Origin of the sequence: Pseudofrankia sp. EUN1h (assembly GCF_001854645.1) — a bacterium.
GTDB lineage: Bacteria > Actinomycetota > Actinomycetes > Frankiales > Frankiaceae > Pseudofrankia > Pseudofrankia saprophytica.
Genome location: NZ_MBLN01000064.1, coordinates 1 through 225986, shown reverse-complemented (window position 1 = coordinate 225986; position 225986 = coordinate 1). Strand labels below are relative to the sequence as shown.

The following is a 225986-nucleotide window of genomic DNA, read 5'->3' as shown; positions in this document are numbered from 1 at the left end:
AAATCCCAAAGAACTCCGCATCGAAACCCCCAGCACCCCCCAGAAAACCACCCCGCCGCGTAACCGACGACCCAGGAACATCCCCACCCCCACCAAAAAGACGCCCCAAATCCCAACCACGATCCCCCGGAAACTCCGACGTCCCGTCACGCCCCTCGACGACCAGATCCCACAGATCCTCAGGAGACTCGACACCGCCCGGAAAACGGCAGGCCATACCCACGATCGCCACCGGCTCCCGGTCCCGGGCCGCCAGTTCCCGGTTGCGCTGCCGGAGCCGGGCCGTCTCCTTCAACGAATCCCGCAGCGCCGCGACCACCGTGTCGGCCGACGAGGTGCCCTTAGCCGTAGACGCCATTGATCCATCCGCCTTCCTTGACTCTTTCCGTGGACAGCTCTCATCGCGTCGACCGTTTCAGCGCTCGACGACGCCCGCCCGGGCGCCGGCCCCGGGCGGGCGGAGAAGCCGCAGGCCTCACGCGTATTCGTAGAAACCCCGGCCGGTCTTCCTGCCGAGCAGGCCGCCGTCGACCATGCGCAGCAGCAGCGGCGGCGGCGCGTACAGCGGCTCCTTGAACTCCGCGTACAGCGCATCGGCGATCGACACCGTGGTGTCCAGGCCGATCAGGTCCAGCAGGCGCAGCGGGCCCATCGGATGGGAGCAGCCCGCCACCATGCCGCGGTCGACGTCATCGGGCGTCGCGATGCCGGCCTCCACCATCCGGACGGCGGCCAGCAGGTACGGGAACAACAGGGCGTTGACCAGGAAACCGGCCCGGTCGGGCGAACGGATCGCGGTCTTGCCGAGAACCTCGGTAGCCAGGTACTCAGCGCGATCCACGGTGTGCTGGTCGGTGAGCACCGAGCCGACTACCTCGACCAGTGGCAGCACCGGCACCGGGTTGAAGAAGTGCAGGCCGACAACCCGGCCGGGATTCTGCGTGGCGCGGGCGAGCCGGACGATCGGCAGCGAGGAGGTGTTGGAGGCCAGGATCGCCTCCGGATCCGTCACGATCTTGTCGAGCAGGGCGAAGACCTGGAGCTTGGCGGACTCGTGCTCGGGGACCGCCTCGACGACCGCCTGGCGGTCCGCCAGGTCGTCCAGCGCGGTGGTGAAGGAGATCCGGTCCAGCGCGCCGTCCCGCTCCGCCGCGCTGATCTTCGTCTTGGCGACCGCGCGGTCCAGCGATCCGGTGATCCGGCGCAGGCCGCGCTCGCCGGAGTGCACGGAGGAGACGGCGACCCGCACGTCGAGCCCCGCCCTCGCGGCGATCTCGACCACGCCGGCGCCCATCTGCCCGCAGCCGACCACGCCGAGCCGGCGCAGGCGCCCCGCGGGCGTGGCCGCGTCCACTGCCAGGGTGTCCGTCATGCCGCGGCCCCCCGCCAGCTGAGCAGCGACGTGCCCACCGCCATGCCCCCGCCGAAACCGGCGAGCAGCACCAGTTCGCCGCGGCGCAGCCGCCCGGCGCGGTTGGCCTCGTCCAAGGTGACGGGGATGGAGGCGGAGCCCAGGTTGCCGTACCGCTCCACCGTGCGGTGGGTGGTGGCCCGCGTGAGCCCCGCGGCCTCGACGAGCTCGCGCATCATCACGCCGTTGGCCTGGTGCGGCACGAAGTGGTCGACCTCGCCCAGCCGCCGGCCGGCGCCCTCGACCAGCCGCTCCAGCGCCGAGGGCAGCCGCTGGTTGACGAACTCGCGCACGGCGCGGCCCTCCATGCGGAAGTAGTGGCCGCCCTCCGCGAGTGTCTCCGCCGAGGCGGGCGACCGGCTGCCGCCGGCTTCCACCCGGATGAGGTGGTGTGCGTCGCCGCTGGTGGACAGGTCGGTGCCGAGGAAGCCGTAGGGCTCGTCGACCTCGCCCACGACGGCCGCTCCGGCCCCGTCGGCGAACAGCGGCGCGGTGCGCCGGTCGGAGAAGTCCAGGATCCGGGAGTACACGTCGGCGGCGATCACCAATGCCCGGGACCCGGGGCGCAGCGCGATCAGCGCCCGGGCCAGCTCGAGGCCGTAGACGAAGCCGCTGCACACGGCGTTGACGTCGAAGCAGGCCGCGCCGTACGCGCCGATCGCGTGCTGGACCAGCGCGGAGGTCGGCGGCTGCGGGGAGTCTCCGGTGGAGGTCGAGACGATCAGGTAGTCGATCGCCGCGGCGGGCACCTCCGCGGCGTCCAGCGCTTCGGCGGCGGCCCGGGCGGCGAGGTCGGAGGCCGCCTCGTGCGGCGGAGCGTAGCGGCGGCTCCTGATCTCGGTCTTGCGCTCGATCCACTCCGCCGTGACGCCGCAGCGGGCCGCTACCTCCTCGTTGCTGACTTCTTCCTTGGGGACGTACGAGCCGGTCGAGATGATCCCGACCGCGTGTGTCGTCACCGTCGAGTCCGCCTTCCGTGATAGGGGGCCAACCCGCCGAGGCGGGGCGGGTGTGCCGGTCCCGCCGGCGCGGAGGGCGTTCGCCCGGTCCGCGCGGTCCCACGGCATCCCGTTGGCCGAAAAGCGAAAGGTCTCCCTGTGGATTTCCCGGCGCCGCGCCGCGCCGCGCACGAAGTGCCCCGTCACGCACATGCGGTCTTATGCGGAAGCCGGGCCGGCAGCGCTGCCGGAAATACCGGTCCTTCTCATGACCGCCACGTATTCCGCGTGGCGTTGGGTCACCCCTTCGCCACGCTATGTTTCGTTTCCGTCCCGGCCAACCCCAGGCTTGCCGCGCCCCCCCTAGCCGATTCGCCTGATATCGGGTGGCCGCGGTCGTGGCGGGTGCGACGAGCCGCTGCCGCGCGGGTCGACCGGCCACCAACCGCCCAGGTACGTGCGCCGCGAGCGGCTCGATAGGGGGGCCGGGGCCGGCCGGCGGCGGCGGGGGRGGAGTGGCTGGCGGGCGAGTGGCGTCCACGGCGCTTCGCGGACGAGGGCCGGGGCCTGCCGGCCCGGGCCCGCCGGCCCGCGCGGACACTTGCCTGCTCGCAGGACAACACCCCAGGTCGCGGGCCCGCGGTCGTGCCGGAGCGATCGACGGGGGCCGGGCCGGCAGGGCCAGGGGCTGGCTGGACGCTTGACACTTAACGGCGCATGGCACCTATACTTAGTGCGTAAGTTGAACGCCGTGTAACCTATGCGCGCAGTGCAGGCCCGCAGCAGACACCGGGCCGGTACGGGAAATGTCATGCCGTCGCAGTCGTTTCGAGGGGATTGACCGGGTCCATGACGGATACTTCTGGGCTGGCGCCGACGAAATTGGGGTGGCGGCTCGCGCTGTTGGGGTTCTCGCAGCTGATCATCGCGGTCGACTACAACATCGTCTACGTGGCGTTGCCGGATATCGGTGAGTCGCTGAACTTCTCGGCCCAGTCGCTGCAATGGGTCGTTTCCGCCTACGCGGTGGGCTATGGCGGGCTGCTGCTTTTCGGCGGCCGGCTGGTCGACCGGCTCGGCGCCCGGCGGGTATGGTTCGCGTCGCTGGTGATCTACGGGCTGTCCTCGCTCGTGGGTGGGCTCGCGAACACCCCGGGGCTGCTGATCGCGGCACGCGCGGTGCAGGGCGGCGGCGGGGCGTTGCTGTTCCCGGCGACGCTGACGTTGATCTTCATCGGGTTCCCGGAGGGCCGGGAGCGCAACCGCGCGATGTCGGTGTGGGGCGCGATCGGCGGCGGGGGCCTGGCGGCCGGAGCGCTGCTCGGTGGTCTGTTCACCGACTGGTGGGGCTGGTCGTCGGTGATGTTCGTCAACGTGCCGCTGACGGTGATCGCGATAGTGGCCGGCACGCGGCTGCTGCCGGCGGACGGGCCGGCACGCAAGGCGATCCGGGAGTTCGACGTTCCGGGCGCGCTGTTGGCGACCGCGGGCGCCTCGCTGATCGTGTTCGGCCTGGCGTCCGGCCCGTCGTCGGGCTGGACGTCCCTTCAGTCGCTCGGCGCCGAGGTGCTCGGCGGGCTGCTGCTGATCTCTTTCGTGGTGGTGGAGGCAGTGACTCCCTCGCCGCTGATGCCGCTGCGCCTGGTGCGTACCCGCACGCTGGCCGTCACGATGGCCGTCGCCTTCCTGTTCATGGTGGGACTGGCGAYGGGGTACTACGTGCTGACGACGTACCTTCAGCCGGTCCTCGGCTACAGCCCGACGGAGGCCGGCCTCGCGTTCCTGCCGCTGTGCGCCGTCTCGATGGCGGCCGGGAAGCTCACCGCGCCTCTGCTGAACCGGTTCACCCTGCGCACGGTCTTCACCGGGACGCTGGTCGTGAACGGCGCGGGTGTCGCGATCACCGCGCTGGGGATGTCGGCGCACGGGTCGTACTGGGCGCTGCTGCCCGGGATCATCCTGTGGGGATTCGGCGGCGGCGTCGGGTTCACCGTGGTGTTCGGGGCGGCCGGGCTGGGTGTCTCCCCGCTTGAGCAGGGCGTGGCGACCTCCGCGGCCTCGACCTCGATGCAGATCGGCGGGGCGGTGGGGCTGGCGGCCCTGGTGGCCGTGGCCAACCACGGCATCGACTACGGCGGCGTGCCAGCGCCGAGCGCCGCGGAGATCGTGGACGGGTTGCAACTGGCAGGCGTGATCGCGGGCATCGTGGTCGCGGCCGCCTGCCTGATCACCTTCTTCTTCCTGAAGAACCCGGCCCCGCCCGTGGAGACCGAGCCCGTCGAGGCCCGGGCGGACGAGGTGGAGGGGGCCTCCGCGACCGCGTGAGCCCGGGCGGCCGGCGGCGCGGCCCGCCGCCGGCCGCCGCCGCGGTAGGACCACGTGGCCGGACGGGCCAGCGCCCCCTCAGTCAGCCCTGGTAGGACTCCGTCCGTTGCTCCGGGATGCCGAATCGTTCCCGCGAAGCCCTCAGACCACATGGCCGGTACGTTCCCAGGCGCCGGCCACGCCGATACGAGACCCGCCCGGGTCGGCTTGACCCGGGCGGGTCTCGTCGTTCCCTGCCTGTCAGTGGCCGCCGCCGGCGGCCGCGCTCGGGTCCGGGAGCTCGAGCCCCAGTGAGGCGATGAGGCCGAGCAGTTCCAGGTGGTAGAGCTTGGCGGGATCGGCGACCTGCGTACGCAGGTGACCGTAGATCTCCAGGGCGACCAGCCCATGCATCCGGCCCCACACCCGCAGCGTCAGCGCGAGCGCCGCCGGCGGCAGGCCGGGCTGCTCGGCGTTCAGCACGGCGATCAGGCCCGGTTGGAAGTCCTCCCAGACCAGGTCCCCGCCGGGGTGGGTGGCGGCGGCGTGCGACCAGGCGGCGGCGACCAGCTGGATCAGCAGCCGGCAGACCCGCAGCGCGGCCTCGGAGGCGGCGCTGGCCTCCGGCAGGTCGTGGCCCGGGACCGGGTCGCCGTAGACGAGCCGGAACTCCTCGGGATGCTCGATCGCCCACTGCCGGTAGGCGTGGCCGTGGGCGAGGACCCGCCGCGCGGTGTCCTGCTCGGGCAGCCGGCGGTGCGCGGCCTCGAGGGTGTCGGCGAGCGAGGTGTAGACGTCGCTGACCAGCGTGTTGATGAGCGCGTCACGGGTGTCGTAGTAGCTGTAGATGGCGCCCGCGGTCATGCCCATGTCCCGGGCGATGGCGCGGAGGGACACGGCCGCCGCGCCGCCGGCGGCCATCTGCTTGAGCGCGGTGACCTTGATCTCCGCGGCCGTCTCGGCGCGGAGCCGTTCCCGGCGGCTCAGTGTCGGCTGTGCCATGCAAGCCAGTTTACCGCGTGTGACCATCTCCGCCGACGGTCTTCAGGCCGTCCGCGGACCACGGACCGCGGCGGTGCGCACAAGTCGTCGGCGAACGCACATCCGCATTCCGTGAACGGACCCGGATTCTGGGTGGATCGCGGACCCCGACTTCCCGGGAAATCGATAGGGGGCCGGCGCCGCGCGATAAGGGTTGGAATGCCGAAATGCCCGCCATAATCTCGCGGTGGGCGCACGCATCCGCCCGTCCCGGCCCGCCGCCTCGTTTCCGAGGGGACGTCATGACCACGAGCCCTGAACTCACCACACCGACCGGATGCCCGGTCTCCACGCTGGCCGCCGCATTCGATCCGTTCGAATCCGCGTACCAGGCCCACCCGGGCAAGTCCATGGCAGCCGCCCGCAAGGCGGAGCCGGTCTTCTACAGTCCGGTGCTCGATTACTGGGTCGTCACCCGGTACGACGACATCAAGGAGATATTCAAGGACACCGACACCTTCTCCGCCTCCATCACCCTGGACCAGATCACCCCGTCCACCGACGAGACGATCGCGATCCTGGTCCAACACGGCTTCAATCCCGGGCTCGCACTGGTCAACGAGGACGGCCCGTCCCACCGGGAGCGCCGCATGGCGCATCAGGACCCGTTCAAGGGCAGGGAGGTGGAGGCCCTCGTCCCGCGCATCCGGGAGATCGTGAACGGGTACATCGACGCCTTCGTCAAGAAGGGTCGCGCGGACCTCATGGCCGACCTCTTCCAGGAGGCGCCGATCACCATCGCGCTGATCTTCATGGGGATCCCGGACGAGGACATCGCGGCCTGCCGCCAGTTCACCCTGGACCAGACCGTGTTCATGTACGGCCGGCCGTCCCCCGAGGAACAGAAGCAGGTGGCCTCCAACCTGGGCCGGTACTGGGAGTTCAGCGGCGGGCTGGTGGAGAAGATCAGGCAGGCCTCGGAGGGCCCCGGCTGGCTGCCGCATCTGATCCGCGAGAGCGAGCGCAAGCCCGGGCTGTTCGGCGACAACGAACTGCAGACAACGGCGCTGGCCGGCCTGGTCGCCGCGCATGAGACCACGACCAACGCCAGCGGCAACGCCATGCGCGCGCTGCTGGAGAACCCGCGGACCTGGGAACGCGTCTGCGCCGACCCGGAGCTGATTCCCAAGGCGGCCGAGGAGTCGCTGCGCTACGACGGTTCGGTGGCCGCCTGGCGCCGGCTGGCCGTGAAGGAGACCACGGTCGGCGGCGTGACGATACCGAAGGACGCCCGGGTGATGATGATCACCTCCTCCGCCAACCACGACGAGGCGGTCTTCGAGGACCCGGAACGCTTCGACATCGACCGGCCGAATCCGAACCGGCACATGACCTTCGGGTTCGGCGCGCACGCCTGCATGGGCGCCACGCTCGCTCGGCAGGAGATGCGGATCTTCATCGAGGAGCTGGCCCGCCGGCTACCGCATCTGCGCCTGGTCGGGGAGCAGCGGATCACGTATCTGCCGAACACCTCCTTCCGCGGCCCCCAGCACCTGCTCGTGGAGTGGGACCCGCAGCTCAACCCGGTGCCCGCCGACCGCCCCTGACGCCGTGGCCTCGCCACGTGGCGAGGCCACGTTCCCGATGTGGCCCGGTCATCTTGTGCCGCCGGCGGCGGGCCGACGTGGCGACGCCTTCTTTGCCGCATATCGACAACGGCGCTCCCGTCGTCCCGCCGCCAGACGGGTGCCGTCTTCGAAAAGGTCACCGCGATCCGGGAGGAAGAAAATTTGAGTGAAAATATGAGTAAGGTCCGAGGGAAGCCAGTACCATCGCTCACGGGGATGAGAATAATCGCCGCGCTCCTCGTCGCCGCCTTCCACATCGGCGCGCTGGCGCCGTTCTCGGACCCCTCCACCGCGCGCACCTACCATTCCATGTTCGGCCAGGGCGGATGGGCTGGCGTCACCTTCTTCTTCGTGCTCAGCGGATTCGTGCTGACCTGGGCCGCCCGTCCGACCGACACGGCAGTCGAGTTCTGGCGGCGGCGGGCGTTCAAGTTGTACCCGAACCACGTCGTCATCCTGGCCGCCKGGATCCTGCTGGTGCTCTATCTCGGAATCTTCCCGGGAGCTGGCGTCGCGATCGCCAACCTGTTCCTGGTGCACGTCTGGGACTGGCATTTCAAGACCTGGTGGGGCGTCAACCCCGTCTCCTGGTCGCTGTGCTGTGAGGTGTTCTTCTACGCATGTTTCCCGCTGATAATTGGGCTGGTGAACCGGGTGCGGCCGAGCCGGCTGTGGATAGGGGTGGCGGCGGTCACCGCGGCGATCGCCGCGGTGCCCTCGCTCGCCCAGGCGCTGATGCCCGACGAGGCGGTCAGCGCCGCGCTGCCGATCGGGGTCACCAAGCTGTGGTTCATCAACGGCTTCCCGCCGGTGCGCACTCTCGACTTCCTGCTTGGCATTTTCCTGGCCCGGATGGTCAAGGAGGGCCAGCTTTCCCGGCTGCCCCTGATGCCGGCCCTGGCGGTGGCGATCGGCGGGTACGTCCTGTCCACCCAGGTGCCCTATGAATACGGCCTCGCCGCGTGTACCGCGCTGCCGTTCGGCCTGCTGGTCGCGGCGGCGACCGAGGCCGACCTGCGGGGGCGGTTCTCGCCCTTCCGCAACGGACCCATGGTGTGGCTGGGCAAGATCTCCTATGCGTTCTACCTCTGGCACTACCTGGTGCTCATGTGGCTCGCCCACCTCTTCGCCGAGCACCAGCCACTGTCCACCGCCGGCAACCTCGGGTTCATCGCGCTCGCGCTGACCGTGGTCGTCCTGTTGTCGTGGGCGACGTACGGCTGGGTGGAGACGCCCATGATGCGCAGGTTCGCCGCGCCGCGTCGCCGTCCCGCGCCCGCTGCCCCGTCGCTGGACGTCCCGACGCAGCCGGGACCCGCCGCCCCGTCTCCTGACCTCCCGGCGCGGCCCGCGCCGCTGGCCGCCTGGGGGGAGGGACAGCAGCGCTGAGCGGGTAGGCGCCGACCACCCGGACATCCATGCTCCGCCGGACGGCGGGGGCACCGGCTGAGACACGCCGGTACCCCCGCCGTCTTTTGCGCTTCGGTGGATTGGCGGACCGCGGTGCGAGGCATCCGGCGCGAGGCGGTGTCGTCGGTCCCGCCTGGGCCGCCGGTCCCGCCTGGAACGGCACCGTCACCGACCGGGGCGGGCCCCGGCGACTGGGTCAAGGTCGAGCGGTTCCTCGTGGCGGTGCATCCCCGACGAGCGGCATCGCGGGCCCGGCGACTCTGCTCCGCGGCTTCGCAGCGTCCCGCGGCTCCACGTCCTCCCATGCCCACCATCCTAGCGCCTGTGCACTAGTTTTGTGGAGTGTTCTATCTATACATAGGACGAGTTTAGCTCGTTGTTCAGTACATGCACGCCGTGTAGCGTTCGTCGTCGGTGRCAGCCCGCCACCTTGCCCTACCCGCTCCGCAAAGGAAGGCGACTCCTGTGAGCATCCAGTCACCTGCGCGCCCCGCTGAGGCCTCTGGCCTGTTCCACCTCGGCGGTGATCTGCCCGTCCACCGTCTAGGACTGGGCACCATGCGACTRACCGGCCCTGGGATCTGGGGCGACCCGACCGATCCCGCCGAAGCGGTCCGCGTGGTGCGCCGCGCCCGCGAGCTCGGCGTCGACTTCATCGACACCGCCGCCGCCTACGGCCCTTTCGCCAGCGACAGGATCATCTACCGGGCGCTGCACCCTTACCCGGAGGACCTCGTCATCGCCTCCAAGGTCGGTCTCGCTCGGCCGGGGCCCGACCAGTGGCAGCCGGTGGGGCGTCCCGAGTTCCTGAGGGAGCAGGCGGAGAGCAGCCTGCGTCACCTCGGCGTGGACAGCGTGGGCCTGATGCAGTTGCACCGCATCGATCCGGAGGTCCCGCTGGAGGACCAGATCGGCGAGCTCGTACTCATGCAGCAGGAGGGCAAGATCCGTCACATCGGCCTGTCCGAGGTCGGGGTGGAGCAGATCGAGCAGGCCAGGCGGATCGCGCCGATCGTGTCGGTGCAGAACCTCTACAACCTGTCCGACCGTCATTACGAGGAAGTACTGCAATACTGCGAGCGTGAGGGCATCGCCTTCATCCCGTGGTTCCCGATCGCCAGCGGCGCCCTCGCGCAGCCCGACAGCCCGGCGCGGAAGGTCGCCGCGAACATCGACGCCACCGCCGCGCAGCTCTCCCTGGCCTGGCTGCTGCACCGCTCGCCGGTCGCGCTCCCGATTCCCGGTACGAGCACGGTCGCACACGTCGAGGAGAACACGCGCAGCGCCGAGATCAAGCTGACGGACGAGCAGTACCAGGCGCTCTCCGCCGCGGCCTGACCTCCGTGACCTGATTTCCGCCGCCGCGGTTCGGTGTCGGGTTCGCGGCCTCGACCGGTGGACTGGCGGGCCGATTCCGGGTCACACCTCATGCCGACCGACGAACGGAAAGCGGCCTCGGGCGGCCGCGCGGACCGCGCGGCCGCCCGAGGCCGTACGCAGAAGGTGGTACCAGGCGTTACAGGGCGGCGAGTTCGACGGCTTCCGCCATCGCCCGGTATCCGGCGTCGCTGAGGTGCAGTCCGTCGCCGGAGTCGTGGGCCGGGTCGAGCGCGTCGCCCAGTGCCAGGGCCAGGTCGACGACGGCGTCGTACGCTCCCGACTCGCGGATCCAGGTGTTGACCGCGGCGCGCTTGGCCTCGCTGCGCGACGTGGAGAAGGCCGAGCCCCGCATCGGCAGCAGCGTCGCCCCGACCGCTCGCAGGCCCGCGCCACGCGCCTGGCGAATCATCTCCAGATGCCCGTCGATGACCTGCTCCGCCGACACCTCGGTATAGGGCGCCAGGACCGGGAACGGCGAGTTCTGCTCGATCTCGCTGATCGCGACATCGTTGATCCCGGCGAGGATCACCACTGTGCCCACTCCAGGACGTTCCAGCACGTCGTGCTGGAAGCGGGCGGTGGCTCGGTCGCCGAGCCAGGCCGAGTCGACCGTCACCCGGTTGCCGCCGATGCCCTGGTTCAGCACGGGCCGCGGCCGTCCCGCCGCCACGAAGCGCTGGGCCAGCAGGTCGGGAAAGCGCTGGTCGGTATCGGGGGTGCTGCCGGTCCCATCGGTGAGCGAGTCGCCGAACACCACGATGCCGTCGGCGCTGCCGGCGGCCGCGGCGACCTCGATTCCGTCCAGGTAGTAAAAGGACTGCGAGGTCTCGGCGAAGGCCGTGCCCTCGGCGTCCGCGAGGTGGTCGCCCGCCGCCCGGTAGGTCGTGGCGAGCGCCTGGGCGTGGTAGGTCGCGGGACCGGAGGGCTCGGCCAGGTACAGCGAGACGGTCACCGACTCCAGCGCGTCGACGGGAGACCGCACCGCGTCGGTGACCAGGTCGGTACCCGCAGGAATGGTGAAGGCGGCCTTCCCGTCCGCGGTCAGCTCCCGAAGGGTGTCGGACTTGATCACGCTGCCACCCGCGGCGGACGCGATGGTGAGGCCCGCGACCCGGAGTGGCGCGGCGCCGTAACGGTTGGACAGTCGAACTCTCAGTGCGTTCGTGCCGACGCTCAATCGGACGGTCTGCCGGATCGTCTGGTCGGCGAAGCCCTCCTCGGACCAGTTCGGGACGAAGCCGGTGCCCGGCCGCTGCGGAGCGGTAGCCCAGGCTGCGGCCCAGCGGTGGTCCTGGTGGCTCATGCGGCGAACCCGGTGATCATGTCGGCGGCGGGATCGGGACGGTCGATGGTCGGGACGACGGTGCCCACGGGCGGACTCCTTCGATCGGGATCGGTCGTGCTGGGAGCGAGATGCGACAGCGGAAGCGGGTGGGGTGGGTGGGTCTCAAGGGTTGGTACGCGTTAGGACAGGCGCAGGCGCGTCGGTTATCGATCATGCGTGGCGTCTATTTTTATATCGCCATAAAATAACTATACGGCGTTCAGCTTTGACATGGCAGACCGTACCCCCAATGCCTTGGAGAGTCAAGAACGGCTGCTTGGGCGTGCGTCGCGCTCGGGCGGCCTCCGGCCCAGGGCGCGCAGGGCTGCGCTCCGACTCGCCCATGACCTGGAGTAACGGATTTCCTGAAGCGGCCTGAGCCATACGCCCGCCGCATGTAGGTGGCATATATCCGTGGTTCGCAGACGATCCGGCAAACAAACGGGGAAAGGGTCGGCTGGCGTGGCGGTGCCCGCTCGTTCCCCGCGTTCGCGGATATTCGGTCCGTTACGACTCTGGCCCGGCGATGCCGAGTTCGACGCCGGCCCGCGGGCCCGCACCGACATGCCGCTCGAACGAGCCCAAGACGGGGTCCGACTGGAGGTTCGGGTCAGGCCGCGCTGATCGGCGCCGTATTTGTTGGGACGGTGTTGGCGCGGCGCCTCTCCTGGGTGTGGGCGAACCCGACCAGGCCGAGCAGGAGCGTGAGCAGGACTGCCGACGACCCGAGGGTGCCGAGGGCGAGCCCGCCCTTGGATGCTGGTTTCGTCAGGAAGTCACCGACGGTCGCACCGAGCGGGCGGGTGAGCACGAAGGCGAGCCAGAACAGCGTCACGTTGGACGCCGCCGGGACGTATCTGAGGGCGAGCAACAGGCTGAGAAGCCCGAGTATGAGCAGTGCGCTTCCCGCGTAGCCGAGCCCCGAGCTGTCGGACAGGAAGTCGCCCATGGAGGTTCCCAGGGTATTTGACACGAGGATGGCCGACCAGAAGAAACTCTCGCCACGACGGGAGTCGATGTCCCGGATCGCGAACGTCAGTCCGGTGCGCCTCCATGCGACGAAGATGGCGATCAGCAGGGAGATCAGGATCGCCGCGCCGACCGGGTAGCCGAGACCGAGTCCCTGCGGACCCCAGCCCAGCGAGCTGGTTCCCTTGGCCAGATACTTCTCGCTCGCGTCGCGATTCATGAAGTCGGATATGGTGGTACCGGCCGTACTGGTGGACAGGATGACCGTCCAGTAAAAGAACGGGTTGTACACCCTCGACCGCAACTGGACGGCAAGAGTCACCACGAAGACGAGGATGAGTACGCCCGTCGTCAGGAAATATCCCAGCCGCAGGGTCTGTGCGAGCAGGTCGCCCGCGGTCTCGCCGAGCGTCGTCGCCGCGATCTTCATGATCCAGAAGGTCGCTGTGATCTCTGGAAGCTTTTTCGCTACATACGTGACTCTATCAAGAGAGTCGTACTGCTCGATTTTCGCCACTTGTGTCATTCTGTCTCCCGGGCATGGTTCGGTCGACCTTTCGCGTCCTGTGGGCGGCATGCCCGTGTGGAAAGGAAACTGGAATGCCGCCGGCGTCCGCGCGACCGAACGGTAAGCGCACCGAGATGTAAAGAAGATGTGAACGAAAATGCTGGAGTTGGCCTATTTATGTGATGAATTCCCGTTGGCGCGGCGGTCGCCCATCCAGCGGACACTGCGCCCGGTGCCCGTCGCTACCAGGGCGGCATGGCTCAACGCGGGGCTCCGGTGGTCCAAGGCCCGCCGGTGCCATCCCGTAGCGAGCGCGAACTGCGTTCCGCCCCTGACGACGACGTCGACCCTCTCGACTACACCTCGCCCGGATCGCGGTACGGGGCGCCGTACCGAGCGGATACGGATGCCTGCGTCTGGGGCGCCGTCAATGCCGGGCCCGCCGTCGCCGGCTGGCGCTGGACGTCGGTCCCGGTCCAGGCGAGATAGGCGACCAGGACGACGATGACCACCGTCGCGGCCACGGTGACGGTCCCGTCGCCGTAGCCGAGGCCGTGCTTGTCGGGTTCCTTGCCGAGGTAGTCGGCGATCGACGCGCCGAGCGGCCGGGTGAGCACGTAGGCGAACCAGAACGCGCCGACGGCGTTCATCCACCGAAGCCGGTAGGCGACGGCGGGGATGAGAATCGCGACGGCGAAGAAGCCGATCGACGCGAGATAACCGAGGTTGAGGGTGAAGGCCGTGAGATCTCCGGCTGCCGTGCCGAGCGCGAAGGTGGCGAGGACGGCGGACCAGTAGTAGATCTCGCGCTTATGGGTGACGATGCTGTGGATCGACAGCGACCGCTCGTTGCGACGCCACAGGTAGAAGATCGTGGCGAGTGCGACGGCGTAGAACAGGGTTGTGGCGGGGTAGGGCACGCCGAGGACGCGGTGGACGCCATCCGCCGCCATCGTGCTGAAGACGGCGACCATGGCCACCGCGAACCAGTAGACGGCGGTTACATAGCGGCGAGTTCGCAACTGCAGCCACATCGCCACCGTGAACCCGACGAGCCCCACCGCGCCCGCCAGCGGGACGCTGCGGTTGGYGAGAAAGTCGGACGCGGCCTCACCCATCCCGGTCGTGAGGATCTTGATGATCCAGAACATGGCGGTGATCTCGGGCACCTTGGGCGCGAGCCGCCTGACGGCGCGGCGCCTGCCGGCCCGGACTGACGGTGTCATGGACGTCCTCTTTCCGGTCTTTCGTTTCGTGGTGGGCGCGCGGGAGAAACCACGTCGACGTGGCCGCGTGTGGTGGACCTTCCGATGCATATCAGGTCCTGCCGGACCAGCCTTCCGGGCGGGGTCCGCGCGCCCGTCGCCAGTAAGGTTTTCGTCAGGTTGGCCGAGGCATTCTCGGCGCGTGAGCACCCCCACCTCAGCCACGACTGCTCGGGCCGCGAGCCGGCCGATTCTCAACAAGGTCCCAGAGATCACCGTCTACTTCTGGACAATCAAGATCCTGTGCACGACGGTGGGTGAGAGCGCCGCCGACTACCTCAACAGCACGCTGGGATTCGGGCTCGGAAACACGACGATCGTGATGTCCGTTCTGCTCGTCGCCTCGCTCGTGGCGCAGTTCCGGGTAGACCGATACGTCCCGGGCGTGTACTGGACCACGGTCGTCCTCATCAGCGTCGTCGGAACACTGATCACCGACAACCTGACCGATGGTCTGAGCGTCAGCCTCATCGTCAGCACGGTTTCCTTCTCCGTGCTGCTCGCGTTGACGTTCGTCGGGTGGTACCGCGTCGAGCACACCCTGTCGATCCACAGCATCGTGACGCGGCGGCGCGAGACCTTCTACTGGTTGGCGGTGCTGTTCACCTTCGCGCTCGGCACCGCCGCGGGCGACCTGCTGACCGACCGGCTGGGACTCGGCCTGTTCACGGCGGTCGTCATCTTCGCCGTCGCGATCGCGGTCGTCTACGTCGCACACCGGTGGTTCGGACTGGGCCCGGTCCTCTCGTTCTGGATCGCCTACGTGCTCACCCGGCCACTGGGTGGCTCGACGGGCGACTACCTCAGCGGCGCCACCGACGAGGGCGGCGCGGGGCTCGGCACCCTGGCCACCAGCCTGCTGTTCCTCGCCGCGATCGTCGCCACGGTGGTCTACCTGACCATCGCGAAGAAGGACCGTACGGAGCTCGTCCACACCGGTCCCAGCGGCGCGCCCGGCAGCGATCATGGCGGTGCCGTCCCCGCCGCGGCCGGAGAGTGGGACGCGGACAGGTCCGCCGTCGTCGAGCGCTGACGGCACGCGGACGCCCAGCAGCGGACGGCTTCGACGACGGTGACGGTCCGGCGGCGGTCCATCAGGCGTCGGGCAGCACGGGAAGCATGACCACCACGCGCCCTCCCGGCGCGGGGACGACCAGGACGTCACCGCCGGCGAGCTGAGCCAGCCGGCGCGCGAGCGGGAGACCGAGGCCCGCGCCGTCTCCGGTCGCGGCGGCGCCTCGGTATCCGGGTTCGAAGACCGCGTCCACCTCGTCGGGCGTGAACCCCGGGCCGTCGTCCGTGATGGCCACTTGAACAGCGCTGGCTCTGGTCGCCGCGGGATCGGTCTGGTCGATCCGGAGGGCTACGGCTGATCGGGCATGACGTAGCGCGTTGTCGACGATGGGTGCGAGGATCCGCTCCGCCAGGTCGGGGTCGCACAGCGCCGGCCGGGTGGCACCGTGGACGCTCATCCGCACGTGAGCGTGCCCCGTGGTGGCGGTTCGCGCGAGCCGCGCGGCGATCTCGGTGAGATCCGCGCTTCCCATCGTCGCGGTGCCGCTGGGCGCCTTCAGGAGGGTCTCGACCACGCCTGTGAGCTGGTCGACCTCGCCGATGACCCCCTTCAGGGCCGCCCGCAACGGCTCGGGCCCGGTGTCGTACCGGACGCTCGCCTCGGCGCTGGCGCGGATGCGAGCCAGCGGTGTCTTGAGCTCGTGGGCGATCTGTGAGGTGACCAGCGTCTCGTGTCGCAGACTCGCCGCCAACCGGGTGAGCAGGCCATCCAGTGTCGCGGCGAGGCCGGTGATCTCGTCGCGCGGCGGTCCCAGACCGAACCGCTGGTCCGGGTCATGCGCGCCCCAGTCACGGGCGCGCGCCGTCATCTCGGCCACGGGGTGAAGGGCCGAGCCGACCAGCCGGCGTACCAGGACGGCGGCTCCGGCCAGGATCATGACGTCGAGCACGATCGCCGCGCCGACGGCAAGCCGCTCGCTGTGGACGTAGGGTGCCAGGCTGAGCGCCACCACCACGGTGCCGACGCGTCGTGGGCCGTCCTGGACCGGCAACGACCGCAGCTCGACCTGGCCGATCACCCGCGTGGCCGGCCCGGATGACGCGAGCGCCGCCGCCGCCGAGTCCAAAGACCGCTCCACGGGCGGGCGTACCACTGACGACAGCCTGAGGTCGAAGAGCCACATCTCCGGCTCGATCGCCTCGTCGCCCGGTGTCTCCTCGAGTACCAGCCAGCCGGCGTCGACGGCGACCAGCGCCGCCGCCGATCGGGCACGCGACGCCAGCAGGGCGTCGGCGTCGTGGCGCAGCCAGCCGCGTAGCAGCAGCCAGAAGGCCAGGGTGAGCAGCGCGACCGAGACCGCGATGACCGCGACCGTGAGCAGCACCAGCCGCCGGCGCATCAGTCGAGCCGGTAGCCGACACCGCGCGCGGTCGCGATCGACGGGCGGCCGGCGACGTCGCGCAGCGCGCGCCGCAGCCTCGCGACGTAGCTGTCCAGGGTGTTCTCCCGCACGACGGAACCCGGCGGCCATGCGCTGGAGATCAACGACGCCCGCCGCACCACCTGGCCGCGCCGGCTGACGAGCGCCGCGAGCAGCCGGTACTCGGTCGGCGACAGCGGCCGCGTGCCGCCGGGGCCAGCCACGACGTGCCGGACCGGGTCGAGGACGAACTCGGTCGCGGCGGCGCCAGGTGCCCGGCGGACCAGCACATCCAGACGCGCGAGCAGTTCGTCGATCGCGAACGGCTTGGTCAGGTAGTCGTCGGCGCCGGCGCCGAAGCCGAGCACCTTGTCGGCGACCGAGCTTCTCGCGGACAGCAGCAGCGCCGGCGCCGCGACGCCGCGGCTGCGCAGCGCCCCCAGCAGGTCCCGCCCGTCCGTGTCGGGCAGCGCGACATCGAGGATCAGCGCGTCCGGCGACCCGGAGCCCGCCGCGCGCCGCAAGGCGTCGTGCCCCGTCACCGCGGACCACGCCACGTCGAACCCCTCGAGGCGCAGCACTCGCACGATCGTCGTGCACAGCACCTCATCGTCGTCGACGACCGCGACAACCCCGCGCATCAGCCGCCCAACCCCGCAGGCGACCCGACCGCCGACGGATGGGCGAACGCGACGCACCATGCGCGAGCGCGCTCAGGTGCCACGGCTGCCTCCACCCATCGTCGCGCCGACATTGCCGCAAGCTGCCACAGCCCGCTCCGCCAAGCCGGGGCGGGCAGCTCCGACGGTCCCGCCCGCCCAGGCTCGACGCATTGTCGGTCGACGAACATGTGAGCGCGATGAAAGGCACGGTCGGGTGCCACCGCCGCTGTGGGGAGCGAGCCGTGTTACGCGCACGTCGCGACCTGGGGTGGAGGCGCGGACGCGACCACGGGTGGATGTCCGGCGCCGGATCACGGCGGTACCGTCGGTGGATGACCCGCCAGGCTGGCCCGGCGGCGCCTGGGGCGGCGGGGCCGAACCCGCCGAGCGCTGAGGCGCCACCGAAGGCGAGCCCGCGGGCGGCGGGGCGCGCCTGGGCGCGCTCCGAGGCCGCCGGCGACCTCGACGCCAAGCGTGGCCTGGTCCCGGTGCTGGCGCTGGCGGTCGCGATCATGGCCGCCATCGCCGACCCGGGGCCGGCCCACGAGCTGGTCTTCCTGGCGGTGCCGGTCGTGGCCTTCGCCGGCTGGGGATATCTGCCGCGTGGCGAGCCGCGCTTCCCGCCCGCCGCGCTCCTCCTGCTCTGCAGCCTCACCGTGATGGTCTCGGTCGTCCTCGCGCAGCTCTCCGGCGGGCACGAACCGGTGATGTTCGAGGTGTCGATCCTCGGCCTGGTCGTCGGGCTCTGGTGTCCGTCGCTGGCACTCGCGCTTCCGCTGGGTCTGCTCGCGGCGGCGACACCCGTCGCGGTGTACCTCGTCCAGGACCCGGGCGAGGTCAACGTGGGCATCTGGATCCTGGGCATCGTCTTCCCCTGGGTTCTGGGACGCGCCAACGCGCGGGAACGCCGGCTCTCGGCGCTGCTCGACGACAGCCGTCGGGAGCTGGCGCATCAGTCCCTACTCGACGAGCGACGCCGGATCGCCCGGGACGTCCATGACCTGGTCGGGCATGGACTGGCCGCGGTCATGCTGCAGGTGACCAGCGCCCGGCACGTGCTGCATCGGGATCCGGTCGCGGCCGAGGAGGCCCTGCGGTCGGCCGAGGAGGTCGGCAGGCGCAGCATGCGGGAGCTGCGGCGGACCGTCACGCTCCTGCGCACCGATGAGGGGGCCACGACGGCGCCGCCGGTGTCGGCCGGTGACGTCGCGGTCCTCATCGACGAGGCCCGCGCCGGCGGTCTCGCGGTCGAGCTGCGGATGCGCGGGAACCTCGCCGACCTTCCGGCCGGGATCGGGGTCGCGGTGTACCGGATCGCGCAGGAGGCGCTCGCCAACGCGGCGCGCCACGCGCCGCGGGCCCGCACCGACATGCTGCTCGAACGGGCGGAGGACGGGATCCGGCTGGAGGCCACGACGGTGGGGCCGATGCTGGCGGCCTCGGCCGGTGAGCGGGACCGGCCGCGCTACGGCCTGGCGGGGATGCGCGAGCGGGCGACCGTGCTCGGCGGCGCTCTGAGCGCCGGACCGGCCCCGGATGGCTGGCGGGTGAGCTGCTGGCTGCCCGTGGACGCGGCCGACGGAGGTCTGGTCTCGTGATCCGGGTGGCGATCGTCGACGACCAGGCCATCATCCGGGCCGGGCTCGCGCGGATCCTGTCACCGGCCGACGGGTTCGAGGTGATCGCCGAGTGCGCCGACGGCCGGCAGGCGGTGGACCGCCTGCCGGCGCTGCGGCCGGACGTCGTTCTCATGGACATCCGCATGCCGGTTCTGGACGGCATAGCCGCGACCGCTCGGCTGCGGGCCGCCGCGAACGGGTCGGCGCACGGACTGCTGGTTCTCGTGCTCACGACGTTCGACGAGGACGAGTTGCTGTGGGGAGCCATCGAGGCCGGCGCCGCCGGGTTCGCGCTCAAGGACTCGGCGGCCGAGGACCTGATCGCGGCGGTGCGCACGGTCGCCGCGGGCGGTGCCTGGTTCGCCCCGGGAGTCGCCACCAGGGTGCTGGACCACTACCGCAGGCTGGTGGCACCGGCCGCCCGGCGGTCGACCCGGCTGGACGCGCTCTCGGACCGAGAGAGCGCCGTGCTGCGGCTGATGGCCCGCGGTGCCACGAACGGGGAGATCTCCGCGGCCCTGCACGTGGCCGAGGCGACCGTGAAGACCCACGTCGGCGGGATCTTCACCAAGCTCGGCGTGCGTGACCGCGCCGCCGCCATCGTGTTCGCCTACGACCATGGTGTCGTGGCACCCGGCGGCGACCTGCTGTAGCGCCGCATGGTGCCACGGCACCTAGCCGGGCCGGACGGCGGCGATCCCGCGGTAGCGGCCCCCGGGGTCGGGGTCCGACCACGGGATGACCGCGGTTGGGGCCCGCGGGCCGAAGCGGGGGCGGCCCGGCGGCACCTAACGTTCGGCGCCATGAGCAACGTAGCGATCGAGGTCGAGGACCTCCGCCGGGCGTACGGCGGCCAGCCGGTGCTGCGCGGGCTGTCCTTCACCGTCCACACCGGCGAGATCTTCGGCCTCGCCGGCGCCAACGGCGCGGGGAAGACCACCACCGTCGAGATCCTTCAGGGGCTGCGCCGGCGGGACGGCGGCCGCGTCGAGGTGCTCGGGCTCGACCCGGACCGGGACCGCTCGCGGCTTCGCCCGCTCCTCGGCTCCCAGCTACAGGCATCGGCGCTGCCGGATCGCCTGCGGGTCGGCGAGGCACTGCGGTTGTTCGCCCGCCTGGCAGACGACCGCGTCGACTGGCGGACGCTGGCCGAGCAGTGGCGGCTCGGCCCGATGCTGCGCAAGCCGTTCGGCACGCTGTCCGGCGGGCAGCGCCAGCGGCTGTTCCTCGCCCTCGCGCTGGTCAACCGGCCGCGGCTCGTGTTCCTCGACGAGCTGACCCAGGGCCTGGACCCGGCCGCCCGGCAGGAGACCTGGCGCCTGGTCGAACAGGCGCGCGACCAGGGAGCGACGGTCGTCCTCGTCAGCCATGACCTGGACGAGGCCGAGCGCCTGTGCGACCGGGTCGCCGTCCTCGCCGACGGCGCGCTGCTCGCCTGCGGGCGGCCCGTCGACCTGACCGGCGCGGCCGCGGGGGTCACCGTCCAGTTCGCGGCGCCGAGCGCCGTGGCGCTCGCGGGCCTGGTCGAGCTGCCCGGGGTCACCGAGGTCGCCTACGACGGCGAGGCCGCGTCCGTGGCCGTCGCCCCGGAGGCGGTCGTCCCGCTCGCGGCCGAGCTCGACCGCCGCGGCCTGCGGCCAGCCGACTTCACCGTCCGCCGCGCGTCCCTGTCCGACACCGTCGTCGCCCTGCTGACCGGAGACCACCGATGACCATCACCGTGCCCGCCAGCGACCCCACGAAGACCGGGCTTTCCGCGAAGACCAGCCGCCGCACCGCGAAGCTCGGCGCGCTCGCCCTGACCGAGACCCGGCTGCTCACCCGCGACTGGACCCTGCTCGTGTTCGCCTTCCTCTTTCCGCCGTTCACCATGCTCGTCCTCGCGGGCGTCTTCGGCAGCGAACCCGACGACGGGTTCGCCATGCGGCGGCCCGACGACTACTACGTCGCCGCCTCGACCGGCGTGTCGGCGATCGCGCTCGGGCTCATCGGGTTGCCGGTCGCGCTCGCGTCCTACCGCGAACGCGGGGTGCTACGTCGGTTCGAGGCGTTCGGTGTCTCCACCGCCCGGGTCGTCGCCGCCCAGGCCGCCGTCACCTGGGGTCTGATGATCATTGCCGTCGCGCTCGTGCTGGCGGTGGCTGCGCCCACCTACGGCATCTCCGTGCCCGAGCACCCCTGGCAGGTTCTGCTCGGGTTCGTCGCCGGCAGCGGCACACTCGTCCTGCTCGGGGTCGCCATCGGCCTCGCCGTGCCGACCGCGCGCGCCGCGCAGGCCGTCGGACTGATGACGTTCTTCCCGCTCTACCTGCTCGGCGGCGGCGGGCCGCCCCGAACCGTCATGACCAGCACGATGCGCTCGATCTCCGACGCCCTGCCGTCGATCATCCCGGCCATCGTCGACCCGTGGCTCGGCATCGCCTCAGTCGGCGACCATCTCATCCCTCTCACGGCGTGGGCCGTCGTCGCCCTGGCCGCGATTCTGTGGCTCACCCGCCGCCCGCGGACATAGGGCAAAGTAATGGCTCGCGGAGCTGGCAGCGGCCCGGTCGGTGGTCACCTCGACCGGGCCGCGGCCGTGCGACAGCGCCACGGTTTCCTGGCCCATACGGCGGGCCTGGCCGCCCCAACGCGCGCCGCGTTCGTACCGCGAACGGTCAGGACGATTTCACCCGCCTGTCGGAACCCCCGCGGGAGAATGCCGCCGTGCCCTGCCGCTGCCACAACACCCGCCGCGACCTGCTGCGATGGTCCGCTCTGATCGCCGCCGCGCCACTCGTCGCCTGCTCCGACCGGGACGAGTCCGTCGCCCGGGCCACCGCGGCCGCGACGACGGCCGGCGTCGACCCGCGCACGGTCAGCCCGGTGAACCTGGAACTGGTCACCCTCACCGAGACCAGCGCAGTGATCACTTGGTATACCGGTGTCCCCGGCACGGACGACGGCACCAAGCGGATGGTGCCCAAACCCGCCGACGGGCAGGTCTCCTACGGCACCAGCCCATCCCGGCTGACCATGACCGCGCACGACGAGGGTGGGCCGACCCCGTACCACTACGTCGAGCTGACCGGGCTCGAGCCGGGCCAGACCTACTACTACCGGGCAGCCTCCGCCGGCAAGCCCGCGACTCCCACCCCGTTGCCCCTGGTGAACGGCAACGCGGCGGGGACCGCCGCACCGGCCGGCGCGGACGGCCCCTTCACCTTCACCACCCCGCAGCCGCCGCCGGGACGCCACCTGTTCTCGATCGCACTGTGCAACGACCTGCACCTCGGTGAGACCGTCGCCGGCCTGGTCGGCGGCACCTCCATCAAGGGCCTCTCCCAGCAGCCCGGGCTTCGGCCGTACCCGGAGGTCATGGCCGAGGGGCTGGTCGCCGAGGCCACCGCCCGCGGCGCCAACTACCTGCTCGCCGCGGGCGACCTGTCCAGCGAGGCCGCCCCCGCCGACGTCACCCGGGTCCGGACGCTCCTCGACCGTTTCGGCACCTACCGGCAGGACTACTTCGTCGCCCGCGGCAACCACGACCGGGCGCACGCCGGCGCGGCCTACGCCGGCTGCGGCGCCGGCGAGTGGCAGGGCAACGACTGCTTCCGCGACGACTTCTTCGCGGGCTCGGCGCCGACGTACTTCTCCCACGACCTCCACGGCCTGCACCTGGTCGGGCTCGACACGTACGACAAGGCGGGCAACGGCGGCGACGCCGGTGGGATGTCCGCCGCCCAGCAGTCATGGCTGACCGCCGACCTGAAGGCACACCGCGACCAGCCGACGATCGTCTTCGGCCACCACCCGCTGGTCGTCAGTGGGACGCCCTTCGGCGGCGGTGCGGGCAGCATGCTCGACGCCACGCAGGCCACCCAGCTGCTGGCGACCTACGCGTCGACCCCCGGCGTGTTCCTTCACCACGCCGGACACACCCACCGCAACCACCGGACGGTCAGCCCGGCCGCGCCTGATGTGGTCCTGCAGGAGGTCTGCGCGACCAAGGAGTACCCGGGCGGCTTCTCCCTCCTGCGTGTCCACGCCGGCGGGTATGCGCTGAACTTCTACAAGTCGCGCACGGACCTGGCCCGCGAGTGGAGCGAACGCAGCCGGCAGGAGCTCACCGGCCTATGGCCGCAGTTCTCGCTGGGCGCCGCGGTCAGCGACCGCAACAGCGTCACCTCGCGGGACCTGTCCGGGCTCACGCCCGCCTGAGCTATGAGCGCGAGTTCGGCGGTCCGAAAGCGGCGCCCTTCAACCGTCACCAGATGCTCCTAGCGGCGCCTCCCCGATGCGATGATATTGCCCTGAGCTCCGGCTCGGGTTTCATCGAGGTCGCGCGGCGCCTGACGGCGTGGCTGGCGACGCGAGTAACGGCGCGTGACTGAAGTGGTCCGGACTCCGCTAACCCTGGTTCTTGCAAAGCGCGGGGTAAGTGCGGGATGATCTACGGGATTTGATTCGTCATCAGGCATTTTGCCTGGTAGAGGCTCCCGCGATAGGACTCGAACCTATAACCTGCCGGTTAACAGCCGGCTGCTCTGCCAATTGAGCTACGCGGGACCGTTCGCTTCGTCGGGGCCGATCGTACCGGTGGCGGAGGCCTCCGGGGGGATCATGCTGGGTCCGACTGGCTGTGGCCAGCTTACCGGAGGTTCGGCGGGTCGGTCTCCTGGGTAAGTCGAGTTGACGGGTCGTTGCCTCGCGCTGTGCTCCGGTGGCTCGCGCCGGCTGTGGTGATCGAGAGCCGGCGGCTGTCGGTGCCACCCGGTACTGTCCGTTGTGGTCGTGGTGGGTCGGGCTGACGTTGATCGTCTGACGCGCGGGTGGTCTTCGAGGCGGCGGGGGTCTCGGGGCGGGAGCCCGGGCGCGCGAACGGTGTGACGGTGCCGTCGGCCCGCGGGGGACGGCCGCGCTACAGCCAAGCATCCGGCCCGGCTCTGCTCGGTTCAGCCTTGGGAGGCAGCATGCGGATCCGCCCCTCGGTCGCCCTCGCGTTCGGGGTCGGCTATCTGTTCGGCACCCGGGCCGGCAGGGAGAGCTACGAAGAGATCGCCCGACAGTCTCGGCTGGTGTGGGATCGCCCGGAGGTACAGAGCGTCGCCGGCATCGTCTCGGCGCAGGTCGGCGGGGTCTACCGGCGTGCCAGATCCACGCTGGGTGGCAACGTGGCAAAGGGGCACGGTGACGGCCCGGGCCGGGCCGCCGACCGGTTCGCCCCGGCTGGCCGCACCACCCCGAAGTCAAACGGGTTCGACGTCTCCACCACGCCCTGACACTGGCCTGTTCCACGCCTCCACCGCGGGTTTGCCGCAGAGCCCGCGGAATGTATCGATCTTGACAGATGAGATCTTGATGGCTGACTGGCGACGACGTATGAGCGAATCGTGACGAGACGATGAGCCGGTCCGGCTCCCGGCCGGCGCCGGAGGGGCGTGCCGCGGGCGGTACCGATCTTCCACTGGCCACGCTGCTCGACCTGCTCGGCCGCCGRCACTGTCTGGCGATCTTCTGGAGCCTGCGGACCGCGCCACGGTCCTTCCGCGCCCTGGAGACGACGCTGGACGCGCCGTCAGCCCAGCTAAGCCAGCGAGCGCGCGAGCTACGCGAGGCCGGCCTGATAGAGGTCGACGAGGCCGGCGACTACCGGCTCACCGGGCACGGCCGCCGCCTGCAAGGCCTGCTCGAACCACTCTCCGACTGGGCGCACGACTGGACCGCTCTCTCGGCCCGCCAGCGCGTTCCCCGGGGCTCTGCCACACGTGCCCGCGACGAGCCCTGATCGTGCGTCCTCCAAGCCTGGCAGGCTGAGGGATAGACGGACCCCGACGGATCCGAGGCGAGGAGAGATCGAATGACAGAGAAGCGCACGCTGACCGACGTGCCGGCGCGACGTCGGTTCGAACTGGACATCGACGGCGCGCTGGCCGGCTTCGTGACCTACTCCCTGCATCCGGGGATCATCGCCTTCAACCACACGGAGACGGAGACAGGGTTCGAAGGGAAGGGAGTCGGCAGCGAGCTCGCCCGAGGCGCGCTCGACGCCGCCCGCGCCCGTCAGCTGAAGGTCTGGCCGCGTTGCCCATTCATCCGCGGCTGGGTCGAGCGCCACTCCGACTACGCCGACCTCATCGACCCCGAATGGCACGCCGACCACGAGCCTGCCCACTGACCGCACACCGGCCGAGATCCGGACACCGCCCCAGATCCAGCGCCGCGGCTTGACAGAACGGTCCAGGAACGCCGTGATGACCTCGACGAGGCCGCGGTCGGCCGCCAGCCCGGCATCACCACCTGGTCAGGTCGCGAGGCCACCACATGACCAGATGGCCGAGCCCGGCCAGATTGCCAGGTGGCCAGCTGCCAGGTCGGTCGGTCGACAGGTAGGCCCTGGTGCTGGCCGCCGACGCGCCTCTCGCATGGCCCACGCGGGGGCATTTGCCCACGCGGGCGAGACGACGGAGGTCAGGCGGACATGAAGGCGCTACAGGTCACCCGGCACGGCGATCCGACCGAGGTGCTCGACGTGGTCGACGTCGAGTTACCCGAGCCCGGTCCCGGCGAGGTGCGCATTCGGGTCGGGGCGGGCTCCCTCAACTTCAACGACATCGATCGGTGCCGGGGCAAGCTGGTCTCGGTCCCGGTGCCACCGCCGTACACGTTGGGCATGGACGTCTGCGGCGTCGTCGACGCGGCCGGCGACGGCGCGGGGGAGTGGGTGGGCCGGAGGGTCGTCGCGATCACGAGGAACGCGATCGGCGGGCTCGCCGAGTACGCGATCGCGCCCGCGGTTTCCGTGTTCGACGCGCCGACCGGCCTGGACGACGCCGAGGCGGCCGCATTCCTCCTGCCGTTCCACACCGGCGCACTTGGCCTGTTGCACCGTGCGCGGCTTACCGCGGGCGAGACGCTGCTGGTTCATTCTGGCGCGAGTGGCCTCGGTACGGCGGCCATCCAGCTCGGCAGGGCCGTCGGTGCCCGGGTCATCGCCACGGTCTCCAGCCCCGAGAAGGCGGAGCTGTGCGCACGGCTCGGCGCGGACCTGGTGGTCGACCACACCACGGACGACTTCGCCGAGGTTGTACTCGACTACACGGGCGACGCCGGGGCGGATGTCGTCTACGACCTGGCCGGTGGCGCCTTCGTGGGCAAATCCTGGACCTGCGTCGCCCGCGACGGCCGCTACCTTCCGATCGGCTTCGCCGACGACCCGGAGAACGGGATGACGGGCAGGCCACTGCGGCTCGCCTGCGTCGGCAACTTCTCGGTGGTCGGTGTCATGCTCGCCTGGGTCGACCAGGTCGACCCGGGAATGCGCCGCTTCGGGTTCAACCCGTTCGGCCGGAAGACCGCCGACGAGGTGCACGGGGGCCTGCTGGGCCTGCTCGCCGCCGGAACCATCCGCCCGCATGTCGGCCGCCGCGTCGGGCTCGACGGCGCCGCCGGCGCGCTCGGCGACCACGAACGCCGCCGCGCGATCGGCCGCACCGTCGTCGAGATCACGTCCTGACGCCGGAGGCGCTGGCCGTCACGGCCCGGCTGGCCGTCACGGGCGCGGCTGGCCGTCACGGGCGCGGCTGGCCGTCACGGGTGTGGCTGGCCGTCACGGGTGCGGCCGGCCGTCACGGGTGCGGTCGGCCGTCACAGGCCCAGGCTGGTTCCGCCCCAACGGCGGCCGACCGCCGCCGCACCGACCCGCCGCCGCGATGTCAAATGTGTAACGGTACTGTGTCCGTCTGGGTTGAGAGCCTTGGTGCAAGGCGTCTGGATGTACCATCACCAGAAAGGGAACAACCCGACAGACACATACGGATCGGACAGCCGCGTGTCCAACCCCCCGGCGTTGCCCGCCGCCAGCCTGGCGGCGTCGCTCAACGTGTCCGTGCCTCATTCGGCCCGGATGTGGAACCGCTGGTTGGGTGGGAAGGACCACTTTCCCGCCGACCGTGTCGCCGCCGATCAGGCGGCCGAGATCTTCCCGGAGATCATCGACATCGCGCGCAGTTCGCGGCGCCTTTTGCATCGGGTTGTGACCCACCTCACCGTTCGTGAGGGTATCCGGCAGTTCCTTGATGTCGGTACCGGGCTGCCCACGGCCGACAACACCCACGAGGTGGCGCAGCGCGAGGCGCCCGAGAGCCGGGTCGTGTACGTCGACAACGACCCGCTCGTCCTGACGCACGCTCGTGCCCTGCTCGTCGGCACGCCCGAGGGGGTCACCTCCTACATCGACGCCGACGTGCGCGACCCGGAGACGATCCTGCGCGAGGCCCGCGGGATCCTCGACTTCACCAAGCCCATCGGGCTCGTCCTGTTCGGCGTCATGGCCAACGTCGTCGACGACGACGAGGCGTACGCCATCGTGCACAAGCTCGTCGACGCCCTCCCGAGTGGCAGCTACCTGGCACTCAACGACGGCACCGAAAGCCCGGAGCGCTCTGAGGCGGTGCGGCGCAACGAACGCATCGGGGCCGCCCCCTACCGCTCCCGCACGCCGGAAGAGCTCGCCCCTTTCTTCGACGGCCTCGAGCTGCTGCCGCCCGGCATCGTCTCGACCCCCCTGTGGCGCCCCGGCAAGCGCGCCCGCGGCAAGGCCCTGGCCTCCCACTGCGGCCTGGCTCGCAAGAACTGACAGGCGCGCCCCCGACCGCTACTCGGGCCAGGGGGAGTTCAGGATCGTGTCGACGAAGTTGGCGCGGTGGAAGTCGGGCACGAGACGTTCCAGGACGTCGGCCTTGACATTGCCGAAGGTGGTCTCCGGCCTGGGGGCGATGCCGGCGGTGAAGGCCCGGAGGATCTGGTTCTTGAAGTCGGGCCTGGGGTGCAGCGTGGTGATGGCCGCCCGGTCGGCTTCGCTGATGTCGCCGTAGCCGATTCCCAGCACGTCGTACTCGACGCCGGCGGTCACCAGGGCGACCTCGGGCTCCATGAACCGCGGGATGCCAGGGGTCGTGTGCAGCGCGATGGCCGTCCACACGCGCCGGATGCTGTCCTCGGGAACGCCATGCCGCTGCAGGAATCGGCGCGCCTCGTCCGCGCTGTCCACCTCGAAACGCCGGCCGCTCCCGCGAAACCGTTCGCCCAGGCCGAGGTCGTGGAACATCGCCCCGATGTAGAGCAGCTCCGGGTCGAAGCTAAGCCCGTGGTTGCGGCCCTGCAGGCTGCCGAACCAGTACACCCGCCGTGAATGGTGGTACACGAGGTCGTCCGTGGCCTCGCGTACCAGTTCTGTGGCCTCCACGGCCAAGGCCGTGTCCGGTACGGCCACATCGGCGACCTTGTCCCTGGTAATGGACATGAACCCCCCCGCCGGAACGTCCCGCTGCACCGTCGACCCATTCACGATGACGCCGCCCCCGCGGCTCCGCACCTCGGCGCGGCAGGCCCTTCCCACGCCGCGATCGAGCTCGTCCTGGTGTGGTCACGCAGGGAGTCCCCGGATCAGGCTGGAGTCAAGCCCGGGCCGGCTCAGGCACTTCGGTCCCCTCGCCCGCCTCCTCGTCCGTGGCGTATGCCTCGCCCCGGTCGGGTTCCTCGCCGGCCTCCTGAGCTTCGGTTTCCCGCTCGTCGGGCTCTCGGTCCTCGGGCGCTTGGTCCTCGGTTTCCTGGTCCTTGGCTTCCTGGCCTGCGGGCTTCCGGTTCTCGGCCTTCGGAGCGGTCGCCTCGCGCTCTTCGGACCCGCCGGTGTCCGTCTCCTGGGCCTCCGCTTCCCGCGGCTCGGCATCCTGGTCCTCTTCCCCGGGCTGGCGGACGACCGCGCCGTCGCGGATCTCGCCGCGCCACGATCCACTGGCCTCGCCCTTGATGGTGATGAAGCGGCCGAAGTGCTTCAGGTCGAGGCGGGTGCGGCGGCCTCCGGCGCGCCAGAGGTTGCCGATCTTCTCCATGAACCCGCTCGAGTAGTACTCCATGGTCAGCGCCACCCGCGTCAGATCGTCCGCGAGCGGATGGAACGTCACCGTGCCCTTCGTCGTCCCCTTGGCGCCTTCCGTCGTCCAGGTGATCCGCCGGTCCGGGATCTGTTCGAGGGTCTTTCCCTGCCAGGTCCGCCGGGACTTGAAGACCTTGACCCGCCAGTTCTGCTCGGTCTCGCTCTTCGGGTCGACGCTCTCGACACCCTTCATGAACTTCGGGAATTCCTGGAACTGCGTCCACTGGTCGTAGGCGGTGGAGACCGGGACCCCCACGTCGACGGCCTCCATGATGTGGGTGACCTTCGGCGGTCCAGGGTCCTTGGTGCTACCCGCCTTGCCCGCGCCGCCGCCGCCGAGGGCGTTCTTCGCCTTCTGCTTCAGCGCACTCAGCGCCGTCGACGTCATCGCCTTGCCCGGGGACTCGCCCGCGGCGAGCTTCTTGACACCTTCCGCCGCGGGTCCCAGCCCTTCGGTCGCGGAACCGAGACGTTCGCCGACCTGCCGGACGGCCTTCTGGCCTTCTGCGGCGAGCAGGCTTTTCACCTCCTGCATGAGGTGTTCGGTGGCCGGGTTACGCAGGAGCACGCCGGCCAATCCGTTTCCGTGCGCATGTCCGTTGGACTCCGACATATCGGCTTCTCCTACCTCGACCCCGACGCCCCGGCGCCGGTCCGCTCGCGGCCTGCGTTCGACGCGGCCCCGCGCCGGTCGGCCGCCGGGCGGAAGTCCATGTGCCGGCTCGGAGGCCGCCGGTCCGCGGCCTTCGCCCGATCCTGATCCCGACCCCGATCTCCGTCGCCCTCTCCGATTCGGTCCTGGTCTTGGTCCTTTGGCGCGGGCGGTGCCTCGTCCTCGGCCTTCGCGGCGGGCGGGCTGCCCCAGCGGCCGAGCTTTTCGGTCAGCGTGCCGGCGAGGGTTCCCGCCTTCCCGGCCAGCTCGGGGGCCGGGGACTCGTCCAGCGAGCTCCGCAGCTCCGACGTGCGGTGCGACAGGTCGTCCGTCAGCTTGCCGATTCCTCGTTCGTAGGCCGACAGGGCGACCTTCGTCCCGCCGGCGAGCACCGGACCGCGCAGCTGGGCAACCAGCTTCCTTCCGTCTTCGGAGTCGAGGAACTTCATCGCCTGGGATCGGGCCAGGTCCTTGACGTTGGTGTTGTGGCCGCTGGTCCACAGCGCCAGCCGTATGGCCGCCTTGCCCTTCTTGGTTCGGCCGAGCACGTAGCCCACCGCGCCGGCAATCATCAACTTGATGTTCATCGCGGACTCCTTCCGGCCCGTGGGTGGGCCATCCGGCTTACCAGCCCCACCGGCTGTGCCGAGGCTCGCTGGCCGCCTCGGCGGGCTCGGTGAGGTCGAGGAAGTGGAAGGTGGGCAGTGGGCCCACGTACTCGATCGCCAGTTCGGGGTGATCGCCGCGGACGCGCTCCACCGCCTGGTCGAAGTGCTCGAGGTCGCGGTGGTGCGGCTCGGCGTCCCGGTAGACGAGGAAGGCCCAGCGCAGGACCGGATCCTCCGGGCCGCCCATCGGTCCCCGCCCGGCGTCCGCGACCGAGCGCGGGCGCAGCTGTTCGAGCAGGGTCTCCGCCTGGTGCAGGCGACGCAGGATCACGCCGTCGGCGACCCGTTCACCCAGCGCCATCCGGGTCTGCATACTCGTCTCGCCCCCGAACCCGCCCCGGGCGCCGACCAGCGACGGGTCGGCCTCGATGACCGCCCGAATGGCGGTCGTCTCCTCCTCGTCCGCGTCGACGTGCACCTCGACGAGACCGTCCAGCGTGTCGAGCCGGCGGCGTAGCTCGGGGGCCGCCTCGCCGAGCACCTCCTCACGGACGGCGTCCTCGTCCGGAGCGACCGAGCCCAGCCGCAGCGGGATGACCGGGCCGTCGGCGAGGAGCCCCACGAGGACGTCGAGATGGCGCTCCGCGTCCTCGTCGGCGATGCGCACCGGGTCGGCGACCGGGCTGACGACGGCGGCCGCCGGGGGGCGCCGCACCAGCCGGATCGGCCCCGGCGGGTCGCCCACGCCGAGCGGTGGCGGGTCCGCCAGCGGATGGTCGTCCCGGACGACTCCGTAGAGGAACAGCGAGGCCATGTCAGCCATCGCCGTTGTGGTGGGCACGGGTCCGGCCGACCGGTGCTCCCCGGCCGGGGGGCAGGTCGCGGTCCGCGCGCCGGGTGTACTCGGGCCTGGAACCGTCGCCGGTCTCGACCGCGTCCCGGTCGTCGCCGCGCAGTGACGAGACGAAGTCCTGCGCGGTGTCCTTGACGCCTTCCAGAGCCCCCTTCGCCTTGTACCGCGATCCGCCCTCGCCGACGGACCGGACGAGCCCGGGAAGGCCCGTGACCTGGTCCTGCTCCCTCGAACTGAGGTCCAGCCGGTTGACCGCCTCGGCGAACCGCAGGTAGGTGTCGACGCTCGCGATGACGATCCGGGCGTCGATGGTGAGGATCTCGATCCCGACCAGCGCGACCCGCACGTACGCGTCGATGACGATGCCCTTGTCGAGGACGACCTCGAGCACGTCAGCGAGGCTGCTCGGGCGGGGAGCGCGACCGATCGACTGTGTCGACATGGTCATGGCAGGTCCCAACCGGGCGGCGCCGCGTCGCGCGCATGCGGCGCGGGCCTCCCTCTCTCGTGGTGCCGCCGGTCCGTTCCCATTGCGCCACCGACGGCCGGTAGCCCGGCCCACCGCACGTCGTCGCCGCGCTTCCAGCCACGCCGGCCACTCCCGCCTCGGCGGTCGGTGCGAGCCTCGGGGCCCGCGTCGCCGATGTCCGCCCAGCCGGCCCGGGCGGCGGAACGGACCCGGGTGGCGGGACTGACACGGGTGGCGGGACTGACGCGGGCGGGCTGGTCGCGGTAGCCGGACGGCGGCCACTCGCCCAGCAGCCCGCGGGCCCTCGCCGTCGCCGACCGGGCCTGCTCGGCGCTGACGCCGAGCGAGTCGCGGACCTGCGCTATCGCGTCACGCACCTCGATCAGTGCCTGGCCCAGCTCCTCGACCTGTTCAGTGGGCAGCGCGCCACTGTCCATCCGGCGCACCGCCTGACGCTCCAACAGGTCGCGGAGCAGCTCGAGGAGCACGACGACGACCTGTCCCAGCCCGCGCCCGACCTCCTCCGGGTTCGCGGTCAGGCGCACGGCGCGCCCGGTACGTCCGGTACGGCCGATGCGCCCGGGGTGTCCCGGCGCCGTCATGGCCCGGTCCTTACGCCAGACCAGGCGCGGGACCGACGCCCGGCATGGTCTGTGGCGCGGTCCCCGCCGCCGCGGCGGGTGTCATCGATGGCGTCGTCAGCGTCGGCGGCATCGTCGTGGACCACGGCGCCCTCGATCACGTCGGCCGCGTCGTCCCGGCTCGGCGCCGGACAGGGACGAAGCCCCGCGCCCGCGCAGGCCTCGATCGCGCTCTGCGCGCCGATCAGGAGCAGCCGCAGATCGAGCCGGATCAGATCCACCCCTGCCAGACCGATGACCACGTCACCGTTGACCACGACCCCCCGGTCGACGACCCTGTCGAGCAGGTCCGGCAGCGAGCGGCCGGAACCCAGCCCGGGACGGCGGCCCGGTTCGGTGCCGCGGCCGGTTCCGGCGATGGCCGCCGGGTCGCGCCTCGCGGCGCCTGCGCGGGCAAGGTCAGGCATCACGCGCCTCCCCAAGCGTCAACCGGGCAAAGGAGTACGGCGGCCAGGGCCCGGTGAGGCGGGCCGCGCAGCCGGCATCCGTCAGCTCTCGCACGGCGGTGCTGGCCGCGTCGAGGAAGTCGTCCTCCTTGGGGGACGCGACCAGGTAGGCGGCGTCGAGACGCCCCGGTCCCGGACGGCCGGATCGCATCGCCACGTCGGAGGCCAGCGCCGCCAACTCGCCGTGGACCCGCCTCGTCAGCTCGGTCAGGCGCTCCTCGCGCAGCGCGGCGCGGCGCAGGTCCGCGCGCCGGGCGGACAGGTAGGCGGTCCCGCTCCCGCTCCCGCTCCCGGGCGCGGGCGTCTCGGCGCCGTCGCCGGAGATGCCCGCCGCCGTGGCCGCCCGGGTGTCCCAGCCTCCGCCTCCGTTCCCGTCCTCGGGATCGGCATCGTCGTGTTCCTCCGGGGGCGTGACCCGCAGCCCCCATTCGCGGTGGTCACGGACCCGATCCAGCTCGTCGACCAGCTCGCCCGCCGACGCCCGCAGCAGCCGCTCGGCCCGCGGCCGGTCCGGCAGGACCGTGCCGAAACGCAGTGGCAGCACCGGGCCACGGTCGTGGAGTTCGCGCATGATCCGGTCGTGTCGACCGGCGAGGTCGGCGAGCCGCCCGGTTTCGGAGAGCTGCCCGGTTTCGGACACCTCGCTCTCCAGGCCGGTCAGCAGCTCGAGCTCGATCGTCGACGCGACCAGTGCGGCGTCCCCGACGGTCAGGGTCTCGACCGGGGACCGGTCATCGAGGCCGACGATGTCGTGGGCGTCGGTCGCCGCGTCCGTGATGCCGTACGCGTACAGGCCGGTCCGCGGCGGGGGAGCGGCCCCGAGCGTCTCGGTGCCCGTTTCGGTGCCCGGTTCGGTGAGACGCGGCCGGCCGCGTGCCTCCGGCGGACCTGGCCGTGCCCGCTCCGCGGCCGACTCCGCCGGGTCGGTCGGTGGACGGGTGTCCGCCGGACGGGCGCTGGCCGGACGGGCGCTGGCCGGACGGGTGCTGGCCGGACGGGTGCTGGCCGGACGGGCTGGCACGCTCTCGATCCGGGCGTCGCCGGCCCGCGCCGCGGAGACGATCTCCTCGGCCAGCACGGCGGCCAGCCGCTCACGCGCCAGCTCCCGCGCGTCCGCCACCGCCTCGTCCAGGACCTCGGGCATGAGCCAGCCGGCAAGCTGGTGAATGTCCACCGGAGGCCGCGTCATCAGGGCCTCCTGCTCTCGGCCCGACCATCGTTGGAAGACCCAGCTACCCGGGAGCCGGAGGCGGACCGCGTGGCAGGCTCCTCAGCGTGCCCGCCGGTGGCCCGGCCGGCGATCACGTCGGTCGTGTCGGTCGCGTCGGAGCCGTGGGTGGCAGTCCCGGAGCCGGGCAGGGCAGCCGTACGGGAGTCGGCGCCCACCGCGCGTTCCAGCGCGTCGAGGCGTTCCCGCAGCCGCCGGTTCTCGTCGGCCAGGGCGTCGGAGTCCCGTTCCCTCGGGGGCGTGGCCTTAGAGCTGAAGAACGGGTCATTCAGCCACCAGTCCAGGCCCATCTCCCGCGCGGTGTCGGCGGAGGCGATGAACAACCGGAGCCGCAACGTCAGCAGTTCGACGTCGAGCACGCTCACGACCACGTCTCCGACGATCACGACACCCTTGTCGAGGACACGTTCCAGGACGTCGGCAAGGGTGTCGCTGCGTGGCCCGGTCCACTGTCGGGTAGGCCGGTGCGAGGTCAGGATCTGCTCGGTCATCGCGCCTGCTGGAAGGCTTCTAGGCCCGCGATCGAACGGGCGGGCGAGGGGCGCGGGGACGCGGCGGGACGGGACGGGCGGGGCATGGTGCGGCTCGCCGGGTGGAGCTGGTAGCCGGGTCAGAACTGGCAACCGGGTCAGAGCGGGTAACCGGGTCAGAGCGGGTCAGTCGCGCCGCGGACGAACCTGCGCAGCCGTTCGTAGCCGAGCAGGCTGCCGTCCTCGTCGACGTCCATCCGGTAGGTGGCCAGCACACTGGTCGTGCTGGGGATCCGTTCGAGCTCGACGACGTCGGCCAGGACGGACCAGCCGTCCTCGACGGCGCGTACGCCGCTCACTCGTTCCGGCTGCTGGCCGGTGAGCTGCGCGAACTGATCGAGGGCCGAGCGGAGAATCGAAGCGAGACCGCCGCGTGGGGCGGTGGTGCTACGACCGGCGCCGAACCGGCTCTCGTCGCGTTGGGAAGCAGTCACGCGATCACTCGCCTGATCGGGTCCGGGTCAGGGGCAACATGTTCACGGCCGGACGACGGCCGCGCGCTTCCTCTCCCCACTGGGCGGCTCCGGAAACCCGGGACGGCGGGCCGGCACGAAGGCTCCTGTGCTCCTGAGCTCCGGTTTCCGTGGAGCAGGTGGAGCAGTCAGGAGCCGGGGAAGGCGCCCGGCTCGACGGGGCTGGTACTGGCACCGCCCCCGAGGGACGACGCGGTGTGCAACGTCAGCGTCCAGACGCTGTACTCGATCGCCGTGCTCGTCGTCGTGGTCGAGTACGGGAGCGGGTCGTCGAACTTGTCGAACTCGCAGTCGCGGGTGAAGCGGCGGCCGCCGTCGTCCCAGTCGGAGCCGCTGGTGTAGAAGGCGTCGTAGGTGCCGTTCGGGATCGCGTCGACGGTCACCTTCCCGCCGGCCTGCACGTAGATGGAGCGGATGAGGTCGCCACCCGCCATGAGCTTGACGACCGTGTCCACGGTGCCCTGGTTCTCGACGGTCAGCTTCCCGTAGCCGCCACGCCGGCCGCCGGGCAGCGGGCCGGAGCCGGGACGCCGGTTCGGGTCCGGGCCGGCGGCCGGCAGGAACGTGCCGAACGTGTACGGATGACCGGGGTTGGCCGTGTTCAGGGTCAGGAAGGCCAGGCGGAACGCGTCGGCGCCCGGGCTGTTGGCCACGTGGGGCAGGCCGGACGCGCCCGTGCAGACCTTCTGGTTGGTGGCATCCGTCGCCACCGCCGTCAGGTCGTTGGACAGCGAGCGCAGCGCGGCCGCGAGCTGCCGGGTCGCCGTGGCGGAGGGCAGCGGGGGCCGGAGCTTGTCGAGGACGTCAGCCTGCAGGTCCAGGTTGAGCGCGACCGCCCCAAGCGCACCCGACAGGTCGGACGGCGTCTGCGCACCGCCGACGGCGCCGAACCCGGGCCCGAGCGCCGCGTCGACGTCGGACAGCGCCTTCTGGAGGTCGGCACGGGAGATCGGGGTCAGCGGCGGCGGCGTCTTGGGGGCGAGCGGGGTGGGCGAGGCCGACGCGGACGGCGCGGGCGAAGGCACGCCGTCACCGGAGCATCCGGCCAGCCCGGCCAGGAGCAGGGCGGAAGCCGCCGCGATCGAGAGCGGCAGGGCGGCCAGGCCACGCCTTCCTGACACGACAACCTCACAGGCCGGACGGACGGGAGGATTTTGGAACGTCAAGATCTGACACCTGGAGCATAGGGGCTGCGGCGTAACGCATCCTGACTTTTCGCCCGGCCAGGCCGCCGCGCCCGCCGTCGCTCGTGGGACTGTTGTTCGCGCCCCTCGGGCGCCCCACGGCGGAGCTATTTCAGTCTTTCGTAGCTGTTGATCCGGTGGGCGCGGCGTTGCTCACCCATTACGTCGGCGTTGCCGACCGACCCTGTCCCGGTGCCATCGCCTGGGCGCCTCGTCCCGGCGGTGCGAAGCATGGTTCGCTTCCTGCGGGGGAGGAGGCGACGGCATGGCCAGCGTGTCGGGGCACGTCATCGTCTGCGGGCTGAGCACCCTCGGGGTGCGGGTCGCCGAGCAGCTGGTGGCGTCGGGGGTTGCGGTCGTCGTCGTGGACGACCAGGGCGCGCCGGCCCTGCGCCGCCGGCTGGAACGCCGGGGCGTGCGGGTGGTGCCGGAGAGCGCGCACAGCGCCGAGGCGCTGCGCGAGGCGGACATCGACACGGCGCTCGCTGTCGCCGCCTGCCACGACATCGACCTGGAGAACCTGCAGACCGCGCTCGCCGCGGCCGACGTGGCGCCGACGACCCGCCTCGTGGTGAACATCGGCAACGCCCAGCTCGGCGACCAGGTCGCCGCCGCGATCCCGAGCGCACGTGTGATCAACATGGCTGCCCGGGTCGGGCCCAGCTTCGCCGAGGCCTGCGTGCGCTCCGACGTCGTGCACGCCTTCACGATGCACGCCCGGCACCAGCTGGACGAGACCGACGGTGGGGCCGAAGCCGAAGCCGAAGCCGAAGCCGAAGCCGAGGCGGAAGCCGGGGCCGGCTTCCGCTCCGGCGCCGACCACGACGCGTCCGACCTCGCCGAGGCCTCGGAGGTGTTCGTCGTCGCGGAGGCGACCGTCGACGAGGCCGACGCGTTCCGCGCCCGCTACGGTGACCTCACTCCGGTCTCGCTGCGCCGGCCCGGCGAGCGCGCGGCCGTGCTGTGCCCACCGCGCGACATCCCGCTCTTCCCGGGAGACCGGCTGACGGTGCTCGGCCGACTCGCCGAGTTCGACGCCCGCGGGATGACCGCCGCCCGGCTGGACGAAGCCCGGACCTTCGCCGCGCTCGCCGCCGCGACCGCGACGGGTGACCCCGCCGGCGGCGGTGGGAGCCGGGGCGGCGCGGATCACGGGCGCCAGGACGGCGGAGGCCGGCACCGCCGGTTGGTCGACCGGGCGCGGGCGCTGGCGGCGACCGTGCGCGGCGAGTTCGACCGGCCGTTCCGCTGGGCGCTCGGCGCGGTGCTCACCATCATGATCGTGAGCACGACCGTGCTGACGCTGTCCTACACCGACCACAACCCGGCAGCGCCGTCCGACTTCGACGCCCTCGACGCGCTCTACCTGACGGTCGAGACGATGGCAACGGTCGGCTACGGCGACTACAACTTCGGCTCCGCCGACCACTGGCTGCAGGTATTCGGCGTCCTCCTGATGCTCCTCGGCGCCTTGTCGATCGCGGTGATCTACGCCTTCATCACCAACATCATCATCAGCCGCCGGCTCGAGCGGGCCCTCGGCCGGGGCCGGGCCGGGGCGGTGCGCGGGCATGTCGTGCTGTGCGGGCTGGGCAAGGTCGGCACGGCGACGATGGAAGGCCTGCTGCGCGCCGGCCGGCGGGTGGTGGTGATCGAGCGCGACGAGAACAACCGGTTCCTGCCCGTGGCGCGCGAGCGCGGCGTCCCGGTCGTGGTCGGCGACGCGACGGTGCGCGCGACCCTGCTGCAGGCCGGCCTGGCGCACGCGACCGCGCTCGCGGCCCTCACCAGCGACGGCGTCGCGAACCTGGAGACCGTCCTGTCGGCGCGGGACGCCTACGAGGAGCTCGTCCAGGAGCGCGACGACCGGGCCCGGCGCTCCGCCGGGGCGGGCGGGCGAGCCTACGGCCGGGCGCCGCGGGAGCCGGAGCCGGCGGACGAGGCCGGGCTGCGGGTCGTGCTGCGGATCGCGGACTCGACGATGACCGACGAGGTGGAGCGCCGCTTCAACATCCACACCGTGCGCAGCGCGGCGGCGCTCGCGTCGCCGTACTTCGTCGGCGCGGCGCTTGGCTACGACGTCCTCAGCACCTTCTACGTCGAGCGCACCCCGTTCCTCGTTGCCCGGATGATCGTCCGCGCCGGCGCCGCCCTCGCCGGCCCGACACTCGCCGAGCTCGCCACCGGCGCCCGGGTCCTCGCCGTCACCACCCMGCCGGCCGTCCGCTCCGCCGCCGACGGCTCCCGCGGGATGACCGGCCCGCGGCCCGTCGAGCCGAGCCACAACGGCTCGGCGGGCGACCGGGCGCGCCCGAACTTCCGTCCCGGTCGGCACACCCGGCTGCGGCCCGGCGACGAACTGCTCGTCGTCGGTCCCGTCGCCGAGGTCGTCGACATGATCCGCCTGAACCACAGCCCGGCCGACGCCGGTGCGCGCGCCGCGGGTGCGGTCGCCGCCGCCGCGGAGACCGACCCCCTCGACGACTGAGATCCGACTGAGATCCGACGGAGACCGCTGCCGAGGCCGAAACCTGCCCTTCGGCCCCTCCAACCGGGCAGCCGGGACGCCGCTCGTAGACGAAGGACTGCCGCGGGAAAGCTGTAGGGACCTTGGTACGCGAGCCGGTGTCGGGAACCTTTGGAGAGGAGGCATCCTCGGCGCATCGAAGAGGTGGTAAACGATGCCCGCCAGCACTGATCACCCCTACCAGTTCGCCCAACYCGCGGCACCCCCGCCGCCGGCGCAGCCGGTCCGGGTGGACGCGGCGCCCGGCCCGGACCCGCGCCTGTCGCGCTGGCTCTGGCTCGTGAAGTGGGTGCTCGTCATCCCGCACTTCATCGTTCTGTTCTTCCTGTGGGTGGCGTTCGCGGTTCTCACCGTGGTCACCTTCTTCGCGATCCTGTTCACCGGCCGCTACCCGCGCCCGATCTTCGACTTCAACGTCGGGGTACTGCGCTGGACCTGGCGGGTGCAGTACTACGCCTACGGCGGGCTCGCCACGGACCGCTACCCGCCGTTCACGCTCGACGACGTGCCGGACTACCCGGCGCATCTCGAGATCACCTACCCCGAGCGCCTCTCCCGCGGCCTCGTCCTGGTCAAGTGGTGGCTGCTCGCCATACCGCACTACCTGGTGCTCGGGCTGCTGCTCGGTTGGAACAGGGGCAGCGTCAACAACGGCGGGTCCTTCTGGGGCCTGATCCCGATCCTGGTCGTGGTCGCGGCGGTCGTGCTGCTGTTCAGTGGCCGGTACCCGCGCCACCTCTACGACCTGGTCATCGGACTGGACCGCTGGGTGCTGCGCGTCGCCGCCTACGCGGCCCTGATGACCGACACCTACCCACCGTTCCGCCTCGATCAGGGGGGCCCGGAGCCGTCCGGCACGCACACGTCCCCGCCGTCGGGCCCGGCAGAGGGTGACGCGACCGGCCACGCCTACCCCGATCTGTCCACCCACACCGAAGCCGGAACGGGCCAGGTGGGCCCCTGGGCAGGCCCGGCGGGCGGCGGCACCCCCACGCCCCCGGCCACGGCGTCCGCCACGGATGGCGCCACGGGCGTGGGCACGAGTGGCGGCACCGCACTGGAACCCCGGCCGGACGCGCCGGGGGCGCGGATACCGGGCTGGACCGCGGGCCGGATCGTCACGGTCGTGGTCGGCGCGGTCCTGGGGCTCGCCTCGCTCGGCCTGCTGGCCGCGGGCAGCACTGGGCTGTATGTCGACCACGCGGTGCGTGACGACGGTTACGTCACCACCTCGACGCGGTCCCTGCAGACCCCGGGCTACGCGCTGACCAGCGAGAAGGTCGATCTCGGCCCGGCGGATGTCCGGGCGGGCTGGGCCGACGTGCTCGGCACCGTCCGCGTCCGGGCGGCGTCGAACGACCCGGCGAAGCCGGTGTTCGTCGGCATCGCCCGCACCGACGACGTGACGGCCTACCTCGACCAGGTGGCCTACAGCGTCGTGCGGCCCGACGGGTCGGGGACCTGGCGTGACCACGCCGGCGGCCCGCTCGCAAGGCCGCCGGCGAGCACCGACATCTGGGTCGCCTCCGTGTCCGGCACCGGTAGCCAGACGCTGACCTGGGACGCCCGGGGTGGCGACTGGACGCTGGTGCTGGCGAACGAGAACGGCTCCGCCGGCGTCGCCGTCCGCACCGACCTCGGCGCGACGATCCCCGACCTCGGCACCTGGTCGGCGATCGCCCTGTCCGTCGGCGGGGCGGCCCTCGTCGGCGGCGTGCTGCTGATCGTCATCCCGGTCGTCCGCCTCTCGCGTCACCGGGTGACACGCGCCTAGCGCGCCAGCACATCTGGACGGGCCCCGCGGCAAGCCCGGGGCCCGTCCAGATTCGCGTGGCGGGAACGTGCCGGGTGGCCGGCTACTCTGTCCCGGTACGGGGGAATCATGAGAGTGGCTGGGGTGCGGCAGGTTCTGTCGGTCGGGCGCGGTGTGCCGCGGCCCGTGGGCGCCGGGTCCGGGGCGGGTCGATCATGATCATCAGGTTGACCGCGCGGAACGCCGCCACGGGCGCGAGCCGGGACGTCGAGGTGTCCGCCGAGCCGGACACGACCGTCGGGTCCGTGCTGGACGCGCTGCCACTGCCCGCCGCCGGCCGGCTCTGCTACGTCGGCGACGACTGGCTCGACCCGGCGGCGACGGTGGGGGAGAGCCCCCTGGTGCAGGGCTCCATCATCACCATCGGGGCGCCAGGCGCCACCCCGCGGTCGCTGCCGCGCGGGATCGTCGGCGCGCTGCGCGTCGTCGACGGGCGGGACGCGGGGCTGGTCGCCTGGCTCGCCCCGGGGCGGCGTTTCGTCGGCCGGTCAGCKGATGCCGACCTGGTGCTGCACTGCGAGGAGGCCTCCCGCCAGCACGCCGTGCTGGAGATCGACGTCGACGGCCGGGCTCTTGCCGGTGACGCCGGCTCCCACAACGGGACCTTCCTCGACGGCGTCCAGCTCACCGCCCCCGCCGAGCCCGCCGCCTCCGCCGCACCTGTCGAACCTGTCGAGCTGTCGCCGGGCGCGCTGCTGGAGGTCGGCTCGGACCGGATCGAATGGGTGCCGCTGCCGGCCGCTCCGCTGGTCACCAGGCCCGGCGACGACGGCCGGCTTGACTTCGACCGGGCCTTCGACGCACCACCGGCGGTCAGCCGCGGCGAGGTCACCCTGCCGATGGCGCACGCGCGGCCCGCCACCTCCCGGGCCGGCGTCTGGCTGTCCGCGCTGCTGCCCGTCGTGATGGGCGTGGTGCTCGCCCTCGTCCTCGGCCGGCTGCTGATCCTGCTGATGTGCCTGCTCGGGCCGCTGACGATCGTCGGGAGCCAGACGGGGGAGCGTCGGGCGCGGCGCGCCGAGCACGACCAGCGCGAGCGGGCCCGGGCGGCGGCGCTGTCCGAGATCGCGCGGCGGCTGGACGCCGAGGAGCGGGTCCGCCGCCGGCGGGCGCCGGACCAGCTCGAGCTGACGATGGCCGCGACCGGCGCCAGCCGCAAGGTGTGGCCCCGCACCGCCGACTCCCCGGACGCGTTGGTGCTGCGTCTCGGCCTCACGGACGCGCCGCCGACGCTGGACCTGCGCGGCGAGCGCTGGGAGGGTTTCCCCGAGCCGCGGCTGCGGTCCGTCCCGCTCACCGTCGACCTGCGCGCCGCCGGGGTGCTCGGCATCGCCGGGCCCGAGGAGCCGTCACGCGCGCTCGCCCGCTTCCTGCTCGCCCAGGTCGGCGTGCTGCGCGGCCCCGACGACCTGCGCCTCGTGCTGCTCACCTCGTCCGACGACGGCGACCCGTACTGGGCGACCTGGCTGCCGCACACCTGGGCCGGCGAGGCGAATGACATCCCCTGCTGGGTCGGTAACACCGCGACCACCCGCGCCGAGCGGACCAGGGAGCTGCGGGAGCTGATCGCCCTGCGCACCGCCGAGCGGCGCGGGCACAGCCAGGTCCGGTTCGCCGAGGACGTCGTCGTCCTGCTCGACGGCGCGCTGCCGCTGCGCGAGCTGGCCGGGATGCGGGCCGTGCTGCGCGACGGCCCGGAGGCCGGCGTCTACGTCATCGCCGTCGATCGCCACGACATGGCCGAGTGCCGCGTCCAGTGCGTCGTCGACGACAAGCTCATGATCCGGGTGACCGGCCGGGACGGCGAGCGGGTCGGGCGCGCCGAGGGCCTCACCACGGCTGAGGCCGAGGCGCTGGCACGTGCCGTCGCCCCGCTGCGCGACCGGCTCACGCTGGGCAGCGTGCAGGCGAGCATCCCCTACCCGGTCCGATTCCTCGACCTGCTCGGGATCGGGCAGCCGGACGCGCGCGACGTCGCCGACCTGTGGTCGGCCTCGCCGGGTCCGACGACGAGGGTTCCGCTCGGTGCCGACGCCGACGGGCCGGTGACCGTGGACCTGGCCGCGCAGGGCCCGCACACCATGCTCGGCGGGGCCACCGGCGCGGGAAAGAGCATCCTGCTGCAGACGCTCGTCACGTCGCTGCTGCTGGCGAACTCGCCGGACGAGCTGAACCTGGTGCTCGTCGACTTCAAGGGCGGCAGCGCGTTCCTGCCGTTCGAGCACTGCCCGCACGTGGTCGCGCTGATCCGCTCGACCGGACAGACCGCCGCCGACGTGTTCGACGAGGCGGCGGCGAGGCGGGTGCTCGCCTCGGTACGCGCCGAGGTCAGCCGCAGGGAACGGCTGCTCGCCCACTACGGCGGCGAGATCGACGAGTACTGGCGCGAGCTGCGCGCCCACGGTGGAACCGGCACCGGCGGTACCGCCGGCACCGGCACCGGCGCCGGCGGTGCCGGTGGTCGTGGCGACGGTGCCGCGCCGGCGCCGGCGCTGCCGCGGCTGGTGATGATTTTCGACGAGTTCGCTCGGGTGCTGGAGACGTCGCCGGACTTCCTCAAGGAGCTGGTGAACGTCGCCGCCAAGGGCCGCTCGCTCGGGATGCACCTGGTGCTCGCCACCCAATCGCTGCAGGGGAAGCTCTCGGCCGAGCTGAAGAACAACATCGACCTGCGGATCACGCTGCGGCAGAACGAGCCGGCCGACAGCGTCGAGGTGCTGGGCGTGCCGGACGCGGCGGCGATCCCCGGCCGGCTGCGTGGGCGGGGCATGATCCTCCGCACCAAGGACGAGACCCGCACCCCGCGGCTGTTCCAGTCCGGCTACCTCGGCGATCCGCCGCCGATGGGTGGTGCCCGTCCCGCCCGGGTCCGCACGGTCGGCTGGGTCACGCTCGGCACGCCCCGGCCCGAGGAGAAGGTCGACCACGGCGGCGCGGCCACCGACCAGACGCTCACGATCCGCGCGATCGAGCAGGCGGCGGCGCTCGTCAGCGGGCCCGCGCCGTTCCGGCCGTTCCGACCGCTGCGGCCACCGCTGCCCGCGGAGCTCACCGCGGGTGACCTGGCGGCGATGGCGACGACGACTCCGACCTCCGGCGAGATCCCGTTCGGGCTCCTCGACGAGCCGGCGGCGCAGGCCCAGCCGCCGGCTGTCCTCGACCTGGACGGCACCGACCGGCTGCTCGTCGCCGGCGGCCCGCAGACCGGCCGCACCACGCTCGCCAGGACCCTCATCGCCGGCCTCGCCTTGCGCTTCCGGCCCGACTCGGCGCAGTTCTACGTCATCGAACACCAGCCGGCCGGGCTCGCCGACTACGCGGAACTGCCGCACTGCGGCGCCGTCATCTCGGCCCGAGAGCCCGACCGGATCCGCCGGCTGCTCACCTGGCTCGCCGACGAGGTCACCACCCGCCAGACCGCCCGCCTCGGTGCCGGCGGATCTGGTCGTCACGGCGGTCCCCGGATCCTGTTGATCGTCGACGGCTGGGACTATTTCGAGAATCGGTCCGACCCGACGTTCGTCGAGACGTCGATGCTCACCCTGCTGCGCGACGTGATCGCCACCGGCCCGCCGGTCGGCGTGCACGTCGTGGCCATCGGCGGGCAGGATCTGGCCGCCAGCAGGACCGCGAACCTGTTCACCCGCCGCGTCCTCCTCCCGTTCGGCAAGGAGGAGCTGCGCCGCATGCACTATCCGTCCGGCGTCGCCAGCCCGCCCGAACTACCCGGTCGGGCCGTCGAAGCCTCGTCCGGGACCCACCTGCAGGTCGCCCGCCACCACCTCACCGCGATCGAGCTCGCGCGCCTCGTCGCCTCCCGGCCGGGCGCCGCCGTCACCAGCGTCGACGTCGACGTCGACGCTGGCACCGACGCCGCCGTAACCAACGCCGCCGTCGGCGCGGATCGGCTGCCGCGGCCGTTCCCGTCGCTGCCGACCGCCGTGACCGTCGACGAGCTGGCGCCGCCCGACCCGCGCCCGTCCGCGACCTGGCTGCCGCTCGGCGTAGGCGGCCGCGACGCCACGGCCATCGGCCTCGACCTGTTCGGCGCCGGCCCACAGGGGCTGATCGTCTCCGGCCCGGCTGGCTCCGGGCGGACCACGGCGGCCGCGACCATCGCCCGCGGGCTGCGTCACGCCGGCGTCGGCGTGCTCCTCGTCGTACCGCCCCGCTCCGAGCTGCCCCGACTCCTCGGTCTCGGGCTCCGCGCTGGCGCTGGCGTTGGTGACGCCGCAGGCGCTGGTGACGCCGCCGTCGCTGGTGACGCCGCAGGCGACGGCGACGGCGCTGGTGACGGCGACGAGGGCGTGCGGGTCGTCACCGGCAGCACCCTCAAGGATGCCGACCTGCGCGAAGCCGCCGAGGCGTTCGGCGACGGCCGGTTCGCGGTCATCGTCGACGACTGCGACCAGATCGCCGTCTCCGCCAGCGTGGTGAACTTCGCGGAGGCCCCAACGCTGCTGGAGGAGGCCGCGAGCCCCGCCGCCCGCGGCCGTCTGGCCCTCGTCCTCTGCGGCGACGCGACCCCCGTCTTCAACGGCCAGCGCCGCTCCCTGCTCAAGGTCGCGAACGAGATCAAGACCAGCGGCGGCATCCTCCTGCTGACCCCCACCAGCCCTCACACCGCCCGCGACCACGGCCTCCGCCTCGAACCCGACCAGTTCTTCCCCGCTCCCGCCGGCCGCGGCTACCTCATCACCCAGGGCGCCGCCACGCTCCTCCAGCTCGCTGGTTGAAGGTGGTCGGCGAAAACCGGCGAGCAGGATCGCATCGGGCGAGGCGGCTCATCATGATCTGAGCTCACCATGATCTGGTGGGATTTTCGGCGCTATGACTCCGAGGATCGCACCAGATCATGGGGTTCGCGCTTGTCTCCGGTCGGGGTTTTTGTGCGGGGCCTGTCTTGGCGCGGCCGTCTTCCGGGGGAGAGGCGCAAGGGCTGGATTGGGGTGCTTCCTGGATACGGCGTGGGCCGGGCCGGGGCGGGCCGCGAGGGCGAGGCGGCTGATCCCTGCCGATCAGGACTGCCTTGGCTCCGAGGACATCATCGCCCCCGAAATCGACGGGTCCCTCCATGATCTGGTGGGATTTTCGGCGCTATCACTCCGAAAATCCCACCAGATCATGGAGGGGTGGGTTCTCCACAGGTGCCTGGGTATCCACAGGTCGCGTGAGAAGATCCAGCGAGGGCTTTGGGGAGGCATTCTTGAGGCGTGTTGGATGCGGTGCGGGAGCAGCACGGGGTGGTCAGGCGGGACCAGGCACTGGGATGCGGGATCACTGACGGGCAGATCGAAGCCAATATCGCCGCCAGGCGCTGGGTTCGCGTCTTTCCCGGCGTCTACGCCACGTTCAGCGGGCCGCTGCCGCGAGAGGCGCAGCTGTGGGCGGTGCTGCTGCGGGCCGGGCCAGGGGCGATGCTCAGTCATCACACTGCGGCGGAGCTGGCCGGCCTGCTGGAATGCCCGAGCCCGACCATCCACATCACCGTGCCGTACCCGCGCACTCCAGCCCCGGTCCCGGGCGTCCGCTTTCACCGCACGATCCACGCCGAGCTCATCCGCCACCCCGTTAGAACACCGCCTCAGACCCGGGTCGAGGAGACAGTCATCGACCTAGCCCAGTGCTCCCGTAATCTCGACGAGGCCATCAGCTGGCTGGCAAGGGCGGTCGGCGCGCGGATGACGACGGTGAAGCGACTGGAATCCGCCCTGGACGCCCGGCCCCGGCTCCGGTGGCRCAAGGCCCTGACCGGCGGGCTCCGGGACGTGGCCGAGGGCTGCCACTCCGTCCTCGAACTCGCCTACCTTCGCAACGTCGAACGAGCCCACGGCCTGCCCAGGGGCGAACGCCAGGTCATCCGGCCACGCCATGGCGGTTCCTGGCGCGACGACGTCTTCTACCGCGACTACGGCGTTCGAGTCGAACTCGATGGCCTACTAGCCCACCCGCCCCAAGCCCGCACCCGAGACCAGCGCATCGACAACGCCGCTGTCCTCGCCGGCCACCACCCCCTGCGCTACAGCTTCGCCACCGTCCACGACCACCCCTGCGACCTAGCCGCCGAAATCACCACCCTCCTCCAAACCGCCGGCTGGCGCGGTTTCCCCCACCCCTGCACCCGCTCCAACTGTGTTATCGGCCGTATCTGATCCTAGCGCCAAATTACCGTTCATACGGATTGAAGGCACCTGCACTTGGATCAGTGGAAGTTGGTCAGAGATCCGGCAGCGGCCGGCCGCAAGACCGGTGCGGCCACAGTCACTGGTCCTCTGTGGTGACGCGACCTGCCGGTCCTGCTCGAGAACAGGACCGGGACCAGGACCTGCGGTGACATCCTTCTGTAGACCCTGCCATTCGACACCCGCGGCCACGGCCTACATCGTGAACTCGATCGATTCTTCCCTACCTCTACCGGCTGTATTTATCTCATCGTTTAAAGCGTCGCCGTGCGTCGCCAGCGTGTGGTCTAATGAGTGCAAGCGACTTTAGTCATCGGTATAAAAATAAGATGACTCACCGATCCTRTCTACCTCGTCCTCGCCGATCGCAGACTCCAGGGCATCGCCGAGCATTCTTCGTAGCCGCGCCAAGCGCGGGCCTACATCATGACTGACTATGTAGCCGTACAGAATGTCCGGGCTGTTGTTGCCGCCACCAATCCGTGAACCAATTCGGTCGAGTGAGACCACGAACTCATTGAGGTCGCGGAACGCGCTGATGGCGTCGGCGAGGGTTATAGTGACCTGTTCTGGTTCTACCACTAGCGGACCACTGTTATGTTGGTCACCGGCAGATCTCCTGTCGCGGTCCATTCGTCGATTTTCATGACTGGGTTATATTCCTTGGTTAGCCGGTCTGTGGCAACGTCAAACTCGAGTACTCGTCGTCCGCGGCCGGGGGCGATTCCAAGTTTATCCACTGCGTCTTGTGGGCTAAGAATTTTCCCTCGAGCTCGAACCATGAAGACCTTGTTCTGGTCGCTGGCCCTTATTATGCCCGTCGATGTAATTCCCTTGACGCCCTGTGAATTGGTATAGTGCCTCATTCGGACTAGATTCTCGCAAGGCGAGAGGCCGAACGGATCGAGCCAGCCGGTGGGATTGTGAACGTAGGCGTGGGGATTTGGATTGGGCTCGAGGCCGAGAGGGTCGGGGCTTTCGTAGTGKGCGGATTCGGGGTCGTAGTAGCGGTAATAGTTGTAGTTGAGACCCGATTCGGGGTCGTGGTACTGGCCGGGGAAGCGTAGCGGGCAGGTGGGCTGGTCGGGGGTGGGTGGGGCGGTGACACCCCAGAGGGTGGTGCGGGCGTGCCAGGCGAGGGTGCCGTCGGGGGCGACCAGGTCGGTGGGGGTGCCGACGAGGTCGGTGACGATGGCGTGGAAGCGGGTGTCGAACCAGGCCTGGTCGGCGCCGTCGGCTGGTCGGGGCGCCAAGGAAGGTCCGTCCGACGAACGGTCGTCCAAGAAGTCGCCGTCCGAGAAGTCACCGTCCGAGGAGAGGTCGGGCGGGGAGAAGGCGTCCGAAGAACCGCTCTTTGCGGAGTGGCCGGTTGTGGGACGGCGTTCGGTCTGGGTGAGGGGGCGGAAGGAGTCCGGTTCCCATTCCCAGGTGGTGACCGTAGGCCCGTCGCCGTCGCCGTCGCCGTCGCCGTCGCCGTCGCCGTCGCCTGTACCGGTACTGGTGGTGTGGTGTTGCTCGGCGAGGACCATTCCGTCCCAGGTGAAGTCGATCCGTTCGGCGACCGATCCGTCCGCGGCCAGGCGCTGTTTGGTGACGCGGCGGCCGAAGGGGTCGTAGCGGTAGCGCCAGTTCGTGCCGTCGGGCGTGGTGACGGCGGTCAGGCGGTCGTCGGCGTCCCAGGCATAGCGCCAGGTGCGGGGCTTGCCGGRCAGGCGCCTGCGCTGGCGGAGGGTGACGCGGCCTTGGGCGTCGTGCTCGTAGCGGACCGCGCCGGCGCGGCGGATCAGCGTGCCGGAGTATTCGCGCACTCCGCGCTCGTCGCCGTCTTCGCTTCTGTCTCTGGCTCCCGAGGCTGGCCCGGTCTGGGAGACGCCTCCTGCACCCCGCGTGGCCTGCGAGGTTCCGGCGACCGGCCAGGTAGCGTCGGTGACGTTGCCGGCGGTGTCGTAGGCGTACCGCTCCTGCCATTCGGAGCCGGTTACGGCGACTACCCGACGCATCGGGTCCAGGTCGAAGCGGCGTAGGCCGCCGATGAGGTCGTCGATCTCGGTGACGTAGCCGTCGGGGCTGTAGCCGAAGTCCCGCCGTTGCAGCAGCCGGGTCGCCGCCGCGTCGGCCGGTCGGCCGAGGCTCGCGGACACCGTTCCGAGGGTTTCCAACGGGCCAGCGGTGACGGTCTGGGACAGCAGCTGGTGATTGGCGTCCCATGCCTGGGTGAGCGCGACGGCGGTGCCCGGACTGCCGGAACCGCTCGAACTCCCCGGGCCGCTCGAACCGCCCGGGCCGCTGGAGCCGGGCTCGGCGGTAGCGGCCGGTGCGAGGAGTCGTTCGATCTCGCGGCCGGCGGCGTCGTGGGCGAAGAGCAGGGCGCGGCCGGCGGTGCGCAGGGCGAGGGGGCGGCCCGCGGCGTCGTACTCCCAGTCGCTCACCGCGCCGGAGGGGGTGGTTCGGCGGACCCGCCGGCCCAGTGCGTCGTACTCCGAGGTGACGCGGCGGTCGTCGACGGTTTCCGCGACGACGCGCCCGGCCGCGTCATGCTCGAACGTCACCTCGGCTCCGGCCTCACCCCCGGCCTCACCCCCGGCTCCGGCCTCACCCCCGGCCTCACCCCCGGCCTCACCCTCGGCCTCGGCCTCGGGGCCACGACCAGGACCGGCGGCCCGCACGACCCGGCCGGTCGCGTCGTAGGCGAACGTCGTGGTGCCGTTCGGACCGCGCTTCTCGACGACGTTGCCGAGCGCGTCACGGGTGAGCGTGACGGTCTCGCCTGCGCCGTTGGTTCGGGCCATCAGCTGGCTGGCGGCGTCGTAGTCGTAGCGCTGCACGCGGCCGTTGAAGTCGGTCTCGGCGACGAGCTGGCCGGCGGCGTCGTACTGGTACCGCCAGACCAGGCCCTGTGGGTTGGTGACGGTGGCCAGGCGTAGCTCGGTGTCGTAGCCGAAGGCGAGCCGGGCGCCGTCGGGGCCTGTGCGGGCGGCGGGCAGGTCGAAGTGGGTGATCTCGGTGGCGGTGACGAGGCCCGCCGCGTCGACGTGTTCGGTGAGGTTGCCCTCGGCGTCGTAGCGGTAGGTGTCGGTGGCGCCGTCCGGGAGCGTGCGGGAGGCGAGCCGGCCCTCCGGGGTCCACGTGAAACGGGTGATGCCGCCGATCGGGTCGGTCACCGCGACGACGCGGCCGAGGGCGTCGCGGTCGTACGAGGTGGCCGCGCCGAGCGGGTCGATCACGGCGACGGGCAGGCCGGCGGCGTCGGTCTCGACCTGGGTCACCTGGCCGAGGGCGTCGGTGACGGCCATGAGCCGGCCGCGGTCGTCGTGCAGGAACCGGGTACGGGCGCCGAGCGGGTCGACGACGGCGACCAGGTTGCCGCGGGCGTCGTACTCCCGCTCGAAGCGGGCGCCGTCGGCGTCGACGGTCGTCACCGGGCGGCGCTGCTCGTTCCAGGTCGTGGTGACGACGGTGGCGTCGGGCCGCACGATCTCGGTGAGGTTGCCGGCGTCGTCATAGCGGTAGCGCACCGTCCGGCCGAGCGGGTCGGTCTCGGCGGTCCGGTTGTCGTGGGCGTCCCAGACGAACGTCGTCGCCCGGCCGAGCGGGTCGATCTGGCGGAGCGGGCGCAGCCTTTCGGTGAACTGGTGCTCGGTGACGTGCCCGAGCGAGTTCGTCTCCCGGGTGACCCGCCTTGTCTCGTCGTACTCGATCGTGCCGTTCAGGAAACCGTCGGAGCCCTCGGTGCGGACCACCCGGCCGGCCGCGTCGTAGGTGTAGCGGTATTCAGTGCCGTTGCGGTCGGCCCAGCGGACGATCCGGCCCGCGGTGTCGTAGTCGAACCGCAGGGCCGCGCCGGACGAGTTGTAGATGTGGGTGAGCTGGCCTGCGGCGTCGTATCCATAACGGACCAGCTCGCGGGCCGACCCGTCGCCGTCGCCAACGCCAACGCCACCAACGCCGCCGTCCTCGTCGCCGACGCGGACGCCGCTACCGCCGGCGGTGCGTACGGCGGTGACCCGATGGTCGTGGGTCTCGATGTCGAGCTGGTAGCCGCCGGAGTGGGCGACCTGCGCCAGGTCGCCGGCGAGATCGTAGCCGAGCTCGACGGTGTTGCCATCCCGGTCGACGACCGCGGCCAGCGGCAGCGCGACGCCGCGTTGCCCGGCGGCGGGGATGGCGAACCGCAGCACCTGCCCGGCGGCCGAGTCGAGAATGCTGTAGCAACCGGTCTCATCAAGGACGAGCTCCAGCCGCGGGCCCTGCTCGGGCAAGACGGCCGGGCCGCCGGGCCGCGGGTGCGGGAAGGCCAGCAGCACGCCGTCCGGAGCGGTGTAGCAGACGCCCTGCTCGTCGACCTCGAGGCGCAGGTCGAGCGTCGAGCTCCACCCGGGTCCGAACCAGCGGCCGCAGGTGTAGCCGGACTGGTAGGTGCGTCGCAGCGCCCAGCCCAGCACCCCGGGCAGCTCGACGTCGGTCTGGGTGAGGATCATCTGGCCGCTGGCGAGGTCGATCGGGTCGCGGCCGAGGACCCGGCACCAGGCCGACTTGGCGAACCGGTCGGCGCCCGTCAGCAGGGGGCCGCGGGCCGCGCCGGCCCGCCGGATGCCGAACGGAACCGCGGTGGTGACGCTCCGGCCGGCGCGGGCGAGCGTCCCGCCGAAGCGCCCGAGCGCGCCGGTGACGAGCCGGGAGCCGCGCCCGCCGATCCGGACGGCGGCGCTGGCCCCCCGCAGGCCCTTCAGGCCCTTCAGGCCCGGACCGAACAGCTTGCCGCCTGGCACCAGAGCGACGGCGTTGAGTAGCACGGCCCCGAAGGAGGCCCTGCCTTGTCGCCATTTGGCGACGCTGTCGCCGAGGACGACCAGGCCGGCCCCGAGCGCGACGGCACCGAGGATCGCCGCCGCCGCGCCCCCGGTGAGGACGACCGCCGCGAGGATTCCGGCGACGAGCGCGACGCCCGCGCAGAAGTTGACGAAGTTGTCCCACGACGTGAACGGCGCCTTCGCGAAGTCCCAGGCCTTGACGTACCAGGGCTTGTTCTTGATGCCGCTGTCCTTGAGCGCCTCGTCGATGCCGTGGGCGCACGTCCTCGCGGCGCCGTCACGCAGGGTCTTCGCGTCCTGTGCGAGCCGGGCGGCGAGTGTCTGGTCCTGGCGGGCGTCCTGGCCCTGGCGGGCGACGACCTGCACCTGTCCGGCAAGCCCCGGGGTCTCCAGGTTGGCGGTGGCGAGCGCGATCGACTGCGGGCTGAGCTCGTCGTTCGGCCACAGCAGCGTCGCGCGGTCGGGGGGCAGCAGCGCCTCGACGCGGGTGAGGGCGCCCTGGTATCGGGTCTGCGCGTCGAGGCCCTGGCGCAGCGCGATGCTGGACTTGGTCTTCGCGTCGGTGAGCGTGGTGGCATAGGCGGTGAGAGCGGTACCCGCGCCGCGGTACGCCTTCGCGAGTTTGGCGAGCTGGTCGGGCAGGTCGCGCAGCGCCTCGGCGTAGCCGGGGGCGTAGTCACCCCGCATCGCCAGGTCGCCCCCGCCGCCGGTGGCGATCGCCCGCAGCCGCGTCGTTCCGCTGTCAGCCGTCGTCGCGTGCAGGCCGAGTTGGTAGGCCAGCGCCCGGACGGCCTCGGGGTCACCCGGGGTGGGGTCGGCRGCGAGGCCGACGGTCTGCCACTCGCTGCTCATCGGTGCGTGCTCCCAACAAACTGGCGCGCGACGTACGCGTGGAGGCGCGTCTCCCTGCCGCCGTGTGGCCGGTGCGAGGGGCGCCGGCCACACGGTCGGAGAGCGTTACTGGCGGCTCGGCCGCCGGCGGCCGAGCCGAGGATCAGCCGCCGGCGGCCGAGCTGAGCGACGTGTCGAGCTGCTCGTGCTGGGTCACGGCCTCGGTGAGGAACTTGGCCATGCCCTCCAGGCCGGTGATCGCCTGGCGGGTGCCGATGTCCCAGTTGGAGTAGGACGTCTGGAACCGGCCGGAGGCCTGGTCGGTGATGAAGCCGCTGGTGACCAGCTGGTCGATCAGCGTCTTCAGGGTGGTCAGCTGGTTTTCCATGTCGGTCTGCGCGCGCGACAGCGTCGTCGCGGTACTCCGGATCGCCTCGTAGTCGACGTGAACGTTCGCCATTGCTGGGCCTGCCTTTCGGCTCGAAAACGGATCCGAAACGGTCGGGGCGAGAAGGGGGCGGCTTACGGCGGCGGTCGGGTCTATTAGGCGCTGGCGGACCAGGTGAGGGTGTCGCTGATGGCGCTGAACAGGTCGAGCAGGTCGTCGGCGAGCGCGAGGTGGGGGCTTGTCAGCACCACGTTCAGCACGCCGTTGGTGCCGCCGGTGCCACCCGTGCCGCCGGTGTTGCCGTCGAGCGCGGCGGGCACGGGGACGAGCGTCTGCATGGTGACGGTCTCGAAGGGGATGCCGTCGACGAGGCTGCGTTCGACGCCCTGGACGCGGACGGCCTCGCCAGCGGGGACGGTCACGAGCTCGACCGTCCGCCACGGCTCGGCTGCCTGCGCCCGGGCGACCGCGCTGACCTGGCCGGCGATCGCCGTGACCGTGTTCTCGGCCGGGTCGTCGGCGCCCGGGGTGTGGAAGACCAGCAGCGTGGCCACGAGGTCGCCGGTGCCCGACTCGTCCCGCGTCGCGGTGGCGCAGTAGACGGCGCCCTGCCGCTCGGCGCGATCGGCGGCCTCGCGTAGCAGCGTGAGCAGCGTCGCGCGGTGCGGCCGCAGCCGCGGGTATCTCGCGATGCGCGCGTCGACGAGGCGGGCGAGGTCGCCGGTGCGGGTGGCGCGCCAGACGTCGAACTCGAACCACGATTCCGGGACGCGCAGCGTGAACCGGGAGGCCGTCGCCCGCGGGGCCACCGCGCTCACGGCGCGGCCACCTGAGCCGCCATCGGCATCGGTGATGGCATCGGCGGTGGCGATGGCGTGACCGGGTCGAGGCCGTGGGCGAGCGCGGAGTCCAGCGCGGCCGTGCCGTCCACCAGCCCGTTCAGCAACCCGATCGCCCGCTCCAGCAGCTTGTCGAGTTTGCCGCGGCTGTCCGACGAGTCGTGCACGAACCGGTCCAACGCCGCTTCGACCTCGCTGGAACCGGTCTGGCCGTGCATGCGGGTGAGATCCGTCCCGAGCGACGTCAGTGACGTCCGAATCGACGAAAGGTCCCCGGACAACTGGCGGGCGACGTCCACATGGGCCGCGAACAGATCCGCCATCAGCGACCAGCCAGACCGTCGACGGGCACCAGCACGATCGGGAGCAAGGATCCAAGCACGCGCACCCCCGTAGCGCGAGGCCATCGACGGTTGTCAACCCAGCTGCGGCTGGTCACCACTGCTGACGAAATGTCAGCAGATGTGCATCCGGGAGTGARCATACCCTGTCGCCCAGTACGTGATCAGCTCATTCGGCGACGCCGGGTCGACGGACGGCGGACGTCCGCCCGAGGTCCGGACCTCGGGCGTCCGGCCGACGTCCGGTGGGCGGGCGCCCGGTCAGGCGTCCCGGGTCTGTGGGGCCGGCTGGCTGGCGGGCCGAGCGGGGAGGTCGGCGCGGTGGCCGTCGCAGGTGTAGACGATCTCGACGGAGCCACCCGGAAGAGCGCGGGAGCTCTCGAAGGTCAGCCCGGCTTCGGCGGAGAGGGCCGGGGTGAGACGCAGGCCCGCGCCGAACAGCAGCGGGACGACGACGAGTTCGAGAGTGTCGAGCGCGCCGAGGGCGCGGAAGGCCTCGATCGTGCGCGGCCCGCCGACGAGATGGACGTCGCCGCCCCGGTTGGCGGCCCGGATGCGTTCCAGCAGCCGCGCCGGGTCGGAGTCGGCGACGACATGGTCGGGGATGCCCGGCGGGAGCTGGGAACCGAGGACGAACACATCCAGGTTCGGCCACGGCCACCGGTCGTTGGCGAGCGCCGGCTCGAAGGTCGTCCGGCCCATGAGGACCGCCTCGCAGCCGACGAGGAACTCCCTGATCCCGTGGCTCTCCCCACTGACGAACGCCGGGTCGGCCGTGTGCGCCGGCCACCCGGTCGGCGTCGTCACGAACCCGTCCACACTCACCGCGAGCCGCGCCCGAATCCTCATCCCGCTGAGCCTCCTCCATCGGTTGACCGCCGATCCGGTTGACCGCCGATCGGTCCGGCCGAGTCGACCGTCCCGGCCTGTGGTCGGAGCCGACCCGGCGGTCTCGACATGCCGGGGAGGTGTCGTGAGCGCGGGCGGTTCCGGCTCGCGGGAGCCGCGCCGTGCGCCGGTGATGCCTGGGCGGTCAGTCGGGCAGGGCGCGGGCGAGGAGGGCGCGTAGGCTGGCGCGTTCCTCAGGGGAAAGGTCGCCGAGGACGCGGTCCTCGACGCTGTCCATCGCCCGTTCGGCGCTGGCGAGCGCGGCGGTGCCGGCCGGAGTCCGGTGGACCAGGTGGCGCCGGCGGTCGGCCGGGTCGCGGCGCCGCTCGGCCCAGCCGGCGCTCTCGATCCCGTTCAGCAGCAGCACCAGGATGTTCGCGCCCAGGCACAGGTGCTCGGCCAGCTGCTGCTGCGGCACGCCGACGTCCTCGTGGAGCTGGTTGAGCAGCACGAACTGCTTGAGGCCCATGCCGAGGACGTCCTCGGTCGCGATCCGGTAGACCTGGCGGCTCAGCCGGGTCAGCAGGACCAGCGCGCCCGGGACGTGCGTGCCCGCGGGAGCCGGCGCGTCAGCCGGGATGTCCGCGTCGACGGACGGACTCGTCGTGGGTGCCATGGCAGTCCAAGCGTAACATGATGATGTCAATCAAGATCAAATGATGATCATGGTAGGCATACGATTCGTGATCCGAGATAGTCACTGTATAGTGACTATCTCGTGAGCGAGATTGACACTGACAGGGCGTCGCCCTCGGCGGACGTCATGGAGGAAGCCGCGGCCACCCGACACCGCGAGGAACAGGCTCCCGCCGCGGCGGGAGCCGACCGGCGCCGATGGCTGGCGCTGATCGTCGTGCTGGTCGCGCAGCTGATGGTCATGTTGGACACCACCGTCGTGAACGTCGCCCTGCCGGCGATCCAGACGGATCTCGACGTGAGCCAGGCCGACCTCACCTGGGCGCTGAACGGCTACCTGATCAGCTACGGCAGCCTGCTGCTCGTCGCCGGCAGGCTTGGCGACCTGATCGGCCGGCGCAGGCTGTTCCTCGGCGGCATCGCGGTCTTCACGGCCGCCTCGATCGCCTGCGCGCTCGCCGGGTCCGTACCGGTGCTGGTCGCGGCCCGTTTCGTGCAGGGCATGGGTGGCGCGTTCGCGTCGTCGTCCGTGCTCGCGATCATCGTCGCCGAGTTCGTCGACCCGGCCGAGCGCGCCCGCGCGATCGGCCGCTACATGCTCGTCTCGATCGGCGGCGGCTCGCTCGGCCTGATACTCGGCGGGATTCTCACGCAGGACCTGGATTGGCACTGGATCTTTGCCATCAACGTCCCCATCGGCGCCGTCGCGCTCGTCGGCGCCGCCGTGCTCCTCGACCGACGGCCGGTCGGCAGCGGCGACGGCGGCGGGCCGCGCGGCCGGGTCGACGTCGTGGGCGCGGTCCTGGTCACCGTGGCGCTGCTCGCCGGCATCTACGCGATCGTGCGGGCGGCCGACATCGGCTGGACCTCCGCGACCACTCTCGGCACCGGAGCGCTCGCGCTCGTGCTGCTCGCCCTGTTCGCCGGCTGGGAGGCGCGCATCGCCGACCCGATGATCCCGCCGCGGGTGCTGCGGCAGCGCAGCCTGATCGCCGGCAGCGCGGTGCGCGCGGTGATGGCGGCTGGTATGTACGGCTACTTCTTCTTCGGAACCCTCTACCTGCAGCAGGTGCTCGGCTTCGACGCGATCGCCACGGGCGCCGCGTTCCTGCCGCAGACGGCCGTCGTCGCGGTCATGTCGCTAGGACTCGCGGGGTGGCTGACGGCCCGGCTTGGGCCCCACCGGGTCCTGATCGGCGGCATGGCCATCATGCTGGCGGGGCTGCTCCTGTTCGTCGGGGCCGGGGTCGGGACGGCGTACGCGCCGCGCATGCTGCTCGTGTGCGTGCTCATCGGCCTCGGCGGCGGAGGCGCGTTCGTCCCGCTGACGACGCTCGCCCTCGCGGACGTGCCGCCGAAGGACGCGGGCCTCGCGTCGGGCATCGTCAACGTTTCCATGCAGATCTCGGCGGCGATCGGCCTCGCGGTCTTCGGCACCGTCGCCGCCGGGCGTACGGCGACGCTGGCGAAGACCGGCCACAGCCCGGCCGAGGCGCTCGTCGGCGGGAACCGGCTTGGCCTGCTCGTGGCCTGTGGATGCGTCGCCGCCGGCATCATCCTGGCCGCCGTGCTGTTGCGTCCGCGGCGGCTCGCCCCGGCCCCGGGCGAACCCGCAGCCGTGGGCGAGCCCGGAACCGTGGGCGAGCCCGGAACCGTGGGTGAGCCCGGAACCGTGGGCGGGACAGGCGCCACGACGGTCCGGATCCCGGGTCAGGCGTAGATCTCCTCGAGCCAGCCGCGCAGGGCCTTCTCGATGGCCGATTCGTCGGCGTCGGGGGCGAAGAGGTGGACGGCGACGGAGGTCGGGGCGCCGAAGGCACCGCGGCCGAAGACGCGGTACATCGCGTCCTCGGTGCGAAGGCCCAGGAAGTCCGGGCTCAGGTAGTCGACGACGCCGTCCAGCGTCGGCAGGCCCGGGATGGCCACCTGGACCCGGTCGCCCACCCGCGTGTCCGTCAGGCCGGCGGCGCGGCGCAACACGGCGACACCGTCGGGTGTGGCCGACGCCGCCGGCCCGTCGGCGTTGACGTAACGGGCCGGGCGGCGGGTGAAGTAGCGCAGGTACTGGCCGAGGGTGTGCAGGTAGAAGTCGGTGTGCTTGCTCGCGCCGTCGAACTGGTTGTCCCAGTCGTCGACGAACACGCCGCTGTGCACGTAGCGGACCCAGGTCGTGCCGCCGTCCCGTGCCTCGACGAGATGCTCGAGCTGGTTGAACCAGCCCTCCGGGCCCTCATGCCGCAGGATCAGGTGATGCGGCGGCTCCCAGGCCACCACGGTGCCGAGGCCGTCGACCGCGCCGCCGACCCGCGGCTCGGGCGGCTGGATCGGCCACAGCCAGGCGGCGTTGCCATTGGTGACGGCATCCCAGTAGTCCTCGGGCGTTGTCTCGAGCTCGAGTTCGCGCTCGATGGCGAACTCACGGCGGGACGGCTGCTCGGTCGACATTTCAGCTCTCCTCGTGGAGGTCGGACGCGGACTCGGACCGGTTCGGGCCCGGGATCGTCTCGGGGCTCGGGACGGGGATCTTCGGGCTGGGGTGCAGGGCGATCACCAGTCGGTGGCGGCGGCCCGCGGGCGCCTGCTCGTCGTGGTACTTGGCGACCAGGGCGGTGACCGCGTCGGACAGCTCGCCGGCGAACGCGGCGCGGTCGGCCGCCGTGGCGAACCGGACCTCGCTGTCGACGGCGAACGTCGCCAGCCGCTTGCGGGCCGCCGTCGCGCCGGCGAGCAGCTCGCCGACCTCGCGGATGAGCCGGGCGGCGAGGGCGAGCATCCAGCGGGCGGACCCCTCGTCGCGGGCTCTATCCGGGTCGGGCGCCACGTCCGCGAGCGCGGCCGGCGAGATGACGTAGGAGCTCGCGGTCGCCTGCAGCACCCGTTCGGTGCAGTTGCCCTTGCGCCGTTCCTCGACCAGCTCGACCAGGCCGTGCTGCTCCAACGCGCGCAGGTGGTAGTTCACCTTCTGCCGCGTCAGCCCCGTCCTCGCCGCCAGCGTCGTCGCCGACCCCGGCTCCGCCAGGGCGGCCAGCAGGCGCGCCCGCATCGGGTCCAGCGACACCTCGGCCGCGCCCGGGTCCTCGATCACCGCCACGTCCAGCATGGGCTCCAGGTTGATGCCGACAACAAAATTTGTCAAGACAAGGAATCCTGTCGGCCTGGCCCGGGCGGCGGCCCGGCTCGCCGCCCGGGCGTCGGCCGGGCCGGTGGCACGAGCTTCATGGGCGGGACGAGCGCACCGGAGCGTCCGTGGTCCGGCCGGTGCCGGAGAAACCGAAACGACGCCCTGGCGTGGTTCTCGCGCCCGCTGGAAATGGGGACCCGGCAGGTCTCGCTGGGCGCCGGCCACTATGTGACGGAGGGAGCGACGTCGATTTCGTCAATCGATAGACTGCCGCGCTGGCAGTCATCGGAAGGGAGCCGAGATGACGGGGCAGGGTGGCGAGCGGGGTTACGGTCCTGGTTATGGAGACCGTGGCCTCGGCGGTCACTCCGCGCCGGGAAGCCAGCCACTGGCGCGGCACGCCGCTGGCCAGGCCGGCGGCCCGCCATTCGCCCTGGAGGAGGGGGAGCGAATGCTGCGGGTCCACCTCGACGGCGGCGAGATGTATGCGAAGCAGGGGGCGATGGTCGCCTACCGGGGGCAGGTCGACTTCGCCTACAAGGGCCACGGCCTAGGCGGCCACCTCCGCCGCGCGGTCACCGGCGAGGGCCAGGATCTCATGCGGGCGCGGGGCCGCGGCACCGTGTGGTTCGCCGAGTCCGGCAGCCACATCTCGATCTTCAACCTGGATGACGACCGGCTCACCGTCAACGGCCGCAGCCTGCTCGCCCTGGAGTCCGGCCTGCAATACAAGATCACGAAGACGTCGGGTGGGTTCGGCGCGATGATCGCCGGCGGCATGTTCAACACGGAGATCTCCGGCACCGGCGCCGTCGCGGTCCTCTGCCTCGGCAGCCCGCTCGTGCTGCCCACGGACGAGCCGGTGTGCGTCGACCGCGACGCGGCGGTCGCCTGGACGGCGGGCGTGAGCACCCGGCTCGTCTCGACCTTCAAGCTCGGCAACCTGATCGGCCGGTCCTCCGGCGAGCTCGCCCAGATCGAGTACAGCGGTACCGGCGGATTCGTCGTCGTCCAGTGCGGCGAGATCCCGGCCGCGGGCACCACCCCCGAACACCCGAAGCATTAGCGTCGCCGGCCGCCACCGTCTCTCCCGCCGGCGGACAGGGCGCGCCTGCCGCCAGGCTGTGGCCCGAGTGCCCGAGTGGCCCGGACGGGATCCGGGAACGGGATCCGGGGAAGGGGGCTCAGTCCTGGATCAGGTCGTCGATGGCTTCCGGATTGAACGAGTAGTGACTGCGCCACTCGACGATCTTGCCGGCTTTGTTGAGGCGGATGGAGTCCGCGCCGGTCTTGGCCTGCCCGTCGGAGAAGTTGCAGGTGTAGACGAACACGATCGTCTGAGTGCTCACAAAGGACGCGTCGAGCGAGTACCGGATGCCGGGGACGCGGCGCATCGAGTCGTCGATGTACTCACGGAAGGCGTCGTACCCGTCGATCGTCACCTTCTCGGGGTCCCCGGTCAGCCGTGGGACGAACGGTGAACTGAACACCACGTCCTTGTCGACGGGCTCCATCACAAGGTCGAGGTCGTACTGGTTGAAACCGTCCTCCCAGTGGCGCTGTAACGCTGTCACGACCTCGTTCTCGATCATGTCGGTCTCCTCAGCTGAGAGGCGTCCGCTTTCAGGCCTGACGCCGGCCGGCCGCCTCCCGCCGAGGCACGGGACACGCTAGGCGAGTCGACTGGCCGAGACAAGAACTTAGTGAATGCTTGCTCCTGTCGGTAGGTGCCGGCCGACCTCGCCAGGTGACGGGGCCGTCGGTCGCCCGCCTGCCTGTCCGGCGAGGTCGGGGTGGCGGAGTGATGTCGAGGTGACGGAGTGATGAGGCTGTCGGCAGGACCCATGGATGTGGTCGGCTTGGTGGCCGGAGGGCCTGATCGCGACAGGATCCGCCAGCAAGATCGCCAGGTTTGGCTGGATGCAATGGGCGCCCTGTCGGGGCTGTCAGACTGGTTGTGTGACGGCATCCTCGGCCTCCGCCCGCCGTAGCGGACGCCCGACGAGCGCGGAGGCGGCGCGGCTCGACGGGGATATCAAGGAAGCGGCGCTGCGGCTGTTCTTGGAGCAGGGCTACGAGGYCACCTCGGTGGACGAGATCGCCGCGCTCGCCGGCACGACGAAACAGTCGCTCTACGCGAGGTTCCGCGGCAAGGAGCAGCTCTTCACCACCGTCCTCAACTGGTCGATGGAACGGCCTGGCTGGCCCACCCCCGAGCCTGAGGAAGCGGACCTCCCCACGGATCTCGGAGCCGCGCTGCTCACGATCGCCGAGGCGGCCGTGCGCAGAGTCTGTGATCCTCGTATGGTCGCGCTCACCCGACTCGCGATCGCGCAGGCGGCCCGGTTCCCCGAGGTCGCGCGGAAGACCTACCGCATCTGGCCGCGGCAGAAGGTCGTCGCGAACCTGCTGCGCGCGCACGCCGCCGCCGGAACGATCGTGGTGGACGACCCCGACCGGGCCGCCGAGTACTTTCTCGGCATCGTCGCGGTGACCCCGGCGCGGATGGCGTCCTTCGGGATCGTGCACAGTCCCGAAGAGCAGCGACGGCGCGCCGAGGACGCTGTCCGGCTGTTCCTGCGAGCGCTGCGTCCCGACTGATCCGGGGCACCCTCAGGGGCGCGCGACCACCTTGCCGAACAGGTCGCCCATCAGCATCGCCCGCAACCCGCATCGCCTGAAACCACATCGCCGGAAACCCTCGCGGTGGGACTGATCGCGCCCGCGGCACCTTCGGCGACCCTCGCACCGGGCTCCTCCGAGGTGATCACGCCGGCGGGCTGCCTCCGCGCTTGACCCAGAATCAAACTGATCAGTATGATTAAGTTCCTCGCCGTGGCGGGAGGCCGGTGGCGGTGACTGGCTGGATGGCCACGGGACGGCCGTCCKCCATGGCCGGCTGGCTCTTCCCCTGGGTCGCCGTCTCCAGGGGCACCAGTAGTTGTCCAGACGCAGACCCAACCGGTGCGAGGAAGCCCATGTCAGTGACAGATGTGCGACGGCCGGCCGATCGCCTCGCCGAGCTGGTCGAGACGGACGACGAGCTGCGGGCGTTGACTCCCKACCCGAAGGTCACCGCCGCCGCCCGCCGCCCGGGTCTGTCCTACCGGCAGATCGTCGAGACCGTGCTCGACGGCTACGCCGAACGTGCGGCACTGGGCCAGCGACGGTACGAGATCGTCCAGGACGGCGCGGGACGCGCGCGCCGGGTCGACCAGCCCGGGTTCGACACGATCACCTACGGCGAGCTTCACCGCAGGATCAGGTGCCTGGCCGCCGTGTGGAAACATGATCCGCTGTACCGCGTGGAACCCGGCGATCTCGTCTGCATCCTCGGGTTCGCCAGCACGGACTACGTCACGGTGGACCTGGCGGCGGCCTACCAGCTCGCCGTGAGCGTGCCTCTCCAGGCCACGCTCGCCGCCACCGACCTGCGGGGCACCATCGCCGACACCGCGCCGACCGCGGTGGCGGCGGAGATGGTCGATCTCCACCTGGCGGCGACCCTGGCCGGTACCCAGGAATCCATCCGTACGATCATCGCGCTCAGCTACGACGCCCGGGTCGACGAGGACCGTGAGCGCCTCGCGGCCGCGCGGGACGAACTCGCGAGGAACCGCTCGCGCGCGCGGCTCGTCACGCTCGACGAGCTACTCGTCGCCGGCGCGGGACTACCGGCCTGGGAACCGCCTYCCGCGTCCGCGGCGGGCACGCGTCGGATGACCCTGCTGATCCATTCCTCGGGCAGCACGGGAACTCCCAAGGGCGTCATCGTCACCGAGGGCACGGTGGCGGCCCAGTGGGACCCGGGCGAGCGGCCCGGACCCGTCGTCCGGGTGGCCCTGGCCCCCCTGAACCACATGGCGGGCCGCCACATGATCTACTCGGCGCTCGCGCGCGGAGGCAGGGCGAACATCACCGCCAGGAGCGACCTGTCCACCGTCTTCGAGGACATCCGGCTGACCCGCCCGACCGAGATGTCGGCCTTCCCGAGGATCCTCGACCTGATCCACCAGCACTTCCTCAGCGAGGTCGTCCGGCGCACCTCCGCCGGCGCCGACGCCGCCACGGCGCGTGCCGAGGCGATGCGCCTGGTCCGTACCGAGTTCCTCGGCGACCGGGTGTGCATGATCGGCGGCGCGGGCGCACCCGTGACCCCCCAGGTCCAGAGCTTCATCGAGGAGTGTTTTCAGGTGCGCCTCGGTGGTGGCTACGGCTCGACCGAGGCGGGCACCATGGCCGTCATGGGACGCGTCCTGCGCCCTCCGGTCATCGACTACCGGCTGCGGGACGTTCCCGACCTCGGCTATTTCCTGACGGACAAGCCCTATCCGCGCGGCGAGTTCTGCGTCAAAAGCGAGCGGGCCACGCCCGGCTACTTCAAGCGCCCGGAGGCGACGGCCGCGCTGTTCGACGCCGACGGGTTCCTGCGCACCGGCGACATCGTCGAGGAGCGCGGGCCGGACCAGATCGAGTGGATCGGCCGGCGCAACGACGTGCTGAAGCTCGCTCAGAGCGAGTTCGTCGCCGTCGGCGGACTCGCGACGACGTTCGAGAACGGCAGCGAACTCATCGACCAGATCTTCGTCTACGGCAACTCGGCGCGTTCGTACGTGCTCGCCGTCGTCGTTCCCAACCCGGACGTCGTGCGCGACCGCCTCGGCGACCGCCCCACCGAGACGTCGGTGCGGAGCCTGATCCGGTCGGCGCTGCGCGACGTCGCGGCCAGGGAGGATCTCCGGTCGTTCGAGGTGCCGCGTGACTTCATCGTCGAGCACGAGCCGTTCACGCACGAGAACGGGCTGCTCTCCAGCGTCCACAAACGGATGCGCCCTGCCCTCGAGGCCAGGTACCGCGACCGGCTCGAGCAGCTCTACACGGACCTCGAGCTCAGACGGACCGAGAACCTCACCGCGCTGCGGGAACTGGACGGCGGCAGTGTCCTGGACAAGGTGGCCAGGGCGCTGGAAGTCGCGCTGGGCGTGGAGGACATCGACCGGTCGGCGCCGCTCGGCTTCCTGGACCTCGGCGGGGACTCGCTCGGCGCCGCGGCGTTCTCCACGGTGCTGGCGGGCATCTTCGGCGTCGAGGTGCCGGTCAACGCGATCCTCAGCCCCACGGGCAACCCACGGACGTGGACACGGCTGATCGAGTCCGCTCTCGACCAGTCCAGCGAGCGGCTAACGACCTTCGAACGTGTGCATGGCAAGGGCGCGCGACTCCTGCGTGCCGCGGACCTGGACATCCGCGCGTTCCTCGACGCCGACGTCCTGCGGCAGCCGCCGAGCGAGCCGCCGCCGGCGGTGTCGAACTGCGTGCTGCTCACCGGGGCCACCGGTTTCCTCGGCCGCTTCCTGTGCCTCGAATGGCTCGAACGCCTCGAGGCCACCGGCGGGAGGCTCATCTGCCTCGTGCGCGCGACCGACGAGGCCGCCGCCCTGCGCCGCCTCACGGCGGTGTTCGACACGGATCCGGACCTGCGCCAGAGGTTCGCCGCACTGAGCGAAGGCCGGCTCGAAGTCGTCGTCGGCGACGTGGCGGAACCAGGGCTTGGGCTGAGCGTCGCGGACTTCGACCGCCTCGCGCGCCAGGTCGACCGCGTCGTCCACCCGGGCGCGCTGGTCAACCACGTCCTTCCTTACGAAGACCTCTTCGGCCCGAACGTCGCCGGCACCGCCGAACTGGTTCGGCTCGCGCTGACCCACCGGCAGAAACGGTTCGACTTCGTCTCCTCGGCCGCGACCACCCACCTGCTCGACCGCGGCGCCCCGCGTCACGAGGACTCCCCGCTCCTCGCCGAGATCGATCTCGACAGCCACCGGATGGGCTACGGCGCGAGCAAATGGGCCGCGGAGCAGGTGCTGCTCTCGGCCCACCGCGCGACCGGGCTGCCGGTGAACGTCTTCCGYGGCGACATGATGCTCGCGCACCGGACCTACCACGGCCAGATCAACGTGCCCGACGTCTTCACCAGGCTGCTCACGAGCATCGTGCTCGCCGGCGTCGCCCCCGCCTCCTTCTACCCGCCGACCGAGACGGGCGCCCCAGCCCGCGCGCACTACGACGGCCTTCCGGTCGACTTCGTCGCCGCGACCATCGTGGGAATCAGCACCCAGCCGCACGACGGCGCCCGCAACTACCACGTCCTGAACCACCATGCGGACGACGGGATCTCACTCGACACGTTCGTCGGCTGGATCGCGGAAGCGGGCTATCCGATCGAGCGGGTGCCCGACTACGCCACGTGGTTCGCGCGCTTCGAGACCAAGCTCAAGGCATTGCCGGAAGCGAAGCGCCAGCACTCGTCCCTCACCGTGCTCGGGACCATGAGCAGGCCTCGGCCCGTCGAGCCGATGGTCGACACGACACGGTTCCAGGCCGCCGTCCGAGATCTGCCGGTCGGCCCGCGGATTCCCCACCTGACCCGGGAGTTCATTCACAAATGCCTGGACGACATGATCCGGATGGGGCTTGTCCCCCCGCCGCCGGCCTGAGCCCGACCACACGGCACTCGCCGCCGCGGCACCACCGCGTCAAGATCCCGGCCACATCCGTCAGTACGGGTGCCGACCCTGGCGCTTCACGCCGCCGGCGACGTCATGTGCGACGTCGCCGGCGGTCGAGCGATGGCGGCCACCATCCCGGGGGCGAGGCTCGTGGTCATCCCTGGAACGGGTCACAGCCTCCCCGTCAGCTGTGGCCCGAGCTCGCCACCCAGGTCACCGACCTGGTCCGCCGGGCCGAGCAGGACACGACCGACGTGTAGGCGGCGGGCCGCGAGCAGCGCGGCCGCCGCGGTCGCGGAGCCACAGGCCGCGAGCGCCGGGAGGGCGGCGGCGGCTCCGAAGTGGTCGACGACCGCGCCCGCCAGCGGGGCGCCGACGGCCACGCCGAGCCCGTTGGCGATCACGATCCAGCTGAACCCCTCGGTGCGCCGGTGGGCGGGGACCAGCTCGCCGACGATCGCGGTGCCGGTGATGATCATCGGGGCGAGGGGCAGGCCGGCGAKGGTGACCGCTACGGCGACGACGCCGATCCCGCCCGCCCAGCCCGCGAGCGGGACCAGCGCGGTGCTCGCCGCCAGCAGGCCGGCGGCGACGGCGTACCGGCGCACCAGGCCAACCCGCCACCGGACCATGCCGTAGGCGACACCGGCGCCGAGACTGGCCGCCGTCAGCAGGCTTGGCAGCAGTCCGGCCGCGCCGCCCCACCCGTTCGCCCTCGCGTAGGCGACCAGACCGATGTCCATCGTCCCGAAGAACATCCCGAGTGCCGCGGCCGCCGCCAGCACGGGCACCATGCCGCGGGCGCGCAGCACCGACCGCTCCCGCCGGGGACGCCGGCGTGTCCCGGCTCGGCGCGATGAAGCTTCTCCGAGGCCCGGGCCGACCTCCCGCCGGGACGCGGGTTCCGGCCGCGCGACCGGGAGCAGGGCAGAGTGAGACGGAGCGGCGCCGACGCGCTTCCGGGTCGCCGCGGGGGCGGGCAACGCGGTGAAGGCGGCGGTGCCGACCGCGGCGAACAGCAGCGCGGCGGCCACGCCGGCGGACGGGGTGATGCCGGCGAGCGCGGCGGCCGCGGCCGGCCCGGTGACGAAGGAGACCTCGTCGAGCGCGGACTCCAGCGCATAGGCGGTGTCGAGGCGACGATCATCGCCGAGCCGGTTCGCCCAGCGCTGCCGGGCCACCGGGCCGACCTGGGGGAGGGACGCGCCGGTGGCGACCGCCGTGGTGAGCAACAGCCAGGCGGGCGCGTGGGCGAGCGCGGCGACGAGGAATGCGATGCCGGCGGCGACGTGCACGCCGGCGAGCACCGGCAGCACCGCGCGCGGCCCCGAAACGTCGATGCGGCGGCCGATCGTCGGCCCGGCGGCAGCGCCGGCGAGGGCGATGGCGGCCGTCGTCGCGCCGGCGAGGCGGTAGGAGTCGGTGGTCGCGGCCACCAGGAGCATGCCGCCGATGCCGATCATGGCGATGGGCAGTCGGGCCAGCAGACCCGCGGCCATCATCGACTTGGTGCCCGGCAGACCGAGTAGCCAGCGGTAGGCCGACGTACCGCCGGCGTCCGCTGCCTCGTCGGCGTCCGCGGCCCGGCTGGGCGCCCCGGCCTCGCCGGGTGGCATCGGTGTTGGCGCGGGCGGCGGAGGTGTCGGGGTGGGCGGCGGGCCGAAATCGCCGCCGTCCGGGACCGCCGTGGGCTGGGCGGTGCCCGCGACGGTTACGGAAAGTGAGGGAGGGTGAATGTTTTCGAGCGTGCTTGGACCGGACGACGGGCTCATCAGGGCATACCTCGCGGCCAAGGCGCGGCGGGCGCTCAGCCGGCGGGGTGACGAGTCCCGGATGCGTCGTCATGGCCACACGGTGTGCCGCCCGCGAACGTCGGGCCCGCCCGGCGCTGATGGCCAGATCGGGTCGGAAACCGTTCGGAAACATGCTGGCGGCACCGCCGTAATGGGCGGCCACTGGAAGCCTAACAGCACCCGACGGGCGAGATGCCCGATGTGGCCGTCGCGACAGCGCTCTGGCTAGGTGCGGAGCACCTCGTCGATGGCCGGAGGAGACTGATATCGGCCCGCCGGTTCTCAGGACCGGCGCGAGCCGAGAAGTCCGCCAGGCGTGGCCGCGGGCCTGCTCGCCAGGGCCCCGCCCGCTCGGGTGGCGCCAGCATGGTCGGCGGGCGCGACTGTCCGCTGGGCGGAACCTGCCTGCCTGGCGTGCAACATAGATGAGGGTGACCTCGTTTTCAAGACCTGGTTTGTGATCGGGAGGCTTCAGATGCCGCGTGACGTCGGGGTGCGTCTGCAGGCGCGGCAGGCGCGCAGCGTCGCCACCTTCGAACGGATCCTCGAGGCCGCCGGGGCGCTGTTCGACGAGGTGGGCGTCGACGCCACGACCATGGAGGCGATCGCCGACCGGGCCGGCGTCTCGATCGGTTCGGTCTACCGGTTCTTCGAGAACAAGAACGCGCTGAAGGCGACCCTGTCCGCCCGGTGGACCGCGCGGATTCGCGAGGTCCTCGATCCCGAGCACGCCGACGACGCCACCGTGGGCACCGCCGAGGACGTCGCCGACGGCACCGCTGGGGACGCCACCGCGGGCACCGCCACGGGGGAGGGCCTCGAGCCAGGCCCGGCACGCCCAGGCCGCCGCGAGCCGGACCCCGTCGATGCCGACCCGACGGCCGACATCGACGTCTCGGTCGACCACTTCATCACCGCGCTTCGCCGGGTCCTCGGCGAGATGCCGGGAGCCCGGGGGCTGCTCGCCACGGAGATGCGCGAGCCACTCGGCGAGACCAACGCGTGGACCGACTACCTGCAGCGCTACATCGCCCGGCACGCGCCCGACCTGCCCCCCGAGCGCCGGACCATCGCGGCCCACACGTACCAGACGATCACGTCCGCGATCATCCTCGCCGCCGTGAACGCGGGGCCGGCGCTCGACCGCCACCTCGACGAGGTGCGCACCGTCCTCGCCGGCTACACCCGGGAGCTCGCCCGGGAGTCGGCCGCGGTCCGCTCGCACCGGGACGGCACGGCCTCCGGCGCGAAGGCCTGAGACCTCGTCCCGCGTCGTCCCGCGTCGACCCGGCGCCGGCCGGGCGACCTCAGTCTGCCGCCTGGTAGGTCGCGAGCGCTGAGCGGCGGACGTCGTCGGGCAGTGCGCGCAGCGCGGTGAAGTCGCCCTTGAGGTAGGCGTCCAGGAACGCGGTCACCGACTGGTCGAGCGTCTGGCCGGCCCGGTCGTAGAACATCGTCGAATGCCCGGCGCCATGCAGGGTGACGAAGGAGCGCGGCCCGCGAAGGGTGTTGAAGATCTCGGCGCTCTTGGCCAGCGGCACCACCGCATCCTTGTCGCCGTGCACGATCAGCAGCGGGATCGGCGGGTTGTCGGCGAAGGTCCCCCTGAAGGGGGCGAGCGTCCCGGCAAGTGACACCACGGCCCTGACCCGTGGGTCCCGGCAGCACGACAGGTAGGCCGCCGCGAGCGTGGTCGCGGCGCCGAGCGAGTGGCCGGCGATCGCCAGGCAGCTCGCCTGGAGGTGTTCGGCCAGCGGCGTGCCCGCGGTGGTGCTCCACGTGCCCAGCGAGGTGATGACGAAGCTGACGTCGGCCGGCTGGTTCGGCAGGTCCAGGATCGTCGCGCCGGGACCGCTGGAGAGCGGGAAGGTCGGGGTCGCCACGACGTAGCCCTGACGGACGAGCGGTGCCGCGATGACGTCCGCCGCGACGGTCCCGTCCGCGAGCACTCCGTGGGACAGCACGACCAGGGGGAACCGGCCCGGCGCCGGTCCCGCTCCCGGGACGGCCGGGGCGTCCGGGGCGGCGCCGGCAGCCGGGACGATCGGGTAGCTCACGACGACCGGGATCGTGCGCTCGGGCTTGCCGGCCAGGCCACGGTCGGGCGCCGCGTCGGTAGGCCGGCTGTGGTCGACGAACGTGACCTGGGTCCGGCCGATGCCATAACCGCGCTGGGTAGCGGCGGCCGGGTCATCCGCCGGCAGGCATCCGTGGGGAGCGGCCGACGCCGTCGCCGCCGGCCGCGCCGATGGCGGCGAGCTGGCGGATGGCGACGAGCTGTCGGAACACGAGGTGAGCAGCCCAAGGCCCAGTCCAAGCCCCAGCCCGAGGGCGACGGCCCCGGCCACCCTGGGACCCGGTGAGACCCACCTGAGTGACCGGTTCATGCCGATGCCCCCTACCGCGTTCTGTGGCTCATTCCAGGTCCGTCGTTCTGCTGAGCTTTTCCCACCGCGTCAGGTCCGCGCGCAACAGTTCGTGGTGGGCGGCGATGCTGTCGACGGCATCGTTGCCCAGCGCCAGCCGTAGCGGTGGCTCGGGGCTGTCCAGCACCTCCAGGATCGCGCGGGCGGCCCTGCGCGGGTCGCCGGGCTGGGTGCCGTCCATGCCCTCGACGGCCGCGCGGGTCTGGCTGGTCGAGGCCGCGTACGCCTCGATCACCCGCGACCGGTGCATCCGTGCCCCGCCGAACTCGGTGCGCAACGCCCCGGGCTCCACGATCAGCACCCGGATGCCGAACGGCGCGACCTCCGCGGCCAGCGCCTCGGAGATGCCCTCGAGCGCGAACTTCGCCGCACAGTACGCCCCGAAACCCGGCATGGTCACCTGGCCGCCCATCGAGCTGACCTGAACGATCGTCCCACCGCGCTGCGCCCGCAGCTGCGGCAGGACGGCCTTGGTCACCGCGACGGCACCGAAGAACATGACGTCCATCAAGGCCCGCAGGTCCGTGAGGTCGAGCTCCTCGACGGCACCGACACTGCCGTGGCCGGCGTTGTTGACGACCACGTCCACGCGGCCGAACTCGGCCACCGTGCGCGCGACCGCGGCGGTCACCTGCTCCTCGTCGGTGACGTCCAACGGCGTGGTCCGCACCCGCTCCGCACCGGCGGCGACGAGATCGGCGAGCTGGTCCGGCTGTCGCGCGGTTGCCATCACCCGGTCGCCGGCTTCCAAGGCCGCCAATGCCAGCTCTCGGCCGAATCCCGCGGAACATCCGGTGATCAGCCAAACCCGGCCGGTCTTCGTCATCGTCGCTCGCATTCGTGTTCAGGTCGTCCGCGCGCCTCGTCGCGCACTGTCGCGTCTACCCTGCCTCGGAATGGCGGAACCGGGCCAACACGCGTTTCCTTCTGCGGTTACAGTCTGATTCTGTGACCGTGGAGCTGCGCCATCTGCGATATTTCGTCGCGGTCGCCGAGCACCTCAGTTTTACCCGCGCCGCGCGGCAGCTGCACGTCGCCCAGCAGTCGTTGTCGCAGCAGATCGGCGCGCTCGAAGGCGGTCTCGGGGTGCGTCTGTTCGACCGCGACACCCGTGGAACGCGGCTCACCGACGCGGGGGAGGCATTCCTGCCGGAGGCCCGCGCCGTGCTCGCCAGGGCCGAGGCCGCCGTCACCGTCGTGCGGCGCGCCGGCCGCGGCGAGATCGGCCACCTCGACCTGGCGTTCCTCGCCTCCACCGCCAACTACATGATGCCGCCGGTGGTGCGGGCCCTGCGGGAGCGTTTTCCCGGCATCGAGCTCACCACCCACAACGGGCAGATCGACGAGCTCGTCGCCGGGCTGCGCGACGGCCGGTTCGACGCGGCGTTCACCCGTCCGCCCCTCGTCGCCGACCTGGCCATCCGTACGCTCGCCACGGAACCGGTCTGCGCGGTCCTGCCCGTCGGCCACCCACTCGCCGACCGGGCCGAGCTCCACCTCGCGGACCTGGCCGACGAGAACTGGGTGCTGACACCGCGGGAGTCGTGGCCGCCCTGGCACGAGAAATACGACCGGGACTTCGCCGCCGCCGGCATCACGCCGAGGGTCGTCCAGCGAGCCAGCGGCGTGTCGAACCTGCTCGGGCTCGTCGCGGCCGGCGTCGGCGTGACCCGGCTTGCCCGCTCGGCGCGCAGCATCCGGCGCACCGGGGTGGTGTTCGTACCGCTCGCCGGGGACCGCRCCGAGACCGTAATCGCCTGGCTGCCCGCCCACGACCGGCCCGTGCGGCGAAACCTCCTGGACGTCGCCGCCGACCTCGCGGCGACGTCCGACCTCACGCGCTGGGGCTGAGCCGTGAATGCCAGCCCGGAATACGTAATGCGGTCGAGAAACGCGATGCGGGCGCGGCGCGGCGTGGCGCGCAGGTCGGTGGGTTCGGTCAGCCGGTCGGCCGGTCAGACCGAAACGCCGGTCCGGTCGACGAGTTCGAGGCTTCGCGTCCACAGGTCGGCCCGGGCCTGCTTGTCGTACGCCTGGCGGTTGGGTGCCGTGTCGCGAGTCCGGTCGAAGAAGCGGCCGGTGACGCCGGCGACCTCGGTGCTCGCGACGAGCCGGTGCGTGGCGGCGACGCCCTCGTCGATGCTGTCGATGTGGTGGCCGATCTCCGCCAGCACGATCTTGGTGGGCATGTAGGTCGCGGGGTGCAGGCTGTTGACGGTCACCTCGGCGGCGGGCAGCCGGTCGGCCAGCTCGAAGCCGGACATGATCTGGGCGAGCTTGCTCTGGCCGTAGGCGCGCGTGCCGCTGTAGCCGTGCTCGATCATCAGGTCGTCCAGGTCCAGCGGATGCTGGCCGATGGAGGCGACGTTGACGATGCGGGCGGGGGCGGACCGGCGCAGCAGCGCAAGCAGGTCGAGGGTGAGCAGGAACCCGGCCAGGTAGTTGACGGCGAAACGCAGCTCGTAGCCGTCGACGCTGGTCCGGCGGGTGCGTCCGTCGGGCTCGCCGGAGCCGATGCCCGCGTTGCTGACGAGGACGTCGAGCCGGTCGGTCGCCGCCCGCACGTCGGTGGCGAGCCGGCGCACCTGGGCCAGCTCGGCGAGATCGGCCTGGACGGTCGCGGGTCGCGGGCCGTGGTGGGTGGCGTGGATGTCGTCGGCGGTGTGCGCAAGCTTGTCGGGGTCGCGGCCGTGCAGGATCAGGGTGGCGCCCTCGGCGGCGAGCCGGTGCGCGAGCGCGCGGCCGAGACCGTCGGTCGCGCCGGTGATCAGGACGGTTCGCGGGTCGGTCATGTACTCCTCCTGGCTGCGGGGGTGAACCTGCCGATCGGGACGCGGATAGGAGAGATCGTGCGGCCGGCGGTGGCGTCGGTGCCGGCGGTGAGTCGACGGTCAGGACCCATACTCCGCCGTCGCGGGCGTCACCAACCTTGGGGAGCGACGACGGGGCCGAAGGAGGACCGTGGACGACCCGCATGTGCATGTCGAGTGGACCGTGCCGAACACCAGCGCCGAGGTGCGGGCGGTGACGGCGTCGGTGTTCGGGCTGGTCGGCGACGCGCCCCGCACGGTGCGCGCGGGATGTGGCGCCGAGGTGCCATACGCCGCGACGTCGCCGCACCCCGAACGCGTCACCTGCCTGCCGTGCCGAGATCACGCCCGCGACCGGCATCTTCGCTACGCCGCCACGATCGAGCAGTCGGCGCCGCTGCTCGGCGCCGACCAGGTCCAGGCCGCCCTCGCCGCCGCGCGCAGGCTGCGCGCGCTCGCCGACCGGTTCACCTGACCTGGTCCCCGCGACGTCAGACCTTGTAGCCGCCGTCGACGCTGATGACCTGGCCCGTGATGCCGCGCCCGTCGTGGCCGGCGAGCAGCACGGCCATTCCGGCCAGCTCGTCCGCCTCTAGGACCCGGTGCTGGAGGCTCTCGGACCTGGCTCGCTCCTCCTCCGCCTCGACGGAGGTCCTCCGGGCCCTGGCGATGCGCTCGAAGTCGAGCATCGACGTGTTCGTCCAGCCGGGGCAGAGCACGTTGGCGTTGATGCCGAACCGGGCGCCCGCCTTCGCGAGCTCCTTGGTGAATCCGACGAGACCGTGCTTCGCCGCGGTGTAAGGCACCGAGCCGCCGGTGTTCTTCGCCGCGCCCGAGCCGATGTTGATGATGCGCCCGAAGCCGCGGTCGCGCATCGACGGGAGGGCGGCGCTGGTCGCCCACCAGGCCGACGTCAGGTTGAGGACCAGGGTTCCCTCGAAGGCGTCGTCGTCGCCGGCGAACGGGTCGAGGTTGCCGGCGACGCGGCCTCCGACGTTGTTGACGAGGATGTCGACCCGGCCGAACCGGTCGAGTGCTTCACGGACGGGCCGCCGGGCGTCGTCGCGGTCCGACGCGTCGGCGACGACGGCCAGCCCCCGGTCGGCTCCGGCTCCGGGTCCGACCCCGGCCCGCGCGAGCGTGGCGTCGAGGTCGGCGCGGGTCCGGGAGGAGACCACGATCGTCGCCCCCTCGGCCGCGTAACGGACCGCGATGGCCTGGCCGATGCCCCGGCCGCCGCCGGTGATGACAGCGACCTTGCCGTTGAGGGTCATGCGCGGTAGCCGCCGTGCTCGGCCCAGAATGCCTGCCAGCTGTTCTCCGCGTAGGGCACGGTGCCGACGCCGTCGTGGTGCTTCGGCCATTCGGCGGCCCGCTGGTGCAGTGGCCGTTCGGCGGTCTCGATGCCGAACCACAGCTCGTGGCGGCGGGAGGCGAACTTCCACTCCCCGTCGACCCGCCGGTAGCGGTCGCGGTACAGGATCGCCTGCTCGACGAACCGCCCCGGCTGGGCGCCATCGCGGGGCTCGATGTACCCGCGGCAGTAGACCAGCCCGTGCGCCCTGTCGTCGTCGTCGAAGTCGATCAGGTGGTTCCCGACGAGGAGGATCGTCACCCCCACCGCGCCCATGCTCTGCTGGAATCGCGACCGCCACGCCGCCGGACCGCGTCCGTCGCCGGTGTTGGCCTCGGGGGCGAACAGCTCGGCGGCCGCGTCCAGGTCACGGCTGTCGAGGCCCCAGGCGTAGCGGTAGGCGAGTTGGCGGATCTCGTCGCGGTCGGCGGCCCGCCGCAGGCGGCCGAGTTCCTTCTCCGTGAGCTCTGTGAGCGGCATCCGGCTCCCTCGGCCTCCTGGCCCCGGCGCCCCGACCGCGGCTTCCCTGGCGCGCGACGTCGGCGCCAGATCGAAGATCTATAGATAATATATACACTATGCTTGCTCGTTGGCGCGGATCCGATCCTGAGTGAGCGCCGGCCGCCAGTTCCCGCCCGCCGTGAGGAGCAGACAGACGTGTCCATTGGTCTCGACGACGACCACGCGGCGCTTGCCGACTCCGTCCGGGGCTTCGTCGCCCGGCACGCACCGTCCGAGCGGGTGCGGGCCGGTCTRGYGGACTGGCCGGGCGGTGCGGCGCCGGACTACTGGCGCGACGTCACCGAGCAGGGGCTGACCTCGCTGCACCTGCCGGAGGAGCTGGACGGCGCCGGCGCGGGGGCCGTCGCGCTCGCGGTCGTCGTCGAGGAGACCGCCCGCGGCCTGCTCCCAGGGCCGCTGCTGCCCAGCCTGCTGACCAGCTCGGTGCTCGCGCGGTACGGCGGCGACGAGCTGCGCAAGCGCGTACTGCCAGCCCTGGCGGCCGGCGCCACGGCGGCCACCGCGCTGTCCACCCACGGCCTGACGGCCTCGGTCGACGCCGATGGCGGCTACCGGGTCAGCGGGTCCACGGTGCCGGTGCTCGGCGCCCCCCGCGCGACGCTGCTGCTCCTCGGCGCCGCCACCCCCGACGGCGGCGAGCTGTGGTTCACCGCCGAGCCAGGTCCCGGGGTCGAGGTGGTCGCGGGCGCGCCGGTCGACCACACGCGCGCCGTCGGGACGGTCACCCTGACCGATCTCGCCGTCGGCCAGGAGAGCGTGGTCGCGGCCGGCGCCGGCCAGGTCCGCGCGGTGGCCGCGGTGCTGTTCGCGGCCGAGGCGGTCGGGCTGGCGCGGTGGTGCGTGTCGACCGGCGTGGACTACGTGAAGGTCCGCGAGCAGTTCGGCCGGCCGGTGGGATCGTTCCAGGCCATCAAGCACAAGTGCGCCCGGCTGTTCGTCGACGTCGAGACGATGTCGGCGGCGGCGTGGGACGCCGCGCGGGCGCTGGACGAGAACGACGAACAGCTGGCGGTGGCCGCCGCGGGCGCGGCCGTGGCCTGCCTGCCCCGGGCGACGGAGATCGGGCTGGAGACGATCACGCTGCTCGGCGGGATCGGCTACACGTGGGAGCACGACGCGCACCTCTACTGGCGCCGGGCGATGACGCTGGAGAGTCTGCTGGGCCCGGCCGCCGACTGGGAGCACCGGCTCGGCGAGCTGGTCGCGGGCACGAGCCGCGACTTCGACATCGACCTCTCCGGCGCCGACCCCGCCTTCGGGGAGCGCGTCGCCGGCGTGCTCGCCGAGGTGGCCGCACTGCCGGCGGACGGGCCGGCGCGGCGCGAGCGGCTCGTCGCCGAGGGCCTGGTGGTGCCGCACTACCCGAGGCCCTACGGCATCGCGGCGAGCCCGATCGAGCAGCTGGTGATCCAGCGGGAGTACGAGCGGTCCGGAGTGGCGCAGCCGAGGCTGATCATCGGTGACTGGGCGCTGCCGACCATCCTCGCGCACGGCACCGACGAGCAGAAGGAGGCGTTCGTGCCGCCGACCCTGCGCGGCGAGCTCGTCTGGTGCCAGCTGTTCAGCGAGCCAGGCGCCGGCTCCGACCTCGCCTCGCTGTCCACCCGGGCGCAGAAGGTCGACGGCGGCTGGCGGCTGAACGGGCAGAAGGTGTGGACGTCCAACGCCCACGAGGCGCACTTCGGTATCTGCCTGGCCCGGACCGACCCGGCGGCACCGAAGCACAAGGGCATCTCCTACTTCCTCGTCGACATGACCTCGCCGGGCCTGGAGGTCCGCCCGCTGCGGGAGGCGAACGGCGGCTACCTGTTCAACGAGGTCTTCTTCAACGACGTGTTCGTCCCCGACGACCGGCTCGTCGGCGAGGTCAACCAGGGCTGGGGACTGGCCCGCACGACGCTGGGCAACGAGCGGGTCAGCATCAGCGGCATGCAGCACATCCCGACCGACCTGCTCGACCTGGCCGCCTCCGGCACGCTCGCCGCCGCGCCGCGCGACGTCACGCGCGAGGTCGGCCTGACGTTCGCCGCCGCGCACACGCTGGCCGCGCTCGCCCTGCGCACCACCCTGCGCAGCCTGTCCGGCCTGCGGCCCGGCGCCCAGGCGAGCGTGTCCAAGGTCGCCTCCGGCGTCCTCGTGACCCGGATCGCCGAACGGGCGATGCGCTGGCTCGGCCCCGCCGCCGCGGCCGCCGACGGTCCCGGCGGCCAGCGCACCCAGCGTTACCTGACCGTCCCGCCGCAACTGATCGGCGGCGGCACCGTCGAGATCCAGCTCAACGTCATCGCTGAGCGCATCCTCGGCCTGCCCCGCGGCTGAGTCGTCGGGGCCCGCCCCCGCGGCTCGGCGCCGGGTCAGCATGGCGGGTCGGCGTGACGGGTCGGCCTGAGAGGTCAGCCCGGATCGCCCGGCGCGTCGCGCGCGCCGGGCATCCGCCGCCGGGTCGTCAAGAGTTCGTACGCGGGGCGCAGCGCCTCGCGCAGGTCACCGAACGGTTCCACCACCAGCGGACCGCACAGTTCCAGCAGGATGTCGGGGCGCGCGGCCGGCACGCGCTGATCAGGCGGGGCGCCCTGGCGGCCCGCGGGGGACGGCGACGACCAGAACGGGGAGAGGGAGCTGGGCAGCGGCTCCCCGCCCCCGCCCCCGCCCCCGTCTGCCTGGGCCGCCGTCGTCGGGACGCGCGGCGGGCCGGGTGYCGCCTGGGACCAGCCCGGTCCCGCCGGCCAGGAGTAGGCGCGCGGGCCACTTCCTGAGGGTGTGCCGCTTCCCGAGGGGGAGGCGACGCGTGGGCGCAGGCGGCGGATCTCGCCGAGAAGGGCGTCGCGCTCCCGGCCGCGCAGCGCGAGGAGCGCGAACGGGTCGAGGTCGATCGTGTCGGCGAGCTGGTGGCAGGCCGCCACGAGGTGCGCGCACGGCCGGTGCCAGTCGGCGCACGTGCAGTCCATCGCCAGGTCGTCGGCACGGGTGGGGAAGAGCGAGAGCCCGAGCCCCGCGAACGTCTCCGTGAGGTCCGTGGGCATCGAGCCGGCCAGCAGCGTGGCGGCGTACCGGGCCTCGGCCGCGAGCGCGTCCTCGATGCGGCCCCAGTCGGCGTCGCCGAACGTCCGGACGGCGAGCCGGGCCTTGTGCAGGTCCTCTCCCGGGTCGCGGACCATCGCGACGACGAGGTTGCCGGATCGCCGCACGTGCAGCACGGCCTCGGTGCGCACCAGGGCGCGGCCGGCCCGCAGCGGCTCCGGCAGCGTCATGCCCTCGACCAGCGCGAGGAACTGGGACGACCACCACGCCCGCCCGCGCCGCTGGCCGCGTCCCCCGTCTTCGCCGCGGCTCCGGTCGCCGCCGCGGTCAGGGGTGCCTCCGCCGCCGTCCGGGTCGGTCATTGGACGGCCTCGGGAGCGAGCGCGACGAGGTCCAGCAGCTCGTCGGTGGACAGCGAGGCGAGCCAGCTCTCGCCGCCGCCGACGATGGTCCGGGCCAGCGCCGCCTTGTCCGCGAGGATCCGGTCGATGCGCTCCTCGAGCGTGCCCATGCACAGCAGTGTCTGGACCCACACGTCGCGCCGCTGCCCGATGCGGTAGGCGCGGTCCGTCGCCTGCGTCTCCACCGCCGGGTTCCACCAGCGGTCGATGTGGATGACGTGGTTCGCCGCGGTCAGGTTCACGCCGGTGCCGCCGGCCTTGAGGGAGAGCAGGAACACGCCCGGTTCCCGCCGGGTCTGGAAGCGCTCGATGAGCGCGTCCCGCTCGGCCGCCCGCAGGCCGCCGTGCAGGAACGGCACCTCGACACCGAGCCGGGTGGCCAGGTACGGCGCGAGCATGGCGCCGAAGCGGGCGAACTGGGTGAAGCAGAGAGCGCGCTCGCCGCCCGCGACGACCTGGRCGAGCAGCTCCTCCAACCGGGCGAGCTTGCCGGACCGTCCCGCCAGCGCCGAGGAGTCCCCGAGCAGGTGGGCCGGGTGGTTGCAGACCTGCTTGAGCCTCGTCATCGCCGCGAGCACGACGCCGTTGCGTCGTACCGGTGACGAGGCGTCCCGCAGCCGCGCCATCATGTCGTCGACGACCGCCCGGTACAGCGACGCCTGCTCCGCCGTCAGCGTGCACAGCTGGCGCAACTCCACCTTCGCCGGCAGGTCACGCAGCACCGACGGGTCGGTCTTGACCCGGCGCAGCACGACCGGGCGGATCCGCCGGCGCAGCCGGGCGGTCGCGTCGGCGTCGCCGTAGCGCTCGATCGGCACCGCGTAGCGGGCGCGGAACGAGCTGGCCGAGCCGAGCAGGCCCGGGTTGACCGCGTGCATGATCGACCAGAGGTCGCCGAGCCGGTTCTCCACCGGGGTGCCGGTCAGCGCGACCCGGTGGCGGGCGGTCAGCCGGCGCACGGCGCGGGCCTGGGCGGTCGCGGCGTTCTTGATCTGCTGCGCCTCGTCGAGGACGAGCCGGTCCCAGGTGACCGGGCGGAACTCGTCGACGTCGCGGGCGAGCTGCGTGTAGGTCGTGAGGACCAGGTCGTGCCCGGCGGCGGCCTCGGCCACCGCCACGGTCCGCTGCTGGCTGGCCGCGTGGTGGACGTGCACCCGCAGGCCGGGCGTGACCTGCTCCGCCTCGCGCAGCCAGTTCCCGAGCACCGAGACCGGGCAGACGACGAGGGTTGGTCCGCGGCTGGCGGCGCCTCGGGTCGCGCCTCGGGTGAGCAGCTCCAGCGCCAGGACCTGGATGGTCTTGCCCAGGCCCATGTCGTCGGCGAGGACCGCGCCGACGCCGAGCCGGTCGAGCAGAGCGAGCCAGGCGAGCCCGTGCGCCTGGTAGGGACGCAGCCGCACGCCGAGGCCGGCGGGCGGCTCTACCAGCGGCGGCCTGTCATCCGGCGACCTGTCACCCGGCGACGCTCCACCAGGCTGGCGGCCGGTGCCGGCGAGCAGCGCGCCCAGCCAGCCGTCCGCCGCCACCTCCACCTCCGCGCCGGAGACGTCGCCTCCGCCTTCGTGGGGGTGCAGGCCGGTGTAGGCGAGGACGTCTCGGACGGTCATCTGGCCGCCGGCGGACTGCCGGGCGAGGTCGAGTCCGGCCAGCGCGCCCGGGTCCACCCGGGTCCAGCGGCCCCGGACCTTGACGAGCTCGGCCTTGGCCGCCGCGAGGCTCTCCAGCTCGGCGCGGCTGAGCTCGACGTCGCCCAGGCTGACGGACCACCGGAAGTCGACGATCTGGCCGAGGTCCGTCGTGAGGTCACGAAGGATCGGCGTCACCGGGTTCACCGCGCGCACGGCGAGCCGGGGGGTGGGGCGGACCGGCCGCGTCCACCAGGACGGCACGAGCACCCCGAAGCCCTCCTGCTCCAGGTCGCCGGCGAGGCCGAGGAACTCCCGGGCATGGTCGAGGGACAGGTCGAGTCCGGTCGGTCGGGCCTCGCGCAGGGCCCGGCCCAGCTCCGGCCACACGGCGACGGCCCGCCCGAGCCCGGCGAGCAGCGACTCCTCGGCGTCGGTGGTCCACGCCGCGGGCCCGGCGGGCCGGCGGCCCCAGACCTGTCCGGCGGGCACCTGGACACCGGGGTCGTCGACGGCCTGGAGCAGGAAGTCGACCCGCCAGGCGTCGTCGTCGCCCGGAGCCGTCCTCGACAGGGCGCCCGGCTCGCCCAGCCGGAAGCACACCCGTGCCGGCCACGCCCGCGTCCCGCCCGAGCTCCACGTCCCGACCTTCTCGGCGAGCTCACCGACCGCGGCGTCGACCGCGGCACCGGCACTGGTACCAGCACCGGTGGCGCCGTTGGCCGCGCCGCCGCCGGGGGTGAGGCGCGGGTCGCCGCCGAGGGCGCGCAACCAGCCGGCCGTCGCGGCGCCGAGAGGCGACCGCCGTGGTCCCGGGGCCTTCGGCGTATGACGGGCCTGGCGCAGCCGGCCGCGGGCGTGGGCGTCCACCAGATCGTCGAGCGCGGCGTCGAGGGTCGCGGTCGGGTCGTTCCCGGCGGTGGCGCCGGCGCCGACGGCCCGGAACGCCGGGGGCATGGCGGCGGCCAGCTCGTCGAACCGTCCGGCGTCCGGCCCGGTGAGGACCGGCCGCCAGCGCGCCAGTGGCCCGGCGCCGTCCCACCCGACCGCGGGAAGGACCCGGCCACGGTCGACCAGGTCCGCCGCGAACGCGTCGACCGCCAGCAGGAACTGGGCGGAGGCCCCGAGCTGGAGCGCCTCGCCCGGCCCCCGCGCCGCGCCGAACGCCAGCGGAGCATCCGGGCGGACCGTGTAGACCAGCCATGGCCGAAGCGCTGGCCCGTGGTCGGCCGCCCCGGCCCCGTCAGGCGCGGGACCGGCGTCGGCCGCGCGGGTCGCCCCGGCCACCGTGGCCGCCCCGGCGGCGAGGTCCGGCGACGCCAGCGGTCCCGTGGCCGTGCTCGGCAGCAGCATGGTGAGCTGCCCCGCCGCGGCTGGTCCGCCGGTGGCGAGCGGGGCCAGCTCCGAAGGCAGGGCCGCGAAGGGATGGAGCGCCGGGGAGCCGTCGGTTTCTCGCGGCGCCTGACCCCACCGTCGCGTGTCCTCGGCCCACAGCCAGATCCCGCCTACGGTCGCGCAGGCGCCGTGCACGACCAGCATCGACCCTCCCAGGGGCCGTTACCCGGGCTCGGGCATCGCCACAGGACTCGCCCGCCAGCTTACGTAGGCAGCAACTCGCCGGCTTCCTCGTGGTCGGAGCGGGACGGCTGCCGCGGCAGGGTGAACCAGACGGTCTTACCGTCGCCGGCCAGCGGCGCCGCGCCCCAGTCCTGCGCGAGCGCGTCGACCAGGTGGAGGCCTCGGCCGCCGAGCGCGCCGCTGTCCGCCTGCTGTGCGCGCGGAATACGGCTGTCGGGGTCCTTGACGCCGATCCAGAGTTGAAGGTCGGAGGCTCGGATCTCGACGGTCGGATGGCCTCGGCCGTGCAGGACGGCATTGGTGACGAGTTCGCTCGTCAGCAGGAGGGCGACGTCGACGAGTTCCCCTTCGACGCCGACGTGGTTCAGCAGCGGGGCGAGCCGCCGCCGGGCCTGCCGAGAGGAGTGCGTCGCCGCCGGCAGAGTAAAGCGCCCTATCAGACGACCCTGCGAGGTCTCCGGCGGCGTGGTCATGCAAGTGGCATGCGCGGAGCCGGTGTGCTTCAAACCAGCGGAGCCGGCCGGACCGGCCCGGCCCAGCCAGGTCCGAAGTATGGATGCCCGACCCGGTTGAAAGCAGGGTGCATGGCTGGTCGCGCGCCGGGAGCACCCATGGCTGGGCGTCACGGACTTTTGGTCGGTGCTTATGGCAATGAAGGGCCCGGCGGCTGAAAAGGCGGCGCGGTGAGTCGGTCCTGGCCGTGTGGGGTGTGTGTAGCGGCCTTTCGGGGACGAACCACCTAGGTGGGGCGAATCGGCGAAAGGAACGGCACCGTGACGACACTCGAGGACGCGTCCGCGCCGGGCACCGGACCGCTGCCGGTGAGAAGGACGAGCGCGGTGCCGGCCGAGCGCCCCGCGGAGCCGAACAGCGTCAAACCCCCTGCTCCTCGGCGGGCCGGTCCGGTCACCGAGCCCGACGCATCCAGCGGTCTCGCCGGGACGGACACGCCCGGGGGCGCCGGTGTCGAAGCCGCGCGAGCCTGTGCCCTCGAGGTGCTGCGTTCCAACGACGGCGGGAAGTTCACTCGGCCGTCGGGGCGGCTGTATCCACATCAGTGGCTGTGGGACAGCTGTTTTGTCGCCATCGGCCTGCGCCATGTGGACGTGGACCGGGCCGCCGACGAGGTGAGGTCGCTGTTCGCCGGGCAGTGGCCGAGTGGGATGTTGCCGCACATCAGGTTCTGCCCGGCCGGAGGTGAGCCGTACCACGCGGACCCGGGGCTGTGGCGGGTGCGGAGCGTGGTCGAGGCGCCGCCGGTGACGGAGACCAGTGGGGTCACCCAGCCGCCGCTGGTGGCGGAGGCGGTCGCCCGCGTCGGCGAGGCCATGCCGGCGCGGCCGCGGCTCGCCTTCTACCGGCAGGTGCTGCCTGGTCTGATCGCCTATCACGAGTGGCTCTACCGGGAACGCGACCCCGAGAACACCGGCCTGATCGCGGTCGTGCATCCGTGGGAGTCAGGCATGGATGACACACCACCGTGGTCGGACGCCGTCCGGCACCTCATGCCCGCGAGGGTGCGCGCCRCCAAGAACGCGGGAGCGGCCGACGTGCTCGACGGCCTTCGCCGCGACAACAAGGCGGTACCCGCCGGAGAACGGATCGCGGCGGACGAGCTGTTCACCCTCTACGAGCTCACCGGCCGGCTGCGGGCGGCGCGATACCAGTTCGACGAGCTCCGGACGGCTGGCCTGCCGCTGATCCGAGATGTGGGGTTCAACGCGGTGCTGGTGCGGGCCAACCGCCAGCTCGAGATGGTCGCGGCCGACACCGGGCAGGAGCTTCCCCCGACGCTTCGCCGGGCGATGCGCACCACCCGGGACGCGTTCAGGAACATGCTGGTCGACGGGTTCCCACGGCACCAGGACGCCCGCACCGGGCGGTCGCTGCCGGACGACACGGTGGCGGGTTTCCTCGCCCTTTACGCCGGCGGGCTGCCGCCCGAGGAGGCCGCCCGCCTCGCCGGGCAGCTCTTCGGCCCCCGCTGGACCGGGCGGTACGGCCCGGCCAGCCTGGCCTTCGACGCTCCCGCCTTCGACCCGGGCCGGTACTGGCGGGGACCGGTGTGGCCCATGGTGAACTGGCTGCTCGTCGACGGGCTGACCAGGGCGGGCCGGGTCGCCGAGGCGCGGCGGCTGCGGGAGGAGACCATCGAGCTGGTCACCCGCTCCGGAAAGCCCTACGAGTACTACTCGCCCGTCGACGGCGGTGGCCACGGCGCGCCCGACTTCGCGCCCACCGCCGCGGTGTTCCTCGACATGATCCACGCCGAATGACACGCCCTTCGCCGGATGACACGTCCACCCCGACGCTTCGAGCGGAGCGTCGTCGAAGCGGGGGTCGGCGAAGCGGCGGGACGTGAAGGATCTACTCCGCCGGTGCTGTAGTCATGATCCCCAGGCTGCCTGCTCGGGGGGTCCTAAATCCGGTCATCACCCCGTGTTCCTGGCATCGGCACGGGTATCCAACGCGCGTCGATGCATCCACCGCCCGTCGATCCGCCGGACCAGGCGGCAGCGAGGAGGTTCACCGTGGCGCTCAGCTGGAAGTGGCTTGTGGTCGACTGCGTCGACCCGGTCCAGGTCGCCCGGTTCTGGGCCGACGTCTTCGGCGTCCGCGCGGAGGCCGACCAGGACGACGGCGAGTGGATCGTCGTCTCGCCGGACAGCTCGGTGAAGCTGCTGTTCGTCCCGGTGCCCGAGGCCAAGACGGTCAAGAACCGGCTGCACCTTGACCTGACGCCGTCCTCGCCCGACGAACAGCAGGCCGAGGTCGAGCGGCTGGTGGCGCTCGGCGCCACCCGAGCGGACGTCGGGCAGACGGGCGAGGAGTCGTGGGTGGTGCTCGCGGACCCGGCTGGCAACGAGTTCTGCGTCCTGAGCGGCAAAGCCTGAACAGGCAGACGAGATTCGCCTCTGGATCTCTGGATCGGATCCCAAAGATCAGAGTCAGGCGGTCGCCGTCGTCTCGACCCGCTTCGCGCGGCGTGGACGTGAACGGCGGGGCTGGCTGCCGAGATCGTGCGAACGCTGCGGGGCGGCGCCCGCGGCGACGGCGTCGAGATCGGCATTGATGTTTTCCGCGATCAGCCCGAGCAGATGCCGCCGGTCTCCTTCGTCGATACCAAGCAGCAGACTGTCCACGAGGCTCATACCGGAACTCCCTTGTCCTGGGCCGCGGGACGATCCGGCAACCTGCCTCTCATCTACCCTGTTGACTAGATCGCCACACTTAATCGCCCATTTCCGGYGCCTGTGGGGCCGCTCAGGATGCTCGCCGCGCGGGTCGCGATCAGGCGAGGAAACCACCCAGGGCGTCGACGACCGCCGCCGGGTTCTCCTCCGCCATGTGGTGGCCCGAGTCGATGGGCAGGCCACGGAGGGTCGTTGCCCACGGCCGCCAGATCGCGACAGGGTCACCATAAAGTTCTTCCAGATCATCGCGGGTCGACCACAGCAGCAAAGTTGGGCATTGGACGGTGCGGCCGGCACTCCGGTCGGCCTCCTCGTGTTCCCGGTCGACTCCGAGGCCGGCCCGGTAGTCCTCCACCATCGCCCGAACGGTCGCCGGGTCGTGGCTCGCGGTGTGGAACTCCCGATGGTTCGCCCGGCCCATGGCCTCCGGGTCGCTGGTGTACCAGGTGTCGGGGTCGGCCAGGATGGCTCGTTCCGGCTTGTCGGGCTGGGCGAGGAAGAACCCAGTGGTACCAGCGGCGCGCGAACGTCGCGTCGCACCGGGCGAGCGCCTCGCTGATGGGCACGCCATCCATGACCACGAGCCGGTCGACATCGGCCTACGGCCTGTTACCTGGAGGGCTGGTCGATCTACCTGGAGGACTGGTCGATCATTCCCAGGGAGCCTCGTCGCCCATCTTCTTGTAGTACTTGGCCAGGTGGTTCTTGACTCGGGTGATGTCGGTGTCGGGGAGGTCGACGCCGCCGCGCGAGCCCTGCATGACCGCCGCCGCGGCCATCACCCCCCGCGGAACGACTGTCAGTTCGCCGTCGATCACGTCGGCGATGAGCAGCTTGTAGCCGGTGAACTCGTCTTTCTTGTCCCGGTCGTACCAGACGTGTGCCTCGCGGTACTTGCCGTTCGGGGCGTCCTGGGCCTGCGCCCACCGCCGGACCCGCTTCTCGGCCGCGGCGCCGTTCCAGGCACGCTTCCGGTCGGCAAGGGGAAGGTCGTGGAAGGTCGTGACAGACATGCGGGCCTCCTCGTCGTCCGCTGGCGATCGTTCTGCGTTGACCATTTCCCCAGTCCGGCCGCGCAACACCACCGGTTCGCGGCGTCCGGGCCGAGCTGGCCGCCGGGCCGGCGATGATCAACGCGTCGGCGTCCGGGCTCAGGGGGACTCCAGGCGGCTGGCGCAGAGCTGGCGCAGGGTCAGGGCGTTGCGGACGGCGTGACCGTGGCCGTCGTTGTTGAAGTAGGCGTAGACGTCGAGGCCGCTTCGGTGCCATTCGAGGAGCCGGTCGCTCCACCACCGCAGGTCGTCGTCGCTGTACGAACCGGAGTAGAGAGCGCCGTGGTCGGGTCCGTGTAGTCGGACGTAGACGAACGACGCCGTGGCTCGTAGGACGCACGGCAGGTTGGCGCCGCTCATGACGCAGTAGGCCGCCTGATGACGTTCGAGCAACCGGTAGACGGGTTCGGTCTGCCAGCTCTCGTGGCGTAGTTCCACGGCCATCCGCAGCCACGACGGAACACCTGCGAGGAAATACTCCAGGCGGGCGTCGTCCCTGCTCTGGCGGACGTCCAACTGGGTCAGGACCACCGCCCGGCGCTCGCCCAGCTCATGCCAGCCGCGGGCGATCCGCTCGGTCCAGGCCTCCGGGCCGTAAAGGCGCTTCGCGTGGGTAAGCCCGCGTGGCGCTTTCACCGACATGGCGAAACCGGTGGGCAGTCGCCGGCGCCAGGAGGCGAAGCTGGCGTCCGTCGGCCACCGGTAGAAGCTGGCGTTCAGCTCGACGGTGTCGAAATGGCGGGCATAGATCGCCAGCCGGTCCCGAGTGGGCGTTCCGGGCGGGTAGAGCACGCCCTCCCAGTGGTCGTAGCTCCAGCCCGACGTCCCGATGTACAGGCTCGCCACGGCACCACCCTGATCACGAACGGACGGACATCACGCGGACTGACATCACGCGGTCAGCCTGCTTGGCGTAGGAGCCGGCCGATCGGGGAGGCGCCGAGGTGGCCAGCACCACCCGGGCACCGCGGCGGCGCAGTTGTCGCAGCAGGTCGCGGGCACCCGGCAGCGGCCGCATCAGGCCGAAGAAGGCCGCGTAGTGCTCGGTGTGGGCCGCTTGCAGCACATCGTCGCGGTCACGGACGCGATGGGGCAGCATCGCGTCGAGCATCTGGTCGGAACCCATGCCGATCCGGCGGTGCAGGTCGGTGACCGTCACCGGATGCCCCTCCTGCCGGAACGCCCGATACCAGGCGAGGGCATGGAAGTAGTTCGTGTCGACGAGCGTCCCGTCGATGTCGAGCAATACCGCGACCGAATCACCCACGTCCGCCTCGGTACCCCCGTACGGGCTCGCCCATGCGGGCCACCGCCCCGAGCCTCGGCCGGGCGGGTCGGGCCGAAACGCGGGCTCCCGGATTCGCCGGCGGCCAGCTGGGGAAGGCGATCGGCGGGAACGACGAAGCCCAGCCGACGAAGGAGGACCGCTGTGAAGGTCGGGTACAGGCTGGCGACCGACACCTTCGGCCCAGCCAAGATCATCAGGCGGGAGGTCCTGGTGAGCGCGGGGCCCGATCCCGACGGTCTGCTCGCCTTCTTCGCCGCCGCCCCGTCGACGTCGCCGCGCGTCCTCACCCCGTCCGCGCAAGCGGCCTGAGGCGGCGGCCGTGGTCGTACCCGTGCCGGCACCCGCGATCGCGCCGGTGCCGGCGGAGCTGGCCGCAGCCTGCGCCGACGCGAACCTGTGGCCGCTGCCCCGCGCCGGGCGGACCCGAGCCCGCTGGTCGGCGCTGGCCGCGCTGGCCGAACGCGACCTGGTGCTCGCCCGGCTGGTCGAGGCGCACGCGGACGCGGTGGCCATCCTGGCCGAGCTCGGCGTCGGTCCGGTCCCGGTCGGCTCGCGCTGGGGGGTGTGGGCGGCCGAGGGGCCGGGCCAGCCGCTGGCCGCGCGGCCGAACCCGGACGGTGGGTGGGTGCTGGACGGGACGAAGCGGTGGTGCTCCGGCGCGACGCTGCTCACCCACGCCCTGGTCACGGCCCGAGCGACCGACGACGGTCGCCGGCTCTTCGCCGTCGCGCTCGACGCACCGGGGGTGACGGCTGGGCCGGACGCCTGGGCGGCGGCGGGGATGAAGGGTGCCGACACCCGCGCGGTCACCTTCGCCGGAACGCCCGCCCATCCCGTCGGAGGGTGCGGCGACTACCTGCGCCGGCCCGGCTTCTGGGCCGGCGGCATCGGGGTCGCCGCCTGCTGGTACGGCGGCGCGGTGGCCGTGGCCGGCCCGCTGCGTTCGGCGGTGGCCGCCGGCCGGGACGACCCGCACGCCGCGGCCCATCTCGGCGCGGTCGAGGTCGCGCTCGGCGCCTGCGCCGACGTGCTGCGGACGGCCGCCGACCGGCTCGACACCGACGTCCTCGACGCCGGCGGGCCGCACGCCAACGGTCTCCACGCCGACGGGCCCGCACCCGACCGGCTCGACGCCGCCGGCGCCACCGACCGGGCCCGGCTCGCCCGCCGGGTCCGCGCCACGGTGGCCCAGGCGGCGAGCGACGTGATCGTCCGGGTGGGCCGGGCACTGGGACCCGCGCCCTTGGTCGGCGACCCCGAGCATGCCCGCCGGGTGGCCGACCTGGAGGTCTACATCCGCCAGGACCACGCCGAACGCGACCTGGCCGCGCTCGGCGCCGACGTGGCCACCCTTCCCGGCGACTGGTCGCTGTGACCGCCAGCCTGCCGCACAGCCACGTCGTCCAGGACCTGAACGGGCCGGGCACCTCCGAGGCGACCTGGGCCGACGCCGGCCTGCCCGGCCGCCTCCCGACCGTCGCCCCGGCGTCGTTGCGCCCCGCGCCCCCGGGCCGGGTCGTGGTCGTCGCCCCACACCCGGACGACGAGACGCTCGGCGTCGGCGGAACGCTCGCCCTGCTGGCCGCGCTCGCGGTGCCCGTCGTCGTCGTCGCGGTGACCGACGGCGAGGCGAGCCATCCCGGCCGGGCCGACGAGCTGCGACGGATCCGGGTGGCCGAACGGGCCGAGGCGCTGCGCCGGCTCGGCCTCGCCGGCACCGAGGTGCACCGGCTGGGCCTCCCGGACGGCGGGGTGAGCGCCACCGCGGTGGCGGCCCGGCTCCGGCCGCTGGTCACCGCGGCCGACCTCGTGCTGGCGCCGTGGCGGCGCGACGGCCACCCCGACCACGACGCCTGCGGCACGGCGGCCACCGCCCTGGTCCCGCCCGACCGGCTGCGGTCCTACCTGATCTGGGCCTGGCACTGGGCCAGCCCGGCCGACGTGCCGTGGGAACGCGCGCTGCGAGTCCCGCTGGGCGCGACGGCGGCCGCGGCGAAGCGCGCGGCGACCCGGGCCTTCGTGTCCCAGCTCGAAGGCGACAGGCCGATCCTGGCGCCGGCCACCCTGGCCCGGCTGCTGCGCTGCGACGAGGTGCTGCTGAGGGAGCCCCGATGACCGTTCCCGGCTCCTACTTCGACCGGCTCTACGCCGCGTCGGACGATCCCTGGGGCTTCCGCGACCGCTGGTACGAGCGGCGCAAACGCGCGCTGACGATGGCGCTGCTGCCCGACGCCCGGTACCGGACCGCCTACGAGCCCGGCTGCTCCATCGGCCTGCTGACCGTCGAGCTGGCCGGGTGCTGCGACCGGCTCCTGGCCACCGACATCGCCCCGGCCGCCGTGGCGGCGGCCCGCGACCGGACCCGGGGCCTGCCGCACGTCGACGTCCGGGTCGCGGCGCTGCCCGACGACTGGCCGCCCGGCCGCCACGACCTGGTCGTCCTGTCAGAACTGGGCTACTACCTGGACCGCCCCGACGCGGCCGAGCTCGCCCGCCGCGCCGCCGGCGCCGCCGGCACGCTGCTCGCCGTCCACTGGCGGCCCGACGTCGGCGACTACCCGCTGGGCGGCGACGAGGTCCACGACCTGCTCGCCACCGCGGCCCGGACGGCCGGGCTCACCCACCTCGCCCACCACCGGGACGACGACCTCGTCGCCGACGTGTGGTCCACCGACCCGCGCTCTGTGGCGACCCGGACGGGCCTGCGGTGACCACGGACGTCGAATGGATGGGCGTCGTCGTCCCCGCCCATGACGAGCAGGCCCTGATCGGCGGCTGCCTGGACGCGCTGGCCGTCGCCATCTCGTACCCCGACCTGGCCGGCATACCGGTCGACGTCCTCGTCGTGACCGACGCCTGCGCGGACGCCACCGCGGCCCGGTGCCGGGCTCGCGGCGTGCGCACGCTGGACGTGCGGGACCGCAACGTCGGTCGAGCGAGGGCCGCGGGGTTCGCGGCCCTGCTCGCCGGGGCCCCGAACGGCGCCGCGTCCGGGCGCTGGCTCGCGACCACCGACGCCGACAGCCGGGTGGCCCCGGACTGGCTGGCCGCCCAGGTCCGCCTCGCCGGCCGTGGGGCAGACGCCACCTTCGGGGTCGTCGACGTCGAGGACTGGAACGGTTGCCCGCCGATGACGCCGGACCGGTTCGCCGCCGGCTACGCCGACACCGCGCGCGGCCACGCCGGGCCGCATACCCACGTCCATGGCGCCACCATGGGCCTGCGTGCCGACGCCTACCTGCGGATCGGCGGAATGCCCGCCCTCGCCGTCGGCGAGGACCACGAGCTGGCCCGCCGACTGACCGCCATCGGCGGCCTGCGGATCGCGCACACCACCGCCGTCCGGGTCACGACGAGCGCCCGGCTCGTCTCCCGGGTCCGCGGCGGCTTCGCCGACTACCTGCGTGCCCTCAGCGACCAGCCCGCCTCCTGACCGACCCGGTCTCCCGGCGCGGCCGGCGCCGAGGCGGGCGGCGCCGGCGCGGGTGGTACTAGACCCCGACCGGGTTGAGCCGCAGTGCCCGCTGCTCCTGTCGCCGTACCTCGATCCGGCCGCCGGCCTCGCGCGTCTCGTAGACCGGCGCGGGCCGGGTCGCGGGGCCTCGACGCACCTCGCCCGAGGCCAGCTCGAACTGACTGCCGTGCCACGGGCAGGTCACGCAGCCCCCGGCCCGCTCCCCGCCGGACAGCGGACCGCCGCGATGGGTGCAGCGGTCGGCCAGCGCCACCACCCGACCGTCGTCGAGCCGTGTCAGCAGCAGCGGTACGCCGGCCACCGTCACCTGGACCAACTCGTCGGAGACGTCCACGGCCGCCGTCGCGTCGGCCCAGTCCTCGGGACCGGCCTGGAAGGCGGTCGTGTCGACCCCGACCCCCAGCGCGAACGCGAGGTGCCCGCCGAGCCAGCTGGCGGCGCCGAGCGCCCCCGCCCCGGCCAGCGTCCAGCCCCGAGCGCTCGCATCGGCGCGCAGCCGGCGCAGACCGATCGCGTAGGCGCAGAGACCGGCGACGTTCGCCGCCGCGTGCACCAGCCCGACCCGCTTCTCGGCGCCCTCGGTGTCCAGCCAGTCCGACCAGCCGGCGACCGCCGCTGGCGTCGCCGACAGCAGGCCGAGGCCGACGAGCCGCCGGACGGCGGCGCGGGTGGCGCCGCCGCCCGCGACGTCGAGGGTGGTCGCGCTCAGGAGGAACCCGGCCGGCGCGATCACGAGCGCGGGATGCAGCGGATGGCCCAGCTGCCGGCCCGACAGCAGGTCCCGCGCCCACGCCGGCAGCGGCACGGCGGCGACGGCCGCGCCGACCCGCTCGGCCAACGGATCGATCCGGCTCTGTCGCTCGAGCCAGTCCGTCATCCGATCGACGACCGGCCGGGGACGCGACGAAAGGTCGGGACTCATACCCGGGAACCTGCCTCGGCTGGCCGCGGCCAAACCCGACGCTCGACGGCGGAGCCGGCCGGCCCGCGGGACGAGTACCGCTAATCGCCACCCCCTCCCCGGAGCCGGTCGAACGGCTGAGGCAGGCGTTGTACCCCCGGCCGGTGCCGATGGTGAGGCACCGACCGGCCAGCGCCGGCCCCCGAGGTCGCGGCGCGGGTTCGGGCGATGTCTTCCGTCCTGACTGGGTGGGCGCGGCAGTGTGTCCGACGGACTCTGTCCGACGTACCCGTACTCGCACTCGCGCGGGAGGGCGGTCAGCCGCGGAAGAACGTCCGCAGGTCACCGACGAGGACGTCGGGGCGTTCCATCGCGGCGAAGTGCCCGCCGTCCGGGAACTCCGACCAGTGCGCGATGGCGGAGTTGTCGCGTTCGGCGAACGTGCGGATCGTCTTGAAATCGTCGGCGAAGACCGCCACGCCGGTTCGCGAGGGGTTCACCTCGGGCTCGCGCGCCGCCCTGGCCTCCTCGAGGTGGTAGCGCCCGGCGGTCGCCTGGGTGTTCGTGAACCAGTACAGCGAGACCTGGGTGAGGATCTGCTCGCGGGTCACCAGGCTGGTGCCGTTGCCGAAGTTGTTGAACAGTTCGCTCCAGGCCAGCTGCCCGACCGGCGAGTCGGCCATGGCCACCGCCACGGTCTGCGGGCGGGTCGCGTTGATCTGGTTGTAGCCGCCGACGGACTGGAACCACTTGAGGTGCTCGAGCGCGGCGTAGTCCTTCGGCTCGAGCTTCGCGAACTCCGCCGGGTCGCCGGAAGGGAACGAGAACAGCTGCAGCACATGCAGACCGAGGAAGCCCGCCGGCTGCAGGAGACCGAGTTCACGAGAGATCATCGCGCCGGCGTCGCTGCCGTGCACGCCGTACGACTCGTACCCGAGCCGCCGCATCAGCCCGTCGACCGTCTGGGCCGCTCGCCGCATGGTCCAGCCGCGCCCGACGAGCGGCGTGCTGTAGCCGAAACCGGGGATCGACGGGACCACGACCGAGAACGCGTCGTCGGGGCTGCCGCCGTGCGCGACCGGGTCGGTGAGCTGGTCGATCATGTCCAGGTAGTCGACGAACGAGCCCGGGTAGGTGTGCAGAAGCAGCAGCGGGGTCGCGTTCTCCTCCTTCGACGGCACGTGGACGAAGTGCACGGTCTGCCCGTCGATCTCGGTCAGGTACTGCGGGAACGCGTTCATCCGGGCTTCCTGGGCGCGCCAGTCGAACTTCGTCGCCCAGTATTCGACGGTCTCGGCGAGGTAGCTGTTCGGGACGCCGTACTCCCAGTCGTCGGTGGGAGCGGGCCGCGGCAGCCGGGTGCGGGCCAGGCGCTCGCCGAGGTCCTCAAGATCGGCCTGCGAAACCTCGACGCGGAACGGGCGGATGTCGTTCGTGGTCTTCGTCATGGCACTTACGCTAGAACCCGTATAGGAACACTTCGTTCCTATTTATGCGACGATCCTCGACATGCTTGAGACTTCGTCCCGGCTGCTCGCGCTGCTGGCGTTGCTGCAGTCGCGACCGAACTGGACGGGATCGGAGCTGGCGGACCAACTCGCGGTCACCACCCGCACGGTCCGCAACGACATCGACAGGTTGCGTGACCTTGGCTATCCCGTGGAAGCGGTCCGCGGGCCCGCCGGCTACTACCAGCTCGGCGTCGGGGCGAAGCTGCCGCCGTTGCTGCTGAGCGACGAGGAGGCGGTGGCCATCGCGATCGGCCTGCGTGCGGGTCGCGGTGTCAGCGGGATCGAGGACAGCAGCGCGGGGGCGTTGAGGAAGCTCGAGCAGGTACTTCCGCATCGGCTGCGGCGTCAGGTGAACGCTCTGCATGAAGCAATGTTGGAGGGCCCGGCGAACACCGGCAGCAACGTTGCGGACCCGGTCGTGGACTCCGCGATGCTGGCGATGATCGCCGCGTGCATCCGGGACCGCGAGCTGCTCCGCTTCGACTACACCGCCCCCTCCTGCACGGACCAGTCGCCACAGCTCAACGACGCCTCGGCGCCTTTTGGCGACTGGCCAGTCCTCGTCGAGCCCTACCGGCTGGTCAGCTGGCAACGGCACTGGTACCTCGTCGCCCGAGGCCCGGAGACGGGCGCTTGGCATACCTACCGCGTCGACTGGATCGCGCTCCGGGACGCGACCGGGCGCAGGTTCGCGCCGTCCGAGCTGCCCGGCGGGGACTACCCGAGCTTCGTGCTGCGCGACGTGGCCAAGGCCGGGTGGAAGGTGCATGTGCGGATCACCGTCCACGCGCCGGCCGATGAGGTGCTTTCACGGATCAACCCGACCGTCGGCGTAGTGGAGGCGATCGACGACTCCACCTGCGTCCTCGTGACCGGAGGGGACAGCCTAGAGATCATCGCGGTCTACATCGGCATGCTCGGCCGCGACTTCACGGTCACCGAACCGCCCGAGCTGGTCGAGCATCTCCGCGTGCTGGGCAACCGCTACCTCGGGGCCATCCAACCCTGACCGTGGTACGGCGGCCGCCGTTTCGTGATCAGGGCTACGGCCGCGGAAACCTCAACCGTGTCCGGACAGCCAGGCGCAGGAGAATCGTCGCTGCTACCGCTGGTCTCGCTGAGCATCCTCCTCGAGAACGCGGCGCGCCAGGTACCACCGCAGCGGCGGGATGCGCATGGGACGAACCCAGAAGAGTTCCATCGTGCCCGGTACGGCGACCGTCCCACCCCATAGCCGACTTCCGACGAACCACACCGTCGCACGGTCGCAGGCTTCGAGCGCGGGCCACCGCCAGATGGATGTCACCGGGGACATGACCGCCTCGTACGGGCCGCGCGACTCGGCGGCGCGAGGTCCGACCGGTTGCGCATCATGTGGTGGCGCCGGTGGCCACAGGATCAGCGTCGGCTGGCCGTTGCCGCCCCCGACCGTCCCGAACCGGCACGGCCGCACCGTCCACGGGTTGCGCGACAGGAGGAACCGCATGCGCCCTACGTGAACGAGCGCGATCAACCCGCAAGCCACCGTTAGCCCGCCGAACGCGAACGGTAGGAACGCAGGGCCCCCGTCACCGATCAGCGTCAGCGGCAACCCCACCGTCATCGCAAACACGCCGATGCCAACCGTCCCCCAAGCCCGACGATGACGCTTCCGCAACGCCCGAGCGGTCTCCGGACCATTCAAAGCAGCACTATCGGAGCGACTCGCGCGCGACACGCCCGAAGTGTAGCCGTGATACCGACGCCGGCTTCTGCGGTTGCCACGGAACGATCGGCCTCGCGCCCGGATCGAGACCGCACCGCGCGGAATCCGCCAAACACGACGCGATCTGCCGTAGACGCAGCGACGCGAGTTTCGCGCGCAGGGAAAGTTCGGAGGTGAAAGAAAAATCAATAAAGCGGCCCGGGCGGTGTTAGCCGCACCAATCCCGGGCCTTGACCAAGACCTTGAGCTACCAATGAGCGGACCCAATGGCAAGGTGGTTAGCTGTCCGGGTGGCCCCGGTCACCCGCCGGTCGGGTTCGTGAGGGGTTCGAGGATCTGTTCGACTTCCGTGTGGCCGGTGCCCGGGAGGTGGTGGGGACGGTCCGCTCGGCACAGGTCCAGGGGCGTGTGCCCGTCGGCGTCGCGCAGGTTGGGGTCGGCGCCGAGGGCGAGCAGGCATYGGACGCTCGCGGGTCGACCGTTCGCCGCGGCCAGCCGCAGCGGATGACGGCTCCAGATCTCGTCGACCCCGTCGACCGGCGTGCCGGCCGCGACCAGCTCCTCGACCACCGCCAGGCGTTGATGGTCGGTGGCCATCATGAGCGCCAGGAGAAGCTGCTGCGGGCTGGCCTCCTCGAGAGGCCAGCGGCTGATGTCGCCGGCCGCCGCGGCGACGACAAGGTCCGCGATGCGCGCCCCGGCCTGCACCAGGACGTCCACCACCGCGGTCATCCCGAACACGGCGGCGTGCAGAAGCGCGTTCCCGCCGGGAACCCCGCCGGAGGTCGGCGACGAGGTGGCCTCCAGGTCGGCGCCCGCCTGGATGAGGACCTTGGCGACCTCCGCGTCGCCGTAGCTGGCCGCCGTGATCAGCGGAGTCTCCGGGCCGCCCGGTTCGCCGTCGACCGGTGCTCCGGCCGCGAGCAGCGCGCCCGTCAGCGCCGCGGTGCCGGGGACGTCGCGCCAGATGTCGCGAGACGTGTCGTAGCGCAGCATCGCCACGTAGCTCAGCGGCGACGCGCCCAACGGGTGGTCACACCACCGCGTCATCTCGGCGACGGCCAACTCGGGCTCGCGCGTGAGCAGGTCGACGAGGCCGGCCACATTAACGTCGTCGAGGGCCTCGCGACGGTCGACCTCGGTCTTCAGCCTGGTCCAGCTGATGAATCCGTACTCCCGGGCGAGCGCTAGCTGGGCGTTCGCGAGACTGACCTCGTCCGCGACGGCGCGGACACGCGCCAGCGCGGTGGCGTCACCGTTCCGGGCGGCCCGCAGGAGGTCTCTGGCCTGGTGGCGGAGCTGCTGGAAGTCCGGGCGGGCGGGAAGGCTGGGCATGACGTCCCCTCGTCAGCTCGCGGTCCGCGCGCCGAGCCGGAAAGGAGAACGTCAACGGCCTGGGCAGAACATGTCTCTCGAGGTGGACTCAGTCCTGCCCGCGGACCCGGAAGCGCCCTCACACGCTCGCCGCCTATCCTAGCCACCGCCGCCGCGGCTACCAGCACAGATCGCTGTTTGTGCCCTCAGGTGGTCACGACCCGGCCTCGCTGGCAACCACAGCAGGGCACAAACGACGATCGCCGGCCGCCGGGTTAACGCGGCGGCGTATCCGAGAGAAAGGCGCGCGCGTCTGGCAGCGCCTCCTCGATCGTCACTCGTTTGAACACGCCGTGGGCGTCCCTGTAGATCAGGAGAGCGCCGGCCCGAGCGAACTCGGAGAGGACCTGACGGCAGCCCCCGCAGGGCGCGCACGGTCCTTCCTTCTTTTCGACGACGGCGACGGCGGCGATCTCCAGTGTCGTCCTGCTCGCGGTCACGGCCTTGACCACCGCCGCGCGCTCGGCGCAGATCGACATCGGGTACGACCGGTTCTCCACGTTGGCGCCCGAGTAGAACCGGCCGTCTCCGGTGACCAGTGCCGCGCCGACACAGAACATCGAGTACGGCGCGTAGGCGAACTCCGTGGCCTCCGTCGCCAGTCTGACGAGCTCGTCGACGATATTCTCGTCGATCTGTGTACTGCTCACCACAGCCCCTTGAACCTCGAAATCGAGCGCCACCAGCGTGGGCGCAGGCGTCTGGCCGGCGGCGGACCGAGCCGGCATCCCGCCGGCGCTACTCCTCGCCGCGCCGGTAGACGAGACCGTCCGCCTTCGGTGGCCGCAACCGCTGCGAGGCGAATGCCAGCACCAGCAGCGTGGTCACGTACGGGGTGGCGGTGACGACCTGGCTGGGTAGCGAGTCGGTGCAGGCGTACCAGGTGGCCAGGCCAGCGGCGGCCACGAAGCATGCGACGATCACCGCGATCCGTGGTCGGCCACCGCCCTTGCCGGCCTTTCCGGCAACGGCGCCGCCAACGCCGTTCGCGCCCTCACCGCCGCCCTCACCGCCGTTCCCACCGTCACCGTCACCGTCGGAGTCACCCGTACCGCTGGGCACGGCCGCCAGTCCGCCGCCGCCGGCTCCAGGAATCCGGAACCACCGCAGCAGCGTGACGGCCCCGACCGCGGCCAGCAGGACCGCGGCGACCAGCAGCAGCGCGTGCACGGCTGGCGCGTTCCGCAGCTGCAGCGCGTCGGTGTAACCGAAGAGCCCTGCGCCGGCGGCGAGCCCACCCGGACGCCAGTTACCGAAGATCATCGACGCCAGGCCGATGTAGCCGCGGCCGCCGGTCTGGCCCTCGCGGTAGATGTTGGCCGCGACCTCGGCGAGGTAGGCCCCGCCGAAACCGGCCAGCCCACCGGAGATCATGACCGCCACGTACTTGTAGGCGTAGACGTTGACGCCGAGCGTCTCCGCGGCGTGCGGCTCCTCGCCGCACGAGCGCAGCCGCAGCCCGAACGGGGTCCGCCACAGGATGCCCGCGCTGAGCGCGACCAGCGCGACCGCGATCAGCGTGAACAGCGAGATGTGGGTGAGCAGGCCGCGCAGCAGCCCGGCCAGGTCGGAGACGAGGAACCAGTGCCGGTTCTCGACCGGCCGCAGCGCCGACTCGATGCCGGGCACCGACACCCGCCCGACCGGGCCGATCGGCGGCGACTGCGACTGTCCGCCGCCGGGGGTGCCTTCGAGCAGCTCGGCGGCCAGGTACTTGGTGACGCCCAGCCCGAGGATGTTGACGGCGACGCCGCTCACGATGTGGTCGACACCGAAGGTGACGGTGGCGACCGCGTGCACCAGCCCGCCGATCGCGCCGAACAGCACGGCGGCGACCAGCCCGGCCCAGGGCCCGTGCTCCCAGCCGATGCAGCCGGCCCCGAACGTGCCGAGGATCATCATGCCCTCGAGGCCGATGTTGACCACGCCGGCCCGTTCGGCCCACATCCCGCCGAGCGCCGCCATCGCGATCGGCACCGTCGCCCCGAGAGCCGCCGACACGGTGCCCGACGACGTGAGCTGGTCGGCCCCGGACAGCGTCCGGGCGAACGCCAGGACGAGCAGGACGCCCCCCGCGATCCACAGCCAGCGCGGACCCGCGGCGCGGCGCCACCTCGGCGTCCAGCCGGTGCCCCGACAGGAGCCGGACGGTGTTCCGGGCCCGGAGGCCGGCGGCGGTGGGGACGGGGGAGTGGGGGTCAGGACCGTCGTCACGCTCCCACCTCCTGCGGCGTCGGCGGGACGGGCGGGACAGGGGCCGCCGGTGGAGGACCGCCCGAGGCGAGCCGTCGCGCGACCTCCCGCTGCTCGGCCCGGGTGCGGATCCGTCGCACCAGTTCGTAGGCGACGACGACCGACAGCACGATGACGCCCTGGGTGACCTGCACGATGTCCTTCGAGACGCCCTCGAGCTCCAGCGAGGTCGACGCGTTGTCGAGGAAGCCGAACAGCAGCGCGCCGATCGCGATGCCGACTGGGTGGTTGCGGCCGAGCAGCGCGATCGCGATCCCGGTGAAGCCGAGCCCGGCGGGGAAGTCGATGGAGAACGTGTGCGACGCGCCGAGCAGCTGCGGCATGCCGACCAGCCCGGCGACCGCGCCGGACAGCAGCATGCTGATGACGATCATCCGGCCGACCTGGACTCCGCTGGACTTCGCCGCGTCCTCGCTGGCGCCGGCGGCCCGCAGGTCGAAGCCGAACCGGGTGCGGGACAGCAGGAACCAGTAGCCGACCCCGACGATGACCGCCAGGATCGCCAGGCCGTAGACCTTCAGCGGCGAGTCCGGGATGACCGAGATCCCGGGGATCTGCCCGGAGGGCGGTATGAGCCTGGTRCCGATGTTGTTCGAACCGGTGGTGCGCACGGCGAGCCGGCCCGGCGTCAGCAGGTAGGCGATCAGCGCGGTCGCGATGAAGTTGAGCATGATGGTCGAGATGACCTCGCTGACGCCGCGGTAGACCTTCAGCAGCGCCGCGGCGGCCGCCCACAGCGCGCCCACGGCCATCGCGATCAGCAGCACGACCGCGACATGCAGGACGTGCGGCAGGCTGATGGCGGCTCCCGCGGCGGCGGCGAGCAGCGCGGCCAGCCGGTACTGCCCATCCACGCCGATGTTGAACAGGTTCATCCGGAACCCGATCGCGACCGCGACCGCCGAGAAGTAGTACGTCACCGCCGAGTTGAGCATCAGCGCCTGGGACCGCGGCCGCTGGGCGTAGGTGACCATCGTGTCGAGGACGTCGAGCGGATTGCTGCCGGCGCCGACCAGCACCAGCACCGTCACCGTGACCGCGGTGACCAGCGCCAGCAGCGGCGCGGCCAGCGCGGTGCCGGTGGAGGTCAGCAGCTTCCTGGGGTTCGGCGCCTTCACCGGTCCTCCCCGGACTCGACCGCGGCCTCGGACTCGGTATCGCCGGGTTCGACCGCGACCTCGGTACCACCGCCATCCGGCTCGGCCTCAGAGGCGGCGGGCGCAACGGGCGTAGCGGGCGCGGCCGGCGTGCCGCTCATGCCGGACATCGCCGACCCCAGGTCCTCCGGGGTGACGCTGCCGGGATCGGCCTCGGCGACCAGCCGGCCGCGCAGGATGACCCGCAGCGTGTCGGACAGGCCGATCAGCTCGTCCAGGTCGGCGCTGACCAGCAGCACCGCCAGGCCCTCCCGGCGGGCCGTCCGCAACTGGTCCCAGATCGCGGCCTGCGCGCCGACGTCCACCCCGCGAGTGGGATGCGCCGCGACCAGCAGCTTCGGACTGCCGCCCATCTCCCGGCCGACGATCAGCTTCTGCTGGTTGCCGCCGGACAGCGCGCCGGCGGCGACGGCCACCGACGGGGTCCGCACGTCGTACTCGGCGACGATCCTGCGGGTGTCGGCCCGCGCCGCGGACGGCGTCAGCAGGCCGGCGCGGGAGTTCGGCGGCCGGGTCTGATGGCCGAGCATGCGGTTCTCCCAGAGGGAGGAGTCGACGAGGACGCCGGAGCGGATCCGGTCCTCGGGCACGTACGCCACGCCGGCCTCCCGGCGCCGCCGCGTCGGCCACGCCGTGACGTCGGACCCGTTGGCGGCGTCGCCGAGCAGCACCCGGCCGGCGGCGGCGGGCCGGATGCCCATCACCGCCTCGATCAGCTCGGCCTGGCCGTTGCCCTCGACGCCGGCGATGCCGAGGATCTCCCCGCGCCGCACGGTGAAGCTGACGTCGGTGACGGCCCGGCGGCCGTCCTCGGTGTCGACGGACAGCCCCTCGACGGTCAGCGCCACGTCGTCGGTGACGGTGTCCTCCGAGGTCTCCGGCGAGGGCAGCTCGCTGCCGACCATCAGTTCGGCCAGCTGCCGCGCGGTGACCTCGGCGGGCCGGACGGTGCCGACCGTCGTCCCGCGCCGGATCACGGTGATGTCGTCGGCGACGGTGAGCACCTCGTCGAGCTTGTGCGAGATGAAGATGATGGACAGGCCCTCGTCTACCAGGTCACGCAGCGCACCGAACAGCTCGGCGACCTCCTGCGGGACGAGGACCGCGGTTGGCTCGTCGAGGATGAGGGTGCGTGCCCCCCGGTAGAGCACCTTGAGGATCTCGACCCGCTGCCGTTCGCCGATGCCCAGGTCACGGACGTAGGCGTCGGGCCGGATGTCGAGCCCGTAGCGGGTGGCGATCTCGTTGATGCGGGTCCGCGCCTGCCGAGAATCGAGCAGGAACCGGCGCCATCCGCGCTGTCGCGGCTCGGCGCCGAGCACCACGTTCTCGAGGACGGTCAGGTTGTCGGCGAGCTTGAAATGCTGGTGCACCATGCCGATGCCGCGGGCGATCGCGTCCGCCGGGCTGTGCAGCGTGACGTCCGTGCCGTCGACGAGGATCGTCCCCGAGTCCGGACGGTGCATCCCGTACAGCGTCTTCATCAGCGTCGACTTGCCGGCGCCGTTCTCGCCCACCACCGCGTGCACGGAGCCGCGCCGGACGCGGATGGAGATGTCCCGGTTGGCGACCACGCCGGGGAACGTCTTGGTGATGTCGCGGAGCTCGACGGCGAAGACCTCCGGCCCGGTGCCGGCGGCCTCGGCGGCTCCGCCCGCCGTCGCCGCGTCGTCGCCGGGGGCTGCCCCCGCGACCGGCGCTCCGGTGTCGTCGGCGGCTGACGCCTCTCTGCCCTCGGTGCCGATAGGAGACGCTCCTCGTGGGATGGATGAAACGGCCCTGTCAGGCCCATCCGGTGGTTCGGATGGGCCTGACAGGGTTCAGTTCCTCAGTTCCTCAGTTCTTCGGCAGTTCTTCGGTGCTTCAGCTCGTCGGGACGGTGATTGTCCCAGCGATGATCTTCTTCTGGTAGTCCTCGGCCGTGGCGGTGTACGGCGCGACGATGCTGTTCGACGTCGCGAATGCGACGCCACCGGCCTTCAGGTCGTACACCTTCGGCCCGGTCAGCGGCTTGCCGTCGACGTACGACTTGATCATGTCGTAGACGGCGACGTCAACCTTCTTGATCATGGAGGTCAGGATGACCGGCTTGACGTCCGCGGCAGCACCCAGGTACTGGTCCGCGTCGACGCCGATGGCGAGCTTGCCGGCGGCCTTGGCGGCCGTGAAGACGCCGCTACCGGAGCCGCCCGCCGCGTGGTACACGACGTCGGCGCCGCTGTCGTACATACCGGCCGCCGCGGTCTGGCCCTTGGCTGGGTCGTTGAAGCCGGTGAAGTCCGGCGGCTGGGTCAGGTAGGTCACCTGGATCTTGATGTCCGGCTTGACGGCCTTGGCGCCCGCCTCGTAGCCGGCCTGGAACTTCTGGATCAGCGGGGTGTTGACGCCGCCCACGAACCCGATGTTGTTCGCCTTCGTCGCCTGGGCCGCGATCGCGCCGACGAGGAAGGAGCCCTGCTCCTCGGCGAAGGTCAGGCTGGCGACGTTCGGGACATCCGCGAGCGTGGCGTCGTCGATGATCGCGAAGCTGGTCTTCGGGTACTCGGGGGCCACCGCGCCGAGCGCCGTCGCGTAGGCGAAGCCGACCGCGATGATCKGGTTGTTGCCGGCGTCGGCGAGCTGCCGCAGCCGCTCCTCCTTCTGCGCGTCGGTCTCGTTCTCGGTGGCCTCCAGCTCGGTCTTCCCGAGACCGAGATCCTTGACCGCCTTGTCGAGGCCTGCCGCCGCCGAGTCGTTGAAGGACTTGTCGCCCCGGCCACCGATGTCGTACGCGAGGCCGACCTTGGTGGACCCGGCAGTGGCGCTGCCGCTGGAGCCCGCGGGCGTCGTGCTGTCCCCCCCGTCGTCACCACAGGCCCCGAGGACGAGCACCGCCGCGCTGGCTGCGGCGACGAGTCCCGTCATCCTCCGAAAGTGGCCGAATCTCCGCACACGCCTGTCTACCCGCAAGGAACCTGTCTCCCCTTCGTCTGCCTCGGACGCTCCGCCCGCGGTGCTGCCGGCATCGGCGCCTTGCGGGAACCGATCACCCAAAAGCGCCTGATCCGGGCGTAATCGTCGAAGGCTAGAAGTAGAAGGTTTCGCTGGTCAACCGTCCGTAGTTTCTGAGTCCCTGATCCTGTAACGCTTATGTTTCGTACTCCCCAAGGGTGGGGTCGGGGTTGACGCATCGGGGAAGTCGTGGTTGACCCGCCAGGGAGGCTGAGGCGATGTTCTACCTGGCCCACCGCCTGTTCGAGCCGGACGCGAGCGGCTGGACGACCTGACCGGCCTGCTCGCGCTGCTGCAGGGACCCAGCCTGGACGACGGAGCCTGCCTCGAGGTCGGCTACGCCGTGGCTCTCGGCGCCCCGATCGTCCTCATGACCACCGACTTCCTCACCTACGGCAACACCGCGGACGCGCCGAGGTTGCCGACCTGCTACGTGGCCGCGGCGACCGGCCGCACCGCCCTGGCCCGGCAGCCCGTCCCGGCCTGGACCTTCGCGCCGGGCCGCGAGCCGAACTGGCGCAACCTGATGGTCCAGTGCGCGGTCAGTGGCATGTTCCGGTCAGCGGCATGTTCAAGGACGCCGCCGGGCTCCTGGCCCTCCGAGCGATGCGTCGACCCGGTTCTGAACCGTCCGTACGTCGATCTGGACGAAAAACGGAAGGTCACCGACACGGCGGCGGACGTCACGGTCGACGTCCGCTACATCCACGGCGGCTTCACCGGTACGAAGGCGAAGTCCGCCCTCTACTTTCCCCTGCGGTACCAGGGGCGATTCTTCGAGTCCACCTATCCCACCCTGGCCACGGAGGAGGCCGCGGCGAACGCCGTCGCGTTCGCCATCACCAACGGCGCGTACGCCGTGTCGACCAACAACGCCGGCGGTCTGCCCGGCGCCGGCGACATCGCCGGCTACCGGGTCAACGCGGCGGCCGCGAAGTTCTCCCGCACGGTCGCGAGGCAGGTCTACGGCGACAACGCCCGCCCGCGCGGCTACATCTACGGGGCGAGCGGGGGCGCCTACCAGACGATCGGCGCGCTCGAGAACACCGAAGGCGTCTGGGACGGCGGTGTGCCGATGGTCCCCGGCAGCCCCAACGCCATCCCCAGCAGCATGACCGTCGAGCTCCTGGCGCTGCGCGTGCTGCGCGACGTCTTTCCGCGCATCGTCGACGCCCTGGAGCCAGGCGGCAGCGGCGATCCGTATGCGGGGCTCACCGATGAGCAGCAGTCGGTCCTGCGCGAGGCGACCCGGCTCGGCCTCCCGCCCGGCGGCTGGTGGGACTACCGGAACATGAGCGGGGGAGCGTTCTTCGCGGTCGCCGGCGGTGTCCGGATCCTCGACCCGACCTACGTCGAAGACTTCTGGACCAAGCCGACTGGGACTTCGACGGCAAGGGCGGCTACCCGGAGCGGTCCGAGATCGACAAACCCGCCCAGAAGGCGCGGCTGACCACCACGCACACCTTCGCCAAGGCCGGCACGTACTTCCCGGTCGTGCGGGTCACCTCCCGGCAGCGGGGCGCCACCGGCCCCTACGGCCTCGTCCAGAACCTCGTCCGCGTCCGGGTCGTCGTCCGGTAGCCGCCGATCCGGAGACGGCGTGAAATGACCGCGAGCGAGCCGGTCGGGGGCTGCTCGACGGGTGACCGGGGGACCGCCGCCCGTTGGCCGGCGGGTTGACCGGACGGCTGGGCCGGGGGCTGGCCGGCTGTTGGCGGGGCCGAATCATTGGTTGGATCAGGAGGTAACGGGGTTCGTCCCTTTCCGGCATGACCGGGATCCCTTCCCGGCGCCAGCGAAGAAAGTAGTGAATCAATGTCCGCCATCACCGACCAGCCTCGCCCGACCGACCAGCCGGCCTATCCGGTCCGCATCGACGCGGCGCCCGGGCCCGACCCGGGGCTGTCGCGGTGGCTCTGGCTCGTCAAGTGGCTGCTGGTCATCCCGCATGCCATCGTCCTGTTCTTCCTCTGGATAGCGGTGCTGGTGCTCAGCATTGGCGCGTTCTTCGCCATCCTGTTCACCGGCCGCTACCCGCGCTCTATCTTCTCGTTCAATGTCGGAGTTCTTCGCTGGTCCTGGCGGGTGAACTACTACAGCTACGGCGCGCTTGCCACCGATCGCTACCCGCCGTTCTCGCTCGGCGAGGTCCCCGACTACCCGGCGCAGCTGTCGGTCGCCTACCCGGACCGGCTGTCTCGCGGCCTGGTCCTCGTGAAGTCCTGGCTGCTGGCCATCCMGCACTACCTGATCGTCGGCCGTCTCGGCAACGCCCTGGCCGGCCTGCTGACGTTGTTCGCCGGGGTCATCGTGCTGTTCACCGGCCGCTACCCGCAGTCCGTCTACGACCTGGTTCTGGGCCTGCGGCGGTGGGCTCTGCGTGTCCAGGGCTACGCGATGTTGATGACCGACAGCTACCCGCCGCTCCGGCTCGACATGGGCGGCCCCGACCCGGCCGCTCCCGACCTCACCTGAGGCTGCTCCGCGGAAACGCCTCGCTCTCGGCGGCCGTCATCGCCATCCGCCGCCCGCGCCGCTGTTGACGCGGCGGGGTCCGGGACCGGGGCCGCTGGACGTCGTGGGTGCCATGCGGTCACTAAGGTGGGCGCCTGCTCCTCAAGTCAAGTACCTTGCTCCTCAAGACAGTCGCTTTAACTCGGGGGAGGGCTTCCGTGGGCATCGATCGCATGGTTCCGACCGTGCATCCGCACCTCGGCGGCGAGGGGCGGCGGGAGAGCGCCGGCTGTAAGCACGGGCGCGCGTTCCCCGCCACCCACGAGGCCGGAGCCCAAGGCAGGTCGGCGAACCTCGGCCGTGCGAAGGCCGCGGCGATCGCATGACGCGCCCCCTACGCCTGATGGGATCCGCGGCCGTCATCACCGGCGCGGGCAGCGGTATTGGCCAAGCCACCGCGCTCGCGTTCGCCCGTCGCGGTGCCCGGGTCATGGTGAGCGACCTCGACCTGGACCGGGCACGCGCCGTCGCGGCCGAGATCACCGCCGGCGGCGGCGAAGCGTTCGCGGTACGGGTCGACGTGACGCGGGAGGCGGACCTGGCGGCGCTGCGCGACGCCTGCCTCGAGCGGTTCGGCCAGGTCGACCTGGTGATGAACAACGTCGGCGTGCTCGCCATGGGCGCGCCCGAGTCGCTGCCGGACGAGGCCTGGCAGCGGGTACTCGAGATCAACCTGATGAGCATCGCGCGCAGCAACCGGGTGTTCCTGCCGCTGCTGATCGGGCAGGGCCGGGGGCATGTGGTCAACACGTCGTCCGCGTCGGGTCTGCTCGCGTACGGGTTCGACCGCCTCCCGTATGTCGCGAGCAAGCACGCGATCGTCGGGCTGTCCGAGGCGCTCGCGCTGTACCTGGGCCCACGCGGCATCGGGGTCACGTGCGTGTGCCCGTCCGGGGTGATCACCAACATCCTGGAGCAGGTGACGGCCTACGGCCAGGTGACCTCCTCGCCACGCGCCCCCGACCATCCCGTGGTGCCCGCGCAGACCGTTGGCGAGCTGGCGGCCGACGCCGTGACGCACGGACGGTTCCTCGTCCTGACGGTGCCCGAACTCCAGCAGGAGCTTGTCGCCCGAGCTACCGACCCGGAGGCCTACCTACAGGCACTGATCGCGGAGCAGACAGCGTGAACCGGTACCTACGCCGGCGAGCGGGCCGGCGGTGACCCAGCCGCAGGGCGCGCCGACGGGTGCGATGGCACTGCAACTGCTGCTGACCGCCGAACGACTGTTCGCCGAGCACGGCATCGATGGGGTGTCCCTGCGGCAGATCACCACACGGGCCGGATCGGGAAACAACTCGGCCGTCCACTACTACTTCGGCTCGAAACGGCGTCTGATCGAGGCGATCTTCGCTCACCGGATGCCCCAGCTGGTGCAGCGGCGCGCCCTTCTGTTGGCCCGCATCGACCCGGACGACCTGCGGGCACGGTTCGAGGCCCACCTGCTGCCAGTGCTGGAGCTGGCGGAGTCACCCGACAACTTCTACGTGTCCTTCGTCGAGCAGCTCCAGCGCAGCAAGGAGTCACGAGGCGCCCTCGGCCAGCCGGAGGAGATCCAGCGGTCCCAGAACGAGTTCCTCCACGACATGCGCCGGCTGCTGGCACATGTCGAGGAACCTGTCCGCACGACGCGCATCCGCGAGGTCCAGGAGCTCAGCGTGCATTCCGCCGCGCGGCGCGAGCAGGCGATCGCGGCCGGTGAGCGGGTTGTTCCGTTCGGCCCGTTCGTCAGCATGACGATCGACGGTTTCACCGGCTATCTCGCCGCGCCGGTGTCACCGGATACCCGGCGGTTTCTGCCCGAGTCTGACCAGGCGCTTCCCGCCGCGTCCCTCCGCCTGCTCTGAGCCGGCCAGGTGCGCCGGGTCGGATCGGCTTGGCTTGGCCCGTGGAGCCGGACCGGCCTGATCCCGGGTAAGAAACTCACATCCGTTTTCGGCGTGGATTCTGTGATCTTGAACCGGCTCGAGGTCAGCTCCACAGTGTGGCGATGGGAGCGGCGGTGATGTTGGCGCCGAGCGGGTAGGTGCGTTTGCCGGTGTGAAGGACGAGGCCGGCGACGAAGCGGTCGTCGAGTTCGTCACGGAGCCAGGCAAGATGGCGGCCGGCGTCGCGGTTGGGTGCGGCGTCGGCTTTGACTTCAAGGCCGATGACGCGTCCGCCACCGAGCTCGATGAGGATGTCGATCTCGTGGCGGCCACCTTCCTGGCGCAGGTGGTAGAGGCGGGGGCGACTGGCGCTGACCGGGATCTCGGTGCGCAGCTGGGCAACAACGAAGGTGTCGAGGATGCGGCCGAGAAGGTCGCCGTCGCGCAGGACGGCACGGACATCGACGCGCAGCGCGGCGCCGATGAGTCCGGGGTCGGTGAGATAACGCTTGGGGACCTGGACCAGTCGCTTGAGGCGGTTGGTCCACCAGGAGGGCAGGCTGTCGACGACGAGCAGGTTCTTGAACAGGCCTTCATAGGCATCGGCGGTCTTGGAGTTGATCCTGGCTGCTTCGAACATGGTCTTGCTGGCGACGATGCCGGCGGAGTTCAATGCCAGGACCTCGAAGAAGCGGCGTAGGCGGTCAGGATCGCGGGACTCACCGAGGAGTTCGACGTCACGGGTGAGGAGCTGGTCGAGGTAGCTTTCCAGCCATTCCTCGCGGCGGGCGGGTGAGAGGCGCAGGGCGGGTTCAGGGAAGCCGCTTCGCAGCGCCAGCTCGAGATAGCCGGGCAGGTCGGGCGGGTCGGCCGGGGTGGGCAGCGTGTCCGGGCCGGTGTCGGCGATCCGGTCGATGAATGTGGGCCCGTCGATCCGTCCGTCGATCTCGCGCATGGACAGGCCGGTCATCGCGACCCGGACTAGGCGGCCGGTGCCGGGCCAGTTCTCGGCCTGCAGGTCGGCACGCACGGAACCTGCGACCAGGAATCGTCCTGGCCTGGGGCTGACATCCACCGTCCGTTTGATTGCGCCCAGCACACCCGGAACGGCCTGCCACTCGTCGAGCAGCACAGGTTCGGGAAACTGGCGCAGCGCCGCGTCGGGATCAGCCTGGAAGGCGACCGCCTCGGCGGGTTCGTCCAGGCGGATCATGGTCCGCGCATGCCGTGCCGCCGTGGTGGTCTTGCCTGTCGCCCGTGGCCCGACGATCAGCACCGCCGGCAGCTCCGAGAGCATCTCGCCGATCCGGGCGTCCACCAGCCGGGGGAGGTATGAACTGGCCACAACCACCTCGGATCCACCGGCCGGAGACCACGCTACCGGCACCACACGGGTGTGAGTACCAGTCTGCCACAGTCATCGCTACCATTTTCATGCAGCTGCTGGTACCAACCTGCCGCAAGCGCGCGACTGATAGATCGCTGCCTCCGTGTTGCCGTGGTCGTGGATTCGGCCACATCGCGACCGTGGCGATACGCTTGTGGTGATCATGGATGGTCGTGGGCGCGTGGACGGTCGGCGACCGGGTTCGGCTCGTCATCGCCGCCGACCAGGACTCCGGGCCGTCTTTCGATCATGCTTCGGCCGCTGGGGCGGACCATCTCTCGCGCTCGCGCGACGAATCCGCGCTTGGCGACCCGTTCTACCTGCGCATTTGCCGCCGCGGGCGGGATCGGGTCCGGCATGAGGCCGAGAGATGACGGTCGTGTTACCTGTCACATTGCCGGACGTTCGGCGGATACCGGCCGGAAAACTGTGCTGGGTTCCTTCGAGGCGCCGGGTTTCCCGGACGGCGCGTGGTGTGGACGGTAGATGGAGGGATTCCCTTGACCCGGCCCGAGACCGTCATTGACGACCGCGCGACGGCGACGGCGGTCGAGGCCGTCGTGAACACCGGGTCCTACCCGCTGTTCGCGCCACCGGGGAGCGCGGCCTGGAATGGGCTCGTCCTGGGTGTCCGGCGGGAGCTGGCCGAGTCCGGATGCTGTGTGCTTCCGGGATTCGTCAGGCCGGAGGCGCTGGAACGGCTGCGCACCCAGTGCGCGGCGCTGGCGCCGCTCGCCTACTACGGCGACGAGACGGTGAACGCGTACAACATCGCGCCGGAGACGCCGCTGCCGCCAGACCATCCCGGGCGGGTCAGCATGCCGCGGGGCAACGCGTTCGTGGCCCGGGACCGCATCCCACCCGACCACGCCGTCCAGCGGCTCTACACCAGCGTCGCTTTCCAGGCATTCGTCGCGGCCTGTTTCGAGCTGCCCGCCGTGTACGAACTGGCGGACCCGCTGGCGGGCCTGTGCGTCAACATCGTCGCTCCCGGGCGGGAGCATCCCTGGCATTTCGACACCAACGAGTTCGCGGTGAGTCTGCTGACCCAGGAATCCGAGGGTGGCGAGTTCGAGTACTGCCCGGGGATCCGGTCCGCGGCCGAGGAGAACGTCGAGGACGTGGCGGCCGTGCTGGCCGGCCGAGGCGACAGGTTCATCCGGCGGTTGCGCCTGCGGCCCGGAGATCTCCAGCTCTTCCTCGGTCGCTACTCGCTGCATCGGGTGAGCCGGGTGACCGGCCTGGCCCAACGGCACAGCGCGATCTTCGCCTACAGCGCGCGGCCGGGCGTGGTCGGCAGCCTGTCCCGGACCAGGCAGCTGTTCGGCCGGGTGCTGCCGGAACACCAGAAGGCGGCCGACCGGCCCGTCCGGGTGGACGCGCTGCTCGACTGACCGCCGCCCGCGTCGCACCACCGGGGTCCGCCGGCGCGGGCGCCCCCGCGTCGATGCCGCCGTTCGCCGCCCTCCGTCCTTCGACGGGCACTCCACCGCCCATTGCAGCCCGCCCGTTCCGGCCCGCTCATTCCCGCCAACCCATTCCTGACCGAGCATTCCGGACCGATGCCCGCCCTGATCGCCCAGCCGCTGGGCGTATCGAGAGGAGCACCGACCATGGACTTCGACGCGACCGGAAAGGTTTCACTCGAGCACGTCTACAACCAGCCCGACCCGCGTGCCTACTTCCGCACGCTGCGCGCACTCGACTACCGGTTACCTCAGCTGGCCAAGCCGTACTTCGCCAAAGTCATCGACGAGTGCCAGGAAAGCCGCCCGGACCGGCGGCTGAGAGTGCTTGACGTCGGATGCTCCTACGGGATCAACGCGGCGCTGCTGAAGCTCGACGTCGCGATGGACGATCTGTACGAGCGTTACGCCCACCCGCGAAGCCGGGCGGCGCTGGTGGCCGGCGACCGGGCGCTGGCAACGGCCCGCGGGGGCGCCACCGATATCGAGGTGATTGGCCTCGACGTCTCCGGTCCCGCGGTGGCCTACGCCCTCGACGCCGGGTTCCTCGATGACGCGCTGCACGCGGACCTGGAGTCCCGCGAACTCACGGAATCGGAACGGGCCCGCCTCGCCGGGGTGGATCTGGTCATCTCCACCGGCTGCCTCGGCTACGTCACCGATCGGACCCTCACCCAGATCGTGACGGCGGCCGCCAGCCCGGACCCGGCTCCCGGGCCCGACGAGACGGCGGGACGCGGCGGGCCGGCTCTGCCCTGGATGGCGCACTTCACGCTGCGCATGTTTCCCTTCGACCCGATTGCCGAGACCCTCGCCGGGTTCGGATACCGGACGGAGGCGGTGGACCGGCTGTTCGAACAGCGCCGGTTCGCCTCGCCACAGGAACGGGACCAGGTGCTGACGACGCTCGGCGGGGTCGGGGTGGATCCGCGCGGGCTGGAGGCCGAGGGATCGCTGTACGCCCAGCTGTTCATCTCCCGTCCGCCCGAGTTCTCGCCGGGTATCCGATCGTGGTGAGCACGGAACGGGCGGCGGCCTGGCAACCGCCGGGATGACGCGACTGGCGTCATGATCGGCTCACCATCCACGACCACGACGAGGAAGACGACCAGGATGACCGTCCAGACCGGCCGCGAGACCGCCGCCACGACCGCCGCCACACCCACGGCCGAGACGGGGCCCGGGGCGGGCACGGAGCCCGCCGTGGGCACCTTCGACAGCGAGGACAGCCTGCCTCGAGTCCCGCTACCGGACCTGGCGGACAGCTGCGCACGGTTCCTGGAATGGTGTGCCCCGCTGCTCACCGCGGAGCAGCTGGCCGCGACCGAGGCGGCCGTGGGCGACTTCCTCGCGCCGGACGGACCGGGGCGGCCGCTGCACGCCGAGCTCGCCCGGTTCGACGCGAGCGACGGCGTGCACAGCTGGCTCGACGAGTTCTGGCCCGCCCGCTATCTGGGCCGGCGGGACCGGATCGCGCTGAACGCCAACTTCTTCTTCCTGTTCCGGGACGCCGCGACGCCGGCCGGCGACTCTCCAGTCGGCGACCTCCCGGCCGGCGACCCGCAGGTCGAGCGGGCCGCGGGCCTGATCGCCGCCGCGCTCGACTACAAGATCCGGCTGGACGCGGAGCGCATCCCACCGCTGCTGCGGCGGGGCCAGCCGCAGTCGATGGTGCAGAACCGGTTCCTGTTCTCCACCACCCGCATCCCCGGCCGCGACCAGGACACCGTCCGGGTGCCCTACAGCGCCGCGTGGCCGGGTCCGTCGGACGCCCGCCACGTCGTGGTGTTCCGGCACGGCCAGCTGTTCCGGCTGGACGTGCTCGGCCCGGACGGCACCCCGCACACCCTCCCGGAGCTCGCCGCCGGGCTCACGGCCGTGGTGGCCGCCGCGGGTCCCGCGCCGGCGCCGGACGACACCGCGGTCGGGCACCTCACCACCAAGGCCCGCGCGGCGTGGGCGCAGAGCCGGGCGGCACTGCTCGCCCACGATCCGGCGAACGTGGCCGCCCTGGAGGAGGTCGAGCGGGCGCTGTTCTGCGTCTGCCTGGATCACGTCGTCCCGCCGGACACCCTGGCCACCTGTGACCAGCTGCTGCACGGCAGCGCCGCGAACCGGTGGTACGACAAGGCGGTCTCGTTCGTCGTCTTCCCGAACGGGCGTGCCGGGATCAACGTCGAGCACTGCGGGCTGGACGGCACCACCATCCTGAGCTTCGTCGACGCGCTGCTCTCGGCGCCGCCCGCCGAGCTCTCGGCCCGCTCGGGTGCGCGGGAACACGGCCACCCGTCGGTCCGGCCCGTCTCCTTCGTCCTCGACGCGGCGCTGCGGGCGGACATCCAGGCGGCGTCGGAGTCGTTCGCCCAGTTCGGTGCGGACACCGTGGCGCTGGCGCTGTCGTTCCCGGAGCACGGCGCCGACCGGTCCAAGGCGCTGCGGATCTCGCCGGACGCGCTGGTGCAGCTGGCCTACCAGCTCGYGCACCACCGGGCGAAGGGCCAGATCGGCGCGACGTACGAGTCGATCGCCACCCGGCAGTGGCGGTACGGACGCACCGAGGCGATGCGAGTCGTCACGCCGGAGGTGTTGACCTTCGTCGCGACGATGAACGATCCGGCGGCGGATCCGGCCACTCGCCGGGCGGCGCTGCGCGCGGCGGCCGACGCCCATGTGCGCCGGGCCGGCGAGTGCCAGCGCGGCGACGCTCCCGAACAGCACCTCTGGGAGCTGGCCTTCATCCAGCGTCGCCGCGGCGCCGAGCTCGGTGCGCCCACGGCGCCGCCGCTCTACGAGTCGCCGGGCTGGCTGGTGATGCGGGACGACTACCTGAGCACCAGCTCCGCCCCGTCGGTGAACATCGAGTACTTCGGCTTCGGGTCGACCAGCGGGAAGTGCATCGGCATCGCCTACGTGCTGCTGCCGGACCGGCTGAACATCTACCTGAGCACCCCCCGCCCGGTGGCCGCCGGAATGCACGCCTTCGCCGACCGACTGCGCGAAGCCCTCGCCGAGCTCGACGAGCTGCTTACTCCGGCCCCTGCCGCCGACCACTCCTGAGCAGGCACAACGGCGGGCCGATCCGGCGAAAGCCGGATCGGCCTACCCGGTGGCGCCGTGGGTCGGACTCCTCTGATCGCGTTTGATCGCGTTCCGTGTCCTGGGTGGGTCCCAGGCGCGTCCAGGACGCGTCGAGGGCGTGTCCTGCCGGCCATGGCACGATGTGCCATCGCTGTCAGTCATTGACATTGGATGGGCGACACCTTACGGTTCCGTTTCATCCACGTTTCGTCCGCGAGTGGCAACGGCAGCGCTGGCCATTCCGCACTGGTCGTCGCTTCTCTCGGAAATGCAGTGATGGGCGATGACTGGTGGGAGAAATCGGATGAGGAAACGTCGCCATGCCGTCTTTTCTGGGTTATTAACGTCGTTAGCGGTGACGCTCGCCGCGTTACCGGCCGTGCTCCTGGGCGCGGGAACGGCGGCGGCCGCCGAGCCAGCCCCGACCCCGGCCCCGACCGTGACCGGGCCGGTGGCGGGGGGCACTCCGGCGGAGTTCATGTTCTCCACCAGCTTCGACCTGGCCCAGGTCGGCTACCGGGAGTCGGAGTTCTTCCTGTCGGGCACCGCGAGCGGCTACACCTCCGCCACCCCGTTGACGAGTGACGGCAAGTGGGCCGTGACACCGAACGGAACCGCGCCCTACACGACCCGTGCGGTGGTCCGGCGCCCCGTCGACCCGAAGAAGTTCAACGGAACGGTCATCGTCGAATGGCTCAACGTGAGCGGCGGGGCCGACGCCGGGCCGGACTGGACGTTGACCCACAACGAGCTCGTACGGGAAGGCTTTGCCTGGGTCGGGGTCTCGGCGCAGTGGACCGGCGTCCAGACGGCGAAGGGCAACAACCCGGGGACGCTCCCGGGAAACCCGGTGCGGTACGCGCCGCTGTCCCACCCCGGTGACAGCTACTCGTACGACATCTACTCGCAGGCCGGACAGGCCCTGCGCGGCAACTCCGCGCAGCTGCTGGGCGGCCTGAAGCCGCGCAAGCTGATCGCGGCCGGAGAGTCGCAGTCGGCGGCTCGCCTTGTCACGTACATCGACGGGGTACACCCGCTCGCGCGCGTCTATGACGGGTTCCTCGTACACAGTCGCGCTGCCAGCGGCGCGGCCCTCTCGCAGGTGGCACCGCCCGCGCTGACCCCCGTCGTGCCATCGCCCTCCCCGGTCCTGATCCGTGACGATCTCAACGTCCCCGTCTTCGTCTTCCAGACCGAGACGGACGTCGTCTTCAGCAACCTCACCGCCCGCCAGCCGGACACAGGACGATTCCGCGCGTGGGAGGTGGCGGGGACGGCCCACTTCGACGACTACGGGTTGCAGATCGGGCCGACGGACACCGGCGACGRGCAGGGCGCGATCGCGAGCCTGGCCGCCATGCAGAACCCGCCGACCGTCACCTCGGCTGGCACGTGCACGCTCCCGGTCAACACCGGTGGCGCGCACTGGGTGCTCGACGCGGCGGTGTACTGGTTGAACCAGTGGGTCGTGAACCGCGTGAACCCCCCTCGCGGGCAGCTGCTACAGACCACAAGCGCGTCACCGGTGGTGTTCGCCAAGGACGCGAACGGCAACACCCTCGGCGGCGTGCGGTCCCCCCAGGTCGACGCCCCCATCGCGGCCCTCGGTGGCGTGGGGAACACGCCCGTCCTGTGCGGCCTCTTCGGCACCACCGTGCCGTTCAGCGCGGACAAACTCGCCGGTCTTTACAAGAACCACGGCCAGTTCGTCGCGCAATGGAGCCGGTCGGTGGCGGACGGCGTCATCCACGGTTTCCTGCGCCCCGCTGACGCGGCGGAGCTCGAGAACGCCGCGATACGCTCGCAGATCGGAAAGTAGGAATTCTCACGCGCTGAACCCGGACGCGCCCGGCGCGTCCGGGTTCAGCGCCTCGCACCAGGCGGGAGGCCGGCGGTGGCGTCCAAATCGCTTGCGCTGCGACTGAGTGAGCAGCGCTCCGAGATGATGATCTCCGAGCTGGAGGGCGTCGCGCTCAGGCTCTTCGAGCAGCGTGGGTTCATCGAGACCACGGTCGAGGAGATCGCCGCGGAGGCGCAGATCTCCGTCCGGACCTTCTACCGCTACTTCCCCTCGAAGGAAGACGTCCTGCAGGTGAGGATCGAGCGGCGGAGCAAAGCCCTCCGAGCAAGACTCGCGGCCTGTTCCACCACCGAACCGCCGATGCGTTCCCTGCGTCTCGCGCTCAAGGAGGAGTTCGCCGCGGAGGATGCGGAACGGCTTCGGCGTTGGATAGCGGTCATCGCGGTTACTCCCACGCTACTGCGCGGCGTGCTTGGCGGCATTCAGCTCAACACGCACAGGGTGACCGCCGACTTCCTCCGTTCTCGCTTGGGATTGCCCGCCGACGCCCTGTTGCCCACGATGCTCGCCGGGGCCGTGGGTGGAGTCATCCAGGCGGCCCAGACGAACTGGTTCCTCAACGGTGGCGATCTGGCGAGCGCGATCTCCGAAGGCCTCAGGGTGCTTGAAAGCGGTATGGAAACCAATCCGATCCTCGGATCCGCAGGCACGGGCGGGACCACCGCCCCGGATGCCGAGTAACCGGAGCGGCGGCCGGGGGCGGGGTCTGGCCGAGACCGCGGCGCGGTCTGGCGAGACCGTCGGGGGAGGCCGAACCCGGACGACCTGGGCGGAACCGGACGCGGACCGGACGCGGGACCGGACATGAGACGACCGGCCGGGTGCGGACGCACCCGGCCGGTCGGGCGTGCGGAGCCGCCGTGGGCGGCGGGTCTCACCTCTTCAGGGGCATCGCGTCCTGGTCAGAAGCGGCGCGGCGAGGAGTCGACGCCGGGCATTTCCTCCAGCCCGCCGGCGGTGGCGTCCGAGGCGATCTCCTCGTTGATCGACGCCGGGAAGCTGGGGTCGAACGTGGACGGAATCGAGGTCGACGGCGTGGCCGACAGACGATCGGGCGTCCCGGCCCCTGCCCCGGTCTCGGCACCGGCCGGTGTCCCGGTGCTCGCGGTCACCGGCGGCGTCGAGGAGGTCAGGCTCTCGTCGTGAACGGTGCTCGCCGGCGCGCTCGGCTCGTCCTGCTGGCCGGAGCCGGCAAGGTACCTGCGGGCCGCGACGGTGGCCGCCGCTCCGCCGCCCACCAGCAGCATCATGCCCAGGCCGCGGCGGCGTCGCCGGTGCACCCGGCTCAGCTTCCGCTCGGCCTTCGCGAGCTTGTTCTCCAGCACCAGCTGGGCCTTGTCGGCCCGCACCCTGGCCTTGCGCTCGGACCGGATGGCCCGGCCGGACCGGGCCTTCTCGATCCGCAGCTCGGTGGCCGCGCGGGCGTGCTCGGCCGAGAGCTCCGCCGCGCCGCGCGCCTTCTCGAGCCGCCGGCCGGCGCGACCCGAGACGGCCGTCGCCTTGGCCGCCGTCCGGGCCGGAACCTTCGCCGCCTTGCCGGCCTTCCGGCTGACCGCGTCGGCGCCGGCGCTCGACGTGTCCGCCACCTTGCCGGCCAGCGCGCTGCCGGCGTCCCGGGTGGCGGTCGCGGCGGTCTGCCCCGCCCGGGCCGCCCCCTGACCGGCCTTGACCGTGGCGTCAGCGACGCTGTGGCTGGCCTTGACCGTCGCGTCAGCGACGCCGTGGCTGGCCCTGACGGTGGCGTCGGCGACGGCGTGCCCGGCCCGGTCCACGTGGTCGGCGGCGGAGCGGGCCGCGTCGGGAATCGCGCTCACCGGGACGGCGTCGGTGACGTGCGCGAGCCGGTCCTTGATCGTGGTACTCATCGGTCTCCCTTCCTGGCGTGCCCCCAGCGGTGGGGCCGGCGCGGGGTTGAGGCGGGTGACCCCGCCGCTGGCCCTTCAAGATCTGACGACCTTGCCCTACCCTCCGTGGCGGCCAACCAACATTCCCACCCTCCGTGGTTATCCGCTCACTCTCGTGCCGCGCCGCTCGGCTCGGGTGAGAGAGACCCTTGGCGGGTATCCCGCGCAGCACCGATCATGGCTACCGTTCGCCGACGTTTCGGTGGCTGAGGTCGTGACCGGAGGTAGTTGATGAGCTCGCTACGCGTGATCCAGTGGGGGACCGGGAACGTTGGCCGGCACGCCTTACGGGGGATCATCCGGCGGCCGGATCTCGAGCTGGTCGGCGTGCACGCCCACTCGCCGGCCAAGATCGGACGGGACGCGGCCGAACTGTGCGGGTTGAGCGAGCCCACCGGCGTGGTCGCCACCGACGACATCGACGCGCTGCTGGCCCTCGATGCCGACTGCGTGTCCTACACGGTCCAGGGCGAGTCCCGGATCGACGACACCCTCGACGAACTGTGCATGATCCTCGCCGCCGGCAAGAACGTCGTGAACACCGCGCTCGTCTTCCTGGTCAATCCGGCGTTCCTCGACGACGCGACCCGCGGACGGCTCACGGAAGCGTGTGAGAAGGGCGGGACCACGCTGCTCACCTCCGGCATCGACCCGGGCTGGTCCGGAGACGTGGTCCCGCTGCTGGTGGCACAGATGTGCGAACGCGTCGACTCGATACGGGTCAGTGAGCTGATGAACTACGGCGAGTACGCCGACCCGGCCTTCACCGGCGAGGTCTTCGGTTTCGGCCTGCCGCTCGACCACCCGGCCGCGCTGTTCGAGCCCGGAGCGGTGACCTTCGGCTGGGGCGGTATCGTCCGGCTCCTGGCCGACGCGCTGGGCTGGACGCTCGACGAGATCCGCGAGGAGCACGAGCGGCTTCCCGCCCCGGAGACGTTCCATACGGCGATGGGCCGCATCGAGCAGGGCAGCACCGCGGCCGTCCGCTTCGACGTGACGGGCGTCGTCGGCGGCCGGCCCGCGATCGTCGCCGCCCACGTCAACCGGCTGCGCGACGACATCGGCCCGGACTGGCCGATCCTGGCCGGCGGCCGCTCCGGCTACCGCGTCGAGGTCACCGGCCACCCGTCGTTCACGCTCGAGCTCGAGCCCCGCCTCGACGGCGGCGGCGACCACGCCGAGGCTGGCCTCATCGGCTCCGCGATGCGCATCCTCAACGCCATCCCCACCGTCTGCGCCGCTCCACCCGGCCTCGTCACCCCGCTCGACCTGCCCTTCTTCACCGTCAACGGGGCCTGACCGCCCAGCTGAACCCAGACCTCGACGGCTCCGCGGCCGCCTCTCCGCCGCCGGCCGCGGCCGGGCACTCATCGTGGTCCGGGTCGGGCGCGTTTCGACTTGGACGAGCCCGACACGGAGGAGGCGAGGGTGCGTGCCGATGAGGAGCTGGCCTTTGAAGGATTCGTGGCCGGGGCCGCCGACCGGCTGCTGCTGAGCGCGGTCCTGCTCGTCGGCGGGGACTGGGCGGCCGGCGAGGACCTGCTCCAGGGAGCGTTCGAACGCACCTACCGGCACTGGTCGCGGATCGCGGACGGCCAGCCGGAGGCGTACGTCCGCCGGGCGCTGGTCAACGGCGCGACGAGCCGGTGGCGGCGGCTGCGGGCCCGGGTCGCCGAGGTGCCGTTGATCGTCGACGGCGAGTGGACCGTCGACGTCGTCGAGGTGGGCGTCGACCATGCCGACCGGCTGTCCCAGCGCGAGGGCCTGGTCCGTGCCCTGCGATCGCTTCCGCCCCGGCAGCGGGCCGTGGTGGTCCTGCGTTACTTCGACGACCTGCCCGAATCCGAGGTCGCCGCCGCACTCGGCTGCTCCGTCGGCTCCGTGCGCAGCCAGGCCTCGCGGGGCCTCGCCCGGCTGCGCGGCAGCGAGCACCTGGCCGCGCTCGGCGCCGTCCGCGCCCCCAGGACACGCCGCCGTGGCGCGGGAGACCCCGACATCCTGACCAACGAGATGGGGCAGGGGGGCCGCGCTCCGTCGTCATCGAGGGCGTTCGCCTCGCCTCCGCCGCGACCCACCCGGTGAGGGGGAAGAAGCTGTGAGCACAGCAGGAAACGGGCGTACCGACCCGCCCGGAGCGAGCCGCCGAGGCAACTTCACCCCGCGGGACCAGGCCGCGGCCGGCACGCGGCAGCCGCGGTACGTCGTGGAGGGTGACGTCGTGGACGGCCCGACCCAGGACCTGGCGGCGCAGCTGCGCGCGCTGCGGGCCGAGATGCCCCGCCGGGGCGTCGACAGCGTCTTCCTCGACCTGGTGCGCGCCCGGGCTCGCCGTCGCCGGTCACGCGCTCGCGTCGCCGGGGTCGCCGCGCTCGTCCTGGCGATCGTGGTGGGCATCGGCGTCCCCGTGAGCCACCGCGGTGGTGGGAACGACCACATGCCTCCCGCGGCCTCGTCGCCGGCCGCCCCGTACACCTACGGCGGGATGACCATCACCTGGCTGCCCGTCCCGATGGCTCACCAGCTGGACATAGAGTCCCAGTCGGTTCTTCACGGGGCCGTGGGGGCGCTACCGGGAGCCCCGCCCATCAGCATCGCCGCTCACCTTTTCAGCCAAGATTCCTACGACCAGAACATCGCCGCGTTCACCAGCGAGTTCGTCGCGCCGTCCACGGCGGTCGCGCCCGTGGCGGACGAGCCGTCCGCCGTCTGGGTGACCGTGATCTGGCAGCCGTCGGACCCGTCGGTCGCGACGGCCCGACAGCTGCGCAGTCAACTGAAACAGCTGCCGGAGGTCGTGGGCGACACCGAGGTGTCGGAGACGACGGTGGGTGACCAGCCCGCCGCCTTCGCCCAGAACGACCTCAGCGCCGTGACCAATCTTCACCTCCGGGACACGAGCTACCGCTACGGCGGTCTGCTCACCTGGCTCACGCCCAGCGGCGCCCTGCTCGCGGTGGAGGCCCACAGTTTCACCCCMGTCAACGTCGCCGTGCTGCGGCGGATCGGCGCCGGACTGGTCCTCGGCCAGCAGCCGCCGAGCACGCCCCCGCCMGCGTGACGCGGCGATCGCCGAGGCGGTGAATGCCGAGGTGGTGGGGGCCGCGATCCACGACGTCCTCACCCACGGCCCGCCCGCGGGATTTCTCGGCATCTCGATCGCCCGATACGAAATTTGAATCGAGTCCATTGTTCCTTCCGCCCTGCTGTCGTCCTCCCTAATCGGGAGGTAACGTTCCGGCTGGAATTCTCGCCGACCCGGTCGACGGGTGGTTTCTCCGTCCCTGATCATTGTCCGGGCGCTGTCCGAAGGACCGCGAAATGACGATCGAATCCAGTGACCTGATCGCGAGGCGTCGGGCGGCGCCCGCCGACGACCTGCTCAGCGACCTCATTGCCGTCCAGGAGCAGGGTGACCGGCTGTCGGTCCGCGAGCTGCTCGACCTGTGCGTGCTGCTGCTCGTCGCCGGCTACGAGACGACCGTCAACCTCGTCGCCAACGCCGTGATCGCGCTCGCCCGGGATCCGGCGCAGTACGCGGCTCTGCGGGCCGATCGCGCGCTTGTGTCGCCGGCGATCGAGGAGACGCTGCGTTTCGACCCGCAGATCCAGTATGTGGGGCGCACGGTGCTGGCCGACATGGACCTCGGCGGGCAGCCGCTTCGCGCCGGAGACGGCGTGATCGCCTTGTTGGCCGGCGCCCAGCGCGACCCCGAGGTGTTCCCGGACCCTGACCGGTTCGACATCACCCGCTACGCCGGACCGGCCGCGCGCCATCTCGGTTTCGGTCTGGGCATCCACTACTGCCTCGGGGCGCCGCTCGCCCGCCTGGAGGCGGAGATCATGCTGACGGCGCTGCTCGACCGGGTCGAACGGATCGAGATCGCCGCGGAACAGCTGCCCTACCGGCCGCATCTCTCCGTCCGCGGCGTCTCCGCGCTCCCCGTACGGCTGACCCCCGCCTGACCGGCCACGCCCCCGTGCCTTCCTGACCACGCCCCGCGTCTCCGCTCGGGCCGTGGCCGCTACCCTTGCCCGCTCACCACACGCTGTCGCCGCGCAGAACCGCGTCCGCGCCACCATCGACGAAGATCACCTGTCCGGTGACATGGCTGTTGTGCGGGCCGGCCAGCCAGGCCAGGTAGAGCAGCTGTCCCGCGCCACGGTCGACGGCGGCCTGTGCGGCGGTGACGGCGGCCGGCTCGTCCGCGGCCAGGCAGCCGGCCACGATCGCCGGGTCGGCCGGATGTAGGCAGGCCACCGAGTCGACGACGACCGCGGCCGGGTTCGTGCCAGCGGCCAGCAGCGGACGCAGCCCGGTCAAGGTGGCGACGGCGCCGAAGAAGTTGACGCRCACCGTCCGCGGGTCGCGCCGGGAGACACCGGCGCAGGCGACTACCGCGTCCAGCCGGCCACCGGTGAGCTCGCGAACCCGGTCGACCAGCTCCTCCCGCCCCGCCCTGGCCGCCAGGTCGACCGTGACCTCGGTGTCCTTCAGATCGACCCCGATCACGGTCGCACCCTGGTCGAGGAGAAGCTCGGCCGTGGCCCGGCCGATGCCGGAGGCAGCGCCGGTGACCACATAGGTACGGGACATGACCGCATTTCCCCCCCGAGCCCCCGCCGGCGGGCCGAGTCCGGCACGCCAGCCAGGCGCGGTATCCGGCGGAAGGATCCGCCGATGTCGCGGTCACACCCGCGGCGCGTCCTGGTCCACCTTGCCTCGGAGCCACCGCGTCCGCACCCGCGTGGCGGGCGGCGCCGGTGCTGCCGGTGGTGCGGGCACCGGTGCTGGCGCTGTCTGGACCTGCGGCGCTGTCTGGACCTGCGGCGCTGTCTGGACCTGCGGCGGTACCGGGACCTGCGGCGGCTGGGCGTCGGCGATGCGGTGGCGACGCGCCACCCGGCGCAGCTGGATCATGCGGCCGGTCCCGGGAATCGCGACCAGCAGGGCACCCGCGATCGCGGCGAACAGCATCGCGACCGCCAGCGGCAGATGGCCGTGGGCGCCCAGGAACGAGACCTTGACCCGCTGGCCGTTCTGCAAGATGAAGATCAAGAGGATCACGAGGATGACCGCGGAGAAGATCATTGCCGACCAGGCCCGGCTCAGACGGGTCGGGCGCACGACATGCTGCGGGACGGCGGGCGGCGCCGGGTCTGTCTCGGGTGGCCGTGCGTCTGGTACCGGGTCGACTGTTGTCATACCCGCGTGATACCCAGTCTCCTTCTGTTTTAGGCCGCCTTCGGCTACCGTCTCATCGCTTTTACTCCTTCGGCCTGAAACTAGGTGCCGAGCAGTGGGAGGGGCAGGAAGGAGTGCTTCTGCCAGATCAACCGGGATCGCTCCTCCGGGTAGCTCGTGACGGCCGAGGTGCTGTCGAAGACGTGGGTGAGGCGCCGGTCGGGGTCATAGGCGGGCCAGCCCGGGTCGCCATGAATGGCGAACCTCGTCCAGGCGGTCCGCATCTCGGCGGACAACGCCACCGCCTCGGGGCTGGGACCTTCGCCGATCAGCATGGCGGGCTGGCCGCTGGTGAGGTTGCCGAAGACGAGTGGCACGTCGAGGCCGTGGCAGGCGCCGAAGGCGCCGCCCATGCCGGGGGCGGCCCAGGCCAGCTCGTAGACGTGCGCGTGGCCGCCGCCCGCGACCTGCGCCTCGGCGAGGTGCAGGGAGGGCATCCGGAACAGCCAGTCCGAATGGACCAGTTCGTACAGCTGGTCGGGGCTCGCCTGCGGATAGGCGGCGTGGTAGCGGCTGGCACCGTCGTCACCGGGCGCGAAGACCTGTAGCGCCTCCGTCGCCTGTTCGAGCGTCACCTGGCCGAGCAGGCCGGTGATGGCGGTGAACAACCGCTGTTCGTCGCGGGTGTGCCCGGCGAGCAGACCGACGCCCCGACCGGCGCCACCGGCCAAGGCCTGCCACGGCGTGGTCGGCAGGACCTCGCCGTCGACGACGGGGGCGAACAGGATCGACCGATGCGCGGCCTGGCCCCAGCGCCCGGCCCGCTCGACGATCCCGGCGGCGACCAGGTCACCGGCGGCGGCCAGCAGCGCCGGCTCCACGCTCGCGAGGTCCGCGACGGTAGGACGCATCCCCACCTCGTCGGCACAGGCGGCGGCGATGTCGGCGGCGAGCCGCCGGGAGAAGAACGTGCCCGGCACGCTCTGGGCGATAGCCCTGCGGAAGAGCCCGGCCGCGCGGGGCATGGCCAGCAGGGCCGCGACAGATCCGCCGCCCGCCGACTCGCCGAAGACCGTGACCTCGTCGGGGTCACCGCCGAAGGCGGCGATGTTGTCGCGTACCCATTCCAGGAGGGCGACCTGGTCGAGCAGCCCACGGTTGGCGGGTGCATCGACGATCTCGGCGAAACCCTCCGCGCCGAGGCGGTAGTTGAACGTCACGACGACGACCCGGCCGTCCCGGGCGAGGTGGCCGCCCTCGTACTCGGGCGAGCTGGACTTACCGAAGACGTAGCCCCCGCCGTAGATCCACACCATCACCGGAAGCCGCGCGCCGGGCTCAGGCTCGGGCGACCAGACGTTGACGGTCAACCAGTCGTCGTCCGCCGTGCCCGCGGCGGTCGAATCCTGGCCGAACGCGTCGGCCTGCGGGGGTGGCGGTCCRTACGACACGGCCGGCCGTACGCCGTCCCAGGTCTGTGGCGGCCGCGGCGCGGCGAAGCGGAGCTCGCCGACCGGCGGCGCGGCGTAGGGGACACCGCGGAAGACCGCCAGGCCCCCCTCCCGGCTACCACGCAGGGTCCCGGCCGCCAGGCGGACCTGAGGCGCGGGCCCGGCGGAAACCGATCCGGCATCGATGCTCGTCACGGTTCTCCCTCGACAGATGCCGCATCCGCGGTCGTAGCCGCGGCTGTCGACGCGGGCGACGGCATCCTCACGCCAGATCGAATTCCTCGCCAACCATTTTTTGAAGATCTGACTGTTGGTGATCTAGCAGGTCCAGACGCCTCCGCCCGCCTGGTGAGCATGATCGTCGAGGTGGTGATCGCGTCGGCGGCCCCGGCCGCGTACCGCACCGTCGACCGCGACGCGCGGGTGTGGCTGGCGTGGGTGGTGATCCGCGCCGTCKGGCGCAGCAAGGCGCGCCGCTGTTGCGACAATGGTCTAGAAAGGTAGATCTGCCCACGGAGAATCCGGGTCGGATCGTGGTTCCCGCGCCGCCGGACGAGGCAGGCGGCCACCGGTCGGGATCGACGATCAGTGGCCTGAGCAGTTGTCATGGCGCCAGAGCGTGCGGAGGGATGACTTGTCGGCTGCTCTGACGGTTCGCCGCCGCGACGAGGTCTTCGTCGTGGAGCCAGGCCAGTCGTTCCTCGTGGGCCGGGACGCCACCGCCGATCTGGTGGTCGCCGACCCGCGGGTGTCCCGGCGTCACCTGCTGATCGAGCCGACGGCCGACGGCTGGGAGGTCGTGGGCCTAGGGAGCGGCGGGACGTGGATGGCTGGGCACCGGGTAAGCCGGATGCCGGTCCGTGCCCAGTCCGAGTTCCGCCTGGGCTCGGTGGACGGGCCGCGTATCACCGTGGCCCCGGCCCGGGCCGCGGTGGAGGCGGAGATGGAAGCGGAGGCGGAGGCGCCCGCCACCATGCCGATCCGGCGGCCGACGCCGCCCGCGCGGTCCCAGGAGGTGACCGTCCACATCGGTGACCTCGGCGCGTTGACCGGCCGGCGGCTCGGATCCACGGGGCCCGGTCCCGCCGCGGTGCCCGAACTCGGCGGCCCGGGCCACGTCCACCCGCTGCGGCCCGGTCGGATGTCCGTCGGCCGTGCGCTGACGAACGACCTGGTCGTCGGCGACCTGCTCGCCTCCCGGAAGCACGCCGAGCTGACCGTCGGCCCGGACGGCGTGCGCGTCGTCGACCTCGGCTCGGCGAACGGTACCTACGTCAACGGCCGCAGGGTCGAACAGGCGTCGCTGCGCGCCGGTGACCTGATCGCCGTCGGCCACCACGTGTTCCAGGCCGTCGGCGACGCGGGCGACGCCGATGACCCGCGGGCGGTCCCGACCTGGCTGGCCGAGTACCTCGACACCGGCGACGTCGCCTTCGAGGTGGAGGGCCTGTGTGTCGACGTCGACGGGGCCCGGCTGTTGCACGACATCAGCTTCCGCCTGCCCGGGCGGTCGCTGCTCGGGGTGATCGGGCCCAGCGGGGCGGGGAAGACGACGCTGCTGGGCGCGCTCACCGGGTTCCRCCCGGCCGGCGCCGGAACCGTCCGCTACGGCGGCCGCGACCTGTACGCCGAGTACGACGAACTGCGCCGGCGCATTGGCTACGTGCCGCAGGACGACATCCTGCACACCACCCTCACCGTTCGCCAGGCCCTGGACTACGGCGCGCGGCTGCGCTTCCCCGCCGAGACCACCTGGGCGGAGCGCGGCGCACGCGTGGACGCCGTGCTCGCCGAGCTCGGCCTCACCACCCGCGGAGCGGACAAGCTCGACCTCGCCGACGCCACCGCGACCGGTGAGTGGACGCTGCCCAGCGGGGTCGACCTGTCCGACCGGCGAGTAGCGACGCTGTCCGGTGGCCAGCGCAAGCGGACCAGCATCGCGCTCGAGCTGCTCACCCAACCGACCCTGCTCTATCTCGACGAACCGACGTCCGGACTGGACCCCGGCCTCGACCAGGAGGTCATGCGGTCGCTGCGCGGACTCGCGGACGACCGGCGGACGGTCGTCGTCGTGACCCACAGCGTGGCCCAGCTCGACCTGTGCGACTTCCTGCTGGTTCTCACCCGGGGCGGGCATGTGGCCTACTTCGGCCCGCCTCAGGGCGCGTTGCCCTTCCTCGGCCAGGCCAGCTGGGCGGACGCCTTCGGAGTTCTCGAGAGCGCCGACGGCGCGGCTCGACTCGCCCGCCGGCACCGGTCCTCGGTTCACCTCGCGAAGAACCCGCCCGCCACGCCGGTCGCCCCGCCCCCCGCCCCGCCGGTCGTCCGGCGAGCGCGCGCGCCGCTGCCGACGCCACGCCAGCAGTCGATGCTCTCCCAGCTGCTGACCCTGAGCCGCCGGTACGGGCGGATCATCGCCGCCGATCACTCCTACCTGCGCATGATCGTCGCCTATCCGTTCCTGTTGGGGCTCCTTCCGCGGCTGGTCGAGACCCCGCACGGGCTACGCGCGGTGCCGACGGGAGAGCCGAACCGGGACGCGATCCGCGTTCTGCTCGTCGTCACGCTCGTGGCGAGTTTCCTGGGCATGTCCAACGCGATCCGTGAGATCGTCAAGGAACGGCCCGTCTACCTGCGTGAACGCGCCATCGGCCTGTCTACCACCGCCTATCTCGGTTCCAAGGCGCTGGTCCTGACCATGATCACCTCGGTGCAGAGCATCGTGATCACCGTCATCGGTTTCGCGGGGCGGCTCCCGGCCGACGGGCTGCTCACCAGTTATCCGATCGTGGAGATGACGGTCATCGTCGCGGCGACCGGGACCACCGCGGCCATGCTGGGCCTCGCGGTGTCCGCGCTGGTCGACAACGCCGACAAGGCGATGCCGCCGCTGGTCGTACTCTCCGCGGCACAGCTGGTGCTGGCCGGCCCGCTGATCTCGCTCGCCGGTCGCCCCGGGCTGAACCAGTTGTCCTGGCTGTTGCCCGGCCGCTGGGGCGACGCCGCCGCGGCCTCGCTGACCGACCTCATCGACGTCCAGAAGCTGACTGACCCACGCCTCAACCCGGGAGTCTCTCCTGATCCGCTCTGGCGGCACACGACGGAGACCCTGTTGCTCGACCTGGGCGCCCTCACCGCGCTCGGCCTTGCCAGCCTGGCCGCCGCCGGTCTGTTCCTTGGCCGGCTCGACCCCCGTTTCTCCCGTCCTGGCCCCGGCTGAGCGGAGCCCTGACTCGTCGGCGGCGGCTCCCGATGCGCTGCACGAGGCATCGAGAATCCTGGCGCGTCTTCTGGCGAGAGCTCGACTGCCGCGGGTGAAAAATAAAGGCGGGCGTGAAGGAAGCCCCGCGGCTATCGTGGTGCTCAGAATGATGGATGTATCTACACAGAACGTGAACCTCGAAGGTCGCGGACGGAAACCAGACGCTCAGCCGCCCGTTGGTTTTCCCGATGCCCGGCCGGTGCCGTGTCCGGAGCCCGAGCCGTTGCCGATGCTTGGCGTCGATGTCGGCGGTGTGCTCACGAGCCGGGCCGCCGACGACCAGGACACGTCGTTCTTCAGCTCCCAGCCGATGCTGACACCGGCGGTCGCCGGCGCGTTCGACGCGCTGACGACGTTGGCCGCCGGCCCGTTCGCCGGCCGGATCCACATCGTCTCCAAGTGTGGTCCGAAGATCGCAGCCCTCACCCGCGAGTGGCTCGGGCATCACGAGTTCTTCGAGCGCACTGGGATCCCGTCGGCGAACCTGCACTTCGTCCGCCGCCGCCCCGAGAAGGCCCCGGTCTGCGCTCGCCTCGGCATCACCCATTTCATCGACGACCGCCTCGACGTCCTGGTCCACATGACGACCGTGCCGCACCGCTACCTGTTCCTGGGCGACGCCCCGGAACGAACCGCCTCCGAACCGGTGCCTCCGTGGGCCGTTCCGGCCACGTCGTGGACCGATCTGGCCGTCCTGCTGGCGGCCGGCCGCGACCACTGACGCGGGCCCGGCTGGCAAGTCCGTCAGATCGTCACGCGGCGCAGGGTGGTGAAGCCGCCGGCCATGAGCGCGACCGCCACGGCGGCGAGCACCCCGGTGAGCCCGATCGCGGACAGCGTGGTGAAGAAGTGCCCGACGTCGGACCAGCTGTGGGACCAGGTCGTGGCGAGCGCCCCGGCGAGCAGGACGGTGACCTGCCCGGCCGAGAAGGCGATCAGGCCGATGAGGGACCAGCGCCGGTAGACCAGGCCCCACCAGCAGCCGTAGACGTAGAGCAGGGTGAGAACGACGAACGACGTCAGCCAGGCCTCGTACCAGGCGCCGTCGAGGATGTACGGCAGCCGGAACATGCGCATCGACAGGCCCCAGCCGCCGGTCGCGCCCTCGACGGCCCGCAGGACGGTGAGGATCACGCCGGTGACCGCGGCGTAGGTCACCGCGAGGAGGGCCGTCCCCAGGTAGTAGCTGCGCCGGGACAGGCCCAGCGCGAGTCCGAACGACAGCCCCTTGGTGATGCTCTGCAGACCGATGACGAAGGCGACCACGCAGACGGCCGCCAGGCCGCCGACCGAGTGATCGCCCTGGTCACTGCTGGGGAGCAGGCCGACGACGATCACATCGACCGTGAAGGCGAAGACCAGCCCCGCGCCCGGCGCGACGAGGTAGGCGACTCGGTCGAGCAGGTGGTAGCGGGCGACCTTGATCGCGGTGCGGAGAGTGCTGGCGGTGGGGGCCGCGGTGTTCACGCGTGTGACCTTTCCGTTCGTTCGCCGGCCGCCCCGGCACTGGCGTGGACGACGGCCTGCTGCAGTGACAGGGGGGTGAGGGTGAGGTTCAGCTCGCGGGCCCACGCCCGGTCGCCGTCGGTCAGCGGGCTGCCGACCACCACCGACGCGTGGGACGCGAGCGTGCGACGGTCCCAGACGCGCCGGCCGGCCGCGAACGCGTCCACCGCCGGCACCGCTCCGCTCACGGCCGTCGTGGCGCCGCGCACGGTGTCCGCGTCGGCGTCGAGCACGACCCGCCCGCGGTCGATCATCACCACCCGCTCCAGCAGCCCGGAGACCTCGTCGATGAGGTGCGTCGACAGCAGGACCGTCCGTGGGTGCTCGGTGTAGTCCGCGATGAGCTGGTCGTAGAAGATCTGGCGGGCGACGGCGTCGAGGCCGGCGTAGGGCTCGTCGAACAGCGTGACCTCGGCCCTCGCGGCCAGGCCCACGACGATCCCGACGGCGGAGCGCATCCCGCGGGAGAGCTTCTTGACGGGCCGGCCGACCGGCAGGTCGAACGCGCGGAGCAGGGCGTCGGCCAGCTCGCCGCTCCAGTCGGGGTAGAACCACGACGCCGCCCGCAGGACATGCCCAACCCTGACGTCCGGATAGGACTGGTCCTCGCGGACCAGCACCATCCGACGCAGTACCGCGTCGTTCTCGATCGGGCTCGCGCCGAGGACCCGGACCTCGCCGGCCGACGGAAACTCCTGGGCCGCGAGAATCCGCAGGAACGTGGTCTTGCCGGCGCCGTTGCGCCCCAGCAGACCGGTGATGGTCGCGTCCTCGATGTCGACGGTGACGTCATCGAGGGCGACGTGGCCGCGATAGCGGCGGGTCAGGCCACTCACCGCGATGGTGGGTGTCATACCGTGATGCCTCCCCTGGCGGATCTGGGTTCTGTCTCATCGAGGGCGGCGCCGGGCGGGCCCTCGCTCACCTGGCGGACCAGCGCGAGCAGAGCCTCGGCATCGATACCGAGCCGGTTCGCCTCGTCGACCATGGGCGCCACGTACCGCTGGGCGAAGGCCTGGCGGCGGCGTTCCACCAGGCGCTCGCGGGCGCCCGCGGCGACGAACATGCCCACGCCGCGGCGCTTCTCCAGTAGCCCGTCCTCGGTCAGCACGTTGAGCCCCTTCGCCGCGGTGGCCGGGTTGATCCGGTAGAAGGCCGCGAGCTCGTTGCTCGACGGCGCCCGCCCGCCCTCGGGGAGCGTGCCGTCCGCGATCTCGTCGGCCAGCCGCTCGGCGATCTGGGCGAAGATCGGGCTGCTGTCGTCGAGCACGCCCCTGCCCCTCTCCTCGGCCGTACCCATCCGTCCCGATGGTTGGTCGGTTCATTACTTGACTAATGTACCGACGAACGGAGGGGTGTCAAGGCTCGGCCACTGGTCGCCGGACGGGTCCCTCACGCCGGCTGTGGTCAGCCGCCTCGACGGCCACCTCGACGTGGATCAGATGACGTCGGCGGTCCGGGCTTCGCCGGTTCGACGGCCGGCCGGCGAGAATCGAAGACGGAGTCGTTCGAGGGGGACACCTGTGCCAGAAGGAGACACCGTCTACCAGGCCGCCCGCCGGCTGCACCAGGCGCTGGCTGGTCAGGTGCTGTCTGTCAGCGACTTCAGGGTGCCGCGGTACGCGACGGTCGACCTGACCGGCAGCACGGTGCTCGAGGTGGTGCCTCGCGGCAAGCACCTGCTGATGCGTTGCTCCGGCGGTACTACGGTGCATTCCCACCTTCGGATGGAGGGTGCGTGGCGCACCTTCGCCGCCGGCGAGCCCTGGCGTGGCGGACCCGGCTGGCAGATCCGGGTGGTGCTCGGCAACGCGCGGCACGTCGCGGTCGGCTATCGGCTGCCCGTTCTCGACATCCTGCGGACCGCTGACGAACCGGCCGTCGTGGGTCATCTCGGTCCCGACGTGCTCGGGCCGGACTGGGACCTCGACCGTGTGCTGGCGGCCGCGCTGGCCCGGCCGGAGAGCGAGATCGGCATGGTCCTGCTGGATCAGACCGTGCTCGCGGGCCTGGGAAACATCTATCGGATCGAGGCGTGCTTCGTCGCCGGCGTCTCGCCGTGGACGCGGGTCGGCGAGGTTCCCGATCTCGGCAGGCTTGTCAACCGAGCCCGACAGATGATCCTGGTCAACGCGGATCGGCCCACGCGGGTCACGACCGGGTCGGCGCGGCCGGGGGAGCACCTGTGGGTCTACGGCCGCGGCCGGCGGCCGTGCCGTCGGTGCGGTACGGCCATCCGGGTAGCTGAGCAGGCGCAGTCGGACGCCCCCGAGGAAGGGCGCGTCACCTACTGGTGCCCGCGCTGCCAACGCGGACCGGCCCCGATGGGCTCGCCTGGTGCCGGCGGCGGTACCAGCATCCGGGCGTAGCGCGGCAGGTGGCGACACGCGGCGGAGGCGGGTCAGCCGCAGTGGGACCAGTCACTGCTCCACGAGACGTTGCCGAGGCTGCCACCCCATTTCACGCAGATCGCCTTCGCGTACGCCCTCACCGGACCCGCGTAGTACTGGTAGGAGCCCGCGTCGACCACCTGTGACGAACCGTTGCGCGCCTGCACCCAGGCCGACATCGACTGAGCCGTGCCCACGCCGGCACCGGACTTCAGCGTGACCACGCAGTTGTTGCTGCCGTCGTACATGAGGAAGATCTTGGCCGTCGTGGAGCCGTTGGTGAGGGTGTGGCTGTCGACCTGGGAGTAGCCGGAGCCGCACACCTGGGCGGCGGAGTAGGGGTTTGTCTTCGCCGCGCTGGGAGTGGAGGTGGTGGTGGTGGTGGTACCGGCCGAACCGGAGTTGGAACCCGAACCCGAACCCGCCCCGGATCCCGAGTTCGCGGTCGAGCCGGCACCGGATCCGGATCCCTGCGTGGATGCTGCCTGCTGTCCGGGCGCGGCGGCCGGTGGTTCGCCCGCGATGGTGTCGGCGTGGGTCGAGAGGACCGCTGGCGGCGGCTGAATACCGACCGGCCGAGATGGCGCGCCGGCGTCGGAACCACCACCTGAACGCGGCGGGGCCTCGTTTCCTGGCTCTGCCTGCGTACTGGGGAGGTCGGCTGGTGCTTTCCCGGTGCTCGGTGTGGCCGTCGCCCCAGGCCGCGCGGGCCGGTCGGGGTTTGGACTCGCCGCGGACGTGGTCGGTGCGGGGTCGTTCGTGGCCATGGCCGAGCCGTCGTTCGCGGTAACGGCGATCAGGATGATCGCGGTCACCGCGGCGGCGAACCCCGCTGTCGCGATGCTGGCCAGCCAGACGCGCCGGGGGATCGCGCCGCGCGGCCGGGGACCGGGTGAAGACCGCCGCCAGGATTCGAGGAAGGCCCCGTGCTCGGCGGGGCTGGACGGGCTTGGGCTGGACGGGTCGGGCGCCGGCGGCTGCCCGCCCGTCCCGATGCTCTTCGGGTGGTCGTTGGCCGCGGACCCGCCCAGTGTCAGGATCGGTAACCCCGCATTCGCGTCGAATGTCCGATTCGGAGGCTAACCGCCCGACTCAGGTCGCATACCTGCTTCACGAAAAGTTTGGCGACTGTTCGTGGAGGTCGTTCCTCCGTGTCTCGGCGTGCCCTCGCCGCCTCCTCGCCTCGTCGCCTCGGCCCGAGCGCCGGCGTCACCGGGTCGCCGACGTCGATCTGGTCAAACCTCACCGAGCTGACGCCGCGCGGCGCCAGGCCGGATCGCGAGCCGCCAGGGCCTGCCCTGGATCGGCGGTACACACATCGAATTCACATCGTGGCGGTCCTAACGTGCGGCCATGCGGGTGCCGGTGGTCGAGGACGAGAGGCGTACCGCCGCGTTGCCGCGCCGGGGCCGCCCGGTGAGGGGTTCACCTTCGACGGAGATGTCGTCGGATGACGCGTGCCAGATCCGCCCCGGCCGGGTCGCCGTGCCGGGATTGGACCGCCTGGCTGACTTCGCCTCACATCGTGGCCTCATGAGCCGTGTCAATGCTGGGAAGGTATGGAGCACTCCTTCGGGTCGGATCTGACCGCTCCGGGCGGGCCAACCGGTCCTCGCCCGTCCATCGGCCCCGAGCGGTGGACGATGCCGCGGACGCTGGTGGTCGCGGACAAATTTCCCCCGGTCATCGGAGGCATCGAGACGTTCGCCCGGCAGCTGTCCGCCGCGCTACCGGCGGACYGGCTCGTGGTCGTCGCGCCCCCGCATCCGGACGCCGAGCGCCAGGACGCGGCCGCGCCGTTCTCGGTGATCCGCAGCTCCGCGGCCGCGATGACCTCTCCGGACGCCGGGCGTCGGCTGGGACGACTCGCCGCCGCGGCGGACTGCTCGGCGGCCTGGTTTCCGTCCGCGACACCGCGCGCCCTGGTCACGCCCGCCCTCCGGCGAGCCGGCGTCGACTGGGTCGTGGGCTCGACGCACGGACACGAGTTCGGCTGGTCGTACGTCCCGGTCGGCCGGTCGGTCGTGCGCGCCGTAGGCGACCGGGTCGATGTCCTGACATACGTGACGGACTTCAGCCTGCGGCGACTTCGTACGGTGGTGTCGCCGTCGGTACGTTTCGAGCCGCTGACCGGCGGTGTTGACGTCAACCGGTTCCGGCCCGATGCCGGCGGCGCGGACCTCCGTCGCGTCCATGGTTGGGGCGGGCGGCCTGTGGTGGCGTGCGTCGGCCGCCTGGTCGCCCGCAAGGGTCAGGACATGCTGATCCGCGCGTGGCCGGCCGTGCTGCGCCGTCACCCGGGTGCTCTGCTGCTCATCATCGGCCAAGGCCCGGACGCTCGCGTGCTGCGGCACCTTGCCCGCAGCGTCGGTGTCGACGCGAGCGTGCACTTCACCGGCGCTGTGTCCGCCGATGCGTTGCCCGCCTACCTGGACGCGGCCGACGTGTTCGCATTGCCGTCTCGCGCTCACGCCATGGGCCTCGGTCGGGAAGGCCTTGGCCTCGCGGCCCTCGAGGCCGCGGCCGCCGGCCTACCGGTGATCACCGGCGCCGCGGGTGGAGCGCCGGACGTCGTCCGTCACGGTGAGACGGGCCTGGTGGTCGACGGCGCGGATGTCATCGAGGTCGCCGCGGCCGTGAAGATGCTTCTTGCCGATCCGGTCCGCCGATACCGCATGGGCGAGGCCGGCCGCGCCTGGATGCGTGCCCGCTGGACCTGGGAGCACCTCGGCGCTCGGCTCGCCGCCCTGCTCACGCCTCCGCGGGTGGGCACCGGCAGTGACGAAAGGATGGGTGACGGTGGTGGTTGTTGTTGCCAACAGGGTCATCGTCAGGCGGACAACCGTTGGTGATAGGTGCGTCGCGTGGACAGGACCGCGTCGGATCGGTATTCCGGTGTCTTCCACAAGCTGGCCGAGCGGCGGGAGAGCCCCGCCATCGAGGCCGGGTGCCTTCGGGGTGCCGGTCGAGGTCAGTTGCCCTCGGGGTGCCGGTCGAGGCCCGCGAGCTCCAGCAGGCCGGTGCGTCGTACCTTGCCCATGGCGTTCACCGGCAGGGCGTCGACCTGGGACCAGATCTCCGGGACCTTGTAAGGAGCCAGCTCGCGGCGGCACAGCGCCGCGAGCGCGTCGAGATCCAGCGCCGCCGGGCCCGCGCTCTCGACCAGGGCGGCCACCCGTTGCCCGAGACGGTCGTCGGGCACGGCGCACACCGCGACCCGGGCGACGTCCGGGTGCGCCGAGATGACCCGTTCCACTTCGAGCGGGTAGACGTTCGCCCCGCCCCGGATGATGACCAGCTTCCTGCGGTCCAGCACCCGCAGCCAGCCGTCGCCGTCGACGGTCCCGATGTCACCGGTCGCGACGGGTCCCGGTTCCGGCGGGCGGACGGCTCCCCGCTCCCAGTACCCGAGCGTCGGGTGCCACGCTCCCGCCCACGGGCCGGTGGCGGCCCCGCTCAGCCGCAGCTCACCGGGCTCGCCGGCCGGCAGCCGGCGCCCCTCGTCGTCGTAGGCCGCGACGTCGTAGTGCGGCAGGACGCGGCCGCTCGCGCCTGGGCGCCACTCCTTACCCGGCGGGTCGATCGACACCACCGTGGGCGCCTCGGTCAGGCCGTAGGTGGCCCGGGGGAGCAGCCCGTGCGTGTCGGCGAAGGCCTGGCGCAGCGCGTCCGGGGTGTCGCTTCCTCCGCTCCACACCTCCTCGAGGGAGCTGAGGTCGGCCTCCGGGCGTCTGGCGAGGTCGTGGAGCTGGGCCGGCGCCCCGTTCCACACCGTGACCCGGCGAGTCGAGATCCACTCAGCGACGCCATCGACGTCGCGGCGGTTCATCACGACGGCGCACCCACCGGCCTGCGCGGTGAGCAGCGTGGACAGCACCATCAGGTTGAGGATCGTGAACGGGAAACTGTCGCCCTTGCGCAGCTGGGGGCCCCAGCCGCGGGTGGCGACGAGGACCGCGCCCGGCAGGAGCAGGTTGCGCTGGCTGTGCACCACCGCCTTCGGCCGCCCCGACGTCCCGCTGGTGAACGCGATCCCGGCCGGCGCGTCGGCGTCCACCTCGACCGGCGGGGCCTGCTCGGCGCCGGCCAGCAGCACCGCCCACCGGTCGGGATCGACGCGGCCGGGGGAGCTCAGCTGGCAGCGCGGCCCGGCCAGCACGACGCGCGGCTCGCAGATATCGCGCAGCTCCTCCTGCTCGCCTCCTGCCAGCGCCTCTCCGATCCCCGCCCAGACCGCCCCGATCCGCTGCGCGCCGTGGAAGGCCGCGACGATGTCCAGGTCGTTGGGCAGGCAGGCCGCGACCCGGTCGCCCGGGCGGACGCCGAGTGACCACAGAGCGCCAGCGGCCCGCCCGGCCTGCTCGTCGAGCTCGGCGTACGACCACGCGCCGGAGACCGCGTCGACCGCGGTGGCGCCCGGCCGCGACGCGAGGGCGGCGTCCAGCACCCGGGCGACCGTGGCCGGGAGGCGCGGCGTCGCGGACCTGTCCATCGTGGCTCCCGCCTTTCGTCGCACCCTGTCCGACGTCACGACGTGCCCGTGCTCCTCGGCCGGGCCGGCCCGTTCCCCGGGTAGCTCCGCGGGACGCCCGCGCCGTGCCTGACGCCCGGCCATGYGAACGTAATCCAAGGCTTACGTGTCGTGAACACCTACTGGTGACGATCGACGGATGGTGGGCCTTGAGTTCCGGCTGCTTGGCCGCGTCGAGATGTACCGGGACGGGCAACCGGTGGACGTCGGCGGCCCCAAGCAGCGGGCTGTCCTCGCCTCACTCCTGCTCCGAGTCCGCAGGGTGGTCTCGGTCGATCAGCTCATCGACGACCTGTGGCCGGAGCAGCCGCCGGCCCGGGCGGCCGCCACGGTACAGGTCTTCGTCTCGCAGCTGCGCCGGGTACTCGAACCAGAGCGTTCCCGCGGTAGCACGGCGACCGTCCTGGTCACGGCGTCTCCCGGCTACCTGCTCGACATCGAGCCCCAGGCCGTGGACGCGCACGTCTTCACCGACCTGGTCGCCCGTGGCCGGGAGGCGCTCGACGCCCGGGACCCGCAGCGGGCGGCACGGCTGCTGCTGCGCGCCGAGGCGATGCTGCGCGGCCCGGCACTCGCCGACGTCCCGGTCACGCCGTTCGTCCGGGCCGCGGCGGCCCGGTTGACGGAACTGCACCTCGGCGCGGTCGAGGCCCGGATCGACGCCGAGCTCTCCCTGGGTCGGCACGCCGCGCTCGTCGCGGAGCTCGAGCAGTGGGTGCGCCGGCACCCGCTGCGAGAGCGCCTCCGGGCACAGCTGATGCTCGGGCTGTACCGGTGCGGGCGACAGGTGGAGGCGCTGGCCACCTATCGCGAGACCCGCCGGGTGCTCAACGACGAACTGGGGCTCGAGCCGGGCGCCGGGCTGCGAGAACTGGAGCAGGCCGTGCTGCGGCAGGACCCCGTCCTGGCCTGGCGGCCGCCGCCGCCCGTGCCCGTGCCCACGGCGACGTCCACGTCTACGGCGATGTCCGCGTCCGCGTCGACGTCCCCGGCCGAGGTGGCGACGCCGGACCACGAGCCGCCGCCCGCGGATCGGCGCGGCCGAGTCCTGGTGGTCGATGACACCGCCATCAATCGCAGGCTCCTCGCGTCCGCCGTGGCCCAGCTCGGTCACGAGGTGGAGACGGCGGAGAACGGCCACCGGGCGCTCGAGATGCTGCGGGCCGCCGATGACGATCCRCGCGGGTTCGACATCGTCCTGCTGGATCTGCTCATGCCGGTGCTGGACGGGTACGCGACGCTGGCCGAGATCAAGGCAGATCCCGTCCTGGCCGACGTCCCGGTGATCATGGTGTCGGCAGTGCCGGAGCTGGAGAGCGTGGTGCGCTGCATCGAGCTGGGCGCGATCGACTACCTGCCGAAGCCATACAGCTCGACGATGCTCCGGGCCCGGCTGCGCTCCTCGCTGCAGGCCAGGCGGTCGGCGGCCGAGCGGGAGACAGCCCTGCGGACCGAGATCGCCATGCTTCGAGCGGAGGTCTCCCAGGCTCGGATCGGCACCGGGCCCGAACACGCGTGAACCGTCGACCGATGTCGCTGCGCGGCGTGGTCCGCAGCGGTGCCGGCGTCGGCGTGGTCCTGCTGGCCGCGCTGTTGCTGGTCAGCCTGAAGGCCGAGAGCAGCACGCGGCAGGCGGGGACGGCCGAGGCCCGGCGGTCGCAGTCGCTACGCCTGGCCTACGAGCTGCGGCAGACCTCCGACGACCTGACCCGGATGGCGCGGACGTACGTGGTCACCGGTCAGCCGCGCTACCGCGCCTGGTTCCAGGAGATCCTGGAGATCCGCGACGGCACGGCGCCAAGACCGCGCAACTACGGCAACATCTACTGGGACGTCGTGACCGACACCGGTCGGCGTCCCACACCGTTCGGTCCTCCGGCGGCCTTCGCCGGGCTCGCCGCCGGGGCCGGGTTCACCCGCCAGGAGCTGGGCCTGCTCGCCGCGGCCAAGACGCGGTCGGACGCCCTGGCCACCGTGGAGAAGCGGGCGTTCGACCTGGCCGCCCAAGGGGGCGCGGCCAACCGTCAGCGGGCGACGGACATGCTCTTCGACGCGTCCTACCTGCGGGCCAAGGACGGGATCATGCAGCCGATCGGGCAGGTGCTGGCGCTCGTCGACACCCGCACGGCCGGGGAGACCGCGCGGGCCACGGACCAGGCCCGGGTCTGGTCGGTGGGCGCCATCGTGGCGGCGCTGCTGCTCCTCGCGGGGATGGCGGTGTTCGTCGTCGTGACCCGCCGGGCGGTGCTCCGCCCGGTCGCGGAGCTCGATGCCGCGACGGCCCGGATGGCCGCCGGCGAGGCCGACGTCCGGGCGCGGGTGGCGGGAGTCGGCGAGCTGCGTTCCCTGGCGAGGCGCTACAACGAGATGACCGAACGGGTGCAGGGGCGCTCCGCCGAGCTGCGGCTGCTGCACCAGGTCGCCGCCGCGGCGCATCGGGCCACCGACCTCTCCGCGGCCGCCGCGGACGTGGTCGACCTGGTCCGCGCGCACACCGGATGGCCGGTTGGCCGGACCTACCACCGATACGGCGACCGGCTGGTGCCCCTGACGACGTCCGCCGACCTCCTGCGCCCGAGCGCCGCCGCGCCCGGCCCGTCCAGCCTGCCGGGCCGGGTTCTCGCGACCGGGGAGGCCGTCTGGCTGCCCCAGCTCTCCGCCGAGCACGGGACGGCACGGGGACCCGGCGCGGGAATCGCCGTTCCGGTGCGTACCGGCCGAGGCGAGAGCGCGGAGGTGGTCGCCGTGCTGGAGTTCCTCACCGCCGGCCCCGCCGCCCCGGACGCCGCGCTGCTGGCTCTCCTGTCGGACGTGGCGGCCCAGCTCGGCCAGGTCGCCGACCGGGTCCGCACCGCGGACGCGCTGCGCGACGCCGCCTCCACCGCCCAGAGCGCCAACATCGCCAAGAGCGCCTTTCTGGCGACGATGAGCCACGAGATCCGGACCCCGATGAACGCGGTCATCGGCATGTCGGGGCTGCTCCTGGACGGCCGTCTCGACCCCGGCCAGCGCCACCTCACCGAGGTCGTCCACGACAGCGCGCACTCGTTGCTCCTGCTGATCAACGACATCCTCGACTTCTCCAAGATCGAGGCCGGCCGCTTCCGCCTGGAACGGGTGCCGTTCCACGTCGCCGAATGCGTGGAGGCCGCGATCGACCTCGTCTCGGCCGACGCCGGCACCAAGGACCTCGAACTGGTCTGCGACATCGAACCCGGCACCCCGGAGGCCATGGTCGGCGACCCGACGCGGGTCCGGCAGATCTTGCTCAACCTGCTGAGCAACGCGGTGAAGTTCACCGAACGAGGCGAGGTGACCGTCACGGTCGGCGCGTCCCCGGGCGACGCCGAAGGCACGCACGAGTGGCGCTTCGTCGTGCGCGACACCGGCATCGGCATCCCACCCGAGCACCTGGAGTCGATCTTCGACTCGTTCACCCAGGTCGACACGTCCACCTCACGGCGCTACGGCGGCACCGGGCTGGGCCTGGCCATCTGCCGCCGGCTGTCCGCCCTCATGGGCGGGACGATCACCGCCGCCTCCCAGCCCGGCTCCGGCACCACCATGACCGTCACCATGCCGGCGGCGGCGGCGACGTTGGCGCGACGGGACCCGGTACCCGAGGACATCTCCGCCCTGGCCGGTAGGGAGGTGCTCATGGTGGGCAGCGACTCCCGGACCCGCGCCCTGGTCGGGAACTGGCTGGTCCGGTCCTGGCGCATGCGGATCACCATCACGGCATCGACCGAGACCGCGCTTCGGTGGCTGCGCGCCGGACGCCGGTACGACGCGGTGGTTCTCGATCACCGCCCCCCTCGGATGGACGGCCTGGCCCTGGCCAGCGCGCTGCGAGCCATCCCCGCCGCGGAGCGGGTGCCGATCGTGCTGATCACCTCCTTCGCCCGGCTCCCCGGCCCCGACGCCCCGCAAGGTGTCTCGGTGGTGACCCGGCCGATCCGCCCAGCCGCGCTGTTCCGCGCGATGACCGCGGCGGCCGCCCGCCCGGCCGCCGTCACGACGTCGCTGGCCGCGTCCACCGCCGGTCCCGCGGTCCCCGAGCGGGCAGCGGACGGTGTCGGTGCCGGCGTCGGTGCCCTGCGGCTCCTGGTGGCCGACGACCACGCGGTGAACCAACGACTGGTGCTCCTTCAGCTCACCGGACTCGGCCATCGTGCCGATCTGGTGAGCGGCGGCGCCGAGGCGGTGGCCGCGGCGCGGCGCGGGCGCTACGACGTCGTCCTCATGGACGTCCAGATGCCCGACCTCGACGGCCTGGAGGCCACCCGCCGGATCCGGGCCCACTTCGGCGGCGGCGGACCGTGGATCATCGCGCTCACCGCCAACGCGCAGCCGGGCGCGCGGGAGGCCTGCCTGGCGGCTGGCATGGACGACTACCTCACCAAGCCGCTGGTGCCGCCCGACCTCGTCGCCGCGCTGGCACGGGCACGACCACCGGCTGGCCGGCCCGTCCTGGACCCGGCCGCGCTCGAGCGGCTGAGTGAGCTTCTCGGCGGAGACGCGACAGCCCTGTCCGGCCTGATCGCCGACTTCCTCGCCGACGCGCCGGGGCTGGTGGACACACTGTCCGCGGCCGGTCGCGCCCCAGACTCGGTGCGGCGAGCCGCGCACACCCTGAAAGGCCTCGGTGCCACCTTCGGGGCCACCGACCTTGCCCGGCTGTGCCAGGAGGTCGAGACCCACCCCGGCGCCGCGGGCGAGGTGAACCCGCTGGTGCGGGAGATCGTCGCCGAGCACCAACGCGTCGCCGTAGCCCTGCGCACGCTTCGCTGAAGGCGTCGCCGTGCGCGCGGGGTTGACGCCGCCGCTTTCGGCGGTGGCCAGGGCACTTGGTCGTCGCTTGGCGGTTGTTTAGCGGCCGGATGTTCGCTGATCGGCAGGGGTCAGCGCCGCCCCCGTCGCCCGTCGCCCGTTGTTCCGGCGGCCTCGGACCCGCGCCCGCAGAAAGGCAGTCCGCGATGAGCACCGTCAGCCTCCCGCACGACCCCGCAACCCACCAACCCAGCACCGGATCCGCCAAGGAGACCCTGGAGGACTACACGCTCCGGTTCGCGCCGCGCAGTTACCGGCGGTGGGGCACGGGCATGGTCGCGATCTCGGCCCTCGGTGGCATCGCCTACCTCGCGGACTTCGCCATCGGGGCCAACATCGGCATCTCCTACGGAACGACGAACGCCCTGTGGGGCATCGCCGTCTTCGCCGTTGTGATCATCCTGACCGGATTTCCGCTGGCCTTCTACGCCGCCCGCTACAACCTGGACCTCGACCTGATCACCCGGGGTAGCGGCTTCGGCTACTACGGCTCGGTCGTCTCGAACGTGATCTTTGCGTCCTTCACGTTCATCTTCTTCGCCCTGGAGGGCTCGATCATGGCCCAGGGCCTGAACCTGGGCCTCCACATCCCGCTGTGGATCGGCTACGCGACCTCCACGATCGTCATCTTCCCGCTCGTGGTGTACGGCATGAAGCTGCTCTCCACACTCCAGCTCTGGACGACGCCGTTGTGGCTGGTGCTGATGGTGCTGCCGTTCGCCTACCTGCTGATCCGCCACCCCGACTCGATCGGCGCGTTCTTCGACTACGGCGGGCAGGACGGCAAGGGCGGGTTCGACCTCGGCTCGGTCTTCCTGGCGGCCGGCGTCTGTCTCTCACTGATCGCCCAGATCGCCGAGCAGATCGACTACCTGCGCTTCATGCCGCCGCGCACGCCGGAGAACTCGCGCCGCTGGTGGACCGCGATGGTGCTGGCCGGTCCGGGCTGGGTGGTCTTCGGTGCCATCAAGCAGATCATCGGCATGTTCCTGGCCGTCTACATCATCGCCAACGTCGCGGACGGCGCGGGCGTGGCCAACCAGCCGGTGCACCAGTTCCTGGAGATCTACCAGGACCTCCTGCCGCACTGGGGCGCGCTGGCCCTCGCCGTCGCGCTCGTGGTGATCAGCCAGGTCAAGATCAACGTGACCAACGCCTACTCCGGTTCGCTGGCCYGGACCAACTCGTTCACCCGGATCACGAAGACGTACCCCGGCCGGCTGGTCTTCCTCGGCTTCAATCTGCTCGTGGCGCTGATCCTGATGGAGGCCGACATGTTCAGCTTCCTCAACACGATCCTCGCCTTCTATGCCAACTGTGGCATGGCCTGGGTGGTCGCGGTCGCCTCCGACATCGTGTTCAACAAGTACCTGCTCAAGATCTCGCCGCTGAAGCCCGAATTCCGCCGCGGCATGCTCTACGCCGTCAACCCGGTCGGGTTCGGGTCGATGGTGCTGGCCGCGGGAATCTCGATCATCGACTTCTACGGCGGCCTCGGCTCCGGGCTCAAGCCCTACTCGCCGCTCGTGGCGATCGTGCTCGCCCTCGTCCTGCCACCGATCCTGGCCGTGGCCACGAGGGGCAGGTACTACCTGCGCCGCACGGACGACGGCATCGACCTGCCGATGTACGACGAGTACGGCAACCCGTCAGGCGAGACCCTCACCTGCCACGTCTGCCGGCAGGAGTACGAACGGCCGGACATGGTCAGGTGCCAGACGCACGACGCCTACATCTGCTCGCTCGACCTCTCGACGGACAAGGTCGGCGACCACGTGCTCCCGGCCCAGTCCTGACCCACCCGGCCGACTGAGCCGACTGAGCCGACTGATCAGCCGGCGGCCAACCCGGGCACCCTTTCATGTCGGCCTCGACAGGGAGCCCGGGTCGGCCGCCGCCGGCCCACGTGGTCGATCATGTTTCCTGTCGTTCGCGAGAACCTGGTCTCGATACCGTCTCGGAGTGGCTCGCGGCCGGGGCTCGACCCGGTCGAGGTAACGCTCGATGAAGTCGACCGTCTCGGCATGGAATGTCGAGAGGCCGATCGTCTCCTCCATCGCGATCATCCGTGGAGTACTGATCATAAGAAACAGGAGCGCTTCCGGGGAGGGTGAATCCGGTGACCGCGGGTATTCGCTCGACCGGGCCGACAGCGCGGCGAGTGCGAGTGTGCGCGCCTGTTCTCCCGCCTTCACGAGTTCGCTTCGGATCTTCTTGTGATGATTGGCGAGGGCCATGAATTCCGCCATGAGGGCCGATCGAGCCTTGTCGCCGGCGTCCTCCCAGACGGCGCGCAAAGGAGGTTCTGTCTCGAGCGAGGTGGCCAGCCGAGCCAGGCTCTGCTCGATGCCGCGTCGGACCAGGGCAACGAGGAGGTCGTCGAGCGCCGGGAAGTAGTACTGGACGAGCCCGGGGGTGACGCCGGCCTGGGTGGCGACACCCCGGTAGGTCACCGCCGCATAACCTTGAGCGAGCATGAGGTGCTCGGCACCGTCCAGCAGTAGCGTCCGAGTCTTCGACGTTGCGGCGCCGACGCGACGCGACGATGTCATCGACTACCTTCCACGATTGCAGGGATCACGGACTGTGCCCTGCGCTACGGGGTCTACCGTGTGGCCAGCTCACGCAGGAGGTCCGTCGTTCGCCGCGTCGATTCCGCCCGTTCTTGTCTGTCGCGGCCGACCGGGAAGACGGCTGCCCAGATGTCGGTCGCGCCGGCGTCGAGCAAACCGCGCAGAGCCGCGCTGACGGCCTTCTCGTCGCCGACGATGGCGGCCTCGACAGGAGTGGACACGCCGCCGATGCCGAGGATCCGTTCGTAGTTCGCCCTGCCCGCGTATGCCGTCGAGTATGTCGCGGCGGCCGACCGGGCCTCCGCCTCGTCGTCGTGCACGGCGACCGGCAGACCGGCCACGATGCGCGGTGGCCGGCGGCCGGCGGCGGCCGCCGCGGCATGGATCCTGGGAGCGACGTGGGACTCGATGGCGCGGGCGGGCGCCATCCACGCACGGTCCCGTCGGCGATCTCACCAGCCACCTGCAGCAACCGCGGCCCGAGCGCGGCGACCAGGACCGGGATCGGGTCCGCCGCCCGCGCCATGATCCCGGCACTGTGGGCGCTCCAGTCCTCGCCGTCGGCGTCGAGGTCCCGGCCGCGGAGCAGGTCCGTGAGGATCCGCACGTACTCCTCCGTGGCCCGACCAGGGTGGTCGTAGGACATTCCGTAGACGCCCCGCACCAGCGGCTCGTGTGACGGTCCGATCCCGAGGGCGAAACCGGGGCGGCCCATCGCCGCGACCACGGACGACGCCCGGTTCGCCTGCAGCAACGGGTGGCACGGGTAGGTCTGCAGAACCGCGGTCCCCAGCTCGATCGAGGTGGTTTCCCGGCTGGCGATCGCCATCGCGACGAGCGGGTCACCCATGACCGCGCTGGAATACCACAGCGAGGTAAAGCCGTCCCGCTCCGCTTGCTGGGCCTGATGGACGACCTTTTCCGCTGATGTTCCCGCCGGTCAAGCCGATCCGCACGCCACTCTCCCGCCCGTTCGTAGTCCATGATCGTCGTCGGCGGTCAGACCGGCGCCCCATGGCAGGACTATACATACGTATAGCAAGCATGATATACGTATGTATGGCACAACGTCGAGAATCGGTGCGATCGGCATCGGAAAAAGGAGTCATGGTGCGTGACTGGAAGACCATCGACTACTTCACGGATCAGTCGGTCGTCGCGGACCCCTACCCGTACTTCGATGCGCTCCGCGAGGCCTGTCCGTATTGCCGTTACCTCACCTCGGCGTGGTGGCCGTAACCGGCCACGAGGAGGCCAGCCAGGTCTACCGCGAAGCGGAGACGTTCTCCTCCTACAACTCGGTGGTCGGCCAGTTCGCCTTAAGGCCGGATGCGACCGCCGGGGCGGCCCGGAGAAAACGGCCCGCCGTCGCCTCGCTGGGATGACTCCCTGGTTCGCGGCGTGGCCGGAGGCGGGCGGGGTCCGGGATCTGGGGTTCTGCTGGCCTCGACGGCTACAGCGTCTTCAGCCAGTTCACGAGGAGCCGGTTGACGTCGGCGGCTCGTTCCTGCTGAACCCAGTGACCGCAGCCGGAGAGGATGTGGCTGCCGCGAAGGCCTGGCAGGGTGTCGGGGAAGCGGGCGATGGCCCGGCTTCCCCACAGGGTCGGACTGTCCTTCTCCCCGCCGATGAAGAGGGATGGAACCCGGACCGGCGCGCCTCTCCACGGCTGGAGATCCTGCCAGTCCCGGTCCACGTTGCGGTAGCGGTTGAGGGCTCCCCGGAATCCGGTCCGCTCGAACTCCTCGACATAGAACTCAAGGTCGTCCTCGGTGAGCCAGGCAGGGAGGCGGTCGGGAGCGGGAAAGCGGTCTCGCAGCATCTTTCCGCGTGTCACGGTGCCGGCGGTGCTTTCGTCCGACGCCGACGTCGCCCCGTCACCTGACGACGCGAGATAGCCGCCGAGCAGCCATGATCGAACGTCGATCTCGATCTCCCGCTCGGCCCGTCCCGGCTCCTGGAAGTAGTTGATGTAGAACTCCTCGTCCGGGCCGGCCCGCCTTCCCATCTCGGCGAAGGCATCGGTGGGCCGCCGACCGCCCGGGGGGCTGTACGGGACGCTCAGCAGAGCTACCGCGGTGAAGATGTCCGGTCGCAACAGGGCCGAGTTGGCGGCGATCGGCGCCCCCCAGTCGTGGCCGACGACGATCGCCGGCGAGCCTCGGCCGGCGAGCCCCTCCACAACCCCGAGGTTGTCGACGACGTGCTGGAGCATCCCGTAGGCCTCGACCTCGACGGGGGCGGAGGACCTCCCGTACCCCCGGACGTCGATCGCCACGGCCCGGAACCCTGCCTCGGCGATCGCTGGCAACTGGTGACGCCACGAGTACCACGATTCGGGGAATCCGTGGATGAACAGCACCAACGGGCCGGACCCTTCCTCGACGCAGTGAATCCTCGTCCCCCGGGCGTCTACAACCTGATGCCTCACGAGGCCAGACGATATGTGAACGACCCGCGCCGCACATCCTTTCCAGCGCGATTACGGCCGGTTCTCAACGAACTCACCTCACCAGGGGCCCACCGCCCCATGGCCGTCACCGGTAGCAAAGCCACGCAGTGCGCCGAGGCTCAATGCCGACGTATTCGCTGCTTGTGGGGCGGGCGCGGGGCATCACAGCGCTCGGGGTGATCGCTGACGGCACGGTGGTGCTCGGCCCGGGAGCTGGTCGCCCAGGTCCGCATCCACCAGGCCCCGTTACGGACCGCGCCGCTTTTGCTCGGCGAACGGGGRCCGGTCAGCCCCGAGGCGTCCAGCGAGTGGCGGTGCCATGGAAGGTGGCGCCGCCGTCCCTGAAGTTCGGCTCCGCCAGCCACCCGAAGGCGACTGACGGGTGGACGGCCCAGAACGGCCCCGGCAGGTCGTCAGGGTCGAGCCGCTCGTCGTACTTGGCCGCGTAGTCGGCGCAGATCTGCTCGACGGTCGCTCGGTCGTGCTCCTGCTCGGCAGTGCCTTCGAGGATGACGAGACGGGTCGCGCTCTCGGTGTGGACGCTGATCGCCGATCCGCGGGCCAGGTTCTCGACGGCCTTCGACCCGGTCGAGAAAAAGACGGTGCCGTCGACGACAACACCCCAGACCGGCCGGGTGTGGGGTCGACCGTCGGCGTTGGTGGTCGCGATCCAGTAATGCGCGGCGTCTCTCAGTGTCGCCACTGCCCAGCGCCAGGGCAGCAACCCCGGACTCAGCGTCGAGCCATACATCCACGGCCGGCTCGCGACGGGCTCCGGGTCCGCGCTCACTGACCACCTTCTTCCGAAAGCGCCTATCTACCGGCCATGACAGGCGCGCGCCCGGACGAATCGTCAGCTACAAATTATCAAGAGCTGGCGCACCTGACACCGCCCTGTCGGATGTCCGCGGCCAGACCTTTCGCGGCGGACCGCGGCCTCGTTCCAGCCTACGAAGACGACCAGCGGGCCGCTACCGCATGCCGCTGGCTCCCAGGGGTCGACGGCGACGCGCGACCACGCGCCGACGGCTCCGTTTGCCGCATTTGGTAGTTTTGCCCCAACACGCCAAGATTCTCCGATCGGATCGATCGCCAGCAAGCCAGGCGTGGGCGATACCGGAGGGATTCCTCGTGCTAGAGACATCCGTGAACGTTGCCTCGCGCAGCGAGGAGACCAGACCGCTGAGCGCCGGCGACCGCGGTTTCCTGCACTTCAGCCGGCTCAACCCCGGGGAGGGTCTGGAATACGGGGTGGTGCTGTACGTCGATGACCCGACATTGACCGTCGCCGAGCTGCGGGCGCACGTGGCGGAACGGCTGCGCGAGGCGCCGGCGCTCACCGAGCGTCTCTCCCGGCCGTCCGCGTCCGCGTCCAGGGACGACACCGTCTGGGAACTCGACCACGAGCTGGACCTCGACTACCACGTCGGCGCCGAGGAGCTGCTCCCCGGTAGCGGGGAGGACGGCCTGCGGGCAGCGCTGGACCGACTCGCCGCCTGGCCGCTCGACCTGAACCGCCCGCTGTGGCGGCTCTGGCTGCTGCACGGGCACACCTCCGACAGGGTCGCCGTCGTGTTCCGGATCAACCACATCCACCAGGATGGCGGGGCCCTGCACCAGGCGCTGCACCTGCTGTTCGGACCCGATCGCGAACCGGCGATGCGGAATCTGTCGACGTTCGGCGCGCCGCGCGCGCGGGACTACGCCCGGATGGTCGCCGTGCTGCTGCGCGGGATCCCTCGGACGCGCCAGCTGGCCTCCTGKGGCGGCCCACCGCGGGGCCGGGCGCGGCACACCTGGGCGATCACCGAACTCGAGACGCTGCGCCAGATCGCCCGCCGGAACGCGGTGACCATCAATGACGTCTTCCTCGCGGCCACCGCCGGCGCGCTGCGCTCATGGTCGCTGCCGGAGTGGAGGCACGGTCGGCGCCCCATCCACGCCGTAATGCCGATCAGCCTGCGCACCCCCAGCGAGCGCGAGATGCTGTCCAATTTCAGTTTCGGCACCCGGATTCCGTTACCGTGCGCGGACCCTGACCCATTCCGGCGACTGGCTCGGGTCGCCGCGGAGACCCGGCGTGCCAAGGCAGGTGGAAGCGTAGCCGTGGTCCTGCGGCGGGCCCTGGACAGGATTCCGCCGGGCCTACCGCCCCAGATGTTCGCCCAGGCCGCGACCGCCGGAATACGCCCAAAGGAGATGGCACTCACGGCGACCAACATCGGGACGATGCGCGGCCCTTTCTCCGTCGCGGGCCGGAAGGTCTCCACGCTGATTGGCATGTCGCCACTGTTCGTCGGCCGGGCGCATCTCACGGTTGGGCTGTTCGGCCTCGGCTCGCAGGTGTGCGCCGGGTTCACGGCGAGCGCGAGCGTGCCGCGGCATGCCGAGCTGGCGGACCGCTGGCTCGCCGAACTCGCCGCCCTCGGCGGTCCCGTCCCTGTGCGCTCGGCTGCCGCTGTTCTGGACCACGGCCGGGCCGGGTCGTCTGGCGAACCCGGGCCCGCTACCACACGGCAGGCGCCTGCTTCCCTCAGCCGGCACTCGACATCGCGCGTACCCCGATGACCCTGAGGAATCCATACGCAAAATGACCGGAATCAGGGTGGTCGCGGCAGACTGCGATGCGTGCCACCCGGCGCCCGCCCGCCAACCCCAAGACCATCGTGTTCTTCGCCGCTGTGCTGCCGCAGTTCGTCGACCGGGGTCAGGGGCACGTCGCGCCGCAGATGCTCTTGCTCGGCCTGGTCTTCAACGTCATCGCGGTGGTCTCCGACAGCGCGTGGGGTCTGGTCGCGGCCACCGCGCGGGGCTGGTTCGCCCGATCGCCGCGGCGGCTCTCCCTGGTCGGCGGGCTCGGCGGGCTCACGATGGTCGGGCTGGGCGTCACGGTCGCCGCGACCGGGCGCAAGGACTAGCGGTGGCCAGCGGAAAACATCCGTCTCGTCAGGTGCGCGAGCCTGAACCGTCCGATCTTCTTGGTAGGCCCAGGGACCTCTCCCAGATCTTGTTCACCGTGTCGATCAACGTCTCCCGGTCGTACTCCACGCCCTCGTAGGACCACGCCATGACCACGCGCTCGACCATGAGGGTCAGCGCGTGCGCGGTGTGCCGGGGATCCAGGTCGGCAAAGGCCAGTCCCGCCGCCTGCCACCTGGTGATGGCTCGGGTCGCCCTGCCCTGGAAATGCTCGGCCACCTCGTCCCACTGGACCTTCAGCCGCTCGTCGTCGTCGCGGGCCTGGTACACCGCCCGCAACACGTGAGCATTGCGCTGGAAAGCCTCGATGTAGACACGGTTGACTTCCTCGATGCGGCCCACCGGGTCGAGCTGGGCGCTGACATGGTTCGGCGCCAGTGCCGTCAGCTCGGTGGACACGTCCTTCATCACCTCGTGCAGGAGGTCGTGTTTCGAGCGGTAGTAGTTGTAGAGCGTGCCCGAGGCCACCTTCGCCTCCGCGCTGATGTCCGAGAGACGGGCGTTGTAGAAGCCGTCACGCTCGAAGACGACGCGGGCCGCCTMCACGAGACGTCGGGGCGTGGTCTCGCGGCGAGGATCGTTCCGTCTGCGCCGGGGGTTCTCGGAGGCGTTCGCCCGATTCCGACCGGCGGCCGACGTCGGCACAACCACACCTCATCTCGACCTGGTGAGAGCGGCGCGGGCGGATGTCCGCCCGCGGGCGGACATCCGCGCCATCCGCGACCTGTAGCGATAGTACGAGCCCACCTTCCCAGGCCTCGTCGTCGCTGTAAGCGTTCTCTCGGACACCCAATGTGCTCACCATCGAATCCGGCGCCGACCGTCGTCGCCCCGCCGGGTCAAGATCCCGGGCCGTGAGGATGTGATCTTGATGAATGAGCTGGGGCGCGTCGGCCAACCCAAGGAAGAGGTTGACGTCATCCTCAGKTATAGATAACTTCCTCGCCGCGGACGGGCTTCACACCCAATCACCGGGTGGGTGCCATGGCGCCGTGCCGGAATCCCGATCGAGATGCGAGGAACCCATGCGATTAGCAAGGAAGCGACCGTGGGTCGTCGTCGGCCTGGGCCTGGGTCTCGCGCTCGCGACGATGGCGGCCTGCGGAAGCGGCTCGAGCGGTTCGAGCGGCATGCCGGACGAGAACGCCGCGACCGGCACGCCGATCAAGGTCGGATTCTTCCGGCCAGACTCGGGCGTCGCCACCCTCCCCGGGGTCGGCGCCGGGATGAAGGCGGCCGTCTCGTACGTCAACGGCGAGCTCGGCGGGATAGACGGCCACCCGATCGCGGTCGAGGACTGCTCGATCGACGGCACGCCGGAGACCACCATCTCGTGCGCCAACAAGTTCGTCCAGGACGGCGTCGTCGCGGCGTTCGACGGCTTCAACCTCAGCTCGAGCGCGGGCGTCGACACCCTCGTCGCGGCCAAGATCCCGCTGATCGGCCAGATCCCGTTCGATCAGACGACGGGAAGCAAGGCCGAAGGCCGATTGTTCTTCGGCGCCCCGCAGGCGTCCTTCCTCGTCGGCGCGCTTCAGGGATTCAAGGCCGAGGGGATGACGTCCGCGACCCTGACCGTGCAGGACACGCCGTCGGGTCACAACACGGTGGACACCGAGCTCAAGCCGCTGGCCGCCGCGATGGGGATCAAGGCGACCGGACTCTACTTCTCGCCGACCAATCCGAACTTCAGCGCCGTGGCCTCCACGATCGCGTCGACCAGTCCCGACGTCGCCGGGCTCATCGCCTCGCCCAGTGAGTCGATCTGCACCCAGTTGGTGCGGAACCTGCGGTCCATCGGCTACAAGGGCGCGGTCTTCGTCGCGGCCTGCACCGCCTTCATCAAGTCGGACCCTGCGTCGGCGCCCGGCGCGACGCTGTACTCCTCGATCTGGCTGCCTGGGTCGGAGAAGAACGCTCCAGCCGAGGTAGGACAGCAGATCGCGCTGGCTACGAAGTACATCGACAAGGCGGGCGGACCGGCTGACTACTACGCGTACGGCCAGTTCGCGACCGTGGTGGACTTCGCCAAGGGGCTGGCGACGGCGGCGTCGACCGATGAGCTCACCGGCCAAACCGTCCTGACCACGCYGCGGTCGCTGAAGGACTTCCCGAGTTTCCTCGGCCCGCGGATCACCTGTGGCATCCCCACCACCCCCGACTGCACGACGCAGATGCTGCTGTTCACCGTCGAGAAGGACCTGACGCTCAAGCCCGTGAGCGGCGGCTGGATCACTCCGCTACCGGCGATCCTCTCCACCATTCCGGGTGCGAGTTGAGCGGAACGAGCGAGACGTCCGCGCCGCGTGACGCGGCGCGGACGTGGCTGTGGCTGTGGCCGATGACTCCGGTGGCGAGGTCCGCATGAGCGAGCTCCTGCAGTTCGCCGTCCTCGGGCTCTCGACCGGCGCCGTCTACGCGGTGCTGGGGTCCTGCCTGGTCACCGTCCACGTCGCCACCGGCGTCATCAACTTCGCGCAGGGCTCGCTCGCGCTGTGGGGCGTCTGGCAGACGGCCGCCCTCCGGGCCAACGGAACGCTGGTGCTCCCGCTCGGGAGCCTCAGGCTCGGACACGGACCGACAGGCGTGCTGCCCGCCGTCCTGATCGGTGCGGCAAGCTGCCTGGTCTGGGCGCTCGTCGCGCAGGTCCTCGTCTTTCGCCCGCTGCGCGGATCGTCGGTTCTCGGCCAGGTGGTCGCGTCCGTGGGCGTCATGCTGTTTCTTCAGTCACTGGTGACGCTCAGGTTCGACCGCGACACCCTGGGKCTCGACCCGTCCGCGCTGGTTCCGCTACCGATCCTGCCGTCCGGGACCATCACGCTGGCCGGCGGCGTCATCGCGGTGAGCAACCTGGTGCTCGCCGGCATCGCGATCGTGATCGCCGTCGCCGGCTGGGGCTACCTCAGGTTCACGAAGATCGGCATCGCGACCCGTGCCGGGGCCGAGGACGAGCGCGCGCTGCGCCTCATGGGCTATTCGCCCGACCGGCTCGCGACCCTGGTGTGGGGAGCGACCGGGCTCTTCTCGGGGCTGATCGTGATCCTCGCCGCTCCGGCCATCGGTGGCCTGGATCCGACGAGCTACATGTTCTACGTCGTCCCCGCCCTGGCCATCGCCCTCGTCGGCCGGCTCACCTCGATCGGAACCGCCTGCGCGGCGGGACTGGTGCTCGGCTCCCTCCAGCAGGTCCTCCTGTTCCTGACCACCAAGAGCTGGTGGCCCTCCTGGGCGCAGTCGGGGGTCGGCGACGCGGTTCCCTTCGCCATCGTCGTCGTCGCCCTCTTCGCGCTCGGCAGGAGCATTCCGGAGCGTGGCGGTCCCGACCGGGCGCGGCTCCCGCCGGTGTCGAGGCCGCGGCCTCGCCTCGTACCGACGGCGGCGGCGACGGTCGTCGTGGCGGTGGTCATCGCCACCACGTCCGGAACGTGGCGGTTCAGCGTCGTGATGTCGACGATCCTGACGCTGATCTCGGTCTCCGTGGTCCTGCTCACCGGATATCTCGGCCAGATCTCGCTGGCCACGATGGCCTTCGCGGGAACCGCCGGGTTCGCGCTCTCGAAGCTGACGACGAACGCGGGCGTGCCGTTCCCGCTCTCGATCCTGCTCGCGGCGCTCGTCGCGACCGCGCTCGGGATCGTCGTCGGCGTCCCCGCGCTGCGCATCCGCGGCGCCCAGCTCGCGGTCGCCACGATCGCGGCCGCCCTGGCCATCGAAAGCTTCGTCTTCAACAATCCGGCGTTGACGTCGTATTCGGGCGACCGGATCCGGGACCCGTCTCTTTTCGGCTACTCGCTCGCGGTACGCCACGGGACCGACGTCATCACGCTGCGCTTCGCCTACATGGTGCTGACGATCGTGGTGCTGCTCCTGATCGTGGTGGCCCGCCTCCTCGGCGGTGGCACCGGCCGGGCCTTCCTGGCGGTGCGCTCCAACGAGCGAGCGGCGGCGGCGGCCGGAGTGCACGTGGCCGCCACCAAGCTGCTCGGTTTCGCGATCGCCTCCTTCCTCGCCGGCGTCGGCGGCTGCCTGATCGGCTACAGCCGCGGCCAGCTGTCATCGGCGTCGTTCACGGTGCTCGTCGGGCTCACCATCCTGGCCACGACGTACGTCGGCGGGATCACGCGTATGTCCGGCGCCGTCATCGCGGGGCTGGCGGGACCGCTCGGTGTCTTCTTCCTGGTCCTGACCCAGACGCTCGATCTGAGCAGGTACTACACCCTCATCGCCGCACTCGCCATGCTGGTGCGCGCCGTCGTGTTTCCGCCGCACGGCGGGCCGGTCCAGGAGCGGTTCGCGGCGTGGCGCGCGCGGAGAAGGCCCGTCTCCGCCACCGCCACCGACACGTCGGCAGGCGTAGCGCCGTTCAGCGCGGCGGAGTCCGTCGATGTCGGCTGACCGCGGTTCGGACCCGCCGCTGTTCGCGGCGAGGAACGTGTCGGTCCGCTACGGCGGCGTACGGGCCAACGACGACGTCACGCTCGCCGTCGGGCCAGGGGAGATCGTCGGTCTCATCGGTCCGAACGGTGCCGGCAAGACGACCTTCGTCGACGCGGTCAGTGGCTTCAGCCGGTACTCGGGCGGCGTCGAGCTGGACGGTGCGAGCCTCGACGGCGCCGGCCCGCATCGGCGCCGCCAGGCCGGCCTCGCGCGCACCTGGCAGGCCGGCGAGCTCTTCGGTGACCTCACGGTGGCCGAGAACCTGGCCGTCGCGGTCGAGGGCGCCGGAGTGCGCGGGGCGCTCGCCGACGTGTTCTCCCGTCGTCGACGGTCGGACCGGGTGGTGCTGTCCGCGCTGGAGATGGTCGGGATGTCGGCGCTGGCCGACCGCCGGCCCGACCAGCTCACGCTGGGCGAGCAGAAGCTCGTCGGCGTGGCGCGCGCGCTCGTCGGCGCGACGCGGACGCTCCTGCTGGACGAACCGGCCGCAGGCCTCGACACCGACGAGAGCGCGGCCTTCGGCGACGAGCTCGGGCGGATCTGCGCGACAGGTCTCGGCGTGCTGCTCATCGACCACGACATGACCCTCGTGCTGGAGGTGTGCCACCGGGTGTACGTCATGGACCTCGGCCGGATCATCGCGACCGGAACGCCCGCGGACGTCAGCGCCGACGAACGCGTCGTGGCCGCCTATCTCGGCAGCCAGGTGACGCCATGACAGCCGCGTTGGCGATCGAGGGTCTCAGCGCCGGCTACCGCGGCGTGCCCGCCGTCCGCGACATCAGCATCGAGGTCGCCCAGGGCCGCATCCTCGCGCTGCTCGGCCCCAACGGCGCCGGCAAGACGACCACCCTGTTGGCCGCCGCCGGAGTCCTGGCACCGCTGGCCGGCACGGTCACCGCGCTCGGGGCGCCTGTCACCGGCAGGGTGGAGCGCACCGCGCGCGCCGGCGTCAGCCTGGTCCCCGACAACCGGGGTGTCTTCCACCGCCTCACCGTGGCCGAGAACCTCAGGCTCGCCGGGCCGCGTGGCGACCTCGACGAGATCCTCGCGCGGTTCCCCCAGCTTCGTGGGCTCATGAACCGGCGATGTGGCCTGCTGTCCGGCGGCGAGCAACAGACCCTCGCGATCGCGAAGGCGCTGCTGCGAAAGCCGCGCGTTCTGCTGGTGGACGAGCTGAGCATGGGTCTGTCGCCCATCGCCGTTCAGGGAATCCTGCCCGTCCTGCGCAGCCTCGCCGACGAGAAGAAGACGGCGATCGTCCTGGTCGAGCAGCACATAGACCAGGCACTGTCGGTCGCCGACGACGCGGTGGTCCTCCACCACGGCCGCATCGCCCTGAAGGGCCCGGCCGCCGCGATGCGTGCGGACCGGGCGCGAATCCAGCGAGCCTACTTTGGCCGCTGATCCGGAAACCGAACCGAACAGAGCCGCACCGGGCAGGTCAAAGGAGGGCATCTTGACGCCGTTGTCCGACATCGTCGGCCGGGCTCCCGGACCGTCCTCATGACGCTCGGGGCGAGGCAACGCGCGGCGCTCGCCGCCATCTGCGACACCTTCGCTCCCGGCGACGGCGCGAGCATCCCCGCCGCAAGCGCTCTCGGCGCGGTCGACATCGCCGAGGCACTGGCGGCGGGACTGCCCCGCGCCGCCGACCGCCGACAGCTCTCGACGTTGCTCTCGCTGTGGGACACGCGGCTCATGGGCATGTTCCTCGGTGCGGGCCCGCGGCGGTTCTCGGCGCTGGGACCCGCCGCCCGAGAGGACGCGCTCCTGCGGCTGGGGGAGTCCCCGGCGGAGCGGAGACGGGTGCTGTTCCAGGCCCTGCGCGGCCTGGCCACGTCGTCGTACCTCCTCGCGCCAGGACCCACCGGTTCGTCGCCGGTCTGGGCATCGATCGGCTACCCAGGACCCCTGGGCGCGCTGGCGGAAGCCCCCCGCCGCCCGCTCGCGCCCCTGACCCCGACGTCGGACACCGCGTACGACTGTGACGTCGTGGTCGTCGGCTCGGGCGCGGGCGGCGGCACCGCGGCCGCGGTCCTCGCCGGCGCCGGTCTCGACGTCGTCGTCCTCGAACGTGGCGGCTACTACGACGACGCGGACTTCGACGGCGGCGAGCTGTCCGGCCTGAGCCGGCTGTACGCGGCGGGACCGGCCACGACCGCGGAGGGCCAGGTCTCCCTGGTCGCCGGTTCCTGCCTGGGCGGGGGGACGGTCGTCAACTGGACGACCTCGTTCCCGACCCCTCCGGAGGTTCGGGCCGAATGGGCGGCGCTCGGGGTAAAGCAGTTCGACCTCCCGGAGTTCTCCGACGCGTTGGACGCGGTGTCCCGACGGCTGTCGGTCAACGTGGACAACAGCGACGCCTGCGCCCGTGACGCCGTGATGGAGCGCGGGCTGCGTGCCCTGGGCTGGCACGTCGACGCGACGGCGCGCAACGTGACCGACTGCGACATGGGAGTCGACTGCGGGCGCTGCGGCTATGGCTGTCGTCGCGGCGCCAAGCAGTCGGTCACGAAGACCTGGCTCGCGGACGCGGAGTCCCACGGAGCCCGACTCGTCGTGAACGTGGACGCCCGTCGGGTCGCCGTGCGCGGGGGCCGGGCCGTCGGCGTCCAGGGCCTTACCCGGGACGGCCACACAGTGACGGTGCGGGCCCGGTCGGTCGTCGTCGCCGCGGGCGCGATCCAGACACCGGCGCTACTGCGCCGTTCGGGGCTGGCCAACCCGAACATCGGCCGGTACCTGCGCCTGCATCCGGCGACCGCCGTCTGGGGCGTGTACGACGAGGAGATCCGGCCGTGGGAGGGCGGCCTGCAGACCCGCTACTCCAGGGAGCACGGCGATCTCGACGGCTCCGGCTACGGGGTGATCTACGAGACCGGCCCGGGCAACCCGGCCGCGCTCCAGGGCTTCATGAACTGGCGAGGCGGCGCCGCGCATCTGGCCACCATGAAGGACCTCGCGCATACCGGAGGTGTCGGCGTCATCACCCGTGACCGCGACTCCGGCGAGGTCGGAGTCGGCCGGGACGGGGAACCGATTCCGCGCTACCGGCTCTCGGGCTACGACGCCGCGCACCTGAAGGCGGGCGTCGAGGGGGCGACCCGGATCATCGAGGCCGCGGGCGCGCGCAGGATCTACTCCGCGCACCAGGCCGGCCCGTCCTACGAGCCGGGGAGACGTGGCTCCTACCAGGAGTTCGTCTCCGCCTGCCATGCCGCCGGCTACGGCCCCGGTCAGTGCGCGATCGCCGCGCTGCACCTCATGGGCACGGCGCGGATGGGCGACTCCAGGGAAACGAGCGCGACCGATCCGGACGGCGTCACCTGGGAGCTGCCGAACGTCGTCGTCGCGGACGCGTCCTGCTTCCCCACGTCACCGGGTGTCAACCCCATGATCACGATCGAGGCGATCGCCCACATGAACGCCAACCGTCTGGCCGCTCGGCTCGGCTAGCGCAGTCCTGGAGGAACGAGCATGCCGGACATCGACGAACAGCGCACGACGGTCGAGGCCGAGATAGCGGGCCTGACGCTCGTCGAGGCCGTGCGGCGCACGGCCCGGGAGCGCGGCGCCGAACCCGCCTACTCCGACCGCCGCGTCGCCGCCGGATCCGCCGGATCCGCCGGATCCGGCGGATCCGGCGGCGGCACCGGCTGGCGCACCGTCACCTGGGCCGAGGTCCACGACCGCGCCCGCGAGCTCGCCGCGACGTTCCTGGAATCGGGCCTGGAGCCGGGCGACGTGGTGGCGATCATGTGTTCCAGCCGGATCGAGCACGTGGTCGCGGACCTCGCCGCGGTACTCGCCGGCGGCGTCCCCGTCTCGGTCTACAACACGCTCTCGCCCGAGCAGGTCGGCTACGTGTCCGCGCAGGCGGCCCCGCGGATCGTCGTGCTCGAGACCGATGACCATGCCCGGCGCTGGTCGGTGGCGCTGGCGGACCGCCCGGAGATCAGCCGTGTCGTGACCATCGACGCCACGCCGGACGCCGACGCGCGCGCCGTCACGTGGTCGGAGGCGATGGCCGAGGGAGCGGCGGCGCTGGGATGGCAGGGACCGGCCCTGCTCGCCCGGGGCGAGGCGGTCAGGCCCGACGACCCGGTCACGATCCTGTACACCTCGGGCACGACCGGCGCGCCCAAGGGCGTCGTCCTCACCCACCGCAACATCTGCTTCGAGGCGGTCGCGTCCGCCCGGACCGCCCACCTGGAAGGCCCGGGCGTCTCGGTGTCGTACCTCCCGTTCGCGCACATCGCCGAACGGATCCTCGGCATGTACATCCCGCAGCTGCGGGGCGGCCACGTCCATCTCATCGACGACCCGTCCCAGCTCGTGCCCACCCTGCTCGAGGTCCGGCCCACCCGGTTCTTCGGTGTGCCACGTGTCTGGGAGAAGATCCGTACGGGCGTCTCCGCCCGGCTCGCGGCCGAGCCCGACGAGGCCAGGCGGTCGGCCGTCGAGCGGGCCCTCGCCGTCGGGCTGTCCTACGTCGAGTCGACGCAGACCGGCCACACGACGTCGCCGGAGCTGGCGGCACGGTTCGACGCGGTCGACGCGGCGGTCCTGCGACCGCTGCGCGCCGCCCTCGGTCTCGACCGGGTGGAGTGGGCCGCGAGCGCCGCCGCGCCGATGCCCGTCGACGTCGCCCGGTTCCTGGCCGGCCTGGGCCTGCGCGTCTATGACGTGTACGGCCTGACCGAGACGACCAGCTCCGCGACGGCCTGCGGCCCGGGCTCGTTCCGCCTCGGCACGGTCGGGCGCCCGCACCCCGGCGTCGAGCTCCGGCTCGCCGACGACGGCGAGATCCTGGTGCGCGGACCCATCGCGACGCCCGGCTACCACCGGGCGCCGGAGGCGACCGCCGAGCTGCTCGACGCCGACGGCTGGGTGCACACCGGCGATGTGGGCGTCCTCGACGACGACGGGTTCCTGCGGGTGGTCGACCGCAAGAAGGAGCTCATCATCACCTCGTCGGGCAAGAACATCGCGCCGTCGACCATCGAGAACGCGCTCAAGGAGAGCCCGCTGATCGGGCACGCGATGGTGGTCGGCGACGGTCATCCTTACCTCGTCGCGATTCTCACGCTCGACGGTGAGGTAGCGCCGGTCGTGGCGCGAGGGCTTGGGGTCCAGGCCGGCTCCCTGGCCGAGCTCGCGCGGCACCCGGCGATCCGCGCGGCGGTGGCCGCGGCCGTCGACGCGGCGAACGCCCGGCTCTCGCGGCCCGAGCAGGTGAAGGCCTTCGAGCTGCTCGCCCAGGAGTGGACGGTCGAGAGCGAGGAGCTCACACCCACCCTCAAGCTGAAGCGCCGGGTCGTGGGCAGCAAGTACGCCGACGTCATCGACCGGCTGTACGGACAGCCCGCGTGACCGGCGATCTACCTGGGCCTGGAACGCGAGTGAGCGCCGCGGTGCCCCTCGCGCGGGGCCCGACGCCGTCGGAGCCGATCGAGTGAACACGACCGAACACGACACGGAAACGCTGAACGGAGAAACCGATGACCAGCGTGTTCGCGACCCGCCGCGCCCTCTATGACGACGAGCACGAGCAGTTCCGAGCGACCGTCCGCGCCTTCGTCGACAAGTACGCCGCGCCCAACGCCGAGCGCTGGCGGGCCGAGGGGAAGGTCGACCGATGGCTGTTCGAGGAGGCCGCGAGCGCGGGCGTCCTCGGCTTCGGAATTCCCGAGGAGCACGGTGGAGGAGGCACCCGGGACTTCCGCTTCAACGCGATCGTCGCCGAGGAGCTCGGCCGCAACCCGGTGTCCGACGGCATGGCCGGCATCGGGCTGTCCAACGACATCGTCATCCCGTACTTCACCGACCTCACCGATGACGAGCAGAAGGCCCGCTGGCTTCCGGGAATCGCGAAGGGCGAGCTGGTGGTCGCCGTCGCCATGACCGAACCGGGCACCGGCAGCGACCTGGCCGGCATCCGCACGAGCGCGGTGCGCCAGGGCGACCACTATGTCGTGAACGGCAGCAAGGTCTTCATCTCGAACGGGCAGAACGCCGACCTGGTCGTCACGGCGGTGCGGACCGGCCAGGACCCGCACAGGGGCCTCAGCCTCCTGGTCATGGAGGCCGACGCGCCAGGATTCGGCCGCGGCCGCAACCTGGAGAAGATGGGCCTGCACGCCCAGGACACCAGTGAGCTGTTCTTCGACGACGTGCGGGTACCGGTGGCGAACCTCCTCGGCKAGGAGGGCTCCGGATTCGCCGGGCTGATGGGGAACCTTCCTCAGGAGCGGCTCTCGATCGCCGTCGGCGCCGTGGCCTCGGCCGAGGGCGTGCTCGAGCGCACCCTCGCCTACGTGACCGAGCGCAGGGCGTTCGGCAGACCCATCGGCTCGTTCCAGAACACCCGGTTCGAGCTGGCGGAGATGGTCACCGCCACCCGGGTGAGCCGCGTCTACCTCGACGACCTGGTCGCGCGGCACGCCCGCGGCGAGCTGACGGCGGCCGAGGCCGCCGCGGCCAAGTTCTGGACGACCGAGCAGCTGGTCGACATCGTCGGCCGCTGTCTGCAGCTGCACGGAGGCTACGGATACATGTCCGAGTACCGCATCGCGCACGACTACGTCGACTCGCGCATCACCACCATCTACGGCGGCACGACCGAGATCATGAAGGAGATCGTCGGCCGCGACCTGGGCCTGTGACGCGAGCAGCCGCGCGAAGGGCGGAGGGCGCCGTCTGGGCGGGCGGCGCCGTCTGGGCGGGCGGGATCGTGTCCGTCGGAACGTGATGACCACGGCGCGACCGACCCGCCGCCACATCAGCTGCCCCGCGGACATGGCGCCGCGGGGCAGCTGGCGCGCGCCTGGCGAGGGGCGTCAGGCCGCGGGACGGTTGATGTCGGGGATCGTGATGGGAGTGGTCTGCGTCGAGGTGCCCCCGTTGAGGAACGCCATGGCCACAGCTCGTATGAACTGGTCGAAGAGGTAGAAGTTGACCGGCATGATCGGGAGCAGTCCCTCACGGAACAGGATGTACGTCGGCCAGCCGACCTTGATTATTCCGGCCGAGACCAGGTCGCGTGGCAGCCCGAGCGAGTCGGCGACCGCGTCGCCGAGCACGTAGCGGGCGAACTCGTTGAGGAAGCCGCGCGTGACGCCCAGGTCGACCTCCGAGACGAGCCCGAGCAGGACTTCGGCGAGATTTCTGCCCTCGGTGGTGGGCATGAGGATCGGCGAGAGCACCTGGGCCGACTGGGCGTGGGTGTCGGCCCACGTCTTGGGGATGTACTCGTCCTTCACGCCGAGCAGCGAGATGGCCACCTGCCACATGTGGAGGAAGGCATTCTCGTCGGCCTTCGACATCGGGACCTTCCACTGCTGCAGCTTGGAGTGCACGAACGTGCCCAGGCTGTGGAAGGTGACGAGGATGTCGCCGTTGCTGATCGGGACGTTCTCGGTCGCCGCCGCCTTCCACTGCGGTGACTGCGGCAGGAGGTGACGGACGGCGGCATGCACCATGCGCGTCTTGTTCGCGGTGACGACGAACTGCCCGTTCGGCTCGAACGCGTTCGACTGGCTGAGGTCATATCCGAAGGTGAAGGTCTTCGCCGCACGGCTTTTCATGTCGGCGCTGCCCTCCGACCAGTACACCGCCCTGGCCTCGCGCGGGATGACCGTGCTCATGATTCCACTGCCAAGCCCGTACAGCATGAACAGATAGGTGTCCTTGCGCCTGTTGAAGTCGGCCGCGCGACGCAGCAGGCTCATGTCGGCCCACGACGGTAACTTCGTGGCCTGCTGTAAGTAGGAAGCGAGATCGGCCGGCAGCCCGGTCGGGAGGGGAGCGTTGTTGTTGGTCCATGGAAGGATGGCCGCATTGACCGCGGGCACCTGACCGTTGTCGATGACCGAGGCCATCACCCGGTCGATGGTGTCGTCCCAGACCCACTGGGGATCGGTGCCGGTGCCGGTGCCGGCGACGGACCCCGTCGCCGCCCAGCTCCAGGTCGGAGCCACCACGTCCCCGACGCCGACCAGACCGAGCGCGGCGCCCAGAGTCAGGACACGTCTCCTGCTGAGTTCGCTCATTTCCTGACCTGCTTCCCGAGGGCAACGGCACTGAAGACGCCTGCTGGAGCACGTCGACGCAGGACGCCGACAGAAGTGGGGGACACTCGTTCGACGAGTGGGGACAGCCATTACGGTGCGGTTGTTCCCGGCACTGTGAATGCGACCGAACCCGGATTCCCAGAACCCGCCGAACGGCAGGGCTGGGATTGACCCAGGCCGACACCAACGATGGCTTATGGCGGCTTCCCTGGTGACCGCATGGGTTCCCCGCTTTTCGATACAGGTCTCCGGGCGCGGCGGCGTCACACCCCTCCGAGCCGCGCGAGTGTGTGGTGCATCACTCGCGAGGAAGGTAACTAAGACTGAGGCTGACGTCAACCTTTGTATTAGAGGGTTGACGTAATGATCTTCACGACAGGATCTCAGGCCCGCGACCTGCTGCTTTACCTCGGTGTGCGTCGAGCCGAGGGCGGCAACGTGGTGAAGACCCTCGCTGGCACGTCGTAGCTACTCGCTAGCCTTACCGGCGTGTTCTCGGCGATGGCATTTGGTCCGAACGGCCTGCTGGCCAGCGGCAGCGACGGAGGCACGATGCGGCTGTGGGACGCCAGCGCACCGGACGCGCCTCGCCCGCTCGGCGATTTCCCCACGGGCCACACTGGCCCGGTCCTGTCGGTGGCGTTCGGTCCGGATGGGCTGCTGGCCAGCGGCGATCATGACGGCATCGTGCGGCTGTGCGACGTCAGTCTGCTCTAGTACCCGTGGAACAACGCGGCTCAGCTGGTCCGCCAACGTACTGGCCGCGGCCTGGGCGAATAGGAACGGGCCAGCCACCCGCCCGGTGGGCCCTACCGACGCGATGACCAGCGTGCCGGACGTCCGGGCCGCCGCCGAACCTCACCGATCTTCACCGATCGTCTCAACGGGCGCGACTCGTCCCCCTCCCGGACCGGGCCGGGTCGCGCCCAGCACTCGGATACTCGGCGTTCAGATGGTGGGCGGGCGCGACTACCCCGCGGCGTCGCTCCGTGCCGCAAGGCCGAGCAGGACCGTGCCGATCGCGGCGTCCAGGGACTCGCGGAAGGGCGGGTTCATGAATGCCAGGTCTGGGTCGATCTCGTAGGCGGCGACCAGGGCCGGCGCGGGATGGCCGCGGGTCCACAGGGCGCCGACGAGAGCGATGACCAGACCGGCCGCCTGCGCCGATCGCGGCTCGTCGAGCTCGGGAACGAGACCGCGCAGCAGGGCGGCGAGCCMGACCAGGCTGTCCCGCGCCCCCCGCTTGTAGCGGAGTGCGACATCTGTGGAGACGTTCCGCTCCAGGACGGCGGCCTGGGCGCTGATCAGTTCGCACAGCATCGGATGGGCGTCGAACGACGCGGCGAGGCCGGACGCCAGCTCGCCTGCCCGAGCGGGTAGCGGGGCGAACGGGTCGACCGTCGGCGGGAGCTTCTCGGTGATCTCGACGAGGAACCCGGCGGCGGTGCTGGCCAGCAGGTCGAGCAGGACGGCCTCGCGCGACTCGAAGTAGCGCAGGACGTTGGACTTCGCCAGTCCCACGCGGCGGCTGAGCTCGTTGAGGCTCATCGCCGACACGGGCATCTCGTCGAGCATCGCGGCCGCCGTGCGCAGGATGCCCTCCCGGCGTTCGGTGCGCTGCACCTCGCTGCGCGCGCGCTGGAAGCCTGCCATGCACCCAGTCTAGGAGACCGGCGGTCTCTTGACTACAGACCATCGGTCTCTTATCTTGTAAGAGACCGATGGTCTGTTCCAGTTTGCCGGGAACCGAGGCTCGTCGGTGATGTCCAACGACCCACTTCGCACCGGAGGGACGTGTCATGAAGGCCACCGACGCGGTCGCGTGGGTCGACCCGACTTCTGACGTCGGCGATCGCCACCCCTCCGTCTTCCCTAGAAAGGAACCGTCATGGCCCGCAAGGTCGCCCTGGTCACCGGCGCCTCCTCAGGCATCGGTGAGAACACGGCCCGTTGCCTCCACGAGGCCGGCTTCGTCGTGTACGGCGCCGCCCGGCGCGTCGACCGGATGGCGGAGCTCGCCGCCACGGGCGTGCACACCATCGCCCTCGACGTCACCGACGAGGTGTCCACCCAGAAAGCCGTCAAGGAGATCCTCGCGGCCGAGGGCCGCATCGACGTCCTGGTGAACAATGCCGGGTACGGCTCGTATGGCGCGGTCGAGGACGTCCCGATGTCCGAGGCCCGCGCGCAGCTCGACGTCAACCTGTTCGGGCTCGCGCACCTCACGCGGACGGTGCTGCCGGCCATGCGCGCCCAGGGCAGCGGCACCATCGTCAACATCAGCTCGATGGGCGGGCGGTTCGCCACCCCCCTGGGCGCCTGGTACCACGCCAGCAAGTTCGCCGTCGAAGGTCTCAGCGACGCCATGCGCCTGGAGCTGAAGCGGTTCGGCATCGACGTCATCCTCATCGAGCCCGGTCTGATCCGAACGGAGTGGGGCGCCATCGCCGCGGACAAGCTCCGCGCCACCTCGGGGCAGGGACCCTACGCGGCACAGGCCGACGCCATCGCCACCTCGTTGGAGGAGGGCTCGCGGCCCGACGCGCGCCGGACCTCGCCGCCCACCGTCATCGCCGACGCCGTCATCAAGGCCGCCACCGCCCGCCGCCCCCGCACCCGCTACACCGTCGGTTTCGGCGCCCGCCCGCTCATTTTCCTCAGCAGAATCCTGCCGGACAGGGTCTTCGACACCCTCATCAAGCGCACCTCAGGCATACCGGCCTGACGACCGCCACCGCGGGCGGCGGGCCGAGCCGTCCAGCCGACGCCCCGGCCCATAGCCCGGCCGCGGTCCTTGGGAGGACTTGGGCCGGACCGCGGGCCGCGCGCGTCAGGGCCACAGACATGATCAGTAACCAGGTGGGACTGGACGGGTGGGGCGGTCGGACGCTCGCGGTCGGTGTGCGCAACGGCGAGGGTCTGGCCTTCGCTCCCGACGGCACGCTGTTCGCCGCCATCAACCAGGCCGACAACCAGCCATACCCGTTTCGGGATTCCAGTGGGCAATACGGGCAGACGGTCCGCGCCTACATCAACGAGCACCCCAACGACCAGGTCTCGCGGATCACCCCCGGCACCGACATGGGCTGGCCCTACTGCGTGCCGGACTCGCGGGGGCCGGACGACCTGGCGAACCTCGGCTACGTGAACGATCCGACCAGCAACGCGGATGGGGACGCGCTTGACTGCGATCGCATCGGCCGAACGCAGCTGGGTCTGCCCGCTCACAGCGCGCCGGTTGGTTTCGTGTTCACCACGGGCTCCACTCTTCCCGACGCGCTCGACAACGGCGCACTGATCACGGCACATGGATCGTGGAACCGCCAGCCGCCCCGAGAGCCCTACGTCGCCTACAGCGCGTGGGACGAGGACCGCAAGGTCCTCACGCAGGCGCGGGTGCTCGTCACGGGGTTCCAGGACGCCGATGGTTCCCGCTGGGGGCGCTCCGTCGACGCGGTTCCCGGACCTGACCGGTCGATCTATGTGACCGACGACATGGCCGGTCTCGTCTACCGGCTGACGCTCCCGGCGGTATAGCCGCCGCGGTGACGCTCAGGAAACGAGGTGGAGACACCGACCTGCCCGGATGGATGGGAGGAGACACGGCGGTGAGGGATACCAGCGGTGACTCCCACGCCGCCGAACCGGCGCCTACCGTCGGACGCATGACAGGGAGCGCCGGTGACCACCGCGGCGAGGTGCGCGAGTTCCTGACCTCGCGGCGGGCGCGGCTGTCCCCGCAACAGGCGGGGCTGGTCGCGTTCGGTGGCAACCGCCGCGTGCCCGGCCTGCGCCGGGAGGAGGTCGCGGCCCTCGCCGGCGTCAGCGTCGTCTACTACACCCGCCTGGAGCGTGGGAACCTCGTCGGGGTCTCCGAATCGGTGCTGGACGCGGTTTCCGGCGCGTTGCAGCTCGACGAGGCCGAGCGTGAGCACCTGTTCCACCTGGCCCGTGCGGCGAACGCCACCGCTTCCGCCCGATCCCGAGCGGGCGCTGAGCGGACGCGGGTGCCGGCAGGTATTCAGCAGGTGCTCGACGCGATCACCGACGCGCCGGCGGATGTGCGCAACGGCCGTCGCGACATTCTCGCGTCGAACAAGCTTGCCCGTGCGCTGTACAGCGACATCCACGCCGAGACCGTGCAGCCGCCGAACGTCGCACGGTTCACCTTCCTCAATCCGAGAGCGCGGGACTTCTTCGTCGACTGGCCCACAGCCGCGGGCGACATCGTCGCCAGCCTGCGAACCGAAGCCGGTCGCCACCCGTACGACAAGCCGCTGTCGGATCTCGTGGGAGAGCTGTCCACCCGCAGCGAGGAGTTCCGCATCCGATGGGCATCGCACAACGTGCGTCACCACGTCGCGGGTACCAAAAAGTTGCGTCATCCGGTTGTCGGCGAGATCGAGCTCGCCTACCAGGTGCTCCTGCTGCCGGGAGACATCGGCATGAACCTCAACGTGTTCACCGCCGCGCCGGACTCCCCGGCACAGGATGCGCTGCGGTTCCTGGCCAGCTGGGCCGGCAGTCGCACCCTGCCCGGCAGCGGCGCGGCCTGGGAGAACTCGCGCACCGCCAGGCCCTGAACGATTCGCGCGTCACCGGGTAGGCCAGCGACAGCCAGCCCGGGCCGTCCGGGCTGTCCGGGCCGACCCGCCGTCGCGGCGTGGATCGGCGTGTCATCCGAGTGAGATGAGGTTCGTCATGACCGTCACGACCTTGACCCTCAACAACGGGGTCGAGATGCCCGCCATCGGCTTCGGCGTGTTCCAGACCCCTCCGCGGGCGACTGTCGCCGCGGTTCAGGCAGCGCTGGAGACCGGGTACCGGCACGTCGACACCGCCGCCGCCTACGGCAACGAACGCGAGGTCGGGCAGGCGATCGCCGATTCCGGCGTGGACCGGTCGCAGGTGTTCATCGAGACGAAGGTCTGGATCTCCGACTACGGCTACGAGCAGACGCTGCACGCGTATGACAAGAGCGCTGGCAAGCTCGGTGTCGACGTCATCGACCTGTTCATCCTCCACCAGGCGCTGCCCTCGGCGTTCGACCGGACCGTGGCCGCTTACCAGGCGTTGGAGAAGTTGTTGGCCGAGGGGAAGGTCCGCGCGATCGGTGTCAGCAACTTCATGCCCGACCATCTAGACGCCCTGCTCAAGGCAACTGATGTCGTGCCGGCGGTCAACCAGGTCGAGGTCCACCCGTACTTCACGCAGCCCGCCGTCCAGGCCGCCGATGCGGGGCACGGCATCCTCACTCAGGCGTGGTCGCCCATCGGCGGCATCACCTCCTACCGCGGCAAGGAGGGCGCCATCAGCACGTTCGAAAACCCGACGATCGCCGCGATCGGCGCCGAGCACGGCAAGTCCCCCGCGCAGGTCATGCTGCGCTGGGGCCTGCAGCAGGGCCGATCGGTCATCCCGAAGTCGACCAAGCCCGCCCGTATCGCCGAGAACTTCGACGTGTTCGACTTCGACCTCACCCCGGCCCAGCTCGACGCGCTCGATGCTCTGGACACCGGTGTCCGCGGCGGCCCCGAGCCCGAGGACGTCACCCTCCAGGCCTTCGGCCGCGACATCCCCGAAGCCTGACCGTCGCACGGGCCGGCGGGACGATGAGCGAGCTCTCGACCCGCAGGGCGCTGCTCGGCGCGGCGCTGGCGGCCACCGCTGGCGCCGCGCTCGTCGGCTGCACGTCCGCATCCGACCCGGAGCCGGGCGCCCGCGACGATGCCACCGCGAAAGGAAGCGCAACCGTGACGGCCGCCCCTGACTCCGCACGGTCGGGACGGGTGCTGCTGGCGTACTTCTCCCGGGCCGGCGAGAACTACTACTACGGCGGCCGCCGGAACCTCACGGTCGGCAACACCGAGGTGCTGGCCCGCAGCATCGCCGCCCGCATCGACTGCGACGTCCACCGCATCGAGGCCGCTGACCCTTACCCGGACGACTACGAAGCCACGGTGGCGCGCAACGTCCGCGAGCAGAACGCCGACGCACGCCCGGCGATCGCCAAACCGCTGCCATCCATCGCCCAGTACGACGTCGTGCTGCTCGCCGGCCCCATCTGGAACGTACGACCACCGATGATCATGTGGACGTTCACCGGAGCGCTCGACTTCACCGGCAAGATCGTCCATCCGGTCGTCACCTACGCCGTCAGCGGCCTGGGCAGGGCCGCCGAGGACTACGGCCGCGCCTGCCGCGGAGGCACCATCCGCGACGGCCTGGCCGTACTCGGCGAGACCGTCGCCGACGCCGACGCCGACCAGCAGGTCTCGACCTGGCTGACCCGCGCCGGCCTCGCCTAGGGTGCCCAACCTTCACGACACCGCTGTGGGCCCCTCCCGCGGGTGGACCGAAGGGGAAAGGGGCACGTCACCAAGCAGCAGGTCAAACTGAGTCGCCAAGGGTGAGGTCCGCGCGGCGGGCTCGGCCCGGTCCCGTCGGCGACGGCTTGGCGGTCGGCGGTCAGACACCACGAGACCCAGCCACGGCGACGCCGGCCGGTGTGCTGTTCCCTGCTCGCGGGGCACCTGACATCACAGCCGTAGTTCGGGTCACCAGACTCGGACCCGAGGTTAACCACGACCGACACCGAGGCCACCAAACCCAACTGGTCGTAAAACAACGGCTGCCGTATTGGGCGTCATCTGTTGAAGGGCGGAGCGCCGGTCGGGCACATGGAGTCAGGCTGACGAGTCGGCGGGCGGTGTGGCGCCGGATGCCCGACCAACTCGTCGGGCGGCGCGGGCTATATGGCCAGGTCGGAACGGGTGCGCCGCCGGGGATTTGAACGCCGAACCCACGGACCAAGAGCGGATGGTCCTTGCAGTCCGTGCTGTCGCCGCCCGCCACGCGGATCCCTGCGGCGTGCGCCCGGCACATCCAAGCGCGGGCGCATTTCTGTCGCGTCGGCGGCCTGAGATAACGTCAGTCCCGTCCGGAGAGATATCAGAACCGCGCCGTATTCGAACACTGAGCAAGGTGGCCGCGTGCCCTGTCAGGACATCGCCGTCGGGCCCTCGGCGGCGCGCGAGTCTCTCCGCGGGCCGCATCCGTGACTTCTCTTCCTGTCCCCGTCGGTCACCGACACACGCCCACAATCAGACCAAGGTTCTGCGAATGAAACGCAAGCGACCGTCACCTCGTGGCTCGGAAGGCGGCTCCTCCGTCGTCTTCGGCGCCCTGGTAGCAGCAGCCCTGACCGCGCTCTGTACGGTGGCCGCGGTCCTTCTCGTCGCTCCGCGCGCCCGGGGCGGCGTTGCCGTGTGCGGCCTGGTCGCGGCGGTCGCGGTCGGCTTGGCCTGCGCCGAGATCCGCCGCCGCGGGAACGAGATCGTCCAGCTGCGCCGTCGGCAGGCCGCCACCGAGCGGGAGCTCGTGCGCCGCCTGGAGATGCAGGAGGCCGAGACCAGCCGCCTCGCCGTCGAGGTGCTGCCCGCCGCGATCAGCCGGCTGCACCGCGGCGACTCGATCGAGGAGGCGCTGTCCGGCCCCGGCCAGTCGCCCGCCCTCGGCGCCGCCTTCATCAAGGCGCACGACGACGTGGTCCGCTCGGTCCTCGAGGCGGTCAAGGCGGAAGAGGATCTGCGCGACTCCTCGCAGCGTGCGTTCGTCAACGTGGCCCGCCGTGTCCAGGCCATCGTGCACCAGCAGTTCCAGGATCTGCGCGAGATGGAGGAGCGGCACGGCGGGAGCCCCGACGTCTTCGACGACCTGCTCCGTCTCGACCACGGCACCGCGCTGATCGGCCGGCTCGCCGACTCGCTCGCCGTGCTCGGTGGATCTCGCCCCGGCCGGCAGTGGCAGCATCCGGTGCCGCTGTTCAACGTGCTGCGCGGCGCGATGTCACGGATCACCGACTATCAGCGCGTCGAGCTGCACTCGGTGGTCGAGGTCGCCATCTCGGGACCCACCGTCGAACCGCTCATCCACGCGCTCGCCGAGCTGCTGGACAACGCCACCCGGTACTCGCCGCCGCAGACGCGCGTGCACATGACGGCGGTCGAGGTGCAGTCCGGGATCGCGGTCGAGATCGAGGACGGCGGCGTGGGCCTCGGCGAGGAGGCCCGGCTGCGCGCCGAGCGGGTGCTCGGCGAGGTCAGGTCGGGCCTCGACCTCGCCGACCTCGGCGAGAACCCGCGCCTCGGTCTGTCCGTGGTCGGCCGGCTGGCGCAGACCCACCGCTTCAAGGTCTCGCTGCGGCCCTCGGCGTACGGCGGCGTGCGCGCCGTGCTGATCATCCCACGCGACCTGGCCACCGCCGTGCCGCTGTCCGCGGCCAACCCGAGCGCCGCGGTCCGGGCGAACCCGAACAAGCCGGTGCCCGCCATCGCCCTGCAGCCGGAGGAGCCGCGGCACATCGAGATCAACAACAACGGCCTGCCGCAGCGCAGGCGCGGCGTCGCCGCCCCGCTCGCCGGAAGCGGGAGCCAGCGGAGTCTGACCGCGCCGCAGTCCGCCACCCCCACTCCGCCCGTATCGAGTAACGGATCTGCTCCCGCCGCGCCGTCCCCGCCGCCGGGACTGTGGCTCGCCGCGTTCCAGAACGCGGTCTCCGGCGAGGGCACGAGCACCGAGCACGCCCTGACTGACGATGCGTCGAGCAAGGAAGGCGAGTAGTCGATGGACCACCTGCGGCCCAGCATGGACTGGATGCTCAAGGACCTTGCGGAGAGCGTGCCGGGCACCCGGCATGTCATCGTCCTGACCGCGGACGGCCTGCGCATGGCCCAGCACAACACAGATGTGGACACCGCCGACCGCCTCGCGGCCGCGTGCGCCGGACTGCAGAGCCTGTCCGCCGCCGTCGGCGCCGAGTTCCCGCAGGGGGACAAGCGCATGCGGCTCGTGGTGATCGAGGTGGGCGGGGGATTCTTCTACCTCATGGCGGCCGGCGCGCGCGCGTACCTCGCGGTGCTGGCTGACGAAGGGGTGGACGCGGGGTTGATGGGGCAGCAGATGCGCAACCTGGTCGCACGCATCGGTGAGCATCTCACCAGTCCGCCGCGGATGGAGGAGAGGACGGCCGGGTGACCCCGTCCCCGATCAACGACGCGCCCTCCGCCTGGGAGGAGGGCGGCCCCGAGCGCCTGTACGTCCTCACCGGCGGGCGCGGCGCCTCGGGCCGCCGGGCCGACATCGACCTGATCACCCTCGTGGTGGCGCGGGCCGCGGCCCGGCCGGAGATGCAGCCGGAGCACGCGTCCATCCTGCGCATGTGCCACTGGCCCCTGTCCATGGCGGAGATCTCGGCGTACCTCAAGCTGCCGTTCAGCGTGGTCGCCATCCTGGTCTCCGACCTGCTCAGGGAATCGCTCGTCGAGGTGCGCGCCTCGGTGCGCATGGACGGACTCRGCGATCCTGAACTGCTCAAGGCGGTGATGAATGGACTCCAGAGGCTCTGAGCTGGCCGTCGGACCGGCGCGCGAGGACGCGCTGCCCGCCTCGGCCACCACCGCGGTCAAGATCGTCGTGGTCGGTGGGTTCGGCGTCGGCAAGACGACCCTGGTCGGCTCCGTCAGCGAGATCAGACCGCTGACGACCGAGGAGACGATGACCGAGGTCAGCGTCGGTGTGGACGACGTCCGCGGGGTCGAGCAGAAGGACGCGACCACCGTGGCCATGGACTTCGGCCGGATCAGCATCAACGAGCAACTGGTGCTCTACCTGTTCGGCACGCCCGGACAGCAGCGCTTCTGGTTCCTGTGGACCGGTCTGTTCGAGGGAGCCCTTGGCGCCGTCGTGCTGGTCGACACCCGGCGGCTCGAGGCCAGCTTCGACGTCATCGGGCGGCTCGAGGACGGYGGCGTGCCGTTCATCGTGGCCGTCAACGTCTTCCCGGACGCCCCGACCCACCCGCTGGAAGCGGTGCGTGCCGCGCTGGATCTGCCGGCCGCCGTGCCGATCGTCGCGTGCGATGCGCGCAGCCGGGCCTCGAGCCGGGACACCCTGCTGGCCCTCATGCGCTACCTGTACCGGCTGTCCACCCAGTCCGCGGCCCCGGTGGCCGCCTCAGCCGCCACGGAGTAAGCGTGTCGACAGTCATACCCCAGTCATCAGGCGCGGAATCGGACGCTGCGATCCCGCCGCCGGGGTGTCCGGCGCACGCGGCCTTCGCACAGGGTGCCGCACTGACCGCGCTCTACGGCCCGGAAGCGCAGCACGATCCCGGCGCGGTCTACGAGAAGCTCCGCGCGGAACACGGCGGGATCGCCCCGGTGGAACTCGAGGGTGGCGTCCCGGCCTGGCTGGTGCTCGGTTACCGGGAGAACATGGAGGTCGCGCGCACCCCGAGCCGGTTCACCCGGGACGCCCGGCTCTGGCGGGACTGGAACGAGGGCAGGATCGCCGCGGACGACCCGCTGCTTCAGCTCATCGGATGGCGTCCCGACGTCGTGTCCTACGACGGCGAGGAGCATCAGCGGCTGCGCGCCGCGGTCAACGAGTGCCTGACCAGGTTCGACCGGGGCGGCACCCGGCGGCACGTGCAGCGCTACGCGAACCAGCTGATCGACGGCTTCGTCGAGGACGGCCGCGCGGACCTGGTGACCCAGTTCGCCGCGCACCTTCCGATGCTCGTGCTGAGCCGGTTGGTCGGCCTGAGCGAGGGGTACGRCCGGAAACTGGTCGAAGCCATCGTCGGCATGGTCAGYGGTGGCGAGGAGGCGTACGCGCACAACCAGTACATCATCAGCACCCTGCAGTCGCTGACCCAGGCGCGGCGCAAAACCCCCGCGCACGACCTGGCGTCCTGGTTCATCCAGCACCCCTCGGGGCTGACCGACGAGGAGGTGCTCAACCACCTGCGCGTGGTGATCGTGCTGGGCTACGAGACCACGACGAACCTGGTCTCGAACACGCTGCGGATGGTGCTGACCGACCCCCGCTTCCGCGCGTCGCTCACCGGTGGGCTCATGACGCTGCCGGACGCGGTCGAGCAGATGCTGTGGGACGATCCGCCGCTGCTGGTCTGCCCGGCGCGGTTCGCCACGCACGACATGCATTTCGCCGACAAGGAGATTCGCGAGGGCGACATGCTGCTGCTCGGCATCGCGGCGGGCAACGCGGATCCGGAGATCCGCCCGGATCCCGGCGCGCCGATGCACGGCAACCGCTCGCATCTGGCGTTCAGCCGGGGCCCGCACGAGTGCTCGGGGCAGGAGATCGCCCGCGCCATCACCGACACCGGCGTCGACGTGTTGCTCAACCGGTTGCCCGACCTGCACCTCGCGGTGCCGGAGGACCAGTTGACCTGGACCGCCTCGACCTGGTCCCGGCACCTTGACGCGCTCCCGGTCACGTTCGCCCCGCAGCGCCGCCTGGCCCTGCGGTCTGCGCCAGCCGCCCCGGCGGCCTCCGCCCCGGTCGAGCCGAGTGCCGCCAAGGACGCGCTGGCGGCGGTGGCCGAGGCCGAAGCGCAGGCCGAGTCGGACACCCGCGGTGGCTTCTGGGCCGCGCTGGTCGGCCTGTTCCGCCGTCGGCGCTAGGGTCTTCGCGGTCGGCTGACGTACCGCTCAGTGGCGCTCGGGAGCGATTCCCGGGCKCCACTCTTTTGTTTCCGACGCACCTATCAGTGACTCTGGGTACAGCGGCCGCCCGGATGCGCGAAAGAAGATCATTTTCGCACATCCTTGGGCCCTCTAGGCCGCCCGCGGTGAGGTGAGCATGCGAGAGATCTCCTCGCGCGGCGGATCCGTGTCCATCAGCAGCTCGTTGGCGGCGGCCCACGCCTGGTAACCCCAGTTCCAGTCGTCGACGATCCGCGCTCCCATCCGGGCCTGGGCGCGTTCCGCGTCGGTGAACTGCAGCACGTCGCAGGCCGTGTCAAGGCGCTGCTTTGTGGTGTGYATCGACTCGTCGAGCGTTCGCATCTCCCGCTCGCAGCGGGCTCTCGCCTCCTGCCAGTCGCAGCCGTCCTGGTCGCGGATGATCGTGATCAGGTTGCGCGGGTCGTCACGCTTCGCGTCGCGGACCGACGAGTAGACGTCGTTGCAGTACACGATGATGTCGCTGGCCAACTTGCGCAGCAGTCGCAACTGTGTGCAGTGGTGGATGTACGGCGCCAGGTAGGTGAAGTTCACCTTCTCGCCGAGCACCAGGCACAGCGGCACCGCGCCGTTTCCCTGGCGTAGTTCCAAGTACTCTTCGACCGTCGTGTCCAGCCGCCGGTCCCGCATCGCCGCGTACGTGGCCTGCGTGTTGAAATACCATTCCCAGTGCTCGCTGGCCCGAGCCACCCACTGGTCCGGCGAACTGATGATCTGCCGGGTCCACAGATCACTGAAGATCATCCCCATGTGGGACTTCGGGGGTCTCCCGTACAGAATCCCGGTGAGCTCCGCGCTGATCACGTTGATGCGGCTGATATCCGCCGCCAGGTCGTCCGTGAAGTCGTCGTAGATCCGAAAGAAGCTGCTGATGTCGCAAGCGAGTTCCAACTCCGGCAGCGGGGCCAGAGGGTACACCCAGGCTGAAAGTGTGGCGTACCTCTCAGCTCGGGGCGTGTAGACCTGGAAGTAGGTTAGCCATTCGACGGTGTGCGCCAGGGCTTCGGCAGCGTTCCTGTTCGGCTGCCAGGAGCGCGCAGCTTCGTGCACGGTGAGGATCTGCTCGCCATTCATCGCGTCTTGGCCTGTCTCCTGGTTGTGAATGGTGATCACGGACCGCTCTCGTTTTCCTGAGGTGCGGCGTCGGGCACTCCTGGAGTCATGGGGGTCGCGGGCTGCTCCAAGGAGGCGCACAGGGTTGAGGAAGGAGCCATAATCGCAAGTCAGAGCGCTTCATGTGATCTTCGCGAGGATGGCCGGGAGAGGTTGATGCGCGCGGCGGCATAGACCGCGACCCGATTTCAGTGACAGGGTGTGATGGCCGGGCTGATGTGATGGTGGCGAACTGCCTCCGGTCAGGGTGACGGACCGTGACGGAAGATGGGTGCCTGCACAGGCAACGGGGCCGGCCGGCATGGTCGGGATCGTTGAAGTCACTTCCCGAGTCCCGGGATACTCCGTTGCCAACTCATTCTGCCCGGTTACCCGGTCGCACGACCACGGATTCCGGGAAAGTCAGCTCCCGTCATGGCAGGTCCCGCGGGCACTTGGTGAAGCCGCCGCGTAAGGAGCCGCGGCCCCAGCTCTGGGACAGTCAGGAGGCTGAGTGGGCGCTGGCCGCGAGGACGGCGGACGCGAACGGCGCCGGGCTGCTGGCGTTCCTGCGGCTGGTCTCGGAGTCGGTCTCGCTCGGCGGCGGTCTTCTCGGCCGGCGAGACCGAAGCGCGTCATGTGCGTGACGCGGTCCCGCGGCGTCTGGCCAAGCGCGGGGGGTTGGAGCTCCATCCGGGTGGAACCCGCATCGTGTACTGCCGGGCCGACACGAGGCGTGGCTCGTCCGAACACGCCTCTTGCATCCTCCTCGGGTACGAGTGTCGAGCTCGCGAAGGAGATCAACCCTGCGGCAGGTGGAGCCGGAATGGGCGAGCCTTGGGCAGGATCGCGAGGCTCTACCCGGGGCTCTTCGACCGCTGGAGGCTCCGCAAGTCGTGATCGTGGACGACGGGACGACGGGAGCCGTGTGAATCGGCAGGTTCACGCAATCCCTCCCGGCTACTCACGGGAGTCCAAATGTGTCGGACATCATGTCGCGCCTCGGTGCTGTCATGAAGGGTGGTTCGACCCGATCCGCTGAAGGGTCCTCAGACGGTCATGATTGCGGTCGGCTGAGTTCGGGCGTGGTTGGTCCCTGCCGCGTGGGCAGTGGTGGCAGGCTTTCGTCGACCTACGCGGTCGCCGCGCGGATGGCCGAGCTGCTGTCCCCGCTGCTCGCCGCCGACGGCGACGACCTGGTGGCCGAGTACCGCGAGGAGCTCGAGACCCTGCTGGCCTGGAGCCGGATCGACAGCTTCGACCGGGCCGTGGTCAGCCACGCCCCGCACACCGATCCTGCCCATGACGTCAGGCCTGCGAGGTGAAACCCGTGATGGCGGTCAGCAGATCGTCGACTCGGGCCGGACTCCATTCGATCCCGGGATCGGGTTCGATGTAACCGAGGACGGTCGAGGTGATTATGTATACGGCGGGCGTCCATTCCGCGTACTCGGTGCTTCCGAAGGCTCGCATACGCCGCGGAACCTGACCGTCGGGATCGCTGAGATTGAGCTTTGTGAGCAGACCCGTCATGGTGGCTCCGGCCGCGCGACTCATGAGTTCGAATCCGTCGGGTCCAGCCAGCGGTGGGGCGAGGCGGTATCCGAGTAGTGCGGTGAACAACGCATACGCTCGGGCTCGTACCTCGACGGCGCGACGTTCCGTGGCGACCAGCTCGGCGGCGACCGCTTCGCGTACATCTTCGTTACTGATGCGCTGGTGGCTTGCCAGCAGGCTGGTGAAGGTCCGCCACTCAGGAGCCGTACTGACCACCTCGTAGTCCTTGCCGATGGACACGCGGAGCAGCTCGACCACGAGGTTGCGGCGCTCCTGAGGGGAATTCAGCCGGTGGGCATAGTCCACCACGACCTTGGCCGCAGGACCGGTGACGCTCGTCTCTGGTGCGGGGAGGATGGTGCCGCTTGCCAGCCTCAGGAGTGCTTCGCCGTAGAACTGGTCGCGCTTGGGCCACCTGCGATATGCGGACGTCCGCGAGACTTCCGCCCGTCGGACGACTTCGTCGAACGCAATCCCCTCCAGGCCGGTGGAGATGCCTTGTTCGTGCACGAGCGCGACGGCGGCATCGAGCATCCGTCGCTCCATCTCCCGGTCGTTCATGCGCGGCCGTGGCATGAGCCCACCCTAGCAGGGCAGTACCATGTACGGTACCATCAATACCAAGTACGGTACTGTTAGTTCCATGAGTGAGGCATGCCTGAGGGGGTCTTGCTGGTTGCCGGGTCGCGGTCGGGGGCTCCCGAGGCGTCGTGCAGGAGATCGGCGTCGGCGTGACGGAGGCCGGGACCCGGGTGATGGGTGTTGATGAGGCTCCGGACCAAGCCGCCATGGCTGTCGACAACTTGTCATCGAGCCCCGACCCACGGTTTCAGCCTGTCTCCGGCGGCGACCAGGGAAGACGGCGTCGGTGGGAGCGGTGCGGGTGCGCGGGCGTTCATGACCGGCCGGAAATCTTGACCATGCGACGGCTGGCGCGTCGCGGCCTTCAGCATGGCCAAAGGATCGGCCTGGCTCACCAGATCTGCCGCAAAGCGCGAGCGAGGATTCTTGCACGGCAGGCCCTCGGCTCGTTTGTCGAGGTCTTTCGCGCGCGTTCGGCGATCCGCTGCGAGCCGGGCGGCCGAGGTGGACCTGTGCGTGGGCAGCACCTTTGGCACCGGGAGAGCCGCAATTCAGGAAAGGAGTCGCAAGGTCGTGATTGACATTCCATCATCGGCAAGACGGATGTCGGCGGCTCATGCTGAGCGAGTCGAACCACAACCTGACCGTGGATTCATCGGCAAGGCTTCTGCGCCAGAGAAAGGTATCCTCCGTATTTCCGGATTCGCGCTGGTCCTCTCGGGGCTCCTCGCCGGCGCGGCGGCCGTGCTCCAGGCCACGGCATGGCCACCTTCGACAGCCGAGGAGCTGTCGATGTGGACCGAGTCCCATCATCTGACGCTCGCCCTGGTTGACGAATGCCTCGTCATCGGCGCGGCGCTGCTCGCCGTGGGTGTGGTCGGGGCGTGGCAGGGTATGGGCGCTCGCCGTCGGCCGGGGATTGCTGTGGGAGTCGCGCTGATCGCACTGACCACCCCGGTGAGCGTGGTCTTCGGCGTCGTGTACGGCCGGCTTGTCTATCCCGCCTACGGCATGGACGTCGCCGGCGATCCATCAGCCCTGGCACTCGTCGTCACCACCTGGGCGGGGGGAGCCCACGCGGTGAGTCTCATCCTGATGGTCGCCGGCCTCACCATCGGAGTCGCGATGATCCGTGACCGCGAGAGGGGCGCAGCCCTGGGCGTGCTGGGCGTCATCGCGGGCATCCTCCAGCTGGTGGCCGCCTACCCGTGGCTGTTCTCGGTCGCGGCGGTGACCTGCAGCCAGATCGTCCTGGCCGCCTGGTTCGCGGCGCTCGGCGGAAGTCTGTTCATGCGGACCCGCGGATCGACACGTTGAGTACACCTGCGCCGTCTGGTGCTCCTTCGGGAGCGCCATGGGTCACGCTGGTGCCTCCGGTCGGGGTGAGCCATCGGACCCAGGGACCTCCCTTCGAGTCCCCTTCCAGCTGAGCCGGGATACGGCCAAGCGCCTCGTGGCGCACTATGTCTCGTCGGCGAACCCTCTGTCGGCCGGGCTGCGGCGGCACGGCCGGGCGGCGTCGCGATCGTCGACATGCCCGGTCAGACCCTGTTCACAGCATCCAAGGCTGTCCGGTCTGCGCCCGGCGCGGCCAGCAGACACCGCTCCCGCCGTCAGGGCGCTCGGTCATCCGCGCGGATCGGGGCACTCGTGTGGATCACCGGACCACCTGGGGGAGAGGCCCCTTACCGGACACGACGCTGACGGTGCCGTCCGCCAGGCGGTAGGACAGCCCGACGATCGCGCACCGGCCTGCCGCGACCTCGGTCGCCAGGAGGGCCGACCGTCCCACCAGTCCGTCGACCGTCCGGCGTATGTGCGCCTCGACGAACTGGTCGATGTCGGTGCATCCTGCCGCGCGCGCCCACAGGATGCTGGGCATGACCCGCTCCACCACGTCTCCGATATAGCCAGCCGGTGCGACCCCGTCCCGGTCAGCCTCGGATGCGGCGGTGACGGCGCCGCACGAGTCATGACCAAGGACGACGACCAGCGGTGCCCCCAGCACGTGGACGCCGTACTCGATGCTGCCCAGCACCTCGGGTCCCGCGACATGGCCGGCGGTACGGACCACGAACAGGTCGCCCAGCCCCCGGTCAAAGATGATCTCGGCGGCGAGTCTGGAGTCGGAACATCCGAACAGCACCGCGAACGGGCGTTGCCGTGGCACCACCGCTGATCGGCGGTCGGCGTCCTGATTGGGATGCAGCCGTTCCCCATGCACAAACCGCGCGTTGCCCTCCAGCAGGGCCGCATACGCGTCGGCAGGCGAGGCGGGTGCGAGGTCGGGCATGCGCAGCAACCTACCTGACCTGCGATGAGTCGTTTTCCAGTTCGGAGTGGAGACGCAAAAGGTCACAGCGATCGAGTTGGGCAGACAACCGCGCCGCCGGGTCAGGCGGCGCGGTGGTGGTCGCTGATCACGCCTCCGAGGACTGGTGGCGGTGGACTGGACCGTCGAGATGAGGTGACGATCGCTGGATCGTGGTTCGGTGGACGCTGGTCTCGTCCCTGGTGGGGCGGTGGTCGTTGAGGGGCTCGTTGAGGTGGTTGGCCGGCTGGATGTCGGCAGTGGCAGCTGGCATGTACGGAGGCGGTGTCGATCGCCGRCTCGGTCGGGGGCGCCGGGCATCATGATCGCCGTGTGGGTGATCGCGGTGCGTGCGGCGCGGAACCACGTCTCCCACTGGTGGCKGGAGCCGGGCGGGTCGCCGGGGCGGAGTAGATAGTTCCCGCGTGGGCGCATCGCCCTGTGTGTGCGCAGGGCGCGCCCGGTGGTCGGGGCCAGCGGCGGGGGAATGTTGCGTTGAGCCGAGTCGGGTGATCGTGATCGTAGATCTTCTTGTGATCAGGTCATTCGGTTGCTCGCGGCGGTGTGAGCCGTTCGTCCCTCATTGCCGCCGCGTGACTGTGGAGCGTCGAATACTCCTCTGTATCGCGATTGGTCGACAGCCCGTCTGAGTGATCAACATGGTGGGCGTCACATGCTGGACAGGTCACCTGGCGGRCCAGAGCGGGCCGCAGGCCCAGGTTGCGTCCGACGTGCGCCCTAGATCCGCCGGCCGGTCTGACTCGAACGGTAGCGATCTTTTGACGTGATGACTGCGTCAACATATCATCTGTGCATGCTCTACCCCACGCCGTCGCTCGCGCCTGCCGACGAGCGCGCGCTCGACGAGATCGACGCCATGCGGCAGGCGCTGAGGCACCAAATCCAGGCCACACCGGCGAAATGGACCGCTGGGCTCCGGAAGTTCCTGACCGCCGATGCGGTCGCGGCCTCGAACTCCATCGAGGGTTTCAAGGTGTCCACAGTCGATGTCGAGGACTTGATAGATGGYGAGAGAGACGTCGAGGTCTCAGACGAAAACCGTGAAGAAACCCTCGCCTACCAGCGGATGATGACCTACATCCAGACGCTCCACGATGCCCAAGACTTCGCCTACAGCAAGGGTCTCTTCAACGCGCTGCACTGGATGTTGCAGGGCCATCGTCATATCGCCCGCAAGCCGGCCGGACAATGGCGCCGGGGTCCCGTCTACGTCACGGACGCCCGCGATCCAAGCATCGCGGCCTACACCGCCCCCGACGCCAACGACGTCCCGACCCTCATGGAGGAGCTCGTCGACTGGCTCGACACCGAGGATGACACCCACCTGCTCGTACGGGCGGCTATGGCACATCTACACCTTGTGTCGATCCACCCTTGGGTTGACGGGAACGGCCGGATGTCCCGTTCGMTCCAGACGCTGATGATCGCCCGGGAAGGTGTCCTCGCGCCGGAGTTCTCGTCTATCGAGGCGTGGCTCGGCCGCCCCGGCAACACCTGGGATTACTATCGTGAACTGGCCGATCGGGGCCCGACGTACGTTCCCGACCAGGACGTCGCCAGCTGGGTCGGCTTCAATCTGACTGCCTACCACCAGCAGGCCCAGACAGTTCAAGGCCGGCTCGACCGCTCCGGACAGGTATGGCGCGCGCTCTCGGAGTTCGCTGGCGGCAACGGCCTGGACGAGCGAGTGGTGACCGCCCTCCACGACGTCGCCATGGCCGGACGCGTCCGGCGCTCACGCTACGAGCACGCCGAAGGCCTGAGCCTGCAGCAGGCACAACGTGACCTCCGCGACCTCACCACGGCTAACGTCCTGGTACCGGTCGGCCGGACCCGGGCCCGCTACTACACGGCAGGYCCCCGCTTCCCTCAGTTCGCGCTCGACATCGCGCGCACCCCGATGACTCTGAGGAATCCATACACCGACCGACGGGGACCAGGGTAGGCGTGACAGGAAGCAGTGCCTGCCATGCAGCGCAGGAGTGGAATGCCCGAGGATGACCAAGCGCTGCGGGAGGAGGTTGTGATCGAGGTAGGTGTCTGAGACCTTCTCGATCTTGCTGATCCCCTGCTGTAGGAGCACTGTCCGGATGAGATGCCCGCATCTTGCCTGATAACGAAATATGCAAGATTCGACGATATCGGCGGAGACTCGTTGCCGATCGAGCTGCCCGAGCCGGTCGCCGGCCGACGAGGCTGATCCACATCGACCTCGTTGACCCTGCGGGAACATCAGAAGTGAGTGTGGGGCGGGTGGGGCTCGAACCCAATGCCGCTTAGTTAAGCTGCCCGCGCAAGGATGATCTTGGGTGGGGTGGCGAACCGGGTCTCGACGTCGGTTGGGCGTTTGGTGCGGTAGCCGTTGTATCGGGTTCGTCTGACGGCGCGTGGGTAGCTGCGGTGGCGGCGGGTGGGGGTGAGGCGTTCGCGGATTTCCAGGTAGGTCTGGTGGAGTGCGTGGGCGTGTCGGTCAGGGGGGAAGTCCGCCTAGTCGGTGACCTGGCGGCGGATGATGCGCAGTGTTCTCATGAAGGAGAGCCGGTCGGGGTCGGCATCGGCTTCGTCGGCGGCTTGGGTCATGAGGGTGCGTATGGCGTAGTGGGTGAGCAGGAGCGCCCAGATTTCCTGTTTCACGAGCTCGGGTTTCTTGGATCGTAGGGTGCGTTTGTCGCCTCGCTGGTGGGTTTTGGTCTCGTCGAAGATGTTCTCGATTTCCCAGCGTTCGTGGTAGGCGGTGGCGAGTTCGATCGCGGCGGTGTCGGTGTGGTCGATGACAGTGCTGATCAGGCATATCAGTTCACTTGGTCCGCGGGTGTCGGAGTCTGCTATCGAGTATTCGATGACTCGGACTGGTAGCGCTGTGCTGGTAGGTGGCGGGTTGCCGGCGCGGGCAGCTGCTATCAGTGGGCCTCGTTTGGCGACGGGGATTTTCGGGTCGATCAGCAGCGACAGGTAGGAGCCGTTGGGAAGGGCTTTGATGACGGGCAGGGTCAGCAGCGAGTTGACCCGCCAGAGCAGGTCCGCGCCGGTCGCCGCGAAGCGGCGCCACAGGTCGAAGCCATAGAAGGCTTCGTCGGTCGTCAGCAGTATCCCCGGCTCGCAGGTATCCAGCAGGGGTGCGGCGAGTGACCGCTCGTCGCCGAGGCAGCCTCCGATCGCGGCGCCCACGATCGTGTGGGTGCCGCATTCGGCGAGCGCGACGACCATGGCCTGCGGGAATGCCGCCGCTTTCGGCCCGTTCGTGGACCGGCCGAACTCCTCGGCGTTCTCGGCGGTGTCGGCGACGTCGAGTTGGAAACCATCGATGGCYATCAGCCGCCGCGACCCGAGCCATGCACCTTTCGTGCCCAGCCCGGCGACCGGTACCGCGACCCGCTCGAACAGCAGTTTCACTGGCTCCGCGCCCAGCCGTACCCGGGCCTGGGAGATCGCCCCTGTCGTCGGGATCTTCCACTCCGTCTTCCACGAGCCCAGCCACCGCAAGGTTCCGACGAGTCGGCGTATCACTTCTTCGCGGTCGTCCTCGAAGAACAGGCACATCGCCATCGTGAAATAGACGACGACCCTCGCCGGCAGCGACCTCGTCCGCTGTTCCAACCGACGCGTCTCGGCGAGAACCTCGTCGACGACATCCCGTGGAACGACCCGCGCGAGAACACCGATCGAAATCCGATCTGTCAACCGATCGCCAGCGACCGCAGGTAGTTCAAAGGTCTCCGAAAGACGCGCCACACCACCCATTCTACGAGGACCAGGATCAACGCGCCGACGGAGCGCGTTGTCCATCTTCGACAAATGACCAGCCCGGGTTGCCCTAACCTGGACAGTCTATTGGTGTGTTGAAATTGACAACACGACCATCCCGCTAATCAAGTGGCATTGGACTCGAACCCACGACCGGAGGATTATGAGTCTTCTTTTCCGGCCGGCTGGGCTACTGTCGTCGGCTGACGTGGGATGCCGTTCACAGCCGTTTTGTGCTGCGGCGGTTGGCAATCGGGTGCGCGGCTCGGCTGGTGTGATCGCTGTTTGTGTCGGTTGGTGACGGCTCGTGCCGTCGGCTGCGCCGCAGTTCGTCACCGGTTTGGCACCGGTCGAGCGCCGCCCCGACTCCGGCGGCAGCCACCTTCCGTAAGGATCTGAATAGCCGACCCCGCGGCACATTGAGGGGCGGCGTCCTGCTTTCCCTATCTGCCGGGGCCGGGCTGGATGGTGAACGTGGTACGCCGGTCTTGGTGCATAATTAAGGTGAACTTTACGGGGCACGTGAATCTCGGCGGTGCTCCTGAGGATCTCCATCCTTACGCCGAGAATGTGATTAGGTCGATGATGAGAACGGGACTCTGTCGGCGGCGTCACCCAAACTGCTATGTCGAGACGGATATCCTGCCGACTATGCCTGGGAGCCATCGGCCGGAAAGCGGTCGACTGTGTTCGAGGGTCAGGGTGAAATCTGGTATACAGGACACTACAAAGATGGATTCGTTCAAATCCGAGGGCCGCAGTGTGGATGCTGAAACGCCAAAAGCGCCGAAGTTGTGGGTCGACATGGTGGCTAACCTGCCATGGTTGAGGTCTAAGCCTTTCTTTGTGGATGGGCATGACGAGAAAATCCTGGTCGAGACCGTTGTTAGGCTAGGCTTCCGTCTGGTCTACGTGGATCTTCCACGAGATGCGGGAAATCCTGAGGAAGAGCTCCTGAAGGAACTCACCAAGAGGCTTCATTTCTCCGAACTCGGGGCGGGAAGTTGGGCTGCATATAGCGATCGCATTTGGGATCTGCAAATGTCAGGCGACGAGGCTCCAGTTGCGATCGTGATCCGCGGCCTAGACCATTTGCTTCGCTCGGATGTGCATTCTTTCGTGAGGTGTGTGCACAATCTACTGTCGATGACAGAAGCTGTCGGCCTCTCAGATTCCAGGGCGGATCTACAAATCGAATACTTCTTTGTTGGTTCGTGGAGTTCGGCATAAATAGCGTCGTTCGTCGACCTCCTTGAGTATCTTCATACTTGACCGTGTGATTTTATTGGTGAACGTGGAGAAGCCCCGCCGGAGTACGTTCCGGCGGGGCGTCCTTGGGTCTTGACGGCAGTAGTTGACGGCAACGTCGGCGGACGGGTGATGCACCAAGTGGTTCGTCGACGGCTCCGTCCGGCGCTGCAAGATCCTCGGGGGCGTGATCATCGAATACCACCGCGCCGCCTGGTCAAACAGCGAAACCGCAGGCCAGGCACCCGAATCGAATTCTGGCACGCTACACGCACCAACGTCCGCGTCTCTCACAACGACGGCTGCCACTCGAAACCGGGTGCCCGGCGCGCCGCCTGTAGCGCTTTGATCGCCTGTTCCGTCGTCTCCGGCGACAGCCCCCGTGTCCGTCGCCCGGCTCGCTACGATCCGGCTCATGACGGAGCCGCCGAGCGCCCAGGGGATCCTGCCGACCGCGGCCGACGAGGCCAGGTTCTGGGCGCTGATCGAGACGGCCTGGACCAGCCTCGGCCCCGAACCACTGGCCCTGCGCCACGCGCTGATCGAGCGCGACCCGAACGACGACGAACTCGCGGACCCTTACGCGATCGACGACTGTCTGGACCCGTTCCTCGACGCGCTCCGCAGCCTCTCCGAAGCCCTGCCGAGCGAGGACCTGGTCGCCCTCGACCGGGTCCTCGAACGCAAGCTCCACGAAATCGACCGGGCGGACATCCACGAGGTCACCGACGGCTCCGACGACGGCTTCCTCTACTGCCGCGGCTACATCGTCGCCCTCGGCCGCGCCTTCTACGACGTTGTGACGACCAACCCCAAAATGGCGATCCTCGACGCCGAGTGCGAAGCCATGTGCTACTTCTTCGCCCACCTACACCGCGAGAAGTTCGGAACCTGGACCGACACCGGCTCCAGCATCAGCCGCGAAACCGGTGCCAACGCGGTCGCCTGGCCCCGCTGACGCGCCTGCGCCGGCTCCGCGGGCAGAGACGTATGTGCCCCTGCTCCCAAGTCTGGGAATTTCAGGTCAACGGCTCCGTTCCATTTTCAGCTCTCTCGCACATCCGGTGATGAATCAACGTCACATAGCGTCATGGTCGTGGCCGATGGCGGAATCACCTGCTGTCGCTGATTTCCGCKGGTCGCCGTGTCTGCTGGCCGATGACACCGAGCCGGTCCGATGGCGGCCCCGGACGCCCCCGCCGATTCGTTCCTTCACCCGTGCACCGGCGGCGGCGCAGGGGCTACTGGTCGTCTTCCCTGCCAGCGGAGACGCTGGCGACATCGGTCCAGTCCGGAAGCGGCTCGATGGTCGTGCGCCAATCGCCAGGCAGGCCTTGGACCCCGAGGTGCGCTCCGACGATTCCGCCGACGATCGCGCAGGTGGTGTCGACGTCGCCGCCGGTGGCGGCGGTTGTCCAGAAGGCCTGTTCGTAGTCGGTGAGGTGGCGGGCGGCGGCCCACAGCGCGAAGGGCACCGTGTCCTGCGCGCTGGTGTGCCGCCCGTTGCCCAGCTCGCGGACCGCGATCTGCGCGTGCGGAACATGCGCCAGACCGCGCGCGGCCCAGACACCATGCCGCACCCGGCCGGGCGGAACGTAGCTGAGGACCTCGTCGAGAAAGGTCCGCGGTTCGGGTGTGCCGGGGCGGGTGGCCAGTGCGGCGGCGACCGCGACGGCGACCGCGCCGGCCACGCCCTCCGGATGGGCGTGCGTGACCTCTGCTGACAGCGCCGCCTGTGCCGCCGCCTCGGCCGGGTCGTCGCCGAACCAGGCACCGAGTGGGGCGACGCGCATGGCGGCGCCGTTGCCCCAGGAGCCCTGGCCGTCGAACAGYCCGACGGCGAGTTCCCGCCAGGCGCCGCCGTGCCGGATCAGCCGCAGCAGCCGGTTCATCCCCGGGCCATAGCCACGGTCGAAGTCGTGATGCTCGGCGAAGCTCGCCGCCAACACGTCCTGATCAATGCGGCCACACCGCTGCAGTACGGCGACGATGGAGCAGGCCATCTCGGTGTCGTCGGTCCACTGCCACGGACCGGGCGGAAGACCGCGTCGCGACAGGGCGTCACGGTGGGCAGGTACGAAGAACTGCGACCCCAGCGCATCCCCGAGAGCCAGCCCGTGTAGAGCGTCAAACGCACGTGTCCGCCGGTCGATGGTCATCACATCCATCATCCACTCGRCCAACACCGACGCCGAGACATCCACGTCGCCCGAAGTCGATCTTCAGGTTTTACGKCGGCATACCGAAGTCCCACCGGGTGACGGGAAGTCGTTCAAGGCCTTCGCTGGTGTCGTGCAGGACGTGGAAGTACCGGTCGGGCCCGCCAGCGACCTCCTGGAGTGACAGCCCTGCGGCCTCGAACCCGATCACCGCATAGCGGTAGCGGACGCTTTCGTGGACGGATGCCCCGACGTCGGCCAGCCAGGCGTCGATCGGCTCGCGCCAGGCGCGTGAGACGTCGCCGCCGTCGTCCCCGAAGGGGAATCCTCCGACTCTCGGGTCGTGGTCGGCGAGCGCGCCCAGTGGGATATAGAAGTCGAGCCAGTCGTCGCCGTCGTCCTCGCGGATCGCGATGGCGCCGCACACGGTGGCGCCGCCGTCGGGAAGCCTCACCACGCCGTGGAGGTGGCCGAACCTCTCCAGCCCCTCCAACGTGCACGGCGCCGGACGATGCTCCGCGTCTCCGTCCGGTGCGAGACAGCCGACCACTCCTGCTGCTGCCCACGTCGCGGTCAGGGCGTGTTCGAGGCGGGCGTCGTCGGGTGGTCCAAGGTTGATCGCGAGTTCGTAGAATCCGCCGTGCCAGTTCGCCGGCACATCAACGTCGGACGCAGCCACATGGGCAGCCAATCACGCGCTCGACGGTTCGGCGCGAGGAGATTCGACGGTGCTGCCGGGTGACTGCTCTCGTGGCGGCGAGGACCCGATCGGATGGGTGGTGTTGCATCGAGCCAAGCTGAAAGATCTTCATTTCACCGTGAGACCTGCGGTCCGCGGGCGTCGCGGACGACCGGCGAGAAAGGGGCCAGCAGGGTGGTGGTCATGGCGTCGTCGGGGTCGAGGTCGGAGTTTCGGGGCTTGGGCTGGTCGGTGTGCGTGCTGCTGGGCTGCTGAGGATGGGGGTTGGCGAGGCAGGGGTGCCTGGGCGGGTGATGCCGGTGACGGTCAGGGCGACCAGGGTTTGGGTTGGGCAGCCGGTCGGGGTGGTGGTGAGGGTGACGGTGATGGTGGTGGTCTGGCCGGGGGTGGTGAGGTGGTCGAGGGGGAGGCGGGTGAGCAGGGTAGGGCTGGTCGGTGGGGTGGTGGGGAGGGTGGTGTCGGTGGTGGTGAGGGTGTGGCCGGTGGTGTCGCGGGCGTCGGCGTGGATGACGGTCGGCCCTGCGCCGGTGGCGGTGGTGTAGCGGCCGGTGATGTCGAGGGTGGTGGCGCCTGTCGTCGCGGTGAGGCTGGTGGTTGTCAGGCTGATCGGCGCGCAGGTGGACGTCGTCGCGGTGGGTTCGGCGGATGTGGCTGCCGGGGTAGTTCGTGGCGTCAGGTTGATGATCGGGAAGGGCGTCGGGTCGGTGGTGGTGGTCGGTGCGGTCGGGATCGGGGTTGGCGTCGGGGCGGGCGTGGTGACCGGCGTGGGAGTGGTTATCGGGGTGGTGTTGGTGTAGCCGGTGGTCCAGGCGAGGACGGCGCGGACGTAGGTGTCGGAGGGGTTGTAGGCGTAGATCGCGGCGTAGAGGTCGGTGGGGTTGGACAGGTCGCGGTGGTAGGCGCAGAGGTAGCTGCCGGCGGCGAGGGTGGCGTCGTCGATGTTGTTCGGGTTCTTGGTGTTGTCGTGGTTGGCGTCGCGGCCGCTGCTGGTCCAGGTGGTGGGGAGGAACTGCATCGGGCCGACGGCGCGGTCGTAGGTGGTGTCGTGGTCGAGGGTGCCGTGGTCGGTGTCGCGGATGCGGGCGAAGCCGCTTGCGCCGTCGAGGCGGGGGCCGACGATGGCGGGGGTGATGGTGCCTTCTGGGGTGATGGTGCGGCCGGTGGCGTGGTTGGTTTCGATCTTGCCGATGCCGGCGAGGAGTTGCCAGCGCAGGTGGCAGCCGGTCTGTTCGGTGGTGAGGGTGCTGGCGGCTTGTTGGTAGGCGGTCAGGACGCGGGCGGGGATCTGGCGTTCGGTGGCGGTGAGCCGGATCAGGCCGCCGGTGATGCCGGGGGAGGCGGCGGCGGTGGCGAGGTTGTCCGTGGGGACCTGACTGGTCGCGTCGGCGCCGTCCGCGGTCGTGAGGCTCACCGGTAGGGCACCTGAACCCAGTGGCGGCAGGATGTAGCCGCTGTTGGCGGTGGGTGGCGCGGTCGAGGTGCTGTGGCTGCCGATGCCGAGGGGGGCGTCGGCGCCGGACAGCAGCGCGATGAGGAGGGCCGGGATCCCGAGGGCGGGCAGGCCGACGGCGTGCAGCAGGCCGGTCGTGCGTGTCCGTGACTGGCGGCGGCGGTGCCGGCCTCGCTGTCGACGGGGTGGAGCCTCGTCGGCGTCCGGTATCTGGGGGCCGGTGTCTATGGGGTTTGCGCCGTGGCTGTCCTTGATGCTGGCGGCGGAGGCGGCGTTGGGGTCGGCGGTGTCCGCGGTGTCCGCGGTGGGGCTGGTGGCCTTGGTGGCTGAGGGCTGCGGGTCGCGGACAGCATCGTCTGGCACGGCCGGCGGTGCGGGGGTCGTGGGCGGTGCTGCGTGTTCGGGAGCTGACGGCGGGGAGAGGGCTGGCTCGTCTGTCCCGGCGAGGTGGCTGTCGTGCTGGCTCACCCGCGTCAGCTCCTTCCTGTCTCCGATGGATGCAGACCACGTCCTCGCGGCGGCGGCGTGGCATTGCCGGCCGCAAAGGCCGTGAGGTGGCCGTTCCGGCGGTGGACGGTGACTGGTCCGGCTTCRCCGGCGTGAAGGCTCTTATGGTCTCGTCTGTCGCCTGGCAGTGTGCTGCGGCGGCTGGTAGGCAGGCCGAAGTGCCCGGCGGGCGGAATGGCCGGGCGCGTTGTCAGGGCGCTATGCGGTATGGCCGGGCGGTCGATGGGGCCTGACGACCGTGGGGCTTCGCGGGCTGAACGGGTTCGGGCAGCCTTGTCTACCCAGCCATGTCTGGCGGGTTCTCGGGATGGGCGTATCCGGGTTATGGCGCTCGTGGCGCGAGGACTTCTGGGATCGGTGAGCCACTATGGCAGACCGTCGACGGTCTGACCAGCGGTTGGCGAGAAATCCCGCACTCGGCCGTGAGTGCGGTGTCTCTTTCTGTGTGCGTCCGGTCCGATGTTTCGCTGAGTAGCGACGCTCGCTCTCCGTAACGAAACCTGGAGGCAATCAGTGATCGGACTAGTTATTCCTGCCGTTGACTGACTGCCTCTGTGGGTGGTAGCCGCGCACCTGGTTCCTTTGAGGTGGCAGGGTTCCTGGCTGCCGATGTTGATCCTCTACAGGGATGTATGGGAACTACTTGTGAGTGTGCTGTGAAGCGTGCGATGCTTCCCGGCGCACCGCCCGCGTGGCTTCGGTCGCGTGGGTGTGGCTGTCGTTCTCCTGCTGGTCTCTCTGGATTCATCCGGGGCGCTGGTGGGGGTTCTTGCTGTGCACGGCGCTGTGCCGGCCTCTCGTCGTTACCTCCGCCGTCCCCTTAGCTGATCTGCGCTGCCCTGCATATCGTCGGCCGTTCGTTGGCTGGTGTCCGGGCAGGTCGCCGACGTTGTCGTCGGCTTTTATCGCCTGCCGGTGGCAGGTGTTGTCGCATCCGGATGCCCCGTGGCCGGTGCGGCCAGGCTCTCCCGCGATCCGTACTTCGTGGTGCGCGTAGTTCGGCGGGCCTGCCGTGCCTATTCCGCCTGCCTTCGGCGAGGTCACCTTGATCGGACCGGATGCGTATGACCGTGGGGCTGTGGCCCTGCCTATCGGTCGTGTTCTGCGTGGCTCGTGCCTGTTCCCTGTACGCGTTCGGAGTTGTGATGACCGGCCGGCACCATTCCCCGCGTCGCTCTCTGTCGTTTGGCCGCCGTCTGGCGCGGCAGCCTCGGTGGCTGCGCCGGGTGGCGTTGCTGCTCGTTCCCGTACTGGTCATGACCGGTGTCGCGCTCGTGGTCCTGGACCGGGTGACGCATCCGAACCTGGTGCCGATCTCGGAGCAGAACCCGTTCCTCGACAGCGACGTGAAGCTGCCGGAGTCGACCTCGGGAAGCGCGGCCGACCGCGAGCATCTGGTGCCAGCCAACGAGGCGGACGCCGGAGCCAGGGGCGGCCCGGTGAGCGGCCGAAGCCAGGTAACGGAGCTACCAGGCACGGTGCCAACGACCGGAACGCAGCCGAAGCCTCTACATGCGCAGCCGTTCGTGCCGAAGCCGCCGACGGCGGCCGAGGTGGCGGCGGTCGGGTCCGCGCCGCGGGAGGCGAGGTTCGGGGACACGACGCTGGTGGTTCCCGAGCGGCCGGCGGCGGATCCGGCGACGGGGGCGCGGGCAGGGCGGGTGGAGGTGCCGTCGCTGCGGACGGCCGATGCGGAGGTGTTCCGTAACCGGGACGGGACCTACACGACCGAGGTGGCGTTGGGTGGCGCGAGCCGGTTCAAGAACGCCAAGGGTGATTGGGTCGGTGTCGACACGGCGCTGGTGGTGGGGGACAAGGGCAGGCTGCGGGCGCGCTCGACCCAGACGTCGACCGAGGTCGCGGCGCGCGCCGACGACGCGGCGCTGGGCCGGCTCGACCTCGGTGACGGGACGTCGGTCGCGTTCGGCGTCGAGGGTGCGCGGCCGGTCGAGGCGAAGGTGGACGGTTCGACGGCGACCTACGCCGGGATCGCGCAGGACGCCGACCTCGAGCTCGTGCCGACCGCCGGCGGCCTCAAGGAGGTGCTGGTCTTGGGCTCGGCGGCGGCGCCGACGAGCTGGGTCTACCCGCTGGCGCTGACCGGGCTGACCGCGAAGGTCGATGGCCGGCAGGTCGTCCTCGTCGACAGGGCCGAGAAGGTCCGGGCGGTCATCCCGGCCGGCTACATGACGGACGGCCGGCCGTCGTCGGACGGGATGGCAGCGACCTCCGACGGCGTGGCCTACAGCCTGACGACCACGGCGGACGGGCGGCCGGCGCTGCGGATGGACCTCGACACCGGGTGGCTGGCGGCGAAGGACCGGGTGTTCCCGGTGCGGGTGGACCCGACGCTGACCCAGGTGACCGCGGACGTCGAGGACACCTACGTGTCGAGCGCGAACCCGACGACGAACTACTCGTCGTCGGACGTGATCCGCGCCGGCGTCGCCTCGGGTGACGTCCTGCACGGCTATCTGCGTTTCCCGAACGACCCGGCGCTGGCGAACGCGACGGTGGTCGACGCGAAGGTACGGCTGGTCAACACGGCGTCGGCGAGTGGCTGTATCGCGCACCCGGTGTCGCTGCGTGAGGTGAAGGCGCCGTGGTGGGGCACGTCGATGACCTGGCCGGGGGCGGTGATCGGCGACGAGGTCGCGACGAAGTCGTTCGCGCACGATGCCGGCTGGCTGATCTGCAAGAACGGCGAGGAGCTCATCGGCAGCGGCGACCAGCGGCTGCGGAAGTTGGCCAACACCTGGACGCACGACCCGGACCAGAACTTCGGCCTGGCGATCGTGACGTCGGACAGCACCGGGAGCTGGCTGAAGGAGTTCGCGTCGACGGACTGTGCCTGCAACCCGGCCGTCCCGAGCAGTGACCTGCGGCCCCGTCTCGACATCGACTGGACGCCGTATGGCGCGACCTACGGCTACCCGTCGGGCACGCCGACGTGGCTTTCGCAGCCGACGACGTCGGGCCCCGGGCAGGTGGTGGTGCGGGTGACGAACAGTGGGCAGTTCACCTGGCCGGCGAACGGGAACTTCAAGCTCTCGTACCACATCTACAACAGCTCGGACACGACCGAGGTCGTCCACCAGGGCCTGCAGACGACGATCCCGACCGACGTGGATCCGGGTGAGCAGATCGACCTCACCGCGTCGGTCAGCCTGACCGGCCTGTCCGCCGGGACATATCACATCCGGTGGGACATGGAGGAGTCCGGGACGTCCTGGTTCTCGGGCCAGGGCGTGCCGATGGCCTCGACCGAGCTCCCGCTGGCGAGCCCGACCAACCAGACGCCGTACGTCGCCGCGGTGTCGCCCGAGTCGGGCACGGCGGTGGCGTCGCTGCGGCCGCCGCTGACCCTGAGCGGGGTCGACCCCGACAGCGGCCCGAGCCCGATGAGCTACCAGTTCCAGCTGTGCACGGGGACGGACGCGAACTCGGGTACCTGTTGGACGTCGGGCTGGCAGGCGTCGAACAGCTGGTCACCGCCCAGGGACGCGCTGGCCTGGGGGCACGTCTACTACTGGCGCGGCCAGGTCAAGGATGGCACGCACACCAGTCCGTGGACGCAGCCGCTCGCGTTCGAGCCGGTGAACTACAACGGCGACGCCGGGGACTTCGGCTGGAACCCGTATGTGCCGTCGGTGGCACAGGTGCATCCGATGACGCAGAACTACACGGCGTCGGTGACCGACGCCGTGATCAAGGGCGCCGGTCCCAGCATGGAAGTGACCCGCACCTACAACAGTTCCGACCCGGCCGATGGGATCTTCGGCGTCGGCTGGACGTCGTCATTCGACACCGCGGTCACCCCGGTGCCGAAGGGCGCGGGTGACATGCAGGTCCGCTACGGCGACGGCCAGCGCAACGTGTTCGGCCGGGGCGGGGATGGCACCTATGACTCGCCGCGCGGCCAGTACGCGTTCCTGCAGGCCTCGAAGCCCAGGATCGCGTCGTTCACCGTCCCGAACTCGACGAGCGTGCTCGGCGCGACCGACACCGGCGAGAGCTGGGAGATCCTCGCCGGCACGTGGGGTGTCCAGGACGGCGAGGCCTACCTGACGACCGCCGGTGGTTTTTCGCGCAGCGTCGCGGTCATGCCGGCGCCGTCGGATGGAACGGTCCAGTTCTCCGCGCCGGTCGCCCAGGACTACCTCGGGGTGTCGTTCCGGGTGCAGGACGTCGACAACATGTGGATGTTGTACGTCCAGCCGTCGACGAACGCCCTTGTCCTGGCGAAACGCAGCTTCGGTTTCCCTTCGGTGGTCGCGACGTACACAGGGGCGTGCTGCGACCCGGGCGACACCTATGGCGTGCGGATGTCCGGCAACACCATCGCGGTCTACCGGAACGACCGAGTGGTCGGCACGGTGACTGACAGCTACGTGGCTACGGCGACGAGAGCTGGCCTGTTCGGTGTCGCCACCGGTGCGGGCCGTGTCGACTCGCTGGTGATCACCCCTGACCAGCACCGGGACAGCTTCACCAACCCGAACTCCACCTCCGGGCTGGGCTCGACCGACGACGGCGAGGGCTGGGTCGACAGCGGCGGCACCTGGGGCACCGACACCAACCGGGCCCGTGCCGTGTCGGCGTCCGGCCGGACGATGAGCACGATCGGTGCCGCTCCCGACGGGACTTTCACGTTCATGATGCCGGTCGCCCAGAACGGCCTGGGCCTGGCGTTCCGGGCCGTGGACGAGGACAACTACTGGCGCCTGAAGGCCAGCCCGTCGACGAACCAGTGGCTGCTGGTCAAGACGGTCGAGGGAGTCGACTCCGTCGTCTCCGACGCCACCGGCCAGTGCTGCACCGCCGCCGACACCATGAAGATCGTCACCGCTGGGACGTCGATCCGGGTGTACCGCAACGGCACCGAGATCATGACCGCCGACGACCCCGCCCTGCTCTACGGCGGCCGGGCCGGCCCGTTCGCCGAGTCCGCCGGCGGGGTGGGCCGGATCGACGACGTCACCGTCTCGGCGGCGACGACGCTGACGCAGAAGGGCGGCCTGTCCTCGGCGTTCCGCTCCGACGGCCGGCTGGTCTCGACGACGGACCCGGTGGGCAACCGGGTCGAGTACGCCTACAACACCAGCGCGCAGCTCACCTCGGCGACGAACCAGACGACGCACCGGTCACTGGAATTCACCTGGACGGGTGACGGCCGGCACGTCGAGACGGTCGAGACCCCGTCGGTCGCGGCACACTCCGGCCCGCTGAGCTGGACCTACACCTACGACGGCAACAATCTGGAGACCGTCACCGGCCCGCAGAGCCCGGATCCGACCGAGTACGACTACAACGACGACGGCCGGCTCACCGAGATCACCCTGCCTGAGGGCAACATCACCGCGAAGATCGGCTACAACCCGAACGGCACCGTCGCCTGGAGCGAGAACGGCGAGGGCGACCGCACCCGGTTCCAGGAGCTGCAGTCCGACCCGACGACCCTGGTGCGCACGATCAGCCCGAACGGCGACAGCACCGTCTGGGAGTACTCCGCCTGGGGCCAGCTGGTCACCCGCACCGACTACGCCGGCTCGCAGCGCTACACCTACAACGACGACGGCTACCTCACCGAGACCGTCGACGAGAACAACCACACGGTCGAGCAGGACTACGACGACCACGGCAACGTCCTCGCCAAGCGGACCCCACGGGCGGACGACTGGACCGTCAGCGAGTACTGGGACTACTTCGAGGGCCCACCCGGCGACCCACGCACCGACCAGGTCATCGCCTACCGCAACGGCAACTCCGCCGCCCCCGACGACGACACCTACCTCACCACCTACGAGTACGACAGCCACGGCCAGCTGGTGACCACCACCGCGCCGTCTACCGACGACTTCCCCTCCGGCCGCACCACCACCGCGACCTACACGACGGGTGCCGAGGCGGCGGTCGGCGGCGAGACCATGCCCGCGGGCATGCTCGCCACCAGTACCGACGCGGCCGGCAAGACGACGACATACGCCTACGACTCGAAGGGCGACCTGCGCGGCGACACCGACCCGGTCGGCCTCACACACGAATACACCTACGACGAACTCGGACGACGTCTCACGTCGACGGAGATCTCCGACACCTACCCCGGCGGGCTGACGACCACCTACACCTACTCGGAGCTGGGCGCCGTCGCGACGACGACCGAGCCCGGCGTGACCAACCCGATCACGTCGGTCACCCACACCCGGGTGACGACGAACAGCTTCGACACGAACGGCAACATCACCGAGACCGTCCTTTCTGACGCCACCGGCGGCGACGAGGCGCGCACGACGACGTTCGACTATGACGACGCCAACCGGCGGGTAGCCACGACCGTGGCGGCGGGCACGGACGTGGAGGCGACCAGCACGGTCACCTACGACGGCAACGGCAACGTCGCCTCGTCCACCGACCCGAACGGCGCCGTCACCGAGTTCACCTACACCCCCCGCGACCAGCTTGCGACGACGACGTTGAAGGACTTCGTCGACGACCCGGTCGCGGGCTCCTCGCCTCGTGACGTGCTGCTGGAGTCACGGGCCTACGACCCGGCCGGCCGGCTCGCCGCCGTCACCGACACCCTCGGCCGTACAACCGAGCTGGTCTACTTCCACGACGGCCTGCTCCACCAGAAGATCCTCAAGGGCTACCACAACCCGGACTTCACCATCGGCGAACTGTCCGACACCGACACCCGCGACATCACCCTCGAGGTCCACTACTACGACGGCACCGGCCACGAGACCGACACCGGCACCGCCAACTGGCAGCGCTGGACCAAGACGTACTACAACCCCGACGGCCTGCCCAACCGGGTCGCCCAGGACGAGGGCGGCGTCAACCGCTGGACCTCCTATGGCTACGACGCCAACGGCAACCTGGCCGCGACGACGACCGGTACCGGCGAGAACGAGGCGACGGCCGCCGAGATCGGCTACGACGACGCGAACCGCGTGGCCTGGTCGACAGTTCACGGCGACGGCCCGGACGCGTTCACGACGAACTACAGCCGCGACCAGCGCGGCGTCCTGACCGGTGTCACCGACCCGCGTGGYCATGACCCGCTCGGCTCGCCGGATCCGGCGTTCACGACGAGCTACCTGGCGGACCCGGCTGGCCGGGTGTCGGAGACGACGTATCCCGAGGTGGCGGTTGAGGAGAACGGCGGCGCCGCGTCCGACGAGAACCCGACCAGTGCCGTGGGCTACAACACGTTCGGCGAGGTGACCGACACCCGCGACGCCCGCGGCGAGGTGACCACCACCGCCTACGACGAGCTCGGCCATGCCACCGAGACCACTCACCCGTCCTACACCCCACCCGGCGGGTCGCCGATCGTGCCGACCGAGTCGTGGACATACGACGCCAAGGGCAACGTCCTGACCCACACCGACCTGCGTGGCCAGACGACGACCACCACCTACGACAGGCGCAACCGCCCGGTCGCGGTCACCGACCCACAGGTCACCGGGGCGCCCGATGCCGGTGTGACGCGGATGGTCTACGACGACACCGGGAACCTCCTGGACACGGTCGACCAGAACGGCGCGTGGACGATCTATGCCTACGACGACCTGGACCGGCGCTGGGCCTCGTCTACCACCGAGCGCAGCCCGCTCGCCGCGTTCACGACCTACTACGACCATGACGACGCCGGTGAGGTCACCCGGGTTCTGCGTCCGTCGAACTTCGGCAGCGGCGCGTCGGTGGTGTCGGCCTACAACAACGTCGGCGATCTGGTCGAGACGACCGACGAGGCCGGCAAGACGACCAGCTACGGCTACGACGACGCCGGCCGGCTCATGGAGACGACCGACCCGCTGGGCCGCCAGGCCCGCTCGACCTATGACCGGGCTGGCCGGCTGACTGGCACCGCGGACTACTCGGACACCGACACCGAGCTGCGCACGACCGGGTTCGGCTACGACGAGGCCGGCAACCTCACCTCGCAGACCGACCCGAACGGCCACACCAGCACCTTCACGTTCGATGCACTCAACCAGCCACGCACGATCACGGTTCCGGCGTCATCCGGAGTGTCGATCACGACCAGCGCGGGCTATGACGCCGCGGGTAACCGGACCCGGCTGACCGACGGCAACGGCCATCCGACCGTCTACACGTTCAACGCACTGGGCCTGCCCGAGAAGACGATCGAACCGTCGACTCCGGCCTACCCGAACCTGGCCGACCGGACCTGGCAGGCCACCTACGACAGCGGCGGCCTACCCGTCACCCTGGCCGAGCCGGGTGGCGTCACCCGCTCCGCCACCTATGACGAACTCGGCCGGCTCACCTTGGAGACGGGTTCGGGCAGTGGGGTGACTGGTGCGGCCCGGTCGATGGGCTACGACCTGGCCGGCAACCTGACCTCGGTCGGGTCGGCGGCCGGTGACGAGGAGTTCTCCTACAACGACCGCGGCCTGCTCCAGGACAGCTGGGGTGACCTGGGTGGGTCGTCGTTCACCTACGACGAGGACGGCCGACTCTCCCAGCGGGCCGACGGCTCGACCTGGAGCAACTACGACTACGACGCCCGCGGCCTGCTGTCGGCGGTCGATGGCGGGGCGACGAGTGGTACCCGGGTCTACGACTACGACGACGCGGGCCAGCTCACGTCGGTGGACTACCACGGCGGTACCGGGGCGATCCGTACCTTCGACTACGACCAGCTCGGCCGGATCACCTCCGACACCCTGACCGGCCCGTCGGGCACCCTGCGGACGCAGAGCTACGGCTACGACGACAACGACAACCTGACCTCGACCACGATCAGCGGGCCCGGGGTCGCCGGGGCCGGGACGCAGAGCTATGGCTATGACTGGGCCAACCGGCTGACGTCCTGGACCAACCAGGCCAGCGCCACCACGGCATATGGCTGGGACGKGGCTGGGAACCGTATCTCCGCCGGCGGGACGTCCGCGACCTACGACGCCCGCAACCGGCTCGTCTCCAACGGCTCCACGACCTACGCCTACACAGCGCGCGGCACCCTGACCACCAAGACCGCCGGGGCGAACGTGACGACGACAGTATTCGACGCGTTCGACCGGCTGGTCTCGCACACCGTCGGGACCACAACGACGTCCTACACCTACGACGGCCTCGACCGGATCGCGACCCGCACCCATGGCGGTGCGTACAACTTCCTCTACAACGGCGTCGAGAAGGAACCCTCGACCGACGGGACATCGGCGTTCGCGCGGGGCCCGGATGGTGCGTTGATCGGTGCTGGTACCGGTTCCGGTGACTGGGTGACGTTGGAGAACGCCCACGGGGATGTGGCGGCTGCATTCACGACTGACGGAGCGTCGGTGACCGAAAGCCGAAGCTACGACCCGTTCGGCACACCCCAGGGCCCGGTCAGCACCGACCTACAGGTCGGCTTCCAGGGCAACTGGACCGACCCCGACACCCACCTCGTCGCCGCCCAGGCCCGCTGGTACGACCCGACCACCGCCACATTCCTGTCACGGGACACGTTCCCCCTGCCCTGGACCGGCACCGCCGCCGACAACCGCTACACCTACGCCGCCGCGAACCCGCTCACCAACAGCGACCCCACCGGCCTGGTATCCGATCCCAAGGTCGCCGCTCAGCAGATGGCTGTCATGTCGGCGAAAATCGACAACAAGCAGAAAGAACAGGCCGCGGCACAGAAGCAGGCGGTACAGCAGTCACGCGCGGATGCCGAACTCTGGGCCGGGATCGCGGCCGCGGTCGCCTACAAGAACGCCTACATGGCCAAGTACCCGGGCCTGCCGCCCAAGGCCTACGACGAGATGATCGCCCTCGGCCAGGACGGCGACCAGAAGTGGATCGCCGGCGTCAACGCCTACAACGCCATGAACGCGGCAAAGCTGGCGGTGCTCGACACGGTCCGGCTGACCGAACAATGGGACCGGGAACAAAGCGCCGCCGCTGCCGTCCGCGCAAACACGGCAACGGTACTGGACACGGTCAAGCTCACCGAGCAATGGGACCAGCAGCAACGCGCCACGGCCGCCTCCAACACGACCACACCCGCGCAACTGGACCAGTACGCCAAGACCCTCGGCACCGCCCCCGCCGCCTCCGGCAACCGCCAGGTCTGCGGCACCTATGCCGGCTCCAACCAATGCCTACGTGAGTACGACCTGCCGACATGGCTTTTCGACCTGGGCTGGGGCACCTGCGACTTCGGCAAGTACGGACACTGCGACGACCAGGACCCCAACCACTTCAGCAAGTACTACAAGGCATGGTCAGACAAGGACTGCCACGGCGCCCTCCAGTGCGGAGCTGTCATCGCGGCGTCGGTGCTGGTGCCGATTCCCGGAGCCGGCGGGGTAGGGGTCGGGCAAGATCTTGCAGCAGCAGGAAAACTTCTCATAAGGGGCGGGGAAGGTGGTGCCGCCGCCGCACGCGCGGGTGAAGGCGCCGCCGCCAGGGTCGGCGATGACCTCGTACACGCCTGCAGCTTCGCCGGTGCGACCCCCGTGCTGATGGCCGACGGCACCACCAAACCCATCGACCAGATCCAGGTCGGAGACAAGGTCCTCGCCACCGACCCAGAGACCGGGGAACAGAAACCCGAAACGGTAACCCACATTTGGATCCACCACGATCAACTCACCGACCTCGACCTCGCCGACGGCACAGTCCTGACTACCACCGAGGACCACCCATACTGGTCCGCAGACGACCAGCGATTCGAACCAGCCAGCGAACTTGCCCCAGGTGAGAACGTCCTCCAAGCCAACGACCGAGTCGTGGCCGTCACCGGGCTACAACCGATCACCGCCCACGACGGGCTGGCCTACAACCTCAGCGTCCACGAGATCCACACCTACCACGTCGGCAACGACGAGATCCTCGTTCACAACGCGTGCGGCGATCTTACTCATGCAGCCGACTGCTACTGTAACTGGGGTGAGCCAGTCATTCCGCGTCCTAACGTCGCGGGCCCGGCTGATGAATTCACGGGTCATGCCCTACAGCGTCTGGAGGAACGCGGGGTTTCGGCGGAGGATGCTTCGGCCGTTCTTGGGAAAGAGCCGTTCTCGTACCGTCACGAAGGTCAGTGGAAGCTTGGGTACTATGATCCAAACTCCAAGGTGTTTGTCGCCAAGACGATTGATGGGAACATCAACACCGTGATGACTGACGTCGAACAAGCATATGTAAATCGCCTCCAGGGGGAGCGCTGACCATGGTGGATGTCCGAGTTACGTACGATCAAAAGGCGAATGCGGCATACGTCTACCTCGTTGAGCCGCAAGAGCGCCAGAGGGTGGCGCATATGTATCCCTGTGATCCTGTCAAAGTCGGGGGAATGATTAATCTTGACTTTGACGAGAATGGGCGCCTCCTCGGTATCGAGGTGCTGGCGGCCAGTTCGAAACTTCCTCTGCACTTGCTAGAAGCGGCGGAACGAGTCGATGTGGAGGATGTTTGAGCGGCTCAACGGATTCCAAGAAAAACTCGCATGTGGAACTCGCACTGTAGGTCGGATAGACCGGACGGGACCGGGACATTCGGGTCTTGGCGTGTCGTTCAGTAGGCGGCGGGTTGACATGGTTGCCGCATAGACGTCGAGCTGTGACCGGGGCGTCCGCAGGTGCTGTGGCTGAGGGTCCTTGGGGGTGGCGGCGGAGCCGCCACCCCCATAGGTGCCGGAGGGTATGGCGGTGACCCGGGTGGGGTTGTACGTGCCGTCCCGTGCGGGTCAGGTTCGGTCGGCCGTTGGCTGGTCAGCAGGTAGGTCGTTGAGGGGGAGCCGCTCCCGCGAGTGACTCTCTGGTGGAGGCCTGAATCAAATCTAACGATTAGAAGCGAGTTCATGATTGTGTTGGCTGCGTGAATATTCGGCTGCCTACATGTCGACTGTGTAGCGCTCCTTGAGTGGCATACCTGTGGGCCGCTACAGCGGTAGGCCTCGTTCCACCGCGCGGCTACCAATCCCTCGAGTCGGTGCCGCGCAGCGCGGCGAGGTCGTTGGTGGATTCGATGGTGGCGAGGACGGCGTGGCTGGTTTGACGGTCCCGTGCGGTTTTCAGGTGCACGAGTCTCATCCCCGCGTCGGCCAGGGGCGGAGCGTCCCGCGCATGCCAACTGGTGCCGGTTCAGCCCGCTGGGCAGGCGCAAAGGGGGCGAGGAGCGCGCGGAGTAGGCGAGGGTGGCGGCGCGTTGTGCGGCTTCGGCCGTGTGTTCGGCGCGGCGGAGCAGCGCTTGGCGCGGAGACACGGCGCGTGGCGGCGCGGTGCGCGCCGCGGCCGACGGCGCGATGGGCGCGCTCGGCGCGGATGATGTGGCCGGTTCGGTGCGCGGCGGCGCGTCCAAGGAGTGCGGCGAGCTTGGCGGCGCGGCCCACAGCGCCATGTTTGCCGTCGCGCCCTTGGACTCGGCGGTCCTACGTCTATGCGCTGCCGCCGTTCCGCGCCGATGCAGGCGCGGTTCCTGCCGAACCCGAGCCTCGGCTCGTCGAACGCGGTGTGGTGGCCGATGCCCATCCGGGCCGTCGCCGGTCTTGCCGGTGGGCGTTCACCACCGCGCGTCGGTCCCGGCTGGTGTTTGTCTGCGTGGACTCGGCTGCGGTGTCTGCGGCTGGGGCCACGGCGGCGGGCGATGCCGTGCTGCGGTCCGCGCCGGCGGGCGCGGTCGGCGCGGCGCGGTTGAGCGCGCCGTTCGCGCCGCTGCCCTGCCTGGCCGAATCTCGACCGGTTCCGGCGGCAAGCGTCGCCGGGCCGAGGCGGGGTTCGGCGGTGCGATGTCCCCTCCCGCGCCACGCCGGTGCCGCCCGTTCGGCCCAGGCGAGGCGGGGCCCAGCGGGCGCCGAAGCGCCGATGGTCGCGAGTGCGGTCATCGCGGAGGACATCGCGAACGTCATCGCGTACGACATCGCCGATCGAGACGGCGCTTTCGGGCACCACCGATGACATTGCGAGCGACACCACGCGCGACATCGCCAGGTTGTACGGCGCCCTCATGCATCGCGGTCGGTATTGCGAGCGATCCCCGCGCGAGGCGTCGGTGGGTGGAGGCTGATGGGCCGTGCATCGCTGGCTCATCACAGCGCCGTGTCCGGGTCTGCCACCGTCCTGCTGGCTACGGTCATCCATGACGGCACTGCCAAGACGGGAGTGGATCATGGTTGTGGCGGTGGTGTTCGACGTCGGGGAGACGCTGCTGGACGACACCCGGGAGTACGGCGCGTGGGCGGACTGGCTCGGTGTCCCGCGGMACACCTTCTCGGCGGTGCTCGGTGCCGTCACCGCGGCCGGTCGCAACAACGCCGAGACCTTCCAGTACTTCCGTCCCGGCTTCGACCTCGCCACCGAACGGCAGCGACGCGAGGACGCCGGACTCGGCGAGACGATCGAGGACACCGACCTCTACCCCGACGTCCGCCCCGCCCTCACCGAACTGCGAACACGCGGCCTGTGGGTCGGGATCGTCGGTAATCAGACCGCCAAGGTCGCGCGGCTGCTGCGAGCCCTCAACCTCCCGGCCGACGCGATCGCCACCTCGGGTGAATGGGGCGCAGCCAAACCCGACCAGGCGTTCTTCGACCGCGTCGCCCAGTTCGCTCCCGCCGCCCGACCGGACATCGTCTACGTCGGCGACCAGCGAGACAAGGACATCCTCCCTGCCCGCAAAGCAGGGATGCGGACCGCGCACATCCGTCGCGGCCCCGCCGGCCATCTGTGGGCCGACGACCCTACCGTCCTCGACGCCGCAGACTGGCGCATCAACTCCCTGACCGAACTCCCCGCCCTACTCCGCCCATCGACCTAGACGTAGGTGTAGACGGCCGGCGTCGACCCGCGCTGCCGGTGCTCGGTTCCAGCGACCGCCCCCGTCACTCCGCACCGGTTACTTCCTCGTCCGGCTCGCAAGGGCCAGCAATTATCCGACCCAGAGCGGACCCCTGTAGATGCTGAAGCCCTCGCGGAGGACATCGCAGGCGACATCGCGCATGACATCGCCGGTCTAGGTGGCGACTTCGTGCATCACTGATGACCTCGCGAGCGTCACCGCGCGGGGCACGGGCCAGACGAGGGTCGGCGTGCGGGCATCGGCGGCATCGTCGCCCGCCCCGTTCGGAACATGCTCCAGAGCTCAGGTCCGCCGCGGCCGCGCCCATCGGAGTGGTGGTTCTCGCCTGGCTACTTGAGCCTGGCCGGGTGGAGGGGACGAAAGCGCAGGAAGATCTCCACGTCACCGTAGGCCTCCGTGAAGCGCAGCCCAGCGGGCAAACCCGCGAGGGCAGCGGTCAGCTGGGCCACGTCGTCGCCGGGGGCAAATGTGACCTCGACGTCGCCGTCCACGGTCAGCCGTACCCTGCTCGAGCCGCCCGTGGGAACGACTGGCAGAGGGCCGCCTGCCCGCTCGAGCTCGCCGTGGCCAGCGGCTACGAGGTGGCCGTCGCCGTCGCCGTCGCCGTCGCCGCTGTCGGGCGTGTCGGTGTCGAATGCCAGTGGGCTGACGAGGCTGTTCGTCAGGCCGTGCCGGCGCGCGTAGGCATGGCCCGCCGCTGGCGATTCGAAGGGCAGATGCACTCCCAATGCTGTCGCACGCTGTGGATCGGCGAAGTTGACGACACCGAAAAGATGTTCCTCGTCCGCACTGTCGGACACGTCGTTCCTCCTCACGGCCGGTCTGCCTGCGGCTGTTCGGCGGTGGCGACGGCCAGCCGGCCCAGCACCTCGCCGAGCAGGTCGGCGACGTCGGCCAGGTCCTCGGCGACGGCGGCCAGAGCCCGCCGATCGCTGACGCGACCGCCGGGCTGCCACGCATCCACCACGCCGCCTGCTATTGATCGACGCGTCTTCGACTGGTGAGCCCGGCCCCGTGGGCGGATCCCGGTGCGAACGGCCCGTGGCCGTGCGCGGTCGTCCTCAGCGGGCCCGCCGCCGAGCAGGACGAGAACCAACTGCTCGGCGGGCCAGTCGAGCGCCCGCGACAGCGCGGCCAAGGTCTCGTCACGGGCCCGACGCCCGCCCGCGCCGCGTTGGAGGAGCCGGATCGTCGCCACCGAGATCCCCGACACCTCGGCGAGCTGGCGCTGGCCCGTCCGACGCAGCGCCATCCGCATGTTGAGCGCCCGAGCGACCGCGGCCCAGTCCTCCCACCACCTCGGCCAGCGGCGGCAGTGCTAGGCGGAGGCGTCGCCATCGGCGTTGCCCCTGCCGATCGGCGGTCGGCAGGGACCGTCTGTATCGGCGTCACGCCGCGACCGCCGTGGACGGCGCACTTACCGGGGTCGCGCCAGCAAGCCAGCCGAGGATCCGGTCGTGATCGGTGATCTCCCAGGTGACCCGCAGTTGCACCGCCTCGTCGGTCACGACCGATACCAGGTGCGGCACGGCGACCCCACTGGACTGCCAGGCGCAGTGCGGCCGGATCGGGCAGAGCACCACCGGCAGTGGGCCGTGCGCGCCGGCCTCGCGCGTGGCGGCGAGGATGCGGCCGACGGCTAGGGCCAGCCGGGTCAGCGCCGGCGAGACAGGCGACGGGCAGCAGACCAGCACCCGTTCCCCGCGCATCGCGGCCAGCGACCGGGCCGCGCTTTCCGGCGGGAACGGATGCGACGCCACGAATACCGGGCCCGCTCCGCCCGGYCGGTCGAGCACCACCCCGGGCCTGGCAGACAACGGGAACGGCTTCAGATCGACGGCGTCCAGGAAACCCGGCCCACCGTCAATATCGATCAACACGTGCATCGGGGCCTCCGACCGTCGCGTGGGCGGGTCTGACTGGCCGCATGGGGTGGCCGCCAGTCGGGCCCGCGCTCGCCACGATCACCGTGCCGAATCGTCGTTCCCAGCGACACCTCCACGACCCATGAAGACACGCCGCCGCCCTGCCCGAGACGGCTGCGACCAGGTCATCAGCACGCCACCGGCGGGACGCGCCGGTGCCGTTCGGATGCCGTCCGGTGGACTTCTCACCGACGTCTCGACACGGCGCGCTGTGGTGCCGTGACAACGCGCCAGCTGGTGCGGATCGTGAGGGTTGCCCGGTTCGACCCGCCCATGTGGGAGGCGCCCCATGCCCTCGGCCACCGTCCCCCGAACCCTGCTCGCCCACCTACTCACCGAACGGCACTGGACCGTGGAGGAGTTCGTCCGCCAGTTCAACCGTGCCGGCCGCTGCTCCGRCCCCGACCGCCGCGACCACGCCATCAGCCACCGCCAGGCAACCCGCTGGGTCGCCGGCCGCCTGCCCTCACTCCCACACCCCGCGTCCTGCCGCGTCCTCGAAGCCATGTTCGACAGYCCCGCCGTAGCCCTGCTCGCGCCGCCCAGCGGACATCTCCTGGATCCGGCGGGCCTGCCCGATTCGCGGACCACGCCCGCCGGCGGGAGCGACGATGGAGATCTCTGCGCCGACGAGGAGGTGGTGACTCTCGTGGACCGCCGCGACCTGCTGGCCACCGGCCTGCTGCTCACCACGTCCGCGACCGCGCTCGGGCCGGTCAGTCAGGCAGCCCGTATCTCCCGCGCGATCGCCGCTTCGACACCCGACCCGCTCACCCTCGCCCAACTCCAACATGGCATCCACCAACTGACGACCCGCTACGCCACCACCCCGCACGCCGACCTGGTCGCCCCAATCGAACAGGCCTGGACCACCGCCGAAGCCCTCCTGGACAGCCGCGTCACCGGCCCCACCCGCACCGACCTGGAACTCGTCGCCGGTCAGTACGCCTTCTACCGCGGCCATCTGGCCTTCGACATGGGTGACGACCAAACGGCGCTGACGTTCCTCGTACTGGCTGGCCAGCACGCCGAGGCCGCCCGAGACAGCCTGCTGACCGGATCAGTCGCCGTGATCCGCTCGGCACTGGCCTTCTTCGCCGGCGAGTTCACAACCGCCGCGGACATCGCCCGCCGGGCCCAGCCCGGAGCGCACTCCTACATCGTGCCGACGCTGGCCAGCTCACTGGCCCGCGCACTCGCGCAGACCGGCGACGCCGACGGCGCACTCACCGCACTGCGGACCATGCGCGACAACATCTGGACCGGACCGCCGCTACCAGGCCCCGAGCCCGGCGACGAAGAAACCTACGAGGCCTTCAGCGCCGTCACCCTCGGCTACCTCCACCGCGGCGACGAAGCCGAACCCCACGGCCGGAACTCCCTCACCCTCCTGCGACAGACAGGCCGGTACGTCCAACTCGCCGGAACCCACCTCGCCCTCGCACGTGCCTTCATCCGGCGTCCGGTGCCGGACCCGGAACAGGCCGCAGGCGCCGTCGAGCACGCGCTGCACGCAGCGGCCGGCAACGACCACCCCCGCACGACCACCCGCGCCCGGGAGATCTACCGCCGGCTGACGGCCAACCCGGACTGGACCCGCCTACCAGCCGTCCGGGATCTCGGCGAGCGCCTGCCCGCCCTCGCCCTACCCACGGGCCAGAAAGCAGCCATCTGACGCAATGATCTAGAGCTGGATGATCGCTGTATAACCCCGGTCAACCCGGCGACCGGCCTGAGGATCTCGTGACTCTCGTGCGGCACCGCGACCGGCGACGTCCGGCCACGGGTCGCCTGTGATCATCGCGATGCGCGGTCGGAGGACCGTGTGCCCTCGATGGCTGGCCGGATGCCGGTCACGATGGCCTCGGCGATGCCACCACGACGTCGTCGGGGATGACCTCTGATGGATTCCCTCGCGGCGCTGAACGCTGGGCTCCGGGTTGGGATACCGCCAGCCTGACAGTCGCGCAGTACCTCGACGACTGGCTCGCTGGGAAGGTCAACCTCGAATYCCATCCCGCTTCTTGCTGCCTGCCGACCGGGGGCTGGCCGGGAGGACATCCGCGGTTCGGCAGAATGACGGGCAGGTTTCGGATTCCCGCCCGGGGGTTGCATACTGCCGACGGCGTATCGCGGGTGGCGGACGCCGAGCAACCGAGAACTGGGGGAGTTCCGATGGCCGTTGCCCTGAGCCTGAGCGCCGGCGCGAACATGGAGGTGCCGACTCGGCCGGTGCGGCTGGAACTGGAACGGCGCGACGGGCCGGAGATCGACGTGTGCGCGGTCCTGGTGGCCGGTACCGGCAAGGTGCGCTCTGACGCGGACTTGGTCTTCTTCAACCAGCCCGTTCACCCGTCCGGCGCTGTCCGGGTCAGCGCCGGTTCGTTCACGGCCTCTCTGCCTGACGTCGAACCCGACATTGAGACGATCGTGCTCGCCGGGTCGGTCGACACCGGTGCCTTCCTTGAGATCTCCGAGCTGCGGGTCAACATCCTGGCTGAGCCAGGCGGCTTACTGGCTCATTTCGCGCCGAACCGGGCGCAGCCGGTGACCACGATGGTGTTCGGTGAGCTCTACCGACGCGGCGGCGGGTGGAAGTTCCGGGCGGGCGGGCAGGGCTGGGACAGCGGCCTCGCGGGCCTCGCCACCAGCTACGGCATCCAGGTCGACGACGAACCCGACCCCGCGCCACAGGACACGGCCGCCCCAAGCCCGGTCGGGCGCAGCCGGCCGGCCGTCCCAGCCCCGGCCGCGGGGTCGCGAGCTGACTGGTATCCCGACCCGGCGGACCCGGCGGCGCTGCGTTGGTGGGACGGCACCAGCTGGACCGAGCACCACGCGCCGACATGGCGGGAGACCGAATCCACCTGCGGCGGCTGCGGCGCGACCAAGCGCAAGCGGCTTGGGTTGGGCACGGCGCGGTGCGCGGACTGCGAGGCCCGTATCCGCGGAGTACTGGCGCAATGGCAGTACCAGCTCGCCGACGTGCTCGCGCGGGAKGGCGCGTCCCGGCCGGCGCTGGACCGGCTGTGGACAGAGCTGCGATTCCAACGAGTGCCCGAAAGCCGCGCCCAGGACGTCGTCCGGAAGGCGGGCCTGGCTCACCTGGAACGTGTTGTCGCGTTCGCCTTCGCCGACGGCGTCATCGAACAGCACGAGCTGGCCGCCTTCCACGCCGCCGTCACCGTCCTGAACATCCACGACAAGGCCGTGGACCGGATGCGCGCCCGGCTCGAACGGGGCCGGGCGCTCTCGGCCTGYCTGGAAGGCGACCTGCCCCGGATCCAGAACCCGTCCCTACACCTGGAGATGGACGAGATCCTGCACCTGGACATGCCMGCGACCCACGTCCGCCATCTCGCCTCCGGTCCACGCCAGACCCCCGGCCGACTCGTCGCCTCGAACAAGAAGCTGCGTTGCATCTCGCCAGGCACCGGCGGCTCCGAAACGGCCTGGGCGAAGATCCTCGCGGTCACACCGAGCCGCGGCGGGGTCGATATCTCGACGTCCACCCGCAGCGGCGGTATCTATCTGCTGTCCGACCCGGAGTACGCCGCCGCCGTACTCGCGGGCACGCTCCGGGTCGCCAAACGCCTCGTCCTCGCCCCAGGCCAAAGAGACACCCGCTCGATCCCACCCGACGTCAAGGCCGCCGTCTGGCAACGAGACGGCGGCGCCTGCGCGCAGTGCCACGCGACCGAGTACCTGGAATTCGACCACGTCATCCCTCACAGCCTCGGCGGCGCGACCAGTGTCAACAACCTCCAGCTCCTCTGCCGCCGCTGCAACCTGGAAAAGGGCGCTCGCATCTGACCCTGCCCGCCGACCTTGGTCGGTTCAGTCGACGTTCCAGGTTTCCCAGGAGACAACCCAGTCGGCGGGCCTTCGTGGGCGGGGTTCGCCGTCAGCGGCAAGATACTCGCTGATGGCTTCGGCCCCGGCGCGGGCGTGTTCTGCGGCGTGTTGGCTGTACACTTCGCGGCATTCTATGTAGACGGTGCTGTCCCGGCAGAACGTCTTGGTGGTGTGACCGGTTCTGTCGCGTACCAGTTTCCGGATCTCCTTCCGCAGTTCCGTCTGCTGGTCGCCTGGAACGCCGCGTACCTCCGCGAATCCCTGTTCGCAGACGACATCGGCCGCGAGCTGTGCGACCAGTGAGAACCTGGGGTCTGCGGGGGGCTTCGGGTAGTAGCGGTCGATCAGCGTGAGGCAGCGGCGGCAGGTAGGTGCGAACGCGACCTCGCCATCCTCACGCAGCGGCCCGCCCTCCCCGCCGGCCATGACAGCCCAGACCCTGCCGCACAGCGTTGTCTCGGCCCAGCGGGGCGCCAGGAGCTCGGCCGCGGTGTAGTTGGCGACCGCGGTCGAGTCCCACCGTCGTGACGTGTCGAAGTAGAAGTCGGGGACCGCGCTTTGGCCGGGTGACGACGAGTCGGCGGTGCGAGCGAGATGGATCGCGTCGCCACCACCGGTCACGGTGAGAAGCATCGGGGCCCCGCCGACGTCGATCGCGTTGACACCGGATCTCGGTACAGCCATGCATCTGATCGTCCTGCACGTTGCGCCGTCCGGTCGAAGCACGGCGGGCAACCGCGTGCTCGAGAGCTGTTGTTCCTGGCCTCGGCGCGGTGCTCGGGCGGGGCCTCCAGGTGCGCGACCTCGCGGAACCTGGTCTCGGCCTCCGGCGATGGGGCGGTGACGTGTGCGCCGTCGCCGTGAGAGCGATGGCTGGCGAAGACGTGGCTTGCGAGGATGGCAATGGCGAGGGCTGTGACGATGGCTGTCGCGATGTCTCCGGTGTTGAGCGTGCCGGTTATGACCTCTTCTTTCATCACGACCGACCGGTCTTTCTTCGACCGGTCACGCCCGGGTCGTCGAGGCTCGAGTCAGTGGCCCGTCCGGACCTGGGTGACGCGGGGTGTTGTCCGGTGAAGGGTACGGTTTTCAAGCGGTGTCACTGCACCGACCCGGTCACCGGTAAGGAGCTCGGGAAGAGCGGCCCGAAATCCACCCGTTCCGATCATGGGGGCTGGTGGTACCGGCACGACATCCCGCCAGGCCTGACGGCCGGCGGCGCACGGCCGGTGGCGGTCCTTTCCGGACAGAGACCGAGGCTGGGCAAGCGTTGGCGGATTCGCTGAGCGGGCTCAATCTGGGTAGGCCGAGCGTCGATGGCAAGGATCAGACCTTCGGTGAATACCTCGACTGGTGGATCGCGAGCAAGACGAGCCTGAAGCCGACCACCCGCCGCGGCTATGAGAACCACATCAGGCTCTACCTGAAGCCCGGCCTGGGATACCTGCGGCTGACGGAGCTGCGGGACGACCATTTCGATGAGCTGTACAAGGCGATGCGTCTGATCGGTCGTGATCTGAAGGGTCAGCGGCCGTCGTTCCTGCTCGCGCGATTGCTGGAGGTCCGTAGGGACAGGCCGCAGTATCGCCGTCCGCTCAGCGCGGCGGCGATCAAGCTGGTGCACGCGACCGCGATGAGCGCGCTGAACGCGGGTGTGCGCCGCCCGAATGTGCCGTTGCGGGCGAACCCGGCGCAGTACGCCGAGCGGCCCAGGCCCCGTCGCCAGCGTGCGTTGTTGTGGACCGCGCCGCGGGTCGCGGCGTGGGAACACAGCGGCCGGCGCCCGTCGAAGGTGATGGTGTGGACGCCGGCGCAGACAGGGGCGTTCCTGGACTTCGTCGCCGACGACCGGCTCTACGCGCTGTGGCACCTCATCTCCCAGCGTGGCCTGCGCCGTGGTGAGGCTGTCGCGCTGGGCTGGGCGGAGGTCGACCTGGCGGCCGGCAGTGCCTACATCCTGGAGAACGACCCGGACACCGGCGGGGAGGGCCTTGAGGAGGACGACGAGTACGACGAAACCAAGAGCGAGGCCAGCGATCGGCTGGTCACCCTCGACCACGTGACGGTCAGGGTGCTGCGGATCTGGAGGCACCGCCAGGCGGCGGAACGCGCCACTGCCGGCGACAGATGGATCGACAGCGGCCGGGTGTTCACCCATCCCGACGGCCGCGCGTTGAGCCCGGACGGGGTCAGCCAGCGTTTCGACCGTCTCGTCGCCCGCTACACCACGATCCGCCGCGAACATCTCGACCGAGGCTGGAGTGTCGACTACCTGGCAGGCCGCCACCGCATGCCCGCCGCCGCGATCCAGGTCGCGCTCGACAACCGCCCCCTGCCACCGACACGGCTACACGACCTGCGTCATCACGCGGCCAGCATCGTCTATCGCGCCACCCGCGACATGAAGGCCGTCTCCGACCTGCTCGGCCACTCCTCGATCCAGATCACCGGCGACGTCTACACCACCCTGTTCGAGGAAACCAGGCGGGAAGCCGCGGAAGCCGCCGCCAGAATCGTTCCACGCACCCGCCGTCCCGCCGGCTGGGACGAACTCGACCACGACCCGCCCCCCGACCACGATGGGCCAGAACTCGACGGACCCGACCTCGGCCTGTGACCGGCGTGGCGCGCCGGAAAACTCCTACGTAGAAAACCCCGCGCGTCCTCGTTCCATGTGGATACGGGATAGGTCGTGCCCGGACAGCGATGTCGGCGGCGGGCTCCGCACCAGCATGGCGGCTACGCAACGTAGCTGGCAGCGGAGGGGCTCAAGGTAGTTGCAGTCGCAACGTACCCGGTTCGTACCCGGAACGGCCTCCGAAGGCCTTTTCGTTCTATGCGAAGCCCCGTGCCCTGATGAGAACATGCAGGTCGGGGGCCTGTGGGGCGGGTGGGGCTCGAACCCACGACCGGAGGATTATGAGGACTATCCGGCTATGCGGTGTGCTGAGCTGGATCGATGCAGGTCGCGCGCGACCGTGGAGCGTCGAATACTCCGCTGTACGGAGGTAGGCGAAGTGCGAGACATGTGATGGAGATCGCGGATCTAGGCGTAGATCGCGATTATTGGTGCGACTGTCGTCGCGCTCCATAGGCGGTCCTGGCGTAGTTGGGCAGACGGAGGCGGGGATGGCAGTCTCCCGGTGTCTGCCGCCGTCCAGCGCCTCCTCTGCTGACTGGCTGGCAGCGGGCCTTGCCTCTTTCGGTCGAGATGGCCGCAATGCGGGGCAGCCGGGCGGCCACGTTGGCCTCCATGCCGCCGCGAGGCGCACGGGAGGGCATCGCTAGCGTGGTCGTGTGGCGACGTGGGCTGAAGACATCGTGACTGCCTTGGAGAGGCTCGGCGGATCGGGCACGTACAGCGACATCTACGCGGAGGTGGCCAAGCTGCGGCCGAATCTGCCGCGGACCTGGAAAGATGTTGTTCGACGGGTCGTGGAGGATCGGTCGTCTGACTCGGCCGGCTTCAAGCACCATGAGGATCTGTTCTTCTCAGTGCAAGGTCTTGGGCGCGGTGTGTGGGGCCTACGGTCGGCTGTCACTGAGACACCCGCCGCCGTCGACCTTCGGATCGATCTTCTGGTTGGGAACCTCGTGCCAGTGCGCGCGAAACAATTGACCTACCGGGTCCTGCGCGATACGCCACTCGCCCGTGAAGTAAAACTACTGCACAGGGACCGGTGCCAGTTGTGCGGTGAAGCGCTCTGGGTATCGCCGTCTCAGACATACTCCGAGGCGCACCACATTATCCCGCTCGGCGGGAAGCACAATGGCCCGGATATCGCTTCGAATATCATCGTACTCTGTCCGAATCACCATGCCCTGTGCGACTATGGCGCTATACGCCTCGACCGTGCGAGCATTCGCCCAGCTGCCGGCCACTATATTTCCGACGAGAGTCTCGCCTACCACAATGATCGGATCGCTGGCGCGGTCGCCTAATACCGTATGTGCGGGCGGCCGATCAGGCGCCTGCCGCGTCAGATCGTCGGCGAGTCACCTGGCCGTCCCTCCCTCGTTAGAGTCACCATCGAAATACACCCAGCAGCAACGATATGACCACGGCGGCCACCGCCTCACGCCCTTCCTCCATGGCGGCGAGCACGGCGCCGTGCTTCGTCCCGCCAGCGGCGCCGGCTTGGGCGGACTTGCGCGTGGCTCGCGGCGGGCGGAGGCAAAACGCCGAGGGTCCTCCTCGGTGGGAGCACTCCGTCAGGGTCGACTTGACGTTCGAAGCGGTCCTTGGCGATCTTTACGACTACCCCGCTGTGCCAGCGCTGTCCGGGACTCAGGACTCGCGTATTGCCTGGTCATGGATCAGATAGACCCTTGAAGCCAAGGCCAGGGCGGTGGCTGCCAGAAGCAGCCAAAGACGCAGTCTGATCCACTTCGGCCCGTTGACCTGCCAGAACGGGAATCGCGGTGGGGCGGGTGGGGCTCGAACCCACGACCGGAGGATTATGAGATTCCCGAGTACTCGTCTGTATCCGTCCACCGACGTCCGTTGGTCCAGGTCTGACGGGCGCCGGGTTCCGTAGGCGTCCACACTCGTCCGCTGCCACCTGCCGGCTTGGCTGCCAACCTGGCTGCCATCGGCCGGAGCTGCGGCCAACGCGGGGCATGATCGCCATCGACCTCCGACTCTGTACCACCTACGGCCAGTCGACAAGATCTCCGTGGGCAAGTCGACCCGTACCGCAGGCGCGCCAGCGCCGAGGAACGGAAACGGCACAGCTACTCGTCCTAAAATCGCGGCTAAGAGGAGAGGGCGAGTCGTCCACCGACGTCCACAGCTGTCCATACGGTCGGCGAGATCAGCCCCGCGATTCCGACGACGTCCGCCATCGTCCAGAGACGTCCGCCGGCTCGGCTACACGCTTGGGTTCAGTAGCGCGCATGCACCCGACGGCTGTGCCACCTCGGATCCGATACCGATAGCGCGCGCCGGCCCGGACACGAATCTTCTGCTCCGCAGTTTGATTTCGATCTTTCGGTGATGTCCATGGTTTCCCCCGTCGTCCGCGGGCTCGCCCGTCAGACTGGCTGTCACCTAATGGGCCTCAAGTCCAATCGGCCAGCGGCTCATGAGATCCTAGATGCCTTGGTGCATCGATCTTCGACACGGTTCGTCGGTGCAGATCGCAGCCCTGACACCGACCGGGCCGTCCGGTTGCTTGCAGCCAAGCCGCTCCGGCACCGAGGCGGCACACCGCACTGCGAGCGGCGTACCACCTCGGCTTGTGATGTGGTAGATCTGTGGCGCCTGGTGAGGTTCGTCAACAACGGGGGTCGCGATGGTAGCAGAGTGGATCGTTCCGTTGGCAGCATCCGGGAGTGGAGCGCTAGTAGCCGCCGCCGCGACGGATGCGTGGGAGTCTGCAAGAGATGGGGCAGTGAAACTGTTCGGCCGATTGGGCCGGCGCCGTGAGGAACTGGCTGGCGAGTGGTTGGATGAGGATGCCGCAGCGCTGGAGGCTGTGTCTGGGGTCGARCGAGAGCGGTTGCGGGCTGAGTTGGTACCGGTGTGGCAGGTACGATTGGCGGATCTGCTTGCAGAGTTCCCTGAGGCAGCCGAGGAGCTTCGAGCATGGGTGGAGCGGACCCAGACGGCACTACCAGTTGACAATCAGTCCTGGGTACAGAACAACACGGCAGGCCGCGATGTGTACGCAGTACAACGAGGCGCTCAGATCTTCCACGGAGATCGACCTGAAGCCTGAGAAGCGGGAAGCTTGATGTTATCTGGCGATCAGGTCAATATCGCGGGCCGTGATCTATATGTGGCACGAGAACAGCATTTTTACAACCGTGAGCCTGGGTATGAGCTGGCGCGCTTCCCGCTGGTACCACCGTCGCCACCTACATCGGCTGCACCAAGCCAGCTGTTGTCAGTCCGCTACCGGCTGGTTCCTTTCGCCGGCAGGGCGGGAGACCGTGAGGCGCTGGCCGCTTGGAGAGACGACAGCGCACACATCGCAGTACGCCTTCTGCACGGTCCTGGGGGTCAAGGGAAGAGTAGGTTGGCGGCACAGTTTGCCATGGAGTCAGCTGCCGTGGGCTGGGCCGTCTGGACGGGCAGGCAGAAGCCAACGCTCGTAGGCGAACGGGCGGAGCTGTCAGGTGCCAACGGTCTTTTGCTCCTGGTCGACTATGCCGAGCGTTGGCCGCTGCTTGATCTATGCGCTCTGATGCAAGACCGGCTGATGCTTGCTGACGTTCCCGTGCGAGTGTTGCTTCTAGCTCGGCCGGCTGGCGGGTGGTGGCAGTCGTTGGCGCACCGTCTCGAAGATCAGGACGTAGCGGTATCGGATCAGCGACTCGGACCAATTGCGACCTCTGAGTCAAATCGGACGGACCTGTTCAACGCCGCGGCTGACCGGTTTGCCGAGCTACTCGGAGTGGAAAGATCGAAAGTTCAGCCCCCGGCAGGCTTGAATGACGAAGCCTACGGGCTGGTGCTAACTGTGCATATGGCGGCGTTGTCTGCAGTCGATGCGCTGCATACTCGAAGCAGTATTCCCGATAATTCCGCTGGACTGTCTGGGTATATGCTTCGTCGAGAACGGGACCATTGGCAACGTCTTCACGACAAGCACGAGCAGCGAGTATTGACCACTCCGCAAGTGCTGGGGCGCACGGTTTTCACCGCAACAGTGACACGTCCACTACCGTACACCATCGCGGTAGGTGTTCTTAGCCAGGTCGGCATAGTTTCATCGCCGGAAACTGCGGGGCAAATTCTAGCAGATCATGCGGTTTGCTATCCGCCAGCAGATCAATCTTTGGTACTGGAACCGCTATATCCGGATCGTCTGGGAGAAGATTTTCTCGCATTGCTAATGCCTGGCGAATCCAGCACTGAGTATTCAGATCCGTGGGCGTTGTCAGCGTTGTCCCAGCTGTTGCAAGCCGGGTCCGTCGAACCCGGCCCGGTGTGGCTAGGCCGCGGGTTAACGGTCCTCGTGGAGGCTGCGAAACGCTGGCCGCATGTCGGTGAGCACCTCAATACCCTTCTACGAGACAACCCCAACCTGGCAATACTGGCAGGCGGCCCCGCACTTACTACCTTGGCGACTTGGGATAAAATTGGTTCTGACGTGCTTGTGGCGCTGGAGCGTTTTTTTCCTGATTATCCGGACGTTGATCTTGATGTAGGTATTGCCGCTGTCGCCACGCGTCTGCATTCCTATCGTTTGTCCACAACTGCCGACCCGGCCGGGCGCGTGCCCTTATTCGAAAAGGTCGCTTGGCGGCTCCAGCGTGCCGGGCGGCGGGAAGAATCACTGGCCGCAATAGAAGAGACCGTATATATCTGTCGCGGGCTTGCTGAGACGAATTCGATCACGTTCGAACCGCGCCTCGCCCATGCGCTAAGTAGCCTCGGAATCGGGCTGTCGGGCGTCGGGCGTCGAGAGGAGGCGCTAGCAGCTGCTGAAGAAGCGGTGCAGACGTGGCGCCGGCTAGCTACGGCTAACCCTGCCGTGTTCGAACCGCACCTCGCCCGCGCGGTGAGAAGCCTTGGTGCTCGGTTGTCAGCTGTGGGTCGGCGAGAGGAGGCGCTGGCCGCTGCTGAAGAAGCGGTGCAGACGTGGCGCCGGCTAGCCGCGGCTAACCCTGTCGCATTTGAATCCGAACTAGCCAGTTCGCTGAACAACCTCGGAATCGGACTATCGGATCTAGGGCTCCGGGGTGACGCACTGGCCGCTATCAAAAGCGCTGAGGAGATCTACCGCAGGCTGGCCGTCGACAACCCTGCCGCATTCGAACCCGACCTCGCTGGCTCGCTGAACAACTTGGGTGTCAAGCTGTCTGATTTGGGGCAGCGGGAGGAGGCGTTGGCTGCCGCAGAAGAGGCCGTGGAAATCCGTCGCCGGCTGGCTATGGCTAACCAAGCCGCTTTCGAGCCCGACCTCGGCATTTCCCTTGACAACCTAGGAATTGCACTTTCGGACATAGGACGGTGGGACGAGGCACTAACCGCCGCTGAGGACGCTGCGGAGATCTACCGCAGGCTGGCCATTGCCGCCCCAGCCGTCTTCGAAGCGGATCTGGTCCGCATTTTGGGGAACCTCGGCGCCCGGTTGTCGGCTCTGGGACTGCGTGAGAAGGCGGTGGCCACTGTTGAAGAAGTTGTAGAGATATATCGCCGGCTGGCCGCCACTAGGCCGGCTGTCTTCAGYCACCACCTCGCCCGCACGCTTAACAACCTTGGCGCCTGGCTATCCGATGTGGGACGACGGGACCAAGCGCTCACCGCTACCGAAGAATCTGTAGAGATCTACCGAGGGCTGGTCGCCACGAACCCAGCCGCGTTTCAATCCGACCTCGCCGGTTCGCTTAATAACCTTGGCACACATCTGTCTCACGCTGGGAAACGAAAGGAGGCGCTGACCGCAACCGAGGAATCTGTAGTGATCTACCGCGAGCTGTTCGCTGCCAACCCGGCCATGTTTCAGTCTGGCCTCGCCGGCGCGTTGAACAACCGTGGAATTTGGCTGTCGGAGTTAGGGCAGTGGGAAGAGGCATTAGCCGCGACCGACGAGGCCGTAGAAATCTATCGCCGGCTCGCAGTGGACAACCCAGGAGCGTTCGAGACCGGCCTTRCCGCTTCGCTCGACGGCCGGGGTGTCAGGCTGTCTATATTGGGCCGGATGGAGGAAGCGCTGGCCGCTACCGAAGAAGCTGTTGACATCTACTGTCGACTGGCCGCTGTTAACCCTGCTGCATTCGAATCTAAATTGGCCAGCACCCTGAGCCATCTCGGTATTGCGCTTTCGGGCATGGAGCGTTTGGAGGAGTCACTAACCGCCGCCGAAGAGGCGGTGAAGATCCATCGCCGACTGGCCGTAGCAAATCCGGCCGCGTTCGAACCGGACCTCGCCAGTTCCCTAAACAACCTGGGCACACATCTTTCAAGCGCGGGTAGGCCGGCAGAAGCACTCGCTGCCGTTGAGCAGTCGTTGGATATCCGTCGCCGGCTGGCCGCAACTAACCCTGCCGCTTTCCGCAACTACCTTGCCAGTTCACTAAATAATCTCGGCGCCAAGCTGTGGGAACTAGGACGGCTAGAGGAAGCACTAATCGCCACAAAAGAGGCTGTAGAGATCTATTCTCAACTGGCCGCTTCGAACCCTGCTGCTTTCAGTAACTATCTTGCCGGTTCGTTAAACAATCTCGGAACCATGTTGTCCCAGCAAAGGCGACAATAGGTGTTTTGACCTCGGAGCTCGGCCTTGCAAAGTCGGTCCGGGTCGTCCACCGACGTCCGTAGGCGTCCGCTGCCTCGGTCTGGGATGGTGATCGATTCTGCCGTCGTCCACCGCCGTCCGCTCCGGTCCGCCGGCTGGGCCACACGGTTGGCTACACCAGCGCCATCCGCTCATGTCAGTGCTGATCCATGGCGCCTGCGTGACTGGTGCGCGGTGCCTACTGGGTGTTCGTCGTCGTTCGTTGTAATTCGTGGGCTCGGGTACGCGGTCGGGGTCCAGTGTCAGGCGGCGGCGGCTGTGTAGTGGCTGGTGGCGGTGGGTGTCGGGGTGGCTGCTGGGCGTGGGATACTGGTGCTATGACCGGCGGGAGCGCGGTCGACGCGCAGCAACGCTTCTTTGTGTCGTATACAGGTGTGGATGTCCGGTGGGCGGAGTGGGTTGCCTGGACGTTTGAGGCCGTGGGGCATGAGGCGTTGATTCAAGCGTGGGACTTCGGGCCGGGGTCTCATTTCGTCAGTGAGATGCAGCGGTCGTTGTCGGGTGGCCGGCGCACGGTGGCGGTGCTGTCAGAGGCGTATCTGAGGTCGGCGTTCGCGTCGGAGGAGTGGCAGGCGGTGTGGGCGGCCGACCCGGATGGGGCGAAGCGGCTGCTGTTGGTGGTGCGGGTGGAAGAGTGCGCCCGGCCGGGGCTGTTGCGTCAGATCGTGTCGGTGGATCTGTTCGGCGTCGACGAGCAGGCTGCGCGGACCCGACTGTTGGACGCGGTTGCGCTGCGTCGGCGTAAGCCTGCGGTGGCGCCACGTTTTCCCGTGTCGGTGGATGCCGGTGTCACATCTGTGGGCGTGGCGGTTGGGGGTTCGGCGGGCGCGGCGCCGGTGTTTCCGATGGATTTGCCAGGGGTGTGGAATGTGCCGCCAAGGTTGGCGCGGTTCGTCGGCCGGGAAGCGTTGCTGGCGGGTATGGCCGAGGATCTGGCCGCGCAGGGTCTGACTTCAGTATGTGCGGTGCAGGGCGCGGGCGGGACGGGCAAGACGGCATTGGCGGTGGAGTACGCGCACCGGCACAAGGACGAATTCGAGGTGGTCTGGTGGGTGCCGGCACAGGACGCGGACCTGGTCGCGGGGCACATCGGCGCGTTGGGAGTGGCGATCGGTCTGGCGGAAGGGGCGGACTGGCCGACGGTCGCGGCTGAGCTACGACACCAGGGGCATCGCTGGCTGCTGGTGTTGGACAACGTCGACGCGTGGGATCTGGTGACGCCGTTTCGGCCGTCGGATCCGCGGGGCCGGCTATTGGTGACGTCCCGACTGGCGGGGCTTGATGGGGCGGGCGGGGCGGTCGAGGTCGGTGAGTTCACGTCGAGGGAGGCGGTCGCGCTGCTGGCCGAGCGGGTGCGTGGCATCGATCTGGAGGTGGCCGGACGGGTTGTCGCGGTGCTGGGTCTTCTGCCGCTCGCGGTGGAGCAGGCTGCGGGTTATCTGCGCCAGACCGGAATGCCGCCGGCGGAGTACGCGACGTTGGTGGAAAGCCGGCTCGGGGACATRCTGGGCCGCGGGCGGGTGGCAGATCGGCCCGGGGTGACGGTGGCGAATCTGTGGGCGTTGTCGATGGCCCGTCTGCGCGCCGAGCCACCCGCGGCGGGAGCGCTGTTGGAGCTGTGCGCGTTCTGCGGACCGGAKCCCATCCCGCTCGACCTTGTCGCGGGCGGCAGTGCTGAGCTGGCCGAGGGTCCGTTGCGCGCGGCGGCGGGTGATCCGCTGGCCTGGGCAGACGCGGTCGGCGCGCTGGTCGGTTACAGTTTGGCACGCCGTGACGGGTCAGTGCTGACGGTCCACCGGCTGATCGCCGCGGCGACCCGCGCCGAGATGACCTCGGAAGACAGGCTAGCCACCGAAGCGTGTCTGGTCCGGCTGCTGGCCGCGACGGTGCCGGCCGATGTMCGCGATCCTGCGGGCTGGCCACGCTGGCGGGACCTGCTGCCGCACGTCCGGGCCGTACTCGACGCCGATGAAAACGAGCGGGACGGAGAAACGATCCRGGCTTTGTCTTGGCTATGTGGCCAGACCGGGCTCTATCTGGCACACCACGGTCGACCAGACGCCGCGATTCCTTACATAGCACGTAGCTTGGCTCTTAACCGAACCCACCTAGGCGTGGACCATTCGAATACCATAGAGTCCCGCAACTACCTGGCCTACGTTTATCAAGCAGCAGGGCGGTTGGAGGAGGCAATCGATCTGTACGAGCAGACCTTGGCTGATTCTGAACAGGTACTAAGCGCCGACCATCCATCCATTCTGACCGCGCGCAACAACCTCGCCGGCGCCTACCAGGCGGCGGGGCGGTTGGAGCAGGCAATCCCGCTCCACCAAAAAGCCGTGGCCGATATGGAGCGGGTACTCGGTGCCGACGACTCGAACACCGTTCTCGCCCGCAACAACCTCGCCCACACCTACCATGCAGCGGGGCGGTTGGAGGAGGCAATCGATCTGTACGAGCAGACCTTGGCTGATTCTGAACAGGTACTAAGCGCCGACCATCCATCCATTCTGACCGCGCGCAACAACCTCGCCGGCGCCTACCAGGCGGCGGGGCGGTTGGAGCAGGCAATCCCGCTCCACCAAAAGACTGTCGCCGATATGGAGCGGGTACTCGGTGCCGACCATCCGTCCACCCTCAGCGCCCGCAACAACGTCGCTGGCGCCCACCTGGCAGCGGGACAATCGGAGCGGGCAATCCAGCTATATAAGGCCACCCTGGCAGACCGCGAGCGGGTACTCGGCGCTGACCATCTGGACACCCTAATCTCGCGCAGCAACCTCGCCTTCGCCTACCGGGCGGCGGGGCGGTTGGAGCAGGCAATCCCGCTCCACAAAGAAGCTGTGGCCGATATGGAGCGGGTACTCGGCCCTGACCACCTGGAGACACTCGGCGCCCGCAACAACCTCGCCTACGCCTATCAAACTGCGGGGCGGTTGGAGCAGGCAATCCCGCTCCACCAAAAGACTCTGGCCGATATGGAGCGAGTACTCGGTGCCGACCATCCGTCCACCCTCAGCGCCCGCAACAACCTCGCTGGCGCCCACCAGGCAGCGGGACAATCGGAGCGGGCAATCCAGCTATATAAGGCCACCCTGGCAGACCGCGAGCGGATACTCGGCGGCGACCACCCATCAACGATGATCTCCCGTAACAACGTCGCCGGCTCCTACCAGGCGGCGGGACGCTTGGATCAGGCAATCCAGCTTTATAAAGAAAACCTGGCAGCCGCAGAGCGCGTCCTTGATCTAGGGCATCCGATGCTGGATACATTCCGAGCGAACCTCGCAGCCGCCCGCCGAGTCCGACCAAGCGGGTTCCTCCGCCGCCGATAGATCCAACGCGGCACGTAAATTAGTCCGGCGTCGAAAATGCGACAACATACCCGCAACCGAAGCGCCCGCCGCCAAGTCGTGTCATCCAATTTTTTATATGATCGAGCGCGATGGCACAGACCAATCTACGTTGGCAAGCCGACCCGTACCGCAGGCGCCTCCGGCGCTGAGGAACGGAAGCGGCGCGGCAGCTCTACTTGACTTGCCGCCGCTGGTATTGAAGCAGCCGACCGGGATGCGGAGCGCATGCCTCGATGTTGGGCCTCGCCGGGATCGTGACCGTTTTCAGGCATGGCGCGGTGCGGGACGCGACGCGCCCGGTGAGCACGGCCGTCCACGGCCGCGCGCAGCCGGCCGCGCGGCACGGCCCGCACCGCGCTGTCCTTGATCCTAAATCGGCGGATTCGGCAGTTGCTCGGCGACCGGTCCGGCTACTGGGTCTGCTCGTAGCGCTGTCGCCAGGCGGTGCAGCGTTCGATGTAGGCCGTGAGGTGGTCGCGGGCGAACGTGTCCGGGCTCCATGCGGGCTGGTCGGCGAGTTCTGGGGTGTCGGTGCAGGTGTAGGCCCAGCCGTGGCCGCCGCCGGTGAGGGTGAGGCGGTCGAGGGTGTAGACGTCGGCCTCGAACGCGTCCAGGGTGGCCCACTCGGCGGGTGTGAGGTCGGTCAGGACGTGACCCGACGCGGTGTCATCCGGGCCTGGGATCAGCGCGGGATAGACGCGCTCGGGCAGGCTGATGACCCGCCATCCAGATGCCGAGGCGGAGACGCGGGTGGGGTCGCGGTCGATGAGGACGTGCAGGACCTCAGGGAAGAGAAGGCTTCCGTAGACGAAGAGGGGCGCCGGGTCCGCTGATACGGGGGCCAGTCGGCCAGAGTTGGGTGAGGTCGTTCGGGGTGAGGGGCTGGGTGTAGGCGGCACGGAGGACCTTTCCCACGGTGTCGGCGTCGGCGTTGTCGGCAAGGGTGACGAACCAGTCGATGCCCGCGGGGTAGGCCCACAGGTAGGTGCGTAGCTGGGGATCGTTGCCACGATCGGTGAGTGCGTCGCCGATCGTCGCGGGGCTCCAGAAGGGGACGCGGGCGCGGGCGTGCGCGGCGCAGTCGGCGATGGTCGCGCCGTCGTTGATGGCGCGGTGTAGCTCGGTGCGGACGAGCTGGAGGTAGTGGTCCAGGCGGACGCGGGCGACCAGGGGCGCGTCGTCGGGAGTGAGGAACAGCGGCATTGCCTGGGCGAGACCTTCGAGGAGCACCTGATAGGGCAGGTGCACCGAGAGCAGGCGCGGCCAGTCCGCGTCGTCTGCCCCTGCGGCGTAGCTGGCGCACTGGAGCGCGTGTCCGAGGATCTCGTGCTGGGCGAACTGGCGGATTCGGACTTTGGTGAAGCTGACGGTGCGCAGGTTGAACCGTAGCCGCGCGTCTTGGCCCACGCCGTCGAGCCAGTAGGCCCAGTAGGCGTCGACCTCGGCAGTCTCGATCGTCAGCGTGTACGGCGCGTTCGCGTGGGCCAACTCTCGAATTCTCGGTTCAGCATCGTGGGCGGCGGCTCGGATCAGCTCGCCAGCGTCGTTCGCATCGACCGGCCCCTCGACGTTGTTGAGGAAGTCGGCAGTGGTCGCGTCCCACGGCACGCCGAGGTCGGCCAGGGCGCGGCGGGCGCGGTCGCCGACTTCGACGATGTACTCCTCGGACCAGCCGGACGCCGGGCATCCTTGGGTCGCCGAGAGGTACCCGTCGAGCCCGGGGCGTTCGCCGAGGAGGGCGCCGAGGTAGGCAAGGTGCGCGCGAAGCTGCACGGCGCACGCCCGGTCGCCGTCTCGGTCGGCCTGCTCGTGCAAGACGGTGAGCCGGTGATAGACGTCCAGCCGGCTCGGCGCGGCCTCGGCCGCACCAGAGACAGGAGCACAGTCGAAGTCGATGATCGGGGACGTTCCCCGCGCACGTTCGTACGCGTCCCAGGCCCTGATCGTCTGCTCGATCTCGTCACGTAGACGCATGCGCGCGATCCCATCTCAACGTCACGGCCTGGTTCGGGCGTAGGTCACGCCTTGTCAGCTCGATCACGACGTCATCTCCGTCCCGGTCCCACGAAAGACTCTCGGTTGCGGAGATCTCCGAGCCGTCCGGCTTGTCCTCGCTCGCCGAGCAGCGGGCCAACGTCGTCACGCCGTGGTGGCGTAGCCGGATCACGAACAGCCCAGTCGGCCGGGGGATCGCCTGGCGCCAGTAGTGGTCGTAGACGAATCGTCCGCCGGTGCTCCGGTAGCCGATTTCGGCAGACTCGCCCGGCTGGATGGCCGGGAAGATCTGGCAGGCGAAGCGGGCGTTGAGCGGCGTGTCATGTATCCGCTGGATGAGAACGTTCCGGTCCGGGGACGGTAGCGGCTCGATCTTCAACGGGCCGTTGGTCGTCTCGAACCACAGTTCCTGGCTCAGGCGGGTGAGCGGCGTCGCCGTGCCGTTGTATAGCTCGCGCTGATAGGTGAGCGTCGCCCAGCCGTCTTCGGCAACCTCGATGTCGATCGTGAGTCGCCGGTCCTCGATGTCGCCGGCTGGCACCTGGGCGTCGTCCCGCTCGTCGGCAGAGTCGGACGAGACGCCTACCGCCGGGCTTGGTGCCGAGGCGTTGGCCGGGGCCGAGGGCAGGGGACCGTTGTCGGACAGGCCGAGACGGGCGCGTGGGATGCCCAGACCGCTTGCGAAGCGCTCGAAGAGCGACAGGCTTTCGACTCGGCGCTTGCCCTGGATGACTCCGCTGATCGTCGGCTGTCCGACGTTGACCATGCGCGCAAGCTGGGTCTGGGACGCGCCGGTCCATCGCTGATAGATCTTGAGAACCTGGCCCATGTCGCGATCTGCCAGGGCCTTCGCCATCTCTGGGCGGTCCCAGAGGTCGGGCGGCGGCGTGGGCGCGGGGCGGGCTGGAGTCATGGTCACGGCTCCTGAGAGGGACAGCGGCCGAAGCTGTGAGCGGTCCTGCACTGTTCGTCGCATTATCCACTGCCGCTATCCATCGCCGTACCTGTTCGCGCTCGTCGATCGGCGCAAGGCTGCCGTCGACCCCGCCACGCGGTCAACGGCGCCCGACGTGGCGGGTGTCGACAACGATCGGTGAGTGGAGCGGAGGGACGCGGATGACGCAGGATCAGGCGGAGCGTGAGGACGGAGGGGGCGGCCTCGGCGTCTCGACGACCGACACGGCCCGTGCGAATGGTGTTGGAGTCGCCGCGGGTCGACAGGGAAGGTCCGATGAAGCGGCAGCGCCCTGGGCCGGAGAGGACTGGGCATTGGTCGTCGGGTCCGGGTCGGACCTGGCGGAGCTATATGACCAGATCGTTCGGCTTCCGGCAGGGCTGGAGTTCGTCGAAGCCTTCGGCGACGTCGACCTGGTCCTCGTCTACCGGCCCGGAAACGCGACGCCGTCACGCGGGGACCTGCTGAACTCCCTGGTGGAGCAGGTTGTCGAGCACGGCGGGATGCTCGTCGGGCCGGTTAGCCCAGACGGGTTGTCCGCTGGTGAGCGGTACACCACGGCGTCCGAACGGGCGGCGTTTGCGGCCGGGCAGGCGGATGCGCTCCGCGCGTTGCGGCGCGCGCTGACCGGGACCATTTCACGGCCGCCGAGCAGCCGATCAGCGCTTGTGACGTCGTAGAACATCATCACTGTTGGACGGCTGACGGGCCGGACCTGCCGGGACTCGCTTCCCGCTGGGTCCGGCCCTCGTCGTTACCAGCCGGCAGCAACGATCTTCGCACTCCGCGGTGGGCGGTCAGCGTGAAGCCGGGCTCAGGTGGCGGGCGATCTGCTCGACCTGAGCCTCGATGCGCCGTAGAACGGCCAGGATCTCGTCCTGGGCGTCGGGGGAGACGCTGCCGGGCGTGTCGGGGGCGCTGGGCAGGGGCTCGCCGAGCAGGACACGGCGCAGGTAGTCCGTCGGCCAGCCCAGCGCGCGGCACACCGCCGCCAACGTGGCGTCCTGGACGCGGCGACCGCCCGCCCCATGCTGCAAGACGCGCAGCGTCGCGACCGACACTCCAGCGAGTTCCGCGAGCTCCTGCTGACCGACGCGGCGGACGGCCATCCTCGCGTTGAGGGTGGCGGCGACGGCTCGCCAGTCCTCGCGCGGTGGAACCCGTCGCCTGTCATCGTTTGCCACGAAGCAAACATATCGCTTCGGATGGATTTCGGGAACGGCACGACAGTACCAACCGCATTCCATCTAAAGGCGCTATCCAACCATTGGATATCCGCTCGACGAGCGCTCGGCGAGCGGCGCATCGTGGGGACGTCCCGATACGCCCGGATCGGCCGGGCGGGGGCGATTCCCATGGAGGTGTGGCGCGGTGGCGATTCCTCGCAGGATTCCGGTGGCGTTTGGGGACGTGTTCCCGAACGGTGCGTACGTGCTGGGTGTGGAGGCGTCGAACGACTTCGAGAAGATGCGGGCCGGTGCGCCGGATCCGCAGGAGCTCGACAAGGAGACCGGCGTTCGGCTCTGGGCGGTGCGGGTCATGGATGCGGATCCGACGGCGCGGTCGGCGGAGCTGAAGGTGAAGATCGCGGCGGAGGTGGCGCCGGTGCCGCCGGACCCGATCCCGGGTACACCGTTCCGGCCGGTAGAGCTGGTGGGGCTACTGGTGATTCCGTGGGTGGACACGAACGGGTCGCGTCCGCGGCAGATGTTCGCGCTGCGGGCCTCGGGTCTGCGGCCGGCGACTCCGCTGCCGGCTCGCCGTTCCCAGGGAGCGGCGGCGTGAACAGCAAGCGCCCGTCGCCGACGCGGCTGTCGGCGCATCTGGCGGTCTGCGCCGGGGCATCGGTCTCGCTCTACACCTATGACGAGCGGTCGCCGATCCTGAGTCTCTCGACCGGGGACGTCACGGTCACGATCGCGTTGTCGCCGCACGACCTGGACCCGACCGCGCTGCGATTCGCCCGGGACCTGGCGGACGCGGTGGCCCGCTTCGCCGAGAACTGCCAGCACTTCACCGCGCACTCGGACACCGACGGCGACGAGACCTCCAGCCTGACGATTCCGCCGGTTTCGCGCGCGGCCTGATAGTCGCGCTTTCTCGCAGGATTCCCGGGGCGTCGGTTTTCTAGCCGCCGGCGTTCCGGGGCCTGCTGTCTTTCTTTCACGTTTCCTTGCCCTGGCTTTGCCCTGCCGTGAAACGGGTGGTATTCGTCATGCCCAGAATCAACGGGGACCGCCGCATCCCGTCCCTACCTGCGCGCCACGACAAGATTCGCGTGCCGTTGTGGGCGGTGCTCGCCGGTCTGGTCGCTCGGTTGTGTGGCCGGTTCGTGTTGCTGCTCGTGCGGCACCCGTCCACCGTCGCCGTGCTGGTCCTTCTGACCGGCTTCTACCGGAGCACGGGTCTGCTCGGCCTCGGCGTGCTGGCCGGCGCGGTGGTGCTGGTCGCCGTGGTCTGGCGGCTGGTGCATCGGTGCTCGTTCGACCGGGCGGCCCGGTGGACCTGGGGCCGGATCCGGCTCGTTGCTGTCTACCGCCGCAGGTGGCGGGCGGCGACGGTGCATTGCGGCCTGGCGATTCAGATCCCCGCGTCGAACGCGGAGCGGGTGACATTCGACGAGTATTTCCCGCGTATCCGCGGCTTCCGCGCCTCGGCCGCGGTGGAGTCGCTGCGGGTGGAGCTGCTGCCCGGGCAGACTCCCGACGTCTGGGCGGAGCAGGCCGAGGCGCTGCGGCACATCTACCGGGCGCGGGCGTGCCGGGTTCGTGCGGAGCGGGTCGGGTTCGTCTGGGTCGACTTCTACCGCCGCGACCCGCTGGACACCGTCGTGCCCCCGGCGCCGCTCGACGGGCCGAACGCTCCGGGCGATCTCGAGAACCTGCCCCTCGGCCGTCGCGAGGATGGCGCGCCGTGGCTGCTGCCGCTACGCGGGTCGCACGTCCTGGTCGCCGGTGCCACCGGAGCGGGCAAGGGCTCGGTGTTGTGGTCGCTGATCCGCGCCCTGGGTCCGGCCGTCTCCGCCGGACTCGCGGAACTGTGGGTGTGTGATCCCAAGGGTGGGATGGAGATGGCGTCCGGGGCGGCGATGTTCGCCCGGTTCGCCTACGACCTGCCCTCCATCGCCGATCTCCTCGACGACGCGGTAGCCCGCATGCAGTCCCGCGCCGACGGGCTGCGGGGTGTGTCCCGGCTCCATGTGCCGACCGTGGGCGACCCGCTGATCGTGGTCGTCGTCGACGAGATCGCCGCACTCACCGCCTACGTGACCGACCGCGATCTGAAGAAGCGGCTGTCGGCGTCGCTACCGCTGCTGCTGTCGCAGGGGCGGGCGCCGGGCGTGGTCGTGGTGGCCGCGGTCCAGGACCCGCGCAAGGAGACGCTGCCGTTCCGGGACCTGTTCCCGGTTCGGGTCGCGCTGCGCCTGGTCGAAGCCGAGCAGGTCGACCTCGTCCTCGGCGCCGGTGCGCATGAGAAGGGCGCCCGCTGCGAGGACATCCCCGTCGACCTCCAGGGCACGGGCTACGTCGCCAAGGACGGCGGCGCCGAACCGGTCCGGGTCCGGGCGTCCTTCCCGGACGACGGTGAGATCCGGCGGACGGTCGACCGCTACCGCGTCCCGGTCACGGGCTGGACACCAGAACTGCTGGAACTGCCGGCGGTGCCGCCGCGTCCGCAGCTATCGGCGCCCGCTGTCTGGCCGGACGTGGTGGAGATTCTTCGGGCCCGTGGCTTTGGGGATGTCCTCGGCCTCGACCCTCCGGTCCGGCGGCGGCGGCTCTCGTGGTCACGGCCCAAGACGCGCGGCCGGCGCTCCGCTCCCCGCGGTCGGGCGGACGGCTGGGTTCCTGACCTGACCGAGTACGGCGACCCGTGGACCGATCGGTGAACGCCGTGGACCAGGACGACGCCGAGCTCGGCCCGGTCGATCCGGCGGACGAGGAGCCGCGGCCTGGCTCCCGGCTGGCCCGGATGCGCCAGCCACTCGCCCGTCACGTCGTCGAAGCGGTCGCTGTCGAAGAGGGCGTCTGCGTGCGGCCGGTGGCGCTGCGCCGCGTCGACCTCGACACCGGCGAGACCACCATCGTCCCCGCCCCCTGCGGCGCCACCCTGGCGTCCAAATGCCCGCCGTGTGCCGAGCGGGCGCGGCGGCTGCGGATGGCGCAGTGCAAGGCCGGATGGCACCTCGACGACGAACCGCTGCCCGACCCTGACCCGCCGTCGGACGAAGCCAAGGACCTCGGCCGGTTCCGCGCCGACCTCGAAGCCCTCCGCAAAGAATCCGAACAGGCCGGCGACGCGGCCAATGTCGCTGACATCGACGGGGTGATCGGCCATGTCGACGAAGCCCTCGCCGAACTCGGCGTCCGCGGCAAGGCTGCGCCGGACAACCGGGAACGGCCACGGCGGACCCGCTCGACCCGGCGGCGGCAGGATGCCGCGGACCTGCCCCGGCTGCCCGTCGACAAGCGCACCGTCGGCCGGACGTACAGCGCGCCGGACGGCACGGCCTGGCGGCCGTCGATGTTCCTGACCTTGACCTGCGACACCTACGGCAGGGTCCTGACCGACGGAACGCCTGTCGATCCGGACTCGTATGACTACCGGCGAGCGGCGCGGGACGCGATCCACTTCCCGAAGCTCATCGACCGGTTCTGGCAGAACCTGCGCCGCGCCGTCGGCTGGGACGTCCAGTACTTCGCAGTCCTGGAACCACAGCGCCGGCTCGCCCCGCATCTTCATGCCGCGTTCCGCGGAACCGTTTCCCGCGTCGTCCTGCGCCAGGTCGCGACCGCGACTTACCACCAGGTGTGGTGGCCGGCTACCGACGCGCCCATCTACGCGCCAGACGGTCCCGGGTTGCCGACGTGGGACGAGCAGGCCGGCAGCTACGTCGATCCGGTCACCGGGGCGGAGCTGGTCTCGTGGGATGACGCGCTCGACGCGATCGGCCCGGACGACGAACCAGCGCACGTTGTCCGGTTCGGGCCACAGATCCGCGCGGACGGCGTCACCGCCA

The 225986-nt window shown here is 70.5% G+C and carries 176 protein-coding genes, 1 tRNA gene and 5 pseudogenes; 98 read left to right on the top strand and 84 right to left on the bottom strand.

Annotation, left to right across the window (positions count from 1 at the left end; translation table 11 throughout):
* The 3 genes from BCD49_RS41020 to BCD49_RS24540 form a co-directional block, all read right to left on the bottom strand.
* Nucleotides 1-358 (bottom strand): beta-ketoacyl synthase N-terminal-like domain-containing protein (locus tag BCD49_RS41020; protein WP_241832390.1); only part of this gene is annotated, 358 nt, incomplete at its 3' end.
* A 117-nt stretch (nt 359-475) separates the two neighbouring features.
* The gene (locus tag BCD49_RS24545; protein WP_007507042.1) at nt 476-1372 is read right to left on the bottom strand and encodes a 3-hydroxybutyryl-CoA dehydrogenase; all 897 of its coding nucleotides are present in this window, start codon (nt 1370-1372) and stop codon (nt 476-478) included.
* Complete coding sequence (locus tag BCD49_RS24540) at nt 1369-2370, bottom strand: 3-oxoacyl-ACP synthase III family protein (protein ID WP_027141392.1); 1002 nt, start codon at nt 2368-2370, stop codon at nt 1369-1371. Before BCD49_RS24540 ends, BCD49_RS24545 begins: the two co-directional genes overlap by 4 nt.
* Nucleotides 2371-3198: 828 nt before the next feature.
* Here BCD49_RS24540 and BCD49_RS24535 point away from each other — a divergent pair.
* Nucleotides 3199-4674, top strand: a complete 1476-nt coding sequence (locus BCD49_RS24535) for an MFS transporter (RefSeq protein ID WP_083401671.1) — start codon at nt 3199-3201, stop codon at nt 4672-4674.
* Nucleotides 4675-4914: 240 nt separating this feature from the next.
* On the opposite strand, the gene BCD49_RS24530 is transcribed toward BCD49_RS24535, so the two are convergent.
* Nucleotides 4915-5655, bottom strand: a complete 741-nt coding sequence (locus tag BCD49_RS24530; protein WP_007507037.1) for a TetR/AcrR family transcriptional regulator — start codon at nt 5653-5655, stop codon at nt 4915-4917.
* A 281-nt stretch (nt 5656-5936) separates the two neighbouring features.
* Between BCD49_RS24530 and BCD49_RS24525 the strand changes: the two genes are divergently transcribed.
* From BCD49_RS24525 to BCD49_RS24515, 3 genes are all read left to right on the top strand, one after another.
* The gene (locus BCD49_RS24525) at nt 5937-7241 is read left to right on the top strand and encodes a cytochrome P450 (RefSeq protein ID WP_007507035.1); all 1305 of its coding nucleotides are present in this window, start codon (nt 5937-5939) and stop codon (nt 7239-7241) included.
* A gap of 237 nt (nt 7242-7478) precedes the next feature.
* On the top strand, nt 7479-8651 hold the full coding sequence (locus tag BCD49_RS24520; protein ID WP_158072966.1) for an acyltransferase family protein: 1173 nt from the start codon (nt 7479-7481) through the stop codon (nt 8649-8651).
* Nucleotides 8652-9137: 486 nt separating this feature from the next.
* The gene (locus BCD49_RS24515) at nt 9138-10010 is read left to right on the top strand and encodes an aldo/keto reductase (protein ID WP_027141391.1); all 873 of its coding nucleotides are present in this window, start codon (nt 9138-9140) and stop codon (nt 10008-10010) included.
* Between the two features lie 178 nt (nt 10011-10188).
* Here the strand turns inward: BCD49_RS24515 and BCD49_RS24510 are convergent, their stop codons facing one another.
* From BCD49_RS24510 to BCD49_RS24500, 3 genes are all read right to left on the bottom strand, one after another.
* Nucleotides 10189-11355 carry an SGNH/GDSL hydrolase family protein gene (locus tag BCD49_RS24510; RefSeq protein WP_007507031.1) on the bottom strand — a complete coding sequence of 389 codons (1167 nt, stop codon included), beginning with the start codon at nt 11353-11355 and terminating at the stop codon, nt 10189-10191.
* Between the two features lie 631 nt (nt 11356-11986).
* Nucleotides 11987-12871, bottom strand: a complete 885-nt coding sequence (locus tag BCD49_RS24505) for a COG4705 family protein (RefSeq protein WP_007507027.1) — start codon at nt 12869-12871, stop codon at nt 11987-11989.
* Nucleotides 12872-13209: 338 nt separating this feature from the next.
* Nucleotides 13210-14079, bottom strand: a complete 870-nt coding sequence (locus BCD49_RS24500; RefSeq protein ID WP_071041951.1) for a COG4705 family protein — start codon at nt 14077-14079, stop codon at nt 13210-13212.
* A 181-nt stretch (nt 14080-14260) separates the two neighbouring features.
* Between BCD49_RS24500 and BCD49_RS24495 the strand changes: the two genes are divergently transcribed.
* Nucleotides 14261-15151: a COG4705 family protein gene (locus BCD49_RS24495; RefSeq protein WP_007507023.1), complete on the top strand. Its 891-nt coding sequence runs from the start codon at nt 14261-14263 to the stop codon at nt 15149-15151.
* A 61-nt stretch (nt 15152-15212) separates the two neighbouring features.
* Here the strand turns inward: BCD49_RS24495 and BCD49_RS24490 are convergent, their stop codons facing one another.
* The gene (locus tag BCD49_RS24490) at nt 15213-16532 is read right to left on the bottom strand and encodes a sensor histidine kinase (protein WP_007507021.1); all 1320 of its coding nucleotides are present in this window, start codon (nt 16530-16532) and stop codon (nt 15213-15215) included.
* On the bottom strand, nt 16532-17194 hold the full coding sequence (locus tag BCD49_RS24485) for a response regulator transcription factor (RefSeq protein WP_007507019.1): 663 nt from the start codon (nt 17192-17194) through the stop codon (nt 16532-16534). The genes BCD49_RS24490 and BCD49_RS24485 overlap by 1 nt, the downstream gene beginning before the upstream one ends.
* A 353-nt stretch (nt 17195-17547) precedes the next feature.
* On the opposite strand from BCD49_RS24485, the gene BCD49_RS24480 reads away from it, so the two are divergent.
* From BCD49_RS24480 to BCD49_RS24460, 5 genes are all read left to right on the top strand, one after another.
* Complete coding sequence (locus tag BCD49_RS24480; protein WP_007507017.1) at nt 17548-18813, top strand: sensor histidine kinase; 1266 nt, start codon at nt 17548-17550, stop codon at nt 18811-18813.
* Nucleotides 18810-19487 (top strand): response regulator transcription factor, encoded by a 678-nt coding sequence (locus BCD49_RS24475; protein WP_007507015.1) that lies wholly within the window; start codon nt 18810-18812, stop codon nt 19485-19487. Before BCD49_RS24480 ends, BCD49_RS24475 begins: the two co-directional genes overlap by 4 nt.
* 150 nt (nt 19488-19637) lie before the next feature.
* Entirely contained in the window at nt 19638-20546 is a 909-nt protein-coding gene (locus BCD49_RS24470; protein ID WP_035931242.1) for an ABC transporter ATP-binding protein, read from the top strand.
* On the top strand, nt 20543-21346 hold the full coding sequence (locus BCD49_RS24465) for an ABC transporter permease (protein ID WP_007507011.1): 804 nt from the start codon (nt 20543-20545) through the stop codon (nt 21344-21346). The genes BCD49_RS24470 and BCD49_RS24465 overlap by 4 nt, the downstream gene beginning before the upstream one ends.
* Before the next feature lie 194 nt (nt 21347-21540).
* Nucleotides 21541-23034 carry a purple acid phosphatase family protein gene (locus tag BCD49_RS24460; protein WP_007507008.1) on the top strand — a complete coding sequence of 498 codons (1494 nt, stop codon included), beginning with the start codon at nt 21541-21543 and terminating at the stop codon, nt 23032-23034.
* A 275-nt stretch (nt 23035-23309) separates the two neighbouring features.
* Here BCD49_RS24460 and BCD49_RS24455 read toward each other — a convergent pair.
* Nucleotides 23310-23382, bottom strand: a tRNA-Asn gene (locus tag BCD49_RS24455).
* 404 nt (nt 23383-23786) lie between these two features.
* On the opposite strand from BCD49_RS24455, the gene BCD49_RS45260 reads away from it, so the two are divergent.
* From BCD49_RS45260 to BCD49_RS24430, 5 genes are all read left to right on the top strand, one after another.
* A complete protein-coding gene (locus BCD49_RS45260) occupies nt 23787-24095 on the top strand; it encodes a hypothetical protein (protein WP_007507006.1) in 309 nt (102 codons plus the stop codon).
* Nucleotides 24096-24217: 122 nt separating this feature from the next.
* Nucleotides 24218-24601 (top strand): winged helix-turn-helix transcriptional regulator, encoded by a 384-nt coding sequence (locus BCD49_RS24445; RefSeq protein WP_007507004.1) that lies wholly within the window; start codon nt 24218-24220, stop codon nt 24599-24601.
* A 72-nt stretch (nt 24602-24673) separates the two neighbouring features.
* The gene (locus BCD49_RS24440) at nt 24674-24991 is read left to right on the top strand and encodes a GNAT family N-acetyltransferase (protein ID WP_007507002.1); all 318 of its coding nucleotides are present in this window, start codon (nt 24674-24676) and stop codon (nt 24989-24991) included.
* A 303-nt stretch (nt 24992-25294) separates the two neighbouring features.
* A complete protein-coding gene (locus BCD49_RS24435; RefSeq protein ID WP_007507000.1) occupies nt 25295-26329 on the top strand; it encodes a quinone oxidoreductase family protein in 1035 nt (344 codons plus the stop codon).
* Between the two features lie 315 nt (nt 26330-26644).
* Nucleotides 26645-27451: an SAM-dependent methyltransferase gene (locus BCD49_RS24430; protein WP_027141390.1), complete on the top strand. Its 807-nt coding sequence runs from the start codon at nt 26645-26647 to the stop codon at nt 27449-27451.
* Between the two features lie 18 nt (nt 27452-27469).
* Here the strand turns inward: BCD49_RS24430 and BCD49_RS24425 are convergent, their stop codons facing one another.
* The 11 genes and pseudogenes from BCD49_RS24425 to BCD49_RS24375 form a co-directional block, all read right to left on the bottom strand.
* Nucleotides 27470-28117 (bottom strand): HD domain-containing protein, encoded by a 648-nt coding sequence (locus BCD49_RS24425; protein WP_027141389.1) that lies wholly within the window; start codon nt 28115-28117, stop codon nt 27470-27472.
* Between the two features lie 154 nt (nt 28118-28271).
* Nucleotides 28272-29363 carry an SRPBCC family protein gene (locus BCD49_RS24420; RefSeq protein ID WP_007506986.1) on the bottom strand — a complete coding sequence of 364 codons (1092 nt, stop codon included), beginning with the start codon at nt 29361-29363 and terminating at the stop codon, nt 28272-28274.
* An 11-nt stretch (nt 29364-29374) separates the two neighbouring features.
* Complete coding sequence (locus BCD49_RS24415; RefSeq protein WP_007506985.1) at nt 29375-29989, bottom strand: hypothetical protein; 615 nt, start codon at nt 29987-29989, stop codon at nt 29375-29377.
* Nucleotides 29990-30026: 37 nt separating this feature from the next.
* Nucleotides 30027-30824, bottom strand: a complete 798-nt coding sequence (locus BCD49_RS24410) for a GvpL/GvpF family gas vesicle protein (RefSeq protein WP_007506984.1) — start codon at nt 30822-30824, stop codon at nt 30027-30029.
* Between the two features lies 1 nt (nt 30825).
* Entirely contained in the window at nt 30826-31311 is a 486-nt protein-coding gene (locus tag BCD49_RS24405; protein ID WP_007506982.1) for a gas vesicle structural protein GvpA, read from the bottom strand.
* The gene (gene gvpK / locus BCD49_RS24400; RefSeq protein ID WP_007506980.1) at nt 31308-31934 is read right to left on the bottom strand and encodes a gas vesicle protein GvpK; all 627 of its coding nucleotides are present in this window, start codon (nt 31932-31934) and stop codon (nt 31308-31310) included. The genes BCD49_RS24405 and gvpK overlap by 4 nt, the downstream gene beginning before the upstream one ends.
* Nucleotides 31931-32380, bottom strand: coding sequence for a gas vesicle protein GvpJ (gvpJ, locus tag BCD49_RS44265; protein ID WP_007506978.1), 450 nt, complete (start codon nt 32378-32380; stop codon nt 31931-31933). The genes gvpK and gvpJ overlap by 4 nt, the downstream gene beginning before the upstream one ends.
* Entirely contained in the window at nt 32373-33608 is a 1236-nt protein-coding gene (locus tag BCD49_RS24390; protein WP_007506976.1) for a GvpL/GvpF family gas vesicle protein, read from the bottom strand. The genes gvpJ and BCD49_RS24390 overlap by 8 nt, the downstream gene beginning before the upstream one ends.
* 191 nt (nt 33609-33799) lie before the next feature.
* A pseudogene (locus tag BCD49_RS46475) lies at nt 33800-34138 on the bottom strand (gas vesicle protein); the annotation flags it as partial.
* Nucleotides 34139-34293: 155 nt separating this feature from the next.
* Entirely contained in the window at nt 34294-34611 is a 318-nt protein-coding gene (locus BCD49_RS24380; protein ID WP_007506972.1) for a gas vesicle protein GvpO, read from the bottom strand.
* Nucleotides 34612-34778: 167 nt separating this feature from the next.
* Entirely contained in the window at nt 34779-35771 is a 993-nt protein-coding gene (locus tag BCD49_RS24375; protein WP_007506970.1) for a hypothetical protein, read from the bottom strand.
* Nucleotides 35772-36099: 328 nt separating this feature from the next.
* Between BCD49_RS24375 and BCD49_RS24370 the strand changes: the two genes are divergently transcribed.
* The 4 genes from BCD49_RS24370 to BCD49_RS24355 all read left to right on the top strand — a co-directional run bounded on the left by BCD49_RS24370 (nt 36100) and on the right by BCD49_RS24355 (nt 46326).
* Entirely contained in the window at nt 36100-38322 is a 2223-nt protein-coding gene (locus BCD49_RS24370) for a potassium channel family protein (protein WP_071041950.1), read from the top strand.
* Between the two features lie 193 nt (nt 38323-38515).
* The gene (locus BCD49_RS42460) at nt 38516-40135 is read left to right on the top strand and encodes a DUF4389 domain-containing protein (protein WP_071041949.1); all 1620 of its coding nucleotides are present in this window, start codon (nt 38516-38518) and stop codon (nt 40133-40135) included.
* Nucleotides 40136-40329: 194 nt separating this feature from the next.
* Nucleotides 40330-44910, top strand: a complete 4581-nt coding sequence (locus BCD49_RS24360; RefSeq protein ID WP_007506965.1) for an FtsK/SpoIIIE domain-containing protein — start codon at nt 40330-40332, stop codon at nt 44908-44910.
* Between the two features lie 507 nt (nt 44911-45417).
* Nucleotides 45418-46326: a hypothetical protein gene (locus BCD49_RS24355; RefSeq protein ID WP_158072965.1), complete on the top strand. Its 909-nt coding sequence runs from the start codon at nt 45418-45420 to the stop codon at nt 46324-46326.
* Between the two features lie 611 nt (nt 46327-46937).
* On the opposite strand, the gene BCD49_RS24345 is transcribed toward BCD49_RS24355, so the two are convergent.
* The 6 genes from BCD49_RS24345 to BCD49_RS24320 all read right to left on the bottom strand — a co-directional run bounded on the left by BCD49_RS24345 (nt 46938) and on the right by BCD49_RS24320 (nt 55070).
* Nucleotides 46938-52019 carry a DUF6531 domain-containing protein gene (locus BCD49_RS24345; protein ID WP_071041947.1) on the bottom strand — a complete coding sequence of 1694 codons (5082 nt, stop codon included), beginning with the start codon at nt 52017-52019 and terminating at the stop codon, nt 46938-46940.
* Nucleotides 52020-52161: 142 nt separating this feature from the next.
* The gene (locus tag BCD49_RS24340; protein ID WP_007506955.1) at nt 52162-52458 is read right to left on the bottom strand and encodes a WXG100 family type VII secretion target; all 297 of its coding nucleotides are present in this window, start codon (nt 52456-52458) and stop codon (nt 52162-52164) included.
* 83 nt (nt 52459-52541) lie between these two features.
* Entirely contained in the window at nt 52542-53204 is a 663-nt protein-coding gene (locus BCD49_RS24335) for a hypothetical protein (RefSeq protein ID WP_007506952.1), read from the bottom strand.
* On the bottom strand, nt 53201-53548 hold the full coding sequence (locus tag BCD49_RS24330; protein WP_007506951.1) for a hypothetical protein: 348 nt from the start codon (nt 53546-53548) through the stop codon (nt 53201-53203). The genes BCD49_RS24335 and BCD49_RS24330 overlap by 4 nt, the downstream gene beginning before the upstream one ends.
* 279 nt (nt 53549-53827) lie before the next feature.
* Nucleotides 53828-54415: a dihydrofolate reductase family protein gene (locus BCD49_RS24325; RefSeq protein WP_007506949.1), complete on the bottom strand. Its 588-nt coding sequence runs from the start codon at nt 54413-54415 to the stop codon at nt 53828-53830.
* A gap of 184 nt (nt 54416-54599) precedes the next feature.
* Nucleotides 54600-55070, bottom strand: coding sequence for a MarR family winged helix-turn-helix transcriptional regulator (locus tag BCD49_RS24320; protein WP_007506947.1), 471 nt, complete (start codon nt 55068-55070; stop codon nt 54600-54602).
* Between the two features lie 102 nt (nt 55071-55172).
* Between BCD49_RS24320 and BCD49_RS24315 the strand changes: the two genes are divergently transcribed.
* Nucleotides 55173-56810 (top strand): MFS transporter, encoded by a 1638-nt coding sequence (locus BCD49_RS24315; RefSeq protein ID WP_232794411.1) that lies wholly within the window; start codon nt 55173-55175, stop codon nt 56808-56810.
* On the opposite strand, the gene BCD49_RS24310 is transcribed toward BCD49_RS24315, so the two are convergent.
* Both BCD49_RS24310 and BCD49_RS24305 read right to left on the bottom strand, forming a co-directional pair.
* On the bottom strand, nt 56801-57535 hold the full coding sequence (locus BCD49_RS24310; protein ID WP_007506944.1) for a hypothetical protein: 735 nt from the start codon (nt 57533-57535) through the stop codon (nt 56801-56803). The genes BCD49_RS24315 and BCD49_RS24310 overlap by 10 nt on opposite strands.
* A gap of 1 nt (nt 57536) precedes the next feature.
* Entirely contained in the window at nt 57537-58190 is a 654-nt protein-coding gene (locus tag BCD49_RS24305; RefSeq protein ID WP_051467513.1) for an ArsR/SmtB family transcription factor, read from the bottom strand.
* A 472-nt stretch (nt 58191-58662) separates the two neighbouring features.
* Here BCD49_RS24305 and BCD49_RS24300 point away from each other — a divergent pair, with 472 nt between their 5' ends.
* On the top strand, nt 58663-59277 hold the full coding sequence (locus BCD49_RS24300) for an AIM24 family protein (RefSeq protein ID WP_007506941.1): 615 nt from the start codon (nt 58663-58665) through the stop codon (nt 59275-59277).
* Between the two features lie 118 nt (nt 59278-59395).
* Here BCD49_RS24300 and BCD49_RS24295 read toward each other — a convergent pair whose 3' ends face one another.
* Nucleotides 59396-59803, bottom strand: coding sequence for a nuclear transport factor 2 family protein (locus tag BCD49_RS24295; RefSeq protein WP_007506940.1), 408 nt, complete (start codon nt 59801-59803; stop codon nt 59396-59398).
* Between the two features lie 367 nt (nt 59804-60170).
* Between BCD49_RS24295 and BCD49_RS24290 the strand changes: the two genes are divergently transcribed.
* Nucleotides 60171-60812, top strand: coding sequence for a TetR/AcrR family transcriptional regulator (locus tag BCD49_RS24290; protein ID WP_071041946.1), 642 nt, complete (start codon nt 60171-60173; stop codon nt 60810-60812).
* A gap of 377 nt (nt 60813-61189) precedes the next feature.
* Nucleotides 61190-64705, top strand: a complete 3516-nt coding sequence (gene car / locus BCD49_RS24285) for a carboxylic acid reductase (RefSeq protein WP_071041945.1) — start codon at nt 61190-61192, stop codon at nt 64703-64705.
* Between the two features lie 182 nt (nt 64706-64887).
* On the opposite strand, the gene BCD49_RS24280 is transcribed toward car, so the two are convergent.
* Entirely contained in the window at nt 64888-66489 is a 1602-nt protein-coding gene (locus tag BCD49_RS24280) for an MFS transporter (RefSeq protein WP_083401668.1), read from the bottom strand.
* 496 nt (nt 66490-66985) lie between these two features.
* On the opposite strand from BCD49_RS24280, the gene BCD49_RS24275 reads away from it, so the two are divergent.
* Entirely contained in the window at nt 66986-67768 is a 783-nt protein-coding gene (locus tag BCD49_RS24275) for a TetR family transcriptional regulator (protein ID WP_007506935.1), read from the top strand.
* 49 nt (nt 67769-67817) lie between these two features.
* Here the strand turns inward: BCD49_RS24275 and BCD49_RS24270 are convergent, their stop codons facing one another.
* Both BCD49_RS24270 and BCD49_RS24265 read right to left on the bottom strand, forming a co-directional pair.
* Complete coding sequence (locus BCD49_RS24270; RefSeq protein WP_106410615.1) at nt 67818-68858, bottom strand: alpha/beta hydrolase family protein; 1041 nt, start codon at nt 68856-68858, stop codon at nt 67818-67820.
* Between the two features lie 67 nt (nt 68859-68925).
* Entirely contained in the window at nt 68926-69762 is an 837-nt protein-coding gene (locus BCD49_RS24265) for an oxidoreductase (protein WP_007506932.1), read from the bottom strand.
* A 122-nt stretch (nt 69763-69884) separates the two neighbouring features.
* Between BCD49_RS24265 and BCD49_RS24260 the strand changes: the two genes are divergently transcribed.
* Nucleotides 69885-70787, top strand: a complete 903-nt coding sequence (locus tag BCD49_RS24260) for a LysR family transcriptional regulator (protein ID WP_071041943.1) — start codon at nt 69885-69887, stop codon at nt 70785-70787.
* A 104-nt stretch (nt 70788-70891) separates the two neighbouring features.
* Here BCD49_RS24260 and BCD49_RS24255 read toward each other — a convergent pair whose 3' ends face one another.
* Complete coding sequence (locus tag BCD49_RS24255) at nt 70892-71728, bottom strand: SDR family NAD(P)-dependent oxidoreductase (protein ID WP_007506930.1); 837 nt, start codon at nt 71726-71728, stop codon at nt 70892-70894.
* Nucleotides 71729-71897: 169 nt separating this feature from the next.
* Between BCD49_RS24255 and BCD49_RS24250 the strand changes: the two genes are divergently transcribed.
* A complete protein-coding gene (locus BCD49_RS24250) occupies nt 71898-72221 on the top strand; it encodes a hypothetical protein (protein WP_007506928.1) in 324 nt (107 codons plus the stop codon).
* A 16-nt stretch (nt 72222-72237) separates the two neighbouring features.
* Here the strand turns inward: BCD49_RS24250 and BCD49_RS24245 are convergent, their stop codons facing one another.
* Nucleotides 72238-73020, bottom strand: coding sequence for an SDR family NAD(P)-dependent oxidoreductase (locus tag BCD49_RS24245; RefSeq protein WP_007506925.1), 783 nt, complete (start codon nt 73018-73020; stop codon nt 72238-72240).
* Nucleotides 73017-73580, bottom strand: coding sequence for a nuclear transport factor 2 family protein (locus BCD49_RS24240; RefSeq protein WP_007506923.1), 564 nt, complete (start codon nt 73578-73580; stop codon nt 73017-73019). Before BCD49_RS24240 ends, BCD49_RS24245 begins: the two co-directional genes overlap by 4 nt.
* A gap of 177 nt (nt 73581-73757) precedes the next feature.
* Here BCD49_RS24240 and BCD49_RS24235 point away from each other — a divergent pair, with 177 nt between their 5' ends.
* The gene (locus BCD49_RS24235) at nt 73758-75941 is read left to right on the top strand and encodes an acyl-CoA dehydrogenase (RefSeq protein ID WP_071041942.1); all 2184 of its coding nucleotides are present in this window, start codon (nt 73758-73760) and stop codon (nt 75939-75941) included.
* Between the two features lie 74 nt (nt 75942-76015).
* Here the strand turns inward: BCD49_RS24235 and BCD49_RS24230 are convergent, their stop codons facing one another.
* From BCD49_RS24230 to BCD49_RS24220, 3 genes are read right to left on the bottom strand one after another with little or no spacing between them, the layout of a single operon-like run.
* Nucleotides 76016-77005 carry an SWIM zinc finger family protein gene (locus BCD49_RS24230; protein ID WP_083401667.1) on the bottom strand — a complete coding sequence of 330 codons (990 nt, stop codon included), beginning with the start codon at nt 77003-77005 and terminating at the stop codon, nt 76016-76018.
* On the bottom strand, nt 77002-80208 hold the full coding sequence (locus BCD49_RS24225; RefSeq protein ID WP_071041941.1) for a DEAD/DEAH box helicase: 3207 nt from the start codon (nt 80206-80208) through the stop codon (nt 77002-77004). The genes BCD49_RS24230 and BCD49_RS24225 overlap by 4 nt, the downstream gene beginning before the upstream one ends.
* 59 nt (nt 80209-80267) lie before the next feature.
* Entirely contained in the window at nt 80268-80720 is a 453-nt protein-coding gene (locus tag BCD49_RS24220; protein ID WP_007506918.1) for an ATP-binding protein, read from the bottom strand.
* Nucleotides 80721-81020: 300 nt separating this feature from the next.
* Between BCD49_RS24220 and BCD49_RS24215 the strand changes: the two genes are divergently transcribed.
* Nucleotides 81021-82523 carry an amylo-alpha-1,6-glucosidase gene (locus BCD49_RS24215; protein ID WP_083401675.1) on the top strand — a complete coding sequence of 501 codons (1503 nt, stop codon included), beginning with the start codon at nt 81021-81023 and terminating at the stop codon, nt 82521-82523.
* Nucleotides 82524-82778: 255 nt separating this feature from the next.
* Nucleotides 82779-83141, top strand: coding sequence for a VOC family protein (locus BCD49_RS24210; protein WP_007506916.1), 363 nt, complete (start codon nt 82779-82781; stop codon nt 83139-83141).
* Between the two features lie 54 nt (nt 83142-83195).
* Here the strand turns inward: BCD49_RS24210 and BCD49_RS24205 are convergent, their stop codons facing one another.
* The 5 genes and pseudogenes from BCD49_RS24205 to BCD49_RS24185 all read right to left on the bottom strand — a co-directional run bounded on the left by BCD49_RS24205 (nt 83196) and on the right by BCD49_RS24185 (nt 85760).
* A complete protein-coding gene (locus BCD49_RS24205; protein WP_007506915.1) occupies nt 83196-83399 on the bottom strand; it encodes a hypothetical protein in 204 nt (67 codons plus the stop codon).
* Between the two features lie 139 nt (nt 83400-83538).
* Nucleotides 83539-84034: pseudogene (locus BCD49_RS24200) on the bottom strand (alpha/beta fold hydrolase); the annotation flags it as partial.
* 57 nt (nt 84035-84091) lie between these two features.
* Complete coding sequence (locus BCD49_RS24195; RefSeq protein ID WP_007506913.1) at nt 84092-84454, bottom strand: hypothetical protein; 363 nt, start codon at nt 84452-84454, stop codon at nt 84092-84094.
* Between the two features lie 138 nt (nt 84455-84592).
* On the bottom strand, nt 84593-85339 hold the full coding sequence (locus tag BCD49_RS24190) for a DUF72 domain-containing protein (protein WP_007506912.1): 747 nt from the start codon (nt 85337-85339) through the stop codon (nt 84593-84595).
* A 13-nt stretch (nt 85340-85352) separates the two neighbouring features.
* Nucleotides 85353-85760, bottom strand: coding sequence for an HAD family hydrolase (locus BCD49_RS24185; RefSeq protein WP_007506911.1), 408 nt, complete (start codon nt 85758-85760; stop codon nt 85353-85355).
* Between the two features lie 162 nt (nt 85761-85922).
* On the opposite strand from BCD49_RS24185, the gene BCD49_RS43685 reads away from it, so the two are divergent.
* Genes BCD49_RS43685 through BCD49_RS24165 form a run of 5 tightly spaced genes read left to right on the top strand, consistent with a single transcriptional unit; the run spans nt 85923 to nt 89214 of the window.
* Nucleotides 85923-86090, top strand: coding sequence for a hypothetical protein (locus BCD49_RS43685; protein WP_007506910.1), 168 nt, complete (start codon nt 85923-85925; stop codon nt 86088-86090).
* A 10-nt stretch (nt 86091-86100) separates the two neighbouring features.
* Nucleotides 86101-87156 (top strand): acyl-CoA dehydrogenase family protein, encoded by a 1056-nt coding sequence (locus BCD49_RS45930; RefSeq protein ID WP_007506909.1) that lies wholly within the window; start codon nt 86101-86103, stop codon nt 87154-87156.
* Entirely contained in the window at nt 87153-87896 is a 744-nt protein-coding gene (locus tag BCD49_RS24175) for a PIG-L deacetylase family protein (protein ID WP_007506908.1), read from the top strand. Before BCD49_RS45930 ends, BCD49_RS24175 begins: the two co-directional genes overlap by 4 nt.
* Entirely contained in the window at nt 87893-88492 is a 600-nt protein-coding gene (locus BCD49_RS24170; protein ID WP_007506907.1) for an SAM-dependent methyltransferase, read from the top strand. The genes BCD49_RS24175 and BCD49_RS24170 overlap by 4 nt, the downstream gene beginning before the upstream one ends.
* Entirely contained in the window at nt 88489-89214 is a 726-nt protein-coding gene (locus tag BCD49_RS24165; protein ID WP_007506906.1) for a glycosyltransferase, read from the top strand. Before BCD49_RS24170 ends, BCD49_RS24165 begins: the two co-directional genes overlap by 4 nt.
* Nucleotides 89215-89272: 58 nt before the next feature.
* On the opposite strand, the gene BCD49_RS24160 is transcribed toward BCD49_RS24165, so the two are convergent.
* Together BCD49_RS24160 and BCD49_RS24155 are read right to left on the bottom strand one after the other, a co-directional pair.
* Nucleotides 89273-90178: a Rieske (2Fe-2S) protein gene (locus BCD49_RS24160; RefSeq protein ID WP_007506905.1), complete on the bottom strand. Its 906-nt coding sequence runs from the start codon at nt 90176-90178 to the stop codon at nt 89273-89275.
* Nucleotides 90179-90474: 296 nt separating this feature from the next.
* Nucleotides 90475-91605 (bottom strand): epoxide hydrolase family protein, encoded by a 1131-nt coding sequence (locus BCD49_RS24155; protein ID WP_007506904.1) that lies wholly within the window; start codon nt 91603-91605, stop codon nt 90475-90477.
* Nucleotides 91606-91666: 61 nt separating this feature from the next.
* On the opposite strand from BCD49_RS24155, the gene BCD49_RS24150 reads away from it, so the two are divergent.
* Complete coding sequence (locus BCD49_RS24150) at nt 91667-92677, top strand: helix-turn-helix transcriptional regulator (protein WP_007506903.1); 1011 nt, start codon at nt 91667-91669, stop codon at nt 92675-92677.
* 996 nt (nt 92678-93673) lie between these two features.
* Here BCD49_RS24150 and BCD49_RS24140 read toward each other — a convergent pair.
* From BCD49_RS24140 to BCD49_RS24115, 6 genes are all read right to left on the bottom strand, one after another.
* Nucleotides 93674-94708 carry an ankyrin repeat domain-containing protein gene (locus BCD49_RS24140; RefSeq protein ID WP_071041940.1) on the bottom strand — a complete coding sequence of 345 codons (1035 nt, stop codon included), beginning with the start codon at nt 94706-94708 and terminating at the stop codon, nt 93674-93676.
* Between the two features lie 254 nt (nt 94709-94962).
* Entirely contained in the window at nt 94963-95430 is a 468-nt protein-coding gene (cdd, locus tag BCD49_RS24135) for a cytidine deaminase (protein WP_198536220.1), read from the bottom strand.
* A gap of 55 nt (nt 95431-95485) precedes the next feature.
* The gene (locus BCD49_RS45245) at nt 95486-96961 is read right to left on the bottom strand and encodes an ABC transporter permease (RefSeq protein ID WP_007506898.1); all 1476 of its coding nucleotides are present in this window, start codon (nt 96959-96961) and stop codon (nt 95486-95488) included.
* A complete protein-coding gene (locus BCD49_RS24125; RefSeq protein ID WP_007506897.1) occupies nt 96958-98118 on the bottom strand; it encodes an ABC transporter permease in 1161 nt (386 codons plus the stop codon). The genes BCD49_RS45245 and BCD49_RS24125 overlap by 4 nt, the downstream gene beginning before the upstream one ends.
* Nucleotides 98115-99902 carry an ABC transporter ATP-binding protein gene (locus BCD49_RS24120; protein WP_106410611.1) on the bottom strand — a complete coding sequence of 596 codons (1788 nt, stop codon included), beginning with the start codon at nt 99900-99902 and terminating at the stop codon, nt 98115-98117. Before BCD49_RS24120 ends, BCD49_RS24125 begins: the two co-directional genes overlap by 4 nt.
* Nucleotides 99903-100020: 118 nt before the next feature.
* Nucleotides 100021-101061: a BMP family lipoprotein gene (locus BCD49_RS24115; protein WP_071041939.1), complete on the bottom strand. Its 1041-nt coding sequence runs from the start codon at nt 101059-101061 to the stop codon at nt 100021-100023.
* 430 nt (nt 101062-101491) lie between these two features.
* Between BCD49_RS24115 and BCD49_RS45240 the strand changes: the two genes are divergently transcribed.
* The 4 genes from BCD49_RS45240 (at nt 101492) to BCD49_RS24095 (ending at nt 105509) form a co-directional block, all read left to right on the top strand.
* Entirely contained in the window at nt 101492-102598 is a 1107-nt protein-coding gene (locus BCD49_RS45240; RefSeq protein WP_007506893.1) for a hypothetical protein, read from the top strand.
* Between the two features lie 365 nt (nt 102599-102963).
* Nucleotides 102964-103623, top strand: coding sequence for a DUF4389 domain-containing protein (locus tag BCD49_RS24105; protein WP_071041938.1), 660 nt, complete (start codon nt 102964-102966; stop codon nt 103621-103623).
* Between the two features lie 361 nt (nt 103624-103984).
* Nucleotides 103985-104791 (top strand): SDR family oxidoreductase, encoded by an 807-nt coding sequence (locus BCD49_RS24100; RefSeq protein WP_007506890.1) that lies wholly within the window; start codon nt 103985-103987, stop codon nt 104789-104791.
* 31 nt (nt 104792-104822) lie between these two features.
* Nucleotides 104823-105509 carry a TetR/AcrR family transcriptional regulator gene (locus BCD49_RS24095; protein WP_007506889.1) on the top strand — a complete coding sequence of 229 codons (687 nt, stop codon included), beginning with the start codon at nt 104823-104825 and terminating at the stop codon, nt 105507-105509.
* Nucleotides 105510-105633: 124 nt separating this feature from the next.
* On the opposite strand, the gene BCD49_RS24090 is transcribed toward BCD49_RS24095, so the two are convergent.
* The gene (locus BCD49_RS24090) at nt 105634-106881 is read right to left on the bottom strand and encodes an ATP-binding protein (protein WP_241832389.1); all 1248 of its coding nucleotides are present in this window, start codon (nt 106879-106881) and stop codon (nt 105634-105636) included.
* Nucleotides 106882-107084: 203 nt separating this feature from the next.
* Between BCD49_RS24090 and BCD49_RS24085 the strand changes: the two genes are divergently transcribed.
* From BCD49_RS24085 to BCD49_RS24060, 6 genes are all read left to right on the top strand, one after another.
* Nucleotides 107085-107291 carry a hypothetical protein gene (locus tag BCD49_RS24085; protein ID WP_027141378.1) on the top strand — a complete coding sequence of 69 codons (207 nt, stop codon included), beginning with the start codon at nt 107085-107087 and terminating at the stop codon, nt 107289-107291.
* Nucleotides 107292-107417: 126 nt separating this feature from the next.
* A complete protein-coding gene (locus BCD49_RS24080; protein WP_007506886.1) occupies nt 107418-108311 on the top strand; it encodes a HalD/BesD family halogenase in 894 nt (297 codons plus the stop codon).
* Nucleotides 108312-108530: 219 nt separating this feature from the next.
* Entirely contained in the window at nt 108531-109400 is an 870-nt protein-coding gene (locus BCD49_RS24075) for a class I SAM-dependent methyltransferase (protein ID WP_007506885.1), read from the top strand.
* Between the two features lie 96 nt (nt 109401-109496).
* Nucleotides 109497-111440 (top strand): choline/carnitine O-acyltransferase, encoded by a 1944-nt coding sequence (locus BCD49_RS24070; protein WP_083401666.1) that lies wholly within the window; start codon nt 109497-109499, stop codon nt 111438-111440.
* Nucleotides 111441-111816: 376 nt separating this feature from the next.
* Nucleotides 111817-113280 (top strand): alpha/beta hydrolase domain-containing protein, encoded by a 1464-nt coding sequence (locus BCD49_RS24065; RefSeq protein ID WP_241832388.1) that lies wholly within the window; start codon nt 111817-111819, stop codon nt 113278-113280.
* Between the two features lie 75 nt (nt 113281-113355).
* On the top strand, nt 113356-114003 hold the full coding sequence (locus BCD49_RS24060; protein WP_007506882.1) for a TetR family transcriptional regulator: 648 nt from the start codon (nt 113356-113358) through the stop codon (nt 114001-114003).
* 221 nt (nt 114004-114224) lie between these two features.
* Here BCD49_RS24060 and BCD49_RS24055 read toward each other — a convergent pair whose 3' ends face one another.
* The gene (locus BCD49_RS24055) at nt 114225-115187 is read right to left on the bottom strand and encodes a hypothetical protein (RefSeq protein ID WP_007506881.1); all 963 of its coding nucleotides are present in this window, start codon (nt 115185-115187) and stop codon (nt 114225-114227) included.
* A 270-nt stretch (nt 115188-115457) separates the two neighbouring features.
* On the opposite strand from BCD49_RS24055, the gene BCD49_RS24050 reads away from it, so the two are divergent.
* The 4 genes from BCD49_RS24050 to BCD49_RS24035 all read left to right on the top strand — a co-directional run bounded on the left by BCD49_RS24050 (nt 115458) and on the right by BCD49_RS24035 (nt 119189).
* Nucleotides 115458-116525 carry an NAD(P)H-dependent amine dehydrogenase family protein gene (locus BCD49_RS24050; RefSeq protein ID WP_007506880.1) on the top strand — a complete coding sequence of 356 codons (1068 nt, stop codon included), beginning with the start codon at nt 115458-115460 and terminating at the stop codon, nt 116523-116525.
* A 129-nt stretch (nt 116526-116654) separates the two neighbouring features.
* The gene (locus tag BCD49_RS24045) at nt 116655-117308 is read left to right on the top strand and encodes a SigE family RNA polymerase sigma factor (protein WP_007506879.1); all 654 of its coding nucleotides are present in this window, start codon (nt 116655-116657) and stop codon (nt 117306-117308) included.
* A 13-nt stretch (nt 117309-117321) separates the two neighbouring features.
* Complete coding sequence (locus BCD49_RS24040; protein WP_007506878.1) at nt 117322-118284, top strand: hypothetical protein; 963 nt, start codon at nt 117322-117324, stop codon at nt 118282-118284.
* A gap of 260 nt (nt 118285-118544) precedes the next feature.
* The gene (locus BCD49_RS24035) at nt 118545-119189 is read left to right on the top strand and encodes a cytochrome P450 (protein WP_007506877.1); all 645 of its coding nucleotides are present in this window, start codon (nt 118545-118547) and stop codon (nt 119187-119189) included.
* 73 nt (nt 119190-119262) lie between these two features.
* On the opposite strand, the gene BCD49_RS24030 is transcribed toward BCD49_RS24035, so the two are convergent.
* The 3 genes from BCD49_RS24030 to BCD49_RS24020 all read right to left on the bottom strand — a co-directional run bounded on the left by BCD49_RS24030 (nt 119263) and on the right by BCD49_RS24020 (nt 122054).
* Nucleotides 119263-119820 (bottom strand): SDR family NAD(P)-dependent oxidoreductase, encoded by a 558-nt coding sequence (locus BCD49_RS24030; RefSeq protein WP_071041936.1) that lies wholly within the window; start codon nt 119818-119820, stop codon nt 119263-119265.
* A gap of 93 nt (nt 119821-119913) precedes the next feature.
* Complete coding sequence (locus BCD49_RS41005) at nt 119914-120351, bottom strand: LapA family protein (RefSeq protein ID WP_241832387.1); 438 nt, start codon at nt 120349-120351, stop codon at nt 119914-119916.
* A 158-nt stretch (nt 120352-120509) separates the two neighbouring features.
* The gene (locus tag BCD49_RS24020) at nt 120510-122054 is read right to left on the bottom strand and encodes a carboxylesterase/lipase family protein (RefSeq protein ID WP_007506873.1); all 1545 of its coding nucleotides are present in this window, start codon (nt 122052-122054) and stop codon (nt 120510-120512) included.
* A gap of 159 nt (nt 122055-122213) precedes the next feature.
* Here BCD49_RS24020 and BCD49_RS43680 point away from each other — a divergent pair, with 159 nt between their 5' ends.
* The 3 genes from BCD49_RS43680 to BCD49_RS24010 all read left to right on the top strand — a co-directional run bounded on the left by BCD49_RS43680 (nt 122214) and on the right by BCD49_RS24010 (nt 125842).
* Nucleotides 122214-122363, top strand: a complete 150-nt coding sequence (locus BCD49_RS43680) for a hypothetical protein (protein ID WP_206744934.1) — start codon at nt 122214-122216, stop codon at nt 122361-122363.
* Between the two features lie 130 nt (nt 122364-122493).
* Nucleotides 122494-125079, top strand: coding sequence for an FHA domain-containing protein (locus BCD49_RS24015; RefSeq protein WP_071041935.1), 2586 nt, complete (start codon nt 122494-122496; stop codon nt 125077-125079).
* Between the two features lie 271 nt (nt 125080-125350).
* On the top strand, nt 125351-125842 hold the full coding sequence (locus BCD49_RS24010) for a hypothetical protein (protein ID WP_007506869.1): 492 nt from the start codon (nt 125351-125353) through the stop codon (nt 125840-125842).
* A gap of 23 nt (nt 125843-125865) precedes the next feature.
* Here the strand turns inward: BCD49_RS24010 and BCD49_RS24005 are convergent, their stop codons facing one another.
* The 3 genes from BCD49_RS24005 to BCD49_RS23995 are packed head-to-tail and all read right to left on the bottom strand — an operon-like array spanning nt 125866 to nt 127897.
* Nucleotides 125866-126588, bottom strand: coding sequence for a hypothetical protein (locus BCD49_RS24005; RefSeq protein ID WP_007506868.1), 723 nt, complete (start codon nt 126586-126588; stop codon nt 125866-125868).
* On the bottom strand, nt 126585-127481 hold the full coding sequence (locus BCD49_RS24000; RefSeq protein WP_007506867.1) for an ABC transporter ATP-binding protein: 897 nt from the start codon (nt 127479-127481) through the stop codon (nt 126585-126587). The genes BCD49_RS24005 and BCD49_RS24000 overlap by 4 nt, the downstream gene beginning before the upstream one ends.
* Entirely contained in the window at nt 127478-127897 is a 420-nt protein-coding gene (locus tag BCD49_RS23995; RefSeq protein WP_007506866.1) for a GntR family transcriptional regulator, read from the bottom strand. Before BCD49_RS23995 ends, BCD49_RS24000 begins: the two co-directional genes overlap by 4 nt.
* 253 nt (nt 127898-128150) lie before the next feature.
* On the opposite strand from BCD49_RS23995, the gene BCD49_RS23990 reads away from it, so the two are divergent.
* Nucleotides 128151-128996 carry a DNA-formamidopyrimidine glycosylase family protein gene (locus BCD49_RS23990; protein ID WP_007506865.1) on the top strand — a complete coding sequence of 282 codons (846 nt, stop codon included), beginning with the start codon at nt 128151-128153 and terminating at the stop codon, nt 128994-128996.
* Between the two features lie 32 nt (nt 128997-129028).
* Here the strand turns inward: BCD49_RS23990 and BCD49_RS44260 are convergent, their stop codons facing one another.
* The gene (locus tag BCD49_RS44260; protein WP_198939459.1) at nt 129029-129832 is read right to left on the bottom strand and encodes a hypothetical protein; all 804 of its coding nucleotides are present in this window, start codon (nt 129830-129832) and stop codon (nt 129029-129031) included.
* 828 nt (nt 129833-130660) lie between these two features.
* Between BCD49_RS44260 and BCD49_RS23975 the strand changes: the two genes are divergently transcribed.
* Nucleotides 130661-131869: a glycosyltransferase family 4 protein gene (locus tag BCD49_RS23975; protein ID WP_083401674.1), complete on the top strand. Its 1209-nt coding sequence runs from the start codon at nt 130661-130663 to the stop codon at nt 131867-131869.
* Nucleotides 131870-131988: 119 nt separating this feature from the next.
* Here the strand turns inward: BCD49_RS23975 and BCD49_RS23970 are convergent, their stop codons facing one another.
* On the bottom strand, nt 131989-133509 hold the full coding sequence (locus BCD49_RS23970; RefSeq protein ID WP_007506860.1) for a class I adenylate-forming enzyme family protein: 1521 nt from the start codon (nt 133507-133509) through the stop codon (nt 131989-131991).
* Nucleotides 133510-133687: 178 nt separating this feature from the next.
* On the opposite strand from BCD49_RS23970, the gene BCD49_RS23965 reads away from it, so the two are divergent.
* The 3 genes from BCD49_RS23965 (at nt 133688) to BCD49_RS23955 (ending at nt 140174) form a co-directional block, all read left to right on the top strand.
* Nucleotides 133688-135067, top strand: coding sequence for a BTAD domain-containing putative transcriptional regulator (locus BCD49_RS23965; protein WP_007506858.1), 1380 nt, complete (start codon nt 133688-133690; stop codon nt 135065-135067).
* On the top strand, nt 135064-138339 hold the full coding sequence (locus tag BCD49_RS23960; RefSeq protein ID WP_157845331.1) for a hybrid sensor histidine kinase/response regulator: 3276 nt from the start codon (nt 135064-135066) through the stop codon (nt 138337-138339). The genes BCD49_RS23965 and BCD49_RS23960 overlap by 4 nt, the downstream gene beginning before the upstream one ends.
* 185 nt (nt 138340-138524) lie before the next feature.
* Nucleotides 138525-140174, top strand: coding sequence for a purine-cytosine permease family protein (locus tag BCD49_RS23955; protein WP_071041933.1), 1650 nt, complete (start codon nt 138525-138527; stop codon nt 140172-140174).
* 63 nt (nt 140175-140237) lie between these two features.
* Here BCD49_RS23955 and BCD49_RS23950 read toward each other — a convergent pair whose 3' ends face one another.
* Together BCD49_RS23950 and BCD49_RS23945 are read right to left on the bottom strand one after the other, a co-directional pair.
* Nucleotides 140238-140930: a TetR/AcrR family transcriptional regulator gene (locus BCD49_RS23950; RefSeq protein ID WP_007506855.1), complete on the bottom strand. Its 693-nt coding sequence runs from the start codon at nt 140928-140930 to the stop codon at nt 140238-140240.
* Nucleotides 140931-140983: 53 nt separating this feature from the next.
* A pseudogene (locus tag BCD49_RS23945) lies at nt 140984-141907 on the bottom strand (TIGR03564 family F420-dependent LLM class oxidoreductase).
* Between the two features lie 154 nt (nt 141908-142061).
* On the opposite strand from BCD49_RS23945, the pseudogene BCD49_RS40995 reads away from it, so the two are divergent.
* Nucleotides 142062-142279, top strand: a pseudogene (locus tag BCD49_RS40995) (cytochrome P450); the annotation flags it as partial.
* A 125-nt stretch (nt 142280-142404) separates the two neighbouring features.
* Here the strand turns inward: BCD49_RS40995 and BCD49_RS23940 are convergent.
* Together BCD49_RS23940 and BCD49_RS23935 are read right to left on the bottom strand one after the other, a co-directional pair.
* A complete protein-coding gene (locus tag BCD49_RS23940; RefSeq protein ID WP_027141373.1) occupies nt 142405-143382 on the bottom strand; it encodes an alpha/beta fold hydrolase in 978 nt (325 codons plus the stop codon).
* Between the two features lie 307 nt (nt 143383-143689).
* The gene (locus BCD49_RS23935; RefSeq protein ID WP_007506850.1) at nt 143690-144193 is read right to left on the bottom strand and encodes a pyridoxamine 5'-phosphate oxidase family protein; all 504 of its coding nucleotides are present in this window, start codon (nt 144191-144193) and stop codon (nt 143690-143692) included.
* 341 nt (nt 144194-144534) lie between these two features.
* On the opposite strand from BCD49_RS23935, the gene BCD49_RS23930 reads away from it, so the two are divergent.
* A complete protein-coding gene (locus BCD49_RS23930; RefSeq protein WP_083401663.1) occupies nt 144535-145971 on the top strand; it encodes a wax ester/triacylglycerol synthase domain-containing protein in 1437 nt (478 codons plus the stop codon).
* A gap of 80 nt (nt 145972-146051) precedes the next feature.
* A pseudogene (locus BCD49_RS23925) lies at nt 146052-146321 on the top strand (LysE family translocator); the annotation flags it as partial.
* A 28-nt stretch (nt 146322-146349) separates the two neighbouring features.
* Here BCD49_RS23925 and BCD49_RS23920 read toward each other — a convergent pair.
* Nucleotides 146350-146928 carry a TetR/AcrR family transcriptional regulator gene (locus tag BCD49_RS23920; RefSeq protein WP_241832386.1) on the bottom strand — a complete coding sequence of 193 codons (579 nt, stop codon included), beginning with the start codon at nt 146926-146928 and terminating at the stop codon, nt 146350-146352.
* A gap of 479 nt (nt 146929-147407) precedes the next feature.
* On the opposite strand from BCD49_RS23920, the gene BCD49_RS23915 reads away from it, so the two are divergent.
* The 7 genes from BCD49_RS23915 to BCD49_RS23885 all read left to right on the top strand — a co-directional run bounded on the left by BCD49_RS23915 (nt 147408) and on the right by BCD49_RS23885 (nt 157487).
* Entirely contained in the window at nt 147408-148661 is a 1254-nt protein-coding gene (locus BCD49_RS23915; protein WP_071041930.1) for an ABC transporter substrate-binding protein, read from the top strand.
* A gap of 85 nt (nt 148662-148746) precedes the next feature.
* A complete protein-coding gene (locus tag BCD49_RS23910; RefSeq protein ID WP_007506844.1) occupies nt 148747-150777 on the top strand; it encodes a branched-chain amino acid ABC transporter permease in 2031 nt (676 codons plus the stop codon).
* Nucleotides 150767-151537, top strand: coding sequence for an ABC transporter ATP-binding protein (locus BCD49_RS23905; protein ID WP_007506843.1), 771 nt, complete (start codon nt 150767-150769; stop codon nt 151535-151537). The genes BCD49_RS23910 and BCD49_RS23905 overlap by 11 nt, the downstream gene beginning before the upstream one ends.
* Entirely contained in the window at nt 151534-152226 is a 693-nt protein-coding gene (locus BCD49_RS23900; protein WP_007506842.1) for an ABC transporter ATP-binding protein, read from the top strand. Before BCD49_RS23905 ends, BCD49_RS23900 begins: the two co-directional genes overlap by 4 nt.
* Nucleotides 152227-152325: 99 nt before the next feature.
* On the top strand, nt 152326-154278 hold the full coding sequence (locus BCD49_RS23895; protein WP_007506841.1) for a GMC family oxidoreductase N-terminal domain-containing protein: 1953 nt from the start codon (nt 152326-152328) through the stop codon (nt 154276-154278).
* A 21-nt stretch (nt 154279-154299) separates the two neighbouring features.
* Nucleotides 154300-156195: an AMP-dependent synthetase/ligase gene (locus BCD49_RS23890; protein ID WP_007506840.1), complete on the top strand. Its 1896-nt coding sequence runs from the start codon at nt 154300-154302 to the stop codon at nt 156193-156195.
* Between the two features lie 128 nt (nt 156196-156323).
* Nucleotides 156324-157487: an acyl-CoA dehydrogenase family protein gene (locus BCD49_RS23885; protein ID WP_071041929.1), complete on the top strand. Its 1164-nt coding sequence runs from the start codon at nt 156324-156326 to the stop codon at nt 157485-157487.
* 174 nt (nt 157488-157661) lie between these two features.
* Here BCD49_RS23885 and BCD49_RS23880 read toward each other — a convergent pair whose 3' ends face one another.
* A complete protein-coding gene (locus BCD49_RS23880) occupies nt 157662-158873 on the bottom strand; it encodes an oxygenase MpaB family protein (RefSeq protein WP_007506838.1) in 1212 nt (403 codons plus the stop codon).
* Nucleotides 158874-159395: 522 nt separating this feature from the next.
* Between BCD49_RS23880 and BCD49_RS23875 the strand changes: the two genes are divergently transcribed.
* Nucleotides 159396-159611 (top strand): WD40 repeat domain-containing protein, encoded by a 216-nt coding sequence (locus BCD49_RS23875; protein ID WP_083401673.1) that lies wholly within the window; start codon nt 159396-159398, stop codon nt 159609-159611.
* Between the two features lie 252 nt (nt 159612-159863).
* Here the strand turns inward: BCD49_RS23875 and BCD49_RS23870 are convergent, their stop codons facing one another.
* Nucleotides 159864-160547: a TetR/AcrR family transcriptional regulator gene (locus BCD49_RS23870; protein WP_071041928.1), complete on the bottom strand. Its 684-nt coding sequence runs from the start codon at nt 160545-160547 to the stop codon at nt 159864-159866.
* A 235-nt stretch (nt 160548-160782) separates the two neighbouring features.
* Between BCD49_RS23870 and BCD49_RS23865 the strand changes: the two genes are divergently transcribed.
* The 10 genes from BCD49_RS23865 to BCD49_RS23820 all read left to right on the top strand — a co-directional run bounded on the left by BCD49_RS23865 (nt 160783) and on the right by BCD49_RS23820 (nt 170383).
* Complete coding sequence (locus BCD49_RS23865) at nt 160783-161619, top strand: oxidoreductase (RefSeq protein ID WP_007506833.1); 837 nt, start codon at nt 160783-160785, stop codon at nt 161617-161619.
* Nucleotides 161620-161738: 119 nt separating this feature from the next.
* Nucleotides 161739-162431: a hypothetical protein gene (locus BCD49_RS23860; protein ID WP_007506832.1), complete on the top strand. Its 693-nt coding sequence runs from the start codon at nt 161739-161741 to the stop codon at nt 162429-162431.
* A 128-nt stretch (nt 162432-162559) separates the two neighbouring features.
* Entirely contained in the window at nt 162560-163477 is a 918-nt protein-coding gene (locus tag BCD49_RS23855; protein WP_035931227.1) for a helix-turn-helix transcriptional regulator, read from the top strand.
* Between the two features lie 118 nt (nt 163478-163595).
* A complete protein-coding gene (locus BCD49_RS23850; RefSeq protein ID WP_007506830.1) occupies nt 163596-164483 on the top strand; it encodes an aldo/keto reductase in 888 nt (295 codons plus the stop codon).
* A 23-nt stretch (nt 164484-164506) separates the two neighbouring features.
* On the top strand, nt 164507-165202 hold the full coding sequence (locus BCD49_RS23845) for a flavodoxin (RefSeq protein ID WP_007506829.1): 696 nt from the start codon (nt 164507-164509) through the stop codon (nt 165200-165202).
* Between the two features lie 814 nt (nt 165203-166016).
* Complete coding sequence (locus BCD49_RS23840; RefSeq protein WP_007506828.1) at nt 166017-167516, top strand: ATP-binding protein; 1500 nt, start codon at nt 166017-166019, stop codon at nt 167514-167516.
* Between the two features lie 3 nt (nt 167517-167519).
* A complete protein-coding gene (locus BCD49_RS23835) occupies nt 167520-167930 on the top strand; it encodes a roadblock/LC7 domain-containing protein (protein ID WP_007506826.1) in 411 nt (136 codons plus the stop codon).
* Nucleotides 167927-168301 carry a DUF742 domain-containing protein gene (locus tag BCD49_RS23830; RefSeq protein ID WP_071041927.1) on the top strand — a complete coding sequence of 125 codons (375 nt, stop codon included), beginning with the start codon at nt 167927-167929 and terminating at the stop codon, nt 168299-168301. Before BCD49_RS23835 ends, BCD49_RS23830 begins: the two co-directional genes overlap by 4 nt.
* Nucleotides 168282-168926 carry a GTP-binding protein gene (locus BCD49_RS23825; RefSeq protein WP_007506824.1) on the top strand — a complete coding sequence of 215 codons (645 nt, stop codon included), beginning with the start codon at nt 168282-168284 and terminating at the stop codon, nt 168924-168926. The genes BCD49_RS23830 and BCD49_RS23825 overlap by 20 nt, the downstream gene beginning before the upstream one ends.
* Nucleotides 168927-168928: 2 nt before the next feature.
* Nucleotides 168929-170383: a cytochrome P450 gene (locus BCD49_RS23820; protein ID WP_071041926.1), complete on the top strand. Its 1455-nt coding sequence runs from the start codon at nt 168929-168931 to the stop codon at nt 170381-170383.
* A gap of 153 nt (nt 170384-170536) precedes the next feature.
* On the opposite strand, the gene BCD49_RS23815 is transcribed toward BCD49_RS23820, so the two are convergent.
* Nucleotides 170537-171556 carry a terpene synthase family protein gene (locus tag BCD49_RS23815; protein ID WP_071041925.1) on the bottom strand — a complete coding sequence of 340 codons (1020 nt, stop codon included), beginning with the start codon at nt 171554-171556 and terminating at the stop codon, nt 170537-170539.
* Between the two features lie 1082 nt (nt 171557-172638).
* On the opposite strand from BCD49_RS23815, the gene BCD49_RS23805 reads away from it, so the two are divergent.
* On the top strand, nt 172639-172860 hold the full coding sequence (locus tag BCD49_RS23805) for a hypothetical protein (protein WP_027141369.1): 222 nt from the start codon (nt 172639-172641) through the stop codon (nt 172858-172860).
* On the opposite strand, the gene BCD49_RS23800 is transcribed toward BCD49_RS23805, so the two are convergent.
* The gene (locus BCD49_RS23800) at nt 172844-173626 is read right to left on the bottom strand and encodes a TetR/AcrR family transcriptional regulator (RefSeq protein WP_198536218.1); all 783 of its coding nucleotides are present in this window, start codon (nt 173624-173626) and stop codon (nt 172844-172846) included. The two genes, BCD49_RS23805 and BCD49_RS23800, sit on opposite strands and share 17 nt — an antisense overlap.
* A 564-nt stretch (nt 173627-174190) precedes the next feature.
* Between BCD49_RS23800 and BCD49_RS23795 the strand changes: the two genes are divergently transcribed.
* Nucleotides 174191-174991 carry a hypothetical protein gene (locus BCD49_RS23795; RefSeq protein ID WP_131803564.1) on the top strand — a complete coding sequence of 267 codons (801 nt, stop codon included), beginning with the start codon at nt 174191-174193 and terminating at the stop codon, nt 174989-174991.
* 340 nt (nt 174992-175331) lie between these two features.
* Here BCD49_RS23795 and BCD49_RS23790 read toward each other — a convergent pair whose 3' ends face one another.
* Nucleotides 175332-175967, bottom strand: a complete 636-nt coding sequence (locus BCD49_RS23790; RefSeq protein WP_007506818.1) for a carbonic anhydrase — start codon at nt 175965-175967, stop codon at nt 175332-175334.
* Between the two features lie 832 nt (nt 175968-176799).
* Between BCD49_RS23790 and BCD49_RS23785 the strand changes: the two genes are divergently transcribed.
* Nucleotides 176800-177951: a Fic family protein gene (locus BCD49_RS23785; RefSeq protein ID WP_071041924.1), complete on the top strand. Its 1152-nt coding sequence runs from the start codon at nt 176800-176802 to the stop codon at nt 177949-177951.
* A gap of 542 nt (nt 177952-178493) precedes the next feature.
* Here BCD49_RS23785 and BCD49_RS23780 read toward each other — a convergent pair.
* The gene (locus tag BCD49_RS23780; protein WP_083401662.1) at nt 178494-179738 is read right to left on the bottom strand and encodes an IS4 family transposase; all 1245 of its coding nucleotides are present in this window, start codon (nt 179736-179738) and stop codon (nt 178494-178496) included.
* 744 nt (nt 179739-180482) lie between these two features.
* Between BCD49_RS23780 and BCD49_RS43205 the strand changes: the two genes are divergently transcribed.
* Nucleotides 180483-180980, top strand: a complete 498-nt coding sequence (locus BCD49_RS43205; RefSeq protein WP_131803563.1) for a hypothetical protein — start codon at nt 180483-180485, stop codon at nt 180978-180980.
* 433 nt (nt 180981-181413) lie between these two features.
* Entirely contained in the window at nt 181414-181956 is a 543-nt protein-coding gene (locus tag BCD49_RS23775) for a DUF4240 domain-containing protein (RefSeq protein ID WP_035931963.1), read from the top strand.
* A gap of 283 nt (nt 181957-182239) precedes the next feature.
* Here BCD49_RS23775 and BCD49_RS23770 read toward each other — a convergent pair whose 3' ends face one another.
* From BCD49_RS23770 to BCD49_RS43675, 3 genes are all read right to left on the bottom strand, one after another.
* Nucleotides 182240-183157, bottom strand: coding sequence for an ADP-ribosylglycohydrolase family protein (locus BCD49_RS23770; RefSeq protein WP_106410665.1), 918 nt, complete (start codon nt 183155-183157; stop codon nt 182240-182242).
* A 70-nt stretch (nt 183158-183227) separates the two neighbouring features.
* Entirely contained in the window at nt 183228-183836 is a 609-nt protein-coding gene (locus BCD49_RS23765; RefSeq protein ID WP_241832385.1) for a hypothetical protein, read from the bottom strand.
* Between the two features lie 202 nt (nt 183837-184038).
* On the bottom strand, nt 184039-185775 hold the full coding sequence (locus BCD49_RS43675) for a lytic transglycosylase domain-containing protein (protein ID WP_007506811.1): 1737 nt from the start codon (nt 185773-185775) through the stop codon (nt 184039-184041).
* 1265 nt (nt 185776-187040) lie between these two features.
* On the opposite strand from BCD49_RS43675, the gene BCD49_RS23755 reads away from it, so the two are divergent.
* The 3 genes from BCD49_RS23755 (at nt 187041) to BCD49_RS23745 (ending at nt 199590) form a co-directional block, all read left to right on the top strand.
* Nucleotides 187041-197003, top strand: a complete 9963-nt coding sequence (locus tag BCD49_RS23755; RefSeq protein WP_071041921.1) for a DNRLRE domain-containing protein — start codon at nt 187041-187043, stop codon at nt 197001-197003.
* Nucleotides 197004-197005: 2 nt separating this feature from the next.
* The gene (locus tag BCD49_RS40990; protein ID WP_007506809.1) at nt 197006-197251 is read left to right on the top strand and encodes a DUF2283 domain-containing protein; all 246 of its coding nucleotides are present in this window, start codon (nt 197006-197008) and stop codon (nt 197249-197251) included.
* A gap of 1691 nt (nt 197252-198942) precedes the next feature.
* Nucleotides 198943-199590, top strand: coding sequence for an HAD family hydrolase (locus BCD49_RS23745; RefSeq protein ID WP_071041919.1), 648 nt, complete (start codon nt 198943-198945; stop codon nt 199588-199590).
* Between the two features lie 371 nt (nt 199591-199961).
* Here BCD49_RS23745 and BCD49_RS23740 read toward each other — a convergent pair whose 3' ends face one another.
* The 3 genes from BCD49_RS23740 to BCD49_RS23730 form a co-directional block, all read right to left on the bottom strand.
* Nucleotides 199962-200432 (bottom strand): hypothetical protein, encoded by a 471-nt coding sequence (locus tag BCD49_RS23740; protein ID WP_007506804.1) that lies wholly within the window; start codon nt 200430-200432, stop codon nt 199962-199964.
* An 11-nt stretch (nt 200433-200443) separates the two neighbouring features.
* Nucleotides 200444-200890 (bottom strand): helix-turn-helix domain-containing protein, encoded by a 447-nt coding sequence (locus BCD49_RS46180; protein WP_007506803.1) that lies wholly within the window; start codon nt 200888-200890, stop codon nt 200444-200446.
* 130 nt (nt 200891-201020) lie between these two features.
* Nucleotides 201021-201518 (bottom strand): hypothetical protein, encoded by a 498-nt coding sequence (locus BCD49_RS23730; RefSeq protein ID WP_007506802.1) that lies wholly within the window; start codon nt 201516-201518, stop codon nt 201021-201023.
* Between the two features lie 328 nt (nt 201519-201846).
* On the opposite strand from BCD49_RS23730, the gene BCD49_RS23725 reads away from it, so the two are divergent.
* Nucleotides 201847-203232, top strand: coding sequence for a hypothetical protein (locus tag BCD49_RS23725; protein WP_083401660.1), 1386 nt, complete (start codon nt 201847-201849; stop codon nt 203230-203232).
* Between the two features lie 500 nt (nt 203233-203732).
* The gene (locus tag BCD49_RS23720) at nt 203733-205370 is read left to right on the top strand and encodes a TerD family protein (RefSeq protein ID WP_071041918.1); all 1638 of its coding nucleotides are present in this window, start codon (nt 203733-203735) and stop codon (nt 205368-205370) included.
* 24 nt (nt 205371-205394) lie between these two features.
* Here BCD49_RS23720 and BCD49_RS23715 read toward each other — a convergent pair whose 3' ends face one another.
* Complete coding sequence (locus BCD49_RS23715; protein ID WP_131803562.1) at nt 205395-206138, bottom strand: hypothetical protein; 744 nt, start codon at nt 206136-206138, stop codon at nt 205395-205397.
* A 68-nt stretch (nt 206139-206206) separates the two neighbouring features.
* Here BCD49_RS23715 and BCD49_RS45230 point away from each other — a divergent pair, with 68 nt between their 5' ends.
* From BCD49_RS45230 to fxsT, 5 genes are all read left to right on the top strand, one after another.
* Nucleotides 206207-206698 (top strand): hypothetical protein, encoded by a 492-nt coding sequence (locus tag BCD49_RS45230; protein ID WP_232794407.1) that lies wholly within the window; start codon nt 206207-206209, stop codon nt 206696-206698.
* Nucleotides 206683-208029, top strand: coding sequence for a tyrosine-type recombinase/integrase (locus tag BCD49_RS23710; protein WP_007506796.1), 1347 nt, complete (start codon nt 206683-206685; stop codon nt 208027-208029). The genes BCD49_RS45230 and BCD49_RS23710 overlap by 16 nt, the downstream gene beginning before the upstream one ends.
* 704 nt (nt 208030-208733) lie before the next feature.
* Nucleotides 208734-209354 (top strand): HNH endonuclease, encoded by a 621-nt coding sequence (locus tag BCD49_RS40980; protein WP_007506795.1) that lies wholly within the window; start codon nt 208734-208736, stop codon nt 209352-209354.
* Nucleotides 209355-211546: 2192 nt separating this feature from the next.
* The gene (locus tag BCD49_RS40975) at nt 211547-214621 is read left to right on the top strand and encodes a tetratricopeptide repeat protein (RefSeq protein ID WP_158072963.1); all 3075 of its coding nucleotides are present in this window, start codon (nt 211547-211549) and stop codon (nt 214619-214621) included.
* 356 nt (nt 214622-214977) lie between these two features.
* Nucleotides 214978-217995, top strand: a complete 3018-nt coding sequence (gene fxsT, locus BCD49_RS23705; RefSeq protein WP_071041917.1) for an FxSxx-COOH system tetratricopeptide repeat protein — start codon at nt 214978-214980, stop codon at nt 217993-217995.
* Nucleotides 217996-218426: 431 nt separating this feature from the next.
* Here the strand turns inward: fxsT and BCD49_RS23700 are convergent, their stop codons facing one another.
* The 3 genes from BCD49_RS23700 to BCD49_RS23690 are packed head-to-tail and all read right to left on the bottom strand — an operon-like array spanning nt 218427 to nt 220924.
* Complete coding sequence (locus BCD49_RS23700) at nt 218427-218915, bottom strand: gamma-glutamylcyclotransferase family protein (RefSeq protein ID WP_083401658.1); 489 nt, start codon at nt 218913-218915, stop codon at nt 218427-218429.
* Nucleotides 218800-219990: a hypothetical protein gene (locus BCD49_RS23695; protein ID WP_007506792.1), complete on the bottom strand. Its 1191-nt coding sequence runs from the start codon at nt 219988-219990 to the stop codon at nt 218800-218802. Before BCD49_RS23695 ends, BCD49_RS23700 begins: the two co-directional genes overlap by 116 nt.
* Entirely contained in the window at nt 219977-220924 is a 948-nt protein-coding gene (locus BCD49_RS23690) for a helix-turn-helix domain-containing protein (RefSeq protein WP_007506791.1), read from the bottom strand. The genes BCD49_RS23695 and BCD49_RS23690 overlap by 14 nt, the downstream gene beginning before the upstream one ends.
* 356 nt (nt 220925-221280) lie before the next feature.
* Between BCD49_RS23690 and BCD49_RS23685 the strand changes: the two genes are divergently transcribed.
* Nucleotides 221281-221646 (top strand): hypothetical protein, encoded by a 366-nt coding sequence (locus BCD49_RS23685; RefSeq protein WP_232794406.1) that lies wholly within the window; start codon nt 221281-221283, stop codon nt 221644-221646.
* 117 nt (nt 221647-221763) lie between these two features.
* Here the strand turns inward: BCD49_RS23685 and BCD49_RS23680 are convergent, their stop codons facing one another.
* Complete coding sequence (locus BCD49_RS23680) at nt 221764-222213, bottom strand: helix-turn-helix domain-containing protein (protein ID WP_007506789.1); 450 nt, start codon at nt 222211-222213, stop codon at nt 221764-221766.
* A gap of 124 nt (nt 222214-222337) precedes the next feature.
* Between BCD49_RS23680 and BCD49_RS23675 the strand changes: the two genes are divergently transcribed.
* From BCD49_RS23675 to BCD49_RS23660, 4 genes are all read left to right on the top strand, one after another.
* Nucleotides 222338-222751: a hypothetical protein gene (locus tag BCD49_RS23675; RefSeq protein WP_007506788.1), complete on the top strand. Its 414-nt coding sequence runs from the start codon at nt 222338-222340 to the stop codon at nt 222749-222751.
* A complete protein-coding gene (locus BCD49_RS23670; protein WP_007506787.1) occupies nt 222748-223053 on the top strand; it encodes a hypothetical protein in 306 nt (101 codons plus the stop codon). Before BCD49_RS23675 ends, BCD49_RS23670 begins: the two co-directional genes overlap by 4 nt.
* A gap of 128 nt (nt 223054-223181) precedes the next feature.
* Nucleotides 223182-224855 (top strand): FtsK/SpoIIIE domain-containing protein, encoded by a 1674-nt coding sequence (locus BCD49_RS23665; RefSeq protein ID WP_007506785.1) that lies wholly within the window; start codon nt 223182-223184, stop codon nt 224853-224855.
* Nucleotides 224852-225986 (top strand): replication initiator (locus BCD49_RS23660; protein ID WP_083401672.1); only part of this gene is annotated, 1135 nt, incomplete at its 3' end. The genes BCD49_RS23665 and BCD49_RS23660, both read left to right, overlap by 4 nt.

What these genes read in the sequence shown, in the direction of transcription:
- BCD49_RS24435 (WP_007507000.1), top strand. Translation starts at nt 25,295, where the DNA reads ATGAAGGCGCTACAGGTCACCCGGCACGGCGATCCGACCGAGGTGCTC.
- BCD49_RS23680 (WP_007506789.1), bottom strand. Translation starts at nt 222,213, where the DNA reads ATGGAATGCGGTTGGTACTGTCGTGCCGTTCCCGAAATCCATCCGAAG.
- BCD49_RS24035 (WP_007506877.1), top strand. Translation starts at nt 118,545, where the DNA reads ATGACGATCGAATCCAGTGACCTGATCGCGAGGCGTCGGGCGGCGCCC.
- BCD49_RS24440 (WP_007507002.1), top strand. Translation starts at nt 24,674, where the DNA reads ATGACAGAGAAGCGCACGCTGACCGACGTGCCGGCGCGACGTCGGTTC.
- BCD49_RS23835 (WP_007506826.1), top strand. Translation starts at nt 167,520, where the DNA reads ATGGACCACCTGCGGCCCAGCATGGACTGGATGCTCAAGGACCTTGCG.
- BCD49_RS24390 (WP_007506976.1), bottom strand. Translation starts at nt 33,608, where the DNA reads ATGACGCGGCCTCCGGTGGACATTCACCAGCTTGCCGGCTGGCTCATG.
- BCD49_RS45260 (WP_007507006.1), top strand. Translation starts at nt 23,787, where the DNA reads ATGCGGATCCGCCCCTCGGTCGCCCTCGCGTTCGGGGTCGGCTATCTG.
- BCD49_RS23860 (WP_007506832.1), top strand. Translation starts at nt 161,739, where the DNA reads ATGATCAGTAACCAGGTGGGACTGGACGGGTGGGGCGGTCGGACGCTC.
- BCD49_RS24325 (WP_007506949.1), bottom strand. Translation starts at nt 54,415, where the DNA reads ATGAGGATTCGGGCGCGGCTCGCGGTGAGTGTGGACGGGTTCGTGACG.
- BCD49_RS24255 (WP_007506930.1), bottom strand. Translation starts at nt 71,728, where the DNA reads ATGACCGACCCGCGAACCGTCCTGATCACCGGCGCGACCGACGGTCTC.
- BCD49_RS24000 (WP_007506867.1), bottom strand. Translation starts at nt 127,481, where the DNA reads ATGACACCCACCATCGCGGTGAGTGGCCTGACCCGCCGCTATCGCGGC.
- BCD49_RS24300 (WP_007506941.1), top strand. Translation starts at nt 58,663, where the DNA reads ATGCTGCGGGTCCACCTCGACGGCGGCGAGATGTATGCGAAGCAGGGG.
- BCD49_RS23665 (WP_007506785.1), top strand. Translation starts at nt 223,182, where the DNA reads ATGCCCAGAATCAACGGGGACCGCCGCATCCCGTCCCTACCTGCGCGC.
- BCD49_RS24470 (WP_035931242.1), top strand. Translation starts at nt 19,638, where the DNA reads ATGAGCAACGTAGCGATCGAGGTCGAGGACCTCCGCCGGGCGTACGGC.
- BCD49_RS43205 (WP_131803563.1), top strand. Translation starts at nt 180,483, where the DNA reads ATGGATTCGTTCAAATCCGAGGGCCGCAGTGTGGATGCTGAAACGCCA.
- BCD49_RS23775 (WP_035931963.1), top strand. Translation starts at nt 181,414, where the DNA reads ATGACGGAGCCGCCGAGCGCCCAGGGGATCCTGCCGACCGCGGCCGAC.
- BCD49_RS24240 (WP_007506923.1), bottom strand. Translation starts at nt 73,580, where the DNA reads ATGCCGCTCACAGAGCTCACGGAGAAGGAACTCGGCCGCCTGCGGCGG.
- BCD49_RS23855 (WP_035931227.1), top strand. Translation starts at nt 162,560, where the DNA reads ATGACAGGGAGCGCCGGTGACCACCGCGGCGAGGTGCGCGAGTTCCTG.
- BCD49_RS24465 (WP_007507011.1), top strand. Translation starts at nt 20,543, where the DNA reads ATGACCATCACCGTGCCCGCCAGCGACCCCACGAAGACCGGGCTTTCC.
- BCD49_RS24160 (WP_007506905.1), bottom strand. Translation starts at nt 90,178, where the DNA reads ATGAGTCCCGACCTTTCGTCGCGTCCCCGGCCGGTCGTCGATCGGATG.
- gvpJ (WP_007506978.1), bottom strand. Translation starts at nt 32,380, where the DNA reads ATGCCTGACCTTGCCCGCGCAGGCGCCGCGAGGCGCGACCCGGCGGCC.
- BCD49_RS24505 (WP_007507027.1), bottom strand. Translation starts at nt 12,871, where the DNA reads ATGACACAAGTGGCGAAAATCGAGCAGTACGACTCTCTTGATAGAGTC.
- BCD49_RS24010 (WP_007506869.1), top strand. Translation starts at nt 125,351, where the DNA reads ATGCTTGGCGTCGATGTCGGCGGTGTGCTCACGAGCCGGGCCGCCGAC.
- BCD49_RS24305 (WP_051467513.1), bottom strand. Translation starts at nt 58,190, where the DNA reads ATGCTGGACGTGGCGGTGATCGAGGACCCGGGCGCGGCCGAGGTGTCG.
- BCD49_RS23865 (WP_007506833.1), top strand. Translation starts at nt 160,783, where the DNA reads ATGGCCCGCAAGGTCGCCCTGGTCACCGGCGCCTCCTCAGGCATCGGT.
- BCD49_RS24100 (WP_007506890.1), top strand. Translation starts at nt 103,985, where the DNA reads ATGACGCGCCCCCTACGCCTGATGGGATCCGCGGCCGTCATCACCGGC.
- BCD49_RS24055 (WP_007506881.1), bottom strand. Translation starts at nt 115,187, where the DNA reads ATGAGTACCACGATCAAGGACCGGCTCGCGCACGTCACCGACGCCGTC.
- BCD49_RS23790 (WP_007506818.1), bottom strand. Translation starts at nt 175,967, where the DNA reads ATGCCCGACCTCGCACCCGCCTCGCCTGCCGACGCGTATGCGGCCCTG.
- BCD49_RS24530 (WP_007507037.1), bottom strand. Translation starts at nt 5,655, where the DNA reads ATGGCACAGCCGACACTGAGCCGCCGGGAACGGCTCCGCGCCGAGACG.
- BCD49_RS24490 (WP_007507021.1), bottom strand. Translation starts at nt 16,532, where the DNA reads ATGCGCCGGCGGCTGGTGCTGCTCACGGTCGCGGTCATCGCGGTCTCG.
- BCD49_RS24415 (WP_007506985.1), bottom strand. Translation starts at nt 29,989, where the DNA reads ATGAACATCAAGTTGATGATTGCCGGCGCGGTGGGCTACGTGCTCGGC.
- BCD49_RS23845 (WP_007506829.1), top strand. Translation starts at nt 164,507, where the DNA reads ATGAGCGAGCTCTCGACCCGCAGGGCGCTGCTCGGCGCGGCGCTGGCG.
- BCD49_RS23875 (WP_083401673.1), top strand. Translation starts at nt 159,396, where the DNA reads ATGGCATTTGGTCCGAACGGCCTGCTGGCCAGCGGCAGCGACGGAGGC.
- BCD49_RS24265 (WP_007506932.1), bottom strand. Translation starts at nt 69,762, where the DNA reads ATGACGAAGACCGGCCGGGTTTGGCTGATCACCGGATGTTCCGCGGGA.
- BCD49_RS24155 (WP_007506904.1), bottom strand. Translation starts at nt 91,605, where the DNA reads ATGACGAAGACCACGAACGACATCCGCCCGTTCCGCGTCGAGGTTTCG.
- BCD49_RS24410 (WP_007506984.1), bottom strand. Translation starts at nt 30,824, where the DNA reads ATGGCCTCGCTGTTCCTCTACGGAGTCGTCCGGGACGACCATCCGCTG.
- BCD49_RS24085 (WP_027141378.1), top strand. Translation starts at nt 107,085, where the DNA reads ATGGTCGTGGGCGCGTGGACGGTCGGCGACCGGGTTCGGCTCGTCATC.
- BCD49_RS24195 (WP_007506913.1), bottom strand. Translation starts at nt 84,454, where the DNA reads ATGTCTGTCACGACCTTCCACGACCTTCCCCTTGCCGACCGGAAGCGT.
- BCD49_RS23900 (WP_007506842.1), top strand. Translation starts at nt 151,534, where the DNA reads ATGACAGCCGCGTTGGCGATCGAGGGTCTCAGCGCCGGCTACCGCGGC.
- BCD49_RS24420 (WP_007506986.1), bottom strand. Translation starts at nt 29,363, where the DNA reads ATGTCGGAGTCCAACGGACATGCGCACGGAAACGGATTGGCCGGCGTG.
- gvpK (WP_007506980.1), bottom strand. Translation starts at nt 31,934, where the DNA reads ATGACGGCGCCGGGACACCCCGGGCGCATCGGCCGTACCGGACGTACC.
- BCD49_RS24320 (WP_007506947.1), bottom strand. Translation starts at nt 55,070, where the DNA reads ATGGCACCCACGACGAGTCCGTCCGTCGACGCGGACATCCCGGCTGAC.
- BCD49_RS24275 (WP_007506935.1), top strand. Translation starts at nt 66,986, where the DNA reads ATGCCGCGTGACGTCGGGGTGCGTCTGCAGGCGCGGCAGGCGCGCAGC.
- BCD49_RS24170 (WP_007506907.1), top strand. Translation starts at nt 87,893, where the DNA reads ATGACCGTTCCCGGCTCCTACTTCGACCGGCTCTACGCCGCGTCGGAC.
- BCD49_RS24510 (WP_007507031.1), bottom strand. Translation starts at nt 11,355, where the DNA reads ATGAGCCACCAGGACCACCGCTGGGCCGCAGCCTGGGCTACCGCTCCG.
- BCD49_RS24295 (WP_007506940.1), bottom strand. Translation starts at nt 59,803, where the DNA reads ATGATCGAGAACGAGGTCGTGACAGCGTTACAGCGCCACTGGGAGGAC.
- BCD49_RS24340 (WP_007506955.1), bottom strand. Translation starts at nt 52,458, where the DNA reads ATGGCGAACGTTCACGTCGACTACGAGGCGATCCGGAGTACCGCGACG.
- BCD49_RS23690 (WP_007506791.1), bottom strand. Translation starts at nt 220,924, where the DNA reads ATGACTCCAGCCCGCCCCGCGCCCACGCCGCCGCCCGACCTCTGGGAC.
- BCD49_RS24150 (WP_007506903.1), top strand. Translation starts at nt 91,667, where the DNA reads ATGCTTGAGACTTCGTCCCGGCTGCTCGCGCTGCTGGCGTTGCTGCAG.
- BCD49_RS23970 (WP_007506860.1), bottom strand. Translation starts at nt 133,509, where the DNA reads ATGGACAGGTCCGCGACGCCGCGCCTCCCGGCCACGGTCGCCCGGGTG.
- BCD49_RS23950 (WP_007506855.1), bottom strand. Translation starts at nt 140,930, where the DNA reads ATGACATCGTCGCGTCGCGTCGGCGCCGCAACGTCGAAGACTCGGACG.
- BCD49_RS24205 (WP_007506915.1), bottom strand. Translation starts at nt 83,399, where the DNA reads ATGAGCCTCGTGGACAGTCTGCTGCTTGGTATCGACGAAGGAGACCGG.
- BCD49_RS24425 (WP_027141389.1), bottom strand. Translation starts at nt 28,117, where the DNA reads ATGTCCATTACCAGGGACAAGGTCGCCGATGTGGCCGTACCGGACACG.
- BCD49_RS23880 (WP_007506838.1), bottom strand. Translation starts at nt 158,873, where the DNA reads ATGAGCGAACTCAGCAGGAGACGTGTCCTGACTCTGGGCGCCGCGCTC.
- BCD49_RS24405 (WP_007506982.1), bottom strand. Translation starts at nt 31,311, where the DNA reads ATGACCATGTCGACACAGTCGATCGGTCGCGCTCCCCGCCCGAGCAGC.
- BCD49_RS24545 (WP_007507042.1), bottom strand. Translation starts at nt 1,372, where the DNA reads ATGACGGACACCCTGGCAGTGGACGCGGCCACGCCCGCGGGGCGCCTG.
- BCD49_RS23905 (WP_007506843.1), top strand. Translation starts at nt 150,767, where the DNA reads ATGTCGGCTGACCGCGGTTCGGACCCGCCGCTGTTCGCGGCGAGGAAC.
- BCD49_RS24310 (WP_007506944.1), bottom strand. Translation starts at nt 57,535, where the DNA reads ATGTCGACCGAGCAGCCGTCCCGCCGTGAGTTCGCCATCGAGCGCGAA.
- BCD49_RS24245 (WP_007506925.1), bottom strand. Translation starts at nt 73,020, where the DNA reads ATGACCCTCAACGGCAAGGTCGCTGTCATCACCGGCGGCGGCCGGGGC.
- BCD49_RS23895 (WP_007506841.1), top strand. Translation starts at nt 152,326, where the DNA reads ATGACGCTCGGGGCGAGGCAACGCGCGGCGCTCGCCGCCATCTGCGAC.
- BCD49_RS24525 (WP_007507035.1), top strand. Translation starts at nt 5,937, where the DNA reads ATGACCACGAGCCCTGAACTCACCACACCGACCGGATGCCCGGTCTCC.
- BCD49_RS24330 (WP_007506951.1), bottom strand. Translation starts at nt 53,548, where the DNA reads ATGGCGGATCTGTTCGCGGCCCATGTGGACGTCGCCCGCCAGTTGTCC.
- BCD49_RS23695 (WP_007506792.1), bottom strand. Translation starts at nt 219,990, where the DNA reads ATGCGTCTACGTGACGAGATCGAGCAGACGATCAGGGCCTGGGACGCG.
- BCD49_RS24220 (WP_007506918.1), bottom strand. Translation starts at nt 80,720, where the DNA reads ATGACCACGCCGCCGGAGACCTCGCAGGGTCGTCTGATAGGGCGCTTT.
- BCD49_RS23850 (WP_007506830.1), top strand. Translation starts at nt 163,596, where the DNA reads ATGACCGTCACGACCTTGACCCTCAACAACGGGGTCGAGATGCCCGCC.
- BCD49_RS23890 (WP_007506840.1), top strand. Translation starts at nt 154,300, where the DNA reads ATGCCGGACATCGACGAACAGCGCACGACGGTCGAGGCCGAGATAGCG.
- BCD49_RS40990 (WP_007506809.1), top strand. Translation starts at nt 197,006, where the DNA reads ATGGTGGATGTCCGAGTTACGTACGATCAAAAGGCGAATGCGGCATAC.
- BCD49_RS24480 (WP_007507017.1), top strand. Translation starts at nt 17,548, where the DNA reads ATGACCCGCCAGGCTGGCCCGGCGGCGCCTGGGGCGGCGGGGCCGAAC.
- BCD49_RS23840 (WP_007506828.1), top strand. Translation starts at nt 166,017, where the DNA reads ATGAAACGCAAGCGACCGTCACCTCGTGGCTCGGAAGGCGGCTCCTCC.
- BCD49_RS23800 (WP_198536218.1), bottom strand. Translation starts at nt 173,626, where the DNA reads ATGCTCGATGCCGCCGTCGCGCTCGTGCACGAACAAGGCATCTCCACC.
- BCD49_RS24050 (WP_007506880.1), top strand. Translation starts at nt 115,458, where the DNA reads ATGAGCTCGCTACGCGTGATCCAGTGGGGGACCGGGAACGTTGGCCGG.
- BCD49_RS24075 (WP_007506885.1), top strand. Translation starts at nt 108,531, where the DNA reads ATGGACTTCGACGCGACCGGAAAGGTTTCACTCGAGCACGTCTACAAC.
- BCD49_RS46180 (WP_007506803.1), bottom strand. Translation starts at nt 200,890, where the DNA reads ATGCGGATGGCGCTGCGTCGGACGGGCCAGCGCCAGCTCGCCGAGGTG.
- BCD49_RS24485 (WP_007507019.1), bottom strand. Translation starts at nt 17,194, where the DNA reads ATGCGCGGGGTTGTCGCGGTCGTCGACGACGATGAGGTGCTGTGCACG.